Here is a 221,329-nt window from a genome sequence, read left to right as displayed (position 1 = left end):
CCCCCTTTTTTATGAATCGCGTTCAGGTTATTTTCCTGAGCGGAACGCTTTCTGAGGTTTGTTCTTAAACTGTGGTTTTCCTGTAGAACGGATTTCCGAAGCACCAAGCATCGTCATCGCACAGCGGAACCCGATATCAGCTGTAGACTCATCCTGAGAAAGGAACCTTCTTGTTGCAGGGTTTAACCATAATGCCTGGTCGTCCCATGAACCACCTTTATAAACTCTTGATTTATCGGTAACCAGTGTAATTTCGCCATAAAGCTCATTTTCCTTGTCCCGATAGCCCCTTTGATCGGCATAGGTATTTACTGCCGGTGCCGGTTGGCTTGCCGCAGCCTGCTTTTCTGCCCAGGTTTGTTTCTTGTAAGAAGTTGCATCTGTCAGCACAGGACGGTTGTATTTATCTTTTTCAACCTTACCGGTAAGGGCATCGGCAATTTTCTTGTCCTTGTAGTAATTACCCCTGTACGGGTTAAACGCATCAGCAGCTTCGAAGGTATTCGTACGATAGACATCGGCCACCCATTCATTCACATTCCCTGCCATGTTGTACAGGCCAAAATCATTTGGCATATACGACCTTACCGCAACAGTGAGTCCGCCTTTATCATTCAGGGAACCACCTACACCCATATAATCCCCTTTGGTACGTTTGAAGTTGGCCAGGATCAATCCCCTGGTGCTCTTTTTCGCTGAGCTCAATCCAAGTCCATTCCATGGATAGATTTTATTCTCATTGATGTTTTCATACTGTGTATTGCCGATCAGTCCAAGTGCAGCATACTCCCACTCAGCTTCAGTAGGCAGGCGATAAGGTTGTTTTAGGATACCATCTTCAAGTCTTACGTTCCTTGTTGCGGTATTTTTTCCCGTCCCTGCGGCCGCGTTTGAAGGGTTCAGGTCTTTCATGGCGCGTTTACCTTTATCATCATACTGACCATTCAGGTAGATATCGGTATTGAAAGGTTCCGTAGGTCTCGCTGCCGCCGTTGTTGTTGCTGCACCTTTGGCACCGCCATTCATATCTCTGTAACTGGTCATATAACCGCGTTCGCGTAACAGGAGCTCATTCACACGGTCAGTTCTCCATGCGCAATATCTTTCTGCCTGTTCCCAGTTGACACCTACGACAGGATAATCCTGGTAAGCAGGGTGCCTCAGGTAATTGTCTACGTAGGGTTCATTATAGGAAAGCGGACGGCGCCATACCAGTGTATCTGGCGTTTCGTTGTAGTAATATTCGTAATCTTCAGGGTAGTTGGTACGGATCCAGTTCAGATATTCGAGCCAATTGGTATTGGAAACCTCGGTTTCATCCATGTAAAATGAAGATACCGTAGTTTCTCTTTTGTGGTTATAATTGCTGAGTTCCTGTCCGGACACATTAATCGCACTTCCGCCCATCACAAAAACACCACCTTCAATTTCTACTAAACCCGGACCAGGGCCACGTCTGAATTTTTTGTTTACTTCAAAGCCTCCATACTCCTGTTTGTTATAGGCAAGACCAGTTTTTTCAGAGGTAGCCACCTTGGATTTACAGGATGCAAGTGCAGCGATAAGTGCCACAGATGCAAGTGAATATAGGTATGATTTTTTCATAGAGATGATGTCCTAATACTTTAACTGTTAAAATTACATAAAAAAAGAGTTACACAACAAAAAATCAAGATGGTTTATTGAAAATAATAGTTGATAATTTACGTTGTCCAATTTTCAAAGCCGAGCATCGGGGCCTTGAATTGAGTATTACTTTGATATTATTGCCTACAATGCTAACTTGCAGTCCATAATATTTTATTTATACGGCGAATGAGTAGCAGATTGTTCAAGACTGTCTTTAGCGTATTTTCTTTAGTTACAATTTGCACAGAGCTTTCTGCACAGCTTGTTGAGTCTGGCACTGAGACGAATGGAAGCAGGCGCAATAACATTCTCACCGCAGTACCCTTTTTATTGATTACGCCTGACGCCAGGGCGGGAGGAATGGGAGACGCTGGAGTAGCAGTGCAGCCGGATGCAAATGCCATGAGTATTAACCCGTCGAAGCTAGCTTTCATAGACCGAGATTATGGATTCTCTGTCGCTTATAGTCCCTGGTTAAAAAATGTGGTGCCCGATGTCAGCCTCACTTACCTCTCCGGATATTCCAAACTTGACGAACGGAATACCATTGGAGCCTCCCTTCGTTATTTTAACCTTGGTGAAATCCAGCTGACCGACATTAGTCAGCAGGACCTGGGGTTATACACCCCTTATGAAATGGCATTAGATGTTTCCCTTGCCCGGCAGTTTGGGGAGTCATTTTCGCTTGGAACAGCAGTGAGGTATATTTATTCTAATCTTTTTTCAGGCCAGTTTGCTGCTGGTCAGCAAACAAAAGCAGGGACAGCCTTCGCGGTGGACGTATCTGCCTATTTTAAGAAACCTACGGTTTTTCTCGGACGCGATGCCGTATTGTCTGCCGGAATGAACATTTCTAATATTGGTACGAAACTGGGATATGTGGACGGAGAGAACGGGAACTTCCTGCCGACCAACCTAAAGCTTGGAGGAGCCTCCACCTTTATCATTGACGACTACAACCAGTTTACCATCGCGCTGGATTTTAATAAGCTCCTGGTGCCCACTCAGCCTGTTTATGATCAGGAAGGACGCATCCTGTCCGGAAAAGATCCCAATCGTTCTGTTACATCGGGTATTTTTGGCTCCTTTAGTGACGCGCCCGGCGGGTTTTCAGAAGAATTGCGCGAAATCAGCATGGCTACGGGCCTGGAATATTGGTATAATCAGCAATTTGGGCTGAGGGCGGGCTATTTTTATGAGAGTCCCCAAAAAGGAAACCGCCGTTATATGACTGTTGGTGCCGGGTTAAAGTATAATGTTTTCAATATAGATTTTGCCTATCTGCTTGCCAACGCCCAGAAAAGTGCGTTGGCAAATACGCTGCGATTCTCCCTGATCTTCAATTTCGGGGACTTGAAAAGCTATTGATGCCGGAACAGCAATCAAAAGATAAATTTTAGAATTAAAAAATGAAGATTAAAGTAGGTTTTGGATTTGATGTGCATCAGTTGAAAGATGGACATCCATTTGTAGTGGGTGGTGTAAACCTCGAACATCATAAGGGTGCTTACGGTCATTCTGATGCCGATGTGCTCCTGCACGCGATATGCGATGCGCTGCTGGGCGCCGCAAACCTGCGGGACATTGGGTTCCATTTTAAAAATACAGATCCGCGCTGGAAAGGAATCAGCAGTCTGATCCTTCTGCAGGAGAGTGTAAAGCTCGTAAAAGAGAAGGGTTTTGAAATTGGTAACATAGACGCCATGCTCTGCCTGGAAGCCCCAAAGATCAATCCGCATATTCCAGCCATGCAGCAACATATTTCAGCAGCCATGGGCATTGATGTAGAAGACATCTCCATAAAAGCAACTACAAATGAACACATGGGTTTTATAGGACGTGAAGAGGGGGTGGTGGCTTATGCGGTATGTCTCATCCAGAAACTTTAATCTATCCTGTTTAAACTCCCCGTTTCCCCTTAATGCAGCGGATCTTTGTCATAAAAAAAGCAGGATACCCTGAAAGTATCCTGCTCCTAAAAAACTAAAGAATTATTTATCCGGAATCCGGGTGACTACGCTTGTTTGACAAACTGTAGCTCACCAAGAATTTTAACATCTTCGCTCACCATTACACCACCGGTTTCCAACGCTGCGTTCCAGGTAAGGCCGAAATCTGTTCTGTTGATTTTGCCACTCAATGTGAAACCTGCTTTTGTATTTCCCCATGGATCAGTGGCAATACCGCCGAATTCCACGTCTAATTTTACTGCTTTGGTGATGCCCTTTACAGTAAGGTCACCATTTAAGATGTAGTCATCACCATCCTTGCTCAGTGAAGTAGAGTGGAAAGTGATTTTTGGAAACTGATCAGCATCGAAGAAATCGCCGCTTTTCAAATGGTTATCTCTGTCTGTATTTCCTGTATCAATAGAGTGGATGCTGCCTTCAAAAGAAACTGTAGCCTGATCAAAATCATCAGCTTCAGTAGTCAGTTCAGCAGTCAGGTCATTGATGCTACCTGTTACAGTCGTGATCATCAGGTGTTTCACTTTAAACTGCAGTTCACTGTGTGTAGGGTCTAAAGTCCATTTTGTAGTTGCCATAATATTGTGTTTTTAATTTTTCCTTTTTAGTACAACACAAAATTACGGCGAAGGTTTAGACCCTGCATTGATGTATGATAAGAAAGTATTATGCTTTAAAATGTTTGTTTGTCAGGTCTTTACGAACCCTGCTGAGAGATTCCGGCGTGATGCCGAGATAGGAGGCAATCATCCATTGCGGCACCCTCAGGGTAAGGTTGGGATAAAGCTGGATGAAGTTCAGGTATCTTTCTTCCGCAGTGGCACTCAGCAGCATATTTATGCGTTTCTGCATGAAGCGGATGGAGTTGTGCAGCATCGTGGTATTGAGGTTGCCCATACAAGGCACAAGTGCGACGGCCTCTTCCATAAAACCTTTGGGCATCATTACCGCTTTTGTAGGTTCAATGGCATCAATAAAAAAATCAGAGCCCTCATTAAAGAGTACGCTGTTTCTGTCGGACATCCACCATTGCTCCGGTGCAAATTGTATGATGTGTGTTTTTCCTTTATGATCGATGGAGTAACTGCGCAGCAGCCCTTCCAGCACAAAATATACCTGCGTGGTGACTTCACCTTTCATCAGCAGCATCTCATTTTTGTCAAAATGTTTTACTTTTAACTTGGTAGAGATGAGTGCAAATTGTTCGTCAGTAATGGCAACACGTTTCTGCAGGTATTCTTTGAATTGTTCCATAGGGTGGGCGACGTTCTATTTTTTTGAGGGATCGACATTGGAGAAATCAGCACCACACTTGCCACATCCCGAGGCACAGCCTCCTTTTTTTGGAGAAATGGATCTGTAGAGCATGCGACCAACGTAAAATGCCGCAGCCATAAAAAGAAGAATGACCAGTATGGTTTGAATGTCCATAACACAAAGCTAAATAAACACTGCCCCACTGCAGTCTTTAGAATGTAAATTTACAATTTCATCAGGCCAACCGTGCCGCCTACCCAATTAAAATTCTGGTTGTGGGCCACACCGATCATTTTTCCACGGCTCAGTCGTGTTACATTGACACACAATGCGGGCTCCTGTCCGTCGGGCCATAGGTACATCAACCGGACTTCTACTTTTACACCCCCTTCCGGCGACTGCACCAATGGGGCATAGTCGACCTTGCGCTGCAGTATCCAATGTTCCGGATCTGGGATTTCCTCAATATCGGCTTTTGTGACGTCGATGAGTACACCCTTTCCTGCAAATGAAAACAGCGGTTTCAGCACATAATTTTCCAGGTCTTCGGGAATCCGCTCCAGCTTGTTCAGAAAACTTGTTTCCGGAACAAAATCGCTTTTTATAAATGGCATCAGGTACTTGCTGATCCGGTAATACCAGTTGGGATGTGTAATCCATTCGATGTCGAGCCTTGTTCGTGGGTCAAAGGAATCCTCAAAAAAAACCGTTTCCAGATCGATTTCTTCAAATATCACCCGGTTATAAATGCGTTTCAGCTGTATAGACTGACCGTCCCGATGATAGAAGAGCCGGTTTCCCTTTTTTTCAATGTCTGTGATGCTAAGGACAGGAATGCCGAGCAGCTTTGAGGTCAGTTGAAAGTCGATCGCTGTTTTCTGGTTGAGTGGATCAAGGTCCATCATGGCCACTTCATGAGGTTCGTGTTTACCGATGATGAGCTCCCGGAGCATTGCGTTATAGCTAGCCTCATCAAATCCTCCGAAAAAGGGACTTAGCTCTTCCGTTAAGTTAAACTGTTCCTTATAAAACCTGGCCAGATGTGGCTGGAAGTTGTAGAGTGATGGAAATCCCTGCAGTTCGATCAACATAGGTTTCATTTTTCCTTCCCGATCCGTGGTGATGCCAAAGTCGAAACATAAAAAATGTGGGTGTTCATTTTCGCCGGGTACTTTCCACTGCTCTGGAATGGCCGGTTGGCTCAGTGTTTTAAACTCCGGTTGACGGATGAAACGGATCAGCTCATCACCCGCATCCATCAGCTGTTGCCGGAGGTCAGCAGGAATAAAAACAGGTGTTTCCGCAACGCGGAAAGGGATGTCCTGAAAGCCGTTCGCTATGGCCTTCAGGAAAGACTGATATTTTTCGGATGAAAAATTCTCATTAAAAGATTTTCTTTCTGATGGGATCATGACCGCTTCTCCTTGACGTGATCTATGGCCTCTGCCAGGAAATTAGGGATAATCAGTTGCTGGGTGAGTGAGATCCGGTCGGGATGTGTCAGGTGGATCAGCATCTCTTCATACCGTTTCAGCCCATGCTCATTGATGATGGCATTCCTGGTGTCTTCCTGCTGAAGGTAGCTGCTCATCCCTTCCGCATTTGCCTCGGGATGAAACTGTGTGCCACAGATCTCTTTTGTGAAGCGCAGCGCCATAACACAGCGTTCCATGTCTGCCTGCGGCCGTTCTTTTTCCAAAGCAAGGACAATCGCCTTTTCATTCGAGAACAGCTGGTCATCAGGGTTGGTCACCTGCCAGCTCCTGCTGTCGACACAAAAAAATGGATTCGGAAGACCTGTAAATAAAGGGTCACTATCGCCCTCCTCGGTAATAAATACCGGAAATACGCCAAATACGGGTGATTTCCTGCGTAGCAATGTACCAATGCCAAACTTGCGGCAGGCCATTTGAAAAGAATGACAGATCAACAGCATATATTTCCTTGGAAAGGGCTTTCCCGTATTGCTGCCCGCGGTGTTAAAAATCTCAATATCCTCCAGAAGCTGAAAAAAGGCGTTTTCCCAAGCCAGACCTTCTCCTTCATAAGGGCTGCCGGGGCCGCCACTGGAGATGTAGATGTCGTATTCCATACCCGGAATTTCCCCCAGTTCACGGAGGCTAAAAACCTCCACAGAAAGAGATAACGAGGCCGCATCAGCATAAGCAGTCAGGCTGTCGCAAATTCCCTGGATCCCAAGGTTGGGCATGCCATTGTTCATGTCTATTATCGCTGCGCTGATCTTTTTCCTGCCCATACTTTTTATTTTATTCCTGCAAGTGTCTGCTCGGTAATGAAATCCACAACAGACTCAAAGGATCCGCTGTTGCGGTATACCTCCAGCTGCCGGTCTGCACCCGTTCCGTTCTCCAGGATCTGGTGTACGTAGTTGATCTCCGACCGGCAGCCCAGCTCATCCACCACGTCGTCAATGAAGTCGAGCAGCTCGAGGATCAGGTTTCTGCAGTTGACCTCGATTTCCTTACCAAAATCAATCAGCTTGCCGTCGATGCCATACCGCGCTGCGCGCCATTTGTTCTCATTGATCAGCGCTCTGGAGTAGGTAATGTAATTCATGTTCTGCAATCGCAGCTTATACAACTTGGCACAAAGTGCCTGAAAAAGGGCAACAAAGGCCATCGTCTCATCCACCAGCATGGGGCAGTCGCAGATCCTGAATTCTATAGTTTCATAAAAAGGATGCACCCTGATGTCCCACCATATTTTCTTGGCATTGTCAATACTCCTGGTTTTGATCAGCAGTTTGATGTAATTGTCATAATCTTCTATACTATTGAACACATCCGGAATCCCTGTTCTCGGAAATTTATCAAAGACCTTGGTGCGAAAAGACTTGTATCCTGTATTGCGGCCCTCCCAAAAGGGGGAGTTGGTTGACAACGCAAATACATGCGGCAGAAAGTAACGCACCTGGTTGGCAATATGTATGGCAAGTTCGCGCGACTGGAACCCTACGTGGACATGCAGGCCAAAGATCAGGTTGGAGCGTGCAGCTTCCTGAAGCTCGTTGACAATCTCGTTGTAACGCGGATGCTCTGTCATCAGCTGCTTCTCCCAATGTGAAAAAGGGTGTGTGCCAGAGGCGCCGATCAGGAGCCCCTGTTCGCCGGCGAGTTGTGCCACCGTACGCCGAAGGTCGGAAATCTCACGTCTTGCCTCGTCGGTATTCCTGCAGATGCCGGTGCCCACCTCTACCACCGCCTGGTGCATCTCTGCCTTCACCTTGTCCTGATAAATCTTCTGCGCGGCCTCCACAATCTTCTGATCATGAGAGCAAAGTTCGCGGGTGACCGGGTCGATCACCATGTATTCTTCTTCTACGCCAAGTGTGAAATCGTTGATCATGCTGCCGCTGCTTGTTCCTGTGTATACACAAAGGTAGAACGATTTTATATATAGTTGCCATACCTGTGTCTTTGCAGATGAAACATTTCATTATTTGCTCTTAACTAATTGATTGATATGTTGATAATAAATCCTATCTTTGCGCCAAAATTTACTACGCATTGTATGCAAAAAATAAGAAATATAGCTATCATAGCACACGTTGACCACGGTAAAACTACATTGGTTGATAAGATCTTACACTCTTGTTCTATCTTTCGTGATAACGAGCAGACCGGAGATTTAATTCTTGACAACAACGACCTGGAGCGTGAGCGTGGAATTACCATCGTTTCAAAAAACGTGTCAGTACAATATAAAGATGTAAAAATCAATATTATTGATACTCCTGGTCACGCCGATTTCGGTGGTGAGGTAGAGCGTGTACTGAAAATGGCTGATGGGGTGTTGTTGTTGTGTGATGCTTTTGAAGGTGCGATGCCTCAAACTCGTTTCGTAACTCAGAAAGCTTTGGCATTAGGTCTTAAACCAATTGTTGTTGTCAACAAAGTGGATAAAGAAAACTGCCGCCCGGAAGAAGTTTACGAGCAGATCTTCGAATTGTTCTTCAACCTTGAAGCTACAGAAGAGCAGTTAGACTTCCCTGTAATTTACGGATCCTCAAAACAAGGATGGATGAGCACCGACTGGAAAGTGCCTACTACAGACATCTTTGCATTATTGGATGCTGTTGTTGCCAACATTCCTCCTGCACCTACCAACGACGGTACCCTTCAGATGCAGATCACCTCTTTAGATTATTCTTCTTTCGTAGGTCGTATCGCTATCGGACGTGTACACCGTGGTGTGATTAAAGAAAACCAACCGGTAACGTTGATCAAACGTGATGGTAAAGTTGTAAAAACAAGAGTAAAAGAATTATATACATTCGAAGGTTTAGGTAAGATCCGTACTACAGAAGTGAAGTCTGGCGACATCTGTGCTGTTGTTGGTATCGATGGTTTCGATATTGGTGACACCATTGCAGATTTCGATGCGCCGGAGCAACTGCCGGTCATCAAAATTGATGAGCCTACGATGAACATGTTGTTCACCATCAACAACTCACCATTCTTTGGTAAAGAAGGTAAATTTGTAACTTCTCAGCGTATCAGAGAGCGTCTGTACAAAGAGATGGAGAAAAACCTTGCCCTGAAAGTAGTAGAAACAGAATCTCCTGATGCTTATCTGGTATACGGAAGGGGTATTCTCCATTTATCAGTATTGATCGAGACCATGCGTCGCGAAGGTTATGAGATCCAGGTAGGACAACCACAGGTTATCGTTAAAGAAATTGACGGTAAAAAATGTGAGCCTATTGAGACACTGATTGTTGATGTTCCGGGTGAAGTTGCTGGTAAAGTAATTGAGCTGGTTACACAACGTAAAGGTGAATTGCTGATCATGGAGCCAAAAGGAGATTTACAACACCTTGAATTTGAGATCCCTTCACGTGGTATCATCGGTTTGAGAAACAATGTTCTTACTGCAACTGCCGGTGAAGCCATCATGGCACACCGTTTCAAGTCTTACGAGCCTTGGAAAGGTACCATCCCTGGAAGGATGAATGGTGTATTGGTTTCTATGGATAAAGGTAATACAACTGCTTATTCTATCGATAAACTGCAGGATCGCGGACGTTTCTTCGTTGATCCGGGTGTAGATATCTATGAAGGGCAGATCCTTGGAGAGCACATCCGTGACAATGACTTGGTCATCAACATCGTTAAAGGTAAAGCATTGACCAACATGCGTGCTTCAGGTACAGATGACAATACGCGTATTGCTCCAGCCATTAAATTCTCTCTTGAGGAAGCAATGGAGTACATCCAGGCTGATGAGTACATCGAGGTAACTCCAGTCAGCATGCGTCTGCGTAAGATCTATTTAACGGAAAATGAGCGTAAAATCAACGCTAAAAAATTCCAGTAAGCTGAATCATCCTGTAAAAACAGGTGTCTTATGATATGAAGAAGCCCCTGAGCAATCGCTCAGGGGCTTCTTCTTGTAATGGCATTTCAAGAATCCTGTTGCTCAGATGTTCCTAAACATGCTGATGCTCATGCACACCTTCTGCAAATTCTTCTACAATTTTGTCATTGAATGCAGGAAGGTCATCCGGGCTCCGGCTGGTGACGAGCCCCTGGTCCACCACCACTTCCTCGTCCTGCCAGATCGCTCCAGCATTTACAAGGTCTATTTTGATGGTTTTTGTAGAGGTCAGTGTCCTTCCTTCTACCACTTCCGCGCTGATCAGCACCTGTGGCCCATGACATATTGCTGCTACCGGTTTGCCGGCAGCAAAAAAGTCGCGCACAAATTTCAGCGCATCTTCGTTTTTTCTTAATGAGTCCGGGTTGAGTACTCCTCCTGGGATGAGCAGCCCGTCATAGTCTTCGGCATTTACTTCTGCCAGCGTCCTGTCGACATCTACCTTGATGGTCCATTCATGATCGCCTTTCATCGCCTGGATCTGTCCCTCCGAGGAGGATATGATGTGTACCGTGGCATCTTCTTCTTTCAGTCGCTGTACCGGGCTGGTCAGCTCTGTTTCTTCGAAACCGTTTTCTGATAGAACGGCTATGGTTCGATTGCTTAATGTTCCCATATTCTTGAATTTTAATGTATAAACTTGACTTTCGCCTCATTAATTACAAGCCGGGATAGATAATGTTTTACATTTTGAAAAATCGCCGATAAACTGCTTCGGAAGCCAATTTCTAATCGTTGGTCCTGCGATGTCTGACATAATACTGGAACAGGTTCATCGCGATGAAAATATGATTGATGAGGTTGGGTACCAGCCCGTAGTATTTACTGAATATGCGGAACCGCTCCTTCAGGCTTGCCAGGTGTTTTTTCTTGGAAATACCGCCGACAAGGTATTTTGCCACATAACTATGTGTATTCACGATGCTCGATGCCTTCTTTGCGGCGCGGATGATCCAGTCAATATCTGCGCTGTACTTATACTGTAAATCATAAGGTGCGGTAAGGCTCCTTCTGACGTAAATGGCCTGGTGACTGATGTTCATGCCATACCTGAAACTCTTCCAGTTGAAAACTGCAGGAGCAGTATGCCTCCGCTGTCCCAAGCTCTTCCAGTTTTCGTCGTACATCTCCGTCTCCCCGTAATAGATATCTGCATGACCACCGCATTCAAAGATCTCAGCAACAGTAACCGGCGAGTAAATCTCGTCCCCGGAGTTCATAAACAATACATAATCCCCTGTAGCTGCTGCCAGTCCCTTATTCATGGCATCGTAAATGCCTTTGTCGGGCTCAGAAATAAAATAGCCGAGTCTGGATTGATATTTTTCAATGAGTTCTTTCGTGCCGTCTTTTGATGCGCCATCAATCACGAGGTATTCAATATTCGTGTAAGTCTGATTCAAAACAGAAAGCATGGTCCGTTCGATGTCCTTTACATTGTTATAAACGATGGTAATGACGCTGAGCTTTGGTTGCATAGGGGGGCGGAAGATTAGCGGGGCTGTTGGTTGATTAGTGACTGATATAATAATAAGTGCTTTTCTGCGATTACAGTTTCCGAGAATTGCATCAGGATCGTCCTGCGTGCTTCCTTCTGAATCTCTGCTGCATGGTCTTCATGGTAAAGCCATTCCATTCCAGTTGCCAGGTCTTCTGAAGATTCGTAATCTGCCAGGTAACCATTCTCCAGATGCCTCACCATATCCGGAATGCCACCCGTTTTAAAGGCCACCACCGGCGTTGCACAAGCAAGGCTCTCCATTACCGTATTCGGCAGGTTGTCTTCGAGAGAAGGCGTAATAAAAGCGTCTGCGGCTGAATAACATTTGGCTAGGTGACTGTCATTGCTGATGGTTCCTAGGAAAGTGGTTTTAAATGGGAATTCAGGCATGTCAGCCTGGTCGTTGTTTCCAAAGATCACCAGTTCTATATTTTCTTTGACTATGCCCGGTCTCGAAGCGAGGTCGTTCAATGCTGCAATCAGGTAGGAGGTGCCTTTGTGTTTGTCATTCTTCGAAGGCATGAACCCACTCATCAGCACAAACTTGTCCGGCTGGATCTTCAGGATCTTCTTGGCTTCCGACTTCACATAGGGTTTAAAAACATCCGTTTCAATGGTATTCGGAATAACTGTCACTGCTCGGGCACCCATCAGACTGCTGAATTTAACAGAGTTGGCCATCCAGTTGCTCGGGGCAACAATATGACAGTTGAGTTCGGAATAGGCCTTTTTCTTGCGCGCCCAAGTCTGGTGAGAGATGTCATTCTTCCCGTTGACCTTTAGCAGAGGGCAGAAGCCGCATTCCTTATGGTAGTTCTCGCAGGAGTAGCGTACATGGCAGCCTCCGGTAAAGGCATTGCTGTCGTGGAAGGTCCATACCACAGGTTTCTCCAGCTCGTCCAGTTCGGCAAGAAATTTCGGCGACAGGAAGCCGTGGTTCACCCAATGTAAATGAATGATGTCTGCGGCCTGCACCTTCGGATGCCGGATCACGGAGCGCCCAAACCATTGCAGGGAAAAAGGGGTTTTCAGGGCTTTGGATACTGCCTTCGATAAGTACCGCTCCGATAGGATGTTGAATACCGCTCTGGCCTTTTGAAAGGGAGTTTTGCTGAATGTATCTGTCTGATTGCTCTCCTTGAATTGAAAATATACAATGACATCAGAATCAATGTCCTGAGCTTTTAATGCGCTGCTGAGCCGCAGGCATGCCCTGCCAGCACCACCATTCCCCTCGTATGTATTTAAGTGTACTACTTTCAATTTATCAAAATTACATATTATTGTTAACCTTTATTAAATACTTGTTTTATTTTCGTTGAACCAGGTGCGTTGATTGCGATTTAAAACCTTGTAAGGCTCAAAAATGCCAAGCAACTGTAAACTGTCAAAAATAAATTTAAAAATGAAACTATTTATTTGAGGAATCGTCTCATGAACAGATTATGATCAGACATTGACACTAAAAAAATATGAAAAGAACATTTTTTGCCATTACCACTGCGCTGCTGCTCTCAGGTACAGTCACACAAGCGCAAAATGAAACTTATTTTACTGCTTATCCTGCTTTAACGCCGGATGCACAAACCGTAGTATTCAGCTTCGAGGGCGACCTCTGGAAAGTTCCTGCTACCGGTGGTGCCGCCACCAGGCTCACCGCAATGCCTGGTGAAGAAATCAATCCCAGGGTTTCTCCTGATGGAAAATGGCTTGCCTTCTCTTCCAACCAGTTTGGAAACTATGATGTCTATGTGATGCCAATGGCTGGAGGTACTGTCAAACAGCTGACCTTTAATGATACTGCCGACGAGGTCGACAACTGGAGCTGGGATTCCAAGACCATTTATTTCAGCTCGGGAAGATATAACATGTATACCACCTATACCGTGGGTGCAAATGGAGGAACCGCAAAACGGCTCTTCCCGAACTTCTTCAATACCATTCATAATGTTGCCGAGGCGCCAAGCGGCGAGCTTTTTTTCAATGATACCTGGGAAAGTAAAAATTTCGCCAACAGGAAACGATATAAAGGAGCTTTCAATCCTGATATCCAATCCTATAACCCTAAAACTAAAGCCTATAAACAATATACCGATTATAAAGGCAAGGACTTATGGGCTACTGTTGCCAAAAGCGGAAAGGTCTATTATGCCTCTGATGAAGGCAATGACGAATATAACCTGTATACCTTTGAAGGCGACAAAAAGCTCCGCCTGACCGATTTTCCCTCAGCCATCAAGCGTCCTTTCGTTGCTGCCAATGGAGCGTCAATAGTTTTTGAAAGGGATTATCAACTTTATCTATATAATGTATCCTCAAAGACCAGCCGTAAGATCAATATTGAAGTTTCCAGAAATACCGTGCTGAGCAAGGATCAGGAGTTCGATGTCCGCGGATCCATTACTGATTTTGACGCCTCTCCGGATGGTAAAAAGCTGGCCTTCGTTTCTCGGGGGGAGCTTTTTGTGAGTGATGCCGAAGGAAAATTCATCAGAAAGATCAACCGTGGTCTTGAAAACGGCATCAATGAAAGAGTGATGGAAGTGAAATGGCTTTCCGATAACCGCACGCTGGTGTTCAATCAAACCTTTAAGGGATATCCGAATTGGTTCAGTATTGCTGCGGATGGCAAAGGAAAAACCAAACAGCTGACCAGCGAAAACAGAAGCAACAGGGCCATCGCATTCAATAAAGACCGTACGCAGGCAGTTTACCTCAGCGGTAGGGATGAAGTGCGGGTGATGGACCTGAAGTCACTGGAAAGCAAGACCATCGTAAAAGACGAGATCTGGGCCTTTCAGAATGCCAATCCTTCTTTTTCCCCGGACGGGGCCTATGTACTGTTCACGGCATATCGCAATTTCGAACAGGATATCTTTGTACACCACCTCAAACAGAATAAAACCATCAACCTCACCAACACGGGCGTGACAGAAACATCGCCTTCCTGGTCTCCTGATGGCAAGTATATCTTCTTTACCAGTTTGCGTACTAAACCATCTTATCCTTTTGGAATGCAAAATGGTCATGTATACCGCATGGCGCTGGACGACTACGATGAGCCCTATCGCCTGGATAAGTTTGATGAGCTGTTCAATGAAAAGAAAAAGGATAAAACTGCTCCTGCGGACAACAAGACTGATAAAGACAAAAAGAAACCCTCAAAATCAGAGAAGGAAAAAGCAAAAGCAGATAGCCTGAAGAAAGCTGAAGACAAATCGAAAGAGGCCTCCATGTTCGTCATCAATACCCAGAACCTCATGGATCGGATCACATTGGTCAGCCCTAACTTTGGCACCCAGAGCGGGGCTGAAATCCTGGAAAAAGGCGATAAGACCTATGCTTTCTATTCCTCCGATCATGAAGGGGGCGGAGCATCCTTCTATCGTACGGTAATAGAAAACTTCGAGAACAACAAAACCGAGAAGGTTACCGATGGATATGCATCCATCCAGCAGTCCGGCGACAAATATTACATCTTATCCCGGGGTACCATTCACAAATATAACATAGACATGAACCGCCTGGACCGTCTTGATATTGGTTATAAGTTCAATAGAAACCTCAATGAAGAATTTAACCAGATGTTTTATGAAAGCTGGGCTGGGCTTGAAGAAAACTTCTACAGTGAAGATTTTCATGGTGTAGACTGGATGAAGATGCGCCAGCAATATGCCAGGTTTCTCCCATACCTCAATAACAGGTCTGACCTTCGGGTGTTGCTCAACGACATGCTGGGCGAGCTGAACTCGTCGCACCTGGGTTTCAGCACTTACGGTGCTGATGAGCGGAAATCCTTAAATTATGCCACAAATGAAACCGGGATTGTTTTTGATGATGAAAACCCATTCAAAGTATCAAGAGTTGTCGCACAGAGCAATGGCCGCCACAAAGGGGTAGGGCTGCGTGCCGGAGATGTTATTACCGCTGTCAATGGGGTTCCTTTGGATGCTTCAATAGACCGTGATTATTATTTCACCACGCCATCTCTCGAGCAGGAGATGGAGCTGACCTTAACTAGAGAAGGAAAAATAGTAACCACCAAAGTGCATCCGCAGAGTACCGGTACGCTGAAAGGCAACCTGTATGATGAGTGGATCACGGAAAACAGGGAGCGGGTGAAAACGCTGGGCAACAACAGGATTGCCTATTCTTACATGAAAAATATGGGTGGCGATGAGCTGGAACGCTTCCTGCTGGACATGGTGGCCCAGGAAAACAATAAAGAAGGAATCATCCTTGACCTGCGCTACAATACTGGTGGAAATGTGCACGACGAAGTCCTCAGGTTCCTGTCGCAGCGCCCCTACCTGCAATGGAAATACAGAGGCGGAAAGCTTTCGCCACAAAGTAATTTTGCACCTGCTGCAAAACCAATTGTTCTGCTCATCAATGAGCAGTCGCTCAGCGATGCCGAGATGACAGCTGCAGGATTCAAAGCTTTGAAACTGGGGAAAATTATTGGTACAGAGACCTACCGGTGGATTATCTTTACCTCAGGGAAAGGGCTTGTCGATGGTTCTTTCTATCGTCTTCCTTCCTGGGGATGTTTTACCCTCGACGGTAAAAACCTGGAGAAAGAAGGAGTCGCACCTGATATTTATGTAAAAAATACTTTTGTAGACCGGCTGGAAGACAAAGATCCACAGCTGGAACGGGCGGTAGCAGAAATACTTCAGGACCTCAAAAAATAATATCATATTTGTTCCTGCATTTTTAGATCAATAGCATAATGGATAACCTGTTAACAGACAGACAATTTTGGGTGAATTATTGGGAGGGTAAAACCGGGTTATCGGTAAATATTCCGGCAAACTATCTTTTTCATGAGCAACTGAAGACGCTGATTGAAAAAGAAAGCGTCAAAACTGCAATTGAACTTGGGGGGTTCCCCGGCTATTATGCTGTATTTTTAAAGAAGTATTTTAAATTAGAGGTGACCCTTTTGGATTATTTTGTTCACCAGCCTGTCACCAATGCCCTGCTTCATGCCAACCAGCTCGAAGAGCAGGACATCCATATTATTGAAACGGACCTGTTCAAATATACACCGGAACAGTCCTTCGACCTAGTATTGTCCTGTGGTCTCATTGAGCATTTCAATGATACCGCAGACATCATCAGGAGGCATGTGGCTTTCCTGAAACCTGGAGGCACACTTTTCATTACACTTCCTAATTTCAGGGCTGTCAACGGATGGCTGCAGAAGAACTTCGACCGCGAGAATTACGATAAACACAATATCGGCTGTATGGATCCTGAATTTCTTGCTGATATTTGCAGGAAGGAAGGTCTTGAGATACGCCAATCCCGATATTTTGGGCACTTCAGCCTTTGGCTGGAGAATGAAAAGCAAAAACCTCTGGGTGTACGCCTGATGAAAAAGTCATTATGGCTTGTAGGGAAGGTTTTTACTAAGATATTTCCTTTTAACTCCAGACAGCTATCTCCATACATTATTCTGGAAGCAAAAAAGGCTTAGGTTAGAAGGTCTGCCAGCGTCTATAAGTAAGTAGGGGGGATCTACCCTGCCAGTCGCTGGTGAATAAATCTCCTGATGCGCTGCCACAATGAGCCCTTGCGGGTACTTAAAAAATCTTTAATAACCTTGTAAGCCTCCTGGTTTTCCTTCAGTTCTGAAGGGAAATTCCGGATTGGCTTTGGGTTAATGACCACATTGTAGATGTCATTGATCCCTGAATGGATTCCTGAGCCGTCATGACCAATGTTGTTGACGAGCGAATGTGCCGGGTTCAGCGTAAGTCCGCCTTTTAGAAAAATAGAAGCATACCAGCGGATGGCCCAGGAGTTATTTCTGCCCTTTTTAAAATCCTGGATCTGCTTCCAGAAGTTCATTTTTCCGTCAATAGAAAAGGTCTCTTTTTTCTTTGCGTCAAAGCGGCTGATCAGCAGGTCTATATCTGATTCGAAATGCTGCCATGCGCGGTCCCATGTGGCCCATCCCCAGCTGGTGGCAGCTCTGTAGAAGAAAGATTCCGGAAGGTTGTTTTCTTTCAATGGATACATGTAAGCACCAATGTGCATCACTTTCTCCTCATTTCTGTAACGTTCAAGGGCATCGTTGAAATAGCTGAGTGTATATGGCGAACTGATCAGGTCGTCTTCGAAGACAATGACCTGTTTGTAATCTTTGACTAACCTGCTGACACCGGCAATCACGCTGTTGGCCAGCCCCATATTTTCTTTTCTTTCGATGACCTCAACCGACTTAAATCCCTCTATATTTTTCAGCAGTTCCCGAACTTCCAGCACGCTGGTTTCATCGGCAGCTGATTTATACCCATCAGAAAAGATGAATAGCCTGCTTTCTGCTGCCAGCTCATTCTGCATGAGGAACTTCAATGTCCGCTCGGTATGTTTCGGGCGGTTGTAAACGAACAGGGCTATAGGTGCCGGTGATTGCATAATTAAAAGATCTCCAGGGTGTTATTGGTTTTTCTGGTCAGCACAGTGTAGGCATTGCCGAACTGCTCTCTTTTTTTCTTGCCCAGGAGTAAACCCAGAGTATGTTTGACGCGGTATTCCAGTTCAATTCTCAGTGTCTTGAACAAGGACTTAGGTGTATTTTTAAGCGTAAACTCACAAAATTTGATGGTTTCCACGGGAGTCATTGAGGTTTTGTCTTTTTCAATTTCCATGCCCTCGCTGCGCAGCAGAAAGCGAATGAGCGTAGGCGTATACATATTGATGTGGCCATAATCCAGGAAATGTTTAATGCGCTGGTCTACGCCAAAGCGGTAATCCAGGGGCACTTCTACCACAATGTACTTTGCTACCCGTTTGAGCTCCCTGAGCAGTACGCGTTCATGCTCCACATGTTCAAGCACATGGGCAAGGACTACCAGGTCGAAGAAGTTGTCTTCATAAGGGATTTTATATCCGTCAAAACGAAGCGCCTCTTTAAGGTTGCTCAGCTTCCTGTCTTTAATCAGCTGAACACCACTTTCCGCAATCTCAAGTGCATAAAGGTTTTTGCCAAAACCCATTTCGTTGAGGTAATAGAGCACACTGCCATCGCCGGCACCTACTTCAAGGACTTTTTCAGGGCGTAGTGCCTGACAAACTTCTGCAATATTGCCGGCCTTGGCTTTCGCGCCAAGCATGCGCCATTCCATGTTGCTGGTCGTATAGAAATTGTCGTAGGCTTCATTCAGATTTTGATCGAGCATTGGCTGTATCCGTTGGGAGGTTAAACTTTTTTACCGTCGACAATCAGTGAGGAGTAACCCAGTGGTTCATTGAAGCGCTTATCGTACCTCCGGGAGCGTATGATGTGCCCGTCTTCGCTGTTCCAGTCCTGATAGTGAAATTGATGTTGTTCATCGTAGTACTCCTGAAGTGTGGTTTTGAAGCCTGCATCTTCCAGTACTTTCGTCAGCTTTTTATAGTCGTACAACAGCTTATGGTCATGTGCGCCTTCACCATGACCACCAGGTTTCACCATGTCGATATAGTCTTTGTTGGGGTGGAAGCCATCGGGTACGGCAATCCTGATTGTGCCTCCTTTTTCCATAAACTGATAACAGTTTTTCAGGGCGGTCAATGCGTCTGTATAGCTGATGTGCTCAAAAACATGCTCAGCAAGAAACTTTGTTGCCTTTTTGTCGCCAAGCAGGTTCTGAAAAGAGCTGACTTCCAACAGGTTTAAACTCTCTATGTTCGTCGGTAGCCAATTGTCGTAGGCGGTCTTCTCGGAGCCGATGATGATGTTGACAGGGCCTGTAGCTTTCCTGATTTTTGATTTTAGTTGAATGAGGTCCAATATGTTTATCGGCTTCAACACGATTGATCTTACTACCTGTCTTAAGGACATTATTAGGAGTGTTTAATGTTCAGTATTGTTCATCAGAATAAAAGGGCCTGTGTACATTCATTTTTATCCCCAGACGGTGCTTTTATTCAGGATATCAAAGGTAAAAGGTTAAACTTAAAAAGAGAATATATCCAGATAATAATTAGCTGATGCTCAGTTTTTGCACAATATTGTCGATGTACTCAGATGCCCGGACATTTTAACGCCTGCTGCGGAGTTTTTGGACCACAGTAAACAGCAAGAGTGATTTAAACATCATCAATCCCTGCTCTCTTGTCTTCGGGAATAAGAGAATGAAAAATGTAGAGCTGAAATAGGCAACAAGCGTGGCTATGGCGGCACCCATAATGCCATATTGCGGGATCCAGATCATGTTCAGCAAAATGTTGATGATTGCTCCAGCCGCAGTACGTACCAGGGCTAATTTGGTATATCCTTCAGCAATGAGGAACTGGCCGCTAGCGGTACCCAGGAAAGCAAAAATACCCGCCCAGATATGTACAGAGAGCACATGTGCACCCGGGTGGAACTCCGGTTTGTAGAATATCTTATAGATATATGGCGCCGCGAAGGTCATGAATATGGCCAGGCTCAGGCTGATCCAGACCATTAAGTCGTACATGTTCTGCATCCTTCTTTTGTAGCGGATGGGATCATCTCTGCGCGCATTCATGATTGCGGGAAATACCGCGGTCACAATCGCGACAGGGATAAAATACCAGGATTCTGCAAGCTGTACCACAGTAGAATAGATCCCCAGGCTTTTGATGTCGAGGTAATTTTTGATCATTAGCTGGTCTATCCTCATATAGATGGATACCAGTACCGCCGAAAAAGCCAGTGGCCAGGAATTGTGGAGCAGGTATTTGGCCAGCTGCAGATCAAACTTCCAATTGAATATGGAGCTCCCTTTTAGCGTATAAACATAAATATATCCCCCGGACAGCAGCAGTGTGTCAAACAGCAGTGAGATGATGAACCACTCAATTGGCAGGCCGGAAAGGATCAGTGCGAGCTTGATGAAAGCCGAAAGTATGTTTCCGGCAATCTGAACAATCATGATCAGTTTTCCTTGTGCCTTCGACTGGAAATAGCTGTCGATGATGTTAAATGCCTGCACGATCCCCGAGCAGCTCACAATCAATACATAGGAAAACGGGGTCTCTGCGGGTTTGAAATCATTGACGGCCCCATAAAACAGGTAAATCATGGGAAGGACTGCAATGCCCCCTATTGTTTTCAGGATGAAAGCAGTACCTAACAATGCCTTCTTTTTCTCCGGATAACGGATGAGTTCACGTGTGACAAAACCGTCCAGCCCCAATGCTGCGGCAGCGATAAAAAAGGTGGCAATCGTCATCGGGTAGTTGTAAATCCCATTCTGTGTAGCCCCAAGGTAGTTACTCACCATAAATCCGATCAGTACCTTGATCACCAGGCTCCCTACGCGGGCAATCATCAGCCAACCGGTATTCTTTGCATATTTTTCAATAGCCTGCTGGTCAAAGCCTGGGATTTTGGGGATCTTCATTTGTATGGTATAATCGATTTAGTTTGAATTGGCAAATATGGACATTTTGTTGCTTTAAATGTCCAGGCTGTCCATAATCCTTTTCAATTGTTTCAGGTGGTGATTCAGGTGGATCTCTATAAAGCGGAGCCAGTCCTTTGCGTTCAGGTAACCCATCACGGGGTGCTTGGTTTTGCTGTGGCTGCTGGCATCTGACAACAGAGGGTACGCCTTCTCCAGGCCTTGCAAAAATCCGGTCAGCATATCAAAGGCTTCTGCCTTGGTGATCATGCGCAGTCTTTTTTCCAGCATCGGCGGTGCTTTAAACCTCTTTCCCGGTGGCAGCATGTCTGCAAATAGGATGAGCTTCACCAAAAAATGGGTCTTACGGTCTTTACCTGCGCCCATCGCCGCAGCGGTCATGGCCTTCATGGAAAGCATGCTGGCATCGAAAATGTGAAAATAGACTTCGCTACAGGACCATCCTCCATAAGTCGGACACATGATAAATTTTTCTTCCGTAATCTGAAGCAGTCTCTTTCTGTAATCAGCGGTGATTTCCTGTATCTTTTGATAATCTCTTTCCCTGCCCATAGCTTATGTCTATATCTCTTAGAAGAGGGTGATCAGTTCTTCAAGATGATGGATCTGTTGGGCTACATCTGCAGGTTTTTCTTTCTTCAGGGGGTTGAAGAAGATGGCCTTCATGCCGAAATCCTGTGCACCCCTGATGTCGGCCTCAATGCTGTCCCCAATCATGATGCTTTCCTGCTTCAGGGCCTTTGCTTTGTCCAGCGCGTATTCAAAAATGGCTTTGTTGGGTTTGTTGACCCCTACATCTTCAGAGATGACTACATTGGCGAAATAAGGGTTTAGTCCGGAGCGGTCCATCTTCATCAGTGTACTTTCCTTAAATCCATTGGAGATGATGTGGAGCGTATATTTTTCCTGCAGGTAGGCAAGGACCCGCTTAGAGCCTTCAAAGAGATTGGTTTTGATGGGTGTCATCCGCACGTAGTCGTCCTCAAACTGCACTGGGATCAGTTCTGGCTGGATACCAAGCTCGATAAAGGTTCTACTGAATCGCTCGGCGCGCAGTGTTTCCTTGCTGATGTTTCCCAGGTGGTATTCCATCCAAAGTGAATGGTTGTTGGCCGTATAGGTAGCGATGAAATCATCGCAGGAGCTTAGTCCCAGCTGGGCAAGCTCGTAAGCGGTATATAGTTCCGTTAAAGTTTCCTGTGCATTTTTGTCGAAGTCCCAGATGGTATGATCCAGGTCAAAGAAAATATGTTTTATCATCATCTGATCTCTCGTAATCTATTGTTTGGTTCCATAGGCAAGGTCACCTGCATCGCCTAATCCGGGCACAATATACGACTTGCTGGTCATTTCGTCATCTATGGCGCCAATCCAGAGGTTTGCTTTGGGAAGATTGGCGCGGACATGCCTGATGCCTTCATTGCTGGCGATGGCCGACACAATGTGTAACTCCTTGAGTGCATAACGGCTGATCAGCTCCCTGCATCCCAGCACCATGCTCATTCCGGTGGCCAGCATAGGGTCGGCCATGATCACAATCCGGTCGCTCAGGTCAGGGGAGGACACATATTCCATCTGAATAGTGAAATTGTTAGACTTGGTATGCTTGCGGTAGGAGGCGATAAATGCAGAATCCGCGCGGTCGAAGACATTCAGCAATCCCTGGTGCAGCGGTATACCCGCCCGCAGGATGGTCGCCAGCACAGGCTGCTCTGTCAGCACTGCCGTTTGGGCAATGCCAAGCGGAGTTTGTGTTTCTATACGGTGGTAAGGTAAAGTCTTACTGATCTCATAGGCAAAATATTCACCCAGTCGTTCCATGTTGCGCCGGAAGCGCATGGCATCTTTTTGTACCTGCTGGTCACGTAACTCAGCAATGAAGGTGTTGGCTATGGAAGGGGTTTGGTCCAGGTTGAATAACATCGCGTAGGGTTTTAAGGTGAAGGATCGGGAACAGAGGTATAGTGCCACAGGCTGAAGAAGCTGCCGTTGACCAGTTTTACATGATCCATAATTTCGTTGAGCTCCTGGATCAGGTCCCTGGACTTTCGTGTCGACAGCAGTGCAATGTCGGTCACCGCTACAGGGTGTACCTGCAGGGCGGTTTGTTTTTCAATCTGAAGATCGTACCAGTAAAAGGTGCTGCAGGTGCCGGCGCGGAAACCCGGGCTGCCGGAGTAATACATGCTGAAGTCCTGGTCTACATGATGTTTGATGAGCTTCAGGTAACTCCGGGGGATGTTCAGGTTTTCCTGGGGCCTGATGTTTTCCACGCGTCCGTTTTTATTCATTTCATACACCAGTTTGTTGACTTTTTCCAGTTTGTTTTGCGGTGTGATCTTCAGGTATTTACCTTTAATCACCTCACTGAAACGCAGTAAGGCTTTGCGGAACCTGTTGGTGTGCCCGTCATCATCCATGCCACGCACGTAGGTAGGCATGAAGGTGAAGTCTTTCTTTCCAAACCGCAGGGAAGGAAAATGTTTGGACAGGATGTTCTTGAGAATCATTGCCCAGCCATCGATCACTGGGAGCTGGAGCAGACCGAGTTTGTACTGCAGGCTCAGCTCGGCAGGGAAGTCCGGACTGGAGGAGGGAGGCTGATAGAGGTACTCCTCATAACGGCTGATGAAATAGAACGATGCCGCAAAGAGGTCGAAGGGAAGGAACCCTCCCGAAACCTTGAACGGCACCTTCTGGTCGCCGAAGGTCGTTACCCTGATCTCCTGCCTGATGATGTTGTTTTCTGTTAATAGTCCGTTGCTCCTGAAAAAGAGTGCCCCGGCAACGGGCTGACTGGCATAGCTAAACTTTGGCCTGTCCGCTTCAGCGAACTCCTGCAGGTTCTGGGTAAACTCAAACTCTGTTTTCAAAAGATCCTTTAAAATAAAGCTGAAGATGTACCTGATCCTGGGACTGAGTATTGGGACATATATCAAAATGCTCATGATCTAAAATTAACATAAATTATTGAATAACAATCTGCAGGCGCAGGTGTTTTAAGAGATGCTGCCTTTCATGACGATTTATTAATTCGTATCTTTGATGGTTGCGCATCTTTCAACTCAAGAACATAGCTATTCATGAAATTTCAACTCGTTTCAGACTATAAACCTACCGGCGACCAGCCAAATGCCATCAGGCAACTGGTGGATGGGGTCAACAGCAATGAGCATTACCAGACGCTGCTGGGGGTAACCGGCTCGGGGAAAACCTTTACGGTGGCCAACGTGATCCAGGAAACCCAGAAACCGACACTCATCCTTAGCCACAACAAGACACTTGCTGCACAGTTGTACGGGGAGTTCAAACAGTTCTTTCCCGAGAATGCAGTGAACTACTTTGTGTCTTATTATGATTATTATCAGCCTGAGGCCTTCATGCCCAGCACCAATACCTATATTGAAAAAGATCTGAGCATCAATGAAGAAATTGAAAAGCTCAGGCTGCGCACCACATCGGCATTGATGTCGGGCAGACGGGATGTGATCGTGGTTTCGTCCATCTCCTGTATTTATGGTATGGGGAATCCCGAAGATTTCTCCAGGTCGGTCTTCCGATTTGCGGTGGGCACTCGGATTTCGAGGAATTCCTTTCTGCATAGCCTGGTGGAGATCCTCTATGCGCGTACCACCACGGAGTTTAAGCGAGGTACCTTTCGTGTGAAAGGGGATACGGTAGATATCTTCCCTGCCTATCTCGACAATGCTTACCGGGTATCCTTCTTTGGTGATGACATCGAAGAGTTGAGCCTGATTGACCCCGTGACTGGAAAAACACTGGACAAAATGGAAGATATGGCCATTTACCCGGCCAATTTGTTTGTTACCCCCAAAGATAGGTTCAGTTCCTCCATCTGGGGGATACAGGAAGAGCTGGAGGTCCGTAAAAATCAGTTGCTTGGAGACAAACACTTGCTGGAAGCCAAAAGGCTGGAAGAGCGGGTCAACTTTGATATCGAAATGATGAAGGAGCTGGGGTATTGCTCAGGAATTGAAAACTACTCGAGGTTCTTCGACGGCCGTTCGCCGGGGATGCGTCCTTTCTGCCTGCTTGATTATTTTCCTGATGACTACCTGATGGTCATCGATGAAAGCCATGTGACGGTACCACAAATCCGTGCCATGTATGGTGGCGACAGGTCCCGGAAGATGTCGCTGGTAGAGTATGGCTTCCGCCTGCCTTCGGCCCTCGACAACAGGCCGTTGAACTTTGATGAGTTTGAGGGCCTTGCCCCACAGACCATCTATGTAAGTGCGACGCCTGCAGATTATGAACTGCACAAGTCGGAAGGTATCGTAATTGAACAGGTGATCCGCCCTACGGGGCTTCTGGACCCTGTGATTGAGGTGAAACCCGCCATCAACCAGGTGGATGACCTGCTGGAGGAAATTGATAAGACCATCAAGATGGGCGACCGCATCCTGGTGACCACGCTGACCAAAAGGATGGCGGAGGAGCTCACCAAATATATGGACCGACTCAACATCAAATGTCGCTATATCCACTCCGAGGTAAAAACACTGGAGCGCGTGGAGATCCTGCGGGGGCTGAGGCTTGGTGAGTTTGATGTGCTCATCGGCATCAACCTGCTGCGGGAGGGGCTTGACCTTCCCGAAGTATCCTTAGTGGCCATCCTGGATGCAGATAAGGAAGGGTTCCTGCGTTCTGACCGCGCCCTGATCCAGACCATCGGACGTGCTGCACGTAATGACAGGGGCCGTGTCATCATGTATGCGGATAACATCACCGAATCTATGGAGCGCACCATCAGTGAAACCAACAGGCGTCGTGAAAAGCAGGTTGCGTACAACCTGGAACACGGTATTGTTCCAAAAACAGTGGGCAAAAGCAGGGAGGCAATTCTGGAGCAGACATCGGTACTGGACTTTTCAGGGAATGCGACACGTGCAAAAGCCTATGTGGAAGTAGACGAAGTCAGCATGGCTGCAGATCCTATCGTGCAGTACATGAACAAGGGAGAAATGCAGAAATCCATCGACAAGACAAAAAAGGAAATGGCCAAAGCCGCCAAGGAAATGGACTTTTTGCTGGCCGCGCGGTTGCGTGACGAGATGTTTGCCATGGAAAAAGTGTTTGAGGAACGATTTAGTAAGTAAGCTGCGGCTAAGTATTTTATAATTATGGACGGTAAAAACAGAAAAGACATCTACCCGGGGTTAGAGGTGGATATTATATTGAAAAAAGACCAGCGCAGCGGGGCATTGACGAGGGGGATCGTAGACCGGTTGCTGACATCAGCGCCTTACCATTCACGGGGGATCAAAGTGCGCCTGGAAGACGGACAGGTAGGCCGTGTGGCAGAAATAATAGAAGAGGACTAAGCCCTGCATTGTAATGCAATTGCAATAATGAGATGGCATTTGTAATAAAGAAATGCCATCTTCGTCTATATTTGTAAAACGTTAATATTAAGAAATGATTATTTTTAAATATCTTTTTATCACCATTCTGGTTCTTTACATCTTGCGGATCATCTTCCGTCTGGTGTTTCCGCTGGTGTTGAGAAATTTGTTTAGCAAAGTCCAGCAACAGGCAGAAAACCAGTCGCGGGGGCAGCAAAGAAGGTCTGAAGGGGACATCTCTATCGACTATGTTCCACCGCGTGCCAAGGGCGGACGGACCGATAAGCTGGGCGATTTCGTCGATTATGAGGAGCTGAAATAAGCCCTCTTTATTCTTATCAATAAATTTCCTTCCTAATCTGTATCAATTTTATATTTTTGGGGTTAGTTTAATCTTAAACAACCCTTAATGAATAATTGGTTAAAAGCGAATGGCATACATCTGGCCATTATTGGATTTTTTGTAATCATCTGTTTTGTCTATTTCAGTCCTGTATTACAGGGAAAAGCGCCCGCACAAAGTGATGTCATCCAGGCAAAGGCTACAGCAAAAGAAATTATGGACTATAAGGCTAAAGATGGCAAAGGCCCTCTTTGGACGAATCAAATGTTCGGTGGCATGCCCGCTTACCAGATCTGGGTACAGCACCCGTACAATGGGGCTACTTATGTGATCTCGGCCATAAAAGCAATATTTCCTGATCCTGTAGATGCGGTAATGCTTTACCTGCTGGGTGCCTATCTGCTGTTCTGTGTGCTCAGGATCAATCCATGGCTGGCTGCTGCGGGAGCCATCGCCTTTGCTTTTACTTCCTATAATTTTATCATCATTGCTGCAGGCCATAGCAATAAAGCACTGGCCATTGCCTTTTGTGCGCCAATTATTGCCGGTGTGATCCTTACCCTTCGTGGTAGATACTGGCTTGGAGGCAGCCTGACAGCGTTATTCCTGGCCCTGGAAATCAGGGCCAACCACATACAGATGACCTATTACCTGATGATCGCGCTCCTGATCTTCATCGGTATTGAGGTTTATCATGCGGTGAAAGAAAAACGTCTGGCTTCATTTGGTAAGGCCATCGCCTTCCTGGCGGTTGCCATGTGCCTTTCTTTCATGGTGAATGCCGGTAAATTGTGGACTACTTATGAGTATGGTAAAGAATCCAACCGTGGTAATTCTAACCTCACCACAGACAGTGAAGAAGAACAAAATGGTCTTTCCAAAGAATATGCTTATGGCTGGAGCCAGGGTGTGGGGGAGAGTTTTACTTTCCTGATCCCCGACCTGTATGGTGGCAGCAGCGGTACGAGACTGGACGATAAGTCCAATGTATATAAAACTACGGAAAGCATGTTTGGCCCTCAGCAGGCCCTTGGCCTTGCGCAGCAGATGCCGGTATACTGGGGCGAAAAAGCGGTTACTTCGGGCCCTTATTACTTCGGTGCCATCGTATGTTTCCTGTTTGTTTTTGGTCTGTTCATCGTGCGCAGCCGCGTAAAATGGTGGATCCTGAGTGTTACTGTTCTATTTATGCTCTTGTCGTTTGGTAAAAACTTCCCGCTGATTTCCGATCTGTTCTTCAACTACTTCCCGATGTACAATAAGTTCAGGGCCGTAGAGTCTATCCTTGCTATGGTGGGACTGATGGTGCCGATCCTGGCCTTCATCGCCATCAAGGAAGTACAGGATGGACAGCTTGACCAGAAATTTCTGATGAAAAGGCTGAAATGGGCCGGGGGCATTACGGGTGGTCTGGCGCTAGTGGTTGCCCTGATGCCTACTGCATTTTTCAGCTTCACCAACTCTTCCAACCAGCAATTGCTCGACGGCCTGACTCAAGGCCTGCAGAACAACCGTGGTCTGGCACAAACCATTGTAGATGCGCTGATTAGAGACCGTGCGGCCCTGGCGAGAGAAGATGCTTTACGCTCCCTGCTGTTTGTAGCTATCGGTTTTGCCTTACTTTGGGCATTCATCAATAAAAAAATTGCTGCACAGGCATTTATGATCCTGCTAGGTCTTGCTGTCCTGATTGACATGTGGCAGGTAGACCGCAGGTATCTGAACAATGATAACTTTGCCAATAAAAGCGACCTGAACAATCACTTCCAGCCTCGTGATGTAGATACTTTTATCATGGCTGATAAAGATCCTGATTTCAGGGTGTTCGATGCAACCATCTCCACTTTCTCTGATGCCAGTACCTCCCAGTTCCACAAAACGATTGGTGGGTACCACGCGGCTAAGCTGAAGCGCTACCAGGAGCTGATCGATAAACAATTCAGCACCAGCATCAACCAGGATGTGCTGGACATGCTCAATACGAAATACATCATCACGCAGGACAGAAGTAATGGCTCCTACAAAATGCAGCGTAATGCAACTGCGGCCGGACATGCATGGATCGTTCAGAACATCCAGTTTGCAAAAGATGCAGATGAAGAGATGAAAGCCATTAACAGCTTCGATCCTAAAAAAGAAGCCATTGTGGACATTAAATATAAGGACCTGATTGATACCAAGAATTCAGGTGCTGATCCTAGCGCTTCGATACAGCTGGATAAATACCATCCGGATTCCCTGAGCTACTCCTACAGTGCGCCACGTGCCATCATAGCAGTATTCTCTGAAATCTATTATGATAAGGGATGGAACATGTATGTGGACGGCAAAAAGGAACCTTATTTCAGGGCAGATTATGTACTTCGTGCTGCTCAGCTCCCTGCGGGTAACCACAAAGTAGATTTTAAGTTTGAACCGGTATCTTACTATATGGGGGAAAATATCTCACTGGCGGGTTCTATCTTACTGGTGGCCGGTCTTGGCTTTGCCTTCTGGACGGAGAATAAAAAGAAAAAGGCATAAGCTGATCTCTATTTGGAAATCAGCGTGTTTTAACATCATATCATCGCAGCATCTGTTGATGATGATTATATCCTATAAATCTTAGAAAACAGGACGATCATTGCGTCCTGTTTTTTTTTAGCCTGCATTCCAGAAAGAAGTTGTGAAAAAGCCGTACTTTTCTTTAAGACCCTTGCTATCGGCGCTATGGCAACTCCGTGCTAGCTTTTGGTCATAGCCGTCCTTCAGGCGTCCTTTAGCCGTCCCTTAGCCGTCCAAATTTGCTTTTTTACGGCTAAGGGACGGCTAAACCATGGCTATGGTAGGCTTATGTGCAAAACCGTTACAAAAGGAGATACCTGTCTGGTATAAGAAAGGTGATCATACTTCTTCTGTGTAAACGTAATGATTCCTTAACGGCTTATTAATCTGTGAATTGAATCTTTGTGTTTATAAACTAATATCCCTATGCTGGAGTTGTTTCTAATCATATTGTTCGTTCTTGCCGTCGCGTTTTTCTTCAGCAACTATGAACTTACTGTGGAGGAAGATGATGTCTAAAAGAGAAGTAGATATTGCAGTGATTTCCGATGTTCACCTTGGAACCTATGGATGTCATGCTAAAGAGTTGTTGAAATATCTGAAGAGCATCAAGCCGAAAATGCTGATCCTCAATGGCGATGTGATTGATATCTGGCAGTTCAGCAAAAGGTATTGGCCGGAAACCCACATGAAAGTAGTCCGTAAGCTGATGAAATTTGTAGTGGAAGGAGTGCCTGTATATTATCTTACCGGCAATCACGATGAGATGCTGCGTAAGTTTGCAGACATGCATATGGGGGCTTTTCACCTTCAGAACAAGCTGGTGCTGGAACTGGACGGCAAAAAGGCCTGGTTTTTTCATGGAGACGTGTTTGATGTCACCATGCAGCATTCTAAGTGGCTGGCCAAGCTCGGGGCAGTGGGTTATGACTCGCTGATCCTCATCAACAGCATGGTAAACTGGTGCCTGAACCTATTTGGCCGGGAGAAAATGAGCTTTTCCAAAAAAATCAAAGCAGCCTTTAAGGATGCCGTTAAGTTCATCAACAGCTTTGAGAACACTGCGGCAGAGCTAGCGGTAGAAAAGGGATACCAGTATGTGGTATGCGGCCATATCCATCAGCCGGAAATGAGAACCATTACTACTGAGGCGGGTAGCGTCGTTTACCTGAATAGTGGCGACTGGGTGGAGAATCTTACTGCGCTTGAGTATCATGATCAGGCATGGTCTGTTTTCCGCTATGACCATAAGGATTTCCAGAAGGATGAGCTTGAAGAAGGGGATCTTTCTGATAGTGAAGATCTTCACAGCAAGCTGGATATCAATACGCTGCTCCAAAAGATTAAATTAGAGATTGTCTAAAGACGAAAAAATACGGATATTCGGAGCGGATGAAGATATTATATGCGATTCAGGGTACAGGCAATGGGCACATCAGCAGGGCCAGAGAGATTGTACCCCTGCTCCAGCACCATGGTGATGTCGATCTGCTGATCAGCGGAACCCAGGCTGACGTCAGCTTGACCCAGGAGGTTCGTTATCAGTTGCATGGCTTTAGCTTCATCTTCGGTAAAAAAGGGGGTGTCAACCATTATGAGACCTGGAAGTCGATGAACTTGCCCCGTTTTTTTAAGGACATGCGCAGCATTCCCCTGAAGGAATATGACCTCATCCTGAATGATTTTGAGCCTGTTACCGCCTGGGCCTGTAAGAGGCAGGGCGTGACCAGTGTAGGGCTTAGTCACCAGGCCTCGTTCCAGTCGCCAAAGGTGCCAAAGCCTAAAAGTATCGACTGGGCACAGTTGGTGATGAAGTATTATGCCCCGGCAACACATTATGTGGGTTTTCATTTTGACCGTTATGACGATTTTATCTATACACCTGTAATCCGCGCAGAGATCAGGAATATGGTGGTCAGCAACCTGGGCCATTATACCGTATACCTGCCGGCTATTGACGACAAGTTTTTGGTGCCGATATTGCGGCAGATTCCAAATGTTCAGTGGGAGGTGTTTTCCAAGCATACCACGCAAAGTTATACAGAAGCCAATGTGAAGGTCAGTCCTGTGCATAACGAGGGCTTCAACAGAAGCCTGGCGTCCTGTGAAGGACTGCTGACAGGAGGAGGTTTTGAGGGGCCTTCAGAAGCGTTGTTCCTCGGCAAAAAGCTGCTCGTCGCGCCCATGAGGTTTCAATATGAGCAGCAGTGTAATGCTTTCGCGCTGAAGCAATTTGGCCTGCCGGTGCTTTGGGGCAGTAACAGAAACTGGCTGCCTGTCATCCGTCAATGGGTAGACCGCCCACAGGAACATCAATTTCATTTTCCTGATGAAACCGCTGCTGTAATTGATAAAGTAGTAAAGGACTTTGCCAGATAATTTGCTTTACTTTGCCTTAATATTCAGGCATGATCAATCAATTCAGAAATTTAAATCCCATAAACCTGCTCCTGTTGTTCGCATACACTTTCTTTATGCGGATGGCGATATTTGCTGATACACCAGCGCAGCTGAACTTTGAGTTTCTTGAACCTTATGCCAAGTTTTTCCTGCATGTACCATTACAGGATTTTTTTTCTCCTACGGGCAATGCGCTGATGGCCGCCATCCTCGTATTTGTACAGGCGGTATTGTTCAATAGGGTGGTCAACAACCACGGCCTGTTAAATAAGCCCGGATTTCTTCCAGCACTGTTGTATGTCACCTCCGCAAGCCTGTTCATGCCCTTTCTGATCCTTAGTCCCCCCTTGATCTGTAACTTCTTGCTGATCTGGATGATGGATAAGTTTCTGAGGGTGGGTAAATCGGGTAATGTCATGATGATCATGTTTGATGTTGGGATGATCATTGCACTCGGTACGCTCATCTATTTCCCTTTTATTGTGATGCTCGTTCTGATCTGGCTGACATTGCTCCTGTACCGTTCATTCAATCCCGGAGAATGGGCTGCGGGGCTGATCGGCTTCATCACCATCTTTTTCTTCGTCTGGGTTTTTTATTACTGGAATGACAGTATAGGGTTGTTTTATAAGATCTTTTTACCCCTGGCCAATAAGTTTCCGTCGGTGTTCAAAATCAATTACAATGATTACCTGGTGTTGGTTCCGGTGTCTGTCATGATGGTGCTGGCCATCCTGCAGTTGCGTGAGAACTTCTTCCGCAGTTTCATCAGTACCAGAAAAGCCTTCCAGATGTTGTTTTTCATGTTTCTGATTGCCATTGTCAGCTTTTATACGAAGCCGGACTTCAGGCTTTACCATTTTATGTTGTGTGTTCCTCCCGGAGCAGTACTGCTGGCTTATTATTTTTCGAACGCTAAAAAGCGATGGTTTTACGAAAGTCTGTTCCTGATTCTCGTTTTTGCCATACAATACTTTTTGTTTGTTTAACTTTTTTTAACAGTTTGAGCCCGTATTCTTTGCTAAAGATTAATAGCTTTGTGCCATGAAGTTTGTCTTTAAGTCCATTCTGAACATCCTGAATGCATAATCTCGTCATCGATATTGGAAATACGAATAGTAAAGCGGCCATTTTTAATGACCGCAGCATGCTTCATTTCCAGGTGATGAAAGCGCTGACACCGGAAATGGTGCTGGAGCTGGTCAGGGAGTATCAGGTGGACTGTTCCAGTATCTCCAGCGTGAGTGCGGAGCTGGAAGAAGTCATCGATACGCTGAAAACAAACACCAGTTATGTTCCTTTTTCTACTAAGGTGAATACTGGTATCCAGAGTAATTATAATAGCCAGGATACGCTCGGGCTGGACCGCTGGGCGAAGATGATTGCTGCACATCATTACTATAACGGAAAAAACTGTTTTGTCATTGATGCGGGCACCTGCATCACCTACGATCTGCTCAGCAGCGATAGCGTATATAACGGGGGGAGTATCAGCCTTGGGATAGATATGCGCTTTCAGGCATTGCACCATTATACCGGAAGATTGCCGGTGGTAACCTGGGACAGAACGGCCGAAATTCCCGAAGGAAGGGATACACATACCGCCATTCAACATGGTGTGCTGGCCGGGGTAATGAATGAAGTTGAAGGGTTTATTGCCCGGGAAAATAAAGAAAATAGTAACCTTACGGTATTATTAACAGGTGGAAACGGGGAATTTTTGTTGGATCAATTAAAAAACAGCATCTTCGTGCCTCAAATTATTTACGATCCGTACCTGGTACTAAAGGGATTAAATGAAGTCATTGTATTTGAATATGTTCAAAAAAATTAATTATATAGCTGCAATCCTGGTATTGCTGACCGGCATGAGTGTTCGTGCACAGGTTACGACACAATCTCCGTATTCTAAATATGGACTGGGAAATGTTAAAGGACTGGTGCTTCCTCAGTTTCGCGCCATGGGTGGGATCTCTACCGGGGTGTATAAACCAAGTGGTTACAGTAACATCAATATGCAAAACCCTTCATCTTATACCGGGGTTACGCTGACTACACTTGAGACCGGACTGAGTGGTGGTTTTTCAACGCTTGATGATGGTACAAAGAAAGAATCCAGCTTCAATGCTTCCTTAGGTCACATCGCACTGGCTTTCCCGATTGTACGTGGTAAATCAGGGATGAGCTTCGGCTTAATGCCTTATACCCAGGTTGGTTATGAATACTCACAAAGCAGCACTGTGGATACCATGAGTAGCCGTAGCCTTTACTCTGGTGAAGGCGGTTTGACTAAAGCCTATTTCGGTTTTGGTCAGCAACTGTTTGATCACTTCAGGGTGGGTGCCAATATTGAGTATGTGTTTGGTAACCTGATTGAAAACCGCTCTTCGGAGCTGTTGGACCCGCTTTATACCGCAGGAAACACTAAAATTCAAGATAAAAATAGCGTAGGTGGTGTGGCCTTCTCCTATGGTGCACAATATGACATTGTACTGAGCTCCAAGAAAAGCATTACCCTGGGATACTCAGGCTCTTCTCCATCTACCATTAATTCCAAAAGAACCTTCGTAGCTACGCAGTACAGCAGGGATTCCAATGGTGATGAAAATGCAGCCTCAGAAACAATTGACCTGATTGAAAATTCGGATACGGACCTTAAATTGCCGTTGATCCATAACTTTGGTTTTACCATTCAGAAAGACAACGCCTGGCTGATTGGTGCTGACTACAGAACAGGCAACTGGTCGAAGCTGACCATCGCAGGTGCAAATCAGGGCCTTCAGGATAGCTGGGGTTACTCTGTGGGTGCACAGATCACTCCTGACTTCAGCTCTGTGAACAGTTATTTCCAGCGTGTGGACTATCGCATCGGTTATACTTACGACAAGACTTACATCAAACTGAACAACCACAACATCAACCAGAAAGCAATTACTTTTGGTCTGGGCTTACCAATGGCTTCTACAATGAACTCTGTTTATAAAATTAACCTTACTGCCGAGGTTGGCCAACGTGGAACGCTGACCAACAACCTCATTAAGGAGAACTTTGTCAACATTCACCTGGGCTTCACCCTGAATGATACCTGGTTCAGAAGATATAGAATCAACTAATATTGCAGATGAAATCACGGAGACTGATATCGGGTATTGCAGTGCTATGCATGTTGCAGCTTTTGATCAGCTCCTGTGGGGAGGATGACCTGAAAAAGGCATCCCCATTGTCTAAAAAAGACCTGGTGCTGAACAGGGATCGTACCCTGGGTGTGGAGATCATCTATAGTGACTCTGCAAGGGTAAAAGCAAAAGGGAATGCCCCGGTGCTCGACAAGATCACCATGACCAATGGGGGTACCTATTCAGAGATGCCTAAGGGGGTAAAGATCAACTTCCTGGACGAATTCATGAAAATAAAGGGTTCCATTACCTCTGATTACGCCATTCAACGTGAACTGGAAAAACTGACCATCTTCAAACGGAATGTGGTGGTAGTCGATCCTACGCTGGTCTTCAATACGGAGGAGCTCACCTGGGATCAGAACAAACAGCTTTTTCTCTCTCCAAAAGGAGTGATCACCAAACCGGACGGTACCGTCATCAATGCGGTTAACTTTATTGCCACCCAGGACTTCAGTAATTTCAAGTTTGAGCAGGCCTACGGACAGACTTTTGTAGACCAGAATTTCGGGGAATAATCAAGGAATGTCAGAGGGCATATTTCCTTAATTTTTAAACACTTATTCAAAAACAATTTAATGTTTTCTTTTTTTAGCAAAAGTTGTATCTTGCGCCCTCTTAAAAAAGATTTATAAATAAGAATATTATGGGATTAATGACATTTTTGCGGAATCGCGCAGGTTACATTTTAATCGGTGCCATCGGTTTTGCAATTGTTGCATTTTTAGTTGGTGATGCAATTAACGTAGGTAAGCCTTTTTGGGCTGAATCTCAAAAGGTTGTAGGATCTATCGATGGTGAAGACATCAACATTGACGAGTTTGGTCCTAAAGTAGAGCAAAGCCTGGCTCAATTCAAACAGCAATATGGTGGTTCCGGCAATGAGCAGATGAGCGCAATGGCGGTAGACCAGGTTTGGAATGGCGAAGTGGCCAATGTGCTTTTAGGTAAGGAATACAGCCGTCTTGGTCTTAATGTTTCTGGTGATGAGTTGTTTGACTTATTGCAAGGTAAAAACCCAAGCCCGCTGATCGTACAGTACTTTGGTAATCCTCAGACTGGTGAGGTGAACCGTGCAGAAGTCTTGAACTCCCTGAAACAACAATCTAAAAATCCTCAGCTGAAACAACAGTGGGACCTGTTGCAGACAGAGATCGAAAAACAGGCTTTACAACAGAAATATGCTAACCTGATCCGTAGTTCTGTATATGTGACTACACTGGAAGCAAACGATGAATACCAGAACCGCAATAAACTGGCTAACTTCAGGTATGTGGGTCTGGATTATACTTCTATCCCTGATGCAAACGTAAAACCTACAGAGAGCGACTTCTCTGACTTCTATAACGAGAACAAACAACGTTTTAACAATCCTACAGAAACACGTTCTTTCGAATATGTTTCTTTCAACATCAGCCCTACAGCGGCAGATTCTGCAGCAATTAAAGCGCAGGTAGAGAAACTGGCTGCTGACTTCAAGGCAGCGCCTAGTGATTCTCTTTTTGCAGCGCTTAACTCTGATGTGAAAGTTCCTTATACTTACGTGACCAAAGGTAAACTTGATCCTGCAGTAGATTCAGCAGTATTTAACCTGCCTGCAGGAAGTTACTACGGACCTGTGCTTTCTGGCAATTCTTACAAACTGGTTAAAGTTGCAGATACCCGTTTTTCTCCGGATTCTGTAAAAGCAAGCCATATCCTGATTGATGCGGCCAAACTTGGCGGTGTTGATAAGGCCACAAAACTTGCTGACTCCCTGAAAACACTGGTACAGAACGGAGCGAACTTCGCAACACTTGCTGCACAATACAGTGTGGATGGTTCCAAAGATAAAGGCGGCGAGCTGGGTACCTTCAGCCGCGGACAGATGGTTGCTGAATTTGAGAACGCAGCTTTCAATGGTAAAGCAGGTGACCTTAAGGTCGTGACTTCTCAATTTGGTGTGCACCTGATCAAAATCGAGAAACAAGTAGGTTCTTCGAAAGTAGTGAAACTGGCCTATATCGAGAAAAGCCTGGCACCAAGTAACAAAACCAAAGATGCTGCCTACAAAAAGGCAAGCAACTTCCTTGCTGAAGTGAAAGACAATAACTTCGCCGAGCTTGCTCAGAAGTTGGGATATACTGTTGGTGTTGCTGATAAAATTACGCCAACACAAGGATTTGCTCCAGGTCTTGCCAACCCACGTAAGCTGATCAAAGATGCTTATGCTGCTGATAAAGGTGATGTGCTGAAAGAAATCTATGCGATGGACAACGCTTTTGTGATTGCCCGTGTGACCGCTGTTAAAGCAAAAGGATTGTTATCTCTTGAGGATGTGAAAAAAGACATCACTCCGATGGTGATCAATGCAGTGAAAGCAAAACAGCTGACTGAGAAAATCAACAAGGCCCTTCAGGGTGCTTCAACGATTGATCAGGTTGCCCAGAAATTGGGTAAACCGGCGACTTCAGTTCCGAACATCGTTTTTGCTAACCCAATTATCCCGGGTGCTGCACAGGAAAATAAACTGGTAGGTGCCATCTTCGGATCTGCAAAAGGTAAACTTTCGAAACCGGTAGACGGACAACAAGGTGTCTATGTGTTCGTCGTGGACGGATTCAGTAATCCTGCTCCATTGGCAAATACTTACAAACAAAAAGAAGCAATGATGCAGGCTTCAGGTCAACGTACGCTGGGCTCCGCATTCCAGGCTTTACAGGATAAAGCTGATATAAAAGACAATAGGGTGAAATTCTATTAATCTTATTTTACGTAATTTTGTGACCGGAAGCATTTTTGCTTCCGGTTTTTTTATTTAGGAAAATGGATATTCAGGAAAATTTCGTCAATAAGGTGGCCAATAGTGGCCTGATCACTTTTAACCTGGAGGATTATTATCATACAGGTGAAAGGGTAGTTTATGATATTAAAGACAACCTCTTTCATGGGTTGATGCTGAAGGAAAAGGATTTTAGAGAGTTTATTAAAACTCACGACTGGACTGCATACACAGGTAAAAATATTGCAGTGATCTGCAGCGCAGATGCCATTGTCCCTACCTGGGCGTATATGTTACTGGCAAACAGGATGAAACCTTATGCCAACGAAGTGGTATTTGGTAACCTGGAAACACTGGAATCCGTGCTGTTTGCAAAGGCACTGGCGAAGGTCGACCTGGGTGCTTTTGAAGGTGAACGTGTGGTGATCAAAGGCTGTGCGGACATCGATGTGCCGGTGTCGGCATATGTGGAGATTACGGCGCTTCTGACGCCGGTGGTGAAGAGCATTATGTATGGGGAACCCTGTTCTACCGTCCCCATCTATAAGCGGAAAGACTAATTTTGGATTGCTTTTTGATTAAACCCTGATATGAAAAGATCATTTTTGATAATTACGATTGTACTACTCAGTTTCAGGGGATGGACTCAGGAGCTTCCATTTGTGAAGGACCCTGTATTCCGGGTTGGGGAGGTGCTCCAATATAAGCTGAGGTACGGGATCATCACCGCAGCCGAGGGAACACTGAAGGTGCTCAGCTCTGATCTGAAGTTCGATGGTCAACCGACCTACCGCTTGTCGGTAGACGGGAATACATCGGGTACCTTTGACGTATTCTATAAGATCCGGGACCATTATGATTCATATATTGATCAGAAAGACCTGAAACCTTACTTCTACCAGGAAAACATCCGGGAGGGGAGTTACAGGCGTCAGGACAAGGCGCGTTTTTATCAGGATGACCAAAAGGTAGTGGCCACAAAGGGGACTTATAAAACCCCTAATAAACAAACGTTCGACCTGGTATCGACCTATTACTTTGCCAGGAGCCTGGATGTATCGAAACTGAAGACCGGCGATATGGTAAACCTCAACTACTTCCTGAGTGATGAGGTCAACCAGCTGAAGATTGAGTTTATGGGACGTGAAACCATTAAGACGAAGCTTGGCAAAATTAAATGTTTAAAATTCAGCCCATCCATTAAACCTGGGAGGATCTTCAGAAAAGACAGCAGGTTATACTTGTGGGTAACTGATGATGGCAACAGGGTGCCTGTAAAGGCGCAGGTAGAGATCCTGGTGGGTGCTGTAACCATGGAAATTAAATCGGCGGATGGATTAAAATATCCATTGGCCATAGTTAAATAGAAAAGATGATAGAAGTACAGAATACACTTGTGCATGAGGACCTGATCAGCGAGAGCTTTGTCTGCAACCTCAATAAGTGTAAGGGCATTTGCTGCGTAGAGGGAGATGCCGGGGCACCGCTGGATGTGGCGGAAACAGCCATCCTCGCGGAGATTTATCCGAAGATCCAGCATCTGCTGGAAGAGAAGGGCATCAGGGCTATTGAAGAATACGGGACTTCTGTAGTGGATGCAGATGGTGACCTGACGACGCCCTGTGTGGATGGCAATAAGGAATGTGCCTATGTGACCTTCGAAAATGGCATCACCAAGTGTGGCATTGAAAAGGGCTATGAGCAGGGTTTGATCGATTGGCAGAAACCGATCTCCTGTCACCTTTATCCAATCCGGATCACCCAGTATCCGGAGTTCGAGGTGCTGAATTACGACAGGTGGCACATCTGCCATGATGCCTGTACCTTCGGCAGGGAGCTGAAAGTTCCTGTTTACCAGTTCCTGAAAGGACCACTGATCAGAAAGTATGGCCTGGAATGGTATACTGAACTGGAAAATAGTGTATCTTCATAAAAATCATAAAGCATAAACCAAAAAACTGATATCTTGAAAGGAATAATATTAGCCGGGGGAAGTGGCACACGTCTGCATCCTTTAACACTGGTCATGAGCAAGCAGATGATGCCTGTATACGATAAGCCAATGATCTACTATCCATTGTCTACACTGATGCTGGCGGGGATCCGGGAAATCCTGATCATCTCTACGCCGCATGACCTTCCCAACTTCCAGAAGCTGCTTGGCGATGGTAAATCACTGGGCTGTGAATTTTCTTATGCCGTGCAGGAAAAACCAAACGGACTTGCCCAGGCATTTGTCATCGGTGCTGATTTTATTGGCAGTGATAAGGTAGCGTTGGTACTTGGCGACAATATCTTTTATGGTGATGGGATGTCCAACCTGCTTCAGGCCAGTGCTGATCCTGATGGTGGGGTGGTGTTTGCGTACCGTGTGTCTGATCCGGAGCGCTATGGTGTGGTGGAGTTTGATGAAAATAAAAAAGCGATCTCTATTGAAGAGAAACCGCTGTCACCGAAATCGGATTTTGCCGTCCCGGGGCTTTATTTTTATGACAACAGTGTGGTGGAGATCGCCAGGAATATCGCGCCTTCGCCACGTGGCGAATATGAAATTACCGATGTGAACAAGGTTTACCTGGAACAGGGTAAACTGAAGGTGGGTGTGTTGAGCCGTGGCACGGCATGGTTGGATACCGGTACCTTTGCCTCGTTGATGCAGGCAGGCCAGTTTGTACAAGTGATTGAGGAACGTCAGGGGCTTAAGATCGGCTGTATTGAAGAGGTGGCTTACCGGATGGGCTTTATCGATAAAGAACAGCTGCGCAGCATCGCTACACCGCTGGTGAAGAGCGGATACGGTGAATACCTGCTGAAAATGATCAAATAGATTACAGTCTTTATTAAAGACTTCTCATTAAGAAAATATCGAGGCTTCCCCAGGGAGGCCTTTTTTATTGCAGTTTTTTAAGAAAATGCGCTTTGCAGGGAACTTTGGAGATGATTCTTTAGCTGTTAATGATTGGAGCACTCCGTCTTTTAAGGGCAAGTGCATGATAATCAGTAGCTACCTTCTGCCGGTTTTCTTTAGGGAAAGGCAGTAATGCCAAAATCGCTGAACGAAATGGCAAATTTTATAACTTTAAATTGAGATAATCTAACTTGATTTGAATGTCAGCCTTTCCGGTTGTTAAACGCTAAACAAGAACCACACACAAATGAAACAAAAACAAGGAATTTTACTGTTGCTGTTGTTGCTGACTTCCGGCAGGAGTTTTGGACAACAGGACACCAGGGCACTTAAAGCCTGGCAGGAGCAGAAGTACAGCATGTTCATCCATTTCGGCATTTATTCTGTGCTGGGAGGAGTCTGGGAAGGTAAACCAGTCACCAAAGGTTTGAGTGAACAGATACAGGCGCATGCAGGGATATACAGCGATACCTACGCCGAAACAGCCAAACAATTTGACCCGGAAAAGTGGAATGCGGATTCGGTGGTCATGCTGGCCAAGCGTGCAGGTATGCGTTCTATCGTGATCACATCAAAACACCATGATGGGTTTTGCATGTTCAAGACCAATACGACGGACTTCAATGTCGTGGATGCCACACCCTACAAAAGAGACATCCTAAAAGAACTTTCTGAAGCATGCAAAAAAGGGGGACTGCGTTTCGCGTTATACTTCTCATTGATCGACTGGCATTATCCGCAGGCTTCACCGATTTCTAGCAGCAATTCGGATTACATCACGCCTGAACATTTTCAGTACAACAAGCAGCAGGTTACAGAGCTGCTGACGAATTATGGGCCGGTCTCTGAGCTCTGGTTCGATATGGGATCACAAAGTGCGTCAGAAAGCAAGGAATTGCGTGAGCTGGTGCATCAGCTGCAACCTGGTTGTATGATCGGCAGCCGCATTGGAAATGACATGGGTGATTTTACGGTGATGGGTGACAACCAGGAGCCTGATTATGTGATCGGTGTGCCATGGCAGTCGCCGGCCTCTTTCTTTGATGAAACCTGGAGCTATCGATCCTGGCAGGAACGTGGCAGTGAAGAGGAGAAGATGAAAGAAAAGCTGACCAGCCTGATCCGTGTGGTGAGCCGCGGCGGAAACTTCCTGCTCAACATTGGCCCCAAAGGGGATGGCTCCATCGTTCCTTTTGAAAAAGATGTGCTCCTGCAGATTGGCGACTGGTTAAAGAAAAACGGGGAAGCCATCTATGGTGTCCGTCCTGATCCTTTTCATATTTCCTTCAAATGGGGAAGCCTCACCAGCAGAAAGGATCACCTTTACCTGCACTTGCTTTCGGCACCTGAAAACAATACGGTTTTTCTGCCAGGCCTTACAGGAAAGATTGAAGGTATAAAAGTATTATCTACGGGTGAAAAAGTCAGGTTTAGCCAAAGCGCAAAAGGAGTGGAGGTAGTAGTCCCTCCAGGGCTTGATATCGAAAAGATGTTCAAGGTGATTGACATTACTTTCAGCAATGGCTTCCAGGTACCGCCGGCAAACATCCTTCCGCTACCCGGCGAAGGTACTGCGGTTCTGGCTTCTGCCAATGGGTTCAAACACTTCAGCAACTCCGGGATTGATTATGATACCCGTTATCAGAGCACGGTCAAGGAATCCTGGACCCTCCAGCCGACGCAAAATGGAACCTATCAGCCGAGGATCTATTTCTCTGCCCAGGAGAAAGGAAAAACGATAGATGTTGAGGTTGCCGGACAGGTATCGGCGGTGACGTTTGATGAAGGGACAGTGGTACCACTTCATCCCACATCGGAAATCAGCTGGGGGCAGCTCTACCAGATTGGTCCTTACTATTCCGGAGTGGGCAGCTTTCATGGGGATGTACGGAACATTGACATCAACAAGCCCTGGCCAAATTCAAACGACCAGCGCTGGAAAAAGTCTGCCTACCAGAATAACCAGGTGTACGAACTGTCGGTTGAGAAACAGCGCGCGGTATACCTGCTGCAGGAAATTGAATCAGATAAGGACCAGGCATATCTGGTTAAAATCACAAGTGGAGATGCGGTGACGATCGCCCTTAATGGCACGATGATTCTGGAACATAACAACCCTTTTAAGGTAAAACAACTTCAGGACCAGGTATTGCTCCAATTGAAAAAAGGCAAAAACCAACTGTTGGTCAAATACTATAACGGTTATCAGAAAAGCACGGTGCTGGGCATCGACACGACTGTAAAACAGGAGATCTTTTACAAAGACCTGAAGCCTGTAAGTATGGACGCTGGAAAATATTATCCTTTCAGCTGGCAGCTGCACGAGCCGCTTTCTCCACATACCACGCTGGGTTTGTCCAATGTGAGTATTGAGTTGAAAAAGAAATAAAAAAATGAAGAAGGATCGCAATCTAAAAGTATTCAGAATTGCGGTCCTTTTTAAATCCTTGTGGGCATGTTTGCCAAAAACACATAATAATTGGGTAATAGGGTAAAATAATAACGGGGATAATTCGCTTTCTTTGGGTAACCAAATTATAGCCTAATGACCAAGAATAAATTTCTATTTCCATTCATGATGATCACGTCCCTGTTTTTTATGTGGGGTTTCGTGCACAATCTGGATCCGATTCTCATTCCGCACCTGAAGAAATCGTTTAGCCTGTCGACTTTACAGGCTTCACTGGTCGACTCTGCCGTGTTCATCGCCTATTTTGTAATGGCATTGCCGGCAGGATTCATCATGAAAAAATATGGATATAAAACCGGGATCATCCTTGGACTGTTGTTGTTCGCCACGGGCTCCTTTCTGTTTATTCCTGCGGCCAATACTCAGTTGTACTTATTTTTCCTGCTGGCGCTGTTTATCATTGCCTGTGGATTGACTATCCTGGAAACGGCAGCAAATCCTTATGCCTCCTTGCTGGGTCCAAAGGAAACATCGACCTTCCGCCTTAATTTTGCACAGTCCTTTAACGGGCTTGCAGCGACCCTCGCTCCGATCATTGGTGCCAAAATCATCCTTACCGAAGGTTTCTCTGATGAAGCACTCGGAAAAATGACTGACGCAGCAAGACAGGCGGCGCTGGCCTCGGAAGCGGCAACGGTAAAAATGCCTTATCTGATTCTTGGCGGGATCATTCTCCTGATTGCTATCATCTTTATCTTCCTGAAGCTTCCGGAAATCAAAGAACATGAAGTAGGTGCCCATGGAGAGGCCGTGGAGGACTATGGGAATGCCGAGACAGAGATTCTTCATGCATTAAAACACCGTCAGCTTAAATGGGGTGTTGTGGCACAGTTTTTCTATATAGGTGCCCAGATCTGTGTGTTCAGTTTTTTCATTCTGTACGCTACCAAAGCCGCTGGTATAGGGCAGCAGGAGGCTGCGAAATATCTCGGTTATGGAATGGGGATGGCCTTTATGATCGGTCGTTTTGTAGGAACGTTCCTGATGCGCTTTATCAGTGCTCCTAAATTGCTGACGATCTATGCGCTGATCAATATTGCATTGAGTGCGGTGGCCATGGTTGCCGGAGGACAGGTGGCCCTATATACTGTCATTGCCATTGCTTTTTTTATGTCGATTATGTTTCCGACCATCTTCTCGTTGGGCATCAGGGATCTCGGTAAGGACACCAAGTTCGGCAGCAGCCTGATCATCATGTCTATTGTGGGCGGTGCGGTGCTGCCCCCGGTAATGGGATTGATCAGTGATCAGACGGAAAACATCCAGATGGGATACATTGTGCCACTGATCTGCTTTTTAGTGGTCTTCCTGTTTGGCTGGAAAGGACATCAGGTAAAAAATAGGGTAGCGACTGTTAATGTTTAAACGATGAATAAAAAATATTATTTAACCCTGGACCTAAAAGACGACGCGGGGCTGATTGCCGAGTATGAAGAGATACACCAGCAGATCTGGCCGGAAATCCAGGAGAGTATTGTCAGTGCAGGAATTGTGCAGATGGAGATCTTCAGGATGGCTACGCGCCTGGTCATGGTGATGGAAGTGGACGATACTTTCTCCTTTGAGAAAAAAGCGGCGGCAGATGCAGCAAATCCGGTGGTGCAGGAGTGGGAAACGCTGATGTGGAAGTATCAGCAGGCGCTGCCCAATGCAAAACCGGGAGAGAAATGGATGATGATGGATAAAATTTTTGAATTACACTCATGACAGCAATAACAAAAAAGCGCTTTTTACAGATTCACCCCGGCGACAATGTGCTGGTAGCGCTGCAGGACCTGCCTGAAGGTGAGGTGCTCGACTGGCAGCAACAGCCGCTGGTCCTGCTGGAAACCATTCCTGCAAAACACAAGGTATTTATCAATGACCTGGATGTTGGTGGGGAGGTGCTGATGTACGGTGTGCTTGTGGGTAAAGCTACAGTTCCCGTAAAAAGAGGGATGCGCATGACGGTGGGTAATGTGCAGCATGCTGCTGAGGACTATGCCTTCCGTGAGGTCGATTATCAATGGGAACAACCCGATGTGTCGGCATTCAGGAACCGTACTTTCAACGGCTATCACCGTAAGGACGGGAGTGTAGGTACAGCCAATTACTGGTTGTTTGTTCCCACTGTATTTTGTGAAAACAGAAACCTGGATGTGATTAAGGAATCGTTATACAATACCCTTGGCTATGCGGTGACAGATAAATACAGATCGTATACAGATCAGTTGCTGGAGGCCTTCAACAGTGGAGATACGCTGACCAGTTTTGACGCTGCAGCGTTGACACCTGTAAGCCCGACAAGAAAGCGGGTATTTAAAAATGTGGATGGCATCAAATTCCTGAATCATCAGGGGGGCTGTGGCGGAACCAGGCAGGATGCTGCTACACTGAGCAAACTGTTGGCTTCGTATGCTGATCATCCCAATGTAGCGGGTATTACGGTGCTGAGCCTCGGCTGTCAACACCTGCAGACTCAGGATTTTCTGGCAGATGTCAGGCTAAGAAATCCTGATTTTGACAAACCGGTACTTGTTTTTGAGCAGCAGCAAAGTCAGAGTGAGGAGCAGCTGATCAAAGATGCGATCTTCAGAACTTTCAAGGGACTGGCGGAGATCAATGAGTTTGAGCGTACACCGGCGCCTTTGAGCAAGCTGGTGGTAGGTGTGAAGTGCGGCGGCAGTGATGGCTTTAGCGGCATCTCCGCGAATCCTGCCGTGGGCTATACGTCTGATTTGCTCGTTGCACTTGGTGCAAAGGTGCTGCTGGCGGAATTCCCGGAGCTTTGTGGTGCAGAGCAGAACCTGATCGACAGGTGTGTTGACCAGCCCACAGCGGAGAAATTCATCCGCCTGATGCGTGAATATGATGCACAGGCGCATGCTGTAGGTTCAGGTTTTCACATGAACCCTTCGCCGGGAAATATCAAGGACGGACTGATTACAGATGCCATCAAAAGCACCGGAGCGGCAAAGAAAGCCGGTACTTCACCAGTGGTGGATGTGCTCGACTATACCGAACCTGCTACCAAAGCGGGATTGAGTCTGGTATGTACGCCTGGAAATGATGTGGAGGCTACTACGGGAAAAGCGGCAAGCGGAGCAACATTGATCCTGTTTACTACCGGATTGGGGACACCTACGGGAAACCCGGTATGTCCTGTGATCAAAATTGCCACCAATACAGCATTGGCAGAACGGATGAGTGATATTATTGATATTGATACCGGGCCGATCATCGCCGGTGAGAAAACCATTGAAGAGATGGGCGCAGAGATCCTGGAGTATTGTATCCAGGCTGCAAGCGGCGTCACCATCCCCAAGGCAGTACAATTGAATCAGGATGATTTCATCCCATGGAAAAGAGGTGTTTCACTATAACAACAGCAGCTCCTATCAAGATACAGGAGCTGCTTAATCACAACATAAGATGTTTAGTTTAAAAGGAAAATCAGCAATTATTACGGGTGGAGGAAGTGGTATCGGCAAAGCCATATCAACCCTTTTTGCCCGTCAGGGAGCAACAGTGCACATCATTGAACTGAATGCCGAAGCGGCAGCGCAGACGGTATCGGAAATTGAAGGTGAAGGTGGAACAGCAAAAGCGTACAGCTGCGATGTCAGCAATCAGGAAGCAGTCGTAAAGATCTTCAATGAGATCGGCACAATTGATATCTTGGTAAATAATGCAGGTATCGCACATGTCGGTAAGGCGGATACCACAAGTGAGGAGGATTTTATGAAGGTCTTCAACGTGAATGTTCTTGGGGCTTATAACTGTTTGTATGCAGCCATTCCGGCTTTGAAGAAAAGTAGTACCGCTGTGATCCTGAACATGGCTTCTATTGCTGCCAATGTGGGCATCACCGACCGTTTTGCGTATTCTATGAGTAAAGGCGCCATCTATGCAATGACACTGTCTGTAGCCCGGGATTACCTTGCTGATGGCATCCGCTGCAACAGCATCTCACCGGCAAGGGTGCATACCCCATTTGTAGATGGCTTTATTGCAAAAAACTATGCCGGACAGGAAGCGGAGATTTTTGGTAAATTGTCGGCCAGCCAGCCTATAGGCCGCATGGGGCAACCCGAGGAGGTGGCCAATCTCGCACTTTACCTCTGTGCGGAGGAAGCTGGTTTTATCACAGGAAATGATTACCCTCTTGATGGAGGATTTATTAAATTAAATAACTAAAAACGTACAACAATGAAATTAATCAGATGGGGAGCTGCCGATCAGGAGAAAACTGGCGTAATCGTCAATGATGTATGGTATGATACTTCTGCCTTTGGTCAGGACTATAACGAGCAGTTTTTTAGCGACAATGGTCTGGAGAAGCTGTCGGCATTTGTAAGAGAAAATGAAGGTGAGCTGGAGGTTGTCCCTCAGGATACACGTCTGGGATCACCAATTGGCCGTCCTTCTAAACTGGTATGTATCGGCCTGAACTATGCTGATCATGCCAGGGAAACTAATGCACCGCTGCCGCCGGAGCCTGTGGTATTTATGAAGTCGACCACTGCCATCGTTGGCCCTTTCGATCAGATCATGATCCCAAAAGGTTCTGTAAAGACCGATTGGGAAGTGGAGCTGGCCATCGTCATCGGCAAAAAGGCTTCTTATGTTGAGGAGGCTGAGGCTCTCGACTACGTTGCCGGATATGTATTGCACAATGATGTTTCTGAACGTGAGTTTCAGATCGAGCGCAATGGCACCTGGGATAAAGGCAAGGGATGCGATACCTTCGCTCCGCTGGGACCCTTCCTGGCAACGAAAGAGGAGATTGCTGATGTCAACAACCTGCGCTTGTGGCTGTCTGTGAATGGTAAAATGATGCAGGATGGCAATACCTCCAACTTCATTTTCAATGTGCCTTTTGTAGTGTCGTATGTAAGCCAGTTCATGACGTTGCTTCCTGGTGATGTCATCTCTACAGGAACGCCTGCAGGTGTCGGACTTGGTTTTAAACCGCCGGTCTATCTGAAGGCGGGTGATGTCGTCGAACTCGGCATTGATGGCCTTGGTACGTCAAGACAGGAAGTAATTGCATTTGAGAAACGATAATTGTCATTGAATGACGTTGATTTGGCTTGATCTGGCATGGTGAGGTCTTTCTTCGAAAAGCTGGAACGGTACTGCTCATCCTCAAATGTTTCGCTGAAGGGCGAAACATTTGCATGTCTTCGCAGCACCATTCCAGCTTTTTTTTTGGCATCAACTATATATGCGACGAGGCAGATCTGCGTGCTAAAAGTCGGATGAGCCGATTAAACTAAATAATCGGCTCAAATGTATAATTGGGAATTGCCGGACTGGCCTGAATTTAAGTATAACCTGGCTGCTGTTGAAGCGGAGTTATATGATTTTGCCGAAGAAACAGGGGAGGTGAGTGGTCTGCTGAAGACATTGCCGGAATATGTGCAGCAGGAAGCTTTGTCTCAGACGATGAGCAGGGCGGTAGTGCTCAGTCTGTCAAAGGCTATTGAAGCAAATAAGTCTTCTTATTATGCTGCGCTGAAAGCCGCTCAGCAAAGTAATGAGATTACGGAATGGATTGTTTATTTCGCGAAGTTAACCTTAGCCGCGCAGCGTGAGGCTAAGGGTGTAGTTAATTTTTCGCTTCAGAAAGTTTTGTTCTTTGATCGTTATAAAGCGCAGTTAACAGAGCGGCAACTTAAAGCGATCAGGAAAATGCTGGATGCCGGCATCGAAGGTTTCAAGGGAGGGATGACCGCAAAGAAGTACATGAACATTACCAGCGCATCAAAAGCTACTGCTACACGAGATCTGCAGACATTAACCGATGCTGGTGTGCTGATTTCCCAGGGAGAGGGACGTAGCAGTCGCTATATCTTGAATCTCGCCTATCCCACAATATAACACCATAGAACGGTTTGTAAGATGTTGAAATAAAAAAGAGTATTGCTACGAGAAGGCCTAGAAACGTTTGCGCTTTTTCAGCGCAAGCTTTTCAGCCTTCGACAGCAATGCCCTTTTTTATTAGTTCAGGGATATGGTCTTTCAGTGATTAATCCTGAAAGATCAGCCCTAACTTATACGCTGCACTACTAAATCGCGCTGGTTTCCACTTTCAGGAATGCCGCTTCATCCTCCGAAAGGAATGGACTCAGGCGCTCATATACCGAGGCATTGTAGGCGTTCAGCCATTCAATCTGACTTTGTTCCAGCAGGTCTTTTTTAACAATCCTGGTGCTGATCGGAGCGATGGTCAGGCATTCAAAAGCATAAAACTCATTGAACTCATTACTGATGTCGGCAATGGTGTTGACCAGATTCTCGATCCTGACACCATGTTTTCCAGGGCGGTACACTCCTGGCTCCACAGAGGTGATCATTCCCAGTGCAATACTTACGGGGGTTGGCGTAGGGTTGAATACTTGTGGACCTTCATGGACGTTCAGGAAGTAACCTACACCGTGACCTGTGCCGTGACCATAGTTGATGGCATAGTCCCATAGTGGCTTGCGTGTGATGGCATCAATCTGATAACCGCAGGTACCTTTCGGAAAGCGGACCTTACATCCGTCGATCATTCCTTTTAGTACAAGTGTATAATCTGTTTTTTCCTCTTCGGTATTGTTCCCCATGGGGATGGTGCGGGTGATGTCTGTTGTGCCGTAGAAATACTGACCTCCTGAATCGAGGAGGAATAAACCTTCCTGTTTAATCTCGACATCGCTCTCCCTGGATGGGCCATAATGCGGAAGCGCACCATGCGGACCGTAGGCACTGATGGTGGTAAAGCTATCGCCGGAAAATCCTTCCTGTGCGGCCCTGAACTTATGCAGTTCCGCGGCGGCAGAAAGCTCGGTTATGGTGATCTTGCCGATGTTGTCAGCTAACCATTTGAGGAACCGTGTGATGGCCACTCCGTCTTTTGTCATTGCCGTTCTGGTGTTGGCCAGTTCCGTTGCATTCTTGACGGATTTCAGGTTGGTGGATGGGTTGGTATCGTAAATGATCCTGACCGATGCGGGGATGAGCTTGGCAAAAGCAAAGCAGTTCCGCTTAGGGTCGATGAAGATGGAGCTGTTGTCAGGGACCCTGGTCAGCGCGGTTTCAATATCTTCGTATGGAAGGACTTCCACACCACTTTTCAGCAGGGTTTCTTTTTCCGTTCCGGTTAGTTTTGTGGTATTGATGTATAACTTAGCATGGTCCTGGCTGATGAGGGCGAAGCTCAGCACTACGGGATTGTAGCTGACGTCTTTACCGCGCATGTTGAATAACCAGGCCATGTCATCAAGCGAAGAGATAAGGTGGTAAGCGGCGCCTTTTTTCAGCAGCTCCTCACGTACAGCCGCAATTTTTGCAGCCACCGATTGTCCGACGTGGTCATCCTCAAGGAGGAATGCTTTTTCCACGGGCAGCTCAGGTCTGTTGATCCAGATGGGACTCAGGTAATCTTTACTGAGGAACTCAATGCCTTTTATGGCAAAGGACTGCGTCAGCAAATCACCAAGTAAAAGAGAAAGTAACTTTTCGTTTGATGCTACTTTGGCACCAGCGGGAAGTTGATCAATCAGGTATTGTATGTATTCCGGAGCATGCTGCACTCTCTGTCTGACCAGCTCGAAGCCACTTCCAGCAAGTTGTTCAGCTGCCTGCTCAAAATATCGGAAGTCAGTCCACAGCCCAGCAAACTCATGGGTGATCACCAATGTGCCCGCCGATCCGGTAAAGCCTGATGCAAAAGGGATACATTTATAGTGGTGTGGTAGATATTCGCTGATGTGAGGATCTGAAGAAGGAATGATATAGGCCGAAACGTCATCGGCGATCATCTGCTTACGTATTTCGCTTAATTTTTCCTGATAAGTCATGTATTAAATTTTTAATCTAAGATTCAGTTCAAATGATACTCTTGCAAATCTATGTAATTTAATTCCTTTAGAAAATTAGGGGTATTACTTATCCGTCAGCGGTAGGTATTATTCTTGTTAATTCCCATTCCTGACAGCATGAAAGATCTTGAGAACTGGCGGTTATCAGAGCCTGACGAAGCTGATGTATTGCACAAAGGGAGGGCGCGCAGAAGTCGCCCGGCAACGTGATGTCGTCAAACAGGGCTTTGAGCCTGGTGTTGATTGCGTTTGTTTTCATTTGGAAACGGTCTTGCAGAAGGCTGGTTGCGGGATCAGCTACAAGAGATTTTAGACTCATGAGAAGGGTTGTTGACGTTAATTATGAGTTCGTTTACATGATTTTGATCGGTCATATTATGTAAAACTAGAAAATTATTAATTATTCGTACTACAATAAGTTAAAAGTTATTAGTGTGTGAGGTGAGCTTGAGGAGCCGGTCGAAACAAGGTTTTCTTTGCAATCGAAGTTGTGAAAACGGCTCTTTTTTTAGGTTTTGTCCGCTTTTAGTTTTACATTGTATAGTTGTTAATCCCCGAAATTTTGTCAACCTGTAATGAAGGACTTTTGTAGGCTTTGGATGCTTGTATTATCTATTTTTGTCATTGACAGCAGGGCAATCGCTATGCCTGTTCCGGCGGGTGCCATGCAGTTTTACTACCAGCAGTTTGACAATCGAAACGGTTTGTCAAACAGTGCTGTAAATGTGCTTTTTCAGGACAGTGACCAGTTGTTGTGGGTAGGTACCTGGGATGGGCTGAACATGCATGATGGTACTGACTTCAGGGTGTTCAATTACAGCAGTGATCAGGCCGGGAGCATCGGCAACAACGTAATACAAGATGTGAAAGAAGATCAACGGGGGAACATCTGGATCAGCACAATTGGGGGGATCACGAGGTTTGAAAAGCGCAGTGGTAAGTTTTACAGATATTTTTACAACGGGGAGGCACGTAGGAGCATTGGTGAACGGGAATATGAGTTGGTGGTGGCCAGCGACGGGCACGTATTCTGTTATAGCAAAAGTCATGGACTAAGTGTCTTCAATCAGGTTAAAGATACTTTTCAGGCGCTCTCTTTTTTGCCTGGAAATACTGAGGTGGTGAGGATTGTGGCCGGTAAAGACCGGCAGATCTGGTTTCTGCAGCGCAACGGAACACTGAGTATTGGCCAGACCAGGGCTGGCAATCAGCTGGCGCTGGTTAAACGTTTCAGACCATCTACGTCAATTACCAATCTTTATTTTGTCAACAATACCATGTTGCTCAGTGATGTGCAGAACAACCTCTGGAAGTCGGATGTCCGTTACCGTATGACCAGGGTGGCGCGTATGCCCAGGGGAATACGCGCCATAAGCTATTACCAGTCCTTTTATATGGTGGCCTGGGAATCGCAGGGTGTAGCGGCCTTTGATGCCTCCTTCCGGCCGGCCGGCTTCCTGCAGCAGGAGGTCGCGCGACTGGCGGGAACGAAAGTTACTACCATCCATGCTGCCAGGGATGAAGTATTGTGGCTGGGAACCGATGGGAATGGGCTGATTAAGATCTTTCCGCGGGTGAATCAGTTTCTGTTGGTGAGCCCGCAGAACAGGCCGGAGCTGAACCGTCCGGTACGTGCCTTTGCTGCCGTGGGCAGGGATTTGTGGGTAGGCACGAAGGGCAAGGGGATTTTGCAGATGCATCATTTCTGGGAGGATGCGGGCAGACCAGTCACCACTGGCATAAATACAACTAACGGATTGGACAATAACGCAGTTTATGCCATCTTAAAAGGGTACGGACCTTATGTTTATATCGGTACAGATGGGCGGGGGATTACCATATATGATGAATCCAGGAAGCGTGTTGTCGGCTGGAGAGAATTGAGCGGTACTGCCCGGTTACCGGATTTTGGATCTGTGTATGCCATTTTGCAGGATCGGGACAGCAGCTTGTGGATTGGTACCAGCGGAAGTGGGTTGGTGCACCTCAGGATCTCAGCGGACCCAAAGGGAATATTGTCTGTAACGGAATTTAAACAATACCTGTCCAATTCCGGCAATGGTTTGGCCAACAACATCATTTATGCCCTGAGCAATGGGAGCGATGGCCGGTTATGGATTGCCTGCCGGTATGGCGGACTGAGTGTGCTGGATAAACAAAAAGGTACATTCAAGACCTTCAAAGCATTTACCTATACCAATAGCCTTTCCAATAATGACGTCCTGTCATTATATGAAGACCAGCAGCGTCGGCTGTGGATCGGGACGAGCTACGGCCTCAATATGCTAAGCCCTTCGGAGTCAAAACGTGAGCAGCCGGTCTTCAAACGTTTTACGATGGAGGAGGGGCTGCCGAACAACACCATTCATGCAATCGAGGAAGCCAATTCGGGGAACATCTGGCTAAGCACCAATAAAGGTCTTGCAAGGCTCAACCCTGATAATGGGGCGGTATCGAGTTTTCGGGAAAGCGAGGGGCTGCAGAGCAATGAGTTCAGTGATGGTGCAGTATGGAAGAGCAGCAATGGTACACTTTATTTCGGGGGCATTTATGGATTTAACTATTTCAGGCCTGAGGAGATCCGGGGAGATCAGCTGCAGCCAAACCTGCTGATCTCCCGCGTACAAATGGGAGGACAGACGATTGATGAAAACAGGCTGCAGGTGATTAAGCCATCGGCATCTGCCATTCCCGAATATACGCTGGAACGGAAGAATAACTTTTTCCAGCTCAGCATCAAATCTATGAGTTTCCTGAACGAGGCCAAAAATGAGTTTGCCTATAAGCTGGAGGGACTGGATAAAACATGGACTTATTCCACCTCCAGTGGGAACATCGCCAGAAGTAACATCCCCCCGGGAAATTATACGTTGCTCATCAGGTGGAGTGATGGTGAGGGAGAGTGGACAACGGGGACCAGGGTATTCAGGCTGCAGGTGGATCAGTATTTCTGGCTTACCTATCCCGCAATCCTGCTGTACCTGGTTGTCATTATAGCTTCAGGATATGCTTTTCACACCTATCGTAAAAATAAACTTCAGATGAAATATCAGCTGCAGATGGAGTCGCTGCTAAGGCAGAAAGACGAGGTGGAACATCAGCAGCGGCTCAATTTCTTTACCAATATTGCCCATGAGATCCAGACACCGCTGACCATGATCATGGGGTCTGTGGAGCACTTCCTGCAAACCAGGGAAAACAACTATTTTATCTCACTGGTGCATCAGCATACCGCTCGGCTCACGTATCTTGTTCAGCAGTTGCTGGAGTTCAGGAAGGCCGAGGCTGGTTACCTGAAGAGAAATGACGATTATGTAGACATCAGCAAGATGCTGGACAGTCTCTCGGTGCTTTTCACACAAGGGAGTGAGCAGCATCATCAAACCTATCTGAGGGAAATCCAAGAAGGGATGGCCGGATTTGTGGATAAAGACAAACTGGAAAAAATTCTTTACAACCTATTGTCCAATGCCTTTAAACACTCTGGCAATGGAGAGACGGTAGTTTTTAAGGCTACCTGTCAACAGGAAACAAAAATGCTCTATATTGAGGTGTCCAACTCCGGATGCATGCTGGGTCAGGAAGATCTGGAGCAGATATTCAGCAAGTTTTATGTCAGCAATGACCGGTCGCGCGAAAAGTTCAGCACTGGCATAGGACTCGCTTTCACGCGGGAGCTGATTACATTGATGGATGCGGCGATTGATGTGCGGCTGGAGGGGGAATGGATTCACTTTATCATCAGCATGAAGCTGGAGGCAGTGGCCCTTGAGGGGAAGGAAGATGAGGTGATTACCTCAGCACCATCATCGCTGTACGAGTCGTTGGTGAAGGTTCACGAACGCCCGGATGCGGTGAGTGCCGAAGAAGAAAATAAAAACAGTCTCATTGACGACCTTCAGCAGAAAAACAGGCAAAGTGTCCTCATTGTTGAGGATGAGCCTGAACTTCGCTTCCTGATTCGTAATGTGTTGAAAGAACACTATATCATTTATGAGGCCGGCAATGGACGAGCTGCACTCCAGTTTCTTCAGAAGACAGTGCCCAGTCTCATCATCAGTGATGTCATGATGCCAGATATGGACGGCCTTGAACTGTGCCGGGCCGTTAAACAGACGCCGGCGCTGGCACAGATCCCTTTTGTGATCCTCTCTGCAAGAGGGACAGAGGACCATAAGACAGAAGGATATGAGGTTGGTGCAGATGCCTACATCCCCAAGCCTTTTCAAATCAATTACCTGCAGGTGAGGATCAGGAAGCTGCTTGACTACCAGGAGCGTATGCAGCACCTGATCAAAGACCAGCACATCACCAACCAGTTTATGGATGCTGATATCGCTGATGCGGATAAACAGTTCCTTGAGGCCCTGCTGAAAGCAATTGAGCAGAACCTGAATGAGCCAGACCTCAATGCGGCCACGCTGGAGGATGCCCTATCCATCAGTAAAATGCAGCTGTACCGGAGGTTGAAATCTCTTGCCGGAATGACACCTGCAGAGTTTATCAAGAGAATCAGACTGAAGCATGCTGCCGACATGCTCCTGAGTTCCCAATATACCGTATCAGAGATCTTTTACCGGACGGGCTTCAACAACAAATCTTATTTCTTCAGGGAATTCAAAAAGATTTACCGTTGCGCACCGAATGAGTACCGTCAGCAGTATTTCGAAGAAAATACGCCCATTTTGTAATTATAGTGAACTAAAATGCAATTATAGTGTACTGCCTGAAGGGGCTATACACTATACATTTGCTCTATCCAAATATAATCACAGATGAAAAGAAAGCTACACTTCGCTTTGGGTTTAGTACTACTCATGGTATTTTCAGGCTTCAGTGTCCTGGCCCAGACCAAACTTACAGGAAAGGTGACCGATGAAAGTAATCAGCCCTTCCCGGGGGTGGTCATCCAACAGTTAAATACAACCAATAAAACTTCTACCGATGTGAACGGTAACTACAGCATTACACTTCGCGCTGAAGGTGGAGCTTCGCTCGTGTTTAGCTATGTTGGCTATAACAGTGTTACGCTGCCATATACGACGAACGCCGTATTGAATGTTTCGCTCAAGCCGAGCACGTCTGACCTGAATGAGGTGGTGGTGGTAGGTTACACTTCGCAGCGTAAAGGATCTATTTCCGGTGCGGTGGGCACACTAAATATGGAGGACGGGCAGAAACGCCGCGTGGCTGACGTGTCGCAGATGTTGCAGGGCCAGGTGTCCGGCGTGCAGGTGACGCAGAGCACGGGCGCTCCTGGTGATCCGATCAACATCCGCATTCGTGGTGAAGGAACCATTGGCGATAACAGTCCGCTTTTTGTGGTGGACGGCACGCCTACCAAAGATATTTCCTTTTTAAATCCATCAGATATTAAAACCCTCACCGTCCTGAAAGACGCCGCTTCTGCTTCTATTTATGGTTCCAGGGCTGCCGGGGGTGTGGTGGTGATTACGACAAAACAGGGCGCAGTTGACCGCTCATCGTTGGAGCTGAATTACTTTAATGGCATTCAGCAGGTAACAAACCTGCCCACCTTGCTAAACACAGCACAATATCTGGATAAACAGGAGCGCGCGTGGATCAATGGAGGAAATGCAGGTGCAAACCCATACACGGCAGCGAAAAGCAGGACAGACCTGGCAGATACGGACTGGCTGGATGAGCTTTTTGAAACCGGAAGGTCGCAGAGTGCACAGCTTACCGCAAGCGGGGGCAGTGAAAAGGTGCAGTACCTGTTGTCTGGCGCCTATTATAAACAGAACGGAATTGTGGTGTACGACAATGACCAGTATGAGCGTTTTAACTTCCGCGCGAACATCAATGCCAACCTGACTGACAGGTTTAAGATGGGAACCAATTTTCAGATGTCTTCGGCAAGGCAGGACTGGTTGTCGTCGAAAGGAGATGCGCCAGGCATCATCCGTCACGCACTTCTGAGGCCACCGTTATTATCGGTTTATAAAGATCCTTCGGATCCTACTTATAAGGCAAATGATCCTTTTACAGACCTGCCTTTTTATGCCAACAACAACAGCAATGGCGGCTGGAATCCTTATTTTGAGCGGTCATCAAATCCTATTGCACTTGCCTACTATGCAAATGACAAAAGAAACAATGTGAAAACATTCGGTAATGCCTATGCGCAGTACGCATTTCTGGGCGATAAGTCGCTGACATTAAGAACAAACCTGGGTGTTGACCTGAACTTTCTGCACAACAAACGTTTTCTTCAGAACTTCGGTGATGATGACGGTGGGGGTGGCAGCTTAGATGTGGGCAAAGGCATGGGGCGCCAGAACAGGCCCAATGGCTTAAACGAAGAGCGTGGACAGGAGTTGAACCTTACCTGGAACAATACGCTGAACTATGTGAAAACCATTGGTAAACATTCCATAAATGCATTGGTGGGATCTGAATACATCAAAAATACCTCTTCTGCAATATCTGCCTCACGTGCCAGATATGACTATACCTCTGGCAGCTTTCAGTACATAGACTTCGGAGGCACAGCTGCGGACCTCTGGAATGGGGGGAATGCCGGCGAATGGGCACTCTTCTCTTTATTTGGTTCTGTAACGTATGAGTATGATGCCCGTTATATGCTTACCGCCAATCTTCGTGCAGATGCATCTTCACGATTTGGGGAGAACAACCAATGGGGGTATTTCCCTTCTGTATCCGCAGGCTGGGTGATTTCCCAGGAGTCTTTCCTGAAAGAGGCTTCCTGGATTTCCAACCTGAAGCTCCGCGCCAGCACGGGAAAGCTCGGCAATCAGCAGATTCCCAATTATGCTTACCTGAGTACAATGATTAAAGACGGCGATGGTTATTCGTTGAACCGCTATGGTAATCCCGACCTGAAATGGGAAACCACCTCGCAGCATAATATTGGCCTGGACTTTGGTTTTCTCAACAACAACCTGTCTTTCTCCGCTGATTATTTTATCAAGAACACCTCAGGTATCCTGCTGCAGCTCAGCCTGCCGGAGATGGTAGGCTCAGTAAGTCCCACCTATGTAAATGCGGGCAAGGTGAGGAACAAAGGATTCGAGTTCTCTGCAAACTATCGTAACCGTATTGGCGATTTCAATTACAGTATTAATGGAAATATGGCAACATTGAACAATGAGGTGTTACAGTTACACCCTAATTTGCCTACCCTAAGTGGACCTTTTACCCGGACTGTTCCGGGACAACCGTTGAACGCCTTCTTCGGCTATCGTATGGAGGGCATCTATCAAACTGCAGCAGAGGTGTCGCAACATTTGTATGGCACGACCAACCCGAATCAGGTACCGGGAGATATCAAATTTGCTGACCTGAACGGTGATGGTCAGATCAATGATAATGACCGTACTTTCCTGGGTAATCCAATTCCTAAGGTGTCTTATGGGATGAACCTCTCCGGAAGTTACAAAGGCTTTGACCTTTCTGTATTTATGCAGGGTGTTCAGGGGGTAGATAAATATAACGACGCCAAGAAGATCACCAATTTTGATACCCGTCCGTTCAACTCATCGACTATGGTGCTGAACAGCTGGACAGGTCCTGGTACTTCCAACACCATGCCCAGGGTGAGTACCACTGATACTGGGACGAGCAGGGTATCCAGCCTATATGTGGAGGATGCATCCTACTTCAGGATCAAAAATGTGGAGCTCGGATATTCTTTCGGGTCAATGATCAAAAATAAGAAGTTGGGATTGCAGGATGTAAGGGTTTATGTATCAGGACAAAACCTGTATACCAGTACGAACTACACGGGCCTGGACCCGGAATCAGTAGATCAGATTGACATGGGAACCTACCCGCAGTCACGTGCCTTCCTTTTTGGTGTAAATGTTAAATTTTAAAAACGATATTCAGATGAAACGATTATATATATCCCTGTTTGCGGTCACACTGATGTTTGCTGCAGGTTGCAAAAAAGAACTTTATAAAGATCCGATTGGTTTGATCACCCCTGAGCAGGTGAGCACTGAACCGACCCTCAACACGGTAACCTCTGCGGTAGACGCCTCATACCGGATGCTGTCGTATACGCTGAACCTGATGGGAAACTGGGACTGGGCCGGCGGCAAGGTAATAAGACCCGATATTATTCTTCAGGACATTGCAGGTGGTGATGTTCAGAAAAAGTGGAATCCGGATGGTGATCAGCCCTGGATGGATGATATCGCTGCGTTCAGGTTTACTGCGGAGAATGGAGGGTTCAATGGCATCTGGGCCTTCAATTATCAGGGGATCTCTAAAGCCAATCTGGCGCTGAGCTACCTTACCGACGATGCGCTTGTGGCCAAAGTAGGAATGGATGCTACCTTAAGAAACCGTCTGCTGGGGGAAGCTTATTTTCTGAGGGCCTACTACTACTTTGACCTGGTGAATAATTTCGGCGATGTGCCCATCATTACAAAACCGCTGACTACTTTCAATGATGCTTATGAAGTAGCCAAGACAGTACCGCAGTCTGAAGCCTGGGCATTGATCAATGATGACCTGTCTAAAGCCAAGACTGCACTGCCTGCTGCGAAGTTCTCCAGCACCACCGAAAAGTGGCGGGTATCTAAGGGTGCCGTAATTGCGCTTCAGGCTAAAGTAGCATTGTATAACCAGCGCTGGGCAGATGTGATCTCTCTGGTTACGGAGCTGGAAGGAACAAACTTTTATAGCCTAAATGCAAATTACTTTGACAATTTTGCTGTCGACAAAGAATTTCTGGACAATGAAGTCATCTTTGCGTACGACCACATCTCCGGACAAACTGTTAGAAAAGGAAACGGCATCAGCGCATTGCTGGACTGGGGCTTTTTCGCGCCAACGACAGATTTTATCAATGCATTTGAGCCGAATGATCCGAGGCTTGCCTATACGGTCAATGTGGCAGATAAAAATGTAAACAAATTATTGGGGACCCTCAATGGTGTAAATAAGGGAAATGATGATGGACCGAGCAACAAAATCATGATCCGCATGGCCGATGTATTGCTTTGGAAAGCTGAAGCATATAATGAGACTGCAGCCTATGGTAATGCAATTGCCCTCATCAATCAGGTGAGGACACGTGCCCGTACCTCAGCTATTGCTGGCGGGGGCAATGCCCCGGCTGGGACCTTGCCCGACAGGCCTTCAACAACGGATAAGGCTCAGATCCAAGGGTGGCTCATGCAGGAGCGTCGTGTAGAGCTTGGTTTTGAAGCACAACGCCTGAACGATCTTAAGCGTTGGAAAACGGCAAAAACTGTACTTACAGCACTCGGCAAGAATTTCCAGGACCACAATTACCTGTACCCTGTACCGCAGGGTGAGGTCGATAAATCCGGAAAAGGAATTGTGCAGAATACAGGATACTAACTATTTCTAAGTGGGTTCCCGGAGCCTGGTATCGGGCTTCAGGGAACCCTCATGACCTTTTTTGAACGAACGATAAACTAATTCAGATGACAGATCAAGCCCTAAGATTTACCCAGAACCCACTCCTGTCTCCCAAAGACTTAAACCCAAGCCGCGAAGGACTGGAAATTACCTGTCTCCTCAATCCAGGAGTATTTACCTTTGAAAACAAAACCTGGCTGCTGGTGCGCGTGGCGGAGCGACCCGCACAACAGGAGGGCATCATTTCCTTTCCTGTGCTTACCGGTGATGGCATTGAAATTATAGAAATTGCTACCGCTGACCCCGATCTTGATGCCGGTGATCCACGTGTCATCCGCTATAAGGGTGTTGACTACCTCACTACCCTTTCACACCTTCGTATGTTATGCAGCGATGATGGCATTCATTTTTATGAGCCTGAGGGATATCCCTACCTCCAGGGCGAGACGACGCAGGAAGCCTTTGGCGTGGAAGACTGCCGCGTGAGCCTGATTGAAGGGACTTATCACCTTACCTACACTGCGGTGTCTGGCCAGGGGGTAGGTGTCGGCCTGCGTACCACCAAAGACTGGAAGCAGTTTGCATCCGAAGGGATGATCATTCCACCGCATAATAAAGACTGTGCAATCTTTGAAGAACGCATCAATGGAAAATACTATGCCTTGCACCGTCCGAGCAGTGTAGACCTGGGGGGCAACTACATCTGGATTGCAGAGTCCCCGGATGGCATCTATTGGGGCAAACATCAGTGTATCATCAGAACCAGGGAGGGGAGCTGGGACAGCGCCCGTGTGGGTGCAGGAGCTGCTCCCATAAAAACTGATCAGGGCTGGCTGGAGATTTACCATGGTGCGGATGCAGGTCACCGGTACTGCCTGGGCGCTTTTCTGTTAGATCTTGATGATCCCACAAAAGTGCTGGCGAGGACCGATGACCCGATTATGGTGCCTACTGCCGAATACGAGACCAGTGGTTTCTTCGGACATGTGGTCTTTACCAATGGCCATGTGGTAAACGGCGATGAGCTGACCATTTATTATGGTGCTGCGGATGAATTCGTCTGCGGGGCTAAATTTTCTATCGCTGAGTTGCTCAGCTCCTTAACCTATAGTCATGATCGCTAAGCTAAAAACAGAGATTGCTCACTTTAAATCGCAGTCACATAACTTCAAGGTACTCACGCTCACCAACATGATCTACAGCATTGTACTTCCCGTGATCGACATTTTTGTTGCGGCCTACGTCATGCGCAGCTCTAATGACCCAGTGAAGGTAGTTGTCTATCAGCTGACCATTTATACGGGGATCCCACTGACTTTCCTGATTAACGGCTGGCTGCTTAACCGTTTTCCGATTAAGACCTTGTACTCCCTGGGAATGATCCTCAGCGGGGTGTCGATGATGATCATGATGTCTTTGAAGACTCTTGATATTATGGGAATTGGGATTGCAGGGATCGTGATGGGCATGTCCTTTGGCTTTTACTGGGCAAACAGGGACTTCCTGGCACTGGCAATGACAGATGATAAAAACAGAAATTACTATTATGGGCTGGAGACTTTCTTTTATACCATCATCGCCGTTGTAATTCCAGTACTCATCGGCTGGTTTATTGAAGTTTCCGGCAATCATGGAGATGCCAAGCTTGCCTATAAAATTGTGACCGGAATCGTTTTTGCCATTACTGTAGGGGCCTCTGTGATGTGTTTCACGGGGAAATTTACGAATCCCATCAATAAAAAATTCCTTTATTTTAAGTTCGACCCCTACTGGAACAAACTGATGTTCCTGGCGGTATTGAAAGGTCTGGTGCAGGGCTTTCTGGTGACCGCCCCGGCGATGCTCATTATGTTGCTGCTGGGCAAGGAGGGCGCGCTGGGCACGGCACAGTCCGTTGGGGCGATTTTTGCCGCCATCCTGATGTATATCATTGGCCGCAAGACCGGGCCTGAACACCGGATCTATGTCTTCGGAACGGGCCTGGTCCTGTTCACCATTGCTGCCCTGATCAATGGTATCCTGTTTAATGAAACCGGGGTGATCCTTTTCATGCTGTTCCTGCTGCTGGCAAAACCGCTGCTGGACCTGGCTTATTTTCCCATTCAGTTTAGTGTGATTGACATCCTCACGAAAAAAGAAAAGAGGAGTGAGTTTGCCTATATCCTGAATCATGAAGGCGGACTGTATCTGGGCAGGCTTACCGGAGCTGGAACATTCTTGTTGCTGGCCTATTATTTTTCTAATGAAGTTGCCCTGCGTTATGCGATTATTATTGTTGCTGTATTGCAGCTCAGCTCTTTCTGGGTAGCCAAAGACATCATTAGAAAAGGCAGGTTAATAACCGAATCAATGGATCACGAGTCGGAGGCGGCGGCCAAGACCGTCACGCCCATACCAGATATTGTATAACAACACCTGCTGCCAGTCAGCGAATAAACCTTTATTTTAGGGCAGCAATTGCTTTGCGTAACTGCTGCCCCCATCAGCGTTGCGCTGGTGGGGGCACAAATGAAAATAACTATGAGATTTAAACTAATTGTTCCATTCACCTTTCTGTTCTTATGTTTCATTGGTCAGAACCAGGCACAGGTAAAACAGGTCCGCGTCAGTCGTGTTGATGCCATGGCGGACCTTCCCCAACCACTGAAAATTATCAGCTGGAAAGATATGGCCCTGAATTTTGATAAAACCATTTATGATTTTAAGGCTACCGGCGACCATTGGCCGATGGTATGGATGGACAGTACCAATAAAAATTTTGCACAGCCTGTAATGGGTATGTATACTGCAGTAGGAGATGTACGACAGGGCAAGGCAAACAAGGGAATGTTTCATGAGGCCTTAGCAAATATGGGGGCTGTGTTGGGTGCTACGTTGGTGGGTATTGATAAGAGCAACCAGCATGGCTTAAACTATGTTGGGATGCTGAAGAACTACTTCAACAAAGATACGGGATGGAACATTATGATGAACAATACCGCACCTGAGGTGGCTTTGTTGGGCGGCGGTTACGGACGCGACTGGTGGTATGATGTTTATCCAAATGTGCTCTTTTATGCGATTTATGATCAGTATCCGTCACAGCCTGAATTTGAAGTCATGGCCAGGTCCATTGCCGAGAAATTCTTCCAGGCAGATTCCATCCTGAAAGGAAACTACAACTACTCCTTTTTTGATTACGGAAAGATGGTGCCAATGCGAAACCAGATTTGTGCACAGCCGGATGCTGCCGCAGGACATGCCTATGTATTGTATGCTGCCTATAAAAAATTTGGAGACCCAAGGTACCTCAAAGGTGCCATCAGTGCGATGAAGGCGCTGGAGAGTCAGCCTATAAACCCTACGTATGAGTTGCTGATGCCTTTCGGCGCTTACCTTGCGGCAGCAATGAATGCAGAGCAGGGAACGACGTTTGACATTCAGAAGATGATGAACTGGACGTTTGATGGGACGGCAGTTTGCCGTGAGGGATGGGGGTTCCTGGTGGGTAACTGGAATGGGATTGACATCTCCGGAACAGTAGGCAGCACTGTGGACCATGGTGGATATGCATTCCTCATGAATACGTTTGACGCCGCCTGGCCGCTGGTCCCCTTGGTGCGCTATCAGCCAAAATATGCTAATGCAGTTGGCAAGTGGATGCTCAATGCGGTGAATGCTTCGAGGTTCTTTTATCCGCAGTATATGCCTGAAGAACACCAGACGATCCCAGAGCTGTCAGCAGTGACCAAAAATGTAATTGCCTATGAAGGATTTTCAAAGTCATCTACGTTTGATACCTTGTATACTGGTCTGAAAGGCCCGGTTGCGCAGGGGGATGGCCCTAAATGGGTGCCCGGAAAAAATCCGGAGGTTTCGCAGTTCAGCGTTTATGGTAGCGGACATGTCGGTATCTTTGGAGGTATTGTGAAGGAGAGCAATGTAAAGGGAATTCTTGGTCTTGATTTATTGGCCACCGACTTTTATCATGCTAGAGCATTTCCAAGTTACCTGTTTTATAACCCTTATGATGCTTCCAAAAGTATCCGCTTTGAAGTTCCTGAAAAAGGAACAAGAGTGGACCTTTACGATCTTGTTTCCCAGAAATTTCTTGCCCGAAATGTTACCTCAGCGGTAAAGGTAAAGATTGATGGAAAGCAGTCGGTGGTATTGGTATGCGTGCCCGCAGGGATGCAAACTGTGGTCAAAAACGGCAGGTTAATGGTTGATGATGTAGTACTGGATTATCATCAGCAAAAACAGTAAAATCAAGATTTTTTTTTAATATTGGCGCTATGATCATAGCTCCTTTCTTAAAATCAACTTTTTTCCGACGGGCATCTGCGGGTATATTGCTCGCAGTCTTGTCTGTATTGTCGTCATGTAATTCCGAACAAAAGGCTAAAACCAGTGATACTGCCAGTGTGAAAAATGATGATACCGTGATTGTTGACGGTAGCTCCCTGGCTACTCCTGCAGCACCATTGAAAAGCGATTCTTCTGCTCTTGTTAAGGGCATAATCTCAGAGCTTGACAGGATGAACCAGGCATTTGTAAAACATGATGTCGCACAGATCACGAGCTTTTTTGATTTTCCTATTCACGATACTGCGCTGGTGTTCTTTGAGATCAATCCAGAATTTGACGCGCAGTACAAAGCAAATGGAAATAAGGTGAGCCGGGCGATGTTCAGTAAACACTATTCCCGGATTGAAGAGTTTCACTCCATGACTGAGTTTATCCCGTTGTTTAAATACCTTAAACCCGAAGGGCTGCTCAAATCGAACATGGTTGAGCATGAGCACCGCGTAAAGAATGATGGCTGTTATTATTTCTACAGCATCAGGAGGCAAGGGGCCACAGTGATCTTAACCTACGGCACCAACACCTCCTCAGCATACGTCAATCCTGATCCTGAGGAGGGAGAAGTTTGCGGCGAATATGCAGGAACCTGGTTTTTTGAGTTCCGTGATGGGAAACTGCACTTTGTGAAACAGATGACCGCTGGCTAGATTGGTTCTTCTATTTGGCTTTTACAGGTGCCGCGGTGGCGTAAATGAAATTGTGCAGTGACTTCGTGGTCGTTTTCAAATCAGTAGTCAGGTACCAGATCTTATCGATGGTTTTGCCAAGACTTTCCTTATCCAGTGGAAATCGTGCCTGATCAATGACCTTACTTTGGGCGTTCATGATGCTGCCCGCAAAGCTGAGCAGCGTAAAATTCTGCATGCTTGTTTCCAGGTTTGGCAGTACTTGTGAAGCAAATGCAGGTAGTGCCTGTTGTCCTGAGCTTTTCATCTTGCTGAATATGGAAACGAGTACTTTTCGTTGTCGCTCCGTCCGCTCATAGTCGCCCCTGCCCACAGCCCTGATCCTGGTATAGGCAACAGTTTGTTTGCCATTGAGTGGTTGCATACCAACCGCATTTACGTGTACTGCGGGCATCTTTTCATAGATCGCAAGTTCGTCCAGGTAGTTGTTCAGCACTGGCAGCTCCGCAGGTTTAAGGTCGACAGAGATGCCGCCGAGTGCATCTACAATGCGGGCAGCACTGTAGAAATCTACATTCATGTAGTCGCTGATGTCCATGTCAAAGTTCTGGTTGATGGTTTTGATGGCGAGCTGCGGTCCGCCAAGTGCATAAGCTGCATTGATTTTGTCCATGCCGTGCGCTTCAATGTTCACATAGGTATCGCGCATGATGGATGCCATTTTCACCTTCCCTGAAATCTTATCAATGGAGATGATCATGATGACATCCGAGTTGCCTGCTTCCTCTGCCGTTCTCCTGTCTACTGCAAAAAGTGCAATGTTAACAGGTGGATTTGTCATTGCTTTGATCTTTTGCTGTACTTTTTCACTAATTCCCAGTGCTGCAGGAGTTCTGTTAAGGGGAGTTTGTTTTTGCCGTGGCACACCTTGCTCAATTTGAGTAGTCGTTTGCGGTTTGTCGATCTGTGCGAAGAGTGTTGTGCTGGATATGAGCATCAATACAAAGAGAGAAATTCTGCGTTTGATGTGTTTATGACCTGATTTTAATGACATTGGGAAGGCTGTATTTAGTAAAGGTGATCCAAATATAATACCGGTATGAAAAACCAGGGTGCGTATTTTTTTATGCACTAGATGTTACCTACTTTTGGATTTATGATTTTAAACCAACCGCATAAGATTGCAGTGATTGGATTGGGATATGTGGGCTTGCCGCTGTCCATTGCTTTTGCTGATCAATATCCTGTACTGGGTTTTGATATTGACGAAACCAGAATCCGTCAGCTGGCGGCTGGGGAGGATGTGACGAAGGAGGCTGATTTGACAGAGTTGGAACTTCATATCCAAAGAGGCCAGGTTACGGATGGGACAGGATTGAGGTTTTCTTCTGATGTGGAGGAGCTGCGGAACTGTAATGTTTATATTGTTACTGTTCCAACACCAATCAACAAATTTAAGTCACCGGACCTGGGCCCACTGCTTAAAGCTTCGGAGATGATCGGCAAAGTGTTGAAGCCTGGTGATGTGGTCATTTATGAATCGACGGTATATCCTGGATGTACAGAAGATGATTGCGTGCCAGTTCTCGAACGGTCGTCGTCGTTAAAGTTCAATGAAGACTTTTATTGCGGTTACTCCCCCGAGCGGATCAATCCCGGCGACCGCGTCAACACATTGACAAAGATAAAAAAGGTGACTTCAGGATCTACTCCTGAGGTAGCCATTCTCGTGGATCAGCTATATGCGAAAATCATCAAGGCCGGCACTCACCTGGCACCGAGCATTAAAGTGGCGGAGGCATCAAAAGCGATTGAAAATGCACAGCGTGATGTGAATATCTCTTTTATCAATGAGTTGGCATTGATCTTCGACCGGATTGGAATAGACACTACCGACGTCATTGAAGCGGCGGCAACAAAGTGGAATTTTTTAAGATACAAACCAGGGCTTGTAGGTGGGCATTGTATAGGTGTGGATCCCTATTATCTTGCACATAAAGCGGAATCATTGGGTTATCATCCTCAGGTTATCCTTTCCGGGCGCCGGGTAAATGACAACATGGGGATGTTTGTGGCCAATAAGGTAGTAAAAATGATGATCAGTAAAGGCGATTCCATTAAGGGTGAAAGCGTTTTAATCCTTGGGTTCGCATTTAAGGAAAACTGTCCGGACATCCGCAATACCCGAGTGATCGACATTTATCAGGAGCTGCAGCAATTCGGAATGAAGGTGGATGTATATGATCCATGGGCTGATGTTAACCTCGTTGAGGCTGAATATAAGATCAAGTTGTTGCCAATGTTGTCTGATAAAAGGTACAAAGCGGTAATTATTGCAGTCGCTCATGAGGAATTCCTCCGCGTCGACTATGAGAAGTATCGTGAAGGTGGCGCGTTAGTATTTGATACTAAGTCTTTTATAGATCGAAAACTAACTGATGCGAGACTTTAATTAAACTTGTGAGATAATTTTAGTTGTGGCACGTTTTTAGCATTTATTCAAAAAATATTGTATCTGATATTGTAGCCTTTTTGTTGGAAGTTAAGATTATTCCGGTAAATTAGAACGATTTAAATTGGATCCGGGGGGACTTAAATGAAAAGAAACTTACTAATTGTCTTTTTAGTATTGATACATATCGCGGTGTTTGCTCAGCGCGATGCAGACTACAATTATTCTATCGGCGTCAGGGGCTATAGTTTGATGCAATTGCCCAAGGTCATGAATGAGACCAACAGCAGCAAAACTACTTCCACTTATTTTAACGGCGGTGTTTTTAAGTTCAATGACAACCAGATCAGCTACCGCATCAGCGGGAGCTACCTTAAAGCATCCAAGCGTTTTTTTAACGACTGCAGTACCTGTGCGGAGATCAACGGTGATGTTACCGATTACTTCTTCAAGGTGGGGTTTGAAAAAAGCCTGAATTTTTCCAGAATACAGCCTTACATTGGTCTGGATCTGGGTTATCGTTTCAATAAATATGAGGGCATTTCCCGGAATATAAATACGATGAGGGCTGATGCCGGAATGTCGACGGCTCCGCGAGATGTTAAAGCTACAAAATCAGGTTTGCTGGTATCTCCATTATTAGGTATTAAAATCAATCCAATATCCATTCTATCTGTTTTTGCAGAAGTTAACCTGGACTACTTTTATTCTTATGAACGCCAGGATGCCGTCACGCAGGATCTGGAAAACACCAGAACACTAACGAAGACGCACCAGTCGGAATACCTCATTAACCCTGTATCTGTGGGTATCTTGCTGCATTTAGGTAGTAACAAATAGAAAATTTCTCGTGTAGTTTTATGTAAATAGCTAACTAGTAGCTGTTTTAAGAATGAATAATTTGAATAAACAATTGCATAGCGCTAATGTTTAAATTGTGCAGGATCCGTATTTCCTGAAAAACCAAATATAAAGTTGGATTAGTCAGCGGTGATGTCTGATCAGAAGGGGAGCTGAATGAGCAATCAAAACTATTATAATTTATTCGAAAATTCGCCATTGCCTATGTGGGTATTTGACGTGGAGACCTTTGCATTTCTGGATGTGAATCTGGCGGCAATAGCGCTCTATGGCTACGAGAGGGAGGAATTTCTGCAGATGACACTTCTGGATATCAAAGCTGTCGAGGATGCTGATAGTTTATCACGGATGTTAGGAGATCAGCCTTGTGGGGCAGGGTATTTCAAGGGACTGTCTGTGCACATCAAAAAAGGTGGGTACAACATCAATGTATCTGTAGAAAGTAATGCTGTTGATTTTGATGGCCGTGCCGCAAGGGTGGTGCTGATCACCGACATTACGGAAAAACTAAAAGCTGAAGAAGCATTGCAGTTTAGTGAGAAGCGCTTCAAGGCATTGGTACAGGAAGGGGCTGACCTGATTGCCATCATTGACCTGAATCTGGTCTACAAATATGTGAGTCCAACCTCTACAACTGTTCTCGGTATCCCACCCGAAAATTTTATCGGTCGCACTGCGGCTGATTTTATCCATCCTGAGGATTTACCTGAGGTTTCGAGGCTGGCAGGGATGCTGGCCACACATCACCAGGTACATATAGGTCCATATCGTTTCATGGATAATAAGGGAGAGTGGCGTTGGATAGAAACAAGGGCCACGAATCTGACCGAGGATGAGCATATAGGTGGGATTGTCTGCAACTCTACAGACATCACCGAGCGTATGGAGGAAGAGCATTGGTTAAAATTGCTGGAGTCTGTTGTGATCAATACCACCGATGGCGTGATGATTACAGATGCCAATGCCCTTGACGGGCCAAAAATCATTTACGTTAATGATGCCTTGGTTCAGATGTCCGGTTTTTCAAGGACTGAGCTGGTTGGAAGCAGTCCGAGTATTTTTCATGCGCATGATGATGCTCAGGAGGGCTTGAAACGGATTGAGAATGCTGTTCATAAAAAAATCCCTTGTACATTGGAACTGGTAAATTACACCAAGTCGGGGGTGTCTTATGCCATCAGTATGAATGTCTGCCCGGTTACAGATACCAATGGTGAGGTCACGCACTGGGTTTCTATACAGCGGGACATCACTGAAAACCGAGATTACATCCAGGAGATTGAGGATCAGAATAAGCGGTTAAAAACTATAGGATGGATGCAGTCGCACCTGGTGCGGGATCCATTGGTGAGGATCATCTCCCTAACAGATATTCTTCAGAATGGATGCACTGGAGAGGATCACGGGAAGCTGCTTAGCTACCTGAAAAAGTCGACAGCAGAGCTGGACGCGATCATCCAGGAGATCAATAAAAATACAAACGACATCGCGGAGATGGACCCTGATCAGCACGTGATGCTCATGAACGAAAGACGTTTTCAGCTGTTCATGGACGAGCTGCCTGGATTGTGTTGGATCATAGACCGCCACGGTATTCTGAAGTATGCCAATAAATGCTTTTTGGAATCCAACAACCTCACCAGAGCAGTGATTGGAAAAAGTTATGAGGAAGTGTTCGGGGTAGACATTGCCAGGATTGCCTACCTGAGCAATCAGGAAGTGTTGGACTTGAATGAGAGCAAGGCGTATTACCAATCAAGAAGGGGCAGTAGTGGGCATCTTCAATATTTTAAAACCTATAAGTTCCCTTTTAGAGATGTTGATGGAGAAGACAGCCTCGTAGGTGCCATCTCTTTCAACATTACTGAACGCCGGAAACTCGAGGAGGAGTTGTATCAAAGTGAGGCGCAGTTCCAGCAAGCCTTTGAGCATTCTCTCATAGGTATGGCCATCATCAGCCCACAGGGGCGCTGGGAGCGTGTGAACTCTAGTCTTTGTAGTATTCTTGGGTATGAGGCATCGGAATTGACGAACATGACCATCCAGGACATCACCCATCCTGATGATCTCCAGGACAGCATGTCTATACTGAAAGATCTTGCCTCGGGAAAGATTTCCGAATATAAATATGAAAAAAGATATGTTCATAAAGATGGGCATATGATATGGGTGGTGATCGCTGCTACGATGCTGAACGATAGTGCCGGTGAACCGCTTCACTATGTGTCGCAGATAGAAGACATCACCAATAGAAAACATATTGAGAATGATCTGGTGCTGAGTGAAAAGAAGTACCGTACTATTTTTGAAAACGTCCAGGATGTTTTTTATCAAACAGATCCGCAGGGCATCATTACAGAAATCAGCCCGTCCATCGAGCAATATTCCGGGTATCCGCGACTAGAGATTGTGGGTCAGTCTGTCGTGCATTTTTATTACTATCCCCAGGATCGGGAACGTATCATGCAGGAGTTGATCAGCAAGGGCTCGGTGATTGACTTTGAAGTAAGGTTGAAAACTAAAAACGAGGAACTTCGCTATGCTTCCGTTAACGCAAGAACCCTTATCGAGGATGGTGTAGTAAAAGGTACTGAGGGAAGTATGCGGGATGTTACGGTGAGGAAGTTTCAGGAGAACGCGCTGAAAGCGTTGAATACCGAACTGACAGCATCAAATGACCAGAAAAGTAAGCTACTGTCGATCATTGGTCATGACCTGAGGAATCCGATCTCGGGAAGCTTACAGCTGCTGAACCTCACACTGATGGATTTCGAGTCCAGTAGTGCCGAAGATGTACAAAATTACCTGTCCATGATGAGAGCGGAGCTATTTAACGCCAACAACCTGTTAGAAGACCTGCTTGCCTGGGCAAAGTCTCAATTTGAGTCGGTCAGTTTTAATCCCGTTCAGATTCAGGATTTAAAAGGGCTGATCGACAAATGTATGCAGACCATTCTTCCCATGGCTTCAAAAAAGGAGATTGATATGCAGCTTTATGTTGAGGATGGACTGCAGGTGAAGGCTGATACCGCGATGCTGGAAACTATTATTCGTAACTTGCTGTCAAATGCAGTGAAATTTACGCAGTCGGGAGGCAAGGTACTGTTGGGTGCCTTCGAAGATGAAATTGGAGTTACATTTTCTGTAAAAGACAACGGTGTGGGCATTCCTGCGATAAAACAGGAGGAATTATTCAATAAAAACTCGAACTATACCACCTTTGGTACCTCAGGTGAGAAAGGTACCGGGCTGGGGCTGAGTTTATGTTTTGATTTTGTGGTCAAACACGGCGGGATGATGTGGGTGGAAAGTGATGAGGGGTTAGGAGCAACCTTTTATTTCACCCTTCCCACCCAGCGTATTTAAGCTTCTTCCGGAGTTTGTGTTTTCCAGGCTGCGGTACCTGCCGATGGAACCTTTATGGTGGTAGTGTCTTTGCGTTTGCCTTCTGGTCCCTGAAGGTCTTCAGCTACTTGTCTAACATGCTCACGCAGGTCTTCAATGGCTTGGTTTCCGGAGGCCTCAATGTGTTTCTTTGCTGCAGTAAATTTAGATTTGATGCGGGAGAAGACATCTTCCGCGCCTTCAGCTACCTGATTTCGGATTTCTTTTCCTTTACGTGGGGCGAATAGTACACCCAGGGCTGCGCCGACTGCTACTCCGGCGATCAGTGCTACGGCACTTAGTGCATTGTTGTCTTTCATAACGGATGATTTTATTAGCTAACAACCGGCATGCATTAAAGTTGGAAGTTTTTTTCGTCTGTTATCTGGTGCCATGCTTCAGTAAGCGCTGAAAGAGGTCTTCAGGAGCAAAGGGCTTACTAAGGAAGTCATTCATTCCTACAGTAAATACCCTGTCTTTGGCATCAAGCATGGCAGAAGCAGTAAGTGCAATGATGGGCAAATTCTTATATTTTTCATCCGGGAGGCTTCTGATGGCTATGGTCGCATCATAACCGTCCATTTCCGGCATCTGAATGTCCATGAGTACCACGTCATAATCTTGTTTAATCACCTGTTCCAAGGCAAGCCTGCCATTTTTAACGACATCGTAGGACACCTCCCATAACCTCATGAATTGCTTCATCAGCAGGATGTTGACTTCATTGTCTTCCGCAAGAAGAATACGCATGCCCTTGAGGTTTGCCTTTTCTGTCGCTGTATCAGTTTTTGGTACATCAGGGAGCAGCTGTTTTCCATTTTGAAAGGTCAGCCTGAACTGGAAGGTACTGCCTTCGTTGAGTTTGCTGGTTACGCTCAATGAACCGCCCTGAAGCTCTATCAGTTGTTTGGTGATGGAAAGACCGAGGCCTGTGCCTCCATATTTCCTGTTGGTGTCGGAGCTTGCCTGCGTGAAGCGGTCAAAGATGTCGGCAATTCTGTCTTCTGCGATGCCAATTCCCGTGTCTGCGATTTCAAAGCAGATGGTAATGTGTTCCAGGTCTTCGTGCTCCTTCCAGACGTCGATGCTCACGCTACCCGAGGAGGTGAACTTGATGGAATTCGTGATGAGGTTGATGAGGATCTGTCCCAGCCTGACCGGGTCACCAACAATACTGTTGATGATGGATTGATCAACAGTAAGGGTGAGTTCCAGGCCCTTGTCGCGGGCAGCCTGCATGAAAGTTTTTCTGATTTTTTCGAGCAGTTCCGGCAGGTTAAAGCCGATCATTTCGAAGCTGATTTTTCCCTCCTGGATCTTGCTGAAGTCGAGAATGTCATTGATGAGTACAAGCAGGTTTTCGCCGGAAAATTTCAGCAAATTCAGGTATTCCAGCTGTTCCTGTGCAGGGTTATTCTGAAGCAATAAGTTCGTGAAGCCAATCACCGCATTCATTGGCGTACGGATTTCATGGCTCATTGTCGAAAGGAATTCTGACTTGGCGTTTGCAGCCTGCTCAGCAACAACTTTGGCATTGATCAGCTCCTGTTCTGCAATTTTCCTTCTGGTAATGTCTATGATTGCACCATAAAGCCTGATCACGGCCCCATTCTCATCCTTGACTGGCTTGGCAATCGCATTGATGTACCTGATTTGCTGCTGCGGCAGAAGAATGCGAAGGTCGAAATTTGAAGCTTTGCCACTGCGGATGACTTTTTGAATTTGTTCCTGATATAAGGCCCGGTCTTCGTGATGTAGCATCCGTCCAAATGTCAACGTATTGATGCCTTCATCCTTCGGTTCGAGTCCAAAGATTCGAAAGGCTTCAGTAGACCAGTAGTTTCTTCCGGTCAACAGGTCAGATTCCCAACTTCCACTGTGCGTAAGACGTTGCGTTTCGTCAAGCATTTCCTCGTGGCGTTTCATCGTGTTCTTATCGTTCTTTAGGTCTGTGATGTCCTGCACAACGCCATATAACTTGTAGGGTATGTTATTTTTAAACATGGCCTTGCCAATGGCCCGGATCCATACGGAGTGGCCGGCAGCATTTATGGCCTGCAGTTCAAGGTCCCATGGAGTCCCATGGGTTGTTGCATTTTCCACAGCTGCTGATATGGCCAGATAAGAATCGGGACGATAATATTCATTCAGGGACCTTTCGTTGGGATCCCAGGAAGTATCCATGCCATATATTTTGTACATTTCTTCAGACCAACTGCGTTTATTGGTTTGAAGGTCCAGTTCCCAGACTCCGGTTTTAGTGAGTTTACTTGTCTCTTTATAGATCTCTTCATTGTGTTTACAAGTGGTGATGTCTGTGAAAACACTGTTGATGAATATCTGGCCGGATTGATCTTTAAAGGGCTTGCCCGCTGCAATTAACCATTTATTTTTGTTGCCAGACAGATGGAAGCAGCCCTCCCAGTTCCAGTTGGTCCCGGTGGCCAAGGCATGGTGAAGGCTGCTGGTAAGTGAAGACTGGTGGGCGGGGTTCAGTAAGCTTAAAAAGCTGCTGAATGAGCTTATTAGCTGTTCGGGTTTGATCTCTAATTCCTGTTCCAGCTGACGGTTTGCATAAGTGCAGTAGATTTCCCTGCCATTATTTGATAGCTGTAAAATAACCGAAGGTAGTTCCTCCAGCACAGAAAAATCGTTATTGGTCAAGGCCGACATATAATGGATCTAATCGTTTTATGCATATCCCTTTGCATTTACGTTGATGTATGCGATTTAGATGAATGCAGTTTACAAATCTTTTCCTGAATATATATTGTCCTTGAAACAAAAAATATCTGTTTTTGTTGGGTGCCAATTTAATGTGTTGATAATCAAGAGGTGTCTGGGAGCATGTTTTTATCGTTAAGCATATGCGGCCTGGGTGACGTTATGGGTTGGACTTTATTTTTCTTGAGCTTACCACATCAATTACTTTTTTTTGGAGGCTGTAGATTTCTTCATCTTTCTTTGCTATCTGTTCTTCCAGCATCTTTTTTTCCCTGGTAAGTGATAGTATAGACTCATTCTGAAAAAAGTAGGTGATGTGGATTTTGTAGTATTCAGCCAACCTGAACAGCCGATAGAGGTAGATCTGCTTTGCGCCTTTTTCCATTTCATTATAGGTGTTGGGGGTAATGTCCAGATATGCCGCAATGGATCGGACGTCTAACTTATGCGATTCACGGAGATGCCGCAGTTTTAACCTGACCATTTCGTTCTGTTGATTGAACTTTTTGTGATTCATTCTTGTTGTTTTCATTGCTGGGTGATTTATCTTCTATTGAAACTAATTTTCTATATATTGACATTTTAAGGTAGGTTTAGCACGTTAAATTAACGTAAATACGTTGTAAAGACAATTGATGGTAGCTTAAACTTTGCGTTAGATATCCCTATTCTTTATTTTTTAATTACTAGTTTATTGTAAATTTTTTTCTTACGATCTTGGATGTATCTCGGAATAACTGAACGATTCAGATAATTTTAGATGTATATTTTACGTTTAGTCAGGGATTTATAATGTTTTATGTAGGATTGTTAGTTTATTTTTCAAAACTCTGTTTTTTTATATTAATTTTTCTGTAAACGACTTCGTTTATTTATAATAAAACTGGATTAGGTAAGCCTTTTGAATCTTAATTGTTACTGTTCTTGTTTAAAGATGAGTTGTGTTTTGCCTTGTCCTATATGTTTGTGGAAGGCTAAATTATTATTCCTTAAATTTTAGATGAATTTTTTCGAATATTAACTTCGTCGGCTTTTCGTTGGAAATGGGGATGTGATTGTGGCGTTTTTTGTCAATCTGTGCATTTGATCCTCGCAATTGAGCTTTTTCTTCGGCGTTTTATATTGAAAGCATCGATAAGCCTATTGTAGCAACTCTAAAATTTTAATATGTATTTCTTTGTTTGTAATATATTTATAAATAATTGGTTGTTTTGATTTTAAACTTTACTGAGGTAAATTGTTTTGAGTAAATATAATTCTCTTTGGTGTGCGTTTAATATCTTGGATGATAGCATATCTTTGATGTCTGTCCTTTACAACCATGCTAACAAAAAAAAGACTGTTTAGGGTTTTCGATGACACCTGTTCGGAGAGTGATGCATTTCGGAATCTGATTTCTTTTTTGCAGCGCTTCTATGAGGTTGAGTTAAGTTCGGCTGGCTTTTGGCCGCTTTACTGGTTACTGCGAAAAAAGCGACCCTTCATCTTTCATTCGCACACCCATCGGCATGAGTTGCAGGTGATGATTGCCGCGTACCTGGCGAGAGTCCCAGTCAGATTGCATACTGTCAATGGTCACTTTCCCAGAGATCGGCATGGGAGGGTTCCCCAATGGAGGGTGTGGAAGCTCCGGGTTTTATGTTTGTTGTCGACTGAAGTTTATCCGAAGAACCGGGACATTAAGTTTGAATTGATGGAAAAACGAATTGCACGGCGGGTTTTTAGGGTGCTTCCTGATGTTTTGGATAATGGAGTTGATCAGAAAGGCGATGGATCGTCATCTGCTGTTCGGAATCAGGTTTTGGAAGATCTGCTCGTAGTTTATAAGAAGTTTGAGCGTAATCGTTTGCTGGAGTTGTGGGCGAAGCACTAGGATTATCAGCATTTTCACACATTTCAAAGAAATTGGTCTATATTTGGCGATTAAGTTTAACCCATATTTAAGCTCTTGAAGTCGCTGGCTGCTGACTTTTGATATTATGAACGCGTCAGTGATTTCAACTTCAGGCTTTTAGAAAAAATACATACCAATGAAAGTTGCGTTAATCACAGGCGTTACAGGTCAGGACGGAGCATACCTTGCCGAATTCCTGTTAAAAAAAGGATATTTCGTACACGGTTTGAAAAGAAGAGCAAGCTCTTTCAATACCGAGCGCATTGATCACCTCTATCAGGATCAACATGAGCAGAACCTGAATTTTAAACTTCATTACGGTGATCTTACAGATTCGACCAACCTGATCCGCATCATCCAGGAAACACAGCCAGATGAAATTTATAACCTTGCGGCGATGAGCCATGTGAAGGTTAGCTTTGAAACACCCGAATATACAGCAAATGCCGATGGGATTGGTCCGCTACGTTTGCTGGAAGCGGTGAGGATTCTGGGGCTTACTCAGAAAACGCGGGTTTATCAGGCTTCAACTTCTGAGTTGTATGGTTTGGTGCAGGCTGTTCCTCAGAGTGAGACTACTCCTTTCTATCCAAGGTCTCCCTATGCTGTTGCAAAAATGTATGGTTATTGGATCACTGTGAACTATAGAGAGGCCTATGATATGTATGCTTGCAATGGTATTCTTTTCAATCACGAAAGCCCGGTAAGGGGAGAAACTTTTGTGACCCGGAAAATTACGCGTGCAGCATGTAAGATTGCATTGGGTCTTCAAAGTTGTCTGTATTTAGGGAATCTGTCTGCTCAGAGAGACTGGGGCCACGCTAAAGACTATATTGAAGCCATGTGGCTGATTCTTCAGCAGGAAAAAGCCGAGGATTATGTGATTGCTACAGGGGTAACTACTACGGTACGCGACTTCGTAAAAATGAGCTTTGCAGAATTAGGCATAGAAATTGAGTTTAGCGGGAAAGATCAATACGAACGTGGTGTCATCATTGATGTCGACCAGGAATTAGTACAAACATTGGGATTAAACGATCAAAATCTTAAACCGGGTACCGTCGTGGTTCAGGTGGATGAAAAGTATTTCAGACCTACTGAAGTGGATTTGCTGTTGGGTGATCCGACAAAAGCAAAAACACAATTGGGATGGGAGCCTAAATATGACCTGCAGGCATTGGTAGAAGATATGGTCAAATCAGATCTTCATCTGATGAAAAAAGATGAGTACCTGAAACAGGGTGGTTTCAAGACCCTGAATTATTTTGAATAAGAAAAAAAATTTTACAGGCTTCTTGGAGCTTGCGAAATAAATAAAGCTATATGAATTTGAAACGTATAATAACCGCTATTGTTTTTTTGATTGCCATTTTTACGGCTACTGGCGTTTATTCACAAACTAACTACAGTAATGTCAAAGTAGATGAGTTATCTGATGCGCAGATCCGGCAGATGATGACAAGAGCAGAATCCGTTGGATATACTGATGCACAGTTAGAGCAGATGGCCTCCGCTCAGGGAATGAGGTCTGATGAGGTTCAGAAACTGCGCATGCGTGTGTCAAAGATTCGTGAACAGGGAGCCGCGATCTCAACAGATGTTAAAGCGGAAAGTAATGGTAGGGAGTTTGTCGAAACTACCCAAGGTGGTGCTATCGATAACGAAAAGAAGGAAAAAGATGAAGAAGTTGGTCCAAAGATATTTGGTTCCGAGCTGTTCAGGAATGGCAGTATCACTTTTGAGCCCAATCTTAGGATTGCAACTCCAAAGGGATACATAATTGGACCTGATGATAAGCTATTGATCGACCTTACAGGTGATAATGAGGCCAGTTATAATTTGCAGGTGAGTACTGAAGGATACATCAATCTACAATATGTTGGACGGATCGCCGTGGGTGGTTTGACAATAGATCAGGCGACTTCAAAAATAAGGACAGCAATGTCTAAAACTTATCCTTCATTGCGTTCAGGCCGTACTAGTCTTGCAATTAATCTCGGCAATATCAGAAGTATTAAGGTAACCATCACCGGTCAGGCTGTGAAAACGGGGACTTACACTTTGCCTTCTTTAGCGACAGTGTATAATGCTTTGTATGCATCAGGAGGTCCTTCTGCAAATGGTTCATTCAGAAATATCCAGGTGATACGTAATAATAAGGTTGTTTCTACAATTGACGTTTATAACTTTCTTTTAAAAGGGGTTCAACAAGACAATATTCGTTTGCAGGATCAGGATGTGATTAACATTCCTGTATTTAGCAAGCGGGTTGAGATTACGGGAGAAGTGAAACAGGCTGCTCTTTTTGAAATTGTAGATGGTGAATCACTTCAAAATGTCATCAATTTTGCCGGTGGTTTTACCACACAGGCATACACTGCTAAAATTAAATCTTTTCAGAATACAGATCGTCAGCGTAAGATTACTGATGTTAATGCTGCTGATTTTAATACTTATAGTCCCAAAAACGGAGATAAGTATGTAGTTGAGGCGATCCTGGATCGTTTTGAGAATCGCGTAGAGATTATTGGTGCTGTATTTCGTCCGGGATTGTATCAGCTGGATAAAGGGTTGAGCTTGGTTCAATTGATTAATAAAGCAGACGGATTGACTGAAGATGCTTTCATGAACAGGGGATACATCAGTAGGTTAAATATTGACAATACCTCTTCATTGCTATCATTTGATGTGGCCAAGGTCATGTCTGGAGCTGAATCTGATATTGTTTTACAACGGGAAGATAAGGTGACGATTTCTTCGTTATTTGACTTAAGAGACGAATATAAGGTATCTATTCAAGGTGAAGTTAGGGCCCCCGGCACGTTTGATTATGCAGATAATTTGAATTTGGAAGCTTTGATACAAATGGCAGGTGGATTTAAAGAAGGTGCAACTCCAAATCGTATTGAAATTTCCAGAAGAGTCAAAAATAGCGATGCAGCCTCTAAGTCTGCCGTTACTGCACAATTATTTACGATTAATGTTGATCAGAATTTGAGACTTCAGGGAGATACGTCTTTCATTCTTTCTCCTTTTGATATTGTTACTGTTCGTAATTCAACTGGATATGAAGTACAAAAACAAGTGAAAGTTGAAGGAGAGGTATTATATCCTGGTGTTTATACGATTACTAAAAAAGAAGAGCGTATTTCGGATCTGATTGCCCGTGCAGGAGGATTGACACCGGCTGCTTATCAGGAAGGTGCATCCTTGAAAAGACCAGGCCCTACTGATGCAACGAAGACTAACGATAAGAATGCCATCCATAATGAGGAAGAAGATGCATTGAAATTAATCAACCTAAGAAGATCCCAGCAAACTGGAGCGAAAGATACACTTGGTGAAGCAGTTACTGAAAAAATCATCTCTTCTGATCTGGTAGGTATTAATCTGGATAAGATCCTTAGAAAACCCGGTAGTCGATATGATTTATTTTTGGAGCAAGGAGATGTTGTGCGGGTTCCAAAACAGTTGCAAACCGTTAAAGTTACTGGGGAGGTGTTAAGCCCAAATAGTATCGTTTACAGTTCAGGTAAGAGTTTTAAACAATATGTAAATGGAGCGGGAGGTTTTACTTTCAATGCTTATAAAAAAGGAGCACATATTAAATATGCTAACGGATCTGTTGAGGCAGCGAGGAAATTCCTATTCTTTAATAATTATCCGAAGGTTAAGCCGGGAGCTGAAATCCTCGTTCCTAAGCGTGCAGAAAAAGAAAAGTTGAGCGTTCAAGGTTGGGTCGGCATTGGTACAGCAATTGCTTCGATGGCTGCCATTGTCGTTTCGTTGTTAAGATAGTTAATTACACATTGAAGTTATCCATGACTGACTCTATAAATAATTTAGATAATTCAGATGAGATCTCTGTAAAGGAGATGGGAATTAAATTAAAACAACTGCAAGTCTACTTGCGATCAAAATGGCTTTTGATATGTTCTGTAGGCATAATTGGAGGCGTTTTAGGGGGAGCCTACGCATGGATAAAGAAGCCTGCCTATTCTGCAATTACTACATTTGTACTGGAAGAAGGTGGGGCTTCGGGAGGCGGATTAGGCCCCTTATCTGGATTAGCTTCAATGGCTGGATTTGACGTTAACGGCGGCGGCGGCGGTATATTTCAAGGAGATAATATTCTGGAATTATACAAATCACGTAGAATGATCAAAAAAACACTACTAACATCCGTAGATCACAACGGAAAAAAGGAGTTGCTGATTGATCATTATCTGATGTTTAATGGCATTCGTGAAAAATGGGATAAAAACCCGAAACTGAAAGGCCTTAGCTTTAGCAACCCGAATAATTTTGGTCGTATCCAGGACAGTATTTTGAATTCGATCACTTTTGATATTAATAAAAATTATTTGAATGTTGTAAAACCTGAAAAAAAGTTAAATATCATTAGAGCTGAAGTTAAAGGTCCTGATGAATTTTTTTCGAAAGAATTTAACGATCAGATTGTTAAAAACGTAAGCGATTTTTATGTCCAAACTAAGACAAAAAAGTCATTGGATAATATTGCAATTTTACAAACTAAAACAGACTCTGTCAGAAACGTGATGAATGGCGCAATTTATACCGCTGCTGCGATTTCAGACGCAACGCCGAATTTGAATCCAACTCGTCAGGTACAGCGAATCGCACCTGTTCAAAAATCACAATTTAATGCTGAAACCAATAAGGCTGTATTAGGTGAGCTGGTAAAAAATCTTGAACTTTCCAAGATGAGCTTGCTAAAAGAGACACCGCTAATACAAGTAATTGATTCGCCTGTTTATCCTTTGTCAGTTAATAGTCTTGGAAAACTAAAGGGATTTGTAATCGGAGGGTTTCTTGGTGTATTTATTATATGCATCTTATTGATGGTGAGGAGATTATTCAGTGGGGTTGCCTAGCTTCCGAAAGTTGCATGGATTGAGTTTTGTAATTAAACATATTATTTAATAAATATATTAATAACTATACTATAAACTGATGTTAGATTTAGAAAATAAAAGTATTTTAATAACAGGAGGAACGGGGTCGTTGGGAAAGGCATTGACCAAGGAAATTTTGAAGAATCACTCCAATGTAAGACGTATCATTATATTTTCTCGTGATGAGCAGAAGCAGTTCCAAATGGCACAAGAATTTCCATCCTCAGTCTATCCTCAGTTGAGATTTTTTATTGGTGATGTGAGGGATAGAGAAAGATTGATTAGGGCTTTCAAAGGTGTCGACTATATCATACATGCTGCGGCTATGAAGCACGTTCCTATTGCGGAATATAATCCTGATGAATGTATCAAAACGAATGTAATGGGCGCGCAGAATGTTATCGATGCCTGTTTTGAAACTAATATCCAACGTGTGGTAGCGCTGTCAACTGATAAAGCCTGTGCACCCATTAACTTATACGGTGCTACAAAACTTACCTCCGACAAGCTTTTTATTGCGGCCAACAATATAAAAGGTGACAACCCAATTGTCTTTTCTGTAGTAAGGTATGGAAATGTTATGGGATCAAATGGATCCGTAATTCCCTTTTTTATAAAGAAAAAAGGTGAGGGTAAACTACCAATTACAGATGTTAACATGACGAGGTTTAATATCTCATTACAAGGCGGAGTTGATATGGTAATGCATGCCTTGGACAATGCCTGGGGAGGTGAGATTTTTATCCCAAAAATTCCTTCTTATAAGATTACTGATGTAGCTACAGCTATCGGGCCTGATTGCGAACAGGAGGTTGTAGGGATAAGGCCTGGCGAAAAGGTTCATGAGGAAATGATCACTCCTTCAGACTCTTTTTATACCTACGATTTAGGGAAATACTATACCATATTGCCAGCTACGCATAAATGGAAAATAGACGATTTTAAGAAGAAATTCAACGCTGTCCTGGTTCCTCAGGGTTTTGCTTATAACTCCGGGGATAATACTGAGTGGGAAACGGTTGATACCTTGCGTGCCCTGATTAGAGAACATGTTGATGCCGATTTTCAATCCTAGTAGATGAAGATTCTGATAACAGGCATAAACGGCATGTTGGGAGGCCATATCAAGCAAAGCCTACTGTCTATGGACATGGTAGAGTTGTATGGTGCCAGCAGAACTGCTGCTTCTGAGAACATACCCCAAGAGTATATGATTGGAGATTTAACTGTTTTGGAATCCTATACAAGGTTTAAAAATATACATTTTGATGTGATTGTCCATTGCGCTGCAGAGGTAAACCTTAGCCTTTGTGAGAAGGATTGGGCGGTTGCTGAGTTGGCCAATGTTACTTCAACTTCTTTACTGACTAGCAATCTGAGCTTTGATAGATTCATCTATATTTCTACCGATTCTGTTTTTGACGGAAGTAAAGGAAATTATACCGAGACTGATCAGACGCATCCTCTGAATAATTATGCGCTGTCCAAATTAAAGGGAGAACATGTCGTCACTTCATCAGTAGGAGATTTTATAGTCTTGAGAACGAATATCTATGGCGCCAGCAACCCGATGAGAAATTCACTCTTTGAGTGGGCTTACAAAGAGTTAAGCGAGGGCAGAGCAATCAATGGGTATGATAATGTGATTTTTAACCCTTTATATATTGGACAACTCACAAATATTATTAAAAAAATCATATGTGAGGGTATTCCTCCAGGTATCTATAATGCGTCTTGTGATGGACACATTTCGAAGTTTGAATTTATTATTCAGTTGGCCCGTATGTTTGGACTGAATGAAAAGAAAATTCAGCCGATGTCTATGAATGTAGAAGATGAGTTGTTAAAGAGACCATTGAATACATCATTAAATAATCGTAAACTAAAGTCTGTACTTAAGGGGGTTGATCTGACTTTAAGTCATGGTTTTCTTACTTTAAAAAATGATCTAAATGAATAATATGAATACTATAAAATTTGGTACAAGAACTATTGGACAAGGACATCCGCTCTATTTTGTAGCTGATATAGGTGCTAATCATGATGGAGATCTCCAAAAAGCATTGGATTTAATTGAGATGGCGAAGGAAGCCGGAGCCGATGCTGCTAAATTTCAGCATTTTCAGGCTTCAAAGATTGTGAGCAGGGTAGGATTTGATAGTTTAGGTGGACAGCTTTCGCATCAGGCAAGCTGGAAGAAAAGTGTCTATGAAGTATACGAAGATGCAAGTATCAATCAGGACTGGACTCCCATCCTGAAGAAAAGATGTGATGAAATAGGAATTGATTTTTTTACAAGTCCTTATGATTTTAAATCTGTTGATGATGTTGATCAATATGTGGATTTGTATAAAGTTGGCTCAGGTGACATTACCTGGATTGAGATCATAAAATACATCGCCAATAAGAACAAACCGGTTTTGATTGCAACTGGGGCATCGGATATGCCGGATGTTGAGCGAGCGATGAATGCCATACAGCCATTAACCAAAGATATCGTATTAATGCAGTGTAATACAAATTACACCGTAGAGAAGGATAAACACAAATATTCAAATCTGAACGTGTTGAAGACTTTCTCTACAAAGTATCCGGATACCATTTTGGGCTTATCTGATCATACATTTAGCCATTCGACAGTTTTAGGTGCTGTTGCTCTTGGAGCGTTGGTTTTTGAGAAACATTTTACGAATAGTAATGATCAGGACGGGCCGGACCATAAATTCGCTGTAAATCCAGCCGCATGGCGGGAAATGGTAGATCGTGCGAACGAATTGTATGAGGCACTTGGAGATGGTATAAAAAGAGTCGAGGAGAATGAATTGCAATCTGCTATTGTCCAAAGGAGAAGTTTGAGGTTAACTTCCGATCTTCCTGCAGGACATACACTAAGCGCAGGGGACCTTGAACCTTTAAGACCTATTACTTCGGACGGTCTGGAGCCTTATAAAATTGATGAGGTGATTGGTCATGTGCTTAAAGAAAACCTAAAACAAGGAGCTGAAATAACTTTAAATCATATATAGATGATAGAAGGAATGTTTACGGGTCTTAGAGGATTAGAGCGCGAGGATCTTTTATTGTTGAGAGATTGGAGGAATAAACCGCATTTCCGAAAGAATTTTAGAGAGCATAAAGAGCTTAGTCTATTTCATCAGGAAGCCTGGTATAATAAAACAATGGCCAGCTCTAATGATTATATGTTTGGTATTGTTGATTTGCACGATCAGCAGTTAGTTGGCGTGGGGGGGCTGCTGTATATCAACTGGATTCTAAGATCTGCAGACTTCTCGTTTTACATCGGCAAGGATGATTTGTATGTCGATGAGCATTATGCGCCAGATGCTATTGAATCTATGCTTAAATATGGTTTTGAAGAGTTGAATTTAAATAAAATATGGATGGAACTTTATGAGTTTGATACAGCCAAATTTGATTTATTTACAGAACATTTTGGATTTTCATTAGATGGCAGGCTACGGCAAAATGCGTTTTATCAAGGTAGATACTGGGATTCTAATATCATTTCATTATTAGCTGAGGACTATAAAAAATTAAGATAATGAGTTCAATTGCGATCATTCCGGCAAGAGGCGGCAGTAAGCGGATCCCCAGAAAAAACATCATCGATTTCTGTGGAAGGCCTATGATAGCACATTCAATTGAGACTGCTTTAAGCAGCGGTCTTTTCAGTGAAGTTATGGTATCTACCGATGATGCTGAAATTGCCGATATAGCTATTAAATATGGCGCTAAGGTTCCTTTTTTCAGATCTCCTCAAAATTCTGATGATTACGCGACTACTGCTGATGTTTTGATTGAAGTTCTTGAGGCCTATGAGGTGAATCATCGCTTTTTTGAATATGGGTGTTGCATTTACCCGACTGCACCTTTAGCTCAGCTACCACAATTAGAAAAAGGATTTGAGTTATTATGTAATCAGCAGTATGATTCTGTTTTTCCTGTTGTTTCATTCAGCTATCCTGTTTGGCGCGCCATTACTCTGGATGCTCACAATCAGGTGGCCATGGAATGGCCCGAATATTATAATTCACGTTCTCAGGATCTTAAGAAATTATATCACGACGCTGGGCAATGGTATTGGTTCAATACAAACCAACTCAAGGATCAAAGAAAATTATATATGAATAAGAGTTTTGGGCTTGAATTGCAGGAGATTGAAGTTCAGGATATTGATAATATGGTCGATTTAAAATTGGCAGAGTTAAAATATAAACTGCTTAAAAGCTAGCAGATCTGCTTAAAAAGTCTATGATCCGAGCATCGGAATTTGCTCTGGTCTCCACATGATGTGGTTATAAAATTCCTAACAGAAATCCAGCATGCAGTTATTAAAATCCTTTTCTATATATACCCTAGGCTTCTTTTTTACTCAGGCCGTTAATTTTCTGTTAATACCAGTCTTTACCAATTATCTTACTCCTGATGATTATGGTGTTTTATCTCTTATTGCAACAATAGTCAGCTTTGTTACACCTCTAGTCTTGTTTAGTATCGATGGGGCGATTAGCATTGAATATTTCAAGAATAATTTTAATAATCTTCCGGGATATATATCATCGGGCTTATTTGTATCATTTCTATCTTTTCTTTCTGTATTCGTCATTATACTATTGGGGGGAAATATGCTGTCTGCTGAGTTTTCTGTTCCTCAGATATGGTTGATTATGGTGCCGGTTGTCTGCTTTATGGAATCCGTGAAAACGGTCAACCTGTTGATATATAGGGTTGAAAAAAATGCAATAGGCTATGCTATATATAGCTTTTCAAATACATTTCTGAATCTGATCCTGGCTTTAGTGTTTGTGGTTTTATTGAAGCTGAATTACGTTGGCAGATTGTATAGTCAGTATGCCGTTTGTATCATCTATTTCTTAGTCGGATTATACACATTACAGAAGCAGGGTTTTTTAGTAAAGGGTATAAAGAAACCATTGATTAAAGATGTCCTTAAATATGGACTTCCTATGATTCCCCATGCGATTGGATTTGTAATCATTAATCTTGCTGATCGTATATTTATTTCTAAAATAGCGGGCAATGATGAATTGGGTATTTATAGCTTGGCATATAATCTGGGTAGTGTCATTCTTATGATTGCCCTGGCTTTCAATAATGCATGGGTTCCTAACTTTCTTGAATTGTTAAAAGAAAATACGGCTCAGAGTAAGGAGAGAGTAGTGAAAATTACGTACGTTTATTTGTTGGTCTTATTTGGCTTGACGCTAGGTTTATCATTGACTTCTCCATTGATTTTCAGATGGTTCATAAATGAAAAATTTCATGATGGATTAAAATTAATCCCATGGATTTCTTTTAGCTGTTTCTTTTTTGGTTGTTATCTGGCATTCACGAATTACATTTCTTACTTAAAAAAGACAAAGGTTTTTGCCTACATTTCCATTATTAACATCGTATTCAACCTCGTGTTAAATTATGTGCTGATTCATAAATTTGGAATACTCGGAGCGGCTTATGCCACCTTTATCTCCTTCTTTTTATTTGCTTTAGTTGTCGCAAGTATTGCAATTAAAATGTATCCTATGCCCTGGTTAAGTCCAAGGCTGCAAAAATAATAAATGGAATATGACTAAATATTATCACATCATCCGAAAAATTCTGCGCCAGGTTGCGGTTACCCTTTACAAAGGTTATACACGTCCTAATATTTCCGTCCTGAATAAAACAGGAGATGTTTGTTACATACTTGGCAATGGACCCACTTTGCGTACAGAACTCAATCTTGCCGCAGAAGGAATCCGGAATGAGGCCGTATTTGTTGTTAATTTTTTCGCCCTGAGTTCGGAATATCAGGAGATCAGGCCGAGGTACTATGTCTTCGCTGATCCAACATTCTGGGATACCAGTATTAGTCATGAATTTCAGGATAGGGGTACTTCCGTATTAGAGCTAATAAAGAATACTACAGATTGGGAACTGGATATTATAATCCCTTATGCTGCCGCAAAAAGGTTTGTTGCTTTTTTTAAGGACAAACCCAATATACATGTTTATTACTTTAATCTGTCTACATTTGATACTGACACAAGACTTGATTATTCTGTTTATGAAAGTGGTTATGGTGCCCCTCATATTCAAAATGTACTGGTTCTAGCCGTTTTTGCATCAATCCTTGCTGGTTTCAAAGAGGTAAACTTACTGGGGGCCGCTCATTCCTGGTTGGAGGAATTAAGAGTAAATGCAGAGAATGAGGTGTGTCTGCTTGATAAACATTTTTATGATGATAACCAGGATGTTAAGTTGTTGCCTTGGAAGAAGATAGCAGGGGGGATTTATAAGATGCATGAGATTCTTATAGATTTGTCCAGAACTTTTCTGGGATACCATAAAATGCAGAATTTTGCCTTGCATAAAGGGGTAAAGATTTATAATTGTACGGAGGGTTCATATATTGATGCATTCCCAAGAAAAAAATTATAATACAAATATGAAGTTTTGGCCAATATCTAACTCACTAGGCTTTATAAAATCATTTTTTATACGTAGAATGTCATGGGCGTATATTAGTGATGTTGCAAAGGATTCATGTATTGATCCTGGATCGAAGCTGTATTCTCCATATCATGTTAAGAACGTTAAGGTCGGATATGGTACTTACATATCCCAGAATTCCTGGATATCGGAGACTGTAATTGGTAAATTCTGTTCAATCGGACCAAATTTACTATGTGGCTGGGGAATCCATCCTGTCGAAACGATTACGACCTCACCCATGTTCTATTCCTTAGCAGAGCAGAATGGAAGGACCTTTTCCAAAACAGCAAAGATGAACGAACGAGAACCGATTAGCATTGGCCATGACGTTTTTATAGGAGCCAATGTGGTGATCCTCGATGGTGTATCTGTTGGCGATGGAGCAATAATTGCAGCGGGTGCAGTGGTAAAGGATGACGTACCCCCTTATGCCATTGCTGGTGGCGTGCCTGCCAAGATCATCAGATACAGATTTAGTTCGGACCAAATCCAAAAATTTTTAGCCATTAAATGGTGGGATTGGAATACCAAGGACCTGGAGTATGTGGAGACTATGTTTTTCGATGTAGATAAGTTTATTGATAAATTTTACAAAGAGCATGAATAGGAAGCCAATTATCTCCGTCGTAACGGTTGTTTATAACGGTTCGGGCATTATTGAGGATACGATTAAAAGTGTTCTGAATCAAACGTACGAGCGTATTGAGTACATCATTATAGATGGAAATTCAAACGACGGAACGATAGATATTATAAAGAAATTTGATTCTTCTATTCAAACCATTGTTTCCGAACCCGATAAAGGCATATTTGATGCCATGAATAAAGGGCTATCAAAAGCAACAGGTGAATGGATTATATTCATGAATGCTGGTGATATGTTCTTTAATGATCAAATAGTTTCAGAAATCTTTGATAGGCCGCTGGGGCAGGATGTAGAACTGATCTATGGAAATGTTTCTTTATTTGATGAAGATGATGTATACGAGGTGTCTATTAAGACTAATAGAATTAAAATAAACCTCAATGCCCTATGTCACCAATCAGTTTTCATTAGACGGCGCTTGCATCCTAATTTCGATTTGTCGTATAAATTGAGTGCGGACCATAACTTAATTTATGATTTTGTAAAACGGGGGAAATGCAAATATGTCGATCTTGTGGTATCCCGGATTCTAATGGGGGGGGTTAGTAGTGATTTGCCTGCAACTAGAAGAGAGAAATTCAGAATCTCAATGCAAAAAGGAAAGGTTGATGATAAGGTATGGGCCTATATCTTTTACGGTTACGGAGCCATGAAAGATTATACAAAGAGAGCCCTGCTCTATGTCTTTCCAGAATCATTATTTCATAAAATAAGGTCTTTAAAGAATCGAATTGAGCAATCCTGATGAGATGGTAAATATTAGAAATCCTATTGTATTTTTTATTTTGACCTGGTTATTTGTTCTGGTCCTGTATTCGTTACAGTATAGTAAACTCCTTACTGTATTGAGTAATTCTACCTTACTTTATATCGGACTAAGTTGTTCGTCTTTTGCAGCCTCATATCTGTTTGTGATTTCTATTACAAAAAAATGGGACGGAAAAACCACTTATTTCAGTAATATCGGAATAAATAAGGTGCTTAAAATAGTATTCTTTATATGGCTGTCTTTGACTTTGGTGGAGATTGCTTACTTCAGATCCCTGCCCTTATTGGCACTTCTTGGTATCGGAGCCGGTGCATATACGGAGTGGGGAATTCCAAGTCTTCATGGACTTTTAAACGCTATGATTATCGCGCTGTCCAACTACTTTTTTTATTTGTTTTTGACAACCAGGAACAAAAAATACCTTTGGTTTTTCCTGTTCTGTTTATGCTGGCCTATCTTACTTGTGACCAGGCAGGTTTTTATGAGTATGTCTGTACAGGCTGTTTTGACTTATATTTTTCTAAATAAATTTAAGGCAAAAACTGTCTTTACCATTGCCTTGGTTGCTTTGTGTGTCGTATTCTTATTTGGGTTTGTGGGTGATTTGAGAGCAGGCGATTCCTTAATGTTTATTAACTTAGCGCAGCCTTCAGATGATTATCCAGCTTTTCTTCCATCCGGGTTCCTTTGGGTATATATTTATGTCACATCGCCACTTAATAATGTGAACTTTAATATTGATAAATATCCCGGTTTTGCTTTCAACCCTTCTTATGTCTTGTCTTCATTCTTTCCATCATTTATAAGGAACATGATTTTTGAAAAGGAGAATATATTTGACTTTAAACTTGTAAATCAGTATCTGAATGTATCCAGCATGTTTCCGAATTACCTGGGCGCGTTCGGATATTGGGGGTCTATTTTATTTTACTTCGTTTTGGGTACGATCTTCAGCTTGGTATACGTTAAGGCCACGAGAAAAAACGTGAATATCAAATGGATATTTATAATTGTTGTGCTCCTTCATAATATCCTGTTTTCAGTGTTTGTAGATTTCTTTTCGAACCTGGTTTTTATTTTCCAGATGATATTACATTATTTTATAGGTACCAAAGTTAAATTCAAAGATGACCAGGTTTAGTATTGTTATCCCTGTCTTTAATGCATCAAAGACTATAGTTGAAACTATAAACTCCTGTCTCAATCAGTCTTTTTCTGATTTTGAGATCATTGTAGTGGATGACTATAGTGTTGACGAATCCATTAAAGTATTAACGGGTGCAGTTAGTGATGAAAGGTTGAGAATTTTTCGCTCTGACAAGAATAAAGGTGTTTCATCCACGAGAAATATCGGATGGGAAAATGCTACCGGTGAATACGTTGCTTTTCTGGACTCAGATGATATTTGGCATACGGAAAAATTAAGCCTGATCAATTCTTATTTAAAAGAGAATAAGACCGATGTCTTAGGACATCGTTACACCGACGACTTCGGGTTGTTTTCCATGCGTCCAGAAGTTGTAAATGCCACTGAATTGAAATTCTGGAACATCCTGTTCCGGAATTATTTTAATACTTCCTGCCTCGTTGTTAAGCGAAATATACCATTTCGCTTTAATGAGGTCATGCGATATACAGAAGATCATGAATTGCTGATCCGTTTGAGTAACCGTTATCAGGTCATGATGTTAGACTGTTATCTGACCCTTTTATCCAGACCACAGTTATCTGTCGGCGGGCTTAGTGGCAATAAATGGAAAATGAGAAAAGGAGAGATGAAGATGTATGTATCGGCTGCCAAGACAAAAAAGACGGTGTATGCCCTGCTGCCTTTTTTAATGATTTACTCAAGTTTTAAACACTTAATTAAGATTTTTAGATGACATATCAAATAACCGCTGCAATTGTTTTGTACAAGAATGACCGATTGGTTTTATCAGAAACAATCGACAGCTTCCTTCGTACTGATTTGCGCGTTAGATTATTTTTGGTTGATAATTCTCCTACAGATGATTTAAGGAATTTATATGATGATGACCGCGTAGAATATATATTTAATCCTACAAACCCGGGCTTCGGAGCTGCACATAATATTGCAATTTTAAAAGCTTTTGACCTGGATTCAATGTATCATCTGGTTCTCAATCCTGATATTTATTTTGCAGAAGGCACTTTGGAAAAGCTCTATGCATTTATGGAATCTGATCTGGAAACAGGGCATGTGATGCCAAAAGTATTGTATCCGGATAATTCTATTCAATATCTCTGTAAGACTAATCCAACGGTCTTTGATTTGTTTGCAAGGAGATTTATGCCATCTTTTCTGAAGAAGTATTTCAAAGAACGCATGGATCGTTACGAATACAAGGATAAAGACTACAATGAAATTATATATAACATTCCGTATTTATCGGGTTGTTTTATGTTTCTAAGAACAAATACATTAAAGAAGGTAGGCTTATTTGATGATAGGATTTTTATGTACATTGAAGATGCTGATCTGACAAGAAGATTTCTTCAGCATTCCAAAACGGCATATTATCCGGAAGCGATCGTATATCACCATTTTGCCAAGGGATCTCATAAGAACTGGAAACTTACTTGGTATTCTATTCATGGTGCATTCATTTACTTCAATAAATGGGGGTGGTTTAAAACCAAAAAGTCATGAATATATTATTGACAGGCGCATCCGGGTTTTTAGGTAAATACATTGTTCATACCTTTCATCAGGATAAAGTTGTTCGTCTAGGCCGTGGGCAGGATGAGGATATTACATGTGATCTGTCTACCAAAGTACCTGTAATTTCTTCGGAATTTGATTTGGTAGTTCATGCTGCGGGTAAGGCGCACTCTGTACCTAAAACAGCAGCTGAAAAGAAGTCTTTCTTTGATGTAAATGTGGCTGGGACAAGGCATCTCCTGGCTGCTATTGATAAATCAGGATACCTGCCAAAATCATTTGTATTTATTAGTTCAGTTTCTGTATATGGTCTGGAATCGGGAAATAACATTCCTGAAGATTGGCCACTAAAGGCCAATGATGCCTATGGGATGAGCAAGATTCAATCGGAAATATTGGCAATAGAGTGGTGCGCCAGAAATAACGTAACCTGCTCAATTCTCCGTTTGCCTTTATTAGCGGGAAGTAATCCTCCGGGGAATCTTGGCGCTATGATCAGGGGTATCAGGTCAGGCTATTATTTTAATATAGCCGGCGGTAAGGCTAAAAAAAGCATGGTTTTGGCTGACGATGTCGCTCGGATTCTAAACAGGGTAAAAGATGTCGGTGGCATATATAACCTGACGGATGGATATCATCCTGCCTTTTGTGAACTTTCGAAGGTCATATCCGATCAGATAAATAGGACGACGGTGTTGAATATGCCACTTTGGATAGCCCGGCTGGCTGCTAAGGTCGGGGATTTTCTGGGGAATAGCGCACCCATCAATTCACTTAAGCTAAAAAAAATCCAGTCTGACCTAACCTTTGATGATACAAAGGCACGAAAAATGCTGGGATGGCAGCCTAGAGAAGTGTTAAAGAATTTTACAATTGACGATTTATAAGAAATAATGATGAAAAAAGCCCTGATAACAGGTATTACCGGCCAGGACGGAGCCTACCTCGCAGATTTGCTGTTAAAAAAAGGTTACGAAGTACATGGAATTAAACGAAGAAGCTCTTTATTCAATACAGATCGAATTGACCATTTATATCAGGATCCTCACGAAGCGAATGTTCGTTTCAAACTTCATTATGGAGATTTGAGTGATTCTACTAATCTGATCCGGATTGTTCAGGAAGTTCAACCCGATGAGATTTACAACTTAGGGGCAATGAGTCACGTAAAGGTTAGTTTTGATACTCCAGAATATACCGCAAATGCTGATGGGATCGGAACATTACGGTTATTAGAAGCAATTCGTATTCTAGGTCTGGAAAAGAAAACCAGAATTTATCAGGCATCGACCTCGGAACTGTACGGTCTGGTACAAGCAGTGCCTCAATCCGAAAGTACGCCATTCTATCCAAGGTCACCCTATGCGGTAGCCAAAATGTATGCCTATTGGATCACAGTAAACTATCGCGAAGCCTACAATATGTTTGCCTGTAACGGGATTTTATTTAATCATGAAAGCCCATTAAGAGGAGAAACATTTGTAACCCGAAAGATTACCCGTGGGGTCTCTAAAATCGCCCTCGGTCTTCAGGATAAACTTTATCTTGGAAATCTTGATGCACGCAGAGACTGGGGACATGCGAAAGATTATGTGGAAGCAATGTGGCTCATCCTGCAGCAGGAACAGCCAGAAGATTATGTGATCGCAACCGGTGTAACAACAACAGTAAGAGATTTTGTTAAGATGTCCTTTGCGCAAGTCGGCATCGAAATAGAATTTACTGGTGAAGGTGCAGATGAAAGGGGGTACGTGAAATCCTGCACAAATTCTGAATTTCAGGTAGAAATCGGTAAGGAAGTTGTTGTTGTCGATCCCGCTTATTTCAGGCCTACCGAAGTTGACCTGCTGATAGGTGATCCTACGAAATCTAAGACCAAACTGGGATGGACGCCGAAGTACGATTTAAATGCTCTGGTGAATGAAATGATGGCCTCTGACGTAGACCATTTCAGAAAAGAGTTAATGCTTAAGGCAGCAGGATATTCCGTTAAAAATCAATTTGAATAATCTTCTGGTTATCAAAGATCATTAGCAAAACCTGATTTAGCCGGAGATTAGTCCAAAATAGTGCCGGAAAAGAATTGTTAAAGTTTCAAAATTTCGAACTTATGAAAAGAATTTTAGTATTTGGAGGTAAAGGACAACTTGGACAATGTCTGGCTAAAGTTGCTCAGGAAAGAAACATGATCGAAATGTTTCTGTTTTTAAGTCAAGAAGAAGGAGATATTTTAGACGAAATATCTTTGTCTTTGTTGTTTCATCGTGAAAATCCTGAATATGTGATCAATTGTGCGGCGTATACTGCTGTTGATCAAGCAGAGAATGAAAGGGATTTGTGCGAACTTATCAATAAAACTGGTTCCATTAACCTTGCAAAATATTGTCAAGAAATAAAAGCAACCTTAATACACATTTCCACCGACTTTGTATTTGAGGGAAATATACCGCATTTGCTGAATGAAGAATCTCCGACTAATCCAATTAATGTCTATGGACGGACTAAACTTGATGGTGAACTTGGAATCGCAAGGCTATTAAATGAGCACATTATCATCCGGACAAGCTGGCTTTATTCCGAAATTGGCAATAATTTTATGAAAACAATGAAGCGCCTGGCCTCGGAGAGAACAGAACTCGGAGTAATTGTTGATCAGGCTGGAACTCCGACTTATGCGATTGATCTGGCGAATACAATAATCGATATTGTTAAGCTGAATCATCATAAATATGGCGTTTATCATTACAGTAATGAAGGGGTCGCCTCCTGGTATGATTTTGCGAAAGCGATATTTGACATTAGTCAAATAAAGATCAAGTTGAATCCAATTTATACTTCTGCCTATCCTACGAAAGCCAAACGCCCAATGTATTCAGTAATGGACAAAACAAAAATTAAAAGTACTTTTGAACTTCAGATCCCATACTGGAGAGATAGTCTTGTAAAATGTATTGAAGAATTGAATAAAATTTCCTGATGTTTTATCTGCTTTTTCTTCCTCTCTTCTTTCTTGTAATGTATTTTTACTTTCAAGTAGCTGATCATTATAACATCGTTGACCGTCCGAATGAAAGAAGTTCCCATACTGTGTTGACAATCAGAGGGGGAGGGGTTATTTATCTGTTTGCAGCGTTGGTTGCGCTGGTAATGCATCCGGCGTATTGGATGTTTATATCGGGGTTATTCATTATTGGTGTGATTAGTTTCATTGACGACAGGATTACTTTATCCAGTAAATTGAGAATCCTGTTTCATCTGATTGCAGTGACTTTATCATTGTGGTCCGCCAATGTATTTAACGCGTATCCATGGTGGGTAATTCCTTTGTTATATATCTTGATGATTGGGATTATAAACGCTTATAATTTTATGGACGGAATCAATGGCATCACCGGCCTGTACAGTCTGGTCTTGCTTTTTGGAGTTCAGTTTGTAAACTATCGTGTAGTATCATTCGTCAATCCAGATTTGATTTGGTTACCTATTCTGGCATCATTGGTTTTCTTATTCTTCATTTTAGAAGAAGCGAGATGTTTCGCTGGCGATGTTGGAAGTGTATCCATTGCATTCTGGATTGTCACGCTCTTGATTATTTTAATTTTGAAAGCTGCTGATTATAGGTATATACTTTTTTTAGCCGTATATGGTGTTGATGCTGTCTTAACGATTATCCACCGCTTGTATCTAAGACAAAATATTTTTGAGGCGCACCGCCTCCACTTTTATCAGTTACTTGCAAATGAGCAAAAAATACCTCATTTACTGGTTTCATTGATGTACGCAGTTGTACAATTAACAGTCATCGCAATTGTTGTTTTCTTAAAAATTGATGTCTTTATATTGAGTGCAATTATTTTAATACCATTAGTGGCCATTTATCTGATTTTTAAACCCATTTTGATGAAGTAAGCGTAAAACCGGTGACATTGGGGCTGATTTGTACATTTTTTTGAGATGTGTTAATTTTTCTTGTCAGTAAAGATGTCCAGTCTTTTGTTTACTTTTTCTCCTAAATTGTTTCCTTTCCTATTCATTTTATTCAGTTGGGCATTATTGTTGTATAATCGTGAATGCGCAGTTGAATATTGAGCTTAAAGCTATCTGATGTAGCTAACTTTTTTGTTACAATGAGTTGCTGAATGTAGCATTGAGATTGATAGGGGCGTTAAAGATGATAAATTATTTCATCTCTTTTAGAGAAGGTTATTTTTTAGTTTTTATATTGTTAATTTTGGCTGAAATGCTCACAAACGACTATGTTTACTAAACTGGATATTGTTTCGCGCTGGATAATCTTTACAATTGACATCTGTCTATGTATCATTGCTCTTGTTTTTGCGAAAATCTTAAAGAATAATTTCATCATTGAAGACATCAATACTTTAGCACTTTATAAGGCTATTGTTGTTCTTGTGATTGTAAATTCGATGGTTTTCTATAACATCAAAACATTTGCGGGTATTGTTCGGTACACAAGTGCCCAGGATTCTTTCAGAATTCTTTTCTCCATCTTACTGAGCTCCCTGGTATACTTTTTTACAAATGCACTGTTTATCGTTTTTAATCTTGGATCGTTTGCCAGTAATGTTACCATCATTATTTATTCATTATTCAGCTTCTTGTTTCTGATTACCTATCGGGTGATCGTTAAGTACTTTTTTATGTACATTAAGAATTCTACACTGGATAAAATAAGGGTCATTATTTATGGCGCTGGAGAAGCCGGAGTAGCTACGAAGAGAACATTTGATCACGATGCAAAGGTAAATAAGAATATTATCGCCTTTGTGGATGACGATGTCCGTAAAGTTGGAAAAACCATTGACGGAATCAAGATTCTTGATGCTGCTGAGCTGGAGCGCCTGATTGTTGATCATGAAGTAGATGAAATTATTCTGGCATCCTATACGTTGCCCTCGGAACGAAGAGAGCACGTGGTGGATATCTGTCTGGAAAATGATGTAAAGGTATTAAATATCCCCTCGCCTGAAGTCTGGGCGAAAGGTCATGTAACTACAGCGCAAATTCAAAATCTGAATATTGAAGATTTGCTTAATAGAAAACCCATCCAGATTGATATAGATGGGATTCAAAAACAGCTAAAGGATAAGAGAATTTTGATTACTGGTGCTGCAGGATCCATAGGCAGTGAAATTGTCCGTCAGCTACTGAAATTTGAAACAGGCCTGATTATTCTTTGCGATCAAAGTGAAACCGCGTTACATAACATTTATCTCGAGCTGGAAGAATCTCATGCAAATACCAACTTCCATGCTTTCATCGGGGATGTTAAGGATGAGAAACGGATGGAGTCACTCTTTGAAACCTACAGACCTCATTATGTATATCATGCCGCCGCTTACAAGCATGTACCCTTAATGGAGGATAATCCGGCAGAAGCTATTAAAACAAACGTCATCGGAACCAAAGTAATTGCCGATAAATCGGTGAAATATGGAGTTCAGAAGTTTGTAATGATTTCTACAGATAAAGCGGTAAATCCTACAAATGTAATGGGTGCTTCTAAGCGTATAGCAGAAATTTACGTTCAGTCGCTCAACAATTCCCTGCATCATAAAAATCATATTTTTAGTAATGGCTTGAGTTATATAAACGAGCTCGATGTAAAACCCATTACGAAATTCATCACTACCCGGTTTGGTAATGTTCTGGGCTCAAATGGATCAGTAATACCCAGGTTTAAGCAGCAAATTGAAAAAGGTGGACCTGTAACAGTAACCCATCCGGAAATTACCAGGTTTTTCATGACTATTCCGGAAGCTTGTCGTCTGGTGCTTGAAGCAGGTTGCATGGGGAAAGGTGGCGAAATATTCGTTTTCGATATGGGTAAGTCGGTTAAGATCGTCGAGCTTGCGAAGAAAATGATCCGATTGGCAGGTTTAATTCCTAATGAGGATATTAAAATCACCTATTCCGGATTACGCCCAGGGGAGAAACTTTTTGAAGAGTTATTGAATGATAATGAAAACACCTTGCCTACACATCATGAAAAAATAATGATAGGTAAAGTACGGGAGTATAATTTTGATGATGTTCAGGAGCACATGTCATTGTTGCAAAAACATGCTGTTGTAAACAATGTGACTAAGGTGGTTCAACAAATGAAAACAATCGTTCCCGAATTTCGCAGCAAAAATTCCATTTTTGAAGAGCTCGACCTTGTTCCGGAAGAGATGCCTGCAAGTAACGAGGATTAGTAAATTATTTACATGAAATTTAAATTTAAATACCTGATATGCTTCGGCATATTTTTTCTAGTATGCATTGGTGCAAAAGCGCAGACACCCAATGTAAATATTCCTTATTCGTACCAGTTTTATCAAAAATTAAATAAATCCGTTTATGATGTCAATACACGTTCACACTCATCCATAAAAGGGTTTTACGCGGATGATTCTCTCTTGATGAACCGCTTTGAGCATCTGATGAAAATGGGAACAGATTCTTTAAACAGGAGATCATGGGTGCGGAGGAAGATCACAGAGGAGCACTTGTTTAACTTCAAGGATGAAGATTATGAAGTGTATGCAGACTTTTTACCTGATTTTCAGATTGGCAGGGAATTTAATGAAAGTAAGACGACCTGGTTAAATACCAGGGGATTTCAGATTGGTGGGAAGGTAGGAGAGAAGTTCTCTTTTTATACCAATGGATTTGAAAATCAAGCGGTTTTTGCAAATTATCTAACCGATTTTATCGATAAAAATCAGGTGATCCCAAGTCAGATGGCGAGTAGCAAGCTCGGCAATAAAACAAAAGACTGGTCATACGTGACGGCGTTACTCTCGTACACACCCAATAAACATTTGAATGTTGCATTAGGTTATGACAAGAACTTTATAGGAGATGGTTACAGATCAATGTTGTTATCTGACGTTGCTGCAAATTACTCCTTTCTTCGTGTAAGGGCATCGCTGGGAAATATTCAATACCAAACTATTTTCGGCTATATGCTGGATCCCGGAGCTCCAAAGCTGACCAATGACAGGAGGCTGGGCGATAGAGGAAAATGGGCAGCTATGCACTATCTTGACTGGAATGCTACTAACAGATTTTCCATTGGTTTCTTCCAGGCAGTGACATGGGCTGATGCGGAAGTTGAAGGGAAAAGAGGTTTCGATTTCAACTATGTTCACCCGTTCATATTCCTGCGTTCCGTAGAGAGTGCAAATACCACTTCTCCTGATAAAATGCGTCTTGGGTTAAATGCAAAATACGAGGTGCTGGATAAGACTACAGTTTATGGTCAGTTTATGATCGATGAATTTACTGCAAAGGAGTTCTTCAGCAATAAGGGCTATTGGGCTAACAAATGGGCACTGCAAGTCGGCCTAAGGGGTGCGGACCTGTTTAAAGTTGAGGGTCTGAATTATCTGGCGGAATTTAATACTGCCCGGCCGTATACTTATGCCCACTTTGACCGGGTCTCCAATTATGCAGCCATGAACCAGCCACTGGCTCATCCAATGGGTGCAAACTTCAGAGAGCTATTGGGCATTATGAACTATAGCTACGGAAGATTTGATTTTCAAGGACAGCTGATGTATGCCAGATATGGACAGGATGCTGATGATCAGAATTATGGGAAAGATATTTTTAAAAGTTATAATTCCGTAGAGTCTCAGTATGGAAATTTTATCGGTCAGGGTATTAAAACCAATCTGTATTTTGGTGAGGCAAGGGTATCTTATCTTTTGAATCCCAAATACAACCTTCGTCTCGAATTAGGGGGCGTCTATCGTAGAGAAAGCGCAGACATAGGCAGGACAAGTACCGGACTGATTACTTTCGGGCTCAGAAGTACATTCAGGAATTTATATCAGGATTTTTAATCTTTCCTGTCATTTACTTACAGAGCTATTGTACTTCTTTATTCATGAAGGAGTTTTCAATTGAATTTTCAACTACTCATGTTCACATTAGACCAACTTAAGGAACGCTATAATCATGAACAAATTTTAGTGATTCTCTGCTCCAGATATCAGTTCGGAACAGAGACGGCTGAAAATATTGAGCAGTTTATTCAGCGTGCTGATATGGATTGGGAGTTGTTTTATAAGCTGCTAAAGAGTCATTCGATCAGCTCCTTTGTTTATCATCTGATTAGTAAATTGCCGCTCAGCATTCCTGACGCATACCGTACCATGATAAAGCAAGAGGCAATCAGGAGGAGTATGATCAACATGCATCACATGACACAGTTGGTAGCTATTTTGCGTGACTTTGAAGCATTAGACATTAAGGTGATTCCATATAAAGGAGTCAGTTTTGCCGCTGCTTACTATCCTGCTCTGGGTACAAGGGAGGGTAGTGATATAGACCTGCTGGTGAACAAAGATGACGTCAAAAAAATCCGGAACTATTTCCAGGGAAAGCGCTTTGAAGCTAAGACCGATGTGCCGGATGGCTTTCTAAATTATTTTCTCTTTTTTTTTAAGGAACTGGTATTTAAGACGCCAAAGGATAGCCTGCAAATCAATTGTTCTATAGAAGTACAATGGAAGTTGCTCGACCGCTATCATGGAGATTTTGAACATTATTCCTTTTTTGCTCCCCACTTACAGAGGTATCTTTATGAGGGACGGGAACTTTGTAAGTTGTCACCGACCTATGAGCTGCTTTGCGTCGGTTCAAACCATCTGATTAAAGACCACTTGTATTCTTTTAAATATCTGATCGACCTGGCTTGTCTGATTCATCGGAACGGCAAGGATATTGATCACAAGCTGCTCAGTGATAGCCTGGAGAAATTCGGACACCGGGGCCTGTTTTACGGCGGACTGAACGCTATAGATCAATTGCTTGGTATTCGTATTGATGGTTTAGCAAATGAGGTTGCTGCTAAAGGGTTTTCATTGAATTCTCCAATTGCCTTTCCTTTGATAAAGAAAACGGAGAATCTGGGTTTCAATGGTATTCGTGGAGCATTAACTTATGACGATAAGATTTTCAGTCGTCTCAAACGTAAAATGAGAATCCTCGCATATTTGCTGATTCCGAATACCAATGATATCAAAGTTTTCCGTTTGCCTGTATACCTTTTACCTGTAATGTTCCTTCTGAAGCCTTTCCGATTAACCTATAACCTGATTACGGGTAATAAAAGATAGGATTACAACCGCTGCAGCTCAAACAGCTTCTTAAACGTTCCATTGTGCTGAATCAGCTCTTCAAAACTCCCTTCCTCAACAACACTTCCCTTGTCCATTACATAGATGCGATCTGCCATCTTCAAATTGTAAAGCCGGTGCGATACCATAATAATTACCTTTTCTTTTGCTATGGTCTTTATATTGCGAAACAGGTCAAATTCTGACTGGGGATCCAATGCGCTACTCGGTTCATCCAGGATAATTAACTTTGCATCTTTATAAAAAGCTCTTGTTAAGGCCAGTTTTTGCCATTGCCCGCCACTTAATTGGCTGCTGCCGTCAAAGATTCTGCCCATCCTGGTTTGATAGCCATTTTTTAGTCCGGTAATAAAATCATGAGCACCAGAAAGCCTTGCTGCATTAATCATTCTGTCTCCGGTAATCTCTTCGTGTGCTGTAGCAAGCTTAATATTCTCTTCTACGCTAAAAAAATACTTTTCAAAGTCCTGGAAAAGAAAAATACTGTTTTTATGAAATGAATCATCGTCAATTCCTGAGATTGGAAGCCCACCAATGGTGATTTCTCCTGTTTGATTGGCATATAGCCTCGCCAGTAACTTTACCAATGTGGATTTGCCTGAGCCATTCTCGCCAACGATAGCGATGATTTCTCCCTGCTTGCAGCGCATAGAAACCTGATGAAGGATCTGATTTTCCGTTTCGGGATAGGTAAAAGAAACATCCTTGATTTCAAGACCACTTCCAGAAAGAGGAAAGTTCATTCCTTTATTTTTAGTAATCGCAGGTAACGCCAAAAATGTGAAAAGATCCTTCAGGAAAATCCGCTGCTGAAAGATGTTTACCAGGGATTGTAAAAATCCCCTGGAAGTTGTCTGAAGTCTCTGAAAGCCTTGTAAGTACAGAACAAATAGCCCGATACTGACCTGTCCCTGCCAGGTCTGTTCTGCCAGCAAACCAAATATGACTACCATCGCTACCACCTCAAAAGTTTCTGCCAGGACGCTGAATATGGTGAGTTTCAGGTGGAGCTTCTTTTTCTCATCATGTATATAGGAACGGATTTTATTATACTTATCAATGAATATTTTTCCAAATCCGAATATCCGCACCTCCTTCGCGTAATTCACTCCGGTGATCACCTGATGCAGGTAGGATGCCTCCCGTTCAGCAGGTACAAACCTTTTTTCCAACCGCAGAAACATCATCCCGGAGTACCATTTTATCGCAGCAAGCGGAATAGACAATCCCATGAATAACAGGCCAAACAAACTATTCATGCTGAAAAAAAGTATAACCAGCATTACAAGCGAGCAGCTGTTGAGCAGCAATGAATTGAAGTTGCTGAGCAGTTGGGTAGCCTTATGTACAGATTGTTGCTGAGCTAAATGGAGGTTGTCGTGATATGTAGGGTTTTCGTAGTAGCTGTAATCTACGGAAATGGCTTTTGTCAGCACTTCTCCGGAAAGGTGATCTGTTAATTTCTGTTGATGGATGGTTCCAATATAAGTGCTGAATTGTGTAAAAATTGCCAACAACAGCTGCGTAATACCGAACATGATGATGAGTTGAAAAATATGCCCAAGTTCAGCTTTGCCACTTGTCAGGTTTTCAATTAATGTTTTGATCAGGTAAAGTGTGACGACCGGAAAAAAAGAAAGTGCTGCCTGAAGACAGAGGTTGATCAGTGTGTTTTTCTTATCCGATAACCATACGAGCGCAGCCATGCGTCTTAGATCTTCGAAGAATAAGGTAAGGGCTGGTTTGATCTTCAATCTTTTACGGGGTATGTTGTAGTGGAATTTTATTCAAATATGGCAATAATTTCGAATGATTTGCTGCCTTTTGCCCCGGTGACAATTCTGTCGGCTGCTTTCAGCCAGGCATGGGCTTCTATGTTTCTTGTAACAGGATCTTTTCTGACACCAAAAAACAGTAGCGTCCCAATTTTTCTACGGCGCAACATTACTTTAGCAGTGAATGCCTGCTCGTAACATTTAAATCGCCATGGAATGACCCGTACTGATCGTGAAACTGCATTGGCAACATTAATACTCGATGCTGCGGAAGGAGGGAGCTCTTCCTTTTTTACTTCAGTGCCAAGATGGCCTGCAAATTTTCTCAAAGGAAGAAAGCCAATAACAAGACGTACTATTGCGGATGTGAAAATACATTCAAATACATCAATGTAAGCGCGAAGTGGAGTACTGAATAATTTTTTTAACAAAGTTAATGTGATCGTAATGATATTGAGCCAGTGCGTTTCAATAAAACGGGCGTAAGGTTGATTTAGAAAACCTTAAACCCGCGTTGCTCTATGACGTGTACCAAAGTCCGTCAAATTTGTTTAAGGAGTCGAACGAGTTGTTTAAAGTTAACTCATCAATGTTTCCCTCAGTCAGTTTAGGTTGTTCCCAGCTTTTTTTCTCCTCTTGTGAGTTGATTTTTTTTTCTTCTTGCATAATCTAGTTTTTATAATTTGTTCTCGATGTTGAGACCTTATGCCGAAAGTAGCAATTTAAATTTTGTTTTCAAACCTTAATAGAAACAATCCTGTGGTAATTCCGCGTAATAAAATAGAACAATGCAGATCTATATCTACATTATCTACATGATGTGTAATTACTTTCAGAGAGGATTTCATTATTGTCAGATCGATCCGTTTGGAAACAATTTCAGATCGTTGAAATGCTTCTAAAAGGCTTTCCATTTCTTTGTGCAATTGTTGTAGTCGGTAAGGACTGTCAGCGGCCTGTCTTCCTCTTTTTTGATTTAATCTGACCTTATCAGGGAGTAAATTTTTCATCGCCTGTCGAATAACCAGGCGATCATATTTTCCGTCATGATATAAAGTATCTGGTATACCCAGACAGAATTCAGTTAATTTCCGGTCTCTTGTTGGATCCAGTATTTCCATATCAAATGCAAACGCACTCTCCTGCCAGGCGTTGCCCGGTCTCTGATTCTCCGGGGAAATGATAGCAAGTCTTTTATCTATTGGGGTGTTAAATTTTTTAGGAATTTTATGGAAATAGCCTGTATGATAAAGCCCTCGTAAGTCAATACGATCCGCAAAATCAGCATTTATTGGTGATTTTGCGGGAATCAGAATTGGCAAATGAGCTGTTGCTGGTCTGCCACGATATAAATGGATCATAAAATCGGGCATAGCATACTTCAATAAATTAATTAATGCACTGGTTTTCGAGATCTCTTTACGCATAACCCTGTCCCATATCGTTGGAATTGACATTCTGATAGGGCTTCCTGTCCAGGACACCGAACCATTTCCTCCTTGTCCTGTCAGTAATGTCTGAATTCCATGCGACCGGGCCTTTTCCAAAATAGCGATAATCCAGAAGAAATTAGGGACTGCATATCCAGGAGAATCATGGATCTCCAGATGCCTGTAGATGCCATCTAAAATTGATACATCCTTTCCATCTATATAATTCATGTCTATATTGGAATGGAAATCAGCAGTTGCATCAGCATAAGGACGTTCATCACCGAACCTTCCATCGGTAGTCATTAAACTGGTGTCAAAAAGCGGTATTGACGTATAGGCAGATAATCTCTGTCCCCGATCTTTTAATGATGTAGCGGCAAGAGCTGACACTGAACCCGAGTCGAGTCCGCCACTTAAGGTAACGCCTACCCGGTCCTGATCCTTAATGCGCAGATCAACCGCGCGCTGATAATGTTCAAGGAAGGATTCTATGTAATCCTCGGGTTTGCTCATCCCTGTTATAGTAGAAGCCCTTAGTGTAGTATGTTTTCGTTTGATCAGCTCTCTGTCCTTGAGCGTTAAGGAATACCCGGATTCAAGCGCATAGATTCCCGAATAGGCAGTATCCTGGAATTGGGAGAGGTGATTTGCTAGCCGGCCTGCAATAAATGCATCATTTGGTATCTTTGGGATTTCATCTAAAGCCAGTAAAGCCTTTACCGATGATGAAAAGACAAAAGCTGATCCTGGTTGATGAAAATAGAATATGCCCGTATTACCCAACAAGTCACGTGCAAGAAAGAGTTCTTTCTTGTTGTTATCCCAGATGCCGAAGGCCCACTCTCCCTCAATCTCCGGCGGACAATCGTTGCCCCATTTCTGATATGCTTTGAGGACAATCAGGGCATCAGGGATGTCAGTTTGCAGAGATTTAGGAACTCCAAGTTTGCCGCAAAGCAATTCCCGGTTATCAATCCTGCTGCTACAGACAATGGTATATTCTCCTTCAGTATAGGGAAGCTGATCTTGCGGCAGGCTGATCTCTGTTTTTCTGGAGATATGTCCTAAGGCAATATTCTCATGCAGCCATATTTTTTTTTGACTCCAGTGATCAGGAAGAATTGCTTTTTCCATCTTTTCAGGAATGGAAGGCCGGATTGGTCCTTTTAGGTTTAAGAAGCCATAAATTAAACTCCTCACATCAGTAGGTGTTGATGATGTTTTGAGCTTTCATCTGTTCAAGCAGTTCAATAACTTGTTGGTTACACTCATCTTCTATAACGTTATATTCTTCTGTTAGCTGATGACATATTGATGTAACGTCCGATTTTTTTTCAATGAGTTCCCATATTCTCGAGCCTATATTGTTGAGCCCGTAATATTTTCCAGTCTCAATGCTCATCATTACGAACTCACCATCTATGGCGGTTGCCATGATCTCCGGATTTCTCTCTATTAAGGTGCTCAACTGTATTTTATCCATTGTTTTTAAAAATTTTTTGCAGAAAATTTAATCATTACAAAAATATAATTAATCATAGCATTTAAAAGCTTATGGTTTTATCTTTGTGGATATGCCCTGTAAATTTAAGTACCATTTATCCGGTCTGGTATTCGAATGTAATATTGAAGTTCGCGAACTAATTGCTGCTGAACGAGACGAAGACTACTACCTTTCTGTCGTCCAAGAATTGCCGGATTTCAATTCTTCAGTAAATGATGATCGGTTATGTGTAAAGTTAGGTGATGGTGGTGTTATTGTGGTGAAGGACCGCAAACATATTTTCTATCTTCCACCCGAACAGGCAACGGAGGGTTATATTCAGATGTATATTCTTGGAACGATCAACATGCTGATGTCAGCATTGTCAGGAGCCATGAGTTTACATGCTGCATGCGTAGTCATAGGAGGCCGAGCCGTATTGTTCTGTGGTCATTCCGGAACAGGGAAATCCAGTCTGGCTGCCTGGTTTGCACTAAAGGACTATACAGTGCTTTCAGACGACGTTGTTGCACTGAGAAAAGACGACAGCGGTAAGATTATGGCCTACCCTGGTGTGCCAAGGATAAAAATGACGCCTGAAAGTCTGGAGCTGTTAGGAAAATCAAAGCTCGATTTTCAGCTGCTTTCCTCGGTCAAAGAGAAATATGCTTTTCCACTAACTTACACCGATCATACAGGGGTTGAACTTTCAGCTATCGTTTTTCCTGCTTTTCAGGACAGCGACCCAAGGTTGGAGCCTATAAATGGATTTGAAAAACCGGGAGCACTGGAACCACATGTCTACAGAGGGAAGATGCTCAGCCGTACAGGTTTTTTCAGAGAACTGAGGCCTTTATTGCTGCTGATCTCCGGGCAGGTTCCCATGTATCATTTTATCAGACCAAGGACGGAAAACAGTATGGATGAGGGACTGTTGTTTTTAGAAAATCTGTTGATTAATCAATAGCAAATAAATGAAATACAGATATAGAATTGGTGGTATCACTATTGCCACAGACATTTATTATCCTTACTTGCCGGAAACCGACCTACCTGTTGAAGCCAGCGTCATACATGGCACCGTTCCTGAATCTCTTGAAGAAAATGTAGTGGATTTTCCCTTCATAGAAGCTAATGCAGGTCAGTTGCTGCTAAAAATTCCAAGGATAGGAAGATACTTAGTTGAAGCTGGAACAACAATTACCATTCAGGCATTGGAACATGCAGATTGCCATGATGTGGAAAAGCAGGTGCTGTCTTTCCCTTTTGCTGCCCTTAGTCATCAGAGAGGCTTTCTTCCCATTCATGGTGGTGCATTTGTTTTTCAGAATGAAGCAGTGATGCTATCCGGAATCTCCGGTACGGGAAAATCGGCTCTTCTGGCAAAACTAAACGAGGATGGCTATTCAATCCTGACTGACGATATCAGCAATGTGAAAGTTGTAGATGGAGAAGTGCTGGTTTACCCCTCATTTCCGTATTTGATGCTTTGGAAAGACACCCTTGCGAAATTGAATGTTGATACGGCAAACTTAACAAAGTTACGTGGTGACCTGGAAAAATATCTATACCCTGTTCACAACAATTTACCTATCGAGGGCGTACCCTTGAGTAAGGTTTTTATACTGGGGGAACGACCCCTGGCCGTCGTGCCGAAGGGACTTAAGAAGATCGAGCTCATCAGAGCAAATATTTTTAAGCCCTGGATGTCTGACGTATTTGGCAACCCGCAGCAACAATTTAAGGAGGTCATGGCTATTGCGGCTAAAGTGAAGGTTGAAGGTTTTCAGGTAAAGAGAAAAGAAAAGCTGGAAATCAATTATCAGGCTTTTTTGGAGGAATTGGCCCGTGCTTAATAATTCTGTTAAACCCGTTTGGCTTGCTTCGTACCCGAAGTCTGGCAATACCTGGATGAGGTTGTTTTTTACTGCCCTGACTAAGGAGGAACCAGATATCAATGAGATGGAAACAGACGGGATCATCTCGTCGAGGCTAATCATGGATCAGTCTCTCGGAATGCCCTCTTCGGCCATTCCAGAGGAAGACCTGCTGGAAATCCGTAGTGCGATGTATCATCGATGGGCTCAGACGTCAAAAAAAGAATTTTTGTTATGCAAAGTTCACGATGCATGCTTTAGAGAGGGCATAATGTTGTTCCCCGGACAGATTACCAGAGGGGTTATTTATGTAATCAGAAATCCATTTGATATTGCAGCCTCACTCGCCAATCACAATAGGTCCACAATTGCCGAAGCGGTGAAGGCCTTATGCGATAATCAATATACGCTTTCAAATTCCCGAAATAAGTTGACTTATCAGTTATCTCAATATATGGGAACCTGGAGCAATCATGTAGATAGCTGGACAAACGCACATCGCGACAATATCCAGGTTATAAAATATGAAGAGATGATCAGCAAGCCTTTTGATACTTTTTCTAAAGTTATTGATTATCTTGGACTAAGTCATTCTTCCGAAGACATCTTAAGCGCAATAGATAAAACTTCATTTGATAAAATCAAGAAGCAAGAGTCAGAGAAAGGCTTTGGAGAAGCTCCGTTAAAGGTGGATAGCTTTTTTCGCTCCGGCAAGGTTGGAGGCTGGCAGCAGGAATTAAGTGCTGAGGAAGTGAGAATGATTATTGACGTTAACTATGCTACATTGGTTCGATATGGTTACATTAGTGAAAAAGGAGAGGTTTTAGTTTAGGAAAGATGCAGCAGGACGATCGTATTTCCGCGTTATGCATGAGCTGTGGGATGTGCTGTGATGGTACGTTGTTTTTAACTGCGCATTTAAGGGATGAAGTTGAAATGGCCGTCGCTGCGAGTAAAGGATTTTCTGTGCTTACAGAGGGTCCAGGATTTAACTTCGAGCTGCCATGCCATTTTTTTAAGGGTTGTTGCAGCATTTATGATCAATACAAGCCAAAGGTTTGTAACGGTTATTTCTGCAAACCACTGAAAAAGGTCAACAACAATAAATTGACTTTTGAAGAGGCAGAATTGCAGATTCGGAAAACATTATCCTTGCGACAGGAGATCATAAGTCTGGCATCAGATTTTGCAGAATTCAAGGGGATGCAGTGTTATAAAATTGTTGACAATGTCAAGGCAGTGCTGCAAGCCGGGGATCGGGAAGCCATGCGGAGATATGGAAAGCTCTTATTGCTTATTATTAAGTTTGAACAACTGCTGAAAGAAATCCGTGGGATTCCGAAAAAAGTATAGTATAAAATTTCATCCATGACATCGTAATTGTTGGGTTTGGCTTTGATGATAAATGTGAAGTGTTTTTGTTACATAACCCTTTGCCAATTAACAGCAAGAAAGTTTTGAAGAATTACCTTGATGTGTATCTTTGGTTCCATGAAAAGTTACCTCTCTGTATTGACCGCAATGCTCCTCATTTTCTGCTTTAGCAGATGCGAAAAAACCGAAGATCCTAATGTTGACCCTGTAGAAGAAGTTGTCCCTGATACCCTTCCAACTCCAATCACTGATCTGGACCGTCCCATTGGACTAACCGTAAGTAAGGGGAAATATGGAAATAGAATAATCATATCCTGGACTGCGATTCCATTAGCCAAGAACTATAAGTTGTTTAAGTTTGATGGAGTCAAAGATGAATATGTTTTATTGAAGGAAACTGCAGATACGACCTTCACGGATTTGGCCTCAACTTTTCCTTTAGAGAAGGTGTTTTACAAAGTGATGGTGTATAATTCAGCCACTGCATATAGCAGATTCAGTGACGTTGATTACGGTTATACTACTGGTAAAACTTATAGCAAAGCCTTTCACTTCGGATCTGAAGGAACGGGGCCAGGGCAGTTTGAATTTGGCATGCATGTGGAGACTGATGGTGCAGGAAATATCTATGTCTGCGATGACGTAGGCAATAGAGTACAGAAGTTCGATGCAAATGGAAATTTTAAGGAGATTTTCTTTACTGGTAGCGGGGCAAGAGCAGTTGCTTTTTTGAATGATGGAAGTTCAATTGTTACGCGAACACAAAGCAGTTCCTATGTCTTAAAACGCGATGCTCAGAAGAATGTGATTAAAGAATGGGGAACTTACGGTACTGGTGTTGGTCAATTTAGAAATATTGAAGAGATTACGCTTGATGATGATGAGAATATCTACATCGTAGATGGTCAAAATAATGCGGTTAAGAAATATGATAAGAATGGGAACTACATACTTCAATTCACCGCGGCAGTAAAAACAGACGAACAAATTGATGGGCCTTATCCATACGGGATTTGTTACCTCAACGACAAAATCTTTGTAACCTCTCCCCGAAACAGTCAGGTTCGTGTTTATGATAAATCTGGAAATTTTCTAAAGTTTTGGAATGCGGGATCGGTTGTGAATGCGATTAAGGCAAAGAATAACAAACTCTATCTGTGCTGCTCAGGTTTTGTCATGAAAACAGATGAGAATGGAGAAGTTCGTGAAGAAATTGGAAGAGGCGAATTTACAGGACAGATACCAGGTCTGGCAGTGAACAACAATGAGGATGTAATTGTCAGTGATATATACGCCAGAAGAATTCTCGTTTTCAAACAGCTATAATTCCGTCAATATAATGAGGATATTGTGTCTATTTCTGCTGCTGAACATCATAGTCAATCAGCACCTGCAGGCGCAGGATAGTTAACATCCCGGTTCTGCGTCAAGAAAGATCCTGACGATCCGGCGCTGACTTTGAAAACCTTAGGTATAAAAAAACCTGCGGCATTTAAACACCGCAGGTTTTCTATTATTTAGACTCTATTATAGCGCTACCACTGCAAGCACTGGAAAGTGATCAGAAGGATATTTTCCGAAATAGGTATCCGTCAGGATGCCCCACTTCTGTGCCGTAAACTGTTTCGACATAAAGATATGATCAATCACACCCATTCCTTTAGGTATTTTAAAACCATTTGACGATCCATTGTTCTCATAAGGATACTTCACTGCAGAATGCACATCCTTGATTAATCCGGAATTGGCAAGTGCAAGGTACCATTCACTGGTCCTCGAGCCGTTCAGGTCGCCCATAAACAATGCGGGGCTGTTCCCTGCAATCTCATTGATCTTTCTCAGGATCAGCTTTGCGCTTTCCTGACGTGCAATAACCGCTTGGTGATCAAAATGAGCGTTAAACACATAAAATGATTTTTTGGTAGACATATCCTGCAGGTACACCCAGCTGCAGATTCGGTTGCAACAGGTCACATCCCAGCCTTTACCCGGTTTGTCAGGAGTTTCAGATAACCAGAAATCCCCCTTTTTCAGTAGCTTAAAACGGTCGCTGCGGTAGTAAATTGCAGAGTGTTCCCCCGCTTCCTTCCCATCATCGCGACCTACACCAGCTCTTTCATATTCAGGCAGAGCTTTGCTTAGGTCATTGATCTGATTAATCAACCCTTCCTGTACGCCCAACACATCAAAGCCATGAAAACGGATCAGGTTAGCTGCAATAGGGGCGCGGTCTACCCAAAGGTTGCCTGTATCACTTTTCGTGTCATAGCGCAGGTTAAAAGTGCCTATGGTGAGCGACTGTGCCTGTAATCCCAGGCAGGTCATTAATGTGAATGCTGAAAACAGCAGTAGTTTCAATTTCATAGATCGATTAGTTATTTACAGGTATCTCATCACCACCCCATCCTGGGTTCTGCTTCAATGCAGGATTCCTGATCAGGTCAGGCTGAGGGATTGGGTAGTAATACATTTTGTCGCTCCAGGTTCTCGCAATTTCTTTCATCCAGGTCAATTCTCCCGAAGTGCCATTTTTCAGCAATTGCGAATTCACAGCGTTACTAACAGTAGCAGATACATTCACATAAGTTACACCCGCAACCTCTGGAGTCGGTTTTGTGCCTTGGTAAAAGGCGACATCAAGAACGCCGTCTTCATTAAGGTTCATTGGCGTATTCAGCTGCGGTACGTAAAAACCGTTCCACTCCAGGTTCATCAGTTCACCTCTTTTCCATCTCAGGATGTCACTGAAGCGCAGGCCTTCTAAACTCAGCTCAATGCCACGTTCTCTTCTGATCTCCAGGATGGATGGATCAGAGATGCCAGGGAAATAGTTGGTCACCAGATAAGGATCTGCTACTGTCGGTTTTGATGTTAGACCACCCGTGATGCCTGCTCTGGCCCTCAACGTACCTACAGTTGATGCCCAGTCTGCATCCGTCAGAAGTCCCAGCTCCGCTCTGGCTTCCGCATAGTTTAACAACACCTCAGCGTAGCGGTATAATGGAATCGAGTTGTTATTTAATGAACCCGCATCATAATACATGTCGTCCAGCGTCCATTTGATGGGCTGATAACCCGTAAAGGTGTAGGAGAATAATGGAGGGGCCGGAACCTGTGCACCAGCACTTGTTCTCTTGTAGTCACCCGAACGGATGGTTTGCTTTAAACGCAGGTCCCTGTTTTTAACTTCATCCTTGAATAAGATGGTTCTGTAGCCAGGGTTATTGGTAAATGGTGTTCCATCCAGGTTCAGATAAGTGTTGATGAAGGTTCTTGTGAAACTTGCCTTTTGTCCGTAGGTTCCGCTAGTCCACCACCAGTTGGCATCATGTAACACATTTAATGTCAGGTCGGCGGCAGTCAGCTGCAATACCTCGGTAGCCACCGGGGCCGTACTGATGAACAGCTGACGGTAGGAGTTTCCCGCACCACCATTAGTGCTGATGGAGTAACCGCCTTTGTCCATGATTTCTTTTGATGCAGAGATGGCATCGTTCAGCCAGGTATTGGCGGTCGACTGCAGGTTGAGTTCAGTATGGTATTTTCTGAAGGTACCTTCAAAAAGACATATCCTTGATTTCAATGCATAGGCGACATATTTGGTCACCAGCGTGCGACTAGGATCATTGGTCGCACTGATGTTGGCACAGGCAAAGTTAAGGTCTGCAAGGACCGAATCCATCACCAGTGCACGTGTGTCACGCGCGCCATATAACGCAGGATCGTCCACATTCAACGGTTTCCCGATCCATGGCACTCTACCAAACCTTTTCACCTTTTCCATATAGAAATATGCCCTGAAATATCTTGCGATACCGAGATAGTTGTTTCTTACCTCTGCAGGAACCCTTGGATCATTACAGTTGGCGATGAAGTAGTTGATGTTTCTCAAATCTTTCCATACCCAACCGTTTACAGGTCCCTGATCTGCTGTCGGGGTATAGGCCCCCGGTCTGAGGAAGTCATCTACGCTTCTTACCGCCAGGTAGTCGGAAAACGCATCCTTAGTAGTGGAGTGTTTCGGCATAAAGTCCATGCCATAGAAAGAGTTGGTATATAGTTTTAAGCCACTTTCAGTACCAAAGACTGCATTTCCAGTTGCGGTGGACACCGGTTCCTGATCCAGCTTTTTGCAGGCAACGAAACCTAAACAGCCTAATAAGATCCACAAATATTGTTTTTTCATGATTGTTGATATATGTAATAAATGAATAGGTTAAAATCCGATAGTCAGACCCAAAGAGTAACTTTTAAGCATTGGGTAGTTGTACCCGTCTCCATTTTTCGAATCTTTATTGAGATCCTGATCTGATGGCACCGCATTTTCCACATCTATTGTCTTCACCACTTTGTACAGTGGAGAATAAGTGAACAGGTTTTCTCCCGAGAAGAATACTTTGGCGCTGCGTGCACCGATTTTAGAAAGCAACCTGGCAGGGATGTTATATCCTACTTGCAGGTTTTTCATTCTTAAATAAGCAACATTCTGCAGGTACCTGGTTTGCGCTACCCCCAGCTCTCTATTGGTATTGCTGGATGCCGCACGCGACATCGTTCTTGGGAAATAAGCATCTGTATTGTCCGGCGTCCACATGTTTCCGACGTGGAAAGTAGGGATGTTGTTGTAAGGTCTGTTGTATTGACCCCAGAACATCTCTGTTTCTGTGCTTGGATACCATTGCTGTTTGCCCACACCCTGGAAAAATGTCGAGAAGAAAAAGTTGTTCCAGTCGGCACCGAGGTTGATGCTGTAAAGATACCTCGCAGCGGAGTTACCGATGATCCTTCTGTCGCCAGGATTGTTCACTGAATTGTCGCCAACATTGATAAAGCCGTCACCATTACGGTCCTTCAGTTTGATATCACCAGGATACCAGATGTTGGTAGGAGAAGCCCTCATCTGCGGACTTTGTTTGGCGTGTGAATCGATGTCTGCCTGGTCAATGAAGAATCCTTCTGTCTCATAACCCCAGATCTCGCCGATCTTTTGTCCTACATAATAATCGCTCAGCAGTTTATCCGGATTGTTGTATCTGGTAATCTTTGAGGTATTGTCTGCTAATGAAAGGCGGACGTTATATTTGAATGGTTTGCTGGAGCTGCCGATCAGGTCATTCCATGCTACGGTAACTTCCCATCCTTTGGTACGTAAATCGGCATAGTTACCCTTAGGTACTGTATTTCCGAAAGTCGCAGGTGCAGTAAGTCCGACAGTAAACATGTCCTTCGTGTCGCGGATGTAGGCATCTGCAGTAAACGTCAGTCTGTTGGCCAGCATGCCCATGTCTAAACCAATATTGGTAGTGGTAGAAGTCTCCCAGGTAATTCCATTAGGAAGCACGTCCGGCTGTGAGGTCGTTTGCGGTCTTGATCCGTTCAGGATCAAATTTGACTGCTGAATTTTAAAGAGTTCCTGATAAGCATAGGAGTCGATGTTTCCATTTCCTAAGGAACCATACGAGGCCCTCAGTTTCAGGTCCGAGATCAGGTTAGGAGAGACTTTCCAGAATGGCTCCTGATTGATCCTCCATCCCGCAGAAACAGAAGGGAAGAAACCATAACGCTGATCAGAAGGGAATTTGGAAGATCCGTCATAACGTGCGTTTACTTCTAATAGGTACCTGTCTGCAAACGAGTAGTTTAAACGGGAGAATCCACCAAGGATAGCCCATTGGTCATACCCACCACCAGTTGTGATGGCTTGTCCCAATGCCAGGTTAAGGTCCGTAGCATCTTCAAAGATGAGACCATTACGTTGTACTGCCACCCTGTTGTAGGTAGATTGCTCATAGTTGTAACCAGCCATGAACTTCAGGTAATGCTTCTCATTGAAAGTATTCTCGAACTCCGCATAGATGTTTGTAGCGATGTATTGCGTTTTCTGCTGATCAAAGCTCAGGTCATTTGTACTTGTACCAACGTATGCCTTCTGACCTACGCCCGTGCTGTAAGGTACCTGGACACGTTTCTGCTCGATGTCGTTATTGGTATTCCTGAAGGTGAAGTCAGCATTTACGCGGAACTTATTATCAAAGAAATTAGACCTTAAGCTGGTAATGTTCCTGAAAACTTCTCTTTTCGTATCGATACCATTTTTGCCATAGTAAAAATCTCCAACCGTATAAGCACCGGTGAAGGTAAGTGACCCGTCTGGATTCAGCATCGGTACTGTCGGCTTGCCTTCATCGGCAATATTTCTCCAGATACCGCCACCTTCACCAACGTTGATTGGATTGTGGTATTTCATTACGGAAAAATCCGCATTGTTATCAATGCTCAGCCATGGGGTAACCTGAATGGATCCTCTGGCACGAAGGTTTTTCATGCCGTAGTCATCAGAGTTATACCTGAACATACCATCCTGGCTCAAGGTACGTGCGGAAACAAGGAAGGTCGCTTTATCTGTACTACCACTAACAGACAGGTTATTTTCTGCTGCTACAGTATGGTCTTTATACAGCAGGTCATACCAGTCAGTGCTTCCGTAATACGTGTACTCACCAGTAGTAGGATTGATTTCTACCTCATTGTAAGGTTGTCCGGATTCCACTCTTCTCTTGAACTCATCAAGGTAAGCCTGAGAGAACTTTTGTGTTTTATTTGCATTCTGTGGGAAGGCTCCGTCACCGTTCACAAAGGCCTCGGAAAACATCTTTGCCCAGGTGTAACCATCAGTTACATAATCAGGAGTCTGCAATGGATTTTTGATGGAGTAATTGGTAGAAAAAGTGACGTTAGTTCTTCCTTTTTCTCCTTTTTTGGTGGTGATCAGTACTACACCAAAAACACCACGTGCACCATAGATGGCTGCTGATGCGGCATCTTTAAGAATCGAAACGGATTCCACATCATTAGGGTTCAGTAGACTTGGGTCGCCTTCAAAACCGTCGATCAGGACTAAGGCATTTCCACCCTGGCCAATTGAAGTAGTACCCCTGATGTTGAACTTGGGCGACTGTGTCGGCTTGCCGTCCATCATCTTGATGTTCAGGTTGGGTAATGCACCTTGAAGTCCTTGGGTCAGGTTGGGAATCGGGCGGTTTTGCAGCGCCTCGCTTCTGATCTGATCCACCGCACCGGTAAGGTTGGCTTTTTTCTGCACACCATAACCCACTACTACCGTTTCATTCAGTGTAGTGGCATCTGCCTGCATTTTTACTGTTATTGTAGTTTTATTGCCAGGAGCGATTTCCTGGGTGATGAACCCCATATAGGAAAACACGAGGGAAGATTTTTCGTCGGCACCCTCTAGCGTAAACTTTCCGTTTACATCAGTAACGGCATGAACTTTAGTGCCTTTAAGCACCACGTTCACACCCGGTAATGGTTGATTCTCGTTATCGTTTACTGTTCCTTTTATGGTCTGCGACTGTGCCTTCGCGCCGACAAAAAGGAATAAAAACGCTACGAGCATTAAGTGTTTAATGAGTCTTGTAGTTGTTTTGATTTTCATATATTCCTGAATTTGGCGCAAAAGTATAGCTGCCATGTTACGTCAGGAATGTCTAAAAACTAACTTTTTGTTAACAGTTAATGTGGCTTTAGAGGCATTGGCGCTCAGTTTTTACAATTTATTTATATAATGGTAATGCTCCGTTGATCTTGGTGTGGGTAAGGATAGTTGCGGTTGGATCGGTTAATTTTTGCTGATAGGCAGCGTGAAGTAAAAGGTCGTTCCCTGGCCATATTCACTTTCCAGCCAAATTTCTCCTCCATTGATTTCAATGAATTCCTTACATAGGATCAGCCCCAGTCCGGAGCCCTTTTCGTCCCTGGTTCCGAGAACAGTAAATTTATCATCCAGACTCAACAAGCGGGGAATGTTTTCTTTTTCTATCCCGATACCTGCATCAATAATTTCAAATTGAATCAGGTCATTGGTCTTCCTGGTGCTCACGGTAATTTTGCTGGAGGGATGGCTAAACTTAATGGCGTTGGTCAGGAGATTTCTGATTACAGTCTGACTCATTTCTCTGTCGGAGTAGATGATGTGATTTTCATCCGCTTCAAGCTCAATGGTGATGTCCTTGGCTTCCGCCAATGCGTTCAGCAGCTGCACCGTCTCATTGATGAGTACCGGGGCAGGGATGGCGGTAGGATTTGGCTTGAGTACACCCGACTGCAGACGTGCCCAGCCCAGCAAACTTTCCAACAGGTTGAAGGATTGCTTGGATGCCTGGTTCATCCGCAGCGCCAGGTTTTCGATCTTGGCCGTACCCAGTTTATCCGCATTTTTATAGATCAGCTCACTGAAGGTCATCAGCGCGGTGAAAGGGTTTTTTAGATCGTGGGCGATGATGGCAAAAAACTTGTCTTTTGAAGCATCCTGCAGACGATATCGCTCTTCATCATCCTTAAGGTTTTTGAACAAGATGCCTGCGGGATTGGAAAACCCAGTTTCTACAACTGCCTTATATAGCATAAAATAAGATGCCAGCTTGAAGTAATGGCCGATCTCGTTGCTGGTGCTGTAGTTGCTCACATATAAAGTAAAGCAGAACTCACTGCAGATGGACAGTACCAGGGATACCGTAAGCAGTTGAAATATGGTCTTGTTGAACTTTGCCCGAACTCTGTACAGGTTATAGATAGAAAAAGCAAACATTGCAATGATCAGGTATTCGGTATAGATCTTGAACTGTGTTTGTCCGACGCCGTCGATGTAACACCTTGGAAAGACCTGCCAATGTAATATGGAAAGAATGACCAGTGTCGTGAAAAAGGCATAGATCAAGATAGATGCGTCAAAATTGAGCTTTGTTCTTTTTCTCAGGAACCAAAATCCCAGGATCATAGTAAATGCTTCCATAAACCTGGTTGCGATCCAGAACTGGTTGGCATAGTGCCCGGGGCCTGGTATGAAGCTCATCCCCTTGAAGGTGATGCTATGGAGCAGGTCCAGGATGCCAATAAAAAGATAGGCGATGCCAGCGATGGACAGGTAGTTGTTGTCAATCATTTTTCTGGAATTCCAGGTCACAATGAATACGGCGAACGCCACTACGATACAGCTCAGTTCAATAACTGTATGAAACAACATATAACTCGTTCTGACACTAATTGAAAATATAAATGCCAGAACGCACAGTGTGATGACTGTCCGGTAGTTGTTCTTGAGAAAAGAGGTGATTTTAGCGATCAATTACAAATCCTTTAAATATCCACGTAAACTTAAACATTATTTTAGAAATGGAATCATTTGAGGTGATCTTGAAAAGATGCCGGATATATCAATGATAAAACGCAAAGTATTTAGCTTTTTTTTCTAAAGTAATTCAATCGGCTTATGATTGTTTGTAAAGCTTAATTTTAGAATCAGGGGTTTTGTTAAATTAAAGGCAGTGTAGTATTCATAAATTGCTCGTTTGTCTTGTTAAATGAGTTATGGGCATAATGGGAGTTGAGTTGATGCTTTTAACTATTCCAGTACATCCGTAATTCCCTTCAAAAGGCTCTGCTCAGAAAATGGCTTAAGTATCACACCATCTAACCCCGCCGCTAGATAGCGCTCGTGGTCTTCTTTAAAAACATTGGCAGTAAGTGCAATAATAGGGATGGCGGCTTTTAGGGCGTCGTCAGAAGAACGTATGATGTCAGTTAGTTCCAGTCCTCCCATTTCAGGCATTTCAATGTCTGTTAAAATCACATCATAGTCTGTCTGGTTGAAGAGCTCTAATGCTTCCACGCCATTTTCGGCGGTGTCGAAGTTTAAATTCCATTTTTTTAAGATAGTGCTCAGTAAGAGGATATTCAGCTTGTTATCTTCTGCGATCAGTAAACGTTTATCTTCGATTCTTATGGGATTCTGAACCCTGATTCCGGAAGGTTTTGTAAGCTCTTTTACGTGATTAATTTCCATAGGTAAGCTAAATTTGAATACGGAACCTTTTCCCTCTTCACTCGTTACGCGGATATACCCCCCTTGTTGCTCGATAATTTTCTTGGAGATCGCTAAACCAAGGCCTGTTCCTTTTTGAGAGGCGTCCTTCTGTGCTGAAGCCACCTGGCTGAATTCACCGAAGATCATATTGACATTTTCTTTGGAGATCCCTACCCCAGTATCCTTAACCCATACAATCAATCTAATCTGGTCCTTTTTGTCCGATGACACCGTCGCTTTTATCGTAACTTCCCCCTCTTTAGTGAATTTAATGGCATTTCCCAATAAATTGATCAATACCTGCTTTAAGCGTAATGCATCGCCTTTTACGGAAAGCTCGGGGCTAATGTCAAAAGATTTAGCGATGCTGATGCCTTTGTTGACCGCCTGTATACTTAAAGTGCTAAATACCTCTTCAAGAATGTCCTGCGGTATAAATGGCGCCCGTTCAAAAACCATCTTCCCTGTTTCAAATTTGGAAAAATCGAGGACCTGATTTACAATATCAAGCAGTATTTTCGAGGAATTGGTAATTGCATCCAGTTGTTCGCGCTGGGTATCATCTAGCTTACTCTGGCCAAGTTGTTCTGAGAATCCAATAACCGAGTTTAGAGGAGTCCTGATTTCATGGCTCATACCTGCCAGAAATGAAGTTTTTGAAGCTGCATTATGTTCCGCAAACGCACTATGATAGACCAGGTTCTTCTGATATCTGTAAATCTTCCAGATGTTATAAAGAATGATACATACCAAGCCTGACAGAAGGAAAAATATCAGTCCCGAAAGCCTTTTGTACCTGAAGTCAACTTCCTGAAGACCATTGTCGAGTTCGGTCTTGCCGGAATTGATGTGCTGCTGTTCCTCGGATTTATATTTCTGGAGACTTTGAATGATTTGTTTGATCAGGTGATTATTGATGAAAAGAATCTCCTGTTCCGATGCCCTGAGTTGATCATTTATAGTAAAAAGTTGCTGGTAGTTTTTTCGGTTTTTCGACTGGTTTTCTTCTACCACCATGCGGTAAACCCTGGATTCTGTCCGTTGGGTAACTACAGGAGCAGTTTTTCGCTGTGCAAGCGATTTCTGCATGACCTGTTCCGTCTTTTTTGATGAGAAGGCGTCAAATATGCGCCCAAAAAACTTTCGCTTTTTAACCGGCGTATTAATGGTTTTCAGTGTGTCTATCTGTATGCGGTTAACGGTCCGCTCAATAACGGGCACTTCCTGTGGTATTGCAGTTTGCTTGCTTTTTACTACAATTAGCTTTCTCGCTACCACTAATAGGCTGTCTGACAAATGCTTTAAATTGATGTAGTCATCCAGCTTTTTAGACTTTTCCTTCATCAAGTGGTTAACTTTGCCGGTAGAACTAATGCCTTGTTTGTAACTGCCGCTATTTAATTTCTTCAATAGGTTATCAACCAAGTGGACATCTCTGTTGTACTTGTTGTAATATGTTGTGTCTGAGGTTAGTGCGAAAAGGCGGCTATGGTTGTCTGCACTGTACATGCTGATGATACAACTATCTATAATCGCGGCACTTTCTCGTGAAAGCAATAGTTGCGCGACACTTGATCGTACATTTTGAGTGCTTCTATAATGTAGATATAAGTAAAAAGCACTGGAAAACAAGGCAAATACCAGGAATACAATCAATATATATCGCGAAAAAGTTTTTCTTATAGATGGAACCATTAAATATTTATGTTTTTTATAGGATAATTCTTAAATGCAAGTCGGATGCCAACAAATTATAACCAATCTAAACTCGAATATTCATTCCTTTACGGAGTGCGCTATGACATTTTTATGATAATGGAAATGATCGTCATGAAAAGTTTTTGTAATTAAAAATTAATATAATTTACTATTTTTTTATTCTCAATAGTTTTGTTTGGTTTGTTGTCTGGTCTAAATATCTGATTTATAGTTGGTATGATCAAATTTTGATTTTCATGGAGTTTGGGTGATACGAAAAAAGATATCAATATGTGGTATGTGATATTATATTTTCGTTTAAAATGTGAGCTATGGCATATCGCTGCTTGGCGATATTTGCTATGTCGGGCACCAGTAATTTTGTGCTTCCTATTAAATTCGAAATTTCTATAATACTCTGACATCATTACTTAAAAAACTATTTTAGCATAAATTACTCCATTATAAGTGGATAGGTAAATCCTGAATTTATGCCCTTTTATTGATACAGGGCAGTTTGTTATTTAATTTCTAACCCAACACTAATACTTTATGAATAAAAAAAATAGGGGAACGACAATAAATGAAAGGTTATACATGAGTGGAACACTAAACAAATTTGATAAGGCTGTTGAGAAGAAGGACATCGATTGCGTCGTGAAAATTCTTAAAAATGTAGATTTAGATGATATTTCGATTGAAGCTATTCTAAAACAAATAAAGTTATTTGATGGAGATGATACCACTTAAAGGTCTAAACACTTCAAATTTATAGGTTAATGTGCTTTTTTTGATTGATAAGATTTGAGAGCAAGTTGCTGTTAATATAGCTCTTTACTTTAGGTAACAAAGTTGATCATGGACCTCGGAAATTCGCCCTTTGGCATCATTAGTGTTACAAGCGTGGAATAATATAACAGTAACAATGGAAATGCCTTACACTTACAAAGGAGCACCAGCCGGGAAAAAGATCCTGGTGATAGAAGACAATGAAGACCTTCGCGATATGCTGACCGATGTATTGATTACTTACGATTTTCAGGTTTGCACTTTGGAATATACCGATGACCTGGAACAGCTGGCATTGGAGCTGCAGCCTGATCTTGTCCTGATGGACTACATGCTACCGGGCATCAATGGCGGCGACTTATGCGGACAGCTGAAAAGAGGCGAAAAAACAAGTCATATTCCTGTGGTGTTGCTCTCAGCATATGATAAAGTCATCGTTTCTCTGGGAACCTATAGCTCAGACGCGTTTGTGTCCAAGCCTTTTGAGATGACCAACCTTATTGCTACGGTACAATCCTGCCTGAAGGCTGTAGAGAACAGGGTGCCGGAATTGGAATCGGTACAGCACTAGATCACAAGCTAATCTCATTCTTCTTCAGAGATCTCGTCCTCTCCTTTATTTCTTCTTAGTATCCGGTACTGGTTAGGAGATACATTCATATTTTTCTTGAAAATTCTGGAGAAATGGAATGGATCATCATAACCCAGACCAATGGCGATATCTTTGACTTTTACCTCTGTGGTATATAACATGATGCATGCTTTCTGCATCTTCAGGTGAATGAAGTAGTCCAACGGGGACATACCCGTCGCCTTTTTAAACAGGCTCGAGAAGTGGGACGTGGAGAAGTCAATCCTTTTGGCGAGCTGTTCAATGGTCAGTTTTTCATTGATGTTATCCTGCATATAAAGGATGATATCCTTGATCATGTTTTTCTCATCCTGAATTTTCACGTTGGTGTGTTTTTCAGGGTAGAGGAAGGTCGCAAGGAAATGATAGAGACAAAGGTTTGTATTGGTCAGGTTGTCTTCGCTGTATCCTAATGCCAGATTATTGTACATCGCTTCCCAGAGCTCCAGTCCTTTTTCATTGAACATGATTTCTTTTGCGCCCTGGTAGAGATCAATGCCAAAATCTTTATTAAACGCCTCCATATCCTTACCGCTAAAATGTACCCAGTAGATGGTCCATGGATCAGTCTCATCTGCGCCGTATTTCATGTGCACTTTAGTGCTGGGAACCATAATGTATTCATTGGGGCCGATGTCGAAATGCTGGTTGTTAATTTTGAACCAACCTCTGCCCCGGATGCAGTAAATCAGGATGTTGTCCTTGCAGCCTTTGAGACGCTCGCGGTAGTGGTAGGTGGCCTTAGGAAAGTAGCCGATATAGGTGACATACAACTGCTGCATCAGTGAATTACCACGCGTGACTTTTCTTAAAGCCAATTCTGGTATCGCAATGTATTTCTCTCCTTCAAACCCATCCCGTCGTTTCATCTCGTTCATTTTTGGTCAATCGCTTAGTAATGTGGTGAAACCCAAATATAACCTTGTACCCCGATTTCGAATAATTAAAGTAAATATAAGCGAATTATCCATGTGTTTAAAGGAATGTGCTATTTAACCGACTGTGAATTAGTGATAGTTTTGTTTTCAAGCCGGCAATATCACAGGGGGAGAATAAAAAACTGCAACGTCATTTCTTAATCCAGCAGCTGCCGGTCTAACCAAATAAACTAACAGAGTATGAACAAAATGCTACAAAGAATTTGTAAAAATCCTTGTTGTCTGGTGTTATTGTTGTTTTTCACCGTGTGCAATAGTGATCTTTACGCCCAGACTCCGGGCAAAAAAACCATTACCGGTACAGTGACAGATACATTAGGCCTCGGACTGCCAGGTGTCGTGGTGGCTGTTGTGAACAAAGCCAATGTAGGTACACAGACGGACAACAATGGTAAATATGTGCTTGATGTAGAGCCGGGCACCATCATCAGGTTCTCCTTCGTCGGCTACAAAGAACAAAGAATCACTGTAGGTGCTTCCAATGTGATCAATGTGAAGCTCCTGGAAAACAACATCCAGGCGGATGAGGTTGTGATTACTGCACTCGGACAAAAACAACGGAAAGAAGCACTGGTGGGATCGGTAACTACCGTCAAGGTGGGAAACCTGAAAATCCCATCCAGTAACCTCACCAACGCCCTTTCCGGTCAGATCGCCGGTGTGATCGGCTATCAGCGAAGTGGTCAGCCAGGGCAGGACAACTCACAGTTTTTCATCCGTGGGGTCACTACCTTCGGATATAAACAGGACCCGCTCATCCTCATTGATAACGTAGAGCTTACTTCTTCCGATCTTGCCCGCCTTCAGGTGGACGACATTGAGAGTTTTTCTATTCTTAAAGATGCCAGTGCCACAGCCTTATATGGCGCAAGGGGAGCAAATGGGGTCATCCTGGTAAGTACTAAAGAGGGTAAAGAAGGAAAGGCAAAGATCAACTTCCGTTTGGAAAACTCTGCTTCTCAATCTACTCAGACCTTGCAGCTTGCTGACCCGATTACTTATATGAAGCTGTTCAATGAGGCCAGCCTTGGTCGCGGCTTGGAGCCTAAGTTTACTCAAAATGAAATTATCAATACACAAAATACCGTAAACAGGGGGGCCAACTATAATGAATATGTCTATCCGGCGGTCGACTGGCTGGACCTGCTTTTCAAAAAGAGGACTACGACACACAGGGCTAACCTTGGGCTCAGTGGTGGTGGCGGTGTGGCACGTTATTATGTGGCGGGTTCCTATAACCTGGACAATGGTGTCCTGAACCAGGACCTGCGCAATAACAACAGCAGCAATGTTAAGTTCCGTAATTATCAGCTGCGCTCAAACGTCAATATCGATGTTACCAAAACAACAGAACTGATCGTACGTTTGTCGGGAACCTTCAGTGAATATACAGGTCCGCTTGCGACAGATGGAGGGTTCTCTACTGACTTATACAATGTGGCGGTACACACCAGTCCGGTAGCCTTCCCGGCATACTTCCCGATTGATGCCGCAAACCAGGGTGTACAACACATCCTCTTCGGAAATGAGGTGGGTGAAGGTGGAACCAATTCTATCCGCTTCAACAACCCTTATGCTGCCTTACTGAGGGGACATAAAAACTCTTCAGAATCCCGCATGTCCGCACAATTTGAGGTCAACCAAAAGCTGGACTTCCTGACAGAAGGTCTTTCGTTCAAATCCATATTCAGTACCAACAGGTATTCTTACTTCGACTCTCAAATGGCCTATTCGCCGTTTTACTATGAAGTAGGCGCTTATGACAGGCAGGCGAACAGCTACACCCTGAACTGGCTGAACTCCTCCGTACAGAATGGCGCGCCAAATATCGCCCAGGAATACCTGACCTACAATGCCGGGGAACCTAACATCAGCACCTTTCTTTATGGTCAGGCCTCGGTAAACTATAACAGGACTTTTGGAAAACACACCGTTAGCAGTACCCTGATCGGTACGGGTCAGCAGACACTATACAGTAATGCTAAGGATCCTAAAACCAATACCAAAACCTTACAGTATTCGCTGCCGTACCGGAATTTGGGATTGGCAGGCCGTCTGACCTACTCTTTCATGGACCGTTATTTTGTGGAAGCCAACTTCGGATACAATGGTTCTGAGCGTTTCTCTGCAGATCATCGCTTTGGGTTCTTCCCGACCATCGGCGGGGGATGGATCGTCTCCAATGAGAAGTTCTTCGAGCCACTAACCAGTGTCATCAATCGCTTGAAACTGAGAGGTAGCTACGGTACTGTAGGTAACGATGCCATCGGCTCACAACGTTTCTTCTACCAGTCGGACGTGAACCTGAACGGTGGGGGAAACTATGCGCAGTTTGGTTTTAACTACGGTTCAGAACGACCTGGGGTATTCATCAACAGCTATGAGAACCCGAACATTACCTGGGAAACCTCAAGGCAGACCAACCTCGCCCTGGAGATGACCTTGTTCAAAAACATGAGCATCATTGCTGAGGCTTACAACAATTATCGCTATGATATCTTTATGCAGCGGAAAAATGTACCTACCTCAATGGGGTTGGAGGCAATAGATCCGCGCACGGGTGTTCCTGATATTGGAGCCAACATCGGTGTAGCGCGTTCAAGAGGTATTGATTTTTCACTGGACTACAAAATGAATATCAATGATTTTTCATTTGCCGTACGCTCCAACATGACCTTCGCTAAGAACAAATACCTGAACTTCGAGGAGCCACAATGGGCAGAGTCTTACCGTTATACTACGGGACAAGCCATCAGCCGTAATTTCGGTTACATCGCTGAACGTCTTTTTGTTGATGATAAAGAAGTCGCCAACTCGCCCACACAAATTTTTTCTAATGGTGGCGTGATCCCAAGAGGTGGAGATATTAAATACCGTGACCTGAATGGCGATGGTAGAATTGATGAAGCTGATAAAGCTTACATCGGATTCCCACAGTCGCCGGAACTGGTATATGGCTTCGGATTCAGCTCTTCCTTTAAAAACTTCGACCTTTCTGCATTTTTTACCGGACAGGGTCGCATGACTTTCTTCATCAACCCGGTAAAGGTCAGTCCTTTTGTCCCAAGTGATGAGCAGTACATCTATGGAAATACACAGCTGATGAAAGACTTTGCCGACAACCATTGGTCGCCTGAAAATCAGGATTTATATGCTTTGTATCCGCGTTTATCTGTCACTGCCCAGCATTTGGAGAACAATGCGCAGACGAGTACCTGGTGGATGCGGAATGGTCGCCTGTTGCGTCTGAAATCTGTAGAAATAGGGTATACATTGCCTCCATCCGTTTCCAAAACGCTAAAGCTTAACTCCTGCAGAATTTACTTCAACGGTTTAAACCTGCTGACCTGGAGCCCCTTCAAAATGTGGGATCCTGAGCAAGGCGGAAATGGCTTTGCTTACCCGATACAAAAGGTGTTTAATGTTGGCCTAAATGTAAATCTATAATCCCATGAAATCATACTTTAAATATATCTGCATAGCGATACTGGCCTTTTCCAGTGTATCCTGTAAAAAATACCTGGACACCACCCCCGATAACCTGGGGACACTGGAATATGCCTTCAGAAACCGAAATGAGGCGGAGAACTACCTTTATTCCTGTTATGCCTACCTGCAGCGTATGAACGATGTGGCCTCCAATCCGGGGTTCACCACCTCTGCGGAGCTGGTGTATGCCAACGATCTGGACAACTACCTTAACTTTAATAGAACAGGCTTCAACTTGCTGAGAGGAACTCAAACCGTCGGTAATCCCGGTTTAAATGCATGGGATGGCTCTGAGGGCAGCTATAGTTTGTTCCGGTCCATCCGCATCTGTAACATCATGCTGGAGAATATTGATCAGCCGGTAGACTTGACAGAAGCAGAGAAGAAACGCTGGATCGCAGAAACTAAGTTTCTGAAAGCTTATTATCATTATGTACTGTTTAAGATGTACGGCCCGATTCCATTGATCAGGACCAATCAGTCAATTTCTGCATCAACAGAAGAAATCAGGGTGAAAAGAGCACCGGTAGATGAGACGGTAGGTTATATCGTTTCACTGCTGGATGAAGCCATTCCTGATCTCCCGGCGGCGATTACAAGCCTCACTACACAGCTCGGTAGGGTAACCAGCGTGATTGCGTTATCTGTGAAAGCCGATGTGCTGGCCACTGCCGCCAGTCCGCTGTTCAATGGAAATCCGGACTATGCCAGCTTCCGGGATAAAGACGGACAGAGCCTTTTTCCAGCTGCGGCTGATCCTCAGAAATGGCAAAAGGCTGCCGATGCCGCAAAAGCCGCAATAACGGCTGCTGAAGAGCAAGGGCTGCGGTTATATACTTTTTCTGCGCCCGCCACAGTTGCCATCCTTCCGGATTCTCTAAAAAGGGTGATGGATGTATGGAACTCGGTCACTGAAAAATGGGAGTTGAACCCTGAGATCATCTGGGCTTCTAACCCGGAATTCAGCTATCAGGGCTTTGCAACACCAAGGATGACCGCTAATTCTGTCGTCAATGCCTTCTCTAATCCCTCGACTTTCTCCGCACCCATAGCGACACAGGAATTGTTTTACACGGTGAATGGCCTGCCCATCAATGAAGATAAGGATTGGGATTATGCAGGACGCAATACCCTGAAAACCGGAGATGCTGCAAGCCGATTTTTTATTCAGGAAGGCTATCAGACGATAAAAGGGCACTTTGCAAGAGAGTCCAGGTTTTATGGAAGCCTGGCTTTTGATGGGGGCATCTGGTTTGGTAACGGGCGTACAAATATTGCCGATCAGGCGAACCCGCTGTACTATGTGCAGGCAAGGGGAACCGGGCTTGCGGGACCCAGCGATAACATCAGGCTAAACATTACCGGCTACTGGCCTAAAAAACTGGTCAGCTACCAGTCTGTATATGATGACGGCTTCCAGACTACGCCCTTCCGCCTGCCACTCATCAGGCTAGCAGGCCTCTATCTCCTTTATGCGGAAGCGCAGAATGAGGTAAGCGGACCTACTGCGGAGGTTTTTACCTACATCGACAGGGTACGCACCCGCGCAGGTTTGCAAGGTGTACAGGCATCCTGGAATGCGCATGCCAGAAATCCCTCTAAATATCAATCTAAAGAAGGAATGAGACAGATCATCCATCAGGAAAGACGTATTGAGCTTTGCTTTGAAGGTCAGGCCGGATGGGACCTGCGCCGCTGGAAAGAATTGCAGAGTGTGCTTGCTGCCCCGGTACAGGGATGGAGCATCTATGATAGTGAGCCGGTAAATTACTACCGCCCCGTTACGAAATTTATTCCTGTGTTTGGTCAGAAAGATTACCTGTGGCCAATTAAGAGCTATGACCTGGTCGTAAATCCTAACCTGGTACAAAATCCTTACTGGTAAGATCATGAATTGTTCAGAGACATTTAATACGATAAAAATGAAAAACAGCTATACAAAATTCCTGTTGCTGATGATCAGTATACTGATGGTTTTCAGTGCCTGTGAGAAAGTCGATAATTACAACGATCCTGCCTCACAAGACATGACCAAGCCTGGAACAGTGAGTAACATAAAGGTGGAAAACCTGAATGGTGGCGCCAATATCACCTATACGCTGCCCAACTCGCCAAACCTGTTGTACGTACTGGCAGAGTATAAAATCAATGGCACCGTAACCCGGCAGACGAAATCGAGTTATTACTCGGATACCATCTCTGTGGATGGTTTTGCCAAAGCCCAGCCTTATGATGTTACCCTCTATGCAGTGAGTCGCGCAAACGTGAAGTCTGACCCTGTGGTAGTTGAGGTGAATCCAGATACACCTCCGTATTTATTGGTGAAACCAACGGTATCGTTGGAATCTGATTTCGGAGGGCTGAAGATCAGTGGTCTTAATGCGGACAAAAAAAATGTAGGTATCATCCTCCTGGAGGTTGACGAAACGAATAACTCCGAAGTCATTGATCAATATTATACAGAGCGAGACACCATTAACTATTCGCTGAGAGGTTATTCACCTGTGGCAAAGAAATTTGGTTATTATGTCATGGACAGCTTCGGAAACATTTCCGATACTACCTACCAGACCGTTACTCCATTTTTTGAAACGCTGCTGGACCGGAATAGGTTTTCGGCCTATAGGTTGCCAACAGATGGTACCATAGCTTACGGGTGGGACCTCCCATATTTATGGGATGGAAGAACAGACGGCTCTTCTAATGGATGGCATACGGACCCGGGAGGTAAGCAGCCAATGGTGGCTACTTTCGGATTAGGCGTCAGTGCCAAGCTGAGCAGGTTTGTCCTTTGGGCGAGGCCTGATGGTGGCGACCGGTATGCTTATGGACACGGAAATCCAAAGGTATTTTCATTGTGGGGATCTGATCTGGCAGCACCACGTGATGCACAGCTGCCGCAATATGCCCCTGAAGGTACGGTAATTGGCGACTGGGTTAACCTGGGGAATTATAATTATCCGCCTCCGCCGTCCGGTGCCAAGCCTGTAGCGCATACGACTGCCGACAACGACTTTGTAAAGGCAGGTGTGAGCTTCAATGTGCCTCTGGCAAGTCCTAAAGTGCGCTACGTACGCCTCTGTGTAACGACCACCTGGTCGAGCGGAACTTTCGCACATGCAATGGAGATGGCTTTTTACGGAGATAACAGGTAATCATTTCATTTAAAAAATAAGACATGAAAAATATATATAACGTCTGCTGTCTTTTGATGCTCGGTCTTGCTTTTTCTGCTGGCTGCACTAAGGATGATACGGAGTTTAAGGATTTCCTAAAGGATGGGGAAAATATCTATCCCGGTAAGGTATCTGTCATCGTACCTCAGCCAGGGAATCTTCGCGTAGGTCTGGTTTGGCCAGTAAGCCCGGATCCTTCAATTGCCAAATATGTCATCTACTGGAACAATAAGAAAGACTCCATGACTGTGGATGGCGTAGGGCATGCTGCCGGTGATTCTGTCCGGGTAGTAATTCCTGGATTGGAAGAATATACCTATTCCTTCGTGGTGCAGTCGATGGATGCACAAGGACATAAGTCCGTACCTTTTGAGATCAACAACGTCAGAGTTTACGGTGCGCTTTATCAATCCGGATTACTGAACAGACCTTACAACGCGGGCAACCCTTCCTCTCTGAGCGATGAAGGGGACCTGACGTTGAATTTTAATACACCCGATACGATCAACATCAACACCGTTGTGCGGTACACCAACAATGCCGGAGTGCTTGCTGAAAAGATTCTATTGCCGAAGGATTCCACAATCACATTGCCCGATTATAAAGCAGGGACAGCAGTGACCTACCGGTCGTCATACATTCCTGGAAAAGGGGCGCTGGATGTCTTCCAGGTTACGGATTTCAGTACCTTCCCTGATTACGTATACAAGGATGTTGCCTGTGATAAGTCGCTGTTCAGGCAGGTGCAACTACCAAATGATGTCTACGCCGATTTTGGAACCAGCATGGCGAAATTGTGGGACGGATCTGTAGGACCACAGGAGTATCCAGACGTATTTCACAGTAACGGCGTGACCATGCCGCATCATTTTACCTTTGACCTTGGCAAGAGCTACAGGAAGTTAAGTTTCATCGAAGAAACTGGAAGACAGCAGGCTCATAACCCTGTAGAATTTGAAGTTTGGGGCATTAACGACATTACCAATGCTGCTACGGCCTTAGCCTCCAATGATGCTGGATGGGCTGCGGAATCTGTGGCCAAGGGATGGACACTGCTGGCAAATGTTGCCCGTACTGATGATGGGAAAAATTTACAACGGTTTAACCTGATGGACAACCCTCCAAGCGTGCGTTACATTCGTATCCGTGTAAAACGGGTGGCATCAGGGGACTCCAGTTACAGCAACATCAGTGAAATTACCCTGTTTAACAATCAGTAGAATATAATATGATACATTCCATTTCCGTTAGAGATGCCCGTTATCCGTTGGGGAAAGGTGCCGGCAGCGACGCCATCCATAAAGACCCAATCTATTCTTATGCCGTAACTTACCTGCAGGACGACAGTGGCCTTGTAGGAACCGGTTTTGCCTTCACGCTGGGTGAAGGCAATGACCTCGTATGCAAGGCCGCTGAGTTTTATGCGGAGCAACTGAAAGGAAAAGATATCGAAGAGGTAATGGCCGATTTTGGCAATCTCTTCTACCAGTTCAGTAATGAACAACAATTCAGGTGGCTCGGTCCCCATAAAGGTGTGGTGCACCTGGGGCTGGCCTCTGTCACAAATGCTTGTTATGACCTCTGGGCGAAAAAGCGCGGTGTCCCGTTGTGGAAACTGCTGATTGAGCTAAGCCAGGAAGAACTCCTCCGGACGCTGGATTTCTCTTATCTGGAAGATGAGCTTACCTACGATCAGGCACTTACCCTGCTGCGCAACAATGCAGCTGGGAAAACAGATCGTATGCAGGTGCTGGAGCAAGGTTATCCGGGATATGACACCTCGGTAGGCTGGTTTAACTATAGTGATGAGCAGATCGCAGAAAATGTGAGGCGTGCCATTGCCGGTGGCTGCCGCGCCATGAAGCTGAAGGTTGGTTCTGCAGACCCCGAAAGAGACATCCGCAGGGCACAGCTGGTGCGCGATATTGCAGGCGACGAGGTGAAGATCATGCTGGATGCCAATCAGCAATGGACCCTGCCACAGGCGCTGAAGATCTGTAAGGAATTGCAGGCGATGAACCCCTACTGGATTGAAGAGCCTACACACCCTGATGATATCCTGGCGCATAAAACACTGGCCGAGGCGATCGCCCCGGCAAAACTGGCGCTTGGAGAACATGTACCAAACAGGGTGATCTTTAAAAACTACCTGCAGAGTCGCTGTGCGGGATTCATTCAAGTGGATGCGGTACGCGTAGGTGGCGTCAGTGAATTCATTACTATCAGTTTATTGTGTCGTAAATTCGGTGTACCTGTGGTACCTCATGTCGGGGATATGGGACAGCTGCACCAGCACCTGGTGTTGTTCAACCACATTACACTAGGCCATGAAGCCTTATTCCTGGAGCAGATTCCACACCTGCAGCAGCACTTTGTTCATCCTGTACGTATCGAAAAAGGTTTTTATCTTACACCACAGGAGGCTGGAAGCAGCTGCGATCTGAAATAGTACAAGACCATTAACACCATCACCATATGATTCATACAACCGACCTGCTGATCAGCATCTTTTATGTCACCGCCATCCTTGGTATCGGACTATGGGTAGGCATCAGACATAAGAGGCGCAGCAAAGCCGGTGCTGCCGACCAGTACTTCCTGGCCGGCAAATCACTGCGCTGGCCCGCAATCGGACTGGCCCTGTTTGCCACCAATATTTCCACCGTACACCTGGTGAGCCTTGCCCAAAGTGGCTTCGATACGGGGCTGCTGAACGGTAATTTTGAATGGATGGCAGCCTTCACGCTGATCTTACTCGCACTTTTTTTCGCTCCCTTTTATATCAAGTCGGGCGTGGCAACATTGCCCGACTTCCTTGAAAAGCGGTATGACAGGGCGAGCCGCGACTGGCTCACGCTGGTGTCCCTGCTTTCGGCGGTGATCATTCACATCGCCTTTTCCATGCTTGCAGGAGGTATCGTTTTGCATACTCTTTTTGGGATCAACATGTACACCAGCATGATCATCATCTCGGCCATCACCGCCGTATACACTATTGTTGGTGGACTCAAAGCAGTAGTTGTTACGGAATCCATTCAGACGGTGGTGCTGCTGGCGGGTGCGGCCATCATCTGCGGTGCCGCGATTTATAAGATGGACGGCTGGGAACCGATGATGAATGTCCTTCGTGCATCCGGTGAGACCGATAAGCTTTCCATGCTGAGGCCTCATGGCGATTCCAGTGGAATGCCCTGGTATGCGGTGATGTTAGGTTATCCGGTGCTGGGCATCTGGTACTGGTGCGCCGACCAGACGATTGTGCAGCGGGTGCTGGGTGCCAGAGATGAAAATCATGCGCGTATAGGACCGATTTTCTGTGGTTTCATCAAAATTCTGCCTGTTTTTATTTTTATTCTTCCGGGCTTATTTGCCTACACGCTGGCCCAGTCCGGCAAGCTGGACCTGTCGGCAATTACAACCGTAGGCAGCATGGGTGAAAAGGTGGTCAACAGCAAGGGGATCTATACCCTGATGATTACACAGTTGCTGCCAACAGGCCTCGTGGGCGTCTTGATTGCGGCGCTGTTGTCAGGGCTGATGAGCCAGATCTCAGGTGCGCTGAATGCGATATCCACCATGGTCAGTTACGATATTTACGCCCGTTACCGTCCGGGGCTGAGCGATCAGCAGCTGGTGAAGGCAGGGAAGATTGCGGCGGGGCTGGCACTTGTATTTTCGTTGTTCCTGCTGCCGCTGCTCGACCGCTACGAGAGCATCTTCAATGGGCTGAATGACATCATCTCGCACATTGCACCGCCAATCACCTGCGTATTCCTGCTGGGGATTTTCTGGAAGAAAGCTTCCGCCGAATCAGCTAAATATACGCTGTGGATCGGTTCTGCTTTGGGCGCTCTGGTGTTCGCGCTGAACAAGCTGTTTCCACAACTGCCAACATCGTCAGTGCCTTTTCTAATGGTAGCCTTTTACCTGTTTTGCATATGTGTGGTGCTGCAGGTGGGCTTCTCTTATTTATACCCTGTGAAACATACTGCAGAAAGCAGCAAACTATACTGGAAATCATTCCGGGAACCACTGCAGTCGCCCGGATGGGCTGGTGCAGGAAACTACAAAGTGCTGTCGCTGCTCCTTTTTGCGGTAATGGCCGTATTATTTTATTTGTTTAGGTAGCCTATTCATTCTCTTCATCATGCAAGTTTTAAAAGATAAAGTTATTTTCATCACCGGCGGATCCAGGGGCATTGGACTGGAGTGTGCCCACAAATACAAAAAAGCGGGTGCCAGGGTCGTCATCATTTCGAATGATCCCAAATCTCTGGATAAATGCCGCAAGGACTATCCTGAGCCACACCACCTCATCCTGTGTGACATCTCCGTTGCCTCAGATGTAGAACATGCCATCGCCGAGACCCTCAATAAATATGGACGCATAGATGTGATCCATAATAATGCAGGGATCGCACATCCGTCGAAGCCCATTCATGAAACTACCGACGAAGAGTGGACAGCACTGTTTAATGTAAACCTTAAAGGGGTTTATCATACGACTAAGTTTGGCATTGAGGCATTGAAGGTAACACAGGGCTGTGTCTTGAATACCAGTAGCCTGGTTGGTGAGATTGGGCAGGAGGACCATGCTGCTTATGCTGCAACGAAAGGAGCAATCAATGCGTTGACCAAATCCATGGCACTGGATTATGCGAAGTATAAAATCCGCGTCAATGCTGTGGCTCCGGCGGGGGTGTGGACGGAGATGCTGGAAGAATGGGAAAAGGAACGCCAGGACAATGGAGGCACCCGATCTTATCTTGATGGCATCCATGCATTGGGCTATTGTCCGGAAGGAGATGTGGTGGCCGATGTCTGTGTGTTCCTGGTATCAGCGCAGGCGAGGTTCATCACCGGTGTGATCATGCCGGTAAGTGGTGGTGCCGAGCTGGGCTACAGACGCATTGACCAGAAAAAAGATAATAATGAAAAAATCAATATGACAACCTAATATTCTCCTGACATGATGCGCAAATCTATTTTCCGATACCTGATGGTCCTTTTGATGCTCTCTTCGAATGGCGTTTTTAGTCAGGCTAAACTAAAGTTATGGTACGAGCATCCTGCACAGAAATGGGAGGAAACGCTGGCGCTGGGTAACGGCCGTTTGGGTATGATGCCCGACGGGGGCATCACCAGAGAGACCGTAGTACTGAATGACATCACCTTATGGTCTGGTGCTCCGCAGGATGCCAATAACTATGAGGCCAGCAAGAGCCTGCCACAGATCAGGAAATTATTGGCCGAAGGGAAAAATGACGAAGCGCAGGAGCTCGTAAACAGGGATTTTATTTGCACTGGTAAAGGCTCCGGGGGCGTCAACTATGGTTGTTTCCAGGTGCTGGGTACACTTCAGATGAACTTTTCCTATCCTGGTGCGACTGCAGATCAACTAAAAGATAATGGTTATCACCGCGAGTTGTCTATTGGCGAGGCTATCGCCAGCAGCAGCTACCAGATTAATGGGGTGAAGTATAAAAAGGAATATCTTACCAGTTTTGACGATGACATCTGTCTGATCCGCATTACAGCGGATAAGCCTGGGGCGCTGAATTTCAAGGTGTCCATCTCCCGTCCTGAGCGGGGGGAGGCCAGTATAGCAGGCCAGGAGCTGCAACTGCAGGGGCAACTGGATAATGGCATTGATGGTAAGGGAATGCAATACCTGAGCCGCGTGCGTGCAGTACTGAAAGGTGGAAAACTGACAACTGAAAAGGAGGCGCTTGTGATCAGCAAAGCCACAGAGGTCATACTATTTGTAGCATCGGGTACTGATTTCAGGGCATCCGACTTCAGGATGAAGACCGAACAGGTGATGGCTGCAGCCATGAAAAAAAGATATGCTTTACAGCGCAGTAACCACATCCGCAATTTTCAGCATTTATTTAACCGGGTGTCGGTCAGTATTGGTCATCAGCTGATGGACAGCGTCCCTACGGACTTGCGCCTGGAAAGATTTCATAAAAATCCTGCCGCAGACCTGGGTTTTCCGGCTTTATTTTATCAGTTCGGACGGTACCTCAGCATCAGCAGTACCCGCGTAGGGCTGTTGCCGCCAAACCTGCAGGGCTTGTGGGCTAACCAGATACAAACACCATGGACCGGGGATTATCACCTGGATGTGAACGTGCAGATGAACCACTGGCCTGTGGAAGTCAGCAACCTGTCTGAGCTGAACCTGCCACTGGCGGAGCTGGTACGCGGCCTGGTGAAGCCGGGGCAGCGTACTGCAAAGGCTTACTACAATGCGGATGGCTGGATTGCACATGTCATCACCAATGTATGGGGATTTACGGAACCAGGAGAAAGTGCCTCCTGGGGCTCTTCGAATGCCGGCTCCGGATGGCTTTGTAACAACCTTTGGGACCATTATGCCTTCAGCAATGACAAGGAATATCTGAGGAGTATTTACCCGATATTGAAAGGCTCTGCAGAATTTTATAACAGCGTTCTGGTAAGGGATGAGGAAACAGGATGGCTGGTCACGGCACCTTCGGTATCACCGGAAAACAGTTTTTACCTCCCTAACGGCAAGACCGCAAGTATTTCTATGGGGCCAACCATCGACAACCAGATTGTCAGAGAGCTGTTTGGGAATGTAATTGCTGCATCCGAGATGCTGGGATTGGATGCTGGTTTCAGGGCAATACTGCAGGAGAAGCTAAAATCAATCCCTCCGGCAGGTAACATCAGCAAAGATGGAAGGATCATGGAATGGCTGCGGGACTACAAGGAAACAGATCCTCAGCACCGGCACATCTCACACCTGTACGGATTGTATCCGGCAACGCTGATTACCCCCGCAGGAACGCCTGAGCTTGCTGAGGCGGCAAAGAAAACACTGGAAGTGCGTGGTGACGATGGCCCGAGCTGGACGATTGCCTATAAGCTACTCTTCTGGGCAAGGCTTCAGGATGGGGAGCGTGCTTATAAGCTGCTCACCGAATTGTTAAAGTCTACAACACGGACGGACATGAATTACGGTGCCGGGGGCGGCATATATCCTAATTTACTATCCGCAGGTCCCCCTTTTCAGATTGATGGCAACTTTGGTGGTGCTGCAGGGATCGCAGAAATGCTGATCCAGAGCCATGAAGGTTATATTGAGCTCCTGCCCGCCGCACCCGCGGCCTGGAAGGCTGCGGGCAGTTTCAGCGGGCTGAAGGCAAGAGGTAACTATACGGTCAACGCCAGCTGGAAAGAAGGAAGGGTGACCGATTTCAAAGTGATGGCACCCTTTGCACCTGCAAAGGTGAAAGTGAAAGTGAATGGTGAAGTGAAAGAAGTCCTTTCTGTTAAAATTTAAGACCTGATGAAGTTAACGCAAATATACTTCCGCAGCCTTGCGGTGCTCGGCTTCGGTATGCTCGTTCCTTTATGTTCTGCGGCTGTTCCGCTGATGTTGCAACAAACCGATACACTGGTAAACAGCATCAGCCTTGCAAAAAAACACGGCATCGTGTTCCATAAACCGGCTGTTGATTTCTTTGAAGGTGCCCTGCTGGGGAATGGTGCCATGGGTGTCGTGGTGAACACACGCCCTGATGCGGTGCTGCTCCGTTTTGGGCACAACAATATCTGGGACATCCGGCTGGCCGAGCACAATAAAAAAGAACTGGGTACCTTTCAGTCGGTGTTCGACAAAGTGAAGGACATTGATGCAAAGTTGCCCAACCTGACAGACGATGCATGGTACAATGCTTACAACCGGATGTCTTCGGAGAACTACAGCAAACCTTATCCACGGCCTTTTCCATCTGGTTCTGTATTGCTTGGCTTCGATCGCAGAAAAATACAGCTGCTCGGCCATGAGCTGGATATCTCCGTAGGCCTGTGCACGGTAAAACTGCTGACTGCTGATGGGCGGCATTTGTTCTTGAAAATATTCACCGATATGTTGGAGGACCGACTTTGGATGCGGCTGACAGATGCTGAAGGGAAGCCCCATGCGAATGTTTTCAACAGGGTGAGGGTGCTGACTGACCCCTCGACGCCGGGAGAATTCCCTCAGGCGCTGCTACAGGAGTCGCTGCAACGTGGTATGATGTCCTTCCGGCAGGTGTTGCCCAGACAGGAGTCTGGTAAGGCGGATTCAGTGCAGGGCAACGACCGCGCCTTCCGGCTGACGCTTCGGGTAAATGATGTGCTGATGAAAAAGAGCCGTACCAACTGGAATGGCAACCAGGAAGACATGGCACAGCTGGAAGCTGCGCTCACTAATGAACGTCCCTTTCTGGCGAGTGTCTCGCTTGAGGAGGGGCTGGCCGATCTGCTGGGTACTCAACTGAAAGATGAGGGAATGCCCGCCGAATCGGGATTGCTAGAGGACTCGCGCCGCAGTATGGAGGTATGGAGGGAGTACTGGAATAAATCAGGGGTCTCATTGTCCGACAGTTTTCTGGAAGAAATGTGGTATCGTAACCTGTACTTCTTTAATTGTGCCGCCAAGGCAGGTGTTACCTGTCCGGGATTGTTCGCCAACTGGAGTTACGGCAGCATCGGCACTGCCTGGCATGGCGACTATCACATGAATTACAATACACAGCAGCCCTTCTGGATGACCTTTTCCTCCAACCACCTGGAGAAGAATACCCCTTATGTAGACCTGATTGAGGCGCTGATGCCGGTCAGCAGAAAGTGGGCAGCCGACTATTATGGTCTGCCGGGTGCTTATTTTCCACACTCGGCCTTTCCTGTGGAAATGACGATGAACCCTTACCCGGTACCCGATTGGGGCTGGGAGCTGAGCGAGACCCCCTGGGCAGTGCAGGGGTTGTGGTGGCATTACCTGTATTCGGGCGACCAGCAGTTTTTGGCAGATAAAGCCTATGAGCCTTTGAAGGCTGCAGTGGAATTTTTGGTAGCCTATATGATGCGCGATGATGCCCATGGCGGCACACGCTGGAAGGACAACCGCTACCACATTTTCCCAAGTGTGCCTCCTGAACTTTATGGGCTGCGCCCGGGCTTTAAATATAATTATGACAATGCCGTAGATCTGACGCTGACCAAGTTCGCCTTTCATGCCTTTAAGCAGGCAACGGGAGTTTTAAAAACGACAGGAAAAGAAAAGGCGTTGCTGAAAAAAATAGACCTGATTTTGGCCAACTATCCCGACTACCCGGAGGCGGTTTCTGCAAAGTACGGTCGCGTGATGGTATCGGTTCCGGAAGAACATGATGAAATCGTATACAATGTTCCGAATGCCCTGATCACGGTTTTTCCGGGGGAGGACTTCGGACTGCATAGCTCAGAGCAGCGATTGGAATTGTTGCGCAATACTTATCGTAACCAGCAGAATGAGGGGGGGAATGACCTGGTATTTATCAACCTGCAGGCTGCCCGGATTGGGATGTTAGACCTGGAAGAGTTTAAAAGACAGGTGAGCTATTGCCTTTTGCCAAACGGGACGGCTACCGATATGGTGATGCAGACCGGAGGACGATATAACGATCATTCCGACTTTGGCTACATGTCTAAGATGGGTGTTTGGTTCGAGAATTTCGCACTTCCGGCGGTTGTGAATGAGTGCCTGCTGCAGGGCTACCAGGGGACGCTGCGGTTCTTTCCTAACTGGCCTAAGGACAAAGATGCCTCCTTTAGTAATTTACGTGCTGCCGGGGCTTTCCTAGTGAGTGCCCGTCTGGAGGGGGGTAAGGTTGCTATCATCGAGGTGCTGAGTGAGAAAGGCAGCGAGCTGTCTGTTGAAATTCCATGGCAGGGGAAGACAGTAGTCGAAAGTGCCCGCGGGAAGGCCGTCGCTGACGGAAAGCGCTTAAAGCTAAAAACGCATACCGGCGAACGGCTCCGCTTCTATCCACAGCAGTAGTAATAATGATAATAGTAGTAGCAGCTCAGGATAGCTTTTTGAAGTTGGCGCCGATGACCTCCTCCAGCACTCCCGGCTGAAGCGGCTTGTTCAGGAAGGTGACAACTTCTTTATGGCTCTCCGCCCTTTCTCTGTCTGCGGGGTTCAATGAGGTGGTGAGCATGATGATGATGATCCTGGCCCTGGTTTCGATTTCCATTTGTTGGTAAGCTTCCAGAAACTCCCATCCATCCATGGCAGGCATATTGATGTCGAGCAGGATCATCTCCGGTAAGGTGACCTCATGCCCCGCATATTTTCCTTTTTTTGTCAGGTAGTCCAATGCTTCGATGGCCGATGTTAAGGCCTGCACTTCTGCTTCGATGCCAGACTTCTTAATGACCATTTTATGAAGAAAGTTGGTGGGCGTATCGTCATCGACGAGCAGGATGCAGTTGAGGCCCTGGAATTGTGTCATAAGTTGTCTATGTATTTTGCGATGGTGAAATGAAAAGTGCTGCCTTCTCCGAGGACGGAGTGTACCCAGATGTCGCCTTTATGGAGCTCAGCGATTTTTTTACAGTTGGCGAGGCCAATGCCGTTGCCTTTGTATTCATCCCTGTTATGTAAACGCTGGAAGATCATGAAGATCTTATGGATATACCGCTGGTCCATACCAATGCCATTGTCACTCAGGCTGAACTGCCAATGTTCGAGGTGCTCCTCTGCACGGATTTCAATGACAGGTGCAAGGTTCTTTTTCCGATATTTGATGGCATTGCTGATCAGGTTTTGAAACAGCTGAATGAGCTCCATTTTTAACCCCAGTAATACCGGAAGTGGATGGGATATGATGGTGGTATTGGTTTCTGAAATTAGCTTATAAAGGTCTTTTTCGATGTCCTGAACAACGGCATTGCAATTCACTTCCGTCAGGGACTTACGCGTGCCGATCCTGGTATAGTCCAGAAGGCCATGGATGAGGTTACGCATGCGGTCGGCGGATTGCTCAATCATATCAGTAAACATACGGCCATCGTCATCGAGCTGTTCATAGTACTGTTCTTTCAACAGCTCATTGAAACTGGAGATGGTTCGCAGTGGCTCCTGAAGGTCATGTGAGGCGATGTATGTAAATTGTTCCAGCTCGCTGTTTCTTCGGGAGAGGTCCAGCATATGCTCCTCGTGGGCCTTCTCGGATTTTCTCTTCTCCGTAAGGTCTCTTGTGACTTTCGAAAAGCCGGTAACGATTCCTTCGTCATCATAGAGCGCTGTGATGGTGACAGATCCCCAGAATAAGGTACCATCCTTTCTCACACGCCATCCGTCCTGCTGTGCCCTGCCCTGGTCTCTCGCCGTGGCGATGATTTGATCTGGAACTTTGTTTTTCCGGTCTTCCGGTGGGTAAAAGAGCCTGAAGTTTCTGCCTATGATCTCGGCGGGGAGGTATCCTTTGATGCGTTCAGCGCCCTTGTTCCAGTTTTCAATATTGCCTTCAGCATCCAGCAGGACAATCGCGTAATCCACCACTTCGGAGATCATTTTGTGATAGCGGTCTTCGGACTTGCGCAGCGCATCTTCGGTTTCTTTGATGGCCGTCATGTCGCGGATAATTTTCGTAAAGCCGATCACCTGTCCTTCGTTATGGATGGCCGTGATCAGGACGCTTCCCCAGAAGCGGGTGCCATCTTTGCGGATGCGCCAGCCTTCATTGGTGACTTTTTCATTTCTTGCCGCCTCGTTGATGAGTTTGGTGGGGAGGTTGTCGATGAGGTCTGCCTCAGTATAGAAGATGCTGAAGTTTTTGCCGATGATTTCGGCTGCGGTATAACCCTTGATTTTCTGTGCCCCCTTGTTCCAGTTTTCGATGTTTCCATTTTCGTCCAGCAAGACGATGGCGTAGTCTTCGATCTCCTCCACCATTTTGAGCAGGCGCTGGTGGGAATTTAGATAAGTTAAAGACATAAAAAACCTTTTAGCATTGGCATTATCGATCTGGGTTTTGTTTTTTTGACCTGAAATGCTGAAAATTCTGACGCAGCTTTCCCTGCGAATCTTTGCATCTCGTTTTTTATTATCTTATTCATACCCACATTTTTATAAAAACATCCCTCGCTTCAACGGATAGAAGCGCGTGTATATACGAATAAAATGCAGCTTTAGTTTTAATGTAAGGAAAATGCGAACCGTTGATTTGCTTTTTTGACGTTCTGTTTGACCGAGTCAGATGTGATTTTCCTATTTGTTAGTGTGATTTGATGAGTGCGGTTAATTAGCGGGATAATCTCATCTCTTTTTTGTTAAGGGGTGTTTTCATGGCGGGGTTGAATGCCGGCATGCCCTGGATTGTGGCACTGGAGGGGGGGATGAATGGATGTAGCCGGGGAATTAGCTGTTGAGCGGTTCTGTTTGTTTGATGGTATGTGGGCCAGGTGTTTTTAGCTTGATGATCAGCGCGGTTACCCAGTTGAAGAGGATATAGGCGATTCCTGCGTAGGTGATGAGGCTGGCACTCCCGGAGTCTGCAAACGCAATGGCCAGTACGATGCCGGTCATATTGATGGAGATCAGTATAGCGGTTGCCTGCAGGTGTGTCAGGCCGAGTCGGAGCATCATGTGATGGGTATGATTGCGGTCGGCCCTGAATGGGGAGGTTCCGTTTGAGGTGCGGATGAGGAGAACCCTGATGGTGTCTGAAATGGGCCCCATCAGGATGATGATGGCAATGGCGGGGGTTGCATATACCTGGTTGAAGGTACCTGGGGCATCCTCAAGTGAAAAAAACTTCAGCGCCATTACGGATGAAATCAACCCGATGAGTAAAGAGCCTGTATCACCCATAAATATTTTCGCCGGACTCAGATTGAATTTGATAAAACCCAGGATGGCACCTGTCATGGTCAGCGACACTGTTGCGAGTTCCATCTGGTGCATGTAAATAAAGAGGATGGAGAAGCTGCCATTCACGAGAATCCCTGTGCTCGCGGCAAGGCCGTCGATGCCATCAATGAGGTTGAAGGCATTGGTGATGAACATGATGAAGAACACCGAGAGGATGATGCTGCTGACCAGGTTGAGTTCGTAAATGTCAAACAAACCATATAGGTTGGCGATCCTGATTTTTCCCGGTACGACGAGGATCATGGATGCCAGGAACTGCAGGACAATCTTAGTGCCCGGGTTTACGCCCGAGAGGTCATCTTTGATGCCCATCGCGAACATCAGGATGCAGGAGGCAAGCAGGTAATTGATGGGGATGACGGTATCGGCAATGCCAAAAAGTAAAAGTGTGATCGTGAAACTGACGAAGATGGCAATGCCGCCTAGCCTGGGAATTTCATCACTATGGCTCTTACGATGTTTGGAAAGGTCGTCATAGAGCTGGTGCAGTTTCGAGACATGAATGATGGAGGGAATTGCAATCAGGCTGATCAGGATAGAGGAGCCGAGCTGCAGTGCGTAAGAAAAGTACTGGTGATGGGTAAGGTATTCTTTCATGCGAATGTGATTTGGGAGGGGCTCATCCTGCGGCTACGGACTTTCAGCGCAGGATTGCCCTGGTAAATGGTATAGGGCTCCATATTTTTTGTGGCGACGGAGCCGGTGCTGAGCACTGCATGGGCCGACATCTCTATGCCCTGATTGAGTATCGCTCTGGCGCCTACCCAGCAGCCCTCGTGCAGGGTGATGCTGCCAGTAATGAGGTCGAAGGCCGGGCTTTTGTAGTTGTGGCTGCCCGTCAGCAGCATTGCCCCCTGAGAAAGACAAACATTGGGGCCAATGTGAACGGTCACGAGGTTATCAATCCATACTTTTTCGCCAATCCAGGTGTGGTCACCTACGGTGAGGTGCCATGGATATTTGACGTTCACCGCATGGCGAAAGACAACCTGTTTGCCAATCTTAGCACCGAATAAGCGTAGGATCGCCACTTTGATGGTGCTGGAAGGGAGTATGCTGGTTTTGAATAACAGTGCACTGGTAAAAAACCATAGTGCTCTTTTGAACCTGCCTGCACCAGGGTGGTAGGTGTTATGGTTATAACTGGAGAGATCTGTTTGTTGCATTTTTTTTATCGGTATTCAGCAGTTGTCTCTTTTCATATATTTTGGCATCGATCAGGAACCTGAACCAGAAACCCTGCAGGAAATGAAAAATCAGCCCGCGGCGCCCATCCAGGAATCCGAGTTTCAGGAAATAGCGGATGCCGAAGTAGAGGAAAGGCCTTAAAAAGAGTGGGAAGCGCTCGTAGAGGCGTTTTAGCGATCTGCGCTGTGCCATCTTGTTGCCGAAGATGTCGGGCTGCAGGCTGTCCAGTTGTGCTGTGCTGTTTAACTGCAATTGTTGATCTGCTTCCAGCGTTGCCCAGTGGTTGTGCCGGTTGGTGAATGTCTGTAAAGAATCGGTAATGATGTCAATGATGTCGCCACGGAGGATTTTTGTTTTTCCCCGGACGACAAAATGCTGGTCATACAGTTTGTCCTCACAATAGCCGCATCCCTTCCTGAAAATGGCGGCCTGATAAGTGGGGTACTGACCGCCATGTCTGATCCACTTTCCGAGGAACATCGTGCGGCGGCTGACGAGAAAGCCAGCAATGGATTCATTTTCAGGAGCTGTTGTGGCCACCTGAAGTTCCGCAATGAGCTCCGGGCTTAGTCTGTGGTCGGCATCTATATTGATGATCCACTCGCTGTTGACTGGCAGGTACTGCAGGGCCCAGTTTCTTTGTGCACCATAATTGACAAAGGGGTGGTGGTGAATGCTGAGCGGGTAGCTCGCGCAGATTTCCAGGGTGCGGTCGGTAGATCCGGAATCGACGATATGGACATCTGCAGGTAAACCTTGGATGCTTTCGAGGCAGGCCTGAATGTTACGTTCTTCGTTGAAGGTAAGGATAATGACCGTAAAAAGGAGTTTCAAGGTGGTTAACGGTTTTGCAGGTAAACTGATTGATACATGTTTTGATATTGATGAAGCAAGTGGCGGTCGTCAAAGTCGACGCTGATGCGTTGCGGTGAGCGCTCACGGATCATTGCCAGCTGCTCCCTGTGTTGATCTGCGTAATGAAGAAATCTACTGAGGGTTTCCACATCATTGCTGCTGACCCAGCCCAGTTGATTGCTACTGACATAGTCTGCCAGTCCTACACCGGTACCCAATAATACTGCAGTGCCCACACTCAGGCTTTCGATTACCACATTGCCGAAGTTCTCATCATGCGATGGCAGAACCAGCAGGTCATGAGCTGCGAGCATCCTGAATTTATCCTCAAATGCAAAACCCTTCCAGGTGATGTGTTGCTCCAGCTGGAGATCTGCTGCAATTGTTTTTAGTTGTTTGATGTAACTGTCTGTCCCATTTCCGGCAATGGTCAGGTGAAAGGGCCTTTGCTGAAATCTCAGGGCCTGTAGTAAGAGGTCCAATCCTTTTTTTTCATCTATCCGCGATAGGAATATGAGCTTTAAAGTAGCATCCTGGACTTTGGTTGCTTGGTGTTCCTTCGAGAGAGGATTTACTGGCAACTTCACAAAGTTGGCGATCGTAAAGGTTTTTCTGGATGTGCAGCGTGTCTGTACGGTTTTAGTTTCATGAGATGTGGTGGTGTGGATGTAACACCGTGAAAGGAGGGGTTTTCCCAGCAGTAGATGGAAAAGTGCCTTCAGGCCGGTATGCCTTTTGTTAAAAGAGTAATTGCTTAAGGTCCCTCTTGGTGAAAGTACTACCGGAACACCACGCAGTAACGCAATGGAGCAGGAAAGTACGGAAACCAGGTTCCACCAGGCATGGATATGGATCACGTCGAAACGTTTGACGTTGTTCCATAGTTTAATCAGTAGTGAGGGCGAAAAATGACTGTGGTCTTTTGTAAGTCGCTTGAAATACCATACCCTCACACCGTCTACCAGATGCATGCTGTCAGGAGATACATTAAGCTCTGTACTTCCATTCGCAGTCGTGGAAAAGACCTCCAGCTCGTAATCCGCTGTTTGTAGTGTTTCAGTCAGTTTGGCGACAGACATTACGGGCCCACCGTAACAATAGGCCGGTTTATACGATGCGCTGATCTGCAGGATTTTCAATTCGTTTCAGTATATTGATGTGTAACAAAAATTTAAAGATCAGGTACATGGTGACGTAGCTCCATATGATGGCGTTGAGGAGAAATTCAAAGCTCTGTCCACGCCAGAATACCTGGAACAATCCCGTAAAGAAGACCGAGGTGCCAAGCAGGTATCCACCAAATAGCTTTTCGGCTCTGTTGGCGATGAATTGGCAGATGGCACCGTAGCCAAGAAGAAAAATAAATATGCCCGGTACGCCTCCTGATAGGTAACTGTCAACAATGAATGCTGGTTTGGCAGATACCGTCGAGTTTTTGGATACGACACCTGCGGCATATACCCGTTCCATCACCTGATCTTCTGTGATTGGTTTTGATGGCCATAATGCCCTCGGGATAATGGCTGTAAGTGCCTGCGTTAACAATTGTGTACCATAGAAGTCGACGGTGGACGGTGTGCTGTCCAGGTATTTTGTAAACATATCTATTTCACTTAAACGGTAGGCAAAAAATGGCCAGTTGCTTTCTTGATCTGCATGGTGCAGGATACTGTTCAGAGCCATCTTTGAAGCTTGAGCAGTGGATTGTGTCCCAAACCATGCGTGTTGTCTGAAGACCCGGTTATAGGTGGGCAATACCAGAAACAATGCTACCATCGTTGGAATGAAGATCAGCGCGACAGTCCTTCTGTAGGAGGGGTATAGGAAGATTCCCAGAATCAGCACACTCAGAATAACGGGTTCCTTAAATCCGGAAAGGAGGGCTCCATACAGATTGAAGCCATACATCAGCATTGAGGCCATTATGCGGATGATATTTCTTTCGGTGATGGACATGGCCAGCGACAGCGTGGCGGCGATAAAAGTCAATGAGTCAAAATGATGAACAAACTGCGCCAGCGCTGGAAAAAAACGGAATCCAAGGGAAGCAGCAAAGCTTGCCAATGTGATGTTGAAAACCAGAACCGACAATTTTCGTGCGTTACAGGTATATTTTCTGCGAATAGGGTACTGCATGATGATAAGTATGCCACTTGTGAATGCCGCATGTCCAAGGCAATAATAACGTTGGCACTGTGCAGTTAACAACAGTCTCTTCTGGTCAACCAGGTAAAAATTGCTGACTTTTTTGAAATCTATATAGCCCAATATGTCGATAAAGTAAAAGATAGAAGTACAGCACATATAAGCCGCAAAGATCACCTGTGTGAGAAAAATGGGGCGCAGGAGCTGCTGTTCGACGGGTACATCGTCGGGAAGCGGCCGTACCCAACCTTTAAGGCTGGCGTAAAAGATAAAAAATGAACCGAGCCAGGCGATAAGATAGGAAGATACCGGATGATCGGCAAGCAGGCTGGCGATGATCCATGGCATAAACAAGAGTAAATAGCGTTCGGGAGAGATAGATTTATTCATGGTTGATGAGGGCCCCCTCTATTGCATTTACCTGATTTTCGAAACTCCAACTGCTGATGATGGACCTGGACTGCCGGCCCATTTTCTTTAATGTTGATTTCCCTTTGTTGATCATCGCTCCAAGCTGGACTTCAAAGCTGTTGTCGGAGCCCGACCGGAAAATCAGGCCGTTTGAATCGGTAACCAGATCTACGGCACAGCCTACGCGGTCTGACACGAGTAGGGCCACACCACTTGCCATGGCTTCATTAACTGCCAGTCCCCAGGATTCTGACAGCGATGGCAGGCAGAAAATGTCTGCCGACTGGTATAGTGCGGCCATGCGTGATTGGTTTTGAAAGTCCATGAAGTGAATATTGTTGGAGGTGTCGGGTCTTGCCATAGCTTTCAGCCGTGCTTCGTCTCCTCCGTTGCCTGCCAGAAGCAGGTGTACACCTGTTTTATTCATGTGCAAAAACACACGCAATAAAAGAATTACATTTTTGACGGGTTGGAATTTCCCTGCGTACAATACCAAAAGTTCGTCTTCTTTAATGCCAAGCGAATGACGTAATTCTGCCGCTTCATGCTGGTGATCTGCCATGAAGCGCTCATTGTCGATGGCGTGCGGCGCAAAAGTCAGCCTACACTTGTTATGTGCAAATTGTTCAAAGTATGTTTTGTTATTGCTGCCGACATAAAATGCATGATCGATGTTTCTATAGACCCATTTCAAGGTGGTCCACCTCAGCAATGTTCTGGTGATGGAGATCTTGTTCAGGCAGTGGGAATCTCCGCGGAAAAATATGGGGATCCTGTTATGGAAATGCCGTAGGGTCTTTAGGTGCGCATGGTAACACCAGCCATAAACTAAAATGACGTCTGGGTGCCATGTTTCAATTTGTTCAGTAAGGGTAGGGCAGGTGATGCCTTTGAAATGATGAGATCCTGGATCTTTGGCCACATTTTCAGCCCATTGGTAAGGGTAGCCCTTTAACAGGGGAATGTCCCATTTTATTTTTGTCATGAAGCCAGGGTCGAACTTCTCGTTTGATGTTGCTCCGGAAGTATAGAATACCATGATCTGAACATTTTTGCGTTCATGTAACAGCTGGAACACTGGAGCATAGTATTGAATAGGGTGTGTGGTGATGATAGCTAACCGTTTCATGATTTGTGTTTGTGGATCACCCTGTCGAAGAGCTGTGTCTGCAGACTGGTCAACTGTGCCGCTTCGTACTGACCAATGGAGCTCCTGAACGTCAGGGCTGGCAATTTTCCTGCTAAGAGAAGGTCGATCGTTGTCTGTAATCTATCATGGAGATCTTTATCTGAAAACGTAAGTGTAAGGGCATTTTGGACACACTGCTCAATGATTCCTGATACATTACTGTCAGGATGAAAGATGGTAATCAGAGGCTGTTTGCTTTGTAGATAAGGGTAGATCTTCGACGCCGAATATTGGGGGTCATCAGATCCTGGTACAAAAAGCGCGTCGGCGTCATGTAGTGTCAGTAGCGTATGGTAAAAACTAATCCTGTTTGTAACCTCGTTGACCAGTTGGTCTACCTGAAAATGTTTTGCCAGAGGCATGATGCTGGGGATGCCAGTGCCTTTTGGGGCATAACTCGTGCCTATAAAGTGGACACGAATGTTACTGAAGCGCTCCGGATTGCTCGTCAGGCCTTTGTGGAGGACCTCAAACAGGGGTCGGATTGCGCGGTGCATGTCTTGCCCCCCTCTTCCGATATAGACAATATTGATCATCTTCTCCGGTAATAGGGAACTGAACTGGTGTCTGTTTTCCAGTGCCACGGTAAGGTCAGATTGGGCGAATCCAAAGGGACTTACCATATAGGGGATGGCTTTGAGCCTTGGATACCGTTTTACCAGGGTAGAGATGTAATCATCGGAAACGCTGATGAGTCCACTAACGTGTCTCATGGCAATTGGCTCCATGTACTTGTGCATGCGGTAAACGAACCAGTATTTAGGAGGACGCTGGTTTTTAGGTTTCCTGACGTAATAATCGGAGTGCCATGGGTCTTGCATGTCAATAATGTAGGGTGTCTTAAATTGCTTTTTCCAGAGGGCCCCGAGTATGACAACCGGAAATTGGGTAGTAGAAAAATAGATCAGGTCAAAATGATCGTTTTCGAGCAGCTCTTTGACTTTTTTCCAGTAAAACCATAAGGATCGCAGTCCCAGGCTACCCAACCCTATCCTGGATGTCCATTTCTTATTCAGCGCAGCAACATAATGAATTTTCAGGCTTGATGGAATGTTTTGCATCAGTAGTTCGTCGGACGGCATATCCGCGTAATGCGGATGTACAGTCACCACTTCCGCTTCCCAGCCATTGTTGCTGAAATGTGGCAGGCTCATGCGGATTCTGTGCAGGTCAGCCGTGTTGGAGGGGGGGAAGTAAGGAGATATGATGAGTACTTTATGATTTACGGGCATGGGAGTGTATCGATAATTTTCAGGAACTTCAGTTTTTCTGTTTCCCAGTTTAAGTGATCCTGACCGAGTCTACAAGAGGCCTTTCTGGTTTTATCTAACAGCCCCCTGTTTTCAGCATAGCTGCAAAGTATTGCGGCGAGGGTGGATGTCCCGCCAATTTCGTAGCAATGCCCTATTTCTGGATTTGATGCCATGAACGCTTGTTGTGCAGTGGTATTGCTGGCTACAACAGCAAGTCCTGCTTGTATGTAGGTAAAGATCTTATTACTGAGGGCGAGGTCGTTGTTAATGGAAAAGCCTGGCTCAAGGGCAAGACCGATGTCAAACCGCGCAGCATGAGCAACCAGCAGCTCTGGTGTTACCGGTCCGTGAAAGAAAATCGGGTGAGCAGCATTCATCAGATTGGTAAAATATGTTTTCGTTTCGCCGTGCTGTTGGCTCCCCATCAGGTGGAGTTCAAACGTGTGTGTGCTGATGAGACGTAAAGCTCCGATAACATCCTCTATGCCACGCTTAAGGCCGATGGTCTGCGAGCACCAGAATAATCTGATCGGGTCATCAGGATGAATGTTCCTTACACTTGTTTGCCCTGGCTTGTCGGTAACATTCAGCAGGCAGACGGGACTGGAGGCAGGAAACAGTGATTGGTACGCGGCATTAATCTGTGGGCTGGAAGTGGTCAGGTATTGGAGCTCCGGGATGTATTTCTGCTCGATGTGTGTTTTGAGCTGTACGTCGTAATCCTGGTTGTCATTGCTGACTTCATATCTGTGTAAATCCTCTGCATCAAACCCGCATGGTTTGTGGTGGTGTTTTGCTGCGATGACAATCGCAGGTAATGCACCTAGATTATGGGCGATGTAGACATCAGCCTGTTGCTGTTTGACCTTACAGATCAATGACTTGCTGCTTCTGCTGATGGCTAACTTCGAAAAGTATCTCATACTCACGTTTCTGGCCAAGAATGAGCTCAGTTTGTGGCATAACCTGCTGATAAAGTAGGTTAAAGGGCTGTGGCTGGGACTGCCTCCTGCGATTATGGCCTTCCATTTCTTTGCTTTCAGCATCTGTTGGTCGAAGGGGGTGGCCCAGAAGGTCCAGTGTGCGTAAATCACAAGTACATCATGTCCGGAATTTGCAAGGGCATCGGCTTCTCTGACCATTCTAGGATTGGTCGAAGGTTGTCCGCTGCTGGCAATAACGATTTTCATTTTCTATTGATGAGTTGACGGTAGATGTTCAGATATTGGTCGGCAATCACGTCAGCAGAGAAGCGCGACACTGCATCCTTCCTTACCCGGTGTCTGTCGATGTTTTCGATTTCTCCTATTGCGGTTTCCATGTCCTTTACGCTTTCGCAACAGAATCCATTGATACCATTTATGATGATTTCTGGTAGCGCTCCACGGTTAAATCCGATGACGGGTGTGCCACAGGCCATGGCCTCAGCCATGACGATGCCGAAGGGCTCATTCCACTGCACCGGCATGAGCAATGCCAGAGCGGAACCCAGAAGCTGGTTTTTCTGCTCGTCATTTACCGGACCAATGTAGCTGACCTGATCGTTCAGAAAGGGCTTTACTGAGTTGTCAAAGTAAGATTGGTGTTCAATGGGGATATTACCGGCAATAATCAGTTTACGTCCCGTGGTTCTGGCCATCTCAATAGCAATGTGTGTACCCTTAATGGGTTCTATTCTCCCAAGAAAAACCAGGGGCGCCTGCGGTGGAACATCTGGTTGAAATCGATAGGTGCCCATTTTTACTCCGTTAAATACGGGGTAGGCCGGTGCCAGCTGAAGGATTTGATCGCTGATGTATCTGCTGCAGCCCGTAAAAGCGATACTTCCGGGCTTCGTAATCTTCAGGGCCTTTTTGATCTGCAGGATGGTTGGCTCACGCTGGTAACTCATGATCTTTATGATGTTTGCCGGCAGCACCGGCAGAAGAAGGGCAAGCCTCCCAAAGCTATGTACGACATCAAAATTGCCTCTAAAGATTGTTTTATTGACCATTACGCAGTTTTTGAGAAATTCAATTTTTCCGCTACTACTGCTGCGATAGGGAATTAATGTTGCGTTTGTTTTGGAATCCCTGTGTGCAAAGAGGCTGACCGCATGGCCACGTTCGGTGTAAGCCTGGATGAGCATGTCGATGATCCGTTCAATCCCGCCATAGAATTGAGGTGGGACCGGTATGGTGGGATCGGCAGTAAGGGCGATGTTAAGTGGTCTTTGCACGTTGCTGCTGTTGTTTTTTAAATGCATACTTTAAGGTTGCCGCGGCCTTCCAGCCCAGGAGTTTTATCAGCTTTCTGGTATATCCGCCGGCAGGAAAGGACAGGTCGCTGCCTCCCAGCTCGGTAACGCTCATTTTGGCTTTTTTACATAAGTGCGGATATTGAGGGTAGATGCTGAAGAGGAGACTTTGAAAGAGTGCTGCGGCAGATTTTCGGGCGAGTTGAGAGTTGTCCTTATGCAGGAGATGAGCACAGCTCAGCTCAATGGCCTGTAGTGCTGAAAGGTAGGCAGCCTCGGATTTATGGCCGGAGAGGCTCTCCCTGATTCCTGAGCGATAGTAGAGCATAGCATGCTGACAGAAAATGACTTTTTCGGCATTTAAAATTAACCGGGTATAAAATTCGAGGTCATCATTTAAGCTGAGACTTTCATTCCATAGGCCACTGCGGAGGACAAGGTTTCTGGGGAGCATGAAGATCCCGGGCTGAGTCATGTTCTGCGCTTTCTCCCAGGATCTGACAATCCAGTCTACTCCATTCATGTCCTGCCACACCGGCTCATCGGCCATCTTAAAGGTAGAAAGGTCTTTTATAAACCTTCCCCATCGGCCAGAGATGATACATTCCGGGTGTTTCTTCAGTAAAGCAACCTGCTGCTCGATCGCTTCCGGATTCAGGAGGTCATCGGCATCGAAAAATTTGATGTAGCTGCCTTTGGACTTTGTAAAAGCCATGTTTCTGGCGGCTGCAGCACCATGGCCATTGTTCTGGTAACACTTTATTCTTGGTTCCCTTTGCAGGTAGCTGTTGATGACTTCCATGGTATGGTCCGTAGAGTGGTCGTTAACAATGATAATCTGCAGGTGCTGATGGGTTTGTGCCAGCAGTGCGTCCAGTGTCCCGGCGATATACTCCGAGGCATTAAACGCGGGAATACAGATGGATACCAGTGGCTGCGGGATGTTATTTATAATTGCTTCCATGCGTATTTAAAATAACCTTCTTTTGAAAGGTCTACATAATGGTGTAAGGTTCCCCTGCGGAGTTTGATGTCCTGAGGTGTCGGATTGACAATATATTGGTCTCTGTCAAGTACCGTGCTTTTTTGGTCGCCAATAATCATTGCTGAGAGGGCTTGTTCCAGAAAGTAGGAGGTACCCTCCTGGTGTTCCAGCTCATGGATCCACTTCTCTATCGATTCCCATGGTATACTACTGCTCTGAAGCCCGATGATGCCAACGTTCAGAAGGTCCGGTACGGCAGATCCGCACAGGTCAGTCATCAGTGTGGTGGAGTATCCATAAGATTGTTTGCAGTCCAGTGCATGCAGGGGCTGTGTGGGGTTTTGTATCCATTGATTTAAGGTTGCCGGATTCTGGAAAAACAGCTGATCTGAATCTATCGTTACTTTCCAGGCATCTTCTGGGATGAGGTGAATGTCACTTAATTTCTTGATGTGCGGATAGACCAATCGTTTGTGGTATAATCCTGGGAACTGGGATCTGGCTAAACGCTGCTGCTGGTAGTGTTCAATTTCTTTGCGGTGTACGAGCCTGGCCCCCGGCAGTTGACGGTTGGCCTGTTCGATGAAATCTTTGTCGAAGGTGCCGTCATCAACGAGTATGAAGCGGTAGTGCTGCGTGCTGACACTACGAAGGGAATGTATGCAAAAGAGCGTCTGATACAGAAAGTCCTTGCCTGTCAGGATGTAAACCGGAAGACCTGAGCTTTCACTATGTACCGGTTCGAGAGCCAGTGATTGCTTTTTCATCATCTTTTTTGCATGCTGTATAGACTGATAATTGAAATATCCCCCAAAATGCCTGTAACGTTTCAGTGCGGATGCGGGAGTTCTGTAAACAAGATTTATGACGCTTTGAAACATATTACGATGTTGCGCTTGTTGGCTTAGGTCTGAATGCTGCCAATTGTTTTCCCCTCATGATGGCTGGTTGCTCAATGTATCTGAAGATAAACCCCGGCTATTCATGCTGATGTCTTCTTTTTTTTGGTGTATTGGCGGCAAGTCCTTCGAAAAGTCCGCAGGCGGACCGCCACCTGATGTTTTCGCTTGTGCCTTTCCAGACACGATGACTGAAGAAAGATTTCAATTTCCTGATGGGTACTGTCCAGGGCTGGATGTTTCTCCATGGTAGGATGTCGTGCGCCCTTAGTAAGGATACCCAGGATTTGTTGCTTTCCTGAACCAGCCTGGCGATGTATGTTGCCTGCATTCTTGAAGGAGGAATGACGTGTGTCAGCACCAACGATGGGAAGTAACCTACCGCATATCCGGATTTCAGCAATTCCAGTATGATGTCATTGTCTCCTCCGGAGCTAAGGGAGCTCCCGTTGCGGTCGGTGATGGCCGTGTTTGCACTTTTTATAAGGTAGGTGTCCAGGGCGACTTTGCGGATCACCATGCCTGCACCTATTGGTGCTGAGGAGGGATAGCTATGGTTCCAATGGCTGATCAGGATTTCGTTGCCAAGATCGCGCAGTGCCAGGTTATGATGAAACTCTGCCAGCCATGCTGGTGGAGTTGCGAGGAAGAGTGGCCTGATTTTTCCACCAGCAGCGCCTATGTTTTTATGCTGTTGCATGATGTGGAAGGCATTGACCAGAAAATCCTCATGAAGAAGGTTGTCGTCATCAACCATAATAATTATGGGAGCGGAAGCATTTGTAAATCCACACCTCCTGGCGTAAGTCAGACCTTGTTTTTTTTCCACCAGCATTCGCGCTGCCGGATGCCAGGAGAGATCAAGCTGCTGATGAAAGTTGTTGGATGAGTTGTTGTCAATGATCATAAGTTCCCAATTCGCTAAAGGAAGCGTCTGCTTTCGCAAGGCTGCTAACGTCCCGGCAATGGTTTCAATCTCCGGGTTGTAGGTTGGAAGGATCACTGTAATCAGCTTTTGATGAATGTCAGTCACGGTATCTGATGATTCTTACTGGGTTTCCTACTGCAACTGCATATTCAGGGATATCGATGTTGACAATGCTTCCGGCACCGATGACCGCCCCCTTGCCAATGTTGACCCCACCAAGAATGGTACAGTTGGCACCAATCCAGACATCGTCATGAATGGTTACCGGCAAAGCCAGGTCGGGCTCATTTTTTATGAGACGGTCTTTGCCTGGGATGGTGTGGTTGGACGATACAATGCAGGTGTGCATAGAGATTAGGCAGTATTTTCCGATATCCACATTTCCATGGCCGTATATGACTACATAGGGGCCAATAAACGTCTCCTTTCCGAGATTTACCGCTCCTCCATAACTGTGGATGACTGTGCCCGTGCTGATTTTTACTTCATCCATCAGTTGTATTTTTCCTGCCGAGGGTTTCTCAAAAAACGGTGAATGAAGGTGAAACATGACATTGCGTTCCAGCTGGACACCTTTGCTGATGCTGATCCCGGCCAGACGGGCCCGGAAGATCCTGTATATGTTGTTTAACTTAAGGTCCATGACGCCGGAAGTTTAACAGGACCGATTATATTAATGTCGTGGTTTGCCGGACTATAATTGCCTGAGATCAGTTCAAACGTTAAGTGATCAGGTTTCTCATCATAATTTTGTCCCTCATCACCAAGATAAATACTGATGGTATACAGTCCTGAATACAGGGGCACGTCCATGATGGTGACCGTAGCCTGGCCATTGCGAACGCTCTTTCCGGTGTTGTTACCGGGATGTAGGTTGAAGTTGGTGCCAAAGATAGGGCTTCCTGTAGCTGTTTTCATGACGAGTCCTATGTTGGGCTGTTCAATTAAAAATGGGGATTCAAAAGAGATCGTGCATTTGAAATGTCCCTTGGAGAGGTATGTAGGGTCGACTTCCACCCGTCTGATTTTTGGACGTTCGAGTCCAGGTGTCCGGTCTTCGACAAACAGTTCGCTGTCCTGTTGAAGGTAGGTGTTGACTACTTCTCTGGTATTTGCAAAGCTGTGCAGCCGTCCTGCCTGCAGCAGCATGGAATGCCTGCATAGCTGCATAATGGCGTCCATGTTGTGGCTTACAAAAAGTACTGTTCTTCCCTGTTGCTTGCTGACGTCATCGATCTTCCCGAGGCATTTTTTTTGAAATGCCGCGTCGCCGACAGCGAGGACTTCATCTACCACAAGGATTTCGGAGTCCAGGTGTGCTGCAACAGCAAAGGCGAGCCGTACATACATTCCTGAGGAGTACCTCTTTACAGGTGTGTCTATATACCGGGAGACACCTGAGAATGCGATGATTTCATCTAAATTTTTCTTGATTTCAGCTTTGCGCATCCCCATGATTGCACCATTGAGAAAGATGTTCTCCCGTCCGGTAAGATCGGGGTGGAAGCCTGTGCCTACCTCAAGTAGACTGGCGATACGTCCCCTGATCTTCACCGTGCCATTAGTTGGTAAGGTGACCCTGCTTAGAATTTTCAGCAGGGTACTCTTCCCTGCTCCATTTCTGCCGATAATGCCCACGGTGTCCCCACTTTTAATCTCGAAATTCAGGTCCTTCAGACTCCAGGAGAGATCGTTCTTACCGGACGTTTTCTGTTCTTCCTGGTTGCCTATCTTCAGGAAGGGGTCTTGTCTGCCCCTGGCTTTTGCCCACCAGCGCTCCAGGTCTCTGGACAGGGTGCCGGTGCTGATCTCTCCCAATAGGTAGGCTTTGGACAGTTGCTCTGCGATGATGGCGGTATTGCTCATTGTTAAACGGTGTCGACGAAGGTTTTCTCTACTCTGTTAAATATGATGATGCCGGTTGAGGTAATGGTGATTGTGGCGATCGTACAATAGCCTATGCTTGCCCAGCTGAAGCTCCCTGCACCAAGAAAGCCATATCTGAAGCTTTCTATAATAGGGGTCATTGGGTTGTAACTGATGATCCATGCATAGTCAGGGTATTTATGAAGCGCAACGGAAAGCGGATAGATTACCGGGGTGGCATACATCAGTAGCTGAACACCAAAAGTGACCAAAAAAGCCAGGTCCCTGTATCTTGTCGTCATGGCGGAGATGATCATGCCCATCCCCAATCCGAGACTGGCCATCAGCAGTAGGTTAAATGGTAGCAGCAATGCGTAACAGTTAAGGCGAACGGGAGTGCCGGAAATAAAATAGTAGGCGATGATGAGTAGAAAGAGCAGCATCTGCACTCCAAAGCGAATCAGATTGGAGCATACGATGCTCAGTGGCATAATCAATCGTGGGAAATATACCTTTCCGAAAATACTGGCATTGTCTTTAAATACTGTGCTGGTTTTATTGAGACAGTCGGCGAAATAATTCCAGGCCGTGATTCCAGCCATATAAAACAGTGGTTGGGGTAGTCCATCTGTAGATATGCCGGCAAGGTTGCCAAAAACAAAGGTAAATATGAGGGTGGTGAATATCGGTTGTATAAAAAACCATAATGGGCCGAGGATGGTCTGTTTATAGAAGGATATAAAATCACGCTTCACCAATAACATCAGTAAGTCCCGGTGTTTCCATGTTTCCTTAAGCTTCAGGTCGAGCATCCTTGTGGATGGGCTGATTTCAATGTCCCATTGCTCTTTAATCTGTTGTGGCATGATGGATAAGTTTCTCCAGTTGTATGGTATAATTGTGAATATTAAAATGCTCCAGACACTGCCGTTGAATTTCCTTCTTTTCTGCTGTTGTTGCCGGATGCGCTAAACGCAGTTTAAGGGCTTCGCAGAGTGCCGGGACGTCGTCGGGATCAATGGCTGTTCCCATAGCAGGATGGCGTACTGCGTCCAGACTTCCATCTTTATTTCCGCATATGACCGGTAGTCCATGAGCCATGGCCTCGATGAAAACGAGTCCAAAACCTTCTTTTTTACTTGGAAGTACAAAGAGGTCTGCAGATAGGAAAAGCATTGCGAGGTCTTCCTCTTTGATGTAGCCTGTGAGCATCACCTGCTTTTCCAGTTTGTGTCGGGACAGGAGTTGAAGGATGTTCTCTTTTTCCGTCATTTCAATGGGGCCGGCAAGAATATATTTAAGGCTTGGTATTTCTTTGTGAAGCTGCGCCATGGCCCCGATGACTTGTGTGTATCCTTTGAAGGTTTCATTTGGTGTAATGCGACTAAGGGTTAGCATGACTTTGTCTGTTGGGCGAATGTGAAGGTCTGAAAGCATTGCCTGGGGCTTTTCAAAAGATCGAGGAAGTGCCATAAAAGGGTCAAGTGGGTTGTTCAATACTTGGCATTTGTCTACACTGACGCTCTGGAGACCAACCATCTTGTCTCTTGTAAACTGACTGACGCACAGAATTTTATTTGCAATTTGGCAGATCTTTCTTTTGGAGCCCGTAAGTGGCTTCCATACTTCTATGCCATGGGCAACCAGCAGAATCTTACATCCCGGGTTGACGATGTGAATGATCCGTGCAACGGGCGACAGGTTGATATGAGTTAGGATGAGGGTGTCTGATCGAAGACCTTGCCATATGGCGCTGAGTGAAAACCAGAACCTGTTAGAACTGAAGGCGAAATAACGCTGAGCCGGAAGATACTTGCTAATGAGATCTGATGGCTGGTCGTAGCAAGCGAGCACCCTGAGCAGCCATGAGTTTTTTATGCTAAGCTGGTCAATGGCATAAGACATGATGCGGTTGACGCGTTGAATGCCTCCTGGAGCGCCAAACATCTGCAAGGTAATTACGGTTATTTTATGTTGCCTTTTTTTCACAGCTTCGCCTCCTAAGTCACATATTCATGTTGTAACTTATTAGTAGTCAATCTTTTTTTTATGCGCCGTTGCGCGGGTCGGGCGGTTATCTTCTTCCAATCAGTGATGCCGGAATATGCACGAGAATGGCATGATTCAGTTCTGTCATCCTGACTAGTAATTTTTTTTGTGATCGATAGGCCACTACTTCTCCACTCATTCCTTGTAAGGGGCCTGCTTTTATCGTAATTTTCTCTCCTTCCAGCAAGTTGTTCTCTGTGATTTCAAGCTCGTAGGGGCTTGCTGTTAGTAACTTGAGTTGCTCTATCTGCTGTTCCGGCATCGAAGCGATGTGGCCGGAGAAATAGATGAACCTGGCAATGCCGCTGGTCATCAGGACTTCTGCCTGCTGCTGTCTGCTGATGTGTACAAATAGGTAGGACCTGATCAATGGTTCTTCTACCCATTTTTTTCGATCGCTCCATTGCTTCATCTGTCGTTGGAGCGGCAGGTAGCTGGTGATATTTTTGCGTGTAAGCTCACTGTATGCTTTTTTTTCTGCTCGCGACTGCGTGCATACAGGATACCACTTTTTTATGTCTCTTTCCGTTGCTTCCATCCGATTAAGATTTAAACCAGGATCTGATGTTCCACCAGCGGTCTGGCGTTTGTTCGTCGAGGTAATAGGCTTTTCCGTCAGGCTGATGATAGCTGCCAAAAGCTGCATTGCCGTTATTTCGTTTATAGATGTCTGCGTACAGACTGTTGTCTTCAAATGCATTTAAGATGATATAAGTATTGTCCAGCTTGTATTGCGTGGACAAACTTTGCGGAAGGTTTGCGGCTGAATTTTTGGATACACCATAGCGGATGACGAATATGCTGATGTCCGCCCATCGAATTAAAGGTATGGGGTCTGAGACCAGCCCCACGGGAGCCGTATCTATAAGTATGATGTCATACTTGGTCCTCAACTCACTGATCAGGCTTTGCATACGTTTGCTGTGTAAGAGTTCGGCCGGATTGGGTGGGGTTGGACCGGAGTGGATGTAATCCAGGTTTTTGTGCCCGGAATGATGAACGATGTCTGCAGACTGCAATTGTCCGATAAGGTAATTGCTGAGCCCATTGTCCTTTTGTGCAGGAAATGTCTGATGAAGTTTAGGGCGTCTTAAATCCGCATCAATAATGACTGTCTTTTTATCTATAAGAGCCATGGTGCTTGCGAGATTTACGGAGACGAATGATTTTCCTTCACCGGATATTTCAGAGGTGATGCAAATGACCTTACTGGTTTTCTCTGCAGCGATGAAGTTGATGTTGGTCCTGATGTTCCGTATGGATTCTGCGAAAATTGACCTGGGCTGGCTCAGACAAAGGATGTTGACATCTTCCTTTTTGCCGCTGAGAACCATTGTTTTCCTGAGCGATCCAAGAATTGGGGTGGATGTTGCCTCCATCACGAAAGTCGCGTCGTAGATATATGTATTCAGTGCACGGATCAAGATGATGATGGCGATACCGCTCAGCAAACCCAGTACAACTGCCGTCCTATAAATTTCCTTCTCCCTGGGCGACACAGGGGTTTCGTTAGTCTCGGCACGCTCAATGATGGTTGCTCCCGGTACGATAGCTGCTCTGTTGATTTGTGTTTCAAGATTTTTTTCGGAAAGAAAAGAAAAAACCTTTTCATTAAGCTGAAAGGTGCGACGAAGGCCAAAGAGGTCTTTTTCTGCTGTTGGCAGTGACGAAATCTGCCCGTTGATCTGCGCGATCTGCCCCGCGAGGTAGTCTATGCTTTTTCTGGTCCTGGATTGAGAGGCATTGATGTTCTCCATTGCTGCTTTCCTCACTTCCTGAATCTGACGGTTCAGGCGCATGACGGCCTGGGCATCGCCGTTATATACTTTAAGTAATTCTTCCTTTTCATGCAGCAGTGAATTGAGGTTCTGGGCCAAAGTGGCGAGAAGGGGGTCTATGGTTCCTTCGAGGCTCAGGTTTAGTGGTGTGTTGGTTTGCTCGGTGGTGATGGTGTTTCTTAGCTGATCTATGGCAATGAGCTGTATTCTCAGGATAGACTGTTGAGACTCCAGGTCGCTGACTTTGTCTAACGTGTGCTCAGAGGTGACACTAATGTCCATGACCTTACTTTGTTGCTTGTATGTTTCCAGTGACTTTTCTGCGCCTGAGACTGCTGATGAAAGGTGTTTAAGTTGTTCATTAATGAAGCCTATCATCTGCGTAGCAGATTGTGTTTTCTGTAGTTTGTCATAATCCAGATATTCCTGAAGGATTGCGTTGAGAATGTCCGCAGCAAACCTGGGATTTACATCTGTCTGCTGGAGGCTGAGGATATTGCTGTTTTTGCCAGCCTCCCCGATGCGTAGCCCCTCGCGAATCCGGTCGAGGAAATCTTCGGGGGTATTAAACCGGAATAGATAACTCGAAGAAGGGGCTGCTTGGGCTGTATTGCGGATCATGAAGGAGACATTCCCCACCTTGATCCTCGAATTGAACCTGAAATTCTTCCGGATATCCTCTTTACCTATGGTCCAGGTCAGTGTAAATTTTTCATGATCTATAGGGTCGAATAGAATGAGCTGGCGACCGGATTGAAGACTATCAATCTTCAGGATGTCAATTTGTAGCGGCTGTTGCGGATATAAGTCTGTTTGCAGCAAACGTTCATAGCTATAAAAGCTGATATGATACTGGAGTCTTTTAATCGCGTTGAGCAGCAGATGTCTGCTTTCGATTGCAAAACTTTCGCTTTGCATATTGGTGGCGGTATTGGTGTTTAAAGCATCAGCAATGTCTGAAAGTGCGGTCTTTTGTTCCTCAAATTTAAGGATTGCGGTAGTGGCGTAAGTTTTTGGTGTATACCAAAGATAGGCGTATGCCGCAATCAGGCAGATCAGGGTTGTTGAGGCGATGATGTACCATCTGCTGAATAGTACCATCGTAATTTTCAGCAGATCAACCTCGCGATGGGAGGGTCCTCTTTGTCCCTTTCTGGATTCGCCCGTCATTTTGATATGGTGTAGATAATTAATGCGGTATTCATGATCAGCAGAATGGGCTGTAATATCGAAGAAAGTGAGGATGTTTTTTTTCTGCGCTCCGCCTGTTTGTTGCTGGATACGTAGATGACATCGTTATTCTGAAGTAAAATCCTGCTGGTTGAAGCGGATTTTATGTTGCTGAGGTCGACTTCCATAAGTTGCTGCTTACCTTGATTTTCGCGCATTATCCTGAGATTCTTGCTGTTCGCATCGCCGGTAAGACCGCCAGCTGCACCCAGGGTTTCTATTAAGGTTGTGTGTTCTGTCAATAAGGGGTAGTTGCCTTGCTTGGTCACTTCGCCCAGTATGGTCACCTTCAGGTTGATAATTTTCAGCTCGATGATCGGGGCTTTGATTTCCTTGCTATAAAGTTCCTGAATTTTTTTTTCTGCCTGGATACGTGTAAGTCCTTTTACAGCTGTGCTGCCTAAAATGGGCAGTGTGACATTGCCATCACGCTCTACTCTGTAATTGAGCTCTTCCAGAGATACGGCTGCGGTCGCTACAGACGCCCCAGGTGCATCTATAATGTACTTCGGATTTTGGAGGTTCCGGATCTGGAGCAGGTCTCCGGACTGAATCTGGTATCCTTCGCCATCATTGTTGTCAGTCGTGGAGCTGAGGTGGTAATCGACGGAGGTCGATGTCTGGAAAAGCGCCCCCTCTCGCTGTATTCCGCAGGAAACACAACAGGAAAGTATTAGAAAAATAAACAAAATGAAGGACAGTTTTTTTAACAAAACCATAGGGTTGGATCGATTACTTTATTTCATTTATAATTTATAATTTCCGAAAATACATATTTTAGTTGCCTTTTCTTATATAATTGACTTGATTTAAAAAATCTATTCCCAAATATTTTAAAATTGTTACTTTGAATCTGTGTTTTTAATGAAAAATGTTAAAATATCTATTGTTACGGTAGTTTTTAATGGTGAAGCTACTTTGGAACGTTGTATTGACTCTATTGTTAATCAAAATTACTCTAATATAGAGTATATTGTCATAGATGGTAAATCTACAGATCGAACGATAGAAATTGTTACAAAAAAACGGATGCATGTTCATGCTTTCAGATCTGAATCTGACAAGGGGATTTATGATGCAATGAATAAAGGCATTGCTTTGGCTACCGGTGATGTAGTCGGGATGCTGAATGCAGATGATTATTTCGCTGATGAAGATTGTGTAAGAAGGATTGCGGCCACCTTTGAAAACACGCAGGCAGACATGGTGTATGCCGATCTTGATTATGTGGATGTAGCCGGCAAGGTGCTGAGACAATGGAGGTCAGGAGCATTTCAGCGGTATATGTTTCATTGGGGATGGATGCCACCACATCCGACATTTTATGCGAGAAGAATTTTGTTTGAACGATGGGGCGATTATAGCCTGTTTTATGGAACTGCGGCTGACTTTGAGTTGATGGTCCGCTTTTTATATGTGCATGGTGGTGTGGTGGGCTATCTTAATAAGGTTACTGTGAAAATGGTTGCCGGAGGGGTAAGCAATGGAGATTTTCGTAGTCGTATCGCCGCATGGAAAAATGATTATCGCGCTATGAAGAAAGCAAGACTGCCTTTGCCACTGATCAGTGCGCTGTTGAAACCTCTAAGAAAGATTGCTCAGTTTTTTCCTGTTTTGGAAAAACGTTAGTGTAGCTATGCTGAGTGGATGAATTGTGGAGATGCTACAGTGGATTGACCAGTTATATTTTATTGATAACTTCCCTGATCATGTCATCCAGCTCGGAAGCGCTGCTGTCCAGAAGACCGAGCAATTCTTTCGATTCCTGGTTCAGGCCCTCTTCTTTCATGAGGTCTATGAGGCCCATGATGTTGGCCAGCGGTTTACGGATCATGTGCGACTGGTTCATGGCGATGGTCATAAAACGTTCTTCGTTTTTGTCGATGGTCTCATGCGCATAAGAGAGGCTTTCCGTGAGCGACGAGTAGTTGGCCAGCTGCAGGAGTTTTCTTTTATGGATGTTGGTTGCCGAGCCAAACCAGAGTTCCAGATTTCCCGACGAATTGTAGAAAGGTTCCATCCTAAGGATAAACCATTCTGCCTCACGGTGGTGCCCCTGCAGGCGAACCTCAATTTCCATTGATTTTTCCATCTTTATGGAGCGGTTCCATGCCGAGCAGAACGTTCGCTTGTCGGCGGCAAACACACCATTAAAATCCTTTTGTCCAAGCTGATAGCTTTCGTTAAAATACGACTTTGTACGCTGGTTGATGAAGTTGACGCTTCCGTCCGGCAGGGCTGTCCAGATCATGTTTGGAATGGCATTCAATAGAAATTCAGATTTTCGTTTTTGCTCTTCTGCCTCCTGTTTTCTGCGCAACAGCTCATTTTCGTATTTCTTGCGGTCTGTGATCTGCTGTATCGTTGCGTTGATTACAATAATTTGCTCCTTATCATCTTTATGGGCCACAGCGTTAAAGAGTGCGTCAAAATGATGGTCCCCAGAGTCGAAGCTGAAATTTACTTCATTTACAAATCCGCGGATGCTCAGTAATGGCATGATGATCATTTGGTGGTAGAGTCCCCCGGTTTTATTAAGAATTTCGTAAATGTTCGAGGAAGTAACAGTTTCTGTTGAAAGACCAAGCCATTTGCATAACGTCTGGTTTACGCTGGCAATTTTACCATCAGGGGTGTAAGATATTAATCCCGAAGGAGAGTGCTGGTAAAGGAAGTCAAGGCTGGTGAATGCTTTCAACTGTTCTGACATGTCTGTTCTTTTAAAAACGATTTACCATCTTAAGATCTCCTTGTCGTTATTGAAGTAACGCAAAGAAACAACGAAATCAAATATACCGATTTCCAATCGCTTGTCACAATTGTGTTATTCATAGAATTATCCTCACCTCTTTCACTGTATTGAAACAGCACATTTTGTGTTTGAACATACGAATTAATTTGTGAAAGATGTTTAATATTTTTTCTGAAAAATTGCTTTTTGCCTATTCAAACAAAGATGTGACAATCGGGGGCTGGGTGTTTGAAGTTGTCTGAGTGGCATTTTTTGATGTAACTGCTTATAAATTAGTGTTTACAGCCACTGGAAATCACGGAATTGATTTATTTCCAATGGGTACCAAAGGTTGCAACGAATTTTCTTTTATGCTAACAGATGTCTTTCGGTTAGATTTTGGCTTACGTAAGCTTATTAACCTATCAGGAAGAAAAAGCAATATTGTAAGCTTTATGTACACTGCCAGTAGTAACAATAATTCATTAGTAAACCAATATCAGTAACACACTTTTTTACTGTAAACTTATTTCAGTATAGGACAGGCTATATGACGGCTATACCACGGCTAAGGTTCACAAGGGGTTGACGTAGGGTTGAAGAGGGGTTGGCTAGGTCAAATGGGTGTTTAACCTTGTTAACCCCTTGTCAACCCCTCTCCGTGACGCCTTCAGACCTAGCCGTTATATAGCCGGTATATAGCCGGTTTGAACGCTGCGGTAAAACCATTTTTTTGTAAATTCCTGAAAATTAAAGAAAGGATCCTGAATCTTGGCCGTGACTAAAACCGCGCTAAAAAAATCAGCAATCAAAAAAGGAGCACTTTTTAAAGTGCTCCTTTTCTGGGAGAGCCTTCTATCGGGATCGAACCAATGACCTACTGATTACAAGTCAGTTGCTCTACCAGCTGAGCTAAGAAGGCTTCTTTTACGCGTCAGCAGTAATGCTGACGTCTGGCAAGGCCACAAAAGTATAATTTTATCGCCTTTTGACAAATTATTTTTTCAATTATCCTGCATGTGTATGACTGTGAAGTTTTTAATATGCTGGAGATTCCTGAAAAAATCAGATATTTATAATTTTCATCTCAAGATTGTATATGCCGAAGCTGTTGATACTTTTCCTGACGATACTGGTCTGCTCTTCCCTGTTGTTCAGCACAGGTACCTTTGGACAATCTCCTGCGGGGAAAAAGCGTCCCAAAGTAGGACTCGCCTTAAGTGGTGGAGGGGCAAAGGGGCTTGCACACATCGGCTTGCTGAAGCTAATCGATTCTTTAGGCATCAAAATCGATTACATCTCGGGAACAAGCGCCGGAGCTATTTTCGGAACTTTGTATGCCATGGGTTATACTCCGGATACATTGAAGAAAAAGGCGCTGGAAATCAACTGGCGCCGTGTGTTGAGTAATAAAGTGCCACTACACCACATCAATATTGAAGAAAAAGACGAATACGACAATTACATGATTGAATTTCCGCTGGTCGCCGGGAAACCACGGCTGCCAGGAGCGTTGATCGACGGGCAATATCTTTCTGAAGTGCTCAACACTTTAACTTATCCTGCGAAACATATTTCCGACTTCAGTAAGTTGCCTATCCCGGTAAGAATTACCACCTCAGACATTGTTAACGGAGAACTGGTCCTGCAGGAGAAAGGATCTTTACCGTTGGCATTGCGCGCAACGATGGCAATACCTGGTGCATTTACCCCGGTTTATATTGACGGGAGATTATTGGTAGATGGCGGACTGGACCGCAATTTCCCGGTTCAGGAAGTAAAAGATATGGGAGCAGATGTGATCATTGGTGGTTATACAGGCTTTAGGTTATACAAAGAAAAGGAGATGGATAATCCTATGCGTGTATTGTACCAGACCTATGCTTTTCGGTCTGTTGCCGATGCAAAGGAACAACAAAAGCTGACAGATGTTTTTGTTGATTTCACTGCGGCACTTGCCGACTACTCTGCGGCTGAATTTTTTCACGATGATGAGATCATTGCGATTGGTGAGCGGGAAGCACGCAAATATCTTCCCGAACTGATCAGAATCGCGGAAGACCAGAAAAAATATGATGATGAGCCGGTAAGGGCGCCGCTGCAGGATCCGATACTGCCTATCCTGAACATTAATTATCAGGATGATAAAGGGGAGCCGCTACAAGATCAGAGGATGGAAGAACTGGCGGCCTCAAGAATGAAACTCCGCAGTGGGAAGGCATACCCGGTAAGGGAGGTCAACGAGGGGATAGAAAATTTATACGGAACGCAGTTTTATGATAAGGTATATTATACTTTTGAGAATAGTGCTGATACAGGATTGAATATGAATGTCAGACTGAAGCTGGGCAAGCCAGGGGTTTTCAAAGCCGCTGTTCACTATGATACAGAACAATCTGCAGGATTGATGGTCAATTATACCTATCGAAATGTGCTGCTGGAGAAATCGAGGCTGGTAGCTACGCTGGACCTTTCGGAACGGTTTAAGGCACGGCTGGATTACTATAAGTTTCTGGGCCAGAAGAACAGGTTTTGGTTGAAGGCGGCATTTAATTACCAGGCATTGCAGAACAATTCGCTTTTGTATAGGATCATCGCCGATAACAGTTATTTCAACAATATGCTGACTTCAGAGCTTTCGCTGGGTTACAGCATCGGACGTTCCAGCGCATTGAGTATTGGCCTAAGCCATGAAGAGGAAGCGATCAAGCGGGGGCCGAACGTGTTCAAGCGTATTTTTGGTGAAGGGGAGGACATCCGGACAATCTATAGCCATAGCAATGAAGCACTTCAGCTGACTTTCAGGCAGAATACGCTCGACAATGCCTATTTTCCGAGGCGTGGAAATGTGCTGGCCTTGCAACTCAAGTATCTTGTGAACAACAGGCTGACCACAAGGACCCCGGAGTTGGGCGATGTAAATGGACAGGCGATTTACGATTTTCTGAATCCTACAGATGGTCTTCCAGGCAATGTGCTGCGGTTTTATCTGACGGAGACCTTCGTCAAGCGCATCAGCAGGCAGCTTTCTTTGCAGCTGGGTGCTTCCTGGGGATTCAATAGCACGTCAAAATATGGTATTGACGGATCTGGTTATCTTTTTGAAAATGCAAAGTTTAGCCTTGGCGGGATCGAGCCCCGTCAGGAGTTGGCGCAGGTCAGCTTTATTGGCCTGAAGCGGGCGGAGTTTGCTGCAGCTAACTTTAGCGCTTTCGGTTTGGCGGTACAGTACCACATCGGTGGGAACCTCTATCTGAGCCCGCAGGTAAACCTGGGCTGGGAAAACAGAGGACTAAATCCCTTCAATGTGTCCTTTGATGACGATTACCTTTTTGGTTATGGTGCAAAGCTGGGTTATCTTTCTTTCATCGGACCCATTAACTTTGCCGTCGGCAAGACCAACGGATTCGAGCGGAACAACTGGCGAATGTATTTGTCGATAGGCTTCAAGTTTTGATTTTTATAGTTGCTAAAACTATTTAATCTTTCCTATCTTCGTTTTTGACCTTTGAGTTGCGGCCCCCCGGTCAGCGTATCAAATCCGATACTTTGAAGGGAGTCGTTCAATTTTTAGCGTAATTTAAAACCAAATATTAAAAAATGAAAAGAAGATCATTTATTCAAAAAGCAGGCATTCTGAGTGCAGGACTGATGGCAAGTGACCTGGTGGCTTTTGCCGCAGATCCGGCTTTTCCTGTGGTTAGGGTGGCTGCAGACAAGCGTCATTTTACGAGTAAAGCTGTAGAAAGTGCCATTAAGGAATTCGGAGCTAAAGTGAAAAATAAGGAGCTTGCCTGGTTATTTAACAACTGCTTCCCGAACACACTGGACACAACCGTAACGTATACAGAGCCTAGTGGCAGGCCTGATACTTATGTGATTACCGGAGATATTGACGCTATGTGGCTGCGTGACAGTACCGCTCAGGTATGGCCATACCTTCCTTTTCTGCAGCAGGATAAACCATTGAAGAAACTGGTGCGCGGAGTCATCAACCACCAGGTGAAATGTATCCTTAAAGATCCTTATGCGAATGCTTTCTACGGTGATCCAAATAAAGTAGGTGAGTGGGGAACTGACCTTACCGACATGAAGCCAGGTGTGCATGAGCGTAAATGGGAGATCGACTCATTATGTTACCCGGTCAGGTTAGCTTACCATTACTGGAAGGAAACAAAAGATACAACTCCATTTGATGCAGAATGGCAGTCGGCAGTAAAGCTGATCCTGAAAACCTTCAAAGAACAGCAGCGTAAAGAAAACGATGGTCCTTATCATTTCCAGCGTCAGGCGGCCAATCCGACCGACAGCTTGCCGATGCACGGGTTTGGTTATCCGATAAAACCAGTAGGTTTGATCTGTTCATCATTCAGGCCGAGTGACGATTCCAGTGTATTCTCTTTCCTGGTTCCCTCCAACTTTTTTGCTGTTACCAGTTTAAGGCAGGCTTCAGAAATTTTCCGGGCAATTAAGGCAGATGAGCAAGTGGCAGCTGAAATGGATGCGCTTGCTGCAGAGGTAGAAGCGGCATTGAAGAAACACGCCATTGTAGATCATCCTGACTTCGGTAAAGTGTATGCCTTTGAGGTGAATGGTATGGGTAGCGTGCTCCTTATGGATGATGCTAATATTCCTAGTTTGCTTGCACTGCCTTACCTGGGTGCCGTTTCAAAGGATGATGCGATTTATCAGAATACCCGTAAGATGATCCTTTCTGTAGAGGGCAACCCTTTCTATTATAAAGGAACGGCAGGCGAAGGTATTGGCGGACCGCATGTTGGAAAGGACATGATCTGGCCAATGGCGATCATTGCCAGAGGATTGACGAGTTCAAGTGAAGAAGAAATCAAGCAATGTATCAAAATGTTGCAGTCAACGCATGCTGATACTGGTTTTATGCACGAATCTTTTCATAAAAATGATCCCAAAAAGTTCAGCAGGTCATGGTTTGCATGGACAAATACCATATTTGGAGAATTTCTTTGGAAAACTTATAAAGAAAGACCACATTTATTGAGTTAAATTTACGGGCGCGGATCTAAACCGCCTGTTGACCTACTCAATAACCATATGAAAATACCAGCTCTGCCGTCTAAAGAAAAGGAAAGATTGAATGCTTTGCGGAGCTACCATATCTTAGACTCAGGGGTTGATTCTGAATTCGAAAGGATCGCAGAGCTGGCATCTTTAATCTGCGGCGTACCTGTAGCCATGGTCACCCTGCTGGATGAAAAAAGGCAATGGTTTAAGGCAAAGATCGGTGTACATTTCACCGAGGTGCCACGGGAAACTGCTTTCTGCCAATATACCATTCTTGGGAAGGATATCTTTGAAATTCAAGATGCCAGGTTGGACGACCGCTTCAGTGGGAATCCTTTTGTGGTCCATGAACCCAACATCCGTTTCTATGCAGGTGCACCACTGATTGACCCCAATGGTCATGCCATTGGCTCTATATGCGTCCTCAGCCCAGATGTAAAGTGCCTGGGCGATGCACAAAGGCGGGCGTTGACCTTGTTGTCAGAAGAAGCCATGGGCCTGATTGTGACACAGCGTGAGCGTCAGGAACACATTTATTTTGATAAGCTTTACCGCTTGTCGAGCGACATGATCTGTATCGCCGGTACTGATGGCTTTTTCAAAAAAGTAAACCCTTCCTTTGAGCGGATCCTGGGTTGGTCCACGGAATATCTGCTGAACAATAGTTTTCTGGATATGTCACATCCGGATGATCTTGAAGCAAACACTGCGGAGCTGAAAAAGCTTGGTGACGGACATACAACCCAAAATTTCACCGTGAGGTTTCTTACAGCCAAAGGAGATTACAGGGCATTGCAATGGACTGCTACGCCGGAGCCGGGATCGTCAAGTATTTTCGGTATTGCTCGTGATGTGACCGAAGAAAACCTTCGTGATGAACAGCTGAAGGCCAGCGAAAACAACCTGAGGTCATTCTTTGACAATTCGCAGGGACTGATGTGTACGCACGATCCCGAGGGTAAGTTTATCTCTGTGAACAATACGGCGTCGGAGATCCTGGGTTATACACCTGAAGAGCTGTCGCTGATGAGCCTTTACGACCTCATCCCTTCAGGTCACCATCCTATGGTAGTTTCCTACTTAAAGGATATTATTGAGAATGGTATTGCTTCAGGGCTGATGACCATTCTGCATAAGGATGGGACAGACCGGGTATTGTTGTACAAAAACGTAGTGGAAAGAGACCTTCAGGGACAGCCGTATATTATTGGTAACTCCATTGATATCACTGAAAAACACCGGTTGGAACAAACGTTGAAAAAGACAAAAAAACTACTGGAGCAGACCAATTATGTAGCTCAGATTGGTGGCTGGGATTACGACCCTGTCAGCAGAGAGGTAACCTGGAGTGATGTGACCAGGGCCATCCATGAGGTGGGGCCTGATTTTATACCCAACAAAGAAAACACGGTGAGCTTTTACCGTGATGAAGCACATCGGGTACAGATTGTACAAGCATTCCGGGATGCGATCAGTGAGGGGAAATCCTGGGATCTTGAGCTGGTCATTGTGACGGCTAAGGGACGTCAGATGTGGGTCAAGGTGTTGGGGAATGCAGAATTTAAAGATGGGAAATGCAGGAAAATTTATGGGACCTTCCAAAATATTCATGAGCACACCAAACAACGTACGGAATTAAAGAAAGCAAAAGAACTTGCTGAGCAGGCCAGCATGGCGAAGTCGGAATTTCTGGCCAATATGAGCCATGAGATCAGGACTCCGCTGAATGGGGTCATTGGGTTCACCGACCTCGTTTTGAAGACAAAGCTGAGTCCTGTGCAGGAACAGTATCTCCGCATTGCGAATGAGTCTGCTAATGCGCTGCTAGGCATCATTAACGATATTCTTGACTTTTCCAAAATAGAATCCGGAAAGCTGGAGCTCGATATTGAAAGCTGTAACCTCTATGAACTCGGCAATCAGGCTGTAAATATCATTACATTCCAGGCTCAAAGCAAAGACCTTAAAGTGCTTTTTAGCATTCCTGGTGATTTGCCACCGTATATTTATGCGGACTCTTTACGGTTGAGGCAGGTGCTGATTAATTTGCTCGGCAATGCGGTCAAGTTTACAGATCATGGGCAGATTGAGCTGAAAATTAAATTCGTGGGTGTCAAGGACTCCGGTCACTTTGTATTCCGTTTTGAAGTCAGGGATACCGGAATTGGGATCAAGCTGGATAAACAGGGGCAGATTTTTGAGGCTTTCTCCCAGGAGGATGGCTATACGACAAAAAGATATGGAGGAACTGGCCTGGGGCTCACTATCTCCAATCAGCTACTTGGTTTGATGGGTAGTAAACTACAGGTGAAAAGCAGTCCCGGAAAAGGAAGTACCTTTTATTTTGACTTGCGTCTGAGGGTTGGTTATGAAGAAAACCCGGGTATACTGCCGCTCAAAAAAACAAGGAAAAAGATTGCTGTGCATGATGTTGCGGAAGAGCGTGGCGATGAGAAGGCCATTCATGTTTTGATTGCCGAGGATAACATCATCAATATGCTGCTGGCGAAAACCATTGTGAGAAGGATTGTACCCAACTGCATCATCAGGGAGGCTTTGAATGGCCTGGAGTGCCTGGAGCAATGTGTGGATACACCACCGGACATCATTCTGATGGACATCCAGATGCCGGAGATGAATGGATATGAGGCTGCGGTGCAAATCCGCAGATCTGACAAGCTGATGCATGTGCCCATAGTGGCACTTACAGCGGGAAATGTAAAGGGCGAAAAAGAAAAATGCCTGGAATCAGGCATGAATGATTTTCTGGCGAAGCCAGTTCTGGAAGAGGAAATTGCTGCAGTATTTAAGAAGTGGCTGAAACCTGTTCCTTATGCGGAGCAGTGATTTCTATACGTCTTCTGAGTCGTAAATCTGTACACGTTCCCAAAGTGCGGAGTATTTTTTGACGAACTCAAGGTGTGTGGGGTGCGTCTGGTAAGCTTCCTGGTCCTTTTGGTTGTTGAAGATCAGTAACAGGGACAAGGCATACGAACGGTCGATGACCGGTCGTTCTGTTTTTGCAGGAAGACCAATGTGGATCTGTTGGATCAGCTTGATGGAGGCCAGGGTTCTGAGTCCTTCGGTTAGCTTGGTTTTATCGGCTTCATTTCCTGGGCTTTTCAACCAGAAATATACCTGATGTACATATTTTTTTTCTCCGGGGTTGATCATGGCTAAAGCATCAAGAGGGTTCACCAATACAGCTGAGCCTATTACGGCTCCCGCCAGGGCAATAAAATCTCGTCTTTTCGTTTTTAACATGGTATATTTAGGTGTATATCTTGTTATGAGGCAATGGTTTTCGTTGTTCTGCTTACTGCATGTTTACGCACGGCATTGATAATGGCATTGGTGTCATAGCCGCATAAGGCCCATAGTTCATGCTGTTCGCCATGTTCTATGAAGTCGTCAGGGATGCCCAGACGAATCACTTTGGCCTGATATTGATGGTCTGCCATAAACTCAATGATGGCACTACCTACGCCGCCCTGCAGACAGCCATCCTCTACCGTAATGATGGTCTGATATCTTTTAAACACGTCGTGCAGCAATGCATGATCAAGGGGTTTTACGAAACGCAGATCGTAATGTGCAGGATGAATCCCTTCACTATTCAGCTCCTTACAGGCTTCCACAGCAAAGTTTCCGACGTGGCCAATAGTAAGAATGGCTACATCTTCTCCATCGGATATTTTTCGTCCCTTGCCGATTTCCAGGGTATGGAAAGGTCGTTTCCAGTCCGTAAGGACACCGTTACCACGCGGATAACGAATCGAGAAGGGTCCTTTGTTTTCCTGCTGGGCAGTATACATCAGGTTTCGGAGTTCTTCTTCGTTCATTGGCGCAGCAACCGTCATGTTTGGGATGGAACGCATATAAGCCATGTCATAAGCCCCATGATGGGTAGCGCCATCGGCACCGGCCAGACCGGCCCTGTCCAGGCAGAACACCACATTCAGGTTTTGTATGGCCACATCGTGGATCACCTGATCATAGGCACGTTGCATAAAGCTGGAGTAAATGTTGCAGAAGGGTACCAGTCCCTGCGTGGCGAGGCCTGCAGAGAAAGTAACTGCATGCTGCTCTGCGATGCCTACGTCGAAAGCACGGTTGGGCATGGCCTTCATCATGATGTTCATGGATGAGCCGGAAGGCATTGCAGGGGTGATGCCGACGATCTTGTCGTTGTTTTCGGCCAGTTCCACAAGGGTATGTCCGAAGACATCCTGGTATTTCGGGGGCTGCGGTTTGTCTGATACAGACTTTTTAATTTCACCGGTAATTTTATCAAACAGACCTGGAGCATGCCATTTGGTCTGGTCTTTTTCTGCGAGCGCAAAACCTTTTCCCTTGACTGTTACACAGTGCAGCAGCTTGGGTCCCGGAATGTCTTTAAGGTCTTTTATGACCTGCGTGAGCCGTTGCACATCATGGCCGTCTACCGGTCCGAAATACCGGAAGTTCAGTGCTTCAAACAGGTTGCTTTGTTTCAGCAAGGTGCCTTTAATGCTTTTTTCCATTTTCTTGACGAACTTATGGGCATTAGGCCCAAGTTCAGAAAGCTTAATGAGCGCATTCGAGATGTCGTCGCGGAAACGGTTGTATGATTTTGAAGTGGTGATGCTGGTTAAGTATTCTTTCAGGGCACCTACATTTGGATCGATGGACATACAGTTGTCGTTCAGGATGACCAGTAGGTTTGAATTTTCAATGCCTGCATGGTTGAGCCCCTCAAATGCAAGTCCGGCAGTCATCGCACCATCCCCGATTACAGCGACGTGCTGACGGTCAGTTTCTCCCTTATAGTGAGAAGCTACGGCCATTCCCAGAGCTGCGGAAATAGAGGTGGAAGAGTGTCCAACACCAAAGGTATCATATTCGCTTTCACTGATCTTCGGAAAGCCACTGATGCCATTAAGAATGCGGTTGGTATGAAATACTGATTTTCTGCCTGTCAGAATTTTGTGTCCATAAGCCTGATGTCCAACATCCCAAACCAGTTTGTCGTAGGGTGTATTGAGTGCATAATGGAGGGCAACAGTGAGTTCCACTACACCAAGACTTGCGCCAAAGTGCCCGCCATTGGTGCTAACTACATCAATGATGTATTGTCTTAACTCCTGGCAGATTTGTTCGAGGTCTTCTTCTTTATACTGCTTTAAATCAGCAGGATAGTTTATGTTCGGTAATAATGGACGGGTAAAGTCTTCCATGCAGTATTTTGTAGAATAGAAGTACAAAGTAAGGTATTTTGTTGTTAAACTAAGAAGGAAAATCATTAATTTTACAAATTAATACTTCAATAAATGACAAGAGATACACTAATTTTTGATTTAATCGACAGGGAATTGGACCGTCAGGAAAACGGCCTCGAACTGATCGCTTCTGAAAACTTTGTGAGCAAGCAGGTGATGGAAGCGGCAGGGACTTGTTTAACTAATAAATATGCCGAAGGCCTTCCGGGCAAACGGTATTATGGCGGTTGCCAGGTTGTCGATGAGATCGAAACCATTGCCATTGAGCGCGCGAAACAACTTTTCGGTGCGGAATGGGTAAACGTACAACCGCATTCGGGAGCACAGGCAAATGCAGCAGTGATGCTGGCGGTGATCCAGCCGGGTGATAAAATCCTTGGTTTTGATCTTTCTCATGGAGGACATTTGACACATGGCTCTCCGGTGAATTTTTCTGGAAAATTGTATCATCCGTTATTTTACGGAGTTAAAAAAGAAGATGGACTGATTGACTATGCAAAGCTGGAAGAACTGGCATTGGCAGAACGTCCTAAGCTGATCATCTGTGGTGCTTCGGCTTATTCCAGGGAATGGGATTATGCATTTATCCGCAGCGTGGCTGATAAAATTGGTGCCCTGGTACTGGCTGATATTTCGCATCCTGCAGGAATGATTGCCCGTGGTTTACTTGCTAACCCGCTACCGCATTGCCATATCGTGACGACAACTACGCATAAGACCCTTAGAGGTCCTCGTGGTGGTATGATCATGATGGGTAAGGATTTCGAAAATCCTTTCGGTCTGAAAACGCCTAAAGGCGAGACTAGAATGATGTCGTCAGTGTTGGATATGGCGGTATTCCCAGGTACACAGGGTGGTCCTTTGGAGCACATCATTGCTGCGAAGGCGATTGCTTTCGGAGAAGCCCTGAGTGATGGGTACCTGGAGTACATCAAGCAGGTGAAAAGCAATGCTCAGGCAATGGCGAAAGCCTTCGTGGCCAAAGGTTATGGCATCATTTCGGGAGGTACTGATAACCATTTGATGCTGATTGATTTGCGTAATAAAAATATAACTGGTAAAGTAGCGGAGAATGCGCTTGAAAAAGCCGATATTACCGTGAATAAGAACATGGTTCCATTTGACGACAAGTCTCCATTTGTGACTTCAGGTATCCGTGTAGGTACTGCGGCGGTTACTACCAGAGGTCTTAAGGAGAAAGAAATGGAAATTATTGTTGATCTGATTGATCAGGTCATTACGAATGCAGAGGATGAGAACAATTTAAAGGAGGTAAAGAAAAAAGTAATCGACCTGGTAAGTCAATTTCCGCTATATAAATAAAGGGAACTTTACCTAAAATGATACTAGAAAGCCAAAATTCGTCAACAAATGAGAATGAACGTTTAAGGGCGTTGCGTGAGTATAATATTTTAGATACGCCATCGGAGCATGAATTCGATAATATTACCAAACTCACTACATTAATCTGCAACACTCCGGTAGCGGTAATTGCATTTGTTGACGAAGAAAGGCTATGGATCAAGTCTGCCATCGGCATTAAGCTGGACGAGATGCCCAGGGCAATGTCTTTTGCCGAGCATACCATTCAGGATACTGACTTCTTTGAAGTGCATGACATCCTTCAGGATGCCCGGTTCAGCGGTCACCTGGTACTGAAACAGGATCCCGTGATGCGTTATTATGGCGGAGCGCCGTTGGTTGATGAGGATGGTTTTGTCCTGGGTACCGTTTGCGTATTTGATACCGAGCCTAGGTACATGGGCATCGCACAGAAAGAGGGGCTGAAGATCCTCGCCAAAGAGATCATTACACACATATCTTTAAGAAAGAAAGCTCATGAGCTGGAGGTCAGGAACCACCGGTTTGAGGACTTGCTGAACATCTCCAAGGTCTCTCCGGAGATGCATTGTATCCTGGACGACCGGGGGGTGCTGCTGTTTGCCAACAATGCCATCCAACACGTACTGGAATATAATCCGGAGGAAGCTGTGGGGCAAAGTGCATGGGGGTACTGCTGGAAGGAGGATCTTGAGCGCGTGTCTCAGACGATCTCCTCCGGGTTAAGCAAGGGTGTCAAGGATTTTAAGATCGATTTCAGGGTGGTCACCAAAAGTGGTAACATGCGCTGGCTGAGCTGGAGCATGGTGTGTAAAAACCGGCGATGGTATGCTTATGGCCGAGACATCACCGAAAATAAACGTGTGGAGAACGAGCTGATGAAGCTTTCCTTAGTGGCCAGCAAGGTCAATAACGGAGTGGTGATCAACGATGCCAATAACCATGTGACCTGGGTAAACGATGCTTTTGAAAAAATTACCGGCTTTACACTGGAGGACCTGAAGGGCCGTAGGCTTGGCGACCTGATTACAGGGCCAGAAACCAAACTGGAGCTGATTGATAAAGCCAGGGCATTGACGCAAAAAAAACAGTCTTTTACGGTAGACCTGCTGGCTTACCGTAAAGATAAACAACCCATCTGGCTGTCGATCTACAACACCGTTATCTTTAATGATGAGGGGATGGTCGACATTGAGGTGGAGATCATCATCGACATCACAGAAAAGAAAAAGGCAGAAGAAGAGTTGCAGCTACTCTCTCTGGTGGCCAGTAAAACTGATACCAGCGTCAATATCACCGACGGCGAAGGAAATACCACCTGGACAAATGCTTCGCTGGAGAAGCTGACGGGGTATTCCCTGAATGAATTGCAGGGTTTCAAACTGGGTGATGTACTTTCCAGGGAAGAAGGTCACATTGAGCTGATCGAGGAATCCAGGATTAGGGCCAGGAACAACGAATCCTATTCGATCGAAGTACAGGCAAGGACCAAACAAGGTGATCCGCTCTGGATCTCAGTATCTACCACGCCCATAGTAAATGAAAACGGCAGGGTGGAGCGCCAGATCGACTTGATTACAGATATCACACACCGGAAACAAGCAGAGAAGGAGCTGATTGAAGCAAAGGAGCATGCTTTACAACTGAGCGAGGCTAAAGAGATGTTCCTATCCGTGATGAGCCATGAGATCCGTACGCCGTTGAATACTGTAATCGGCGTTGCTCATCTGCTGCTCGACAATGATCCGCTGCCGGGTCAGATGGATGACCTAAATATGCTGAAGTTTTCGGCTGAAAACCTGCTGAACATCATCAACGACATTCTGGATCTGACCAAGATGGAAACAGGACATCTGCAGTTGGAGACCATTCCATTTAATATACAGTCGCTCACCCGCGATATTGTCAGCTCATTGCACATCAATGTCAGCTCGAAGGGCAATATTCTGGAACTAGACTTTGACGACCGCATTCCTAAATTCATTAAGGGCGATAAGATCAGGCTTTATCAGGTGCTGATGAACCTGCTCGGTAATGCCATTAAATTTACTGATCAGGGTAATATCCTGTTGATCATCAGGCTTCTGGAAGAAAATGACGAGCAGGTCATCCTTTACTTCGAGGTAAAGGACAGTGGTATTGGTATTCCCAAGGAAAAACTTTCTTTGATCTTCGATCCCTTTATGCAGGCAACAACAGATACCTCGCGTCACTATGGAGGTACAGGCCTTGGGCTGACCATAACGCAGAAGATGCTGCAGCTTCTTGGTGCAGAGATCAGTGTACAGAGCAGCGTGGGGGTAGGGACTTCTTTCTCCTTTTCTATCTGTTTTGAGAAAGCCGTTGATGTAGTGCCTGAGGTGAAGAGCATTGGTCAGATGACGTTGTTTACAGGGAAACGTGTTCTGATTGTCGACGATAATGAAATCAACATCCTTATTGCACAGCGGATCCTTGGTAAATGGGGACTGGAGCTGGACTTTGCGCTGAATGGGCAAGATGCAATTGATAAGGTGATGAAAGCATGTTACGACCTCATCTTTATGGATATCCGCATGCCTGGCATTGATGGCTTTGAAACCACCAGCATCATCAGAGAGCTGGAAGGAAACTACTTTAAAGATGTGCCCATCATTGCACTTACTGCCTCTGCATTGCATGATGAACATGCTGCCTACAAGGCTTCCGGGATGAACGGACATATCCTGAAACCATTTAAGCCTGAGGAGATCAGCAGTGTACTTTCTGCGCATCTGGACAATTGATCAATTGGCAAAATTCTGCATTCTTTTTGCAGCTTTTGCATTTATTACTTAAATTTTTATTTACTGATTGAAGTTAAAGCTTAGCCTGATTGAGGTTCTGGCCTGTTCTGAAGTTTATGCTGGCGGATGCTGGTTGAAGTTCAGTTGATGGTCGTAAGTCATATGACCTAAGAATAATCCGGGAGCTGCCAGGTGTTTTAAGCCTAAGGAAGCCGTAAAAGCTCATTTTTCTCTTAAAAGATAAAGGGCCGAAGTTTCATGGGAATGAAACTGTCGACCCTTAAATTAACGCTCTCACCACAAAGGAAGGCAAAAGATCTGAAACTGCAAAATTTATTTGCAAATAAATTTATTATTGCAAATAAATCTTAACATCAGTCGGCAAAAGCGAGAGCGAAGATGCTGAGTTTGCGGATCCCACAGCGGTGTAGTTCCAGTGCGCAGGCTTCAATAGTTGCACCTGTAGTGATTACATCGTCCACCAGAAGAATATGTTTGTCCTTGAGCGCTGTTTCGTCGCAGACCGCAAAGACCGATTTCATATTTTCATAGCGTTGGTACCTGTTCTTGCGGGTCTGACTGGAGGTTGCCGAATGACGGATCAGGTGGTTTGTATTTAAAGGGGCCTGAAGGTACGCGGCAATTCCCTGTGCGATACATTCGCTCTGGTTGTAACCGCGTGTCCGGAGTCTCTTCCAATGAAGCGGGACTGGAATGATCAGATCTATATCCTGATATTGGGAAGAAGCGGCAAGTTTCTCGGCGGCCATACTACCCAGCATGGCCCCAAGCACTGTCTGATGATGGTATTTGATCTGATGCATGATCTGCTGCACTCTTCCACCTTTCCTGAAATGAAGAAAAGCCATGGCATTGGGTGAAGGAATGCGGCCCCAGAGCTGCCGGTTTACCTTGTTGTCGATGAACAGGTGGTGGTCGGTATAAGGAAGGCTGTAGCGGCATCGGCTGCAAAGCAGGTGTTCTCCAGCATACAGTTCTGTATTACAAGCAAGGCAAATGTTTGGAAACAGCAGCCTAACAAGTGCTGTGATCCATCGGCGGATAAAGGACATCTGCTAATCTATATCCTACTCAGCGGTTTTTGGTTAAAACAGCAGCACTAATTTTGCTCTTTCACCGCAAGCTGCCCGCAGGCCGCATCGATATCCTTTCCGCGGCTGCGTCGGATATTGGTGTTTACACCCTGACTTTTCAGGTAATTCGAGAAGGCATCGATCTTATCTCCCTGAGCGTTGATGAAATCGGCGAACTGTATGGGATTATATTCAATAAGATTGACCTTGCATGGTACATGCTTGCAGAATTTAGCCAGTTCCATGGCATCTTCAATCTCATCGTTGAAGTCATTGAATACGATGTATTCGTAGGTGATCGGGTTTTTTGTTTTGGAGAAGTAGTATTTCAGTGCTTCTTCCAGTGCTTTGAGTGAGTTGTGCTCGTTGATGGGCATGATCTCATTTCTCTTTTTATCATTTGCCGCATGCAGGGATAAGGCCAAGTTGAACTTGGCGCCATCGTCACCCAGCTTTTTGATCATCTTGGAGATGCCTGCGGTAGATACTGTAATGCGTTTATAAGACATGTTGAGGCCATCCGGAGCAGTAATGCGTTCGATAGACTTCATGACGTTGGCATAATTGAGTAGCGGCTCTCCCATGCCCATGTAAACGATATTGGTTAAGGGGGCATTGTAATTTTTCTTTGCCTGCTGGTCGATGAGTACCACCTGATCGTAGATCTCATCGGCATTGAGGTTTCTTTTGCGGTCCATGTAGCCTGTAGCGCAAAACTTGCAGGTGAGACTGCAACCCACCTGGGAGCTGACACAGGCAGTCATCCTGTCGTCCATAGGGATAAGTACCCCTTCAACGATGTTGCCATCATAAAGACGGAACGCATTCTTTATCGTGTGGTCATTGCTGAACTGTGAGTTATTTACTTCTACTACATTGATGGCATAATGTTCGTCGAGTTTCTTTCTAAGGTCTTTGGAAAGGTTACTCATTTCATCAAAAGTCCGTGCTGATTTCTCCCATAACCATTGGTAAACCTGTTTGGCTCTGTAAGAAGGTTCCTGCATGGACTTAAAATGTTCCTGAAGTTGCGGGAGCTCCAGTGAACGAATATCTGTTTTCTTTGTAGTAAGCATTTGCTGCAAAGGTACCTAAAAAAAAATAAGCCGGACAATTTTGATTTGTCCGGCGATAAATGATGATGCAGAAATGATATGGTGAATTACTTCTTTTTCTTTCCGGGTACTCCAGGTTTCCCTTTAGATGGTTTTACCGGGCGACGGCTCGGGCCATTGCTTTTATTCCAATCCGGCGCTGCTGAAGCCGATGCACCACGCGACGCAGGGCCGCTTTTTCTTTCCGGTCGCGCCTTGCCTGCAGCAGATGGTTTAGCACCTGCAGGCCTGCTATTTTTTTTACGGGCAACAGGTTTTTCTGTCAGCTCCTGCTCCGGTTTTTTTGCTGATTTCTTTGGTGCCGAAGCAGCTTCCAGGGAGCTGGATTTGGCCACCATGTTGTAGATGTCCGTCTGCTCTTCTGCTGTAAGCTCCCTCCATTCTCCAAGGGGGATTCCTTTCAGTCCGATATTCATGATGCGGGTCCTTTCCAGTTTAGTGACCTCAAAGCCGAAATGTTCGCACATTCTTCTGATTTGTCTGTTCAGTCCCTGGATCAGGGTGATCTTAAAAACGAAAGGACTTTCTTTGGTGACTTTACATTTTTTTGTCATGATGCCCAGGATGGGAACACCTTTGGACATATTGGTGATGAACTGCTCCGTCAGCGGTTTGTTGACGGTCACCAGGTATTCTTTTTCGTGGTTGTTGCCTGCACGAAGGATCTTGTTGACAAGATCGCCATTGTTGGTCAGGAAGATCAGCCCCTGAGAATCTTTGTCCAGTCGGCCGATAGGGAAAACCCTTTCGCTGTGGTTGACATGGTCGACAATATTTCCTTTAACACCAGCTTCGGTAGTGCTGGTGATGCCTACTGGTTTGTTATATGCGATGAGCACAGAATGTTCTACTTCCTTAGGTTCTATCGTCTGGCCGTTGACCATCACAAGGTCGCCAAAAAACACTTTGTCGCCTACTTTGGCTTTTTTGCCGTTGATATATACATTCCCTTGCTCAATGTACCTGTCGGCCGCTCTTCTGGAGCATAAGCCACTTTCACTAATGTATTTATTTAATCGGGTAGTAGGATCAGACATGGTTGGGTATTAATTGATTTCTTTTTACAAAGAAATCAATTAATACCCACATATGCTATGAAAATATTTTAATGATCTGTATATGTGATTCTTGTCGTCTCTTTTGTGGGGTGCTTCTTCATCGCTCTACTGTAATTGTTATCCTACGTCTGCTGTGTTTTAGAAGAAATAACCTTTTCTTTGTACTCATGATTTCCTATATTTCTGCATCATACATTTATACCCTTACAGGCGATCCACTGAAAGATGGTGTCATTGGGGTAGATTCAGATGGTTTCATCGAAGAGGTGATGACTGCAGGGGAGGCTAAAGCAAAAAATATTGCGGTGCTGACCCACTATAAAGGACTGATGGTTCCGGGGTTCATCAACACCCATTGCCACCTGGAGCTGTCACACCTGAAAGGAAAAATTAGTAAACATACCGGATTACAGGGTTTTGTACAGCAGGTGATGCAGCAGCGGCAGGCTGATGGAGGAATGATCTCAGCAGCGATGCATGCTGGAGATCAGGAGATGCTGGAGAACGGGATTGTGGCGGTGGGAGATATCTCCAATCAGCTGGTCTCGAAAGGAGTGAAATCTGACAGTAAGTTATACTATCATACCTTTGTAGAAGCCATGGGTTTTAATCCTGACAGGGCTGCCGACATTATCCGGGCGGCAGTAAAACTTAAGGACGACTTTGCGCCGCTAAGGGCCAGCGTGGTGCCGCATGCTCCATATTCTGTTTCGGAAACTCTTTTTAAGGAACTGCTGGCGGAAGCAGAACAGGCAGGTGGATTACTGAGCATCCACAACCAGGAAACACCGGATGAGAACCTGTTTTTTCAAAAGAAAGAAGGAAGCTTTCTGAAGTTATACGAGTTCCTGGGACTGAACATAGATTTCTTTGAGGCCGCAGGAAAAAGCTCGTTGCTGACCTACCTGAGCAGGCTTTCGCCTTCTTTAAACACGCTGTTGGTACACAATACTTTCAGTGATGAAGAAGACCTCGACTTCGCTGCCGACAACCATCCGCATTTGTACTGGTGTTTGTGCCCGAATGCGAATCTTTATATAGAGAATACGCTGCCCGATGTAGCCATGTTCATCCGCAAGGGGCTGAAGATGACGCTGGGCACCGACAGTTTGGGTAGTAATGACCAGCTGAGCATTGCTGCGGAAATGTTTACCCTGCAGGAACACAAAACGGTACCATTTGAGCTATTGCTGCAATGGGCGACAATAAACGGGGCTGAATTTTTAGGAATTGAGGATCGTTTTGGTAGTTTAGCACCCGGAAAAAGACCTGGGATCAACATCCTTGAGTTTTCTGGTGATGGACCTTCCCTCCGCATTACCGGTAGTGTAGAAAAAATATATTGATCATATGAACAGGATTACCTCGTTATTCGACATTCAGTACCCGATTATACAGGCCGGCATGGTCTGGTGCAGCGGCTGGAAGCTGGCTTCAGCAGTATCCAATGCAGGCGGACTGGGGATTATTGGTGCCGGATCTATGTATCCTGATGTGCTGAGGCAGCACATCAGGCAGTGTCGTGAAGCTACATCCAGACCTTTTGCCGTGAATGTTCCCCTGCTTTATCCCAATGTGGAGGAAATCATGAACATCCTGGTGGAAGAGCAGGTAGGCATTGTTTTTACATCCGCAGGAAATCCCGCTACCTGGACTTCATTTCTGAAAGAAAAGGGAATCATTGTGGTGCATGTCATTGCCAATACCAAATTTGCGCTGAAGGCGGAAAGCTGTGGTGTTGATGCCGTGGTGGCTGAAGGCTTTGAGGCCGGTGGACATAACGGGCGTGAGGAGACCACAACAATGTGTCTGATCCCGATGATCACCGCACAGCTGCAAATTCCCGTGATTGCTGCAGGCGGCATCGGCAGCGGGCGGGCAATGCTGGCGGCGATAGCCCTGGGGGCCGATGCGGTGCAGGTAGGTTCCGCCTTTGCTGTTGCTGAAGAATCCTCGGCACATGTCAACTTCAAAAGGCGTATTGTTGATGCTGTGGAAGGAGATACCAAGCTGCGAATGAAAAAGCTGGTTCCTGTACGTCTGTTGAACAACCCTTTCGATGATGCGGTAGCACAGGCAGAAGCCGAGGGGGCGAACACCGAGCGCATGGTTCAGCTATTGGGGCGGGCACGCGCGAAATCGGGAATGTTTGAAGGAGATATGGAAGAGGGAGAACTCGAGATCGGCCAGGTATCAGCGATGTTGAGCGACATAAAACCGGCGGCGGTCATACTAAAAGAGATTTGGGAAGAGTTTATGGTCAGCAGGGACAGGATTGCCCGTCTCGAATTTTAAGGTCATACTAGAAAGATATTCATGAAACATATTAATATTAGAATTACCGGAAAGGTGCAGGGCGTATCTTTCAGGGCCACGACAAAAGCAATTGCCGATCAGATGAGTGTTCGTGGCATTGTCCGCAATGAAAAAGACGGTACCCTTTACCTGGAAGCAGAAGGCGACGAGGCCTCGCTGGAAGTCTTTGAGGAATGGTGCCATGAGGGGCCCGACCGTGCAAAGATCGAGACTGTAGAGGTTACTCCGGGGGAGATGAAAAACTATCGTAATTTTGAAATCATCAAAAGATAAGGCGTGTCAGCGATTAAAAGATTTCTTGGCCAGACGGCAATATACGGGCTGAGCACGGTAATATCCAGGCTGTTCAATTTTATATTGACGCCATTGTTTACTAAAGTGTACCCCTCTTCTGTGTTTGGGATCTTTACCACCCTATATGCTTATTCATCGCTGATCAATACCATCCTGGCCTTTGGTATGGAAACGACGTTTTTCCGTTACCTGAATAAACATGAAGATAAGAAAGCAGAAGTATATAACAACTCTTTCCTTTGTATCGCCTTTCTTTCCATCCTGTTTCTCATAACAGGACTGGTGTTTACGGACGCGATTGCGGCTTACCTCTCCGGGGATGGGGCACAGCTGGCTGACTATCGGAATTATGTGCGCTTTTTCGTATGGCTGCTGTTCATTGATGCGATCTGCGTGATCCCGTTTGCGAAGCTGAGGGCCGACAATAAGGCGATGCGCTACAGCATCATCAAGTTTATGAATATCGGTACTTTTGTGGGTTTTAACCTGTTTTTTATCTTCGTGGTTCCGGTCATCATCAGGCAGCAATGGCCATTTGCCGATTGGTTTGCAGGCTGGTACCGTGGCCCTTGGGTGGGTTATGCATTTATTGCCAATCTGCTGGCCAGTATCTTTACGTTTTTGCTGCTGATCCCGGAGCTGATGAAGATCCGCCTGAAGTTTGACGCTGAGTTGTTCCGTAAGATGTTTGGTTACTCCTGGCCGGTATTAGTGGCAAACCTTTCATTTATTGTCAATGAGAACCTCGATAAGATTGCCCTGAGCAGATTGCTGCCGGACGGTATTGCGGAACACGAGGTTGGTATTTATGGTGCCGTTTGTAAGATCGCCATTTTCATGAGTATCTTCATTACTGCTTTCAGGATGGGGGCAGAGCCCTTCTTTTTTAGTCATGCGAAGCACGAAAATGCCAGGAAGACCTATGCCATGATCCTGCATTATTTTGTGATTGCACTGGCCTTGCTTTTTGTAGCGCTGGTGGCCAATATTGATCTGCTGAAGTACTTTATCAGTCGCGATAAAGCACATATTGGAGAGTATTGGGTAGGGTTACCGGCAGTTCCTTACCTGTTGTTTGGTTATGTCTGTCTGGGGATCTACAGCAACCTGTCGATCTGGTACCGTTTATCCGACCAGACAAAATTCGGGCTGTACATCTCAGTGACAGGAGCGGTGATTACCATTGTGCTAAACTTTGTGCTCATTCCGAAATACAGCTATATGGGCTCCGCGTGGGTATCGATGTTTACTTACTTTGTGATGATGGTGATCTCCTATGTGCTGGGTCAGAAGTATTATCCTATTCCTTATCACCTGAAAAGGATCGTCGCTTACCTACTGGTATCGGTAGTGCTGGTCGTGCTGTCGTTCTGGGTTTTTAACAGAAATATTTATATTGGAAATGCATTGGTCCTGGCTTTTATGGGAGGGATCATTTACTTTGAGAAAGATCAGCTGAGAAACATCTTGACAAGAAAATAAAATCATCATTTAATAATAAAGTTTAATATATGAAAATTAACATCATCAACCGTTCAGGACACCCACTGCCACAATACGAAACTGCCCATGCTGCGGGTATGGACATGCGTGCTTTTGTAGACGCCGAGGTGGTCATTAAGCCCCTGCAACGGGTGTTGGTCCCTACGGGACTGCATATTGAGCTGCCTGTAGGTTTCGAGGCACAGATTCGCCCGCGTAGCGGACTGGCTTACAAACATGGCATCAGTATTGTGAATTCTCCGGGTACGATTGATGCAGATTACCGTGGGGAGATCAAGGTGCTGCTGGTGAATCTTTCTGATACTGACTTTGTGGTCAATAATGGCGACCGTATTGCACAGATGGTGATTGCGAAACATGAAACCATCTCCTGGGAACTTGCTGACGAATTGAGCGATACTGCCCGTGGTGCTGGTGGTTATGGCCATACAGGAAAATAAAAAATGAAAAAAGAGCTGTTGTTACTGGTATTGCTGCTGTCCGGAATGTTTTCATTCGGGCAGTCGAACACTGCTGTGGACAGTAATGCCGTCAAGGGGCTCTTTTTTGCCGGCCTCAGAGAGAAGCTAAACGAAAACTATGCGCGGGCAGCTGAGAACTTCAATAAAATCCTCTCCATAGATCCTGACAATGCCGCGGTGCACTATGAAATTGCAGTGCTGAGCTATAGACAAAACAAACTGACGGAGGCGGAGTTTTCCATTAGAAAGGCGCTGGGAATTGATAAAGAGAACATCTGGTACTGGAAGATGCTCGCCGAGTTGTACAAGCGCAAGGGAGACATGCCAGGCTTGGTGAAGGTCTTTGATGAAATGATCCGGTTGTCGCCGGAGAACGACGCCTACTATTTTGACAAGTGCAACGCTCAGCTGCTGATGGGTGATACTGCTTCGGCGATGAAAGGTTACGAGCTCATTCTTCAGAAGTTTGGCCCCTCGGCGGAGCTTGATGAGGCGCGGCAGCGTGTAGCGTCGGGTAATGGAGCTGAAACTTCCATTCAGCAGATTGACCAGATCATCTCGGGAACGGTAAGTGATCTTAAAGGCGCCCTGAATAAAAGCGAGCTATTGATGGAAAAGGGCGATCATGCTGCCGCACTGTTGTTACTGAAGAAGACTGAGGAGGCCTATCCTGAGAGTTACGAGGTAGAACTGGCACTTGCCGATCACTACAAGGCATTAAAAAATAGCGATGAGGCCGCTGTGGCACTTCGCAAAGCTTTTTCCAATGCGCAGATGCCCGTGGAGCAGAAGGTGAAAATTATGATGATGGTGGCTGCTGACCAGCGCAATCCTGCACACCTTAGCGATGCCATGGCGATGGGGCAGGTGTTGCTGGATACCCATCCCGAAGATCCAAAAGTAAGGGAATGGTATGGCGACCTGCTGCTGCAGTCGGGAAAAACAGAGGCTGCACTGAAGCAATATCAGGAGGCATTGAAGCTTGCAGAGGATCAGTATGGCGTCTGGCAGAAGCTGTTGAATGTGCAGACAAATGCGGGAAAGTACCAGGAGGCCATTCAGACAGGAGATGCCGCATTGGCCATTTTTCCGAACCAGGCCATTCTGTATTACTATTATGCATTCGCACTTCACCGGGAGGATAGAAATGCGGAGGCAAAGGCCAACATTAAACAAGCTTTAAGTCTAGATGGCGAAAATCCTGAAATGCAGGCCCTGGTCCTGGCACTGCAGGGTGAGATTGCCATTGATGAGCAACAGTTTCAAAAGGCCAATCAGTCCTTTGATCAGGCCCTGCAGCTGGCACCAACAAATTACATGATCATTAATAACTATGCCTATTACCTGGCTTTAAGAAATCAGCAGCTGTCAAAGGCCTCTGCATTGATTGCCAGGGCCGCCGCGGCATTGCCCAACAATGCCTCTATCGCAGATACGTATGCGCTGGTGCTTTTCAGGCAACAGAAATATGCAGAGGCCAGGATATGGATTGAAAAGGCGCTGCAAAACAATACCGAAGAAAACAGCGTTTACCTTGAACATTATGGAGACATTCTTTTTCTTGGAGGTGAAGAGGAGCAGGGGTTGCAGCAGTGGAAGAAGTCACAGTTGGCAGGAAATGATGATGAAAAATTAAGCCGGAAGATCAATGAAAATAAATATATCAAATAGTTTTTTAGGCCTCATGCTGATGCTAGCTGTGGCGTCTTGTAAGACGAGAAAGCAAACGGTAAAGGTACCGGTGAATGCCGACAGCACTGCAACGATGGTGAATAAGAAATCTGAAAACCTCGAGTTACTGAAATCTAAGGATGTTGGTTTCAATACCTTGTCATTGAAGGGGAAGGCACGCCTGGAGTTCAACGGGAAAGAAGACAATGCGAGCATCAACCTGAGGATGAAAAAAGATGAAGTCATCTGGCTTAGCATTACCGGGTTTGCAGGTATTGAGGGTGCACGTGTCCGGATTACTCCTGACAGCATTCAGGTATTGAACCGCCTGCAGGGCGTTTATCTGAATAAGCCATTCAGTTACATTTATAACTATGGTAGCCGTCAATTGAATTTCAAGACGCTGCAATCCATTTTACTGGGAAATACCATCAGCGATTTTATGTCTGCGGGTTCAGACCTGGAATTGGAGGCCGGGAATTGGGTGCTGAGTGGAAAACGTGGTGATCTGGGTTATCGGCTGTTGTTCAATACTTTGTTGAAAACGGAGGTCAACAACCTGAGCGACCTTAAATCCGGGCAGGCACTAAAAGTGACGTACGGTGATTATCAGCAGATCGATGCTACTCTATATCCCACAACTGTAGCGATCAGCACCATGTCCGGTACAAAGAAAGTGGCGATAGATCTTGATTTTTCTAAAATTGAACGCAATCTTCCGCTGGATTTTCCGTTTAATGTTCCAAAGAAGTATGAAGTATTAAACTGATTTTTTATACTTTTGGGCCAATGAAGTTCAACAAATTACTTTTACTCCTTTTACTTTTACTGTCTACCTCTGTTGCCTTCGGGCAGAGCAGCGCCCAGCTGAAACGGAAAAAAGAAGCCATACAACGGGAAATTGAACTTTTGCAACGCAACCTGTCCAAGGCGGCGAAAAATAAGAGCTGGACGCAGCGTCAGATCAATACGTTGAATTCCAAGATCCAGTTGATGCAAGACAAGATTACGGTCATCAACTCGGAAATCAAAACACTTGACAGCCAGATTCATGAAAATACAAACGTGGTGGTTGGCCTCAAGGGGCAGCTGGCGCAGCTTAAAAAAGAATATGCGGCGATGATCCGTTTTGCACAACGCAACAGGAATGCGTATGACAAGATGATGTTCATCTTCGCGGCCAGCGATTTTAATCAGGCCTACAAGCGCATCAAATACCTGCAGCAATTCGGGCAGTACCGCAAAAAGCAAGCGGATTACATCCAGGGGACCCAGAAAGACCTCAATTACAAGATTGTCATTCTCGACAAAAACCTGAAGGAGAAAAGCTCCCTGTTACATGAGCAGGAAAACGAACGCCAGAAGCTGGACGTCAATAAGGACGAGCGCTCAAAGGTGCTTCAGAAATACAGCAAGCAGGAAAAAAAATATAAGCAGGACATTGTTGCCCGTAAGAAGCAACAGGCGCAGATTGACAGGAGTATACGAGCCGCAATTGCCCGTGAGATTGCTTTGGCAAAAAAGAGAGCGGAAGAAGCTGAGCGTGCAGCAGCAAGGGCTGCGGCGGCAAAGCGGGCGGCAGCCATTGCGAAAGCAAAGGCAGAGAATAAACCGGTGCCGGCAGCTGTTGCGGAAGCCCCCAAATCAGAGGCCAGCAAAAATCCACTGACGGCAACACCGGAGAGTGCAAAACTCTCTGCTGCTTTTGAAAGCAACCGCGGATCTTTGCCATGGCCGGTGGCTGTGGGCACCACTACAGAAACCTTTGGTCGCCATAAACAAGGACAGGCAAGTTACGACAATGCAGGAATTACCATTCAGACTGGTGAAGGTGCATCCGTTAGGGCGGTATTCAATGGGACAGTGACTAAGGTGGGTAATGCCTTGGGCAGGTACTATGTATTGATCAAACACGGACAATTTTTTACCGTATATCAGAACCTGAGTTCGGTAAGTGTAGGCCAGGGAGATGCTGTTTCTACCAAACAGTCTATTGGCGTGGTGGCCTCTTCCGGAGGGGTACCGGAGTTGCAGTTCCAGATTTACAGGGGCACAGCAGCACAGAATCCGGCAGGATGGTTATCGGCGAAATAGAGGATTGCGATAGAAATGCTTATATTTGTATTATTGAACAAAAACAATTAGAGAGATGTACACAGGAACATTGTTAGAATTCTTGAATATGGGTGGAGGGGAGATTATGCTCATCCTTGCGGTTGTACTTTTGTTATTTGGAGGTAAAAAATTACCTGAACTGGCAAGGGGGTTGGGAAAGGGAATCCGTGAATTTAAGGATGCTTCCGAAGGTGTAAAACGTGAGATCCATAGAAATATTAATTCCGTAGGTATTGTTGACGACATTGAATCGGTGATCAATGATACCAAAAGCAGCACCAGTACTAATCATTATGAACCAGGAAAAGCTGAAGCTGCGGACCACCAACCTGCAGATGATGCGGGAGCTCAAGGTGGAATAAATTTAGAGAAGAGGGATTACGCTGCCAATAGCAATGAGTCTAATTCCAGAATAGAAACAGATAAAACACAACTTTAACCAAAGTATCATGTTAAACACAACCATATTGGCCGCTTTAGGTGGCATGGAAATCGCAGTCATTCTTGTGATTGTATTATTACTTTTCGGAGGCAGAAAGATTCCTGAGCTTATGAAAGGTCTTGGAAAAGGCATTAAAGAATTTAAAGATGGAAAAGACGGGATTGAAGACAGAGATTCTGCTGAACCTAACCGTACCAACAAACCTTTATAGGTTTTTTTGATCCATTCTTAAATTTAACTATTCTTGAAATTTTGAAAAAGTATAACTCCTTATCAGAGATACAAAGCCTTATTGCTCAAAAAAAAGTACGATTAACAGAGCTATTAGATCACTATTTTAAGCAAATAGAAACTCATCAACACCTCAATGCTTTCAATGAGGTGTTTTTTTATTCTGCCAGGGCACAGGCAGAGGCTGTTCAGGAAAAGCTGGACCAGGGTACCGCCGGTAAGCTGGCGGGAATGGTCATCGGCATTAAAGACAACATCTGTTATCAGGGGCATGAGGTTACCGCTTCATCAAAGATGCTGGAGGGATTTGTATCCCCTTATTCCGCGACGGTGGTGGAGCGTCTGCTTGCTGAAGATGCAATCATCATTGGCCGTTTGAACTGTGATGAATTCGCCATGGGCGGCTCAAATGAAACTTCCTACTACGGTCCTGTGAAAAATGCGGCAAACCCTGCGCTGGTTGCAGGAGGCTCCTCCGGTGGTTCGGCCGTTGCTGTTCAGGCCGATATGTGTCTTTCCGCGTTAGGTACCGATACTGGTGGTTCTGTGAGACAGCCGGCAGCCTTTTGCGGCGCGATTGGGATGAAGCCTACTTACGGGCGCATCTCCCGCTATGGTGTAATCGCCTATGCTTCTTCATTTGATCAGGTGGGTACCATTACTTCTTCCGTATCTGATGCTGCTACTTTGCTCGAGGTGCTTGCAGGCGCTGATGAAGCTGACAGCACGGTTTCGCGTCTGCCGGTTCCCGAATATAACCTTGGACTTCAATTGTCATCACCGAAAAAAATTGCGGTACTGAAAGAAACGCTGGAGAGTGAGGCTTTGGATCCTGAAATCAAAAAAGCCATACTTGCTGCTGTGGAACGTTTCAAGTCACAGGGACATACCGTAGAATATGTATCTTTCGACTTGCTGGATTACCTGGTGCCTGCCTACTACGTGCTGACTACCGCGGAAGCATCCTCTAATTTATCAAGGTATGACGGTGTGCATTACGGGCACCGCAATCTGGAAGCAAAACAGCTGAACGACCTATACAAAATGTCGAGGACCGAGGGTTTTGGTGAAGAGGTCAAACGCAGGATTCTGCTGGGTACTTTTGTGCTGAGTGCAGGATATTATGATGCCTACTATCAGAAAGCGCAGCAAGTAAGGCGTCTTATCCGCGAGAAGATGGAGGCCATGCTGATGGATTACGATGTTGTCCTTAGCCCTGTAACCCCTACACCTCCGTTCAAAATAGGCGAAAATATTGAAGATCCCCTGGTGATGTATATGGCTGATATCTTTACAGTGCTGGCCTCTCTGACCGGAATTCCTGCAATCGCTATACCGCTGGGCAATAATTCCGCCGGATTGCCGTTAAGTCTACAGCTTATGGCCAAACATTTCGGGGAACAGGAATTATTTTCCCTTTCCCATACATTTTTAAACTAGCCCCGTGTCACCAAACATTGCCTATGAAAATAAATGTACTTGTCACCACATGTATCCTTGCAATTTCAGGCATCACTGCCAATGCACAAAGTCTTCAGATTAACGATACGACAGCAGTACCGGTACTGTTAGAAACACCAACCTTCAGCAATTACAACTTTCAATATAAGGAACGTCTGGACTCCATTCAGAAGATGGTTCCGCTCAGTTATAACGAGCACGTACAGAAATACATTGATATTTACAGCGGTCGGAAGGATATGATGGGCAAGATGCTTGGCCTGTCCCGTTATTATTTTCCTATTTTCGAGAAGTCGCTGAAAGAATATAACATCCCTGCGGAGATCAAATACCTGCCTATTATTGAGTCGTCTATGAATCCACATGCGGTATCCAGGGTGGGGGCGACAGGGTTGTGGCAGTTTATGTTTGCGACTGCCAAAGACTATGGTCTCAATATGGATAACTTTGTAGACGAAAGAAAAGACCCCGTACAGGCGAGTTACGCCGCTGCGGCTTATTTCCGTGATGCTTATGAAGAGCTGGGCGACTGGCTACTGGCAATCGCCGCCTACAACTGCGGAATGGGAAATGTAAAAAAAGCAATCGCAAAGGCTGACTCCAGGGACTTCTGGGAAATCCGACCCTTCCTTCCTATGGAAACACGGAACTATGTGCCTGCATTTATTGCGGCCGTCTATGTCATGAATTACTCTGGAAAGCACGATATCCAGCTGCAGCAATGTTCGTTTTCAAGAACTTCTGACACCATTCATGTAAATCGTTTTATTGCTCTCCCTGATCTGGCAGCAGCCTTGAATATGGACGAGGCCACTCTATGTTCCATGAACCCTTCCTACAAAAAGAAGATTGTAAATGGTACAGAGCTGTTACCTAAACGGATCATCATCCCAAAGGTGAGCATGGAAATGTATGCGCAGATTTATGAAGTGCTGAACAACAGCAATGACCTCCCCGAGCTGGATACCAAAGTGGTGCTGGCCTCCAACGACGAAAGACGGAGGAACACCAAAAAGCTGGCAGTAAAGAAAAGTGCTGCTGTGCCGGCTTATACCTACCATAAGGTTGCCCCTGGGCAGAACCTTGGTGCCATAGCCTTGAAGTATCATGTGGAAGTGCAGGACTTAAAAGTCTGGAACAACCTTAAGGGATCAACCATCGTGCCCGGACAAAAGCTGAAGGTTTACAACCAGCAGGAGAGCAAAGCCCATAAAGCACCACTGAAAGGATAATTTCTGTAACTTTTCCGTACTTATTTTTATTTCGGGGCTGATTAAAAGATCGTAACTTTGGCCTTTTATAAATGAACTGATTTATGAGCAAGATTAACAGGAAGCAGGATGCTTTAGACTACCACTCGCAGGGTCGACCAGGTAAAATACAAGTTGTACCGACAAAACCGACAAACTCGCAGAGAGATCTGGCACTTGCCTACTCACCAGGTGTAGCAGAACCATGTCTGCAGATCGCCGAAAATACTGAAGATGTTTACAAGTATACTGCTAAAGGGAACCTTGTAGCGGTAATCAGTAATGGTACTGCCGTACTTGGTCTTGGTGATATAGGTCCTGAGGCGGGTAAACCTGTGATGGAGGGTAAAGGATTACTGTTTAAAATATTTGCAGATATTGATGTGTTCGATCTTGAGCTGGACACCAAAAATGTAGATGATTTTGTTAAGATTGTTAAAGCCCTGGAGCCTACTTTTGGTGGCGTAAACCTGGAAGACATCAAGGCCCCGGAATGTTTCGAAATCGAACGTCGCCTGAAAGAGGAGATGAACATTCCCGTGATGCATGATGATCAGCATGGAACTGCCATCATTTCTGCAGCAGCTCTGCTGAATGCATGCGAACTGCAGAAGAAAAAGATGGATAAGATCAGGATCGTCGTGAATGGTGCCGGTGCGGCAGCCATCTCTTGCACGCGTCTGTATGTATCCCTGGGTGCAAAAAAAGAAAATATTGTGATGTGCGACCGCAGTGGTGTGATCCGCGACAACCGGGAAAACCTGGACGCCATCAAGGCTGAATTTGCGACCTCGAGAAACCTGAGCACACTTGCGGATGCGATGAAAGACTCAGACGTATTCATTGGTCTTTCTTCCGCTGATTGTGTGACCGTAGACATGCTCAAGTCAATGGCAAAAAATCCAATCGTTTTTGCCATGGCAAACCCAAATCCGGAGATTGCTTACGAGCTGGCTATCAGCTCCCGCAAGGACATCATTATGGCTACTGGCCGTTCTGACTATCCCAACCAGGTGAACAACGTGCTTGGATTCCCTTATATTTTCAGGGGTGCATTGGATGTGAGGGCAACCAGCATCAATGAGGAAATGAAAATTGCCGCCGTAAAGGCCATCGCTGAGCTGGCCAAAAAACCTGTTCCTGAAGCGGTAAACATGGCTTACAATGTCAACAACATTAAATTCGGTAAAGATTACATCATTCCTAAGCCCATCGACCTTCGTCTCATGACCAACGTTTCTTCTGCGGTAGCAAAAGCAGCGATTGAGTCAGGAGTAGCCCGTAAGGTCATCAACGACTGGGATGCGTATAAAGAGGAGCTTACGCAACGCCTTGGAATGGACGATGCCATCATGCGTGCCATCACCAACAAAGCCAAGTCTGACCCTAAGAGAGTGGTTTTTGCGGAAGCCGATAATTACAAAATCCTGAAGGCCGCACAGATCGTCAAGGATGACCATATCGCGATCCCTGTTTTATTGGGCAACAAGGAAAAAATCCAGACGATTATTGAAGAAAACGGACTGGAGCTGGAGGGCGTAGAGATTATGGACCCCTTCCAGGAACCTCAACGCATGAAAAAATATGCAGAACATCTGTATAAAAAGCGTCAGAGAAAAGGGGTTACCCCAATTGAGGCTGCTAAGTTTCTGCGCGACAGGAACTACTTTGGTGCTTCAATGGTAGAATTCGGGGAGGCTGATGCCATGATCTCCGGATTGACAAAAGACTATCCATCGACGATCAAACCGGCACTGCAGGTGATCGGTACGGAAGAAGGTGTGAACAGGGTTGCTGGAATGTACATGATGATGACCAAAAAAGGACCTGTGTTCTTTGGCGACACCACCGTGAATGTCGATCCTACGGTGGAGCAGTTGGTAGACATCACCTTATTGCTGGAGCGTGCGGTACGTCAGTTTAACATCCAGCCCCGTATTGCCCTGCTTTCCTATTCGAACTTTGGTTCCAACCAGGGCGGCGTACCTGACAAGGTCAGGAAAGCCGTGAAAATCCTTCATGATCAGTATCCGGAAATCGTTGTCGACGGGGAGATGCAGGGGAATTTTGCAATTAACAACGAATTGCTGAAAGATAACTTTCCTTTTAGTAGTTTAGTAGACGCTCCGGCGAACACTTTAGTGTTCCCTAACCTGGAATCCGGCAATATTGCGTATAAATTATTGCAGGAACTTGGCGGCGCGGAAGCTGTGGGACCGATATTGCTAGGTTTGAAAAAGCCTGTTCATATTGTTCAGTTAGGAAGTTCGGTTCGTGAAATCGTAAATATGGTTACCTTAGCGGTACTCGACGTACAGTCGAAAGCTCAGGCTGCCGGTGACAAAACATTAAAAAGAGTAAAGAAGTAAATTATGTTTGAATATATTGATGGTAGGCTATCCTTTAAATGCCCCGCTTATATTGTTGTGGAGGCCGGAGGAATTGGTTACCATATTAATATATCCTTAAATACCTATAGCCTGCTTGGAGACATGGAGCGATGTAAAATATATACATGGCTCCATGTTAAGGAGGATGCGCACACCCTCTATGGGTTTGCCGAAGAAGGGGAACGCAGGCTGTTCCTGCACCTGATATCCGTTTCCGGCATTGGTGCGAATACGGCAAGGATGATGCTCTCGTCCATTACCCCGATAGAGATACAAACCGCCATTGTTAATGGTGACCTGCCCCTGATCCAGCGCATCAAAGGGATCGGCGCGAAATCTGCCCAGCGCCTGGTGCTGGAGCTGCAGGACAAACTGAAAAAAGAAGGCTCCGGATCGCTGATCGCGGCGCCATTAAACCATACTGTCAGAGAAGAAGCCTTATCGGCACTGATGATGCTCGGCTTTGCGAAGCAGCCTGCAGAAAAAGCCCTCGATAATGCGGTGAAAACCGGTGGTGTTGAACTCTCAGTAGAACAAATGATCAAAATAGCTTTGAAGAATTTATAAGATACCATTGAGAACTTTATTTACGCTCATTCTTGTTCTGGCTCTCTGCCTTGGCGGACAAGAATCTTTTGCTCAAAATGTTCGTCCCGGAAGGACTTCCGATACCACAAGAAACAACTTCAGCTTAAAGGAAAAACAACGCCTTGGACTACGTAACCTTGGTAATTCCTTCAGCCCCACGCCGGATAATGTAAAGCGCGAAGTCGAATATGACGCGAAGACGAAAAGATACATCATCAGGGAACGCATCGGCGACCGCTATTTCTCTGCCCCCCAATACCTGACAGTCGAAGAATACCAGCGCCTCATCACCAGTGAACTGAAACGCGAAAACTGGCGTGTATATTCCAATGAGGAAATCAACCAGGTCCGCAATACGGGGATCATCCCCAGTCTTAAAATCAATAGCAAGGCTTTTGAAAAGATCTTTGGTGGCAGTACCATCGACATCCAGCCAAGGGGAGAGGCGGAGCTGACCTTCCTTGGTCGCATCAACAAAAATGAAAACCCGTTGTTCAATGAACGCCAGCGTGTGCAGGGAAATTTCGATTTCAACCAGCGGATCCAGATGGATGTGATGGGAAACATCGGTACCAACATGAAGATCAACATGAACTACAATACGGAGGCTCAGTTTGACTTTGAAAATCAGGTAAAGCTCGATTATACCGGAGGCAAGGACGACATCATCCAGAAGATTGAGGCCGGAAACGTGAGTCTTCCACTCAACACTACACTGATCAATGGTACGCAGGCACTGTTCGGGATCAAGACGCAGCTTCAGTTCGGTAAGCTGAATGTGAGCACGGTCTTCTCACAGCAGAAGTCACAATCGCGGGAGATCAGGATCAATAATGGCGCCCAGCAGAATGAATTCCGCATTAGCGGCGATAACTACGAAGCTAACAAACACTACTTCCTGGCGCAGTATTTCAGGGACAACTACAACAAGTCCATGTCTACGCCACCGACGATCACCTCCGGCATACTCATCACCAGAATTGAGGTCTGGATCACCAACAAAACAGGAAATACCACCGACTCAAGAGATGTCCTTGGATTTATGGACCTTGGAGAAAATGCACCTTACAACGCCGGGCTGATTGGCGGGACTTCTGTGTTGCCCTCCGCATTTAACAACCCCCAATTTCCACGTCAGTCGAACGACCTGCTGACACGCCTTCCGGCGGATGCACGCCAGACGAACTCCAATTCCGTCATATCCTTTTTTGCACCCAACGGCGGAACCGACAACTATTCCAAGCTTACCTACGCACGTAAGCTGGCAGAGAGAGAATATACTTTTCATCCTCAGTTAGGATATATTTCACTCAACAACGCCTTAAATACCGATGAGGTGCTTGCAGTAGCCTATCGCTATACCTACCGAGGTGTAGAATACCAGGTGGGTGAGTTTTCTACGGATGTCTCTTTCAACCAGGCTACACCACAGGTACTGTTTGCCAAGCTCCTTAAAAATGAAACTACAAAAGTAAACCTGCCCACCTGGGACCTGATGATGAAAAACATCTATTCCATCGGTGGCTACCAGATCAGTCCGCAGAACTTCAAGCTGGATATCTTCCGGATTGACGATCGCTCGGGTGTGGAGAAACCTTACATCGATGAAGGTGAAAAGCTGGACGAGAACAGGGTACCCTTAAAAAATAAACTATGGCTCCAAGTGGCAGGACTGGACCGCCTGAACCAGCAGAAAGAGCGTCGTCCGGATGGGGTGTTCGACTTTGAGGCGGAAAATGATCCCTTTGGGACGAATCCAAACAACAGCCTGTATAATAACGGTACCGGCAATCAGACCTCGGGCAGCAACAGCTCTAACCTGAGCTTTTCTACGAATACCAAAAATGGATACGTAACGATTGACCCGCTGAATGGACGGGTGATCTTTCCATTGATTGAACCTTTCGGGAAGGACCTTGCCGACCAGTTTACCCCTGCAGAACAGGCCCTTATTGACAAATATACTTACACGGCACTATACGATTCAACGAAGGTGATTGCCCAGCAGCTGTTTACCCGGCAGAACAGGTACATCATCAAGGGAGCGTACCAGTCGGAAGTCGCCTCTGAGTTTAGCCTGAATGCGATCAATGTACCGGAAGGGTCTGTAAAGGTTTTTGCGGGAACAATTCCTTTGGTGGAAGGAAATGATTTTACCGTAGACTACCAGGGAGGAAGGGTGAGGATACTGAATACCGCACTGCTCAGCTCCGGCCAGCCAATTAAAATCTCCACAGAAAACAATGAGCTTTTCGGTTTACAGCAGCGCTCATTATTCGGCACGCGACTGGATTATAAGGTGAACAACAAGCTGAACCTGGGAGGAACGGTAATGAACCTCACAGAGAAGCCCCTCACTCCGAAGGTGAACATTGGCGAGGAGCCCATTTCCAATACGATGTGGGGGCTGGATGTCAACTATAGCACGCCCTCCAGGTTCCTGACCAAGATGGTGGATAAGCTGCCGCTGATCTCTACGAAGGTACCATCCAGCTTTACTTTCTCCGGAGAGTTTGCACAACTGGTGCCTGGACATCCGAAAGCATTGAACTTTGCCGGTCAGAAGGGTGGTGTCAGTTATCTGGACGACTTTGAGGCATCACGTTCTGTCATCGACTTAAAGAGCGCTGTGGCCTGGCAGCTGTCAGGTACACCACAGATGTTCCCTGAGTCGCAACTGATTGACGACCTTCGTTATGGTTACAACCGTGCCCGAATTGCCTTTTATAATATTGACCCCATCTTTTATAACCGTACCGATGCAAGTCTTCCGACGAGCCTGAGGAACAACAGAAATGAGCTGTCCAATCATTACGTACGTCAGATCATTGAACAGGAGGTATTCCCATTCAAGGAAACCGTGACGGGCCAGCCTTTTGCACTGCCTACATTAGATGTGGCTTTCTACCCTACAGTACGTGGGCCTTATAACTTTGTGCCGACGGGCTTCGGTCCGGGTGGCAGCCTCAACAATCCACGCAGTCGCTGGGGTGGCTTATTCCGCAGGATTGAGACCAACGATTTTGAGGCGCTCAACATCGAGTTTATCGAACTGTGGGTGATGGACCCTTACCTGTATAACCGTTCTGCAACCGGTGGGGATTTATACTTCAACGTGGGTAACATCTCCGAAGACATCCTGAGGGACGGAAGAAAATCGCTGGAGAATGGCCTGCCGGCAAATGGCGATCCTACAAAATTTGATGAAACCAATTGGGGAAGGGTACCTAAGCTGCAGCCGGTGATACAGGCCTTTGACAATGACCCGGAGGCAAGACGTGCACAGGATGTCGGGCTTGACGGATTGTCGAATGTAGATGAACGCACAAAGTTTGCGACCATCATCAACCAGATCAAAGGGCAGCTGAATCCTGATGCGGCGACATCCATTGACAATGACCCTTCATCCGATGATTATACTTACTTCAGGGGCCCGCTGCTGGATCAGCAGAATGCGGGAATCCTGAAACGGTACGAAAAATATAACGGCACAGAAGGCAATTCCAAGACTGCACAGCAGTCGCAGGCAGAACTGGGTGTCGATAATTCTGCCTCCACCTCATTACCGGATGGCGAAGACATCAACAGGGACAACAACATGGTGCAGAGTGACGAGTACTTCCAGTACAAGATTTCCATGCGCCCGGCAGACCTGATGGTGGGTCAGAACTTTGTGACCGACAAGGTAGTGTCGCAGGTGAAGCTGGCCAACGGACAGACGCAGGATGTCACCTGGTACCAGATTCGTATTCCATTGGCACAATACCAGGAAAAGGTGGGCAGCATCCAGGACTTTAAATCCATCCGTTTCATCAGGATGTTCATGACCGACTTTGCCGATACAACCGTACTGAGGTTTGGAAAAATACAGCTGGTCAGGGGAGAGTGGCGCCAGTACAATGCCAACAATGAGGCCAATCAGGTGATTGTTGACCCTTCATTGCAGACGGTCCTTCCCGACAACTCGACCATTGAAGTCGCCACCGTAAACATCGAAGAAAATGGAAAACGTACGCCTATTCCTTACGTGGTGCCTCCTGGAATTGAACGCGAGCGTGATTTCAGCAATTATCGTGGAGATACCCGCCAGAATGAGCAATCGCTTGCAGTAACTGTAAAGAACCTGCGTGACGGTTACGGAAGGGCATCTTTTAAAACGGCACTCAATGATTTCAGGTCTTATAAACATCTGGAAATGTATATCCATGCGGAGGCGATCGGCGCATCGACACTCAATGACAACGACGTACAGGCCTTCTTCAGAATTGGTACCGATAACCAGGATAACTATTACGAATATTCGCAGCCGTTGAAAGTGACGCAGCCGGGGACAAGTGACCCTTACCAGATCTGGCCTGACCAGAATAAGATGGACATTGAGCTGGAGCTCTTCCAAAAGGCAAAGCTGGCACGTAACAATGCAATGACTTCCGCAGGTATTCCATGGCCAATTAATATTCCCTTCAATTACATCATTGACGGACGTGTGATCACCGTAAAGGGCCAGCCGGATATGAGCAAGGTCAGGGTATATATGCTGGGGGTTAAAAACCCGTATAATACTGGTACCGGTGATGATGGACTGGATAAAAATGTGGTGGTATGGTTCAATGAGCTCCGGCTGACGGAGTTTGACGAACGCGGCGGCTGGGCAGCAACAGCCAGGATGAATGCGAAGCTTGCTGATTTTGCAGATGTGAACATCTCCGGAAGCAAATCGACCATCGGTTTTGGTTCCCTGGATACCCGTGTGAGTGAAAGGAACCGCGCGGACAATATGTTCTTCGACGTGTCGTCCAGTGTGGAGCTGGGTAAACTGCTGCCTAAGAAATCCGGCGTCAAGATCCCAATGTATGTCAGTTATTCCAGCCAGGTGAGCACCCCCCAATACAACCCAAGCATGCCCGACATTGAGCTTAAAAATGCACTCGATGCTGCTAATAAAACTCAGCGCGATTCCATTCTCAACTTTGCCCAGGACAGGACCGTGCGCAGCAGCATCAACTTTACCAATGTGCGTAAGGAAAGGGTAAATCCTGATGCAAAAGTGCGGCTTTGGGACATAGAAAACTTTAACGTCAGCTATGCTTACACGAAGTTTACCCATAAGGATTTCATCGTGGAGAACAACTTTCAGAAGACTTACCGGGCATCGCTGGTGTATAACTATGCGTCGCAATCAAGAAACTACGAACCCTTCAAAAAGCTGATCAAATCAAATACGCTGGCTTTGCTGAAAGATTTCAACTTCAGCCTGCTACCAAGTGCGATAAACTTCAGGATTGACGTAGACCGTTATTACTCGGAGAACAACCTGAGGAACAACGATCCACTCAACTCCATCCCGGTTAACACGACCTTCAATAAAAACTTCCTGGTATCACGTGTATATGGGATTTCCTGGAACCTGACCAAGTCGCTCACACTGGATATCGATGCTACGAACTATTCCATCATCGACGAACCAGAGGGTAGGATTGAGGGACTTAAACGTGATACGTTATGGCAGAATATGAAACGTCTGGGCAGAACAACAGATTACAGCCATAATCTGAACATCACCTATGCATTGCCGATCAATAAGATCCCGGGAATGGATTGGGTAAATGTAGCCACCCGTTACGGCACGAATTTCAACTGGCAGACCGAACCGTTGGCGACCTTAAGAGATCCGAATATCGATCTGGGAAATACCATCCAGAATGCAAGAACGATCCAGCTGAACCCTAGCTTAAACCTTGCATCACTCTATAACAAGTTTGGCTTTATCAGACGCGCAGGAAACTCATCATCGGCAGAAAAGGGATCTGGTGCCACAGGTGTGCTCATTGGCTTACTTACCGGGGTGAAAAATGTGGTGGGTGCGTACACGCAGACAAAAGGAATTTTCCTTCCGGGTTATCTGCCTAAGACGAGCTATTTTGGTATTGATGACATCACGGGGGCTCCCGGACTGGCCTTTGTATTGGGTAGTCAGGCCGACATCCGCGACCGTGCACTGGCCAGCGGGTGGATAACGAGGGACACACTGCAGCAGCAGTTGTACATCACGACCATGCGGGAGGATTTCAGTCTGACAAGTTTGATCGAGCCGATAAGAGACCTCAGCATTACGCTGACAGCCAATAAAAACAGGACGCTGAACTATTCGACGAACTTCAGGTACGATGAGCAGTCGCGCGGGTTTGTTAACCTGAGCCCTTTCACTACCGGAGATTACAGCATTTCCTTCATCTCCATGAAAACGGCATTCTCGGAAAAGAACGGCAGTATCGTTTCAAAGCTGTTCAATGAGTTCATGTCCAACAGGGCGATCATTTCCCAGCGCCTTGGTATCCGAAATATGAATTCTGTGGGCACCGTAAACGGTTATGCCGATGGTTATGATCAGAACGCTCAGGATGTCATTATCTCTGCTTTCCTTGCCGCCTACTCCGGCAAGAGTGCATCATCCATCAGCCTGAATTCCATGCCTAAGATCCCACTGCCGAACTGGAGATTAAACTACCGTGGCCTAACGAGAATCCCTTACCTGGCGGATCGTTTTACGTCAATAGACCTTCGCCATTCGTACCGTTCCGTATACAGCATCAATGGTTTCAACTCCCTGCTGAAATACCAGGAGGTGGGTGGTTATGCCTACAGCAGAGACCAGAACCAGAACTTCCTTCCTTTCTATCAGTACTCACAGGTGACAATTGCAGAGCAGTTCTCTCCGCTGATCGGCGTGGATACGAGGCTGAAGAACAACATGACGCTGAACTTCGAGATCGGCCGCTCGCGACTGCTGGGATTGAGCATGTCAAACAGCCAGCTGGCGCAGATGTCTGAAAATAACATGGTCTTCGGCCTGGGCTACCGCACCACGAAATTCAGGTTCCCTTTTGGGTTGTTCAAACAGATGAAGATGGACAACAACATGGACTTCAAACTGGACATCGCAGTGAGGGACAACAAGACGGTCATCTACCGTGCAGATGTGCTGGAAGCAGAAGTGTCTTCAGGGGCAAAGAACATCACCATGAGGCCGAGTGTGGATTACATCCTCAACCAACGGTTCAACATACGTGTGTTCTATGATTCCAACATCACGAAGCCTTATACTTCACAGACCTTCAATACCTCTTTCAGCAATTTCGGATTTAGTTTAAGAGTTACGCTGAATTAAGATTGGTATAAATGCAGGGAATAATTACCTTTGAAACGACATCTGATGAAAGCAGCACTGTCAACTGTTAACTAACGAAAAAAATAAAAAAATATAACATGAATTTTCCATCAGAATTAAAGTACACTAAAGATCACGAATGGCTGAAAATCGAAGGTAATGAAGCCTATATCGGAATCACCGATTTTGCGCAGCGTGAGTTGGGTGACATCGTTTACATCGACATCAATACCGTTGGTGACGAAGTGAGTAAAGATGAGGTTTTTGGTACCGTTGAAGCTGTAAAAACAGTGTCAGACTTATTTATGCCCGTGACTGCTACGGTATTGGAAACAAATGCTGCTTTAAATGACAATCCTGAGCTGGTAAACTCTGATTCTTACGGTGAAGGATGGATGGTAAAAGTGAGCATCGCTGATGTTGCACAAGTTGATGGTCTGCTGGATGCTGATGCATACAAAGCCCTTGTTGGTGCTTAGTCAATGGGTTTATTTAAAGCATTAAAATATCAGATCTGGGCAATAGTCTGGACCCTGGTTATCTTAATCCTTTGTAATATGGAAATGCCTGATTCCAGTGGATCAGGCTTTTTTTTTAAGGGTTTTGACAAGATGGTCCACCTGGGCTTCTTCTTTGTGCTGACCATCCTTTTGTTTTTTGGAAAGATCCGGTACCAGCATAACTACAGCTTCCGTTCACTCACGATCTTTAAGATCATCCTGATCACTGCCGCCCTGGGTGCGGGAATCGAAATGCTGCAGTGGAAAGTTTTTACCTACCGGTCTGCAGAGTGGTGGGATTTCGGCTGTGACATGATTGGTGTGGGTATGGCCATTTTCAGTTATATGTTATTGCATAAAACCAATTATAATGATAAAAAATCTGTTTAAACTGCTATTGCTCGTTGCGGTGCTCGGTACCAGCGGATGCAGCATCTTCAAGAGTGGCTGTAAGTGCCCGCCGGTAAGCTATCGCAGCTATCCCCAACGATAGTTTCCTTCTGTACCCTTTATGTTACGGTAGTTTGACGGTTTTCAGACTGCCAAGGGCATCTTTAGTCACTTTGACGTGCCTTTATAACAGGATGTTTATTTGTAACTGTTATAAATAAAGGCTAAATTGCGGCCGTTCAGGAATGGGGGATCACATCATTTTCCTGGCCATAATATAACCTTATACGAGATGAAACTTTCACAACTAAATCCTGGAGAACGAGGTACTATTGTATCTTTTACAGATCTTGATATGTCTGTAAAATTAATGGAAATGGGCTGTTTGCCCGGCGAGGTTGTAGAAGTCGAACGCTTTGCCCCCCTGGGCTGTCCCATAGCAATCCGTGTAGCTGGTTATCAGCTTTGTCTGAGAAAGAATGAAGCGTCAATCATTATAATACAGCAATAATTTGGCAAAGGATTTAAAAATAGCGCTGGTTGGAAACCCCAATACAGGCAAGTCTACTCTTTTTAACCTGCTTACAGGGTTAAATCAGAAAATAGGAAACTTCCCGGGAATTACAGTTGACAAAAAGCTTGGCTATGCAAAGCTTCCTGATGGGAAACAGGCAGAGGTCATCGATCTGCCGGGAACCTACAGTCTTTATCCGAAGAGTAAAGACGAAAGCATTGTTTTCCAAGTGCTGGCCCATGCCAATAATCCAAGCTTTCCTGACATCATTGTATTGGTTGCAGACGCGACTAACCTCCGCAGAAACTTACTCCTCTATTCACAGGTTGCTGACCTGGGATTACCTATGGTTCTGGCCCTGAACATGACGGATATGGCCAGGAAGGAGGGAATAGCGGTTAATGTTGACCTGCTTTCAAAACGCATCGGTATCCAGGTGGTGCCCATCTCTGCAAGAAGTAACAAAGGGCTGGCGGAGCTGAAACAAGCCATTTCAAATACTACCGCTATCGCCACACAGGCTAAGGCCGTTGACATACAGCAGCTGGCTCCGGAAGCCATCGCTGAAACCATGAAGCTGATCCGTACCGACAATGACTATTTCGCATTGCAGGTTCTGCACCAGCATGAACACCTGGATCTTTTCTCAGATGCTGAACATACGCAGCTGGAGAAGATCAAACAGAGTCATCAGTTTGAGACTTCCAAAATACAGACCGCAGAAACCATTGCGCGCTACCGCTACCTGGGAACGGTACTTAGTGGTGTCATTGAAGATACCGGCGCAGAGCGTAAATTTGCGTTGAGTGATAAGCTGGATGCGGTACTCACCAACAAATTCTGGGGGTTCCTTATTTTCATAGCCATCCTTTTTTTTGTATTTAATTCCATTTTCTCCTGGGCTTCCTATCCCATGGATCTTATTGAAACTTCATTTGCATGGCTGACAGAATTTGGCCATGACCACCTTCCTCCCGGCGTCCTCACGGACCTGCTGATGGATGGTGTGCTTGCCGGATTGGGTGGTGTAGTGATCTTTATCCCTCAGATTGCCATTCTTTTTGCCTTTATCTCCATTCTGGAAGATACAGGATATATGGCCCGTGTGACCTTCATGATGGACAAAATTATGCACAAGTTCGGATTGAGCGGAAAGTCGGTCGTACCCATGATCGGTAGTCTGGCCTGTGCCGTTCCTTCGATCATGAGTGCGCGTAATATTGAAAGCTGGAAAGACAGGATCATTACCATTATGGTCGTGCCGCTTGTGAGCTGTTCTGCGCGACTTCCGGTATACACCTTGCTCATATCACTTGTGGTGCCTGATCGTGCCGTATGGGGCTTTATTAATCTTCAGGGACTGGCATTGATGTGTATGTACATCATCGGTATTCTTGCTGCAGTACTGGTTGCTGCCGTCATGAAATTCATCATCAAAGCAAAAGAGCGTTCTTATTTTATTATGGAGCTGCCTGTTTATCGTATGCCACGCTGGAGCAATGTGCTCTTTACCATGTATGAGAAATCAAAAACCTTTGTTTTTGAAGCAGGGAAAGTTATCATTGCCATCTCCATTATTCTATGGGTAATGGCGAGTTACGGTCCTGGTGATCGGTTTGAGCAGATTGAGGCAAAATATGCAAAGATTGAAGCGGAGCATGAAGGTGCGCCGGTTGATAACTTTGAGCGCGATAAGTCAGCCGAAAAATTGGAAAATTCATATGCGGGCGTATTGGGGCATGTCATTGAACCGGCCATCAGGCCGCTGGGTTATGACTGGAAAATCGGCATTGCACTCATCACCTCATTTGCAGCCCGGGAGGCCTTTGTGGGTACGATGGCAACCATCTACAGCGTAGAGGGAGGCGATGAAGAAGTGGGCACGATCCGCGACAAAATGCGGGTAGCGAAAGATGCTGAAACGGGACTGCCCATCTTCACCTTTGCTTCTGGTTTGTCGCTCATGCTGTTCTACGCCTTTGCCATGCAGTGTATGAGTACAGTTGCCGTAGTGTACCGCGAAACAAAGTCCTGGAAATGGCCGGTCATTCAGTTGACCTACATGACGGTCATGGCTTACATTGCTGCTTTGGTTACCTTCCAGCTGCTCAAGTAAAAGTTCCGGTGTCTCAAGTAGGCGAATGCAATTGAAGTAAATTCCATACCTTTGCAAGGTGAAAAAAGAAGATGTTTTAGCCCAGTATATGCCGGCGCCCGCAGCTCCGGTGATTGCTAAGTGGATCGACTATTTTCAGTGTGAGTTCAAGATATCTAAAGGCCGTGTGACCAAACTTGGTGACTACCGGCATCCTTATAAAGGAATGGGACATAAGATCTCTGTCAACAATGATATGAACCCTTATTCCTTCCTGGTCACCACTGTTCATGAGTTTGCACATCTCCTTACCTGGAACGATCATAAAAATAAGGTCAAACCTCATGGATCAGAATGGAAACACAATTTTAAACGGATGATGGCCCCCTTTCTGGAGCAGGAAATCTTTCCAGCTGATGTAAAGGCAGCCATTGTGCGTTACCTTGGTAATCCTTCGGCGGCGAGCTGTACCGATCTGACACTTTCCCGCGCACTGAAAAAATATGATGCAGAAAAAAAGGAAATCCGACTGGAGGAATTGCCGCTGCATGCCGTATTCACCATCAAGGACGGCAGGCAGTTTAAAAAAGGAGAGAAGCTGAGAAAGAGGTACCGCTGCCAATGTCTTGACAATGGAAATATCTATCTTTTTAACCCGCTCGCAGAAGTCATCCTCGAGGCTACAGGTACGTAGATTGCCTCTTTATCCATCACCTTCCACTGGAACCTGATTTTTTCATTCTTAAAGCTGGAAGGACTCTTTATGAGACTGTCAATAAGTGCATCCGGAGTATCCACCATTACGCTGGCACTATAGCCATTCTGAGCACTGCTCTTTAGCTGGATGTAACTTTCTTCGCCTGCGGCGATGTAGTCGGCAAAGCGCATATCAAACTGGTCTTTTTGCTGTAGCGCATCTTCAAACACCTGAATGGATTTTTGATAAGGCGCTTTATTTTCACTGACTGCCGGATCAGCCTTGATGTTGCGAAATCCTTTTCTGGTCAGCTCATTTTCATTGCCTGCTGTGCGGCTGTCTATTTTGAATGGAATATTGTTCCTCAGATAGGTGTAGGTATCTGTAAAGCGCTGGTCTGCGTCGTTGCCACTGCGCTTGTGTTCGCGAAGCAACAGAAGACTGTCATTCTGGAGGTAATAACGTTGCTGAACATTTCCCTTTGAAATGTCGTCGGTGTAAGATGAATACATCACCGGTTTACCATTGTAACTGTACCTTTCTACATACATCGCATGGTTGTCAGATTGGAACACAAGGCTTGTCTGCTTTTCAAATTTGCTGATATTTGCATCAATGGAGTCGGCGAGCAGGCTGATGGATTCTTCCGTCATGGCTGTTGCAGCGGGTTGCTGGATATAGTTGGCCTGTGGATGTTTGGGCGACTGATTACAGCTGTACATCATGAGCAGGGCCGCAGATAAAAAAAGGTAACCGGAAATCTTCATAACGTGTGATTGTAGCTGATCTAAGGCCATTATCGTGCCAATGCACTCAGTAGCTCGTCAGTTTGCTGACGGTGTCTGCCAGCCTGCTTTTGGCTAGAAAGTTTTCTTCGAGCGTTTTATTCATGGGAATGGCAGTATCTGCGCTGGCGCAACGCATGACCGGTGCATCCAGATAATGGAAACAATGTTCTCCAATCCATGCGGCAAGTTCCGCACCGAAACCGCTGCTCAGGGTATCCTCGTGAAGGATCAGTACCCTTCCAGTTTCCTTAACAGCGAGGGCCACCGCTTCCTTATCCCAGGGTTGAAGGCTGCGCAGGTCCAGCAGCGTTGCTGAACATTCCGGATGTTCAGCGAGGTACTCCAAGGCCCAGTGGACACCAAGGCCGTAGGTAATGATGCTCAGCTGTTCGCCGGTGGAGAGGCGTTTCGCCTTGCCGATTTCTGTGGTATAATAACCTGATGGTACAGCCCCCGAAAGGCTGCGGTATAATAATTTATGTTCAAAAAACAATACCGGATTGGGATCTTCGATGGCGGCCAGCAGCAAGCCTTTTGCATCGTCAGGAAAGGCGGGATATACGATCTTCAGCCCCGGAGTTTTGGTAAACCAGGCTTCATTGCTCTGCGAATGAAAAGGACCGGCTCCCGTGCCTGCGCCTGTCGGCATGCGGATCACCACATCGGCTTTTTCCGCCCAGCGGTAGTGGGTTTTGGCGACGTTATTTACGATCTGGTTGAATCCGGAGGAAACGAAATCGGCAAACTGCATTTCTACAATAGCCTTATGCCCATTAATAGAGAGACCTAAAGCGACGCCTACAATGGCAGATTCACAGATGGGAGTGTTACGGACCCGGGATTTTCCAAAAGTCGCTGCAAAGCCTTCTGTAATCTTAAAAGCACCACCATATTCAGCAATATCCTGCCCCATGATCACGAGCCGCTGATGGCGTTCCATACCAAGCTTCAAGCCATCACTGATGGCGTCCAGGTAACGAAGTGAATTGATCTCATTTCCAGGTGCTGCAGGAAGGTGTTCGTAGGGATGATACATCTCTTTCAGCTCCAGCTCCAGGTCTGCCGCAGGTTCATCATCATGGAATGCTTTTTCGACTTCCCTGTCAATCTCGTATTTAAAAGCAGCTTTTATATCGCCTATGACTGCTGTATTGAGCACACCCTGATCCAATAGATATTGCTCAAAGTTTTTTACAGGATCTTTTACCGACCATTGCTCAAAAAGCTCCTGAGGTACATATTTTGTTCCCGAAGCTTCTTCATGCCCACGCATCCTGAAGGTAAGACATTCCACCAGAACCGGCTTGGGATCTTTCCTGATGCGCGTTGAAATATCGCTTAGCGTATCGTATACTTCAAGGATGTTATTGCCATCAATTTGAATGCCTTCAATGCCATAGCCAATAGCCTTGTCCACAAGGTCTTTGCATTTGTACTGCTCTGCCGTCGGCGTCGAGAGGCCATAACCATTGTTCTCAATCAAAAAGATTACAGGCAGGTCCCATACTGCCGCCACGTTAATGGCTTCATGGAAGTCGCCCTCACTCGTTGCCCCTTCTCCGGTGAAGACCAGGGTGGCCTGTTGTCTGTTTTGCAGCAGATCCGCCAAAGCGATGCCATCTGCCAAAGCCATTTGCGGACCAAGGTGGGAGATCATTCCAATGATCTTATGCGCTTGTGTGCCGAAGTGAAAGGAGCGGTCGCGCCCTTTGGTAAAACCTGTGATTTTTCCCTGCCATTGCGCCATGAGTTTTCTCAATGGGATGTTTCTGCTGGTGAAAACACCCAGATTTCGGTGCATCGGCAGGATATATTCCGACGGAAGCATAGCCATGGTACTGCCTACGGCGATGGCTTCCTGACCAATGCCGGAAAACCATTTGCCAATGCGGCCCTGGCGCAGAAGGATCAACATCTTCTCTTCTATCATTCTTGGATAGAGGAGCTGCCGGTAAAGGTTCAGCAGGACGTCGTCAGTTTTATCCTTCCTATCGAATGTCATGACCTTTAGTTGTTGTCGGCTTTCTTCTTTTCTTCGTATAACCGGGCGAAAGACTTTGGAGCCACTTCAGGCATCTCCCTGTATTTGCCCCAGCTTTTCCTGAATAGGAGTTTCATAAAGAAATTCTTGAGCTTACCACCCACCATATCCATTCGCGATCGCTTCTGCATGCCTGTTTTCCACATCTTCCAGCCAATTTCTTCTGTTTTGGGATTCTCGTGTGTGGTAGCGGCATCTCTCCGGTTCAGGAGCAGCATCTTGTGGATGTCGATCTTCGCCGGGCATACTTCAGAGCACTTGCCACATAAACTGGAGGCGTAGCTCAGGTGTTTAAACTCCTTCATCCCTTTGAGGTGTGGCGTAATGATGGAGCCTATAGGGCCACTATAGGTAGTGTCATAAGTATGGCCACCGATATTTTTGTAAACCGGGCAGGCGTTGAGACAGGCACCACACCGGATACAGTATAGTCCCTGGCGCTGTTCTTTTTGGGCAAGCAGATTGGTGCGGCCGTTGTCGAGCAGGATGACGTACATCTCTTCAGGTCCATCTGTTTCTTCGGGGCGTCTCGGTCCGCTCAGTATGGTATTGTATACCGTTAAGTTCTGCCCCGTTCCATGACTGGCAAGCAGTGGCCAGAAAAGGTCGAGATCTGCCATCGAGGGAATGATCTTCTCGATGCCCACAATGGCAATGTGAACCTTCGGGAAGGTGGTACATAACCTGGCATTTCCTTCATTTTCTGTCAATGCAATACTGCCGGTGTCTGCAATCAGGAAGTTTCCGCCTGATATGCCAATGTCTGCACGCAGGTATTTCTCGCGCAGGAGCTCCCGGGCCTTTTGGGTCAGCTGCTGAGGCGTGGCGTCAATCGGCGTACCAAACCTGTCGTGGAACAGCTTTGCAATTTCCTCTTTGCTAAGGTGCATCGCAGGGGTTACAATATGATAAGGAGGCTGCCCAAGCAGCTGTACAATATATTCACCAAGATCGCTTTCCAGCGATTCAATGCCATGCTCGCCAAGGAAGTCGTTCAGGTGGATTTCTTCCGTGGTCATGGATTTTGATTTGATGACCGTCTTGCCGTTTCTTTTATTGATGATGTTCAGGATTTCCTTTTGCGCTTCTGCGGCATCATTCGCCCAGATCACCTTTCCACCACGACGCTGGAAATTGGCCTCAAACTCAGGAAGGTATTTATCCAGGTTCTCCATGACACGCCATTTGATGGCATGCGCTTTTTTCTTTGAGTTTTCAAGGTTTTCAAATCTCGAGATGCCGCGTGTAACGGCAACATTGTACTTGCCAATATTATGATTGATCGTTTTACGATGGCCCAAATCAAAAGCCTTCTCATCGGACTTCACCAAAAACTCATCAGCTGTTTTCATCATGTTCAAATATAAAAATAAATAAGCGTAGGCTCATTTTTATTGAAAAACCATTTTGCAGTGATAACGTAAAACCGATGCTGAGCGTATATGCAAAAGCCGCTGATGGTCGTCAGCGGCTTGCATTATTTTTTATTTACATCAATGGTTAATTTTTCGGTGTACCGTCGTCGTTTTTATCGACTTTAGGTCTGGTGGCACCATTTGCCAGTTCCCATGCCGTAAAGTACACCAGCTGTGCTCTTTTTGCCAGCATAGGGAAATCAATTTTGCTGACCTCATCTCCGGGCTGATGGTAATCATCATGTACTCCGTTGAAATAGAAGATGACCGGAATGCCATGTTTGGCAAAGTTGTAATGGTCAGAACGATAGTAGAAACGGTTAGGATCTGTTCTGTTGTTATAACGTTCATCAAGATTGATGTTGACATAATCTTTGTTGGCTTTCTTGCCAATCCTGTCGAGGTCTGTACTCAACATATCAGAACCAATGATATATACGAAGTTATTGTCGGCAGCATGGTCCTTATCACCGCGGCCGATCATGTCAATATTTAAGTCTGCGATTGTATTCTCCAGTGGAAATATTGGATTTTCGGAATACCATTCTGAACCATAAAGCCCTTTTTCCTCACCGGTGACAGTCATGAAAAGAATGCTTCTTTTAGGTCCTTTGCCTGCTTTTTTGGCCTTGCTGAAAGCTTCTGCCATCATCAGTACCCCCGTTGTTCCCGAGCCATCGTCGTCTGCACCATTGTTCACTTTATCCTTTGCTTCAGGATCATTTACCAGACCGATGTGGTCATAGTGCGCCGTCACCACCAGTACTTCATTTTTTAATTTAGGGTCTGAGCCTTCTAAATATCCGAGCACATTTTCAGCACGTACCTTCGCTTCATCCTTTTTGCCACTTGCAGTAACCGTCACACCGATTTCCCGGGTTACTGGTTTGCCGGTAGATTTCAACTGTTTCTGCAGCGCATCTAAGGTGACGTTTCCAGGTGCGAGGATCAGGTTGGCAGCAGTCGTGCCGACATTGATCACCGGCGTTCCTTGAGGAACTTTCGCCTGTTGTTTCTCCTCTTTGGTCTTCATCGTTAGTTGAGTTGAGCTGAGGTAGTTTTTCAGGTCTGCTGGCATGGCATCCACCATCGGATCAATCACCAGGATGGCAGCAGCCTTATGTTCCGTCAGGTATTTGATCTTTGGGGCCAAATTGTTCCGTGTGGCATTGGGTTCACCCGTTCTAAGGATCATGACCACCTTTCCGGTGATGTCTTTACCTTCGAAGTCATTGTAGCCCTCTTTGTTTACACCATATCCGGCAAAGATGATGCTGTTGGCGTTAAACGCAAAACCCTCGGCACCGACAGACTGTGGTGCAATGTAAAAGTCCTTCATTGCTTCAGCAGGCTGTCCGTTGATGGTAAGCACCTGTGACAGTTTGGTGGTCACCATGTCGATTGGCTGGAAGTAATCCCCGGATACGGGCCCTTTCAGGCCGAGTTCTTTAAAATAGTTTTTGATGTAGTCTGCGGCCATCCATCCGCCTTTAGTACCTGTTTCGCGTCCTTCGTATTCATCAGAGGCCAATACCGACAGGTGTTTGTAGGCAGTTTCACTGTTGATGGTCTTGCTGAACTTTACCGCATCTTTGTTTTGTGCAGTAGCGGTGCAAGCCATGGTGAGCACCATTCCGGCATATAACAAATGTTTTTTCATGTTGATTGTATGGTTAGGTTGATTCTTTATGTTGATTAGCAGGAGATCTTACCGACACGTCCTGCGTGTCTCCCGCCTTCAAAAGCCGTTGTTAAAAAAGTATTTATCATCTCTTTAGCCAGTTCCGGGGAAACAAAACGTGCCGGGATACAGATGATATTGGCATCGTTGTGCAGACGCGCCAACTCAGCAATCTCCTTCAGCCAGCAGATGGCAGCCCGGATGTGCTGGTGTTTGTTCGCTGTGATTGCCACGCCGTTGGCGCTGCCGCATACGAGAATGCCAAAGGTAAATGCCTTGCTTTCCACAGCCTCAGCTACGGGATGTGCAAAATCAGGATAGTCTACCGAATCCGCAGAAAAGGTTCCAAAGTCTTTAATTTCATGCTCAGCGAACCATTCTTTGATCAGTTCTTTGTACTCAAAGCCGGCGTGGTCGGCACCAATTGCAATTTTAACTTTTGTTTCGGTTGACATCTTTCAAAAATTATAGGTTTTATTAACTTTTATTCGTTTTGGCTACACCGTATATGGCTTTGTTCCTGTTCCGCTCAATGTTCGCAGAAATATAGATGCTCAGCTCGTAAAGCAGGAACAGCGGGAAGGCAACAATCAGCATGGTATATGGATCTGCTGTAGGGGTTACCACTGCTGCAACGATCAGGATCAGTACCGTAGAATACCTCCGGCTTGCACGCATGAAGGCCGGGGTCATAATGCCCAGTTTGGACAGGATGAAGATGATGACCGGCAGTTGGAAAATGACACCTGATCCCAGAGTCAGCGTCATCACGGATGACAGGTAGGAGTCTATGGTAAATGTATTTTCGATGTCAGGACTCACCGTAAAGTTGGTCAGGAAGTTGATCGACAGCGGGCAGATCATGTAGTAGCCAAAGAGAATACCCAGGAAAAACAGGAAAGAGGCGAAGGCCACAAAACCACTGGCAGATTTACGTTCGTTGTCATGGAGCGCCGGTTTTACAAATAACCAAAGCTCAAACAACAGGTAGGGGATACCCAGTATGATCCCCACCATGACACACGAGTTGAGCTGTAACGTAAACTGGCCCGCCATTTCTGTATTGATGATCTTTGCATCGATTTTGGTGATGCAGAAATCAGACCCTATAGACGGGAACTTCTCCACCAGTTTACACATCATGCGGTAGGTCCAGAACTGCGGGTTTTTAGGCCCCATGATGATCTCATTAAAAATGAAGTCTGTGTAGTAAAAAGCTCCGGCGGTCAGCACCAGGATCACAGCAAGTGCGCGGAGTAAATGTTTTCTGAGTACGTCAATATGGTCGAAAAAAGACATCTCTGCCTCTAAAGTTTTTCCTTTTTCTTTGATAGCACCTATCAGGTCCCTTTTTTTAGTATCACTCATGCACTTTATTTGTAAAACAAAAATACCATTCTATTTATATAGAATGGTATTTACGCTTTAAATCTACTAAATAGTTTGTCTATTCTGAAAATTCGAAAGTTTCCATAAACTTAGTGGTAAAATTACCAGCCCTGAAGTTAGGATCTTTCATTAATTTCAGGTGGAAAGGAATCGTAGTTTTTACACCTTCGATTACGAACTCGCTCAATGCACGTTCCATGGTGCTGATGGCTTCCTCACGGGTCTGTGCAACACAGATCAGCTTGGCAATCATGGAATCGTAGTTCGAAGGAATCTGATAGCCTGCATATACATGTGTATCAACCCGCACACCATGGCCACCCGGAGAATGGAAATTGGTGATTTTTCCAGGAGATGGACGGAAGTTATTGAAAGGATCTTCCGCATTGATACGACATTCGATGGCGTGCATATCAGGAAGGTAGTTTTTTCCGGAGATAGGTACACCCGACGCTACTTTGATCTGTTCTTTGATGAGGTCATAGTTGATGACTTCCTCCGTTACCGGATGTTCTACCTGGATGCGGGTATTCATCTCCATGAAATAGAAGTTACGGTGTTTGTCGACCAGAAACTCAATCGTACCAGCACCTTCATACTGCACTGCGATGGCGCCTTTGATGGCCGCTTCACCCATTTTTTCACGAAGTTCAGGTGTCATGAAAGGAGATGGGGCTTCTTCTACCAGTTTCTGGTGACGACGCTGAATGGAGCAGTCGCGTTCCGAAAGGTGACAGGCTTTACCATATTGGTCACCGATGATCTGGATTTCAATGTGGCGCGGATCTTCGATATATTTTTCCAGATAAAGACCATCATTACCAAAGGCCGCACCAGACTCCTGTCTTGCGCTGTCCCATGCATTTTCAAAGTCTTCATCTTTCCACACCACACGCATTCCACGGCCACCACCACCGGCGGTAGCTTTCAGAATTACAGGGTAGCCCATTTCATTGGCTATTGTGATACCCTCTTTCACGCTTTCCAGCAGTCCCTCAGATCCAGGGATCGTAGGCACACCTGCATTTTTCATGGTCTCCTTTGCCGAAGCTTTGTCTCCCATGGAATTGATCTGCTCAGGCGTAGCACCAATAAATTTAATTCCGTAATCGCGGCATACAGAAGAGAACTTGGCATTCTCAGACAGGAAGCCGTAACCTGGGTGTATGGCGTCTGCATTGGTCAGTTCCGCAGCAGAGATAATATTAGGAATGCTCAGGTAAGAATCCTTACTCGGTGGAGGCCCTATACAGACGGCTTCATCGGCAAAACGTACGTGTAAACTCTCGCGATCTGCAGTAGAGTACACAGCAACGGTTTTGATGCCCATTTCTTTACAGGTACGTATAATACGTAAAGCGATCTCGCCCCTGTTGGCAATTAATATTTTTTTAAACATATAATTGATAGGAAAATTTGCTCCTGGCAAATATTAAATGGGTTCTACTAAAAATAAAGGTTGATCGTATTCTACAGGTGATGCATTTTCTACAAGAACTTTCACAATTCTTCCTGAAACTTCACTCTCGATTTCGTTGAACAATTTCATAGCTTCAATGATGCAGATCACTTTACCAACACCAACCTCATCACCCACATTGGCGAAAGAAGGTTTATCAGGGCTTGACGAACGGTAGAAAGTACCGATCATTGGCGATTTAATGGTGATGTATTTTGAGGTGTCTTCAGCAGCAACAGTTGTTGCTTTTGTTTCTACAGGGGCAACAGGAGCCGCAGCACCAGCTACAGGAGCAACAGCAGGAACAATCGCTGCCGGAACAGTTGCGTTGACAACAGTAGGGGTCTGATTGGTCTTGATAGTGATCTTGAAGTCTTTTTGCTCAATGGCAACTTCATTTACGCCCGAACGAGAAACAAATTTAATAAGTTCCTGAATTTGTTTGATATCCATTTTTTAGGTTTATTTTGAGAAAACAGTATTCCTTAAGAATTATCTAAGTTAAGATTATTTATTTTAATAAATTAATAGGCCCATTTAATGTAAACAGAACCCCAGGTGAAACCACCGCCAAAGGCTGCAAGGATGATGTTGTCGCCTTTCTTCAGCTGGCTTTCCCATTCCCATAAACACAATGGAATGGTGCCGTTTGTGGTATTTCCATAACGTTGGATATTGATCATCACCTTTTCGGCGCCCAATCCCATTCTCGAAGCCGTTGCATCGATGATGCGCTTGTTTGCCTGGTGTGGTACCAGCCAGGTCACGTCATCTGAGGACAGGTCGTTACGTTCCATGATCTCAGCTGCAACATTGGCCATATTGGTTACAGCAAATTTGAATACTGCCTGACCTTCCTGGTGTACAAAATGCTCTTTGTTGTCTACCGTTTCGTGCGTCGCCGGTTTCACGGATCCGCCAGCTTTCTGGTGTAGGTACTGACGGCCTGCGCCATCGCTCTTCAATACAGAGTCGATGATCCCATTACCTTCTTCATTCGGCTCCAGCAATACTGCGCCGCAGCCATCACCAAAGATGATGCAGGTGGTGCGGTCTTCATAGTTGATGATCGAAGACATCTTGTCGCCACCAACCACCAGGATTTTCTTGTGTTTTCCCGATTCAATGAACTGTGCTGCAGTCGATAACCCGAAGATAAATCCGGAACATGCCGCAGAAATGTCATATCCCCAGGCATTGATGGCACCGATTTTATCTGCTAAAACATTTGCTGTAGCAGGGAAAGGCATATCTGGTGTAGTGGTACAAAAAATGATCAGTTCAATTTCTTCCGCAGTGATCCCACGTTTTTTCAACAATCCGTTGACTGCATGAACTGCCATATCCGAAGTACCGAGGCCTTCACCTTTTAATATTCTTCGTTCTTTGATGCCGGTTCTGGAGGTAATCCATTCGTCTGTAGTATCTACAATGGATTCCAGCTCCTGATTGGTAAGGATGTAGTCTGGGACATAACCGTTAACCGCCGTAATCGCAGCATGAATTTTATTCATTTTCAATTTTCCTTATTTAAATGCGGCTTGAATTTTACCTACCAAGCCAGTAGTAATCATGTCCCTTGACTGCAGGATCATGTTTTTGACCGCCGTCGGACTGGATATGCCATGACCTATGATCACCGGGGCATTGACACCTAAAACCGGGCTTCCGCCATAGTTTTCGTAGTTAAAGCGGTCGAAGAATTCATCCTTCAGCCCTCTCTTCAGCGTCAGCACATAAAATGATTCTGCCAGTTTCAGCACTACATTTCCCGTAAATCCATCGCATACAATCACGTCGGCCTTGTCGTTGAATAAGTCCCTGCCTTCCACATTACCCACAAAATTGAAAAGAGGTGTGTCTTTCATCAGAGGGTAGGTAGCCAGGCTTAGCATGTCACCTTTTTCCTCTTCTTCGCCAATGTTCAATAAAGCCACCTTAGGTGTTTCTATCTGCATCACATGCTGCGCATACAAACTGCCAAGCACACCAAACTGGACCAATGTATCAGGCTTGCAGTCGGCATTAGCGCCTACATCAAGCATGAGCCCAAGGCCGCCACTGAGTTTAGGAAGAATGGTAGTAATGCATGGTCTGATGATTCCAGGGATAGATTTTACACTAAACATGGCACCAACAAGCATCGCGCCCGAATTTCCGGCGCTGGCAAATGAATCCAGTGTGCCCTCCTTGAGCATGGAGAATCCAATAGAAATACTGGAGTTAGGCTTTTGAACAATAGCCTTTGTGGGATGTTCGCCCATACCAATCACCTCTTCGGTATGGACATATTCAAAGTGATCCGGATTGAATCCGTTTTCGGCTAGTAGGGGCTTAATCTGCGCTGTATCTCCAATAAGCACCAGGTGCTCCGTGGGAGATAACAATTCATGAGCTGCTATAGCTCCTAAAACGTTTGCTTTAGGAGCATAGTCTCCGCCCATTATATCGAGACCTATTTTCATAGTAAAAAATCAGTTTGTGTTTTTGGGGGCACAATTGCCCTTCTTTGCAGCTCTAAAGTTAACCTTAAAGCGACTTAAAACACAAACTATTTTTCAAGAAAAATTAACCTATTGAGGTATTTTCAATCACTAATTTACCGTTGTAGTATAGGTTACCATCAACGTTGTATGCATGATGAGGTACGTGGATCGCACCTGTGGTTTGACAAGTTGCTAAAGAAGGAGCTATTGCTTTATAGTGAGTTCTTCTCTTATCTCTTCTGCTTTTAGAAACCTTGCGTTTTGGATGTGCCATTGCTGATTTGTTTAATTATTATTTTAATTTTTTTAATGCTGCCCATCGTGGGTCATCATCTTGTTTATCTTCTTGTTCTTGTGTTCCTGCAGTAAAACTTTCCAGTCTTGCTATCATTTCCTCGTCGCATTTCTGGCCATCGCCATTCTGCTCACAGATCTTTATGTAAGGGACCGATACGTTAATGAATTCGTAGATCAGCCCTGATACATCAAGCTCACTTTCCTTCTTATTCAATACAATGATCTCCAGATCATCGCTTTCCAATTCATCTTCAGCAAACTTTACAATCTGCCGTTCTTCGATGTCAAGTGGCGCATTAAATTCTGATAAACATTTATCACAATCCAATACAATTGTTCCCTGAATGTGGAACTTCAAAATTAACATTGTTTCCTGTTTATCCAGTTCAATGTCTGCTTTTAAATTTCCTTTTTTTACCAAAGAGTACTCAAAAGAATCAAAAAAGCTGTTATCAATGTCAAAATCAAACTGATGTTTGCCAATTTTTAAGCCGGTAAAGGGGATTGAAAATTGTTTTAATGGTTTCAATTGTAACAAAATTTTAGCCCGCAAATGTAGGAATTATTTTTATAGATGTAAAATGTTTTTTATTCTAATTTGCATCATCTTTTGTATCCGCAGCAGTTTCGATAATTTTTCCGCCACTTCTCAGTTGTGTTCTCAGTAGTTCTTCCTGTTCTTTTCTGTTCCTGACGATGTGGACCGCCGCAAAAAGTGCCTCAGCAAAAGAGCCCGGATCAGCTACGTTTTTACCGGCAATGTCATAACCGGTACCGTGATCTGGTGAGGTGCGCACAATCTTCAGTCCCGCGGAGAAGTTCACGCCCCTGCCGAAAGCAATGGTCTTGAAAGGGATGAGCCCCTGGTCATGATACATCGCCAGTACGGCATCAAACTGCTTGTAGCTGCCCTTACCAAAAAAACCATCTGCGGGATAAGGACCAAAGGAAATGATGCCTTTGTCAAAAGCCTGCTGGATCGCTGGCATAATGATCTCGGCTTCCTCTGTACCCAGCAGGCCGTTGTCTCCAGCATGCGGGTTCAATCCCAATACTGCAATCTTCGGTTTTTCAATCCAGAAATCTTTCTTCAGGCTCTCATTCATCAGCTGCAGTTTTTTCACGATCTTTTCAACAGTGATGCTCCTTGATACTTCCGAAACTGGAATGTGACCGGTAACGACACCCACACGGATGTCCTCACTCAGGAGGAACATGAGCACATCTTTGCTGCCGCTGCGTTCCATCAGGTATTCGGTATGCCCCGGAAAACTGAATTGGTCGGACTGGATATTGTGTTTGTTGATCGGTGCGGTAACCAGTGCATCGATTTCTCCTTTCACCAGGTCTTCGGTAGCCTTTTCCAGCGACAAGAGTGCGTATTTCCCTCCAGTCTGGGTAGCTGTGCCGAGTTCTATCTTTACATCTTCTTCCCAGCAGTTGATCAGGTTTGCTTTTTTGGGATTGGCCAGCTGTGCCTCCGTGATGACGTTAAAATTAAAATCGCTCAAACCTAAAGCCTTGCGGTGGTAAGAGGCAACCTTGGTATGGCCATATACGATTGGTGTGCAGAAATCAAGGATCCTGCTTTCTGATAACGTCTTCAGGATCACTTCCAAGCCTATTCCATTGATGTCCCCTATGCTGATGCCGATTTTAATCTTGTTACTCATACTCCAAAAAATTTGGTGCAAAATACAGATTTCATTTTAAAAAGCTCG

The 221,329-nt window shown here is 45.2% G+C and carries 174 protein-coding genes, 1 tRNA gene and 1 pseudogene; 102 read left to right on the top strand and 74 right to left on the bottom strand.

The annotated features are described in order from the left end of the window. Positions 1-27: 27 nt before the first annotated feature. Positions 28-1,605, bottom strand: coding sequence for an SUMF1/EgtB/PvdO family nonheme iron enzyme (locus tag PBAL39_RS09425; RefSeq protein WP_008240684.1), 1,578 nt, complete (start codon positions 1,603-1,605; stop codon positions 28-30). 210 nt (positions 1,606-1,815) lie between these two features. On the opposite strand from PBAL39_RS09425, the gene porV reads away from it, so the two are divergent. After that, positions 1,816-2,997: a type IX secretion system outer membrane channel protein PorV gene (porV, locus tag PBAL39_RS09420; RefSeq protein WP_008240682.1), complete on the top strand. Its 1,182-nt coding sequence runs from the start codon at positions 1,816-1,818 to the stop codon at positions 2,995-2,997. 41 nt (positions 2,998-3,038) lie between these two features. Beyond that, a complete protein-coding gene (ispF, locus tag PBAL39_RS09415; protein ID WP_008240680.1) occupies positions 3,039-3,518 on the top strand; it encodes a 2-C-methyl-D-erythritol 2,4-cyclodiphosphate synthase in 480 nt (159 codons plus the stop codon). A gap of 125 nt (positions 3,519-3,643) precedes the next feature. Here ispF and PBAL39_RS09410 read toward each other — a convergent pair whose 3' ends face one another. The 6 genes from PBAL39_RS09410 to PBAL39_RS09390 all read right to left on the bottom strand — a co-directional run bounded on the left by PBAL39_RS09410 (position 3,644) and on the right by PBAL39_RS09390 (position 8,219). Further along, a complete protein-coding gene (locus PBAL39_RS09410; RefSeq protein ID WP_008240678.1) occupies positions 3,644-4,174 on the bottom strand; it encodes a YceI family protein in 531 nt (176 codons plus the stop codon). A gap of 88 nt (positions 4,175-4,262) precedes the next feature. After that, positions 4,263-4,850, bottom strand: a complete 588-nt coding sequence (locus tag PBAL39_RS09405) for a Crp/Fnr family transcriptional regulator (protein WP_008240676.1) — start codon at positions 4,848-4,850, stop codon at positions 4,263-4,265. 15 nt (positions 4,851-4,865) lie between these two features. Beyond that, positions 4,866-5,027, bottom strand: coding sequence for a FeoB-associated Cys-rich membrane protein (locus PBAL39_RS25025; RefSeq protein ID WP_008240674.1), 162 nt, complete (start codon positions 5,025-5,027; stop codon positions 4,866-4,868). A 50-nt stretch (positions 5,028-5,077) separates the two neighbouring features. After that, positions 5,078-6,265 carry a hypothetical protein gene (locus PBAL39_RS09400; protein ID WP_008240672.1) on the bottom strand — a complete coding sequence of 396 codons (1,188 nt, stop codon included), beginning with the start codon at positions 6,263-6,265 and terminating at the stop codon, positions 5,078-5,080. Further along, complete coding sequence (locus tag PBAL39_RS09395; RefSeq protein WP_008240669.1) at positions 6,262-7,110, bottom strand: type 1 glutamine amidotransferase; 849 nt, start codon at positions 7,108-7,110, stop codon at positions 6,262-6,264. The genes PBAL39_RS09400 and PBAL39_RS09395 overlap by 4 nt, the downstream gene beginning before the upstream one ends. A 5-nt stretch (positions 7,111-7,115) precedes the next feature. Then, positions 7,116-8,219: a carboxylate-amine ligase gene (locus tag PBAL39_RS09390; protein ID WP_008240667.1), complete on the bottom strand. Its 1,104-nt coding sequence runs from the start codon at positions 8,217-8,219 to the stop codon at positions 7,116-7,118. Positions 8,220-8,384: 165 nt separating this feature from the next. Here PBAL39_RS09390 and typA point away from each other — a divergent pair, with 165 nt between their 5' ends. Then, on the top strand, positions 8,385-10,190 hold the full coding sequence (gene typA / locus PBAL39_RS09385) for a translational GTPase TypA (protein WP_008240666.1): 1,806 nt from the start codon (positions 8,385-8,387) through the stop codon (positions 10,188-10,190). A 112-nt stretch (positions 10,191-10,302) separates the two neighbouring features. On the opposite strand, the gene PBAL39_RS09380 is transcribed toward typA, so the two are convergent. The 3 genes from PBAL39_RS09380 to PBAL39_RS09370 all read right to left on the bottom strand — a co-directional run bounded on the left by PBAL39_RS09380 (position 10,303) and on the right by PBAL39_RS09370 (position 13,014). Continuing rightward, on the bottom strand, positions 10,303-10,866 hold the full coding sequence (locus PBAL39_RS09380; RefSeq protein ID WP_008240664.1) for a type 1 glutamine amidotransferase domain-containing protein: 564 nt from the start codon (positions 10,864-10,866) through the stop codon (positions 10,303-10,305). 112 nt (positions 10,867-10,978) lie between these two features. Then, complete coding sequence (locus PBAL39_RS09375; protein WP_008240663.1) at positions 10,979-11,728, bottom strand: glycosyltransferase family 2 protein; 750 nt, start codon at positions 11,726-11,728, stop codon at positions 10,979-10,981. Between the two features lie 14 nt (positions 11,729-11,742). After that, on the bottom strand, positions 11,743-13,014 hold the full coding sequence (locus PBAL39_RS09370; RefSeq protein WP_008240662.1) for a glycosyltransferase family 4 protein: 1,272 nt from the start codon (positions 13,012-13,014) through the stop codon (positions 11,743-11,745). 209 nt (positions 13,015-13,223) lie between these two features. On the opposite strand from PBAL39_RS09370, the gene PBAL39_RS09365 reads away from it, so the two are divergent. Then, positions 13,224-16,445 carry a S41 family peptidase gene (locus tag PBAL39_RS09365; RefSeq protein ID WP_008240661.1) on the top strand — a complete coding sequence of 1,074 codons (3,222 nt, stop codon included), beginning with the start codon at positions 13,224-13,226 and terminating at the stop codon, positions 16,443-16,445. 38 nt (positions 16,446-16,483) lie between these two features. Next, entirely contained in the window at positions 16,484-17,233 is a 750-nt protein-coding gene (locus PBAL39_RS09360) for a bifunctional 2-polyprenyl-6-hydroxyphenol methylase/3-demethylubiquinol 3-O-methyltransferase UbiG (protein WP_008240660.1), read from the top strand. A gap of 41 nt (positions 17,234-17,274) precedes the next feature. On the opposite strand, the gene PBAL39_RS09355 is transcribed toward PBAL39_RS09360, so the two are convergent. The 8 genes from PBAL39_RS09355 to PBAL39_RS09320 all read right to left on the bottom strand — a co-directional run bounded on the left by PBAL39_RS09355 (position 17,275) and on the right by PBAL39_RS09320 (position 24,085). Continuing rightward, the gene (locus tag PBAL39_RS09355) at positions 17,275-18,177 is read right to left on the bottom strand and encodes a glycosyltransferase (RefSeq protein WP_008240659.1); all 903 of its coding nucleotides are present in this window, start codon (positions 18,175-18,177) and stop codon (positions 17,275-17,277) included. A 2-nt stretch (positions 18,178-18,179) separates the two neighbouring features. Beyond that, positions 18,180-18,941, bottom strand: coding sequence for a bifunctional 2-polyprenyl-6-hydroxyphenol methylase/3-demethylubiquinol 3-O-methyltransferase UbiG (locus tag PBAL39_RS09350; protein WP_008240658.1), 762 nt, complete (start codon positions 18,939-18,941; stop codon positions 18,180-18,182). A gap of 20 nt (positions 18,942-18,961) precedes the next feature. After that, a complete protein-coding gene (locus PBAL39_RS09345; RefSeq protein WP_008240657.1) occupies positions 18,962-19,585 on the bottom strand; it encodes a hypothetical protein in 624 nt (207 codons plus the stop codon). Positions 19,586-19,784: 199 nt separating this feature from the next. After that, positions 19,785-21,116: a flippase gene (locus PBAL39_RS09340; protein ID WP_008240655.1), complete on the bottom strand. Its 1,332-nt coding sequence runs from the start codon at positions 21,114-21,116 to the stop codon at positions 19,785-19,787. A gap of 54 nt (positions 21,117-21,170) precedes the next feature. Beyond that, positions 21,171-21,689, bottom strand: a complete 519-nt coding sequence (locus PBAL39_RS24605; protein ID WP_008240653.1) for a DinB family protein — start codon at positions 21,687-21,689, stop codon at positions 21,171-21,173. Between the two features lie 18 nt (positions 21,690-21,707). Further along, positions 21,708-22,400 carry a YjjG family noncanonical pyrimidine nucleotidase gene (locus tag PBAL39_RS09330; protein ID WP_008240651.1) on the bottom strand — a complete coding sequence of 231 codons (693 nt, stop codon included), beginning with the start codon at positions 22,398-22,400 and terminating at the stop codon, positions 21,708-21,710. A 15-nt stretch (positions 22,401-22,415) separates the two neighbouring features. Continuing rightward, entirely contained in the window at positions 22,416-23,060 is a 645-nt protein-coding gene (upp, locus tag PBAL39_RS09325) for a uracil phosphoribosyltransferase (RefSeq protein ID WP_008240649.1), read from the bottom strand. An 11-nt stretch (positions 23,061-23,071) separates the two neighbouring features. Beyond that, complete coding sequence (locus PBAL39_RS09320) at positions 23,072-24,085, bottom strand: hypothetical protein (protein WP_008240648.1); 1,014 nt, start codon at positions 24,083-24,085, stop codon at positions 23,072-23,074. Between the two features lie 135 nt (positions 24,086-24,220). Between PBAL39_RS09320 and uvrB the strand changes: the two genes are divergently transcribed. The 22 genes from uvrB (at position 24,221) to PBAL39_RS09210 (ending at position 48,967) form a co-directional block, all read left to right on the top strand. Beyond that, positions 24,221-26,257, top strand: a complete 2,037-nt coding sequence (gene uvrB / locus PBAL39_RS09315; RefSeq protein WP_008240646.1) for an excinuclease ABC subunit UvrB — start codon at positions 24,221-24,223, stop codon at positions 26,255-26,257. Between the two features lie 24 nt (positions 26,258-26,281). Then, positions 26,282-26,482: a YwbE family protein gene (locus tag PBAL39_RS09310; protein WP_008240645.1), complete on the top strand. Its 201-nt coding sequence runs from the start codon at positions 26,282-26,284 to the stop codon at positions 26,480-26,482. A 94-nt stretch (positions 26,483-26,576) separates the two neighbouring features. Next, positions 26,577-26,825, top strand: coding sequence for a DUF4834 family protein (locus PBAL39_RS09305; RefSeq protein WP_008240644.1), 249 nt, complete (start codon positions 26,577-26,579; stop codon positions 26,823-26,825). 87 nt (positions 26,826-26,912) lie between these two features. Then, positions 26,913-29,369, top strand: a complete 2,457-nt coding sequence (locus tag PBAL39_RS09300; protein ID WP_008240643.1) for a YfhO family protein — start codon at positions 26,913-26,915, stop codon at positions 29,367-29,369. Positions 29,370-29,901: 532 nt separating this feature from the next. Then, a complete protein-coding gene (locus PBAL39_RS09295) occupies positions 29,902-30,753 on the top strand; it encodes a UDP-2,3-diacylglucosamine diphosphatase (protein ID WP_008240636.1) in 852 nt (283 codons plus the stop codon). Between the two features lie 29 nt (positions 30,754-30,782). Next, positions 30,783-31,769 carry a glycosyltransferase family protein gene (locus PBAL39_RS09290; RefSeq protein ID WP_008240633.1) on the top strand — a complete coding sequence of 329 codons (987 nt, stop codon included), beginning with the start codon at positions 30,783-30,785 and terminating at the stop codon, positions 31,767-31,769. Between the two features lie 29 nt (positions 31,770-31,798). Beyond that, entirely contained in the window at positions 31,799-32,779 is a 981-nt protein-coding gene (locus tag PBAL39_RS09285; protein ID WP_008240630.1) for a DUF6427 family protein, read from the top strand. Positions 32,780-32,871: 92 nt separating this feature from the next. Further along, on the top strand, positions 32,872-33,624 hold the full coding sequence (locus tag PBAL39_RS09280; RefSeq protein WP_008240628.1) for a type III pantothenate kinase: 753 nt from the start codon (positions 32,872-32,874) through the stop codon (positions 33,622-33,624). After that, the gene (locus PBAL39_RS09275) at positions 33,608-34,903 is read left to right on the top strand and encodes a membrane protein (protein WP_008240626.1); all 1,296 of its coding nucleotides are present in this window, start codon (positions 33,608-33,610) and stop codon (positions 34,901-34,903) included. The genes PBAL39_RS09280 and PBAL39_RS09275 overlap by 17 nt, the downstream gene beginning before the upstream one ends. 8 nt (positions 34,904-34,911) lie before the next feature. Next, positions 34,912-35,484 (top strand): hypothetical protein, encoded by a 573-nt coding sequence (locus PBAL39_RS09270; RefSeq protein WP_232282924.1) that lies wholly within the window; start codon positions 34,912-34,914, stop codon positions 35,482-35,484. Positions 35,485-35,612: 128 nt separating this feature from the next. Further along, positions 35,613-37,709 (top strand): peptidylprolyl isomerase, encoded by a 2,097-nt coding sequence (locus PBAL39_RS09265; RefSeq protein WP_039866330.1) that lies wholly within the window; start codon positions 35,613-35,615, stop codon positions 37,707-37,709. 62 nt (positions 37,710-37,771) lie between these two features. Further along, positions 37,772-38,287: a DUF2480 family protein gene (locus PBAL39_RS09260; RefSeq protein ID WP_008240620.1), complete on the top strand. Its 516-nt coding sequence runs from the start codon at positions 37,772-37,774 to the stop codon at positions 38,285-38,287. Between the two features lie 30 nt (positions 38,288-38,317). Next, positions 38,318-39,094 (top strand): DUF3108 domain-containing protein, encoded by a 777-nt coding sequence (locus tag PBAL39_RS09255; protein ID WP_008240618.1) that lies wholly within the window; start codon positions 38,318-38,320, stop codon positions 39,092-39,094. Between the two features lie 5 nt (positions 39,095-39,099). After that, complete coding sequence (locus PBAL39_RS09250; RefSeq protein WP_008240617.1) at positions 39,100-39,660, top strand: DUF3109 family protein; 561 nt, start codon at positions 39,100-39,102, stop codon at positions 39,658-39,660. Positions 39,661-39,693: 33 nt separating this feature from the next. Continuing rightward, the gene (gene rfbA / locus PBAL39_RS09245; protein WP_008240615.1) at positions 39,694-40,554 is read left to right on the top strand and encodes a glucose-1-phosphate thymidylyltransferase RfbA; all 861 of its coding nucleotides are present in this window, start codon (positions 39,694-39,696) and stop codon (positions 40,552-40,554) included. A 328-nt stretch (positions 40,555-40,882) separates the two neighbouring features. After that, a complete protein-coding gene (locus tag PBAL39_RS09240; protein WP_008240610.1) occupies positions 40,883-43,024 on the top strand; it encodes an alpha-L-fucosidase in 2,142 nt (713 codons plus the stop codon). Between the two features lie 156 nt (positions 43,025-43,180). After that, a complete protein-coding gene (gene fucP / locus PBAL39_RS09235; protein WP_008240608.1) occupies positions 43,181-44,470 on the top strand; it encodes an L-fucose:H+ symporter permease in 1,290 nt (429 codons plus the stop codon). A 3-nt stretch (positions 44,471-44,473) separates the two neighbouring features. After that, the gene (locus PBAL39_RS09230) at positions 44,474-44,812 is read left to right on the top strand and encodes an L-rhamnose mutarotase (protein ID WP_008240606.1); all 339 of its coding nucleotides are present in this window, start codon (positions 44,474-44,476) and stop codon (positions 44,810-44,812) included. Continuing rightward, positions 44,809-46,467, top strand: a complete 1,659-nt coding sequence (locus tag PBAL39_RS09225; RefSeq protein WP_008240605.1) for a UxaA family hydrolase — start codon at positions 44,809-44,811, stop codon at positions 46,465-46,467. The genes PBAL39_RS09230 and PBAL39_RS09225 overlap by 4 nt, the downstream gene beginning before the upstream one ends. Positions 46,468-46,516: 49 nt before the next feature. Beyond that, positions 46,517-47,281: an SDR family NAD(P)-dependent oxidoreductase gene (locus PBAL39_RS09220; protein WP_008240604.1), complete on the top strand. Its 765-nt coding sequence runs from the start codon at positions 46,517-46,519 to the stop codon at positions 47,279-47,281. 12 nt (positions 47,282-47,293) lie between these two features. Then, positions 47,294-48,151, top strand: a complete 858-nt coding sequence (locus PBAL39_RS09215) for a fumarylacetoacetate hydrolase family protein (protein ID WP_008240603.1) — start codon at positions 47,294-47,296, stop codon at positions 48,149-48,151. Between the two features lie 225 nt (positions 48,152-48,376). Next, positions 48,377-48,967, top strand: coding sequence for a DUF4172 domain-containing protein (locus tag PBAL39_RS09210; protein WP_008240602.1), 591 nt, complete (start codon positions 48,377-48,379; stop codon positions 48,965-48,967). Between the two features lie 188 nt (positions 48,968-49,155). On the opposite strand, the gene PBAL39_RS09205 is transcribed toward PBAL39_RS09210, so the two are convergent. Continuing rightward, positions 49,156-50,931 carry an aminopeptidase P family protein gene (locus tag PBAL39_RS09205; RefSeq protein ID WP_008240601.1) on the bottom strand — a complete coding sequence of 592 codons (1,776 nt, stop codon included), beginning with the start codon at positions 50,929-50,931 and terminating at the stop codon, positions 49,156-49,158. A 620-nt stretch (positions 50,932-51,551) separates the two neighbouring features. Between PBAL39_RS09205 and PBAL39_RS09200 the strand changes: the two genes are divergently transcribed. From PBAL39_RS09200 to PBAL39_RS09170, 7 genes are all read left to right on the top strand, one after another. After that, the gene (locus tag PBAL39_RS09200; protein ID WP_008240599.1) at positions 51,552-55,643 is read left to right on the top strand and encodes a two-component regulator propeller domain-containing protein; all 4,092 of its coding nucleotides are present in this window, start codon (positions 51,552-51,554) and stop codon (positions 55,641-55,643) included. Positions 55,644-55,727: 84 nt separating this feature from the next. Beyond that, positions 55,728-58,808 carry a TonB-dependent receptor gene (locus PBAL39_RS09195; RefSeq protein WP_039866329.1) on the top strand — a complete coding sequence of 1,027 codons (3,081 nt, stop codon included), beginning with the start codon at positions 55,728-55,730 and terminating at the stop codon, positions 58,806-58,808. 13 nt (positions 58,809-58,821) lie between these two features. Further along, positions 58,822-60,306 (top strand): RagB/SusD family nutrient uptake outer membrane protein, encoded by a 1,485-nt coding sequence (locus tag PBAL39_RS09190; protein ID WP_039866367.1) that lies wholly within the window; start codon positions 58,822-58,824, stop codon positions 60,304-60,306. A gap of 86 nt (positions 60,307-60,392) precedes the next feature. Beyond that, positions 60,393-61,451 (top strand): glycoside hydrolase family 130 protein, encoded by a 1,059-nt coding sequence (locus PBAL39_RS09185; RefSeq protein WP_008240594.1) that lies wholly within the window; start codon positions 60,393-60,395, stop codon positions 61,449-61,451. Then, a complete protein-coding gene (locus PBAL39_RS09180; protein WP_008240593.1) occupies positions 61,441-62,736 on the top strand; it encodes an MFS transporter in 1,296 nt (431 codons plus the stop codon). The genes PBAL39_RS09185 and PBAL39_RS09180 overlap by 11 nt, the downstream gene beginning before the upstream one ends. 111 nt (positions 62,737-62,847) lie before the next feature. Continuing rightward, positions 62,848-64,572 (top strand): hypothetical protein, encoded by a 1,725-nt coding sequence (locus PBAL39_RS09175; protein ID WP_008240592.1) that lies wholly within the window; start codon positions 62,848-62,850, stop codon positions 64,570-64,572. 29 nt (positions 64,573-64,601) lie between these two features. Next, a complete protein-coding gene (locus PBAL39_RS09170; protein ID WP_157273958.1) occupies positions 64,602-65,318 on the top strand; it encodes a hypothetical protein in 717 nt (238 codons plus the stop codon). A 10-nt stretch (positions 65,319-65,328) separates the two neighbouring features. On the opposite strand, the gene PBAL39_RS09165 is transcribed toward PBAL39_RS09170, so the two are convergent. Then, positions 65,329-66,351, bottom strand: coding sequence for an LCP family protein (locus PBAL39_RS09165; RefSeq protein ID WP_008240590.1), 1,023 nt, complete (start codon positions 66,349-66,351; stop codon positions 65,329-65,331). Positions 66,352-66,453: 102 nt separating this feature from the next. On the opposite strand from PBAL39_RS09165, the gene PBAL39_RS09160 reads away from it, so the two are divergent. The 3 genes from PBAL39_RS09160 to PBAL39_RS09150 all read left to right on the top strand — a co-directional run bounded on the left by PBAL39_RS09160 (position 66,454) and on the right by PBAL39_RS09150 (position 71,976). After that, entirely contained in the window at positions 66,454-67,749 is a 1,296-nt protein-coding gene (locus tag PBAL39_RS09160; protein WP_039866364.1) for a nucleotide sugar dehydrogenase, read from the top strand. A 144-nt stretch (positions 67,750-67,893) separates the two neighbouring features. After that, positions 67,894-68,589 carry a hypothetical protein gene (locus PBAL39_RS09155; RefSeq protein ID WP_008240587.1) on the top strand — a complete coding sequence of 232 codons (696 nt, stop codon included), beginning with the start codon at positions 67,894-67,896 and terminating at the stop codon, positions 68,587-68,589. 177 nt (positions 68,590-68,766) lie between these two features. After that, the gene (locus PBAL39_RS09150) at positions 68,767-71,976 is read left to right on the top strand and encodes a PAS domain S-box protein (protein WP_008240585.1); all 3,210 of its coding nucleotides are present in this window, start codon (positions 68,767-68,769) and stop codon (positions 71,974-71,976) included. Here the strand turns inward: PBAL39_RS09150 and PBAL39_RS24600 are convergent. From PBAL39_RS24600 to PBAL39_RS09135, 3 genes are all read right to left on the bottom strand, one after another. Continuing rightward, a complete protein-coding gene (locus PBAL39_RS24600; protein ID WP_008240584.1) occupies positions 71,973-72,314 on the bottom strand; it encodes a YtxH domain-containing protein in 342 nt (113 codons plus the stop codon). The genes PBAL39_RS09150 and PBAL39_RS24600 overlap by 4 nt on opposite strands. 61 nt (positions 72,315-72,375) lie before the next feature. Next, on the bottom strand, positions 72,376-74,667 hold the full coding sequence (locus PBAL39_RS09140) for a PAS domain-containing hybrid sensor histidine kinase/response regulator (protein WP_008240582.1): 2,292 nt from the start codon (positions 74,665-74,667) through the stop codon (positions 72,376-72,378). A gap of 211 nt (positions 74,668-74,878) precedes the next feature. Continuing rightward, positions 74,879-75,250, bottom strand: a complete 372-nt coding sequence (locus PBAL39_RS09135) for a helix-turn-helix domain-containing protein (protein ID WP_039866327.1) — start codon at positions 75,248-75,250, stop codon at positions 74,879-74,881. 1,161 nt (positions 75,251-76,411) lie between these two features. Here PBAL39_RS09135 and PBAL39_RS25310 point away from each other — a divergent pair. The 23 genes and pseudogenes from PBAL39_RS25310 (at position 76,412) to PBAL39_RS09020 (ending at position 101,273) form a co-directional block, all read left to right on the top strand. Beyond that, on the top strand, positions 76,412-76,591 hold the full coding sequence (locus tag PBAL39_RS25310) for a hypothetical protein (protein ID WP_157273957.1): 180 nt from the start codon (positions 76,412-76,414) through the stop codon (positions 76,589-76,591). Between the two features lie 157 nt (positions 76,592-76,748). Next, entirely contained in the window at positions 76,749-77,885 is a 1,137-nt protein-coding gene (gmd, locus tag PBAL39_RS09125) for a GDP-mannose 4,6-dehydratase (protein WP_008240579.1), read from the top strand. A gap of 50 nt (positions 77,886-77,935) precedes the next feature. After that, positions 77,936-80,410 (top strand): SLBB domain-containing protein, encoded by a 2,475-nt coding sequence (locus PBAL39_RS09120; protein ID WP_008240578.1) that lies wholly within the window; start codon positions 77,936-77,938, stop codon positions 80,408-80,410. Positions 80,411-80,433: 23 nt separating this feature from the next. After that, positions 80,434-81,507 carry an LPS biosynthesis protein gene (locus tag PBAL39_RS09115; protein WP_008240577.1) on the top strand — a complete coding sequence of 358 codons (1,074 nt, stop codon included), beginning with the start codon at positions 80,434-80,436 and terminating at the stop codon, positions 81,505-81,507. Positions 81,508-81,586: 79 nt separating this feature from the next. Beyond that, a complete protein-coding gene (gene pseB, locus PBAL39_RS09110; protein WP_008240576.1) occupies positions 81,587-82,603 on the top strand; it encodes a UDP-N-acetylglucosamine 4,6-dehydratase (inverting) in 1,017 nt (338 codons plus the stop codon). Positions 82,604-82,606: 3 nt separating this feature from the next. Then, positions 82,607-83,488, top strand: coding sequence for an SDR family oxidoreductase (locus tag PBAL39_RS09105; RefSeq protein ID WP_008240575.1), 882 nt, complete (start codon positions 82,607-82,609; stop codon positions 83,486-83,488). A gap of 1 nt (position 83,489) precedes the next feature. Continuing rightward, positions 83,490-84,554, top strand: coding sequence for an N-acetylneuraminate synthase family protein (locus PBAL39_RS09100; protein ID WP_039866361.1), 1,065 nt, complete (start codon positions 83,490-83,492; stop codon positions 84,552-84,554). Further along, entirely contained in the window at positions 84,555-85,091 is a 537-nt protein-coding gene (locus PBAL39_RS09095; protein ID WP_008240572.1) for a GNAT family N-acetyltransferase, read from the top strand. Further along, entirely contained in the window at positions 85,091-85,780 is a 690-nt protein-coding gene (gene pseF, locus PBAL39_RS09090; RefSeq protein ID WP_008240571.1) for a pseudaminic acid cytidylyltransferase, read from the top strand. Before PBAL39_RS09095 ends, pseF begins: the two co-directional genes overlap by 1 nt. A 91-nt stretch (positions 85,781-85,871) precedes the next feature. Further along, positions 85,872-87,125 (top strand): lipopolysaccharide biosynthesis protein, encoded by a 1,254-nt coding sequence (locus PBAL39_RS09085; RefSeq protein ID WP_039866326.1) that lies wholly within the window; start codon positions 85,872-85,874, stop codon positions 87,123-87,125. Positions 87,126-87,273: 148 nt separating this feature from the next. Further along, complete coding sequence (locus tag PBAL39_RS09080; protein ID WP_198139801.1) at positions 87,274-87,990, top strand: hypothetical protein; 717 nt, start codon at positions 87,274-87,276, stop codon at positions 87,988-87,990. Positions 87,991-88,336: 346 nt separating this feature from the next. Then, positions 88,337-88,651 carry a CatB-related O-acetyltransferase gene (locus PBAL39_RS25175; RefSeq protein WP_157273956.1) on the top strand — a complete coding sequence of 105 codons (315 nt, stop codon included), beginning with the start codon at positions 88,337-88,339 and terminating at the stop codon, positions 88,649-88,651. After that, positions 88,644-89,435 carry a glycosyltransferase family 2 protein gene (locus PBAL39_RS09070; RefSeq protein ID WP_008240565.1) on the top strand — a complete coding sequence of 264 codons (792 nt, stop codon included), beginning with the start codon at positions 88,644-88,646 and terminating at the stop codon, positions 89,433-89,435. The genes PBAL39_RS25175 and PBAL39_RS09070 overlap by 8 nt, the downstream gene beginning before the upstream one ends. A gap of 4 nt (positions 89,436-89,439) precedes the next feature. Further along, a complete protein-coding gene (locus PBAL39_RS25915) occupies positions 89,440-90,600 on the top strand; it encodes an O-antigen polymerase (protein WP_157273955.1) in 1,161 nt (386 codons plus the stop codon). After that, positions 90,587-91,342, top strand: a complete 756-nt coding sequence (locus tag PBAL39_RS09060; protein WP_008240563.1) for a glycosyltransferase family 2 protein — start codon at positions 90,587-90,589, stop codon at positions 91,340-91,342. Before PBAL39_RS25915 ends, PBAL39_RS09060 begins: the two co-directional genes overlap by 14 nt. Then, the gene (locus PBAL39_RS09055; RefSeq protein WP_008240562.1) at positions 91,339-92,130 is read left to right on the top strand and encodes a glycosyltransferase family 2 protein; all 792 of its coding nucleotides are present in this window, start codon (positions 91,339-91,341) and stop codon (positions 92,128-92,130) included. Before PBAL39_RS09060 ends, PBAL39_RS09055 begins: the two co-directional genes overlap by 4 nt. Next, the gene (locus tag PBAL39_RS09050; protein WP_008240561.1) at positions 92,127-93,029 is read left to right on the top strand and encodes an NAD(P)-dependent oxidoreductase; all 903 of its coding nucleotides are present in this window, start codon (positions 92,127-92,129) and stop codon (positions 93,027-93,029) included. The genes PBAL39_RS09055 and PBAL39_RS09050 overlap by 4 nt, the downstream gene beginning before the upstream one ends. Positions 93,030-93,038: 9 nt before the next feature. After that, the gene (gene gmd, locus PBAL39_RS09045) at positions 93,039-94,151 is read left to right on the top strand and encodes a GDP-mannose 4,6-dehydratase (protein WP_039866357.1); all 1,113 of its coding nucleotides are present in this window, start codon (positions 93,039-93,041) and stop codon (positions 94,149-94,151) included. Positions 94,152-94,222: 71 nt separating this feature from the next. Beyond that, positions 94,223-95,119: pseudogene (gene rfbD, locus PBAL39_RS09040) on the top strand (dTDP-4-dehydrorhamnose reductase); the annotation flags it as partial. Continuing rightward, the gene (locus tag PBAL39_RS09035; RefSeq protein ID WP_008240558.1) at positions 95,119-96,051 is read left to right on the top strand and encodes a glycosyltransferase family 4 protein; all 933 of its coding nucleotides are present in this window, start codon (positions 95,119-95,121) and stop codon (positions 96,049-96,051) included. The pseudogene rfbD and the gene PBAL39_RS09035, both read left to right, overlap by 1 nt. Before the next feature lie 347 nt (positions 96,052-96,398). Continuing rightward, entirely contained in the window at positions 96,399-98,360 is a 1,962-nt protein-coding gene (locus PBAL39_RS09030; protein WP_008240555.1) for a nucleoside-diphosphate sugar epimerase/dehydratase, read from the top strand. Between the two features lie 12 nt (positions 98,361-98,372). Beyond that, positions 98,373-99,995 (top strand): hypothetical protein, encoded by a 1,623-nt coding sequence (locus PBAL39_RS09025; RefSeq protein WP_008240553.1) that lies wholly within the window; start codon positions 98,373-98,375, stop codon positions 99,993-99,995. Positions 99,996-100,073: 78 nt separating this feature from the next. After that, positions 100,074-101,273 carry a nucleotidyltransferase family protein gene (locus PBAL39_RS09020; RefSeq protein WP_008240551.1) on the top strand — a complete coding sequence of 400 codons (1,200 nt, stop codon included), beginning with the start codon at positions 100,074-100,076 and terminating at the stop codon, positions 101,271-101,273. 2 nt (positions 101,274-101,275) lie between these two features. Here the strand turns inward: PBAL39_RS09020 and PBAL39_RS09015 are convergent, their stop codons facing one another. The 4 genes from PBAL39_RS09015 to PBAL39_RS09000 form a co-directional block, all read right to left on the bottom strand. Further along, on the bottom strand, positions 101,276-103,048 hold the full coding sequence (locus PBAL39_RS09015) for an ABC transporter ATP-binding protein (RefSeq protein WP_232282923.1): 1,773 nt from the start codon (positions 103,046-103,048) through the stop codon (positions 101,276-101,278). 29 nt (positions 103,049-103,077) lie between these two features. Further along, on the bottom strand, positions 103,078-103,500 hold the full coding sequence (locus tag PBAL39_RS09010) for a lasso peptide biosynthesis B2 protein (protein ID WP_008240548.1): 423 nt from the start codon (positions 103,498-103,500) through the stop codon (positions 103,078-103,080). A 291-nt stretch (positions 103,501-103,791) separates the two neighbouring features. Next, complete coding sequence (locus PBAL39_RS09005) at positions 103,792-105,636, bottom strand: asparagine synthase-related protein (protein ID WP_008240546.1); 1,845 nt, start codon at positions 105,634-105,636, stop codon at positions 103,792-103,794. A gap of 67 nt (positions 105,637-105,703) precedes the next feature. Then, positions 105,704-105,970 (bottom strand): lasso peptide biosynthesis PqqD family chaperone, encoded by a 267-nt coding sequence (locus tag PBAL39_RS09000; RefSeq protein WP_232282922.1) that lies wholly within the window; start codon positions 105,968-105,970, stop codon positions 105,704-105,706. 106 nt (positions 105,971-106,076) lie between these two features. On the opposite strand from PBAL39_RS09000, the gene PBAL39_RS08995 reads away from it, so the two are divergent. From PBAL39_RS08995 to PBAL39_RS08975, 5 genes are all read left to right on the top strand, one after another. After that, positions 106,077-106,952, top strand: coding sequence for a hypothetical protein (locus PBAL39_RS08995; RefSeq protein WP_008240544.1), 876 nt, complete (start codon positions 106,077-106,079; stop codon positions 106,950-106,952). A 7-nt stretch (positions 106,953-106,959) separates the two neighbouring features. Next, on the top strand, positions 106,960-107,841 hold the full coding sequence (locus tag PBAL39_RS08990) for a hypothetical protein (protein ID WP_008240543.1): 882 nt from the start codon (positions 106,960-106,962) through the stop codon (positions 107,839-107,841). After that, the gene (locus tag PBAL39_RS08985; protein WP_157273954.1) at positions 107,834-108,694 is read left to right on the top strand and encodes a sulfotransferase domain-containing protein; all 861 of its coding nucleotides are present in this window, start codon (positions 107,834-107,836) and stop codon (positions 108,692-108,694) included. Before PBAL39_RS08990 ends, PBAL39_RS08985 begins: the two co-directional genes overlap by 8 nt. Positions 108,695-108,699: 5 nt before the next feature. After that, positions 108,700-109,215 (top strand): YkgJ family cysteine cluster protein, encoded by a 516-nt coding sequence (locus PBAL39_RS08980; RefSeq protein WP_157273953.1) that lies wholly within the window; start codon positions 108,700-108,702, stop codon positions 109,213-109,215. Between the two features lie 138 nt (positions 109,216-109,353). Continuing rightward, complete coding sequence (locus PBAL39_RS08975; protein ID WP_039866324.1) at positions 109,354-110,562, top strand: NHL repeat-containing protein; 1,209 nt, start codon at positions 109,354-109,356, stop codon at positions 110,560-110,562. Between the two features lie 201 nt (positions 110,563-110,763). On the opposite strand, the gene PBAL39_RS08970 is transcribed toward PBAL39_RS08975, so the two are convergent. The 5 genes from PBAL39_RS08970 to PBAL39_RS24595 all read right to left on the bottom strand — a co-directional run bounded on the left by PBAL39_RS08970 (position 110,764) and on the right by PBAL39_RS24595 (position 120,625). Continuing rightward, the gene (locus tag PBAL39_RS08970; protein ID WP_008240539.1) at positions 110,764-111,600 is read right to left on the bottom strand and encodes an endonuclease/exonuclease/phosphatase family protein; all 837 of its coding nucleotides are present in this window, start codon (positions 111,598-111,600) and stop codon (positions 110,764-110,766) included. A 7-nt stretch (positions 111,601-111,607) separates the two neighbouring features. Next, positions 111,608-113,422 (bottom strand): RagB/SusD family nutrient uptake outer membrane protein, encoded by a 1,815-nt coding sequence (locus tag PBAL39_RS08965; RefSeq protein WP_008240538.1) that lies wholly within the window; start codon positions 113,420-113,422, stop codon positions 111,608-111,610. Positions 113,423-113,452: 30 nt separating this feature from the next. Then, positions 113,453-116,689 (bottom strand): TonB-dependent receptor, encoded by a 3,237-nt coding sequence (locus PBAL39_RS08960; protein ID WP_008240537.1) that lies wholly within the window; start codon positions 116,687-116,689, stop codon positions 113,453-113,455. 183 nt (positions 116,690-116,872) lie between these two features. Beyond that, complete coding sequence (locus tag PBAL39_RS08955; RefSeq protein WP_008240536.1) at positions 116,873-118,276, bottom strand: MASE3 domain-containing protein; 1,404 nt, start codon at positions 118,274-118,276, stop codon at positions 116,873-116,875. A gap of 378 nt (positions 118,277-118,654) precedes the next feature. After that, on the bottom strand, positions 118,655-120,625 hold the full coding sequence (locus PBAL39_RS24595; RefSeq protein ID WP_008240534.1) for an ATP-binding protein: 1,971 nt from the start codon (positions 120,623-120,625) through the stop codon (positions 118,655-118,657). Between the two features lie 741 nt (positions 120,626-121,366). Between PBAL39_RS24595 and PBAL39_RS08945 the strand changes: the two genes are divergently transcribed. Both PBAL39_RS08945 and PBAL39_RS08940 read left to right on the top strand, forming a co-directional pair. Then, a complete protein-coding gene (locus PBAL39_RS08945) occupies positions 121,367-121,564 on the top strand; it encodes a hypothetical protein (protein WP_008240533.1) in 198 nt (65 codons plus the stop codon). A 175-nt stretch (positions 121,565-121,739) separates the two neighbouring features. Further along, entirely contained in the window at positions 121,740-122,174 is a 435-nt protein-coding gene (locus tag PBAL39_RS08940; RefSeq protein ID WP_008240532.1) for a response regulator, read from the top strand. Between the two features lie 14 nt (positions 122,175-122,188). On the opposite strand, the gene PBAL39_RS08935 is transcribed toward PBAL39_RS08940, so the two are convergent. Further along, complete coding sequence (locus PBAL39_RS08935; protein ID WP_232282921.1) at positions 122,189-123,103, bottom strand: AraC family transcriptional regulator; 915 nt, start codon at positions 123,101-123,103, stop codon at positions 122,189-122,191. 249 nt (positions 123,104-123,352) lie between these two features. Here PBAL39_RS08935 and PBAL39_RS08930 point away from each other — a divergent pair, with 249 nt between their 5' ends. Genes PBAL39_RS08930 through PBAL39_RS08890 form a run of 9 tightly spaced genes read left to right on the top strand, consistent with a single transcriptional unit; the run spans position 123,353 to position 139,672 of the window. After that, complete coding sequence (locus tag PBAL39_RS08930; RefSeq protein WP_050784334.1) at positions 123,353-126,619, top strand: TonB-dependent receptor; 3,267 nt, start codon at positions 123,353-123,355, stop codon at positions 126,617-126,619. A 4-nt stretch (positions 126,620-126,623) separates the two neighbouring features. Next, positions 126,624-128,546: a RagB/SusD family nutrient uptake outer membrane protein gene (locus tag PBAL39_RS08925; RefSeq protein WP_008240527.1), complete on the top strand. Its 1,923-nt coding sequence runs from the start codon at positions 126,624-126,626 to the stop codon at positions 128,544-128,546. A gap of 37 nt (positions 128,547-128,583) precedes the next feature. Next, a complete protein-coding gene (locus PBAL39_RS08920; protein WP_008240526.1) occupies positions 128,584-129,816 on the top strand; it encodes a DUF5000 domain-containing lipoprotein in 1,233 nt (410 codons plus the stop codon). Between the two features lie 23 nt (positions 129,817-129,839). Then, positions 129,840-131,057 carry a DUF4998 domain-containing protein gene (locus PBAL39_RS08915; protein ID WP_157273951.1) on the top strand — a complete coding sequence of 406 codons (1,218 nt, stop codon included), beginning with the start codon at positions 129,840-129,842 and terminating at the stop codon, positions 131,055-131,057. 8 nt (positions 131,058-131,065) lie between these two features. Beyond that, the gene (locus PBAL39_RS08910) at positions 131,066-132,286 is read left to right on the top strand and encodes an enolase C-terminal domain-like protein (RefSeq protein WP_008240521.1); all 1,221 of its coding nucleotides are present in this window, start codon (positions 131,066-131,068) and stop codon (positions 132,284-132,286) included. Between the two features lie 26 nt (positions 132,287-132,312). Beyond that, entirely contained in the window at positions 132,313-133,965 is a 1,653-nt protein-coding gene (locus PBAL39_RS08905) for a sodium:solute symporter (RefSeq protein ID WP_008240520.1), read from the top strand. 19 nt (positions 133,966-133,984) lie between these two features. Further along, the gene (locus PBAL39_RS08900) at positions 133,985-134,794 is read left to right on the top strand and encodes an SDR family NAD(P)-dependent oxidoreductase (RefSeq protein WP_008240517.1); all 810 of its coding nucleotides are present in this window, start codon (positions 133,985-133,987) and stop codon (positions 134,792-134,794) included. Between the two features lie 12 nt (positions 134,795-134,806). Next, on the top strand, positions 134,807-137,149 hold the full coding sequence (locus PBAL39_RS08895) for a glycoside hydrolase N-terminal domain-containing protein (protein WP_008240515.1): 2,343 nt from the start codon (positions 134,807-134,809) through the stop codon (positions 137,147-137,149). Positions 137,150-137,155: 6 nt separating this feature from the next. Next, positions 137,156-139,672 carry a glycoside hydrolase N-terminal domain-containing protein gene (locus PBAL39_RS08890; protein ID WP_008240514.1) on the top strand — a complete coding sequence of 839 codons (2,517 nt, stop codon included), beginning with the start codon at positions 137,156-137,158 and terminating at the stop codon, positions 139,670-139,672. Positions 139,673-139,697: 25 nt separating this feature from the next. Here PBAL39_RS08890 and PBAL39_RS08885 read toward each other — a convergent pair whose 3' ends face one another. The 21 genes from PBAL39_RS08885 to PBAL39_RS08785 form a co-directional block, all read right to left on the bottom strand. Beyond that, positions 139,698-140,129: a response regulator gene (locus PBAL39_RS08885; RefSeq protein ID WP_008240513.1), complete on the bottom strand. Its 432-nt coding sequence runs from the start codon at positions 140,127-140,129 to the stop codon at positions 139,698-139,700. Continuing rightward, positions 140,126-141,616: a PAS domain S-box protein gene (locus PBAL39_RS08880; RefSeq protein WP_008240512.1), complete on the bottom strand. Its 1,491-nt coding sequence runs from the start codon at positions 141,614-141,616 to the stop codon at positions 140,126-140,128. The genes PBAL39_RS08885 and PBAL39_RS08880 overlap by 4 nt, the downstream gene beginning before the upstream one ends. 423 nt (positions 141,617-142,039) lie before the next feature. Then, positions 142,040-143,149 (bottom strand): MraY family glycosyltransferase, encoded by a 1,110-nt coding sequence (locus PBAL39_RS08875; RefSeq protein ID WP_008240510.1) that lies wholly within the window; start codon positions 143,147-143,149, stop codon positions 142,040-142,042. Further along, entirely contained in the window at positions 143,146-143,718 is a 573-nt protein-coding gene (locus PBAL39_RS08870) for a WcaF family extracellular polysaccharide biosynthesis acetyltransferase (RefSeq protein ID WP_008240509.1), read from the bottom strand. Before PBAL39_RS08870 ends, PBAL39_RS08875 begins: the two co-directional genes overlap by 4 nt. After that, positions 143,690-144,574: a glycosyltransferase family 2 protein gene (locus PBAL39_RS08865; protein ID WP_008240508.1), complete on the bottom strand. Its 885-nt coding sequence runs from the start codon at positions 144,572-144,574 to the stop codon at positions 143,690-143,692. The genes PBAL39_RS08870 and PBAL39_RS08865 overlap by 29 nt, the downstream gene beginning before the upstream one ends. A 5-nt stretch (positions 144,575-144,579) precedes the next feature. Then, complete coding sequence (locus tag PBAL39_RS08860) at positions 144,580-145,734, bottom strand: XrtY-associated glycosyltransferase XYAG1 (RefSeq protein WP_039866322.1); 1,155 nt, start codon at positions 145,732-145,734, stop codon at positions 144,580-144,582. Beyond that, positions 145,703-147,130, bottom strand: a complete 1,428-nt coding sequence (locus tag PBAL39_RS08855) for an exosortase Y-associated Wzy-like protein (protein WP_198139798.1) — start codon at positions 147,128-147,130, stop codon at positions 145,703-145,705. Before PBAL39_RS08855 ends, PBAL39_RS08860 begins: the two co-directional genes overlap by 32 nt. Then, positions 147,123-148,280 carry a glycosyltransferase family 4 protein gene (locus PBAL39_RS08850; RefSeq protein WP_008240505.1) on the bottom strand — a complete coding sequence of 386 codons (1,158 nt, stop codon included), beginning with the start codon at positions 148,278-148,280 and terminating at the stop codon, positions 147,123-147,125. The genes PBAL39_RS08855 and PBAL39_RS08850 overlap by 8 nt, the downstream gene beginning before the upstream one ends. Then, positions 148,277-149,572 (bottom strand): hypothetical protein, encoded by a 1,296-nt coding sequence (locus PBAL39_RS08845; RefSeq protein ID WP_008240504.1) that lies wholly within the window; start codon positions 149,570-149,572, stop codon positions 148,277-148,279. Before PBAL39_RS08845 ends, PBAL39_RS08850 begins: the two co-directional genes overlap by 4 nt. Beyond that, complete coding sequence (locus PBAL39_RS08840) at positions 149,563-150,783, bottom strand: hypothetical protein (protein WP_008240503.1); 1,221 nt, start codon at positions 150,781-150,783, stop codon at positions 149,563-149,565. Before PBAL39_RS08840 ends, PBAL39_RS08845 begins: the two co-directional genes overlap by 10 nt. Further along, positions 150,780-151,838 carry a glycosyltransferase family 4 protein gene (locus tag PBAL39_RS08835; protein WP_008240502.1) on the bottom strand — a complete coding sequence of 353 codons (1,059 nt, stop codon included), beginning with the start codon at positions 151,836-151,838 and terminating at the stop codon, positions 150,780-150,782. The genes PBAL39_RS08840 and PBAL39_RS08835 overlap by 4 nt, the downstream gene beginning before the upstream one ends. After that, positions 151,795-152,793: a glycosyltransferase family A protein gene (locus PBAL39_RS08830; protein WP_008240495.1), complete on the bottom strand. Its 999-nt coding sequence runs from the start codon at positions 152,791-152,793 to the stop codon at positions 151,795-151,797. The genes PBAL39_RS08835 and PBAL39_RS08830 overlap by 44 nt, the downstream gene beginning before the upstream one ends. Then, positions 152,778-153,584 carry a glycosyl transferase gene (locus tag PBAL39_RS08825; protein WP_157273950.1) on the bottom strand — a complete coding sequence of 269 codons (807 nt, stop codon included), beginning with the start codon at positions 153,582-153,584 and terminating at the stop codon, positions 152,778-152,780. The genes PBAL39_RS08830 and PBAL39_RS08825 overlap by 16 nt, the downstream gene beginning before the upstream one ends. Positions 153,585-153,792: 208 nt before the next feature. Then, positions 153,793-154,746, bottom strand: coding sequence for a glycosyltransferase (locus PBAL39_RS08820; protein ID WP_008240492.1), 954 nt, complete (start codon positions 154,744-154,746; stop codon positions 153,793-153,795). Beyond that, positions 154,739-155,284: a DapH/DapD/GlmU-related protein gene (locus PBAL39_RS08815; RefSeq protein WP_008240489.1), complete on the bottom strand. Its 546-nt coding sequence runs from the start codon at positions 155,282-155,284 to the stop codon at positions 154,739-154,741. Before PBAL39_RS08815 ends, PBAL39_RS08820 begins: the two co-directional genes overlap by 8 nt. Beyond that, positions 155,269-156,507, bottom strand: a complete 1,239-nt coding sequence (locus PBAL39_RS25305) for an ABC transporter ATP-binding protein (protein ID WP_008240487.1) — start codon at positions 156,505-156,507, stop codon at positions 155,269-155,271. The genes PBAL39_RS08815 and PBAL39_RS25305 overlap by 16 nt, the downstream gene beginning before the upstream one ends. A 2-nt stretch (positions 156,508-156,509) precedes the next feature. After that, on the bottom strand, positions 156,510-157,373 hold the full coding sequence (locus tag PBAL39_RS08805) for an ABC transporter permease (RefSeq protein ID WP_008240485.1): 864 nt from the start codon (positions 157,371-157,373) through the stop codon (positions 156,510-156,512). Beyond that, positions 157,357-158,496, bottom strand: coding sequence for a glycosyltransferase family 4 protein (locus PBAL39_RS08800; protein ID WP_232282919.1), 1,140 nt, complete (start codon positions 158,494-158,496; stop codon positions 157,357-157,359). The genes PBAL39_RS08805 and PBAL39_RS08800 overlap by 17 nt, the downstream gene beginning before the upstream one ends. An 85-nt stretch (positions 158,497-158,581) precedes the next feature. After that, positions 158,582-159,094 (bottom strand): UpxY family transcription antiterminator, encoded by a 513-nt coding sequence (locus PBAL39_RS08795; RefSeq protein WP_008240483.1) that lies wholly within the window; start codon positions 159,092-159,094, stop codon positions 158,582-158,584. Between the two features lie 4 nt (positions 159,095-159,098). Then, entirely contained in the window at positions 159,099-161,504 is a 2,406-nt protein-coding gene (locus PBAL39_RS08790; RefSeq protein ID WP_008240482.1) for a tyrosine-protein kinase family protein, read from the bottom strand. Then, positions 161,501-162,253, bottom strand: coding sequence for a polysaccharide biosynthesis/export family protein (locus tag PBAL39_RS08785; RefSeq protein ID WP_198139797.1), 753 nt, complete (start codon positions 162,251-162,253; stop codon positions 161,501-161,503). Before PBAL39_RS08785 ends, PBAL39_RS08790 begins: the two co-directional genes overlap by 4 nt. 175 nt (positions 162,254-162,428) lie before the next feature. Between PBAL39_RS08785 and PBAL39_RS08780 the strand changes: the two genes are divergently transcribed. After that, on the top strand, positions 162,429-163,193 hold the full coding sequence (locus PBAL39_RS08780; RefSeq protein WP_039866321.1) for a glycosyltransferase family 2 protein: 765 nt from the start codon (positions 162,429-162,431) through the stop codon (positions 163,191-163,193). Between the two features lie 52 nt (positions 163,194-163,245). Here PBAL39_RS08780 and PBAL39_RS08775 read toward each other — a convergent pair whose 3' ends face one another. Together PBAL39_RS08775 and PBAL39_RS08770 are read right to left on the bottom strand one after the other, a co-directional pair. Continuing rightward, complete coding sequence (locus PBAL39_RS08775; RefSeq protein ID WP_008240479.1) at positions 163,246-164,274, bottom strand: PAS domain S-box protein; 1,029 nt, start codon at positions 164,272-164,274, stop codon at positions 163,246-163,248. A gap of 870 nt (positions 164,275-165,144) precedes the next feature. Further along, positions 165,145-165,217: transfer RNA gene (locus PBAL39_RS08770), tRNA-Thr, on the bottom strand. Between the two features lie 177 nt (positions 165,218-165,394). Here PBAL39_RS08770 and PBAL39_RS08765 point away from each other — a divergent pair. The 3 genes from PBAL39_RS08765 (at position 165,395) to PBAL39_RS08755 (ending at position 172,182) form a co-directional block, all read left to right on the top strand. Further along, positions 165,395-167,752, top strand: coding sequence for a patatin-like phospholipase family protein (locus PBAL39_RS08765; RefSeq protein WP_008240475.1), 2,358 nt, complete (start codon positions 165,395-165,397; stop codon positions 167,750-167,752). 143 nt (positions 167,753-167,895) lie between these two features. Next, a complete protein-coding gene (locus tag PBAL39_RS08760) occupies positions 167,896-169,317 on the top strand; it encodes a glycoside hydrolase family 125 protein (RefSeq protein WP_008240474.1) in 1,422 nt (473 codons plus the stop codon). Between the two features lie 48 nt (positions 169,318-169,365). Beyond that, the gene (locus PBAL39_RS08755; protein ID WP_008240473.1) at positions 169,366-172,182 is read left to right on the top strand and encodes a PAS domain S-box protein; all 2,817 of its coding nucleotides are present in this window, start codon (positions 169,366-169,368) and stop codon (positions 172,180-172,182) included. A 3-nt stretch (positions 172,183-172,185) separates the two neighbouring features. Here the strand turns inward: PBAL39_RS08755 and PBAL39_RS08750 are convergent, their stop codons facing one another. Both PBAL39_RS08750 and dxs read right to left on the bottom strand, forming a co-directional pair. Continuing rightward, positions 172,186-172,599: a Dabb family protein gene (locus PBAL39_RS08750; RefSeq protein WP_008240472.1), complete on the bottom strand. Its 414-nt coding sequence runs from the start codon at positions 172,597-172,599 to the stop codon at positions 172,186-172,188. Between the two features lie 23 nt (positions 172,600-172,622). Then, complete coding sequence (gene dxs, locus PBAL39_RS08745) at positions 172,623-174,551, bottom strand: 1-deoxy-D-xylulose-5-phosphate synthase (protein WP_008240471.1); 1,929 nt, start codon at positions 174,549-174,551, stop codon at positions 172,623-172,625. Between the two features lie 93 nt (positions 174,552-174,644). Here dxs and glyA point away from each other — a divergent pair, with 93 nt between their 5' ends. Then, positions 174,645-175,916 (top strand): serine hydroxymethyltransferase, encoded by a 1,272-nt coding sequence (gene glyA / locus PBAL39_RS08740; protein WP_008240470.1) that lies wholly within the window; start codon positions 174,645-174,647, stop codon positions 175,914-175,916. Positions 175,917-175,933: 17 nt separating this feature from the next. Then, positions 175,934-178,699: a PAS domain-containing hybrid sensor histidine kinase/response regulator gene (locus tag PBAL39_RS24590; protein WP_050784333.1), complete on the top strand. Its 2,766-nt coding sequence runs from the start codon at positions 175,934-175,936 to the stop codon at positions 178,697-178,699. A 374-nt stretch (positions 178,700-179,073) separates the two neighbouring features. Here the strand turns inward: PBAL39_RS24590 and PBAL39_RS08730 are convergent, their stop codons facing one another. The 3 genes from PBAL39_RS08730 to rluF form a co-directional block, all read right to left on the bottom strand. After that, entirely contained in the window at positions 179,074-179,772 is a 699-nt protein-coding gene (locus PBAL39_RS08730) for a ComF family protein (protein ID WP_008240467.1), read from the bottom strand. 47 nt (positions 179,773-179,819) lie between these two features. Continuing rightward, complete coding sequence (rlmN, locus tag PBAL39_RS08725) at positions 179,820-180,869, bottom strand: 23S rRNA (adenine(2503)-C(2))-methyltransferase RlmN (protein WP_008240465.1); 1,050 nt, start codon at positions 180,867-180,869, stop codon at positions 179,820-179,822. Positions 180,870-180,955: 86 nt separating this feature from the next. Beyond that, positions 180,956-181,945, bottom strand: a complete 990-nt coding sequence (gene rluF / locus PBAL39_RS08720; RefSeq protein WP_008240463.1) for a 23S rRNA pseudouridine(2604) synthase RluF — start codon at positions 181,943-181,945, stop codon at positions 180,956-180,958. 188 nt (positions 181,946-182,133) lie between these two features. Here rluF and PBAL39_RS08715 point away from each other — a divergent pair, with 188 nt between their 5' ends. The 20 genes from PBAL39_RS08715 to PBAL39_RS08620 all read left to right on the top strand — a co-directional run bounded on the left by PBAL39_RS08715 (position 182,134) and on the right by PBAL39_RS08620 (position 208,049). Continuing rightward, on the top strand, positions 182,134-183,312 hold the full coding sequence (locus tag PBAL39_RS08715; protein WP_008240461.1) for an amidohydrolase family protein: 1,179 nt from the start codon (positions 182,134-182,136) through the stop codon (positions 183,310-183,312). Positions 183,313-183,316: 4 nt separating this feature from the next. Continuing rightward, complete coding sequence (locus PBAL39_RS08710) at positions 183,317-184,261, top strand: nitronate monooxygenase family protein (protein ID WP_008240459.1); 945 nt, start codon at positions 183,317-183,319, stop codon at positions 184,259-184,261. A gap of 21 nt (positions 184,262-184,282) precedes the next feature. Continuing rightward, on the top strand, positions 184,283-184,555 hold the full coding sequence (locus tag PBAL39_RS08705; protein WP_008240457.1) for an acylphosphatase: 273 nt from the start codon (positions 184,283-184,285) through the stop codon (positions 184,553-184,555). A 3-nt stretch (positions 184,556-184,558) separates the two neighbouring features. Next, entirely contained in the window at positions 184,559-186,058 is a 1,500-nt protein-coding gene (locus PBAL39_RS08700) for an oligosaccharide flippase family protein (protein ID WP_083801723.1), read from the top strand. Between the two features lie 29 nt (positions 186,059-186,087). Further along, positions 186,088-186,519, top strand: a complete 432-nt coding sequence (gene dut / locus PBAL39_RS08695; RefSeq protein ID WP_008240454.1) for a dUTP diphosphatase — start codon at positions 186,088-186,090, stop codon at positions 186,517-186,519. Positions 186,520-186,522: 3 nt separating this feature from the next. Next, positions 186,523-188,211, top strand: a complete 1,689-nt coding sequence (locus tag PBAL39_RS08690; protein ID WP_008240453.1) for a tetratricopeptide repeat protein — start codon at positions 186,523-186,525, stop codon at positions 188,209-188,211. 13 nt (positions 188,212-188,224) lie between these two features. Next, a complete protein-coding gene (locus PBAL39_RS08685) occupies positions 188,225-188,980 on the top strand; it encodes a DUF4292 domain-containing protein (protein ID WP_232282918.1) in 756 nt (251 codons plus the stop codon). A 20-nt stretch (positions 188,981-189,000) separates the two neighbouring features. Continuing rightward, positions 189,001-190,305, top strand: coding sequence for a murein hydrolase activator EnvC (locus PBAL39_RS08680; RefSeq protein ID WP_008240431.1), 1,305 nt, complete (start codon positions 189,001-189,003; stop codon positions 190,303-190,305). A 55-nt stretch (positions 190,306-190,360) separates the two neighbouring features. Beyond that, positions 190,361-190,765, top strand: a complete 405-nt coding sequence (locus PBAL39_RS25695) for a twin-arginine translocase TatA/TatE family subunit (RefSeq protein WP_232282917.1) — start codon at positions 190,361-190,363, stop codon at positions 190,763-190,765. Positions 190,766-190,775: 10 nt separating this feature from the next. Next, positions 190,776-190,979, top strand: coding sequence for a twin-arginine translocase TatA/TatE family subunit (locus PBAL39_RS08670; RefSeq protein WP_008240429.1), 204 nt, complete (start codon positions 190,776-190,778; stop codon positions 190,977-190,979). A gap of 41 nt (positions 190,980-191,020) precedes the next feature. Then, complete coding sequence (gene gatA / locus PBAL39_RS08665) at positions 191,021-192,439, top strand: Asp-tRNA(Asn)/Glu-tRNA(Gln) amidotransferase subunit GatA (protein WP_008240428.1); 1,419 nt, start codon at positions 191,021-191,023, stop codon at positions 192,437-192,439. A 23-nt stretch (positions 192,440-192,462) separates the two neighbouring features. Further along, positions 192,463-193,692: a lytic transglycosylase domain-containing protein gene (locus tag PBAL39_RS08660; RefSeq protein WP_008240427.1), complete on the top strand. Its 1,230-nt coding sequence runs from the start codon at positions 192,463-192,465 to the stop codon at positions 193,690-193,692. A gap of 83 nt (positions 193,693-193,775) precedes the next feature. Beyond that, positions 193,776-196,079, top strand: coding sequence for an NADP-dependent malic enzyme (locus tag PBAL39_RS08655; protein WP_008240426.1), 2,304 nt, complete (start codon positions 193,776-193,778; stop codon positions 196,077-196,079). 3 nt (positions 196,080-196,082) lie between these two features. Then, positions 196,083-196,667: a Holliday junction branch migration protein RuvA gene (gene ruvA / locus PBAL39_RS08650; protein WP_008240424.1), complete on the top strand. Its 585-nt coding sequence runs from the start codon at positions 196,083-196,085 to the stop codon at positions 196,665-196,667. A gap of 7 nt (positions 196,668-196,674) precedes the next feature. Beyond that, complete coding sequence (gene sprA / locus PBAL39_RS08645; RefSeq protein ID WP_008240423.1) at positions 196,675-203,856, top strand: cell surface protein SprA; 7,182 nt, start codon at positions 196,675-196,677, stop codon at positions 203,854-203,856. A gap of 98 nt (positions 203,857-203,954) precedes the next feature. Continuing rightward, complete coding sequence (gene gcvH / locus PBAL39_RS08640) at positions 203,955-204,335, top strand: glycine cleavage system protein GcvH (protein WP_008240422.1); 381 nt, start codon at positions 203,955-203,957, stop codon at positions 204,333-204,335. Positions 204,336-204,413: 78 nt separating this feature from the next. Next, entirely contained in the window at positions 204,414-204,746 is a 333-nt protein-coding gene (locus tag PBAL39_RS08635) for a VanZ family protein (protein ID WP_232282916.1), read from the top strand. Between the two features lie 292 nt (positions 204,747-205,038). Then, a complete protein-coding gene (locus PBAL39_RS08630; protein ID WP_008240420.1) occupies positions 205,039-205,257 on the top strand; it encodes a FeoA family protein in 219 nt (72 codons plus the stop codon). Position 205,258: 1 nt separating this feature from the next. Then, positions 205,259-207,376: a ferrous iron transport protein B gene (feoB, locus tag PBAL39_RS08625; RefSeq protein ID WP_008240419.1), complete on the top strand. Its 2,118-nt coding sequence runs from the start codon at positions 205,259-205,261 to the stop codon at positions 207,374-207,376. 58 nt (positions 207,377-207,434) lie between these two features. Then, positions 207,435-208,049, top strand: a complete 615-nt coding sequence (locus tag PBAL39_RS08620) for a sprT domain-containing protein (protein WP_198139796.1) — start codon at positions 207,435-207,437, stop codon at positions 208,047-208,049. Here the strand turns inward: PBAL39_RS08620 and PBAL39_RS08615 are convergent. The 13 genes from PBAL39_RS08615 to pdxA form a co-directional block, all read right to left on the bottom strand. Beyond that, positions 207,998-208,819 carry a hypothetical protein gene (locus tag PBAL39_RS08615; RefSeq protein ID WP_008240415.1) on the bottom strand — a complete coding sequence of 274 codons (822 nt, stop codon included), beginning with the start codon at positions 208,817-208,819 and terminating at the stop codon, positions 207,998-208,000. The two genes, PBAL39_RS08620 and PBAL39_RS08615, sit on opposite strands and share 52 nt — an antisense overlap. A 46-nt stretch (positions 208,820-208,865) precedes the next feature. Further along, positions 208,866-210,842 carry a thiamine pyrophosphate-dependent enzyme gene (locus PBAL39_RS08610; RefSeq protein ID WP_008240414.1) on the bottom strand — a complete coding sequence of 659 codons (1,977 nt, stop codon included), beginning with the start codon at positions 210,840-210,842 and terminating at the stop codon, positions 208,866-208,868. Between the two features lie 5 nt (positions 210,843-210,847). Beyond that, positions 210,848-212,236: a LutB/LldF family L-lactate oxidation iron-sulfur protein gene (locus PBAL39_RS08605; RefSeq protein WP_008240412.1), complete on the bottom strand. Its 1,389-nt coding sequence runs from the start codon at positions 212,234-212,236 to the stop codon at positions 210,848-210,850. A 145-nt stretch (positions 212,237-212,381) separates the two neighbouring features. Then, the gene (locus tag PBAL39_RS08600) at positions 212,382-213,956 is read right to left on the bottom strand and encodes a M28 family peptidase (protein WP_008240407.1); all 1,575 of its coding nucleotides are present in this window, start codon (positions 213,954-213,956) and stop codon (positions 212,382-212,384) included. 35 nt (positions 213,957-213,991) lie between these two features. Beyond that, positions 213,992-214,432, bottom strand: a complete 441-nt coding sequence (gene rpiB, locus PBAL39_RS08595) for a ribose 5-phosphate isomerase B (protein ID WP_008240404.1) — start codon at positions 214,430-214,432, stop codon at positions 213,992-213,994. Between the two features lie 22 nt (positions 214,433-214,454). After that, positions 214,455-215,345: a twin-arginine translocase subunit TatC gene (gene tatC, locus PBAL39_RS08590; RefSeq protein WP_008240401.1), complete on the bottom strand. Its 891-nt coding sequence runs from the start codon at positions 215,343-215,345 to the stop codon at positions 214,455-214,457. Positions 215,346-215,424: 79 nt separating this feature from the next. Beyond that, the gene (gene accC, locus PBAL39_RS08585) at positions 215,425-216,765 is read right to left on the bottom strand and encodes an acetyl-CoA carboxylase biotin carboxylase subunit (protein ID WP_008240400.1); all 1,341 of its coding nucleotides are present in this window, start codon (positions 216,763-216,765) and stop codon (positions 215,425-215,427) included. A 33-nt stretch (positions 216,766-216,798) separates the two neighbouring features. Further along, positions 216,799-217,278, bottom strand: coding sequence for an acetyl-CoA carboxylase biotin carboxyl carrier protein (gene accB / locus PBAL39_RS08580; RefSeq protein ID WP_008240398.1), 480 nt, complete (start codon positions 217,276-217,278; stop codon positions 216,799-216,801). 71 nt (positions 217,279-217,349) lie between these two features. After that, a complete protein-coding gene (locus PBAL39_RS08575; protein WP_008240395.1) occupies positions 217,350-218,339 on the bottom strand; it encodes a beta-ketoacyl-ACP synthase III in 990 nt (329 codons plus the stop codon). 12 nt (positions 218,340-218,351) lie between these two features. Further along, on the bottom strand, positions 218,352-219,290 hold the full coding sequence (gene plsX / locus PBAL39_RS08570; RefSeq protein WP_039866318.1) for a phosphate acyltransferase PlsX: 939 nt from the start codon (positions 219,288-219,290) through the stop codon (positions 218,352-218,354). A 103-nt stretch (positions 219,291-219,393) separates the two neighbouring features. After that, positions 219,394-219,585 carry a 50S ribosomal protein L32 gene (gene rpmF / locus PBAL39_RS25015; RefSeq protein WP_083801722.1) on the bottom strand — a complete coding sequence of 64 codons (192 nt, stop codon included), beginning with the start codon at positions 219,583-219,585 and terminating at the stop codon, positions 219,394-219,396. 18 nt (positions 219,586-219,603) lie between these two features. Beyond that, positions 219,604-220,137: a DUF177 domain-containing protein gene (locus PBAL39_RS08565; protein WP_008240391.1), complete on the bottom strand. Its 534-nt coding sequence runs from the start codon at positions 220,135-220,137 to the stop codon at positions 219,604-219,606. 64 nt (positions 220,138-220,201) lie between these two features. Then, positions 220,202-221,281 carry a 4-hydroxythreonine-4-phosphate dehydrogenase PdxA gene (gene pdxA, locus PBAL39_RS08560; RefSeq protein WP_008240388.1) on the bottom strand — a complete coding sequence of 360 codons (1,080 nt, stop codon included), beginning with the start codon at positions 221,279-221,281 and terminating at the stop codon, positions 220,202-220,204. Positions 221,282-221,329: the final 48 nt, after the last annotated feature.

The sequence above is a fragment of the Pedobacter sp. BAL39 genome (assembly GCF_000170795.1).
In the GTDB taxonomy this organism is placed as follows: Bacteria; Bacteroidota; Bacteroidia; order Sphingobacteriales; family Sphingobacteriaceae; genus Pedobacter.
The sequence above is the reverse complement of the archived record's forward strand: the minus strand, read 5'-3'. Positions and strand labels throughout refer to the sequence as shown.

What these genes read in the sequence shown, in the direction of transcription:
- PBAL39_RS08925 (WP_008240527.1), top strand. Translation starts at nt 126,624, where the DNA reads ATGAAATCATACTTTAAATATATCTGCATAGCGATACTGGCCTTTTCC.
- PBAL39_RS08990 (WP_008240543.1), top strand. Translation starts at nt 106,960, where the DNA reads ATGAAATACAGATATAGAATTGGTGGTATCACTATTGCCACAGACATT.
- PBAL39_RS08690 (WP_008240453.1), top strand. Translation starts at nt 186,523, where the DNA reads ATGAAAAAAGAGCTGTTGTTACTGGTATTGCTGCTGTCCGGAATGTTT.
- PBAL39_RS09310 (WP_008240645.1), top strand. Translation starts at nt 26,282, where the DNA reads ATGGACGGTAAAAACAGAAAAGACATCTACCCGGGGTTAGAGGTGGAT.
- PBAL39_RS09320 (WP_008240648.1), bottom strand. Translation starts at nt 24,085, where the DNA reads ATGAGCATTTTGATATATGTCCCAATACTCAGTCCCAGGATCAGGTAC.
- PBAL39_RS08685 (WP_232282918.1), top strand. Translation starts at nt 188,225, where the DNA reads ATGCTGATGCTAGCTGTGGCGTCTTGTAAGACGAGAAAGCAAACGGTA.
- PBAL39_RS08730 (WP_008240467.1), bottom strand. Translation starts at nt 179,772, where the DNA reads ATGTCCTTTATCCGCCGATGGATCACAGCACTTGTTAGGCTGCTGTTT.
- PBAL39_RS09305 (WP_008240644.1), top strand. Translation starts at nt 26,577, where the DNA reads ATGATTATTTTTAAATATCTTTTTATCACCATTCTGGTTCTTTACATC.
- PBAL39_RS09355 (WP_008240659.1), bottom strand. Translation starts at nt 18,177, where the DNA reads ATGCAATCACCGGCACCTATAGCCCTGTTCGTTTACAACCGCCCGAAA.
- PBAL39_RS09270 (WP_232282924.1), top strand. Translation starts at nt 34,912, where the DNA reads ATGAAATCACGGAGACTGATATCGGGTATTGCAGTGCTATGCATGTTG.
- PBAL39_RS08885 (WP_008240513.1), bottom strand. Translation starts at nt 140,129, where the DNA reads ATGACACAATTCCAGGGCCTCAACTGCATCCTGCTCGTCGATGACGAT.
- PBAL39_RS09005 (WP_008240546.1), bottom strand. Translation starts at nt 105,636, where the DNA reads ATGGAAAAAGCAATTCTTCCTGATCACTGGAGTCAAAAAAAAATATGG.
- PBAL39_RS09025 (WP_008240553.1), top strand. Translation starts at nt 98,373, where the DNA reads ATGAAATTTAAATTTAAATACCTGATATGCTTCGGCATATTTTTTCTA.
- PBAL39_RS24595 (WP_008240534.1), bottom strand. Translation starts at nt 120,625, where the DNA reads ATGTACAGTGCAGACAACCATAGCCGCCTTTTCGCACTAACCTCAGAC.
- PBAL39_RS08975 (WP_039866324.1), top strand. Translation starts at nt 109,354, where the DNA reads ATGAAAAGTTACCTCTCTGTATTGACCGCAATGCTCCTCATTTTCTGC.
- dxs (WP_008240471.1), bottom strand. Translation starts at nt 174,551, where the DNA reads ATGGAAGACTTTACCCGTCCATTATTACCGAACATAAACTATCCTGCT.
- PBAL39_RS08960 (WP_008240537.1), bottom strand. Translation starts at nt 116,689, where the DNA reads ATGAAAATCAAAACAACTACAAGACTCATTAAACACTTAATGCTCGTA.
- PBAL39_RS08795 (WP_008240483.1), bottom strand. Translation starts at nt 159,094, where the DNA reads ATGGAAGCAACGGAAAGAGACATAAAAAAGTGGTATCCTGTATGCACG.
- PBAL39_RS25915 (WP_157273955.1), top strand. Translation starts at nt 89,440, where the DNA reads ATGGTAAATATTAGAAATCCTATTGTATTTTTTATTTTGACCTGGTTA.
- PBAL39_RS09350 (WP_008240658.1), bottom strand. Translation starts at nt 18,941, where the DNA reads ATGCTCGATCAAAATCTGAATGAAGCCTACGACAATTTCTATACGACC.
- pdxA (WP_008240388.1), bottom strand. Translation starts at nt 221,281, where the DNA reads ATGAGTAACAAGATTAAAATCGGCATCAGCATAGGGGACATCAATGGA.
- PBAL39_RS09255 (WP_008240618.1), top strand. Translation starts at nt 38,318, where the DNA reads ATGAAAAGATCATTTTTGATAATTACGATTGTACTACTCAGTTTCAGG.
- PBAL39_RS09205 (WP_008240601.1), bottom strand. Translation starts at nt 50,931, where the DNA reads ATGACTTATCAGGAAAAATTAAGCGAAATACGTAAGCAGATGATCGCC.
- PBAL39_RS08670 (WP_008240429.1), top strand. Translation starts at nt 190,776, where the DNA reads ATGTTAAACACAACCATATTGGCCGCTTTAGGTGGCATGGAAATCGCA.
- PBAL39_RS09360 (WP_008240660.1), top strand. Translation starts at nt 16,484, where the DNA reads ATGGATAACCTGTTAACAGACAGACAATTTTGGGTGAATTATTGGGAG.
- PBAL39_RS08815 (WP_008240489.1), bottom strand. Translation starts at nt 155,284, where the DNA reads ATGGACCTTAAGTTAAACAACATATACAGGATCTTCCGGGCCCGTCTG.
- PBAL39_RS08940 (WP_008240532.1), top strand. Translation starts at nt 121,740, where the DNA reads ATGGAAATGCCTTACACTTACAAAGGAGCACCAGCCGGGAAAAAGATC.
- PBAL39_RS09375 (WP_008240663.1), bottom strand. Translation starts at nt 11,728, where the DNA reads ATGCAACCAAAGCTCAGCGTCATTACCATCGTTTATAACAATGTAAAG.
- PBAL39_RS09400 (WP_008240672.1), bottom strand. Translation starts at nt 6,265, where the DNA reads ATGATCCCATCAGAAAGAAAATCTTTTAATGAGAATTTTTCATCCGAA.
- PBAL39_RS09380 (WP_008240664.1), bottom strand. Translation starts at nt 10,866, where the DNA reads ATGGGAACATTAAGCAATCGAACCATAGCCGTTCTATCAGAAAACGGT.
- PBAL39_RS09195 (WP_039866329.1), top strand. Translation starts at nt 55,728, where the DNA reads ATGAAAAGAAAGCTACACTTCGCTTTGGGTTTAGTACTACTCATGGTA.
- PBAL39_RS08655 (WP_008240426.1), top strand. Translation starts at nt 193,776, where the DNA reads ATGAGCAAGATTAACAGGAAGCAGGATGCTTTAGACTACCACTCGCAG.
- rpmF (WP_083801722.1), bottom strand. Translation starts at nt 219,585, where the DNA reads ATGGCACATCCAAAACGCAAGGTTTCTAAAAGCAGAAGAGATAAGAGA.
- PBAL39_RS09295 (WP_008240636.1), top strand. Translation starts at nt 29,902, where the DNA reads ATGTCTAAAAGAGAAGTAGATATTGCAGTGATTTCCGATGTTCACCTT.
- PBAL39_RS09190 (WP_039866367.1), top strand. Translation starts at nt 58,822, where the DNA reads ATGAAACGATTATATATATCCCTGTTTGCGGTCACACTGATGTTTGCT.
- PBAL39_RS08775 (WP_008240479.1), bottom strand. Translation starts at nt 164,274, where the DNA reads ATGTCAGAACAGTTGAAAGCATTCACCAGCCTTGACTTCCTTTACCAG.
- PBAL39_RS08830 (WP_008240495.1), bottom strand. Translation starts at nt 152,793, where the DNA reads ATGGAAGCAATTATAAATAACATCCCGCAGCCACTGGTATCCATCTGT.
- rlmN (WP_008240465.1), bottom strand. Translation starts at nt 180,869, where the DNA reads ATGCTTACTACAAAGAAAACAGATATTCGTTCACTGGAGCTCCCGCAA.
- PBAL39_RS09060 (WP_008240563.1), top strand. Translation starts at nt 90,587, where the DNA reads ATGACCAGGTTTAGTATTGTTATCCCTGTCTTTAATGCATCAAAGACT.
- PBAL39_RS08995 (WP_008240544.1), top strand. Translation starts at nt 106,077, where the DNA reads ATGCCCTGTAAATTTAAGTACCATTTATCCGGTCTGGTATTCGAATGT.
- PBAL39_RS24605 (WP_008240653.1), bottom strand. Translation starts at nt 21,689, where the DNA reads ATGGGCAGGGAAAGAGATTATCAAAAGATACAGGAAATCACCGCTGAT.
- PBAL39_RS08805 (WP_008240485.1), bottom strand. Translation starts at nt 157,373, where the DNA reads ATGCCACAACAGATTAAAGAGCAATGGGACATTGAAATCAGCCCATCC.
- PBAL39_RS09020 (WP_008240551.1), top strand. Translation starts at nt 100,074, where the DNA reads ATGTTCACATTAGACCAACTTAAGGAACGCTATAATCATGAACAAATT.
- PBAL39_RS25305 (WP_008240487.1), bottom strand. Translation starts at nt 156,507, where the DNA reads ATGAGCAATACCGCCATCATCGCAGAGCAACTGTCCAAAGCCTACCTA.
- PBAL39_RS08880 (WP_008240512.1), bottom strand. Translation starts at nt 141,616, where the DNA reads ATGTCTTTAACTTATCTAAATTCCCACCAGCGCCTGCTCAAAATGGTG.
- PBAL39_RS08850 (WP_008240505.1), bottom strand. Translation starts at nt 148,280, where the DNA reads ATGAAACGGTTAGCTATCATCACCACACACCCTATTCAATACTATGCT.
- ispF (WP_008240680.1), top strand. Translation starts at nt 3,039, where the DNA reads ATGAAGATTAAAGTAGGTTTTGGATTTGATGTGCATCAGTTGAAAGAT.
- PBAL39_RS08660 (WP_008240427.1), top strand. Translation starts at nt 192,463, where the DNA reads ATGAAAATAAATGTACTTGTCACCACATGTATCCTTGCAATTTCAGGC.
- PBAL39_RS08780 (WP_039866321.1), top strand. Translation starts at nt 162,429, where the DNA reads ATGAAAAATGTTAAAATATCTATTGTTACGGTAGTTTTTAATGGTGAA.
- PBAL39_RS08825 (WP_157273950.1), bottom strand. Translation starts at nt 153,584, where the DNA reads ATGATGAAAAAGCAATCACTGGCTCTCGAACCGGTACATAGTGAAAGC.
- PBAL39_RS08945 (WP_008240533.1), top strand. Translation starts at nt 121,367, where the DNA reads ATGAATAAAAAAAATAGGGGAACGACAATAAATGAAAGGTTATACATG.
- PBAL39_RS08840 (WP_008240503.1), bottom strand. Translation starts at nt 150,783, where the DNA reads ATGAAAATCGTTATTGCCAGCAGCGGACAACCTTCGACCAATCCTAGA.
- PBAL39_RS09365 (WP_008240661.1), top strand. Translation starts at nt 13,224, where the DNA reads ATGAAAAGAACATTTTTTGCCATTACCACTGCGCTGCTGCTCTCAGGT.
- PBAL39_RS09290 (WP_008240633.1), top strand. Translation starts at nt 30,783, where the DNA reads ATGAAGATATTATATGCGATTCAGGGTACAGGCAATGGGCACATCAGC.
- PBAL39_RS09260 (WP_008240620.1), top strand. Translation starts at nt 37,772, where the DNA reads ATGGATATTCAGGAAAATTTCGTCAATAAGGTGGCCAATAGTGGCCTG.
- pseF (WP_008240571.1), top strand. Translation starts at nt 85,091, where the DNA reads ATGAGTTCAATTGCGATCATTCCGGCAAGAGGCGGCAGTAAGCGGATC.
- PBAL39_RS08615 (WP_008240415.1), bottom strand. Translation starts at nt 208,819, where the DNA reads ATGAAGATTTCCGGTTACCTTTTTTTATCTGCGGCCCTGCTCATGATG.
- PBAL39_RS08935 (WP_232282921.1), bottom strand. Translation starts at nt 123,103, where the DNA reads ATGAAACGACGGGATGGGTTTGAAGGAGAGAAATACATTGCGATACCA.
- PBAL39_RS25310 (WP_157273957.1), top strand. Translation starts at nt 76,412, where the DNA reads ATGGAAAAACGAATTGCACGGCGGGTTTTTAGGGTGCTTCCTGATGTT.
- PBAL39_RS08895 (WP_008240515.1), top strand. Translation starts at nt 134,807, where the DNA reads ATGATGCGCAAATCTATTTTCCGATACCTGATGGTCCTTTTGATGCTC.
- PBAL39_RS09410 (WP_008240678.1), bottom strand. Translation starts at nt 4,174, where the DNA reads ATGGCAACTACAAAATGGACTTTAGACCCTACACACAGTGAACTGCAG.
- PBAL39_RS08680 (WP_008240431.1), top strand. Translation starts at nt 189,001, where the DNA reads ATGAAGTTCAACAAATTACTTTTACTCCTTTTACTTTTACTGTCTACC.
- PBAL39_RS08710 (WP_008240459.1), top strand. Translation starts at nt 183,317, where the DNA reads ATGAACAGGATTACCTCGTTATTCGACATTCAGTACCCGATTATACAG.
- PBAL39_RS09345 (WP_008240657.1), bottom strand. Translation starts at nt 19,585, where the DNA reads ATGTCCTTAAGACAGGTAGTAAGATCAATCGTGTTGAAGCCGATAAAC.
- PBAL39_RS08835 (WP_008240502.1), bottom strand. Translation starts at nt 151,838, where the DNA reads ATGCATTTAAAAAACAACAGCAGCAACGTGCAAAGACCACTTAACATC.
- PBAL39_RS09175 (WP_008240592.1), top strand. Translation starts at nt 62,848, where the DNA reads ATGAGATTTAAACTAATTGTTCCATTCACCTTTCTGTTCTTATGTTTC.
- PBAL39_RS09085 (WP_039866326.1), top strand. Translation starts at nt 85,872, where the DNA reads ATGCAGTTATTAAAATCCTTTTCTATATATACCCTAGGCTTCTTTTTT.
- PBAL39_RS09095 (WP_008240572.1), top strand. Translation starts at nt 84,555, where the DNA reads ATGATAGAAGGAATGTTTACGGGTCTTAGAGGATTAGAGCGCGAGGAT.
- PBAL39_RS08870 (WP_008240509.1), bottom strand. Translation starts at nt 143,718, where the DNA reads ATGCAACAAACAGATCTCTCCAGTTATAACCATAACACCTACCACCCT.
- glyA (WP_008240470.1), top strand. Translation starts at nt 174,645, where the DNA reads ATGACAAGAGATACACTAATTTTTGATTTAATCGACAGGGAATTGGAC.
- PBAL39_RS09160 (WP_039866364.1), top strand. Translation starts at nt 66,454, where the DNA reads ATGATTTTAAACCAACCGCATAAGATTGCAGTGATTGGATTGGGATAT.
- PBAL39_RS09070 (WP_008240565.1), top strand. Translation starts at nt 88,644, where the DNA reads ATGAATAGGAAGCCAATTATCTCCGTCGTAACGGTTGTTTATAACGGT.
- accB (WP_008240398.1), bottom strand. Translation starts at nt 217,278, where the DNA reads ATGGATATCAAACAAATTCAGGAACTTATTAAATTTGTTTCTCGTTCG.
- PBAL39_RS08750 (WP_008240472.1), bottom strand. Translation starts at nt 172,599, where the DNA reads ATGTTAAAAACGAAAAGACGAGATTTTATTGCCCTGGCGGGAGCCGTA.
- PBAL39_RS08910 (WP_008240521.1), top strand. Translation starts at nt 131,066, where the DNA reads ATGATACATTCCATTTCCGTTAGAGATGCCCGTTATCCGTTGGGGAAA.
- PBAL39_RS08915 (WP_157273951.1), top strand. Translation starts at nt 129,840, where the DNA reads ATGAAAAATATATATAACGTCTGCTGTCTTTTGATGCTCGGTCTTGCT.
- PBAL39_RS09240 (WP_008240610.1), top strand. Translation starts at nt 40,883, where the DNA reads ATGAAACAAAAACAAGGAATTTTACTGTTGCTGTTGTTGCTGACTTCC.
- PBAL39_RS09300 (WP_008240643.1), top strand. Translation starts at nt 26,913, where the DNA reads ATGAATAATTGGTTAAAAGCGAATGGCATACATCTGGCCATTATTGGA.
- PBAL39_RS09120 (WP_008240578.1), top strand. Translation starts at nt 77,936, where the DNA reads ATGAATTTGAAACGTATAATAACCGCTATTGTTTTTTTGATTGCCATT.
- PBAL39_RS09055 (WP_008240562.1), top strand. Translation starts at nt 91,339, where the DNA reads ATGACATATCAAATAACCGCTGCAATTGTTTTGTACAAGAATGACCGA.
- PBAL39_RS08575 (WP_008240395.1), bottom strand. Translation starts at nt 218,339, where the DNA reads ATGAATAAAATTCATGCTGCGATTACGGCGGTTAACGGTTATGTCCCA.
- PBAL39_RS09165 (WP_008240590.1), bottom strand. Translation starts at nt 66,351, where the DNA reads ATGTCATTAAAATCAGGTCATAAACACATCAAACGCAGAATTTCTCTC.
- PBAL39_RS08905 (WP_008240520.1), top strand. Translation starts at nt 132,313, where the DNA reads ATGATTCATACAACCGACCTGCTGATCAGCATCTTTTATGTCACCGCC.
- plsX (WP_039866318.1), bottom strand. Translation starts at nt 219,290, where the DNA reads ATGAAAATAGGTCTCGATATAATGGGCGGAGACTATGCTCCTAAAGCA.
- PBAL39_RS09150 (WP_008240585.1), top strand. Translation starts at nt 68,767, where the DNA reads ATGAGCAATCAAAACTATTATAATTTATTCGAAAATTCGCCATTGCCT.
- PBAL39_RS25695 (WP_232282917.1), top strand. Translation starts at nt 190,361, where the DNA reads ATGTACACAGGAACATTGTTAGAATTCTTGAATATGGGTGGAGGGGAG.
- PBAL39_RS09030 (WP_008240555.1), top strand. Translation starts at nt 96,399, where the DNA reads ATGTTTACTAAACTGGATATTGTTTCGCGCTGGATAATCTTTACAATT.
- PBAL39_RS09275 (WP_008240626.1), top strand. Translation starts at nt 33,608, where the DNA reads ATGTTCAAAAAAATTAATTATATAGCTGCAATCCTGGTATTGCTGACC.
- PBAL39_RS08705 (WP_008240457.1), top strand. Translation starts at nt 184,283, where the DNA reads ATGAAACATATTAATATTAGAATTACCGGAAAGGTGCAGGGCGTATCT.
- PBAL39_RS08715 (WP_008240461.1), top strand. Translation starts at nt 182,134, where the DNA reads ATGATTTCCTATATTTCTGCATCATACATTTATACCCTTACAGGCGAT.
- PBAL39_RS09225 (WP_008240605.1), top strand. Translation starts at nt 44,809, where the DNA reads ATGACAGCAATAACAAAAAAGCGCTTTTTACAGATTCACCCCGGCGAC.
- dut (WP_008240454.1), top strand. Translation starts at nt 186,088, where the DNA reads ATGAAAATTAACATCATCAACCGTTCAGGACACCCACTGCCACAATAC.
- gcvH (WP_008240422.1), top strand. Translation starts at nt 203,955, where the DNA reads ATGAATTTTCCATCAGAATTAAAGTACACTAAAGATCACGAATGGCTG.
- PBAL39_RS09395 (WP_008240669.1), bottom strand. Translation starts at nt 7,110, where the DNA reads ATGGGCAGGAAAAAGATCAGCGCAGCGATAATAGACATGAACAATGGC.
- PBAL39_RS08845 (WP_008240504.1), bottom strand. Translation starts at nt 149,572, where the DNA reads ATGCCCGTAAATCATAAAGTACTCATCATATCTCCTTACTTCCCCCCC.
- PBAL39_RS09185 (WP_008240594.1), top strand. Translation starts at nt 60,393, where the DNA reads ATGACAGATCAAGCCCTAAGATTTACCCAGAACCCACTCCTGTCTCCC.
- PBAL39_RS09155 (WP_008240587.1), top strand. Translation starts at nt 67,894, where the DNA reads ATGAAAAGAAACTTACTAATTGTCTTTTTAGTATTGATACATATCGCG.
- PBAL39_RS09210 (WP_008240602.1), top strand. Translation starts at nt 48,377, where the DNA reads ATGTATAATTGGGAATTGCCGGACTGGCCTGAATTTAAGTATAACCTG.
- PBAL39_RS08635 (WP_232282916.1), top strand. Translation starts at nt 204,414, where the DNA reads ATGGAAATGCCTGATTCCAGTGGATCAGGCTTTTTTTTTAAGGGTTTT.
- PBAL39_RS09105 (WP_008240575.1), top strand. Translation starts at nt 82,607, where the DNA reads ATGAAGATTCTGATAACAGGCATAAACGGCATGTTGGGAGGCCATATC.
- PBAL39_RS09230 (WP_008240606.1), top strand. Translation starts at nt 44,474, where the DNA reads ATGAATAAAAAATATTATTTAACCCTGGACCTAAAAGACGACGCGGGG.
- PBAL39_RS08855 (WP_198139798.1), bottom strand. Translation starts at nt 147,130, where the DNA reads ATGAATAAATCTATCTCTCCCGAACGCTATTTACTCTTGTTTATGCCA.
- gmd (WP_008240579.1), top strand. Translation starts at nt 76,749, where the DNA reads ATGAAAGTTGCGTTAATCACAGGCGTTACAGGTCAGGACGGAGCATAC.
- PBAL39_RS08600 (WP_008240407.1), bottom strand. Translation starts at nt 213,956, where the DNA reads ATGAAAAAACATTTGTTATATGCCGGAATGGTGCTCACCATGGCTTGC.
- PBAL39_RS08760 (WP_008240474.1), top strand. Translation starts at nt 167,896, where the DNA reads ATGAAAAGAAGATCATTTATTCAAAAAGCAGGCATTCTGAGTGCAGGA.
- PBAL39_RS08755 (WP_008240473.1), top strand. Translation starts at nt 169,366, where the DNA reads ATGAAAATACCAGCTCTGCCGTCTAAAGAAAAGGAAAGATTGAATGCT.
- PBAL39_RS08605 (WP_008240412.1), bottom strand. Translation starts at nt 212,236, where the DNA reads ATGATGAAAACAGCTGATGAGTTTTTGGTGAAGTCCGATGAGAAGGCT.
- fucP (WP_008240608.1), top strand. Translation starts at nt 43,181, where the DNA reads ATGACCAAGAATAAATTTCTATTTCCATTCATGATGATCACGTCCCTG.
- PBAL39_RS08930 (WP_050784334.1), top strand. Translation starts at nt 123,353, where the DNA reads ATGAACAAAATGCTACAAAGAATTTGTAAAAATCCTTGTTGTCTGGTG.
- PBAL39_RS09330 (WP_008240651.1), bottom strand. Translation starts at nt 22,400, where the DNA reads ATGATGATAAAACATATTTTCTTTGACCTGGATCATACCATCTGGGAC.
- PBAL39_RS09405 (WP_008240676.1), bottom strand. Translation starts at nt 4,850, where the DNA reads ATGGAACAATTCAAAGAATACCTGCAGAAACGTGTTGCCATTACTGAC.
- rluF (WP_008240463.1), bottom strand. Translation starts at nt 181,945, where the DNA reads ATGTCTGATCCTACTACCCGATTAAATAAATACATTAGTGAAAGTGGC.
- PBAL39_RS08955 (WP_008240536.1), bottom strand. Translation starts at nt 118,276, where the DNA reads ATGTTGTTTCATACAGTTATTGAACTGAGCTGTATCGTAGTGGCGTTC.
- PBAL39_RS08890 (WP_008240514.1), top strand. Translation starts at nt 137,156, where the DNA reads ATGAAGTTAACGCAAATATACTTCCGCAGCCTTGCGGTGCTCGGCTTC.
- PBAL39_RS24600 (WP_008240584.1), bottom strand. Translation starts at nt 72,314, where the DNA reads ATGAAAGACAACAATGCACTAAGTGCCGTAGCACTGATCGCCGGAGTA.
- PBAL39_RS09285 (WP_008240630.1), top strand. Translation starts at nt 31,799, where the DNA reads ATGATCAATCAATTCAGAAATTTAAATCCCATAAACCTGCTCCTGTTG.
- PBAL39_RS08765 (WP_008240475.1), top strand. Translation starts at nt 165,395, where the DNA reads ATGCCGAAGCTGTTGATACTTTTCCTGACGATACTGGTCTGCTCTTCC.
- PBAL39_RS09390 (WP_008240667.1), bottom strand. Translation starts at nt 8,219, where the DNA reads ATGATCAACGATTTCACACTTGGCGTAGAAGAAGAATACATGGTGATC.
- ruvA (WP_008240424.1), top strand. Translation starts at nt 196,083, where the DNA reads ATGTTTGAATATATTGATGGTAGGCTATCCTTTAAATGCCCCGCTTAT.
- PBAL39_RS09180 (WP_008240593.1), top strand. Translation starts at nt 61,441, where the DNA reads ATGATCGCTAAGCTAAAAACAGAGATTGCTCACTTTAAATCGCAGTCA.
- PBAL39_RS09200 (WP_008240599.1), top strand. Translation starts at nt 51,552, where the DNA reads ATGCTTGTATTATCTATTTTTGTCATTGACAGCAGGGCAATCGCTATG.
- PBAL39_RS08610 (WP_008240414.1), bottom strand. Translation starts at nt 210,842, where the DNA reads ATGACATTCGATAGGAAGGATAAAACTGACGACGTCCTGCTGAACCTT.
- typA (WP_008240666.1), top strand. Translation starts at nt 8,385, where the DNA reads ATGCAAAAAATAAGAAATATAGCTATCATAGCACACGTTGACCACGGT.
- PBAL39_RS09340 (WP_008240655.1), bottom strand. Translation starts at nt 21,116, where the DNA reads ATGAAGATCCCCAAAATCCCAGGCTTTGACCAGCAGGCTATTGAAAAA.
- PBAL39_RS08630 (WP_008240420.1), top strand. Translation starts at nt 205,039, where the DNA reads ATGAAACTTTCACAACTAAATCCTGGAGAACGAGGTACTATTGTATCT.
- PBAL39_RS08875 (WP_008240510.1), bottom strand. Translation starts at nt 143,149, where the DNA reads ATGAAAGAATACCTTACCCATCACCAGTACTTTTCTTACGCACTGCAG.
- PBAL39_RS09215 (WP_008240603.1), top strand. Translation starts at nt 47,294, where the DNA reads ATGAAATTAATCAGATGGGGAGCTGCCGATCAGGAGAAAACTGGCGTA.
- PBAL39_RS09115 (WP_008240577.1), top strand. Translation starts at nt 80,434, where the DNA reads ATGACTGACTCTATAAATAATTTAGATAATTCAGATGAGATCTCTGTA.
- PBAL39_RS09280 (WP_008240628.1), top strand. Translation starts at nt 32,872, where the DNA reads ATGCATAATCTCGTCATCGATATTGGAAATACGAATAGTAAAGCGGCC.
- PBAL39_RS09100 (WP_039866361.1), top strand. Translation starts at nt 83,490, where the DNA reads ATGAATACTATAAAATTTGGTACAAGAACTATTGGACAAGGACATCCG.
- PBAL39_RS09250 (WP_008240617.1), top strand. Translation starts at nt 39,100, where the DNA reads ATGATAGAAGTACAGAATACACTTGTGCATGAGGACCTGATCAGCGAG.
- gmd (WP_039866357.1), top strand. Translation starts at nt 93,039, where the DNA reads ATGAAAAAAGCCCTGATAACAGGTATTACCGGCCAGGACGGAGCCTAC.
- PBAL39_RS08970 (WP_008240539.1), bottom strand. Translation starts at nt 111,600, where the DNA reads ATGAAATTGAAACTACTGCTGTTTTCAGCATTCACATTAATGACCTGC.
- porV (WP_008240682.1), top strand. Translation starts at nt 1,816, where the DNA reads ATGAGTAGCAGATTGTTCAAGACTGTCTTTAGCGTATTTTCTTTAGTT.
- PBAL39_RS08790 (WP_008240482.1), bottom strand. Translation starts at nt 161,504, where the DNA reads ATGACGGGCGAATCCAGAAAGGGACAAAGAGGACCCTCCCATCGCGAG.
- PBAL39_RS24590 (WP_050784333.1), top strand. Translation starts at nt 175,934, where the DNA reads ATGATACTAGAAAGCCAAAATTCGTCAACAAATGAGAATGAACGTTTA.
- accC (WP_008240400.1), bottom strand. Translation starts at nt 216,765, where the DNA reads ATGTTTAAAAAAATATTAATTGCCAACAGGGGCGAGATCGCTTTACGT.
- PBAL39_RS09135 (WP_039866327.1), bottom strand. Translation starts at nt 75,250, where the DNA reads ATGAAAACAACAAGAATGAATCACAAAAAGTTCAATCAACAGAACGAA.
- PBAL39_RS09265 (WP_039866330.1), top strand. Translation starts at nt 35,613, where the DNA reads ATGGGATTAATGACATTTTTGCGGAATCGCGCAGGTTACATTTTAATC.
- PBAL39_RS25175 (WP_157273956.1), top strand. Translation starts at nt 88,337, where the DNA reads ATGAACGAACGAGAACCGATTAGCATTGGCCATGACGTTTTTATAGGA.
- uvrB (WP_008240646.1), top strand. Translation starts at nt 24,221, where the DNA reads ATGAAATTTCAACTCGTTTCAGACTATAAACCTACCGGCGACCAGCCA.
- tatC (WP_008240401.1), bottom strand. Translation starts at nt 215,345, where the DNA reads ATGAGTGATACTAAAAAAAGGGACCTGATAGGTGCTATCAAAGAAAAA.
- upp (WP_008240649.1), bottom strand. Translation starts at nt 23,060, where the DNA reads ATGTTATTCAACCTGGACCAAACCCCTTCCATAGCCAACACCTTCATT.
- PBAL39_RS09140 (WP_008240582.1), bottom strand. Translation starts at nt 74,667, where the DNA reads ATGTCGGCCTTGACCAATAACGATTTTTCTGTGCTGGAGGAACTACCT.
- PBAL39_RS08965 (WP_008240538.1), bottom strand. Translation starts at nt 113,422, where the DNA reads ATGAAAAAACAATATTTGTGGATCTTATTAGGCTGTTTAGGTTTCGTT.
- PBAL39_RS09220 (WP_008240604.1), top strand. Translation starts at nt 46,517, where the DNA reads ATGTTTAGTTTAAAAGGAAAATCAGCAATTATTACGGGTGGAGGAAGT.
- PBAL39_RS08900 (WP_008240517.1), top strand. Translation starts at nt 133,985, where the DNA reads ATGCAAGTTTTAAAAGATAAAGTTATTTTCATCACCGGCGGATCCAGG.
- PBAL39_RS08980 (WP_157273953.1), top strand. Translation starts at nt 108,700, where the DNA reads ATGCAGCAGGACGATCGTATTTCCGCGTTATGCATGAGCTGTGGGATG.
- PBAL39_RS09170 (WP_157273958.1), top strand. Translation starts at nt 64,602, where the DNA reads ATGATCATAGCTCCTTTCTTAAAATCAACTTTTTTCCGACGGGCATCT.
- rpiB (WP_008240404.1), bottom strand. Translation starts at nt 214,432, where the DNA reads ATGTCAACCGAAACAAAAGTTAAAATTGCAATTGGTGCCGACCACGCC.
- pseB (WP_008240576.1), top strand. Translation starts at nt 81,587, where the DNA reads ATGTTAGATTTAGAAAATAAAAGTATTTTAATAACAGGAGGAACGGGG.
- PBAL39_RS09050 (WP_008240561.1), top strand. Translation starts at nt 92,127, where the DNA reads ATGAATATATTATTGACAGGCGCATCCGGGTTTTTAGGTAAATACATT.
- PBAL39_RS09035 (WP_008240558.1), top strand. Translation starts at nt 95,119, where the DNA reads ATGTTTTATCTGCTTTTTCTTCCTCTCTTCTTTCTTGTAATGTATTTT.
- PBAL39_RS08920 (WP_008240526.1), top strand. Translation starts at nt 128,584, where the DNA reads ATGAAAAACAGCTATACAAAATTCCTGTTGCTGATGATCAGTATACTG.
- PBAL39_RS09425 (WP_008240684.1), bottom strand. Translation starts at nt 1,605, where the DNA reads ATGAAAAAATCATACCTATATTCACTTGCATCTGTGGCACTTATCGCT.
- PBAL39_RS25025 (WP_008240674.1), bottom strand. Translation starts at nt 5,027, where the DNA reads ATGGACATTCAAACCATACTGGTCATTCTTCTTTTTATGGCTGCGGCA.